Here is a 230,686-nt window from a genome sequence, read left to right on the forward strand (position 1 = left end):
GACGCATTGGCCTCGTTCGAGCGTGAGCGGCGCAAGCTGGCCGATGTCACGAAGAAGCTGGCTGAGGAAATCACCGAAGTGCGTTCCAAGGATCGCTCGCTGACCGTGGAGTTCGACGGTCGAGGTGAGATCACCGCGATCAACTTCCATGGCGCGAAGTACCGATCCATGCCGCCGGCGGAGTTCAGTCACGTCCTGCTCGAGACCATTCGTGTCGGGCGAGCGCAGTGCGTCCAGAAGCTCACCGAGTCGATTGGCGAAGACATCCTTCCGGGGGTGAGCTTCGCGGACCTCGCCAGCGGCAAGCTCGACGCCAACGAGATTCTCGACAAGGTTGTGTCGCCCCTCCTCGGTGACGGCTACGGCGACGGCATTCTCGGGCGAAAGAACGCTGGCTAGAAAGGGTGCTGAAAAATGGCTGAATACACCCGTCTGGATCCGGACGGCGCACGGATGGAGAACGCCAGGCTCCGAGATCTCGGAGCCCGTTTTGGGGATTCTACCTTTCGAATCCAGGACGCTGCGAGGGCCTACGGGCGGTGCTGGGGCGGCGACCAGTTCGGTGCCGCGTTCGAGCAGGGGTATCTCCCGAGTTCGGACAAGTTCCTGGAGCAGATCAGCGTGTTCAGTGACAACATCAAGAAGACGGTGGAGCAGATCGAGCAGGCGATTCAGCAGTTGGAAAATGCCGACAAGAACAACGCAAACAACTTGGGCTAGTTCCGCGCCCTCTTTTCGATGAAGTAGGTTGAGTTGGTTACGCATCTCCCTTCCGGTCTTCAGAAGCTGCTGCAGTACACCGTCGGCATGCCGTGGCCTGAAGGCAGTGAAGTGGATTTGTGGAAACTCTCCTCGGCCTGGGAAGGCGTGGCCTCCGACCTCGACTCGCTGGCTGCGGAGTTGTCGAGTCGTGCCAGTGGGTTCGATCACGTCATAAGTGGTGATGCGGGTACTGGAATCCGGCAGCTCCTGGCGGTGGACCTGCACAACGCTGCGCTTCAGCTGAAAGACATGGCTGGAATGCATGCAGACATGACGCGGAACGCGGCTGCTGACATCCAGAAGACCAAAATCATGATCGTCGGGATGCTCGCGATCCTGGCCGCGACAATCGCGGCGCTGATCGCGTCCATCTTCGGTTCGTTCGCCGTTCCCGCCGTGATCGCTGCGGCACGTGTGGGAATCGGCAGTCTGCTGCGCATGCTGATCAGCCGATTGATGCAGATCGGTCTGGTCAACGTCGCGCGCCAGATCGCGGTCAGGGCGGCTGTCAGCGGTATTGCCGGCGCCGGTTTCATGGTTGGTCTCGACTTCGGCATCCAGAGCTACCAGATCGTGTCCGGCGGCCGCAAGGGATACGACACCGCTTCGTTCAAGGGCAGCGCGATCGGTGGCGCGATCGGCGGCGCCTTCGCCGGCGTGGCCGAGGGCTTCGGCGGCATCATCGGCAAGATCGGCAAGCAATTCTTCGACACTCTTCCGAAGGGTGTCCGCGGCTTCGCGCCGCTGGGCCACGCCGCGTTGCAGATTCCTGCTGCGGCGTTGAGCAACCCGGTCATCAACGCGGCGACGGGCGACTCCGGAAAGTTCTTCGACGGCATTTTCGGTGCGATCGAGCCGGGCGGCGGTGGCGGAAAGAAGAAGTCCGGGGGCGTTCAGCCCGTGCACATGCCGGACATCAAGCCGGTCGGGAACCTGGATCTGTCGACGAAGCCGATCGACCTGCCGACGGAACGACCGGCCACGACGCCGGTCGCCAACCGCGAGGGCGATCCCGTCGGCGCGACGTTCGTCCAGCCGACGCCTCCCACCGCCGACCTGCCGGGATGGCTCGGCACAGGAGGTCAGGGACGCGAAGAGCTGCCCGGCGGTCGTACTGCGGGTGAGCCGGTGGCGGGTCGTGCCGCGGGTGAGCCGGTGGCGGGTCGTGCCGCGGGTGAGCCGGTGGCGGGTCGTGCCGCGGGTGAGCCGGTGGCGGGTCGTGCCGCGGGTGAGCCGGTGGCGGGTCGTGCCGCGGGTGAGCCGGTGGCGGGTCGTGCCGCGGGTGAGCCGGTGGCGGGTCGTGCCGCGGGTGAGCCGGTGGCGGGTCGTGCCGCGGGTGAGCCGGTGGCGGGTCGTGCCGCGGGTGAGCCGGTGGCGGGTCGTACTGCGGGTGAGCCGGTGGCGGGTCGGACCGCTGGTGAGCCGGCGGCGAGCCGGACCGCTGGTGAGCCGGTCGCGGGTCGCACTGCGGGTGAGCCGGTGACGGGTCGGACCGCTGGTGAGCCGGCGGCGAGCCGGACCGCTGGTGAGCCGGTCGCGGGTCGCACTGCGGGTGAGCCGGTGGCGGGTCGGACCGCGGGTGAGCCGGTGGCGGGTCGTACTGCGGGTGAGCCGGTGGCGGGTCGTACTGCGGGTGAGCCGGTGGCGGGTCGTACTGCGGGTGACCCGGTGGCGAGCCGGACCGCTGGTGAGCCGGCGGCGAGCCGGACCGCTGGTGAGCCGGTCGCGGGTCGCACTGCGGGTGAGCCGGTGGCGGGTCGCACTGCGGGTGAGCCGGTGACGGGTCGGACCGCGGGTGAGCCGGTGGCGGGTCGTACTGCGGGTGAGCCGGTGACGGGTCGGACCGCGGGTGAGCCGGTGGCGGGCCGGACCGCTGGTGACCCGGTGGCGAGCCGGACCGCTGGTGAGCCGGTCGCGGGTCGCACTGCGGGTGAGCCGGTGACGGGCCGTACTGCGGGTGAGCCGGTGGCGGGCCGTACTGCGGGTGACCCGGTGGCGGGTCGTACTGCGGGTGAGCCGGTGGCGGGTCGTACTGCGGGTGAGCCGGTGGCGGGTCGTACTGCGGGTGACCCGGTGGCGGGCCGTACTGCGGGTGACCCGGTGGCGGGTCGTACTGCGGGTGACCCGGTCGCGGGCCGGACCGCTGGTGAGCCGGCGGCGAGCCGGACCGCTGGTGAGCCGGTCGCGGGTCGCACTGCGGGTGAGCCGGTGACGGGTCGGACCGCGGGTGACCCGGTCGCGGGCCGGACCGCTGGTGAGCCGGCGGCGAGCCGGACCGCTGGTGAGCCGGTCGCGGGTCGCACTGCGGGTGAGCCGGTGACGGGTCGGACCGCGGGTGACCCGGTCGCGGGCCGGACCGCTGGTGAGCCGGCGGCGAGCCGGACCGCTGGTGAGCCGGTCGCGGGTCGCACTGCGGGTGAGCCGGTGACGGGTCGGACCGCGGGTGACCCGGTCGCGGGCCGGACCGCTGGTGAGCCGGCGGCGAGCCGGACCGCTGGTGAGCCGGTGGCGGGTCGGACCGCGGGTGAGCCGGTGGCGGGTCGGACCGCGGGTGAGCCGGTGGCGGGTCGGACCGCGGGTGAGCCGGTGGCGGGTCGTGCCGCGGGTGAGCCGGTGGCGGGTCGTGCCGCGGGTGAGCCGGTGGCGGGTCGTGCCGCGGGTGAGCCGGTGGCGGGTCGTGCCGCGGGTGAGCCGGTGGCGGGTCGTGCCGCGGGTGAGCCGGTGGCGGGTCGTGCCGCGGGTGAGCCGGTGGCGGGTCGTGCCGCGGGTGAGCCGGTGGCGGGTCGTGCCGCGGGTGAGCCGGTGGCGGGTCGTGCCGCGGGTGAGCCGGTGGCGGGTCGTGCCGCGGGTGAGCCGGTGGCGGGTCGTGCCGCGGGTGAGCCGGTGGCGGGTCGTGCCGCGGGTGAGCCGGTGGCGGGTCGTACTGCGGGTGAGCCGGTGGCGGGTCGGACCGCTGGTGAGCCGGCGGCGAGCCGGACCGCTGGTGAGCCGGTCGCGGGTCGCACTGCGGGTGAGCCGGTGACGGGTCGGACCGCTGGTGAGCCGGCGGCGAGCCGGACCGCTGGTGAGCCGGTGGCGGGTCGCACTGCGGGTGAGCCGGTGGCGGGTCGGACCGCGGGTGAGCCGGTGGCGGGTCGTACTGCGGGTGAGCCGGTGGCGGGTCGTACTGCGGGTGAGCCGGTGGCGGGTCGTACTGCGGGTGACCCGGTGGCGAGCCGGACCGCTGGTGAGCCGGCGGCGAGCCGGACCGCTGGTGAGCCGGTCGCGGGTCGCACTGCGGGTGAGCCGGTGGCGGGTCGCACTGCGGGTGAGCCGGTGACGGGTCGGACCGCGGGTGAGCCGGTGGCGGGTCGTACTGCGGGTGAGCCGGTGACGGGTCGGACCGCGGGTGAGCCGGTGGCGGGCCGGACCGCTGGTGACCCGGTGGCGAGCCGGACCGCTGGTGAGCCGGTCGCGGGTCGCACTGCGGGTGAGCCGGTGACGGGCCGTACTGCGGGTGAGCCGGTGGCGGGCCGTACTGCGGGTGACCCGGTGGCGGGTCGTACTGCGGGTGAGCCGGTGGCGGGTCGTACTGCGGGTGAGCCGGTGGCGGGTCGTACTGCGGGTGACCCGGTGGCGGGCCGTACTGCGGGTGACCCGGTGGCGGGTCGTACTGCGGGTGACCCGGTCGCGGGCCGGACCGCTGGTGAGCCGGCGGCGAGCCGGACCGCTGGTGAGCCGGTCGCGGGTCGCACTGCGGGTGAGCCGGTGACGGGTCGGACCGCGGGTGACCCGGTCGCGGGCCGGACCGCTGGTGAGCCGGCGGCGAGCCGGACCGCTGGTGAGCCGGTGGCGGGTCGCACTGCGGGTGAGCCGGTGACGGGTCGGACCGCGGGTGACCCGGTCGCGGGCCGGACCGCTGGTGAGCCGGCGGCGAGCCGGACCGCTGGTGAGCCGGTCGCGGGTCGCACTGCGGGTGAGCCGGTGGCGGGTCGGACCGCGGGTGAGCCGGTGGCGGGTCGGACCGCGGGTGAGCCGGTGGCGGGTCGGACCGCGGGTGAGCCGGTGGCGGGTCGGACCGCGGGTGAGCCGGTGGCGGGTCGGACCGCGGGTGAGCCGGTGGCGGGTCGGACCGCGGGTGAGCCGGTGGCGGGTCGGACCGCGGGTGAGCCGGTGGCGGGTCGTACCGCGGGTGAGCCGGTGGCGGGTCGTACCGCGGGTGAGCCGGTGGCGGGTCGGACCGCGGGTGAGCCGGTGGCGGGTCGGACCGCTGGTGAGCCGGTGGCGGGTCGGACCGCGGGTGAGCCGGTGGCGGGTCGGACCGCGGGTGAGCCGGTGGCGGGTCGGACCGCGGGTGAGCCGGTGGCGGGTCGGACCGCGGGTGAGCCGGTGGCGGGTCGTACCGCGGGTGAGCCGGTGGCGGGTCGGACCGCGGGTGAGCCGGTGGCGGGTCGGACCGCGGGTGAGCCGGTGGCGGGTCGGACCGCGGGTGAGCCGGTGGCGGGTCGGACCGCGGGTGAGCCGGTGGCGGGTCGTACCGCGGGTGAGCCGGTGGCGGGTCGTACCGCGGGTGAGCCGGTGGCGGGTCGGACCGCGGGTGAGCCGGTGGCGGGTCGGACCGCGGGTGAGCCGGTGGCGGGTCGTACCGCGGGTGAGCCGGTGGCGGGTCGTACCGCGGGTGAGCCGGTGGCGGGTCGTACCGCGGGTGAGCCGGTGGCGGGTCGTACCGCGGGTGAGCCGGTGGCGGGTCGTACCGCGGGTGAGCCGGTGGCGGGTCGTACCGCGGGTGAGCCGGTGGCGGGTCGTACCGCGGGTGAGCCGGTGGCGGGTCGTACCGCGGGTGAGCCGGTGGCGGGTCGTACCGCGGGTGAGCCGGTGGCGGGTCGTACCGCGGGTGAGCCGGTGGCGGGTCGTACCGCGGGTGAGCCGGTGGCGGGTCGTACCGCGGGTGAGCCGGTGGCGGGTCGTACCGCGGGTGAGCCGGTGGCGGGTCGTACCGCGGGTGAGCCGGTGGCGGGTCGTGCCGCGGGTGAGCCGGTGGCGGGTCGTGCCGCGGGTGAGCCGGTGGCGGGTCGTGCCGCGGGTGAGCCGGTGGCGGGTCGTGCCGCGGGTGAGCCGGTGGCGGGTCGTGCCGCGGGTGAGCCGGTGGCGGGTCGTGCCGCGGGTGAGCCGGTGGCGGGTCGTGCCGCGGGTGAGCCGGTGGCGGGTCGTGCCGCGGGTGAGCCGGTGGCGGGTCGGGCTGCTGGTGACCCGGTTGGGGCCGGGGGTGGCCGTGGTGGGGAGCCTGGGAAGGTTGTTGGTGACGGAGGGCTTGGTGCGGGCGCCGGTCGTCCTGGTGGGGGTGTTGAGGGGGCTGGGGTGCCGCCCCGCGGGCCTGAGGCTGGGGTGCCTGGGGGCGAGCAGGGGCGTTTGGGAGACGCGAGTTCGTCGCCAGCTGCGGGGAGTGGGACTGAGCAGCCGTCGGGCGCCGAGGGCCGTGGCGGTGTTGAGGCCGGTGTTGAGCCGGGGCAGCCGTCGCGGGTGACTGGTGACGCTCCGGTGAGCGGTGAGGTTCGGCCTGATGACGCGGCCGCGCTTCGTCCTCACGACGGGGCGCCGGAGACCGTTGAACGGGACACCTCTGTCGATGGAACGACTGATGAGACTCGTGGTGCCGGAGCGAAGGAAGATGTCGTCGGGACTGACGGACAGAAGCCCGGAACGGCCGATGGCTCGCAGGTGGAGGGCGAGCGAGGTGCTGTCACGGATCCCGATCCGCACGGGCCTGACGTGGTCGCCGGAGCCGAGGTTCCGAAGCAGGACGGGACGGTCCCCGCTGACGCGGAACCCGTAGCGGTTCCTGGAGCGGGGTCCTCTGCGAGTGGTCGTGGCGTGGACGTGCCGGATGCTGGAGTCCGCGAGCGGGAGAAGGGCTCGGCGCCGGCCGAAACGCAGCAGCAGAGCAGCAGTACGTCCAAAGCGGACGGTCAGGGTGAACGCGGACGCGGAGCCGTGCGTCCGGCGACGGTGTCGGCTGACCTCCCGGCGCCGGTCGAGGGGCGCAAGCCTGTCGTCGAGAAGAGCGGTGAGGTGGCGTCCCAGCCCGCCACGAGTTCGAAGGAAGGGTTCGAGAAGCCTGCCCCGGAGCGTCCTTCCACGTTGGCGCCGAGGCGTGAGCATCGCAGGGACACGTCGGGTGACGCCAGTACCACCACGCCGGTTCCCGTCGCCACGCAGGGAGTTCCCGTCGAGTCCGCGCGGCCTGAGGAGTCGCGGCGATCGCGCCAGAGGTACACCGAGCCGGTGGCGGAGCCGTCCAGTTCCAGGGGGCCCGAGGAGATCCAGCAGGTCGCACAACCCGAACAGGCCCCGCCGAGCTCTGCTCCGGCAAGGGCGAACCCCGCGAGGACGAACCCTGCGCCGGCGAGGGCCGACGGTGTTCCGGGGCCGGTCGATCGTGTCGACCGGGCACGGGTCGAGCGGCCTGAGGTGAACGGGGACGTCGACGGCAAGGCACTCCGGGATTCGGTGCTGGAACTGCTCAAGCTGAAGGACACGCGCGCGGACCGGGTCATCCGCGCGATGGTCGAGCAGCACCTGTCCGACGAGGCACTGCGGACGAACTTCCACCGTGCGCTCGACGGTGGGTTGATCATCGACCTGGGGCCGCGCCGCAACGGGTCCCCGCAGCTGCGGATCGAGGTGACCGGAATCGGGGCGCCGCAGTCGTCCCAGCGGGCCTCGAGCGACGTCAAGGTCAAGCACAGCCGAGTACCGGCGCAGACCAGTGCCACGAACAAGCGGGCGGAATTCAGCAACGACCCCCGCGTCGCCCGGGTTCCGAGTTCTCACCTGGTCCCGGTGTTGAAGGTCGTCGGGATGATGAACATCCGCAACTCGGACATGTCGTCCACGTCGACTCACTCGGGTTCGGTGAAGGTCACCGAACCCGGCGTGGCCGTGGAGCGGTCCACCCACGACGTGTCGTACCGGGTGTCGGTGCGCAAGCCCCGGACCTGGCCGTGGCAGCGAGGTGCCTCGGTGACCGACGTGGCCTGGCTCCAGGTGCCGCTGCAGTGGCGGCGTGAGTCGGCCGCGCTCCCGGTCGACGAGTCGGCGAGGCCGATGTCGCCGCAACGGATCGCGCACGCGGAGCTCGCTGGCGTGGGGGAGATCTACCACCACGTCGAGGCGAAGCTGGGCGAGTTCCCGGTGAACCACACCGGAGCGCGGAAGTTCCGCGACTGGCTGAACGACCTGCCCGCGTCGGCGCAGGAGTTGTTCAGCGGCGAACCGGTGCGCAAGTCGTTCAAGTTCCCCGGCCGGAACCGCGTCGAGGTGTCGGTGACGCTCGCCGACGTGCGGGTGGCCGAACCGGGACGGATCACCGAGGGCACGATCGAGCGATCCCGGGACACCGCGGTCGAGCACAGCGTCGGTGAGTCCGTCATGCGCCGCTGGGGAGCCTCGCTGGTTCTGATGGCCGGCGACGTGACGGGTGCCATGGGCTGGGCTGTGGGGCCGACCGCGCTGAGGTACGGCAGCACCAACGTCGGGACCTCGTCGACGACGAAGATGGGACGGCAGGTCCTCGACAGGTACACGGGTCCCGTGCAGCGGCAGCAGCTCCAGTTCAGCTACGTCGTCAGCGTCGGAGAACCCGATGGTGCGATGAAGGTGGACGGGTCCGCCCATGTGTGGGGCAAGGCCGACGACGCCGAGGAAGTAGTGCTGCCGCGGACCGTCGCCGAACCGGACGCACCCGTGCGTTCGGCTGACGACGGGGGCATGCCGGGCTCGATCGACTCCGAGCGCTTCCTCGATCGACTCGATGCCGAGTACCGGCTGACGGACGAGACGCTCGCGCACGTGGTGGGACCGGTGTTGCACCGGCTGGCAGGCGAAGGCGTTGTGCCTGCCGGAAAGCTGCCCGAGATCGAGCAACGGCTGAGCCAGTTCCTCGTCGACAACTCACGGGAACTGGTGCGCGGTGGCGACGGTGTGCGCTTCCCGCTGAGCGCTTGGCACCGCAACGCGCCGGACATCTTCGTGCGAGGCAACCCCCTGGCGGACCAGGCCCGTTACGCGGGCACCGTCGAGGGCGAGACCCGCAGCGGCACGACCACCTCCGGCCACGGCGACTCCACGACCATCACCAAGGGCGTGGACAACCAGGTAGGCGTGTCGTCGATCGGCTACGACGCCACCCACCCGGAGTACGTCGGTGCGGGCTCCACGCTGAGCTACAAGACCAACCGCCGTGACAACGAGACCATCAACCACGAGGTCGAGTTCGGACGGTCGTTCGAGAGCGACGGTCCGCTGCACCGCGTGCGCTACCCGGTGGAGTTCGAGGTCCGGGTCGGTGGCAGGTGGGGTGACGCCGGGGAACGGGTGCACTGGCGTGGTGAGTCCGCCGGTGACGTCGCGCCGGTCTTCCGCGGAGACGTCGACGTGGTCGCGTCGGAACGCGGCGGCGCAACGTCGGAGCCCGCACCGGCTCGCGAGCACTCCGCTGAGGGTGCCCGGTGGAACGACGGCGTACCGTCTCCGGAGGGACGTCGTACGGCGTTCTTGCCCGCCGGGTTCGAGCTTGAGGCGCTGAAGCCGGTGCCGGGTCTGCTCGGCACCGTCGCGGGAATGCTCGACGCGCCGCCGACGTCGAGGTACGCGGGCTGGATTCGACGCGCGCTGATCGGCACCAGGCCGGCCGGGTTCGACGAGCACAAGGGCGCTGCCGTCTGGGGACGCGATCCCGACGTGCCGGACGAGCGCAACGCCGCGCGGGACGTGCTCGAGCAGTTCGCCGCTTTGCCGTCGAGGGCAGGCGGCTTCGAGCGGGCCGCACTGAACGCGGACACCGTGTGGGTGAAGAGCCACAACAAGGGCGGCCTGGCCGGAAGCCGGGAACGGGTCGCGCGGGTGGACCTGTCCGCGCACCTCGAAGGTCCTCGCATCATCGGCGTCGACGAGGCACACAGGTTCTCGACGACCCAGGCCTCCAGCACCGGGTGGAAGTCCGAGATCGTCACCGGGTCCGGTGTGAAGCTGAAGGCCGACGTCGGTGCGTCGCTGGCGGTGAACCCCGTCGTCAACCCGGTCTTCGTCGGTGCCCTCGCGGTCATGAAGGCGTGGAAGGAGGGAACGTCGACCTCCAGCGCGTCCAGGGAGACCGAGACCCGGAGGCGTACCGAACGCGGCTACCTGGTGAGCTACGACGCCACCTACGGCGTCCGCACTTCGATGCACAGCAGCTGGCACGACTTCCTCGGTTTCCGCCATGACGGAACACCGCGCGACCAGGTCAAGAACATCCACGTGCCCGAGGCCTCCACGGTGTGGGTGCCGGCCAGCGAGATCCACCGCATCGGCGATCTGCCCGGTGACGACCTCGCCAAGCTCAACCCGGAAGACGCACGGCGCTACCACGACGAACGCCCCCCGTCCGCCGTTGAAACGCCCGAGTCCGCGGCGACCCCCGAACCCGGTCGAGGCACACCCGAACCCGACGGACCCGCGGGACCGGACGCGGCCGAACCCTCGCCGGTCGCCGCACCCGCGGACACTGGCAAGGGCACCGGCCGAGTGGAGCTGCACCGGCTCGAAGCCGGTACGGAACTGGTGGGCCAGATCTCGGACCGGCTCAACGCCTGGTCCGCGGAGCGCAACTCGCCGAAGCCCGGTCTGACCGAGCTCACCCGCAGCGTTCTCGGACTCGACACCCCGCCGCAGCCGACGCGCCGCATGGCGGAGTTCGGCCCGATCAACGAACGACTGGTGCGCGACGTGCTCGCGCCGACGCTGACCGGCTCCGAGTTCACGCCCGCCCTGCAGGCGATGCTCGGTGGCGGGCATCCGATGTACCTGGAGGGCTCGACCCAGATCGGCAAGGTCGAACAGCTCGTCGTGCTGCGTGCCGACCTGGGGCCGGGTGCCTACCGGCGGACCGTCGTCGGTGAGGACGTCCGAGGCGAGACCACCTCCACCAGCGATACCGGGTCGACCTCCCTGACGGGCGTGTGGACGGACTGGACGCTGGGCGTGCTGGAGTACGCAGCCGGTTCTCAGCGGCCGGCCAGCACCTCTGGTCTGAGCTGGAGCGGCATCCACAAGGTCGAGGACCGCACCGACCTCTCGGAAAGCAGGACGGAGACCAGCGCCGGCGCACAGCGGGGAGACAGCGCCGAGTTCCTGCACGACCTGCGGATCACGATGGACGTGTACCCGTACGCGCGTGCGGGCCACTACTACAAGTTCATGCCGGGAGCGCGTCGCCTGGAACAGCCGTGGACCAGTGAGTTCACGCTGCCGGGAGCTGTCCGGTCCAGCGTTCCCCTGGAAGACACCGTTCCCCTGGGCGGACGGCCGAAACCGCCGCTGGCCGAGGTCGCCGGACCGCTCTCCGGAGGGTTGCCCGACCACACCGCGATCCGCGTCCGTCCCTTCACGGCGCCCGCGCTGCACCAGGCGTTGACCGACCTCACCCGCGGCGAGGACGGCAGGCCGCTGCTGCACCCGCGGGCGATCCACCAGATCCAGTCCGCCACCGGGTCGCTGCCCCTGCGGACCCACTTCCAGGACCTGCTCTCGTCCACCGGCCACGTCGTCACGATCGCCGGTGACGCGATGCGCAGCCTCACCATCCAGGCGGACACGGTCAAGCGGGAGCTCGTGCGCCGCATCGACTCCACTCTGGACACGACGACCACGGAGAAGAAGACGGCCAGCGCCACCCGTCGTCACGGTGGCGAGATGGCACCGGAGACGTTCGCGAACATCGCCGGGCCCCACTTGGACGAGTCGACTCAGCGGCCCTCCACGCTGGTTGGTGACGGGTACTCGCCGTGGGCGGAGTGGGTGTACGCGCCCTCTGTCCGCTCGTCCGACTCCGCCGACATCACCGCGAAGAAGGACGACCCGGAAGGGCCGCCGCCCGACACCCGTCGCTACCTGGTCAGGGTGACGCCGCAGTGGACCATCACCCCGGCCTACCGGGGGTCCGGAGAGGCGAAGGGCTGGAACGAACCGATCCGGACCGCGCCCGACACGCCGATCCTCGTCGAAACCGACGCCGCCGGCCTGAAGCGGCTCGGGCTGTCCGACCCCGCCGACGACGCGCTCGCCGCGATCGGGCGTCCGGACGTCCAGAACCGGTTCAACGTCGAGGGCGCGCCCGATCGCACCAGCGGAGTCGTGGAGCCGCCGGCGCCGAGGAACAGGGTGACGCTGGGCGACTTCCTCCGCAGCACTCAGGATTCACCTCCGCGGGACCTGGAGCTCGCGGACGGCCGCCGTGACGCCGCACCCGAGCGCGACTCCGAGGCTGCGGACGCGGTTCGTTCCGCGGACAACGAGACTGGTCCGTCGTCGAGGGACGAGAGCGATGGGTCGGCGCCGGATGCGGATGACGCGTTGTTCGAGAACCCGACCGCTGGTAGCAACGGGCGTCGGGGCTGGCCCGAGTGGCGCACGCTTGAGACCATTGTGGAGGGTGACGAGACCGCTGTTCGTTCTGATGACGGCGAGTTGAGCTCGTCGTCGAGGGATGACGGCGATGTGGTCGGTTCCGATGAGGTCGAGGCCGGTTCGTCGGGGCGTGACAGCGATGTGGTCCGTTTCGCCGATGACGAAGCCAGCACGTCGTCGAAGGACGGCAGCGACGGTTCGGCGCCGGACGCGGATGATGACGCGTGGTTCGAGAACCTGACCGCTGGTAGCAACGGGCGTGAGGGCTGGCCCGCGTGGCGCATGCTCGACACCATCGTCGAGGGTGACGAGACCGCAGTCCGGTCCGATGACGGCGAGTCGGGCGGGGCGTCGAGGGACGACGGTGACGCGGTCGGTTCCGATGAGGGTGAGGCCGGTTCGGCGGGGCGTGACAGCGAAGTGATCCGTTCTGCGGATGACGAAGCCGGTCCGTCGTCGAGGGACGACGGCGATGGTTCGCCGGACACGGATCACGACGCGTGGTTCGAGAACCTGGTCAGCACCGTCAGCGGGCGTGAGGGCTGGCCCGCGTGGCGCACGCTCGACACCATCGTTGAGGGCCACGAGACTCCCACCAGCCGCCCGGCCCTCGCAGAGTTGCTCCACGTCCCCTACGGCCTCGACAGCGAAGGGTTCCTGCGCCGGATCGACCCGAGCGAGGTCGCGATCACCCCGCTCATGCACGGTGCCCGGCAGATCGGGATCAACTTCCACACCGGCCCCGAACAGCGCCACGCACAGCGCTGGGCAGCGGACTCGACCTCCCGCAAGACCACGACGTACCTGCGGCCCGAGGACGCCGAGAGTCGCTTCCCCAGCCGCGCCGGCGCCCAGAAGACCGCGGCGCCCTGGCGTGACACCTCCCAGTACATCGCCGTCCCCGGCACGCCGGACGAATTCCGCGTCACGCTGTCCGACGGAACACCCCTGCGACTGGACGGGCAGAACTTCGCGCGGCTGGTCGACCGCATGCACGACCTCAGCCAACCGATGGGCGGCGAGGTGCCCGGCGCGCTCGTCCTCCTCGCCGACCGCGCGGGGCAGACCCTGGGGCCGGGCGGAGCCGCGCACGACTTCAGGAAGACGCTCGCCGACGTGCTCGGGCGCCACCAGCCCGTCGTCGCGCCCACCGCCGACGTTCATCTGCGCACACCGCGGTTCGGCCGCGGCGGGCAGACGATTCTCGGCAACGGCGGTCAGTGGCGCACGTACCCCACTCCGAACGTCGTCGAGGGCGTCCCGGTCCGGGGTGTCGACGTCACGACCGGACGTGCGCTGCACTTCGACTCGTCGCAGGTGTGGGCGCATCCGATTCGCAACGCCGACGGCACCGCCACGGGCGTCACCTTCAAGGCGGGCTGGCAGCTGCTGCAGGACCTCCAGAAGGGCGAGCAGACGCCCTCGGGTCTCACCCAGCTGTTCCCGGAAGGTGTCGCGGGACCTGAGCAGAGGGCGGCGGCCAGGGAACGCGGCGACGTCCGCACCGTGCCATCGCCGTTCCCCCAGGACTCGTTCCTCATCACCAGCCACGGCCTGGCCGATGGATTCGAGGTGGAGCTCGTCGACGGCCGTACGGTCAACGTCGACGGAACGAACTTCGCCCGCCTGGTGAACGACCTCCGTCCGTTCCGCGAGGCGCTGGAACAGACCGGCCCCGAGGCGCTCGTCCTGCACGCGTGCGATGTGGCAACCGTCGACGGACCTGGTGGTGCCGCCCACGACTTCCAGCGGACGCTGGCGAGCGAGTTCGGCCACCGGCAGCGCGTCGCCGCGCCGACCGAACCGGTCATCTTCCTCACGGACGAGGCCCAGACGACGTGGGCCGTCGTCATCGACAACGGCGGTACGTGGCGGACCTACTCGCCGACCCCCGAGAGCTCGGGGATCGGGCGCGCCGACTCCGGAACTGTTCTCTCGTCCGGCGACACTTCCCCGACCTGGCAGCCAGGAGTCCGCGAGGAACTGCCGTCCCTCGGGCGCGGCGCACGCCGACCATCCACAGTGGAGCAGAACTTCGTTCCTCCTGGCCCGTCGGACGCCGTGCCCACGGCGGAGCGGGGACCGGTGGCGAAGCCGGGGCTGCTCACCGCGGCGGCGCGGTCCGTCGGCGATCTCTTCAGCAGCAAGCCCCTGAGCGGGCTCGACGTCACCGGTGAAACGCGGTCGTTCCGGGCGCGCGACGTCGAAGTGCGGCCGCTGGTCGCCGAAGGTCGCCAGGTGGGTGCGTCGTTCCGGACCGGCGAGGCTTCGGTGGCTACCCCGGTAGCCGGGCGTGGAGGTGTCTTCCACGTCGACGCGGACGCCACGGCGTCGAGGTTCGGCGTGCGGCTGTCCGATGGGACGCAGCTCTCCGTGGACGGCGCGACGTTCGCGGAGGTGGTCTCGAAGGCGCGGCCGTTCCGTTCGGCGGTGCGCAACGAGGAGTTCGCCGCAGTGGCCCTGCCGGGGTCACGGGCGGGAGCCCTGGCGTCGGCAGGGGGTGCGGCGCGGGACTTCCAGGTGAAGCTCGCCGAGTTCGGTCACGGCGGACCGGTGGCCGCGCAGGACGGTGCCGGCGGGTGGACCGTGTTCGGCAGCGGGCCCGGCCCGATTCCTGGTGACCTGGCCAATGGGCAGGTGCGGTTGTTCACGCCGGAGGACGCGCTCGTCGCCCCGGTGCGGGCCGGCGACGCGGTGGTCGGTGTCTCCTACGCGGGCGAGATGTCCGGGGTGAGCGGTCTGCCCGACGCGGACACCCTCGTGGTCGCCGCAGACGGGCACGCCAACCGGGTCGAGGTGATGCTGTCCGACGGGGGCAAGGTCTCGCTGTCGGGTGGCCGGTTCGCAGAGCTGGTGTCCCGCACCGCGTTGTTCGACACCGCCTCGGCCACCCGGCCGGGAGCGGTGACGCTGCTGGCGTCCTCCGCCGGTGAGCGGCTCTGGGCCGGTGGTACCGCGCACGACTTCCGGAGCGCGCTGGCGGAGCGGCTCGGCACCGAGCTGTCCGTCTCGGCACCCATGGAGGCGATCGACCTCGACAACTTCCGGTCCGGGCGGGCAGGCGAGCCGGATGCGGACTGGCAGTCGTTCTCCCCTCGCGCGGTGACCGGCACTGTGCCCGCACGGACGATCGAGGGCTACACCGCGATCCAGCTGGACCCGGCCGACCTGCGGGCGGACCCCGTGGTGCAGGACGGTCGCGTCATCGGGATCAGCTTCAGCACCAGCGACACCGAACTGGCCGGCGATCTCCACTGGGGCGGGGCCGGCGGCAAGGACCGGACCTACACGACGTCGTCGCGTGGGGACGACCTCGACGCGGCGGGCCTGGCAGCCCTGGAGACGCGCTCCACGCCCTCGGTCTGGCCAGCCAACACCTTCTACGTGCTGGGCCACACCCTGAGCTCGCCGTTCGGGCTCCACCTCCAGGCGCAGACCAAGGACGGCAGGGGAGTCTTCTTCGAGGGTTCGGTGTTCGCGGACGTGCTGCACCGGCTCGAACCGTTCCGCACCAGGATGCTCGGCGAGGACGTGCCCGAGGCGATCGCGCTGATGGCCTGCTACTCCACCGCGGACCTGGCGCCAGGGCGACCGGCCTACGACTTCCGCAAGGCGTGGGAGCAGACGTTCAACCACCGCCAGCCGGTGATCGGGGCGACCGAACTCGTCTCGCTCGGGGTCAGGAACGACGAGTCGCGCACCACGGTGGGCAACAACGGTTCGTGGCGGGTTCTCGGCGGCAAGCACACCGATGTCCTGGGTACCGACGCCGCGGGCACGGTCCGGACGTTCGCGCCGGAGGACGTGCGGTCGCAGGCGATCGTCGAGGGCGGTCAGCAGGTCGGAGTGTCGTTCACCGGGGACGGGAACTGGACTGGAGCGGATCCGGCCGGGTGGCCGGAAGGCGCGACCGGGGTCGGAGTGCGGATGGCGGGCGACCGGTTCGCGGTCACGCTGACCGACGGGAGAGAACTGTCCGTCGACGGCCAGGCCTTCGCCGCCGTGGTCACCGCCTCCCCGGCGTTCCAGGCGATGGACGCACCCACGGCCCTGGTGCTGTCCACCGATGTGGGCTCTTCCGCCGCGAGGTTCCAGAACGCCCTCGCGCGGACCTTCTTCCACGGGGAAGCGGTGCTGATCCCCGGCGGCGACGGCTGGAAGGTCCACGCCCCGGCACCGGTGCCGCTTCCCGGCACCGGCCCCGACGGCCGGACGCTGTTGTTCGGCACCGACGAGGTCGTACGACAGCAGGTCCGCACGGCCGACGACGTGGTCGGCATCTCGTTCACCGGGCAGGAACCGCAGCGCGGGACCGACGGTGAGCTCCGCATCGACATCGCCGGTGACGAGCGTTCGTTCCAGTTGCTGCTCGACGACGGCACGGCGGTCGCGGTCTCCGGTGGGGTCCTGGCCGACCTGTTCCGGCAGACCGAGGTCCTGTGGCCGGTCGAGCCGGGTGCCGGGCCGGAACGGATCACCCTGGTCGGTTCGGCGGCGGGCGAACTGAACGGCCCCGGAGGTGCGGCCCGCGATCTCCAGCGGGCGCTGGCCGAACGCTCGGGTGCGTGGCAGCAGATGTCGGCGTCGACCTCCGATGGTGGTCAGCGGATCTTCAGCACCTTGGCCCGGCCGCTGCCGGCCGGGGAACTCGACGTGCACGGTGACCTGTCACCGGCCTTCGTGCGGCCGGATCAGGTCGATCTCGCGCCGTTGCATCAGGGCGACCAGATCGTCGGTGTCACGTTCCGCACCGGAGACGACCGGGTCTACGCGAAGAACTGGGCGTCGTCCGGTGGCACTTCGGGTGTGGCACACCTGCTGGAGGACGGCGACGTCCGCGGCGACACGGTGCCGGAGTCCGCGTTCCACATCGACGCCGAGGCGCATGGGCGTGACGGGGTTCGCCTTCAGGACCTCGACGGCCGGAACCTCGTGCTGGACGGGGCGGCGTTCGCCCAGGTCGTAGGCGGTTCGGAGGTGTTCCGGCAGGCGTTCGAGGCTGACACGCCGGCGTCGATGGCCCTGCGCGTGTCGGAGGCGGGGACCGGCAACGGCCTGGCCCGCGACTTCCAGAACGTGATCGAGGAGCGGTTCGGCCGCGCCGAGTCGGTGTACGCGCCGACCGGTGCCGTCGAGTTCGGCGTGACCGGGGACGGTACTTCGTCGTCCGCTCCGCTCGACGGTGGTCGATGGAGGCGCTTCGACGGAGTCGAGTCCGAAGCACACGGCGGGGAGATCGAGGCCTTCTCGGACCACTCCGGGCGGAGCGAGGCCGAGTTCGACGAGCAGTCCTTGTTCAGCATCGACGTCAACGACATCGACGACCTCGACCGGTACTCGGATGTTTCCGAGGACGCCGCGGCATCGTCCGCGCCGAGCAGCCCGGAGCGCGGCGCCGCGGCCGGTGACTCGGTCACGCTCACCTCGTTCCTCACCGGAATGGTCTGGCGCGAGAGCGATGTCCAGGCCGCGATCCGGCCGTCGGGCGAGGAGGCGGTTCTCGCTGATCGGCCGTCCACGGACGTGCCTCTCGCGGACAGGCCGTCCACGGACGCGCCGCTCTCCGACCGCGCTTCCACCGACGTTGCCCCGGACGACGTGCGTCTGGCCGAGTGGTTCGACCGAGCGGATCAGAAGGCCGGCGATCCCGGCAGGGCAGCGGTGGAGAGCCCCGCGGCGACCCCGTCGGACGCGGGCACGCCGGTGCCCCGCGACCCCGCGCCGCAGGCCGAGCGCGGGCCGGTGACCCGTCCCAAGGGTGCGTCCCTGCTGCGCAAGCTGCTGGGGCAGAACGATCCCGTGCTCACGGGTGTGGGTCCGGACGGTGAGGTGCGCGGCTTCCGGGCGAAGGACGTCGTCGTTCGCCCGCTGTCCGCGGAGGGACGCCTCGTCGGCATGTCCTTCCGCGAGGGCGACGCGCCGGTGGCGGTGCCGGTGTCCGGAGCGAAGCCGGTCTTCCACGTCGACGCGGATGCGAGCGTGACGCACTTCGGCCTGCGGTTGTCGGACGGCACGGGCGTCGCGGTCGACGGCCGGACGTTCGCCGAGGTGGTGGCGAAGGCGAAGCCGTTCCGCTCGGCGGAGCGGAACCTGGATCTGACCGCGGTCGCCGTGCCCGGTGGACGCGCGGGCGCCGTGGCGCGGGCCGGTGGCGCGGCCCACGACTTCCAGCGGGGGTTGGTGGAGCTCGGGCGCGGGCGGTCGGTCGTCGCCGAGACCGGTGCCGGGGTGTGGCGGTCGTTCGGCGGCCACGACCGTCCGGTGGTGGGCGTGCTGGAGACCGGTGGCGTGCACCTGTTCGCGCCGGAGGACGTGCGGGCCGAGCCGATCCGCGACGGCGACGCCGTGGTGGGCGTGTCGTTCCGCGACGACGTACCCGAGGGCGTCCATCGGATCGCGCAGCCGGACGAGTTGCCGATCGCGGTGAAGTCCGCGCCCGGCTCGGTCCAGGTCGCGCTGCGGGACGGCGCCAATGTGCAGTTGTCCGGCACGGGATTCGCCGATCTCGTCGCCAGGAGCGACCTCTTCGAGCAGGCACGGGCGAACCGGCAGGGAGACGTGGCGCTGCTGGCGTCACGTGCGGCGCAGATGTCGTGGACCGGGAGCACCGCGACCGAGTTCCAGCGGGCACTGAGCGAGTGGCGCGGTGCCGAGGTCGAGGTCAGGGCTCCGCTGGACGACCTGGACCTCACCGCTTCCGAGCGCCGGGCTGACCCCGTTGCCGGTCGCCTCGACACCATCGTGGAGGTGGAGTCGGAGGACGAGAGCGTGCACGCGCTCCGCACTCCTGACGCCCGGTGGCAGACCTCGCCGGTGGCTCCCCTGCGACGGCCGGTGCAGGGGTACGACGGCACGAGCTTCATCGACGTGGACCCCACCAACGTGGTGGCCGAACCGCTGGTCCGGGACGGTCGCGTGGTCGGCCTCACCTTCACCCACGAGCTCGACGGGCTCGACACCTCCCGCTGGTGGGGTGCCGGCGTCGGTGCAGACAAGGTGTACATGCTCCCGGAGGGCTACAAGACGCTCGACGAGGTGAGGGCTGCCGGGCTGGAACCTCAGCGGGTCGCCGCGCCGTGGCCGGAAAACACCTTCCACATCGTTACGCACACGATGGGCTCCGCCGAGAGTGGTGGTTTCCGGGTTCACCTCAGGGACGGCGACTGGGTCGGGCTGCAGGGAGCACCGTTCGCGGATCTGCTGATGCGTCTGGAACCGTTCCGCGACCGCGTGACCGGGGAGAACCCGGTCGAGGCGATCAACCTGCTCGCCTGCTACAGCGCGACCGGTCACCGCCCCGGTGTGCCCGCGTTCGACCTCCAGGCCGCGTTGGCCGGGATGTTCGACGTCCGGCAGCCGGTGATCGGCCCGACCACCGACGCCCAGATCGGTTCGGCCGACGGCGTGCTGGGCGGCAAGGTGCACACCGCGGTCACCGACGGGGGAACGTGGCAGACGTTCTCCGTCGGGCCCGCGCATCTTCTCGGTACCGACACCGCGGGCCGCGTGCGGCCGTTCGCCGCAGAGGACGTCCGGTCACGCCTGCTGTCGCACGAGGGCAGGCCGCTCGCGACGTCCTTCACGGACAGTCCTGAGTGGACCGGACCCCGGCCGGCGGAATGGCCGTCCGGTGCTCTCGGCGTCGAGGTCCGCCCGGTCGGGGACCGCTTCGCGGTGACCCTGGCGGACGGCCGTGAGCTGACCGTGGACGGCCAGGCGTTCGCCAAGGTGTTCGCGGCGTCTCCGGCGTTCAGGGAAGCGTCGGCGGCCGCGCCGACGACGTTCGTGCTCTCGGGCGCGGACAGCCGCGCGGCACGCGCGTTCCAGGAGACGCTGGCGGAGAGCTTCTACGTTCCTCATCCGGTGGTGGCTCGCCTCGATGGCGAGTGGTCGGTGTTCACGACCTCGCAGGAGTCGTTGGCCGGAGTCGGAGCCGACGGTCGCGCGCGGGTGTTCGCCGCCGTGGACGTCGTGATGTCGACGGCCACGGCCGGTGATCGGACCGTCGGTGTCGCGTTCACCGACGCGCCGCCGCCGCGCGGTCCCGGCGACGAGTTCCGCATCGCTGTGGACGGCGACGAGCGTTCGTTCCAGGTGCGGCTGGCCGACGGCACGCCGCTGGCCGTGTCCGGCCGGGTGTTCGCCGATGTCGTGGGGCAGGCGAAGCTGCTGGGGTCGCTGGTTCCCGGCGACGGGCCGGACCAGATCGCGTTGATCGGTGCACCCGGCTCGGGGACGCTCGACTCGCAGGGCGGGGCGGCGCACGACTTCCAGCGCACGCTCGCGGAACGGTTCGAGCAGTGGCAGCCCGTGACGGCGCAGGCCGCTGACGGCTCGCTCCAGGTCTTCCACTCGCTCACCCGGCCGTTGGTGGGAGGCGAGGGCGCACGTCAGATTGTTTTCCGGCCTGCAGAGGTGAGCGTGGCGCCCCTGCTGCACGAGGGGCAGATCGTCGGAGCCACCTTCCGGGTCGGAGAGGACCTGGAGGCGGCACAGAACTGGGCCCGTGCGACCGGACGCTCCCGCGTCAGCCACTCGCTCGGGCGCGATGAGCACCAGCTGAGCTGGGCGCAGGAGCGCGGAGCGGTTCGCACGGCGGAGTCGCCGTGGCCGCAGCGGACGTTTTTCATCGACGTGGAGGACGCCGGCACGCGGTTCGGAATCGAGAACGCGGCCGGCAGGCACATCGAGGTCAGCCCTGAGACGTTCGCCGAGTTGGTCGCGAACGTCGACCCGTTCCGGCGCGCGCTGGAGTCGGAGCCGGCTGGGATCACCTTGCTGGCCAGTGGAAGCGGTGTGCCCGGCGGTTCCGCCGAGCAGTTCCAGCGGGCGATGGAGGAGCGGTTCGGGCTCTCCCTGCCCGTGTGGGCACCGACGACCGAACTGGAGCTGACGGTCGCGGAGGGCACCGGCGTCTCCGCCACCGTCGTGGACGACGGCGGGACCTGGGCTCGCTTCGGCACTCCCGCTCCGGAGATGCCCGCGGATCCGGTGCGGTCGGCGGATACGGTGCACCTTGCTGAGCCGACGCCCGTGGCGGAACGGGTTCCTGTCGAGCGTGCCGGTGAGTCGTCCGTCGTCCGGGCGGTCCGGCGGCTGACCGGATGGGAGGAAACCCGGCTGCCGGGTTTTGACGTGTCCGGTGCGCCCCGGGAGTTCGGCGCGGCGGACGTCGTGGTCTCGCAGCTGAACGCGGGCGGCCGGATCGCGGGGATGTCGTTCCGCGCCGGAGACTCCCCGGTCGCTGTTCCCGTGCCGGGGCCGGTGTTCCATCTCGACGTCGACGCGACCTCAGGCCGCTTCGGTCTGCGACTGTCGGACGGTTCACAGGTCACTGTGGACGGAGACGTCTTCGCGCGGGTCGTCGCGAACGCGGCGCCCTATCGCGCGGCGACGAGGGAACTCGACCTTGCCGGTCTGGCTGTGCCGGGCCCGCGGGCGGGAGCACTCGCCGGGACGGGCGGGGCGGCGCACGACTTCCAGCACGCTCTCGGTCAGCTCGGCCGGCCGCAGGCGGTAGTCGCCGAGACGGGCTTCGGACAGTGGCGCGTGCTCGGGAACCACACGGGCTTGATCGCAGGTGTGGCGGAGTCGGGCGGGGTACGCCTGTTCTCGCCGGAGGAGGTCAGGTCTGCCCGCATCGAGTCCGGGGACACGCTCGTCGGGATCTCCTTCCAGGGCGAGAACGCCGACGTTGTGGGCGGTTCCGGTACGCCTGAAGGACTTCGGGTGGCGGCGGACGGCGATGCCAACCGCTTCGGGCTTACCCTCACCGACGGCAGTCGTGTCGTGGTGCCGGGCGACGGCCTCGCGGATCTGGTGGTCCAGCTGGGGCTTTTCGAGGCAGGACAGAGCGGTCCGGTCACGTTGCTGGGCTCGCCGGCGGGCGGTTACCCGTGGGCCGGCGGGGCTGCGCACGACTTCCAGCACGCACTGGAAGCCCGCCTGGACAAGGAGGTCGTCGTCGCGGCCGGCGGGCCCGACGGGGCCTGGCAGAGCTTCCCGCAACATCCGCTCGACAAACCGGTGCAGGTCTTCGACGGCGAGGAGTGGCTCGCGGTCGGTCCCGCCGACGTCCACGTGGAAACGCTGGTCGAGAACGGCCGGACGATCGGTGTGGCTTTCGGACGCGTCGAGGGCGAGTCGGACGCCGCTCTCCGCTGGGCGGAGGGAACGGGGAAGCAGGACACGTACCTGCTGCCGGAGGGTGTGCGCAGCAGGGAGGACGCCGAGGCGGCGGGGCTGGATCTCGCACCGGTTCCCGCTCCCTGGCCTGACAACACCTTCTTCGTGGTCAGCCACACGGCCGGATCCTCCGCGGGGAACGCCAGCGGCTTCCGCGTGCACCTCCGCGACGACACACCGATCACGGTTCCCGGCACGACCTTCGCCGACCTGGTGCGGCGCCTGGACCCCTTCCAGGACCGGATGCGCGGGGACAACCCGCCCGAGGCGATCGCTCTCCTCGCCTGCTACTCGGCGGAGACGAACCGTCCCGGCGGCGGGGCCCACGACTTCCAGTCCGCGATGGCCTCGATCTTCGGCGTGCGCAAGCCGGTGATCAGTTCGGACGGCAACGTCGAGGTCGGAGTCCTGAGCGGCGAGCCGGGGCGCTCCTACACCGGGGTGCCCGACGGCAAGTCGTGGCACGTCTTCGCCAACGGACTGGCCGACGTGCTCGGCACCGACCCCACCGGGCGCGTCTGGGCCTTCAACCCGGAAGACGTGCGTTCCCACGTCGTCTCCCGCGGCGACGACGCCGTCGGTGTGTCCTTCGCCTGGGACACCGGGCGGATGGAGGCCGAAGCGGCGCGCTGGCCCGCGGGGTCTCTCGGGATCGACGGGCAGCGCACCGGCTCCCGGTTCGCGCTGACGCTGGCGGACGGCCGTGAGCTGAGCGTGGACGGCAGCACGCTCGCCACGGCATTCGTGGCCTCGTCGGCGTTCCGCTCCGTGGCCGGACGGCATCCGCTCACCGCGCTCGTGCTGCCAGACGGCGCGGAGGGGGTCGCGGCCGAGTTCAGGGACAGGCTCGCGACCGGCTACGGCGTCGACGCACCGGTGCTCGTGCCCGGTGCGCGTGGCTGGGACGTGATCGCCGCGGACCCGGCACCGCTCGTCGGCACGGCTGCCGATGGCACCGCGTACCTGTTCAACCACAACGAGGTCGTGGCGCAGCCGGTCGTCGCGGGCGACGGCCTCGTCGGGATGTCGTTCACCCGGGCTGACGGCCACCCCGGTGGGAACGGTGAGTTCCGCGTCGCCGTCGACGGGGACGAGGGCTCCTTCCAGTTGCGGCTGGCCAACGGTGCCGAGGTCGCCGTGTCGGGTGGCGTGCTCGCTCAGGTCGTCGGACGCGCGGAGGTCCTGTCCTCGGCCGCCGGTGAGATGCCGGACCGGATCACGCTCGTGGGCGGCGCGGCGGGCGAGATCGACGGTCCGGGCGGTGCGGCGCACGACTTCCAGCGCGCGCTGGCCGACCAGTTCGGCCAGTGGCAACCGGTCTCGGCCTCCACTGCGGACGGACGGGTGGTGACGTTCTCGTCGCTCAGCAGGCCGCTCGTCGGGTACGAGTACCTGTACGCGGGACCGGGTGGGCTTCGCCCGGTGCTGTTCCAGCCCGAGTCCGTCCACCTGGCACCGCTGCACCGTGGTGACCAGATCGTCGGCATGACCTTCCGCACCGGCGCCGAACGCCTGATCGCTGAGAACTGGGCGGCTGACCTGAGCGGGGAGGCGACCCTCTCGTCCGGCCGCACCTTCTACGTGGATGCGGAGGACATGCTGCCCGGCAGCGTCCGCCTCCTGTACGGCGAGAACAACGCCGTCCACGTCGACGGGGCGACCCTCGCCGAGCTCGTGGCGGGCGCGGACCCGTTCCAGCGGGCGTTCGACGGTGAGGCACCGGACGCGATCGCGCTCCTGACCTCCGAGTCGGGCGGCCAGGACGGTGCGGCGCACGACTTCCAGCGCGCCCTCAGCGAGTGGTTCGGCAGGGACGAGCCGGTGTACGCACCCGACGGTCCTGCTCGACTGCGGATCGACGACCAGGGCGGGGCTTCGTCGGTCGTGCTGGCGGACGGCGGGAGCTGGACCCGCTTCGGCACCGTCGTTCCCGAGGGGACGGCGCGGCTCGCCGAAGCGGGCGAGCGCGGCGCGTTCACCGTCGCGGAGGAGAACGGGCTGTTCTCCTCTGGCCCGGTGCGCACGATCAGGAACCTCCTGCGTCTTGACCACGCGAAGGTCGTCGAAGGTCTCACCTTCACCGGCAAGGACCGGGCGGGCGCACAGGTCGACTTCCACACGTCGCAGGTGCGGGTCCGCCGAATGCGGGACGTGGAAGGCACCCCGATCGGGCTCGTCTTCATGACCGGCGCCCGGCTGAGGAAGGACCTGGAGTTCAGCCGCTGGCACTACGACGGGACGACTGTCCTTGCCCAGAACAACGTCGCCAGGGACGGCGGGTTGTCCGGTTGGCAACGGACGGTCCGCGCGCCGTGGCCGGAGAACACGTTCTTCATCAACACCCACGGCCACACCAAGAACTTCGAGCTGAGCCTGGTGGACGGCCGCAAGCTCAACGTCGGCGGGGAGACGTTCGCCAGAGTCCTGCAGGACCTGCGGTCGTTCCGCGTCTCGATGGAGCGGCTCCAGCCGGAAGCCCTCACTCTGATCGTGTGCCACGTAGGCGCGATCGACGGTCCAGGTGGTGCCGCGCACGAGTTCCAGCGGGTGCTCGCGCAGGAGTTCGGTCATCGCCAGCCCGTGCTCGCCGCCACGACCGCGATGGGCCCGTTGTGGGACAAGGGCGTCGCCTGGCGCACCTGGGTCGGCGACGGCGGGGGCTGGAAGGCGTTCTCCTCCGGACCGGGGCGAGTGCTGGGCGAGTACAGCCCCGGGAGGTGGACCGCCGTCGACCCCGCCGAGGTGCGGGCGGTGCCGTTGGTGCATGACGGGAAGACCGTCGGGATGTCCTTCCGCGAGGGGCTCGGACTCGACCGCGGTCTCGACTGGGCGGCCGGTGGCACCAAGGTGGGTGCGGACGTCCCGTGGCCGCACCGGACGTTCTTCGTGGACGCCGGCGCACAGCAGGACGGGCGGTTCGTGGCCTACACCCAGACCGGCGAGCGGCTGGTGCTAGAAGGCCGTGCCTTCGGTCGGGTGGTGGCGAACTCCCCGCTGTTCCAGAAGGCCGTGGGCGAAGGAGAGCCGCAGGCGCTGGCGCTGGTCGCGTCGTCCCTGGCCAACCCCGCGCAGACCACGAACCACGTTCGCGAGTTCACCCAGGCGCTGGAACGCGACTTCGCGTCCGGCCGGCCGGTGTACGCGCCTAGTGGTGTCGTGCACGTGCTTCCCGGCCCTGACGGGGTGCCGGTCCTCAGGACCACCCCACCTGGCTGGTCCTCGTACACCACCGGTCCGCGCCCGCTGCTCGGCGTCGACGGCACCGGGCTGCGGCACCTGTTCCAGCCGGAGACCGTGCGGTCTGTGCCACTGGTCGACCGCGACCGGCCGATCGGGCTGTCGTTCCACGACCAGAGCACGCACGAGAAGGTGGGCGACTGGATCGCCGAGGGAGGTCCCGCACGACGAGAAAGCCTGCCCTGGTTGGAAGACACCTTCCTCGTCGCGACGCCGGCGACCTCCGGCGCGTTCGGCGTGCGGGTGGAGGACGGCCGTCGGCTGTGGGTCGACGGTGAGACCTTCGCCAAGGTCGTGACCGAGTCGCAGGCGTTCCGCGACGCGATGGCCCTGTCCACGGGCCGGCCCGGCCGCACCTGGGCGGACCAGGTCACCGGCTTCGGTCTGCTGGCCTCCACCTCGGGCCATCTGCCGTCCCCCGGCGGAGCGGCCCACGACTTCCAGCGGGCGCTCGCGCAGCGGTTCGGGTACGGACAGCCGGTGTTCGCGCCCACTCGGCACGTCGGGCTGCGAGCGGACGAGCTCGTGCTGTCCGAGGGCGGCCAGTGGAGTTCGTACCCGGCGGGCCTTCTGCCGGTGCCGGGCTGGGACGCGAGGACCGGCAAGCGGGCCTGGCTCTCCCCGGACGACGTGCTGTTCACCCCGTTGCTCGACGGCGAGCAGGTCGTTGGCATGTCCTTCAACGCCGATCCGCGTGCTGCCCGGCAGTGGGCTGACGGCCGAGGAGAGGACGTCACGCACCTGCTTTCCGAGGGCCGGCACGACTTCGACGAGGCGAGGGAGGCGGGCGAGCTGACGACCCGCCCGGCGCCGTGGCCGCGGCGGTCGTTCTACGTGGACCTGCCGCTCGCGGCCGGAGGGTTCGTGGTCGCGGCGACCGAAGGGGGACGCCGTGTCGACGGTGACGCCCTCGCCGGTCTGGTGGCGAGGTCCGAGCCGTTCCGGCGCGCGCTGGCCCAGGACAACGCGAACTCGATCGTCCTGCTGGGCTCGTTCGCGGGGGAGATCGGCGGTTCGGCGGTGGCCTTCCAACGAGCGTTGGCGGAGCAGTTCTCCTACGACCGGCCGGTGCACGGCCCGACGAGCTGGCTCGACCTGGTCAGCGAGGACGGTGTCGCGGGCACCGTGGTGTCCGACGGCGGTACGTGGCACAGGTTCCCGGAGCCGGAGGGGGAGCCGTCGCACGCGGCCGCGAACGCGATCGACGACCGCGGCGGGCTCACCGTGGCGGCGGAGAACGGGCCGTTCCCGGTGACGCGCTCGTTCAAGGAGCTGGTGGGTCTCGGACACGAGAGGGTCGTCGACGATCTCAGCCTCACCGGCGAGGACCAGGCGAGTGGCGCGCCGGTCAGCTTCCAGACGTCCCAAGTGCGGTTCCGCACCTTGAGGAACGGTGCCGATGCGCCGATCGGGCTCGTCTTCATGACCGGTGACCGGCTGAAGACCGACCTCACGTTCAGTCGCTGGGACATCGACCCGACGACGACTCTGACCCAGGGCAACCCCACCAAGAGGGGCCTGCCACCCGCGGTGGAGCGAACGATTCCCGTGCCGTGGACGGAGAACACGTTCTTCATCGACACCCACGGCCAGCCCACGAGCTTTCAGCTGAGCCTGGTCGACGGCCGCAGGCTCTCCGTGAGCGGCGACACCTTCGCCAGGGCCCTGAACGACCTGCGTCCCTTCCAGCGCGCGATGAAGTGGCTCCAGCCGGATTCGCTCACGTTGATGGTGTGTCACGTGGGTGCGATCGATGGTCCGGGTGGTGCCGCGTTCGAGTTCCAGCGGGTGTTGGCGCAGGAGTTCGGTCATCGTCAGCCGGTGCTCGCCGCGACCACGGTCATGGGCCCGTCGTGGGATCCGGGCAAGTCGTGGCGGATGTGGGTCGGCGATGGTGGGAGCTGGAAGGCGTTCTCCTCGGGGCCGGCACTGGTGCTGGGCGAGCGAGTGGTCGGAAAGTGGACCACTCTGGACCCCGCCAAGATGCGGGCCGTTCCGTTGGTGCACGACGGGACGACGGTCGGAATCTCCTTCCGTGAGGGGGACGGGCTCGCTCGCAGCCTCGACTGGGCGGCAGGCGGTGCCAAGGTGGGCGCGGACATTCCGTGGCCCCACCGGACGTTCTTCGTGGACGCCGGCGCGCTGAGGGACGGGCGCTTCGTGGTGCGCACTCCGGCCGGTGAGCGGCTGGTGCTCGAAGGCCGTGCCTTCGGCCGTGTGGTGGCGAACTCCCAGCTGTTCCAGAAGGCCGTGCACGGGGAACGGCCGCAGGCGCTGGTACTGATCGCGTCAGCCGGGGCCGGTGCGAACCTGACGGAGCGCACGACGCAGGCCCGTGAGTTCGCCAGGGCTCTGGACCAGGACTTTCCGTCCCGGCACCGGCCTGTCTACTCGCCGGGCGGAGGCGTACAGCTCCGGCCAGGCGCAGATGGGGCGCTGGTCCTCAACACGACCTCGTCCGACTGGGCCATGTCCACCACCGGCCCGCATCCGCTGCGCGGTGTCGACGGCGACGGTCTGCGGCACCTGTTCCGGCCGGAGGACGTGTGGTCGGTACCGCTGCGCCGCCAGGACCGGCCGGTCGGGCTGTCGTTCCACGACGTGGAGACGCACGCGAAGGTCCTCGGCTGGCTCGGTGAGTCCGGCCAGGCACGCCGGGAAGACGCGCCCTTGTCCGGCCAGGACGGTCCCTATCTCGTCGCGGCGCCGGCGACTCCGGGCACGTTCGGCGTGAGGCTGGCGGACGGCCGCCGGCTGTGGATCGACGGCGACGCGTTCGCCAGAGTCGTGATCCAGTCCGAGGCGTTCCGCGCCGCGATGGACCGCTCTGCTGGCCGGCGCGGAGACGTGTCCGCGTTCGCCTTGCTGGCCTCCGCCTCGGGCGAGCAGCGGGAGCCGGGAGGGGCGGCCCACGACTTCCAGATGGCGCTAGCGAGGGAGTTCGAGCACCGTCAGCCGGTCTTCGCGCCGACGCGGCAGGTCGACTTCGACGCAGGCCGGCTCGTGCTCCCCGACGGCGGCGACTGGCGTTCGTTCCAGGAGGACCCGCGCCCGGTGCCGAACCAGAACGTGGTTCAGGAGCAGCGACCCGCGTCTTCGCTGGACCGGGTGGCGTTCACGCCGTTGCTCGACGGGGACCGGGTCGTCGGCATGTCGTTCAACCCGGACTCTAGGGCCGTCCGCCAGTGGCTCGCCGGCCCGGGCAGGGACATCACGCACCTGATCCCCGAGGACCAGCCGGACCTCGCCGCAGCGAGGCAGGCCGGTGAGCTGACGACTCGACCAGCGCCGTGGCCGCCGCGGTCGTTCTTCGTGGAAATGCCACTCGCGGCCCGCGAGTTCATGGTCGGCAAGATCGGCGGGACGCAGCTGGTCGGCACGGACGCCTTCGCGGGCCTGGTCGCGGGCTCTGAACCGTTCCGGCAGGCGCTGGCAGAAGGCAACGCGGACGCGATCGTCCTGCTGGGTTCGCTGGCGGCGGAGGACGGCGGCCCCGCGCGCTCGTTCCAGCAGGCGCTGGCCGAGCAGTTCTCCTACGACGGGCCGGTGTTCGGGCCGACGAGCTGGCTCGAACTGGCCGGCAGGGACCCTGGCGCTGGCGCTGTCGTGTCCGACGGAGGCACGTGGCGCAGCTTCCCAGGGAAGACCGGGGAGTCGTCGCGCTCGGCCGCGAACACCGTCGGCGACGCGCTTCCGCCCAAGCCGGTGACGCAGTTGACGAGCCAGGCCAGGAACCGGTTGGGGCTCAACAACCTGATGGGACTCGGGCAGGCGGACGTCGTCGCGGGCGTCACGCTGTCCGGTGTCGATGCGGCGACCAGGAGAGAGACCACCTTCCACTCGTCGCAGGCGCGGGTCCACCGGATGTTCCGAGACGGCGAGGTGGTCGGGATCTCCTTCAGCCGGAGCAAGGAGCTGGGCGAGGACCTCCGGGCCATGCAGGGGAGCGGCTGGCCGGTCACCCATCTGCTGCCCGAGGGGTACAAGGTCACCGACCTCGACCGCGCACACGAGGAGGGGATGCTCCGATCGGTCCGCATGCCCTGGCCGGACAACACGTTCTACGTCACCACTCACGGCAGCGTCCACGGCTTCGACGTGCGGCTCGCCGACGGCAGGCAACTCGAAGTCGACGGTGCGACCTTCGCCAGGCTCGTGGACGATCTGCGGCCGTTCCGGAAGGCGATGGCCCGCAACGAGCCGGAGGCGCTGGCGCTCGCGGTTTGCCTAGTAGGAAACGTGGACGGGCCGGGCGGCGCCGCGCACGACTTCCAGGCCACTCTGGCTCAGCTGGGACATCACCAGCCGGTGGTCGCGGCGACGCAGGAAATGGGCTTCATGAGAGACGGGGGCACGTACATCGCCGAAGGCGGTACGTGGCGGGCGATCTCGACCGGCCCTGCCCGGCTGCTGGGCGAGGACCACGCCCGCAACTGGAGCGCTTTCGAGGCGGACACCGTGCAGTCGGTGCCGCTGGTGCGGGACGGGCGCACGGTCGGAGTGTCGTTCCGGCAGGCCGCCGAGCTCGATCACACCCTCGACTGGGCGGCCGGGGGCGCCAGGATGGCCGGGGACGTCCCGTGGCCGCACAGGACGTTCTTCGTGGACGTTCACGCGGTCGCGAGCGGCCAGTTCGAGGTGTACGCCGAGAGCGGGCGGTTGCTGGTCGTCGAAGGCAGCGCCCTGGGCAGGATCGTGGCCAAGACCCGGTCGTTCCAGGACGCGATCGCCAGTGCGGACCGGCCGCAGGCACTGGCGCTGCTGGCCTCCTACGCAGGAGAGCAGCTCCACGGCAATCGGGACGGTGCGCTCGAGTTCACCCTCGCACTGACCAGGGAGGTCGCCGACGACCCGCTCCCGGTGTACGCGCAGACCGGCACGATCGAGCTGTGGCCCGGAGTGAACGGCGAGCTCGTGATGAAGGCCGGCGGTGGCCGCTGGGCTATGCACGCCGACGGACCCAAGCCGCTGCGGGCGGTGGACGACACCGGCCTGCGGCACCTGTTCCGGCCGGAAGAGGTGCGGGTCACGCCTCTGTTCGACGGCGACCGCCCGGTCGGGCTGTCGTTCCGCGAAGGCGGTACGCACGCGGCCGTCGAGAACTGGGTCGCCGGGTCTGGCGCTACCCGCCGGGACGGCGCGCCCTGGACGGAGGACTCGTTCTACGTCGCGGCGCAGGCCACGCCCACCGCGTTCGCGGTGCGACTGGAGAACGGCCACCGGTTATGGCTCGACGGCGAGACGTTCGCCGAGCTCGTCACCGACCTGAAGCCCTTCCAGGAGGCCATGTCGCAGGAGACCGCCCGGATCGGGCAGATCTGGTCCGATCGGGTCTCCAGTTTCACGCTGCTGGCCTCCACCGCGGGCCAGTCACCGGTAGCGGGCGGGGCGGCGCACGACTTCCACCGGGCCATGCGGGACTACTTCGGCTTCGGCCAGCCGGTCTTCGCGCCGTCGCGACAGGTCGGGTTGTGGGTGGACGAGCACGGTGGCAACGCCACCACGGTGCTGGCCGAGGGCGGTGAATGGCGCTCGTTCCCCGTGGGCCCGCAACCGGTCCCAGGCCACGACGCGATCACGGGGAGGCGAGTCTGGCTCCCGCTCGACGCGATCGAGTCCACCCCCTTGCACGACGGCGGGGGCAAGCTCGTCGGCATGTCCTTCGCCGTCGACGCGCGCAATGCCGAGGAATGGGCGGCCGGCGCCGGACGGGACGTCACGCACCTGCTCCACGCGGATCAGTTCGACCTCGGCACCGCGCGGCAGGCCGGTGCGGTCACGTCGAGGCCGGTGCCGTGGACTCAGCGGGCCTTCCACGTCGAGGCGTCCAGCTCCGAGGGACGGTTCCGGCTCGCCTCCGGCGACCGCGAGGCCTATGTGGACGGACCAGGGTTCGCCGCCGTCGTGGCGCACGCCGAGCCTTTCCTCAAGGCCCTGGTCGAGGGGAACGCCGATGCGGTGGTCCTCCTGGACTCGCTCGGCAGCGGAGCGACGACCTTCCAGCAGGCGCTGGCAGAACAGTTCTCCTACCACCGGCCCGTGTACGCGCCGACGAGCTGGCTCGACCTGGTCACCGAGGACGGCGTCTCCACCACCGCGGTGTCCGACGGCGGCTCCTGGCAGCGCTACCCGGTTCAGGTCCGACCCGACGCCGACCCGGCGGCGGACCCGTTCAACGGCCGGCAGCCGGTCGTGGACAGTTCACAGGAGACCGAGGCTCGATCCTCCCGTGACGGTGCGGTGGCCGAGTCACCGGAGGATCAAGCCGCGGTGGGCGAACCCCGTGACGTGGCGGTCGATGCCGGGACAGGGCGCCCGGAAGCGGCGCGTGCTGCGGGTGAAGCGGTTCCGCTGGCCGAGCGGGGCGAGCCGAGGCGGCCGAGTCAGCTGGCTTCGGCCCTTCGCCCGGTGCGCAAGCTCCTGGGGCTCGACAGCCCGCGACTGTCCGGTGTGGACGCCTCCGGCGAGGTCCGGTCCTTCCGGGCCCGGCACGTGGTCGGAAGGCCGCTGGTGATCGACGGCTCGACGGTCGGCATGTCGTTCCGCACCGGGCGCGATCCGGTGGAGACTCCGGTCCTCGGTGAGGGCGTCGTGTTCCACGTCGACGTCGACGCCAGCGCGACCCACTTCGGCCTGAACCTGTCCGACGGCACGCACGTCACGGTCGACGGCCGGACCTTGGCACAGGTGGTCGCGAAGGCACAGCCGTTTCGTTCCACGGCGAGGAAGTTCGATCTGGCCGGTGTGGCGTTGCCCGGCTCACGGGCGGGCGTGCTGACCCAGCCCGGAGGCGCGGCGCACGACTTCCACCGCGGACTGAACGAGTTCGGGTACCGCGTTTCGGTGGTGGCCGAGGACGGTACGGGCCGGTGGCAGGCGTTCCGAGAGGGGCAAGGCCCGGTGCCGGTGGCCACCACCACCGGCCGGGTGCTGCTGGCCACCCCGGACGACGTCAGGACTGAGCCGATCCGCGACGGCGAGACCGTGGTGGGCGTGTCGTTCCGCGGCAGCCTGGCCGACGGTGCACACCGGCCGGAGAACTCCCTGCTCCTGGCCGCAGACGGGCATCCGGACCGGTTCGAGGTGGTCCTGCGGGACGGTCAGCGCGGCACGGTCTCCGCGACCGGCTTCGTCGATCTGCTGACGGGAGGAGGACTGTTCAAGCAGGCGTGGGCGAACCGGGCGGACGGGATAACGCTACTCGCGTCGCGCACCGGCGACCTCGTGGCACCGGGCGGTGCGGCGCGCGACTTCCAGCGCGCGCTGGCCGATCGACTGGGTACCGACGTTCCCGTCACGGCTCCCGGCGGCCCCGAACCGCACTGGTCCACGATCACGTCGGCGCAGTCCCCGACGGTCACCGGCTACGTGCGGGACGTCGACTGGGCGGAGATCGATCCCGCCACGTTGCGGGCGGTGCCGCTGATGCGGGATGGCCGGATCGCCGGGGTCGCCTTCGGCCCCGAGCACGAGGGCGTCGGGACCGCACGAGTCTGGGTCGCGGGGGAAGGCCGTGACATCGGGCACCTGCTGCCGCAGGGGTACGAGAGCTACGAGAACGCCAGGGCCGCCGGGGTTCTGCCCGAGCCGACCTCTGCGGCGTGGCCCGAGAACACGTTCCACGTCGTCAGCCACACCATCGGCATGGGCCACGGCATCGACGGGTTCCGGGTGCAGCGTGACAACGGCGACTGGGTGTTCTTCCCGGGACACGCCTTCGCGGACGTGGTGCAGCGGACCGAGCCGTTCCGCGCTCGTGTGCTCGCGCAGGGCGCGCCGGAGGCGTTCAGCCTGATCGCCTGCGTGGCAGGTGCGACGGACGGTCCCGGCGGCGGGGTCCACGACTTCCAGCAGGCGCTTGCTTGGGCCTACGGCCATCGCCAGCCGGTGGTCAGCGCGACCACCAGCGTGGAGATCGGTCCTCTGCCCGGTGACCCCGGCCGCTCGTACACCGGTGTCACCGATGGCGGCTCCTGGCGCACGTTCGCCAACGGGACCTCCGACGTGCTCGGCACCGATGCGGCCGGCCGGGTGCACGCGTTCGATCCGCAGGACGTGCGATCCCACGAGGTGCGCGTCGGCGAACGGACGATCGGACTGTCCTTCACGGACAGTCCGGGGTGGATCGGCGTGGATCCGGCGCTGTGGCCGGAAGGAGCGCTCGGCATCGGCGTGGCCGGAACGGGCGGTCGCTTCACGGTGAGACTTACCGACGGCCGGCAGTTCTCGGTCGACGGCCGCACGCTGGCGAAGGTCCTGGTCGCCTCGCGTTCCTTCCGGGACCTGGCCGGACCTGACCAGCTCGCGGAGGCCCTGGTCATGTCCGGGGGAGCGGAGCACGCGGTCGGCGAGTTCCAGGACGTCCTGGCGCGCACGTGGGGCCACCATCAGCCGGTGCTGGCGGGCGACGGGGAGTGGACCGTGCACGCCGCCGAACCGCGACCGCTGCTGGACGTCGACTCCTCGGGCAAGGCGCACCTCTCGGCGCCGTCCGTGCCGGAAGCGGCACAGGACTCTTCCGCGAGTTCCGCCGCGGACGATGCGCCGACTCCGGGGCTGCGGCCAGAGGACGTGCTCATCGCTCCGCTGACCCGAGGCGACCAGGTCGTCGGAATGAGCTTCCGGTTCGGGTTCGACCGCGTCGGCGTGCAGCAGTGGGCGGCCGAGCTCGGCGACGACGTGCGGAACCCCTGGCCTCCTGGAACCTTCTACGTCGACGCCGGAGGACAGGGCGGGCAGGTCAGGATTCACCCGCTGGGCGAACAGCCCGTCGCGGTGGGCGGCAGGGAACTGGCAGGGCTGGTCGCGGGCGCGGAGCCGTTCCGCCAGGCACTGGAGACCGGAGGCGCGGAGACGATCACGCTCCTCGTCTCCCACACCGGCGACCCTGCGGGCCTCGGCCAGGACTTCCAGCGGGCGCTGCGGGAGCGGTTCGGACACGAGCAGCCGGTGTACGCGCCGACCACGGGCATCGACCTGCTGGTCGACGAGTACGGCGGCGGTTCCTCGGTCGAGCTCGCGGGCGAGGGCCACTGGAACCGGTTCGACCCCGAGCCGTTCGACGAGCCCGTGTTGTCGGAGACCACACAGCCGTCCAGCGGAGAGCAGGTCTCGGCAGGGGCCGAGCAGCTTGAGCACCATCGGTCCGCGCCGGAGAACCCACGCTCGTCCGAGGACGGCCGTGGCCAGGTCTCGCTGACCGACTTCCTGACCGGGAACGTCGAGCGGACCCCCGATTCTCCGGCGGTCGACGCTTCGCGCATCGGTGAAGACTCGCTGCGGCAGAGCAGCTCGGGGCCGGCGGAAGTTCTGGCCGATCACCCCGGCTTGACCGCCTGGCTCGATGCCGCCGACCGCAGGGTCGAAGCGGGTGAGGCCGCCGGCCATGTCCGGGACGTGCCAGCTGGACCGGAACCGCGGCCGGGTGAGCCGGTGCCTGCGGCGGAGCGACGTGGCGCGGTGCGGCCGGGCCTGTGGTCGTCGATGACACGTCCCGTGCAGAGGTTGTTCGGTCTGCGACCATCCGGTGTGGACGTTGCGCCGGGGACGCGGTCGTCCCAGGCACTGGTCGCCTCCGACGGCCGCACGGTGGGGAGGTCCTTCCGCGTCGGTGACGGTTCGGTGGTGGTTCCGGTTTCCGGCGATGCGGTGGTGCGGGGCGACGCCGAGCCGAGTTCGGCTCACGACGTCCGGACCTTCGCGCAGGCGGCGGCCAGGGTGAAGTCCTTCCGTTCGGCGGAGGGGCGGTTCGACCTCGCCGACGTGGCCGCGTCGGATTCAGGTGGGAACGCGCTGAGGCGGGCGGGTGGCGCGGCGCACGACTTCCGGGGCGCGCTGGAACAACTGACGCGCCGCCGTCTGGTGCTGGAGAGCGACCTGACGCGGCCTTCGCTACGACCTTTCGGGTCGATCAGGCGCTGGATCGCGGGGTTGTTCGACGACGGCCGGGTCGGCGTCGTCGACGACGTCTCGCTGTCCGGCATCGACCAGAAGACCAAGAAGAAGGTCTCGTTCGCCGCGTCCCAGGTGCAGGCGCACCGTCTGGAGAACGGGGACGGCACCCCGGCAGGAGTCGTCTTCACCGTCGACCGCGAGCTGCGGGTCGACCGCGCCCGTGCCCACCTCCCGCACGACGAGAGCACCTACCTGTACCCGGAAGGTGTTCGGACGATCGCCGACACCGACGTCGCGGACGAGGCCGGAAGGTTCCGGGCCGTGCCTGTGCCGTGGCCCGAGAACTCGATCCAGATCAACGTCCACGGCCGGACCAGCGTTTTCGCGGTGGTCTTGGACGACGGCCGCATGCTCGCCGTCGACGGGCGGAACTTCGCTCGCCTGCTGCACGACGTGGACACTTTCCGGAAGACGATGTCCACGGCGGAGGCGGTCACGCTGATCGCGTGCTCGTCAGGGGCGAACGACCTACCCGGCGGAGCGGCCCACGACTTCCAGCGGACGCTGGCGGAACTGGGGTACCGGCAGCCGGTGCTCGCGCCGACGCGGGCGGCCGGCATCGTCGCGCGGGACTGGCAGCGGCAGATCTTCGGCGTCGCGGGCGGGCAGTTGCACTCGCAGACCTTCGTCATCGACGGCGGGGACTGGCGGGTGTTCGCGTCGGGGGCGGCGCGGGTGCTCGGCCTGGACGAACGGCACGGGTTGCGCGCCTTCGAGCCGGGCGACGTGCGGGCTGTTCCGCTCGTCAACGACGGACGAACGGTCGGCGTGTCCTACCGGCCGGAAGGGCCCGCGCTCGACCGCAGCCTCGACTGGGCGGCCTCGGGCAGCCCGAAGGCGACCGGAAAGCCGTGGCCGAACCGGACGTTCTTCGTGGACGTCGGATCCACTCCGGACGGGCAGGCGCTGGTGTACACCGGCAACGGCCGCGCGCTGTCCGTCGACGGCCGCATGTTCGGCCAGGTGGTGGTGAACACGGAAGTGTTCCGGAATGCGGACGCCGCCAGTCCGCCGTCGGTGCTCGCCCTGCTGGCCCGGCCCTGGACCGGCGACCCGCAGGCCGTGCGGACCCTGTCCGAGGGCTTCAGGCAGGTGCTGGACAGGGAGTTCCCTGGCGGTCACCTGGTCCTCGCGCCGAGCGGTGAGCTGTGGACCGCGACGCGGCGGGAGGGTGTGAACGCACCTGCCGTCGACGGTGGGCGGTGGGTGCTCGGCGACGAACCGCGGTCGGTCGTGGATCGCCGCACCGCACCCGACGACGAACCGGCGGCCAGGCACGGTGAAGGCAGCGGCGACCCGTCCGCGACCGGATCGATCGAGGACGTCGACCTGATCGGCTTCGATCCCGCAGGTGGGCGCGAGCTGGCGTTCCGTTCGTCGGAGGTGGTCGTCAGCTCGCTGGAGCAGGACGGCCGGACCGTCGGCGTCACCTTCCGCACCGGCGCGGGCCGGGACCTGGACCTCGACTGGGCCCGCGGCCCCCAGGCCGGCGAGACCTACCTGTTCGAGGGCGGCAGGGGCCGTGGTGAGTCAGTCGTCGAGTCGCGGCCGTGGTCCGAGGACTCCTTCCTGGTGTCGGCGCAGGGAACGCGGCAACAGCTGGCGCGCATCGAACTGGCCGGCGGCACCAGGCTTGCGGTCGACGGGCCGACCCTTGCCGCGCTGCTGCACGACCTCGCTCCGTTCCGATCCACTGTGGACACTGGGGCGCGCGAGGTCACGTTGCTGGTCGCGCACGCGTCCGCCGTGGACGGCACCGGTGGGCTCGCACACGACTTCCAGGCCACCTTGGCAGGAGAGTTCGGCCATCGACAGCTGGTGACCGCGCCGTCGAACCGGGTCGAACCGGTGGTCTTCGACGACGGTTTTGCGGGGACGGTGGTCACCCACGGCGGCCGTTGGCTGGACTTCGCCCAGCCGACCGTGCTCAACGACGTCGAGCTGTCCGGGATCAACCGTCGGACCGCGGCGCCGATCACGTTCCGCTCGTCCGGGGTGCGGGTCGGGTCGATGATCCACCGGGGGCAGGTCGTCGGCGCCACCTTCATGGTGAGAGGCGAGCGGGACTTCGACGTTCGCTGGGCTCGCGCGGACAAGGTCGAGGAGACCTACCTGTTCCCGGACGGACACCCGGCGGGCGCGACGTACGAGGACGGTGGGCTGGGGATCGAGCCGAACCCGTGGCCGGCCAACACCTTCTACGTCACCACGCACGGTTCCCGGCGCGGCACCGTCACAGTGAGTCTCGGCGATGGCACCCCGGTGCGGATCGACGGCGCCACCTTCGCCCGGTTGGTGCAGGACACCCGGTTCTTCCAGACCGCGGTGGAACGCAACCGGCCGGACGCGGTCACGATGCTTGTCTGTCACGCGGCGGCGACGGACGGTCCCGGCGGGATCGCCCACGACTTCCAGCGAACCCTGGCGACGGAGTTCGGCTACGACCAACCCGTGTTCGCGGGTACGACCGTGGCCGAGAAACTCCTGTTCGGTGATGGGACGGCAGGCACCGGGTTGCATCACAACGGCGAGTGGCGGCAGTTCCCCGCCGAAGGCCTGGCGCCCGTTCCCGGGTCGCGCGAGGAGATCACGCGATCCGTTGTGGACAGCCAGAGGACTGCGGACGACGGCGCGATGGCGGACCTGTGGCATGTCGGAAGCTCCCGCGACACCGGCTTGCAGGTGGACTTCCAGTCGTCCGAGGTGCTGGCCAGCCCGCTGACGCGGGATGGCGAGGTGATCGGGGCCACCTTCAACGTGGAGCGCGAGTTCGCGCACGACCTGGAGTGGGCCCGTGGTGAACAGGGGGAGACCTACCTGTTCGAGAACGGCATCGAGCGAGCACCGGTGGCGAGGCCGACGCCGTGGCCGGACAACACGTTCATCATCACCGCCGAGGGGACGCCGGAAGGCGTGCAACTCGCGTTGAGCGACGACAGGGAGGTCGTCGTCGGCGGTCAGACGCTGGCGCGAGTGATCCACGACCTGGTGTTCGTGCAGGAAGCTCTGGGCACCGGCAAGCCGGCGTCGTTGGCGCTCGTCGCCTCCTACTCGGCGGAACCGGCCGGGCCTGGCGGGGTGGCGCACGAGTTCCAGCGGACGCTGGCGGTCGAGTTCGGGTATCGGCAGTCCGCAGTGGCGCCGTCGGACACGGTGGCGAAGCTGTTCTTCGACGCCGGGCACGTGGGGACGGCGATCGACGAAGGCGGCGTGTGGCGCAAGTTCGCCGTGCCGACGGTGGTGCGCGACCTCGAGCTCACGTCGGTCGAGGCGGCGACCAATCGCGTGCGTGTCTTCCGCACATCCGAAGTGGACACCACGCCGTTGTACCGTCACCGGCAGTTGGTCGGCGCGTCCTTCAGTGCCGGCCGGGATTCGGTGATTGACCGGGTCTGGGCCGGTGCAGACAAGGCGGGGGAGACGTACCAGTTCAGAGGGGAGTACCAGCGGCGGTTGCTCGAGGTCCCCTCCGAGCGGGTCGTCAGCTCGCGGCCGTGGCCCGACAACACGTTCTACGTGTCGACGCACGGCGACGGTTCCTTGGCCGACGTCCGCCTGCTCGACGGCACCGAACTGACGTTGACCGGCGCGGACCTGGGGCGCCTGGTGGGTGACCTGGCGTGCTTCAACGCGGCCGCCGAGCGGGGAGTCGACGCCTTGACGATGCTCATCTGCCGGTCCGCCGCGATCGACGGGCCCGGCGGGTTCGCCTACGAGTTCCGTCGCTCGCTCAGCGAGGGGTCGGACTACCAGGGGTCTGTCTTCGCTCCGACCGACGACATGTGGCTCGGGTTCAGGCACGGCGAAGCGACCACCATGCTCGAGAACGGTGGGTCGTGGCTGCGTTACCCAGCACAGCCTGCAGAACCGGCCGGGGACCTGCTGCGAGCCGTGGAGGCGCGGCGACCAGAGGAACGCCGCGATCCGGCGTCCGACGGGGCCGCGTCGTCCCTCGACGGGCAGTCCGGCGTGGACGGAGCCACGGCTGACGGCTTCACGGCGCGGCGCGGTGGTGGCGACTCGCCGTCGGCTTCGGAACCGGTGGCGGGTGTGGCTCCGGGAGGAGCGGTAGCCGACGTGTCGCACACCGGCCGTGCGTTCGACACCGAGGAGCCGGTGACTTTCAGGTCGAGCGAGGTTCTGGTCAGTCCGCTGATGCGTGACGGCCGGATGATCGGTGCCACCTTCGCCGAGACGGACGACCTCGGGCACGACCTGAACTGGGCTGAAGGCGAACAGACGGAGACCTATCTCGTCGAAGGCGGCGCCGAGGACGCCCCCGTGGCCGAGCCTCGGCCGTGGCCCGAGCGGACCTTCATCGTCACCGGCGTCGGTTCGGAGGACGGAGTGCATCTGATGCTGAGCGACGGCAGGGCGACCGTCGTCGGTGGTCAGGCTCTGGCGAGACTGGTCCACGACCTCAGGTTCGTGCAGACCGCGCTCGACACGACCGGGCCGGAGGCGTTCGCGCTCGTCTTCTCCCACGCGGCGGATCCCGCCGGGCCCGGAGGAGTGGCGCACGAGTTCCAGCGGACGTTGGCGGCCGAGTTCGGGTATCGCCAGTCGGCGGTGGCGCCGTCGGACGTGGTCGAGAAGCTGTTCTTCGACGACGGCCAGGTCGGGACGTCGGTCGACGGCGGCGGCCGGTGGCACCGCTTCGGGGAGTCGACCGTGGTGAGCGATCTCCAGCTGACCGCGTTCGATCCCGCGCGACGCGGGCCGAGTGAGTTCCGGACGTCTGAAGTGGACGCCGCGCCGCTGTACCGGGGCGGGCGGGTCGTCGGCGTGTCCTTCTCCGATCGCGTGGACGTGCTGCACGAGAAGCACTGGGCGATGGTCGATCAGTCGGACGACACGTACCTGTTCGGGGGAAAGGTCGAACGTCGGTTGCTCGACGACTCCTCGGTGCGGACGGTTCAGCCCCGGCCGTGGCCTGAGGACACCTTCTACATCTCGACCCACGGCAACAGCTCCGAGGTGGAGATCCTGCTGACAGACGGCACCAGGAGGATCGCGGGCGGTGCCGTCCTGGCGAGCGTCGTGAGCGATCTGGCGTACTTCAACACCGCTCTGAGCCGGGGCGTCAACGCGGTGACGGCGCTGATCTGCCGTGCCGCGGAGAACGACCGTCCTGGTGGCGTCGCGTACGACTTCCAGCGGACGCTCCGGGAGAAGTCCGGCTATCGGGGTAGGGTCTTCGCTCCGACGGGGAACGTGACGCTGGGGTTCAAGGACCGCCGCGCGATCACGATGATCCCAGGCGGTGGATCGTGGCGGCAGTACTCGGCGGAGCCCGCGGGACCGTCCGGTGTCGTGCTGAAGGCCGTCGGTGGCCCGGAGTCAGGGCCTGTGGCCGATGCCGGTGAGACCGGCGGGCAGGATCCTGGAGAAGTGTGACCGACCTGAGTGTGCGGCCGACCCAGAGGGGGCGGCCGCACACGTTCAAGGTGTGACGGGGACCGTGCTGACGTCCGTGGCGGTAAGACCGTTCACCAGGTCACGGGGAGCTCCGCGACGCCACCGGTGAGGGTGGGCCGGACCTGGATCTCGTCGACCTCCTTGCCCAGGCGCAGTCCGGGCAGTCGCTTGGCCAGCGCGGCGAACACGATACGCAGTTCGGTGCGGGCGAGGTTCGAGCCGATGCAGAAGTGGGCGCCGTGGCCGAAACCGAGGTGCCCCTTCTCAGAGCGATCGGGGTTGAACGTGTCGGCGTCGGAGTAGGTGTCGGTGTCGCGGTTGCCCGAGTTGATGGACAGGAGGACGGCGTCACCGTCGCGGATGGTCACGCCGTCGATGTCCACGTCGGTGCGCGCGTAGCGCAGCAGGCCGAGATCTCCCGGTGCACCGAGGCGCATGACCTCCTCGACGACAGCGGCCGCCCGGCCGTCCGGATCAGCGACGAGTGCCTCCCACTGGTCCCGGTTCGTGAGCAGGAACAGGAGTCCCAGGCAGATCCGGCTTACGGTCGTCTCATGTCCGGCGAACAGCAGCGCGACGCTGAGCCGGATCATCTCCTGGTAGTCGAACGCCTCGTCGTTGCCCTGGGCGCGGATGAGGTCGGAGAGCACGTCCTCGCCCAGGGCGGGCCTCTTCGTCTCGACCAGCCCGCTCATGTACCGGAAGAACTCCGTGCGCGCCGCGTGCGCGTCCCCGTCAGCGGTGAGGCTGACCATGCGGTGGGACAGCGATGCGAAGTACTCGTCGTCGGATGCGGGCACACCGAGCAGCTGACAGATCATCGCGACCGGCAACGGAAAAGCCAGCCCTGAATGCAGGTCCACGACGCCGTCCGGCGCCGTGTCGTGCGCGACGACCAGCTGGTCGAGGTAACCGTCGATCAGCTTCTCCATGTGGTCGGACAGCATTTGCATGCGCTTGGCGGAGAACGCGGGGGTCAGCAGCCGGCGCATCCGCGCGTGGTCTGCCTCTTCGGTGTCGTAGTTGCCACTCGGTCCGTCCTGGACCGCAGCACTGGTGATGCGCGTCGCGTGTTCCGGTTCGCGGTGGGCGCGGCCGAACCGCTTGTCGCCGAGGATGACGCGGATCTGCTCGGACCGCGTCACGAGCCAGGCGGGATCTCCGGCCGGCGTGGTGACCGGAGTGATCGGCGCGTCCCTGCGCAACACCTCGTACAGAGGGGCGAGGTCGAGCACATTCGGCCGGGGGAAGGGCAACTGCAGATTTTCGGTGGTGGCGCTCAATTTTCTCTCCAGATCTCGGCCTAAAAAATCGACCGTATGCGCGTTGTCCTGGTCGACTCCGTCATTTGCGCGTTCTGCGGACGCCTTTGCGCGCTTGACGGAAGCGTGCGCCTTGGTCAGTCGTGTCGTGCCTCGTCCACCGGGCAAGGTGCTTGCAGTGTGCGGAGGATCCGATGGGAGATCGTCTCGAGTTGGCGTTGCTGCGCCGCGGTGAGCGTGTCGAACACCAGGCGGTGCACCTCGTCGACGTAGGCCGGCGCGGCGGCGTCCACCTTCGCCTTTCCCTTGGCGGTCAAGGTCGCGAGCGTGCAGCGGCCGTCAGCGGGATCGGGTCTGCGGCTCACCCACCCCCGCTTCTCCAGCCTGCTGACCGCATTGGACAGGCGCGACAAAGTGCTGCCGGTGTACTGCGCCACCTCGCTCATCCGCCGGGTGCGTTCCTTCGCCATCGACAGCGATGCCATGACCTGGAACTCGAAGTGGCTGATGCTCGCGGCCTGCTGCATCTGCGCTTCCAGCGCAGCGGGCAGCAAGGTCAGCATGTAGCCGAACGCGTACCAGCGCCGCTCGTCCTCGGGGCTCAGCCGACCGGGTTCCCTGGACGCCGCGACGGCGTCAGCTAGCTCCTCCATGAGCACGACATTACTTCACCAATGAAGTTATTGTCAGACGGGATCACTCTCGTCTTGAAGTGAGTTCGCGGTAGTATCAGTTCAATGTTGAAGTATCCGCAGAGTACGAACACCTTCATGCGCGCTCTGGTCCTGGATCAGCCGGGAACCTGCGACGCGTTGCGCCTGGCAGACCTTCCGATCCCGGAGCCCGAAGCCGGACAGGTTCGCGTCCGCGTCGAGGCGTGCGCGCTGAACCCGTCGGACTACCAGCGTGCCGCGTACGGCATCAGCGAGTGGGAGTGGCCCGCTGTGCTCGGTCTGGACGTCGTGGGTGTCGTGGACGCCGTCGGTGAGGGGGTGAGGCGCGTCGGTGTAGGGCAGCGCGTCGCGCATCTCGGTGACATTCGGGTCCGGGGTGGCTTCGCCGAGTACACCCTGGCCGACGCTTCGGTGCTCGCGACCGTGCCGGACGGCCTCGAGCCGGCTGCGGCGGCCACCGTTCCCGCTGCCGGGATGACGGCATACCAAGCGGTGGTGGAGCGCCTGCGCGTCGGCAGGGGCGACACCGTGTTCGTGACCGGTGGAGCAGGCGGGGTCGGCGGATTCGCCGTGCAGTTCGCGGCGCGCGCGGGTGCGCGGGTGATCACCACCGCGTCGGCGCGCAACACCGCTCACGTCAAGGCTTTGGGTGCCGAGGAGGTCGTCGACTACCGCACCGAGGACGTCTCAGCGCGAGTGAGGGAGCTGACCGGTGGCCGCGGGGTCGACGCCGTGGTCGACGCCATCAGTTCCGGCTCCGCCACCTCGAACCTCGCGGTGCTGGCACCCGGTGGCGGGCTCGCCTCCATCGCCGGACGCCCTGACCTCACGACCGTCCCGCCCTTCGGTCTCGCGCCGTCCGTTCACGAGATCGCACTCGGCAGCGCGTATCTTCTCGGCGACGACCGAGGGCGCGCCCGGTTGGGCACCGTGCTGACCGGCCTGCTGGCTCTGCTCGCCGAGGGTGAACTCGACCCGATGCTCGCTCGCGCCATTGCGCTGGAAGAGGTTCCTGATGCGCTCGTGGAGCTCTCCGGGCGCGGCGTGCGTGGCAAGATCGTGTACGTCCACCGCTGACCGAACGAGGATCACGGCCGACGTGTCCGATCCACAGTGGATTCACCGGCGCAGTACGGTCGGGCGGCGCACTTCCGATCCGCGGTCGTGCGCGGGTGAACGGCACGACTTCGAAGGTGGAGAACGGTGATCGAGTCGGATGGCAGTACCGACCAGAACGTGTCGCGGGTCGCGGAACGGCTGAAGGAACGCATCTACGCGGAGCTGGCCGTCATCGCGGTCACGCTGGGGCTGGCGTTGTCCGGGTCCAGCACACACCTGTCGGCGGCGTTGTCCGTGCTCGGCGCCTCCCTCGGCCTGTGGCTCGCGACGATCGCGGCTGAGGTGCAGGGACACCGGTTCGCCTACGGATACCGGATGAAGGCGCCCGAGTTGCGTCGAATGCTGTTCGTGACCAGTCCTCTGATGACCGCGGCCGTGGGGCCGTTGATCCTGGTGCTCTTCTCCGCGTTCGGCGCGTTCACGCTCACCGCCGCGTTGTACGCGTCGGTGGCGGTGGACACGGCGACCATGTTCGTGTGGGGCTACACGTCAGGGCGGCGGATGAACGCGAGCGTGGCCATGTCGGTCCTCAGTGGACTGGCGAACCTGGTGATCGGCGGGATCGTGATCGTGGTCAAGGTGGCCGGAGGTCACTGATCGCCGGATCGGTCTCCGAAGCGAGCGGAAATTCCTCGTAGGCAGTGGAAAAGCTGTCCGGCACCGCTGCCCGGTGGGTAGAACCAGCCTCGACGAGCAAGTTGAGGAGAGGTACGAGGAATTGAAGTTCCGCAGGATGGTGGCGTGCCTGGCGCTGGTGCTGACCGCGTGTGGCACCGGTGCGCAGGAGCGGGGTGACCACATCACCATTGGGCTCGCGCTGTCTACTTTGGACAACCCTTTCTTCGCCGAGATGCGGGAAGGCGCGGAACAGGCCGCTGCCGAGCTCGGGGTCTCCCTCGTGGTCGTCAACGCCGACAACGACGTGAACATCCAGTTCGGCCAGGTGCGGAGCCTCGTGGTGGAAGGCGCGCGGGCCATCGTCATCAACCCCGTGGATTCGAGGAAGGCCAAGGAAACAGCGGACGTGGCGAACGCCGGTCTCGTTCCGCTCGTGTCGGTCGACCGGTCGATCTACGACGGCAGAGTCGTGTCCGAGGTGGCGTCCGACAACGTGCAGGGCGGTGCATTGGCGGCGATCGAGCTTGGCAGGGCCGCGAACGGCGATGTCGTGCACCTGACCGGCACCCCGGGCTCGTCGGTGACCCACGACCGCGGCTTCGGGTTCGAGCAGGGGCTGAACTCCGGCGGAATCACGATCGTGGCGAAGCGGGCCGCGAACTTCAGCCGTGCCCGTGCGTTCGAGGTCATGACGGAGTTGTTGAACACCAACAACAACATCACCGGGGTGTTCGCCGACAACGACGAGATGGCGCTCGGCGCGATCAAGGCGCTCGGCGCGCGAGCGGGCAAGGACGTGCAGGTCGTCGGTTTCGACGGCACCCCCGAGGCCGTGCGGGCCCTCGAAGCGGGCGTGCTGACGGCGACCATCGCACAGCAGCCCGAACTGCTCGGTCGCAACGCGGTCGAGCAGGCGGTGAAGGCGGCCCGGCGGCAGCAGATCCGGCAGGTCGTGGACGTTCCGGTCCAGGTGCTGAAGAAGGGCTCGGTCGCCGGTCATCCCCGGTGACGATCAGTCGCGGAACGCTGGTTCGGCTCGACCAGGGATCGAGCCGAACCAGCGTTCCGCGTTGTGAGCGGCGCCTTGGCGATCACACCGCGCAGTGCAGTGGTCCGCCGTTGTAGGTGATGGCGTCGCCCAGAGCGACGGCGATGTCGACGTCGGCACCGTCGGCGTCGGCGTACGCCCTGTGCAGGTTGAGCACCAGCCGCTCGGCGTCGGGCAGGTCGGCGAACTCTCTGAGATGTGCCTCCTGCGCAGCCTGAAGGGGCGTCCAGCCCTTCTCCCGGCCTGCTGCGGCGGTGTCGCGGACGAACTCGTAGTAACGCCGGTGCGTGGCCAACACGTCGGCGAAAGCGGTGCCGGTGACCAGCGGGCCGTGGCCGGGAACGATCGTGTTCGCGCCGAACGCGGCCAGCCAGTCCAGCGAACGCAATGCCCCGTCGAGGGAGCCCATCGCGATCATCGGGGTTACCTGGTGGAACACGAGGTCACCGGTGAACAGCACGCGCTGCTGAGGCAGCCACGCCACCGCGTCCCCGACGGTGTGCGCGGTGTAGCCGGGGTGCTGCACCTCCACCGGCGTCCGGCCGGCGTGCAGCGTGATCTCATCGCGGAACGAGACGGTGGGCGCTCGGACGGCCTCGACACCCCAGTCAGGGCTGGGAGACCACACCGGCGGGGTGTTGGCCAGGATGAAGTCCTGCAGGATGCCCTGGCGGGTGTGCTCGTGCGCGACGATCACCGTCGAGTCCGGCAGCAGTGCGTTGCCGTAAACGTGGTCACCGTGCAGGTGCGTGTTGATCGCGAGCCGGATCGGCGCGCCGCCGGTGGCTTCGTCCAGCGCGCTCAGGAAGAGCCTGGTGCGGCGGGCGGTCGCGCAGGTGTCGACGAGGACGACCTCGCCGTCCGAGTGCACCGCGCCGGCGTTGTTGATCCACCAGGTGCCGTCCGGCTGGATCCATGCGTAGACGCCGGGTGCGAGTTCCTGGAGGTCTGGCTGAGGGGTCATGATCGGCAACCTACTGCTCGTGAGTCTGGACGGGGACGCGGCTCGGCGGCACCCGATGAACGAGGAAAAACGTTGTGCTCGGCGTGGATGGGGCGGAACGATTCGCCCGGCTAGCGTTGGTGGTGCTCAAACACCCCCTTGAGCGACTGAAGGTGCAGTAGAGGGTGGCCCGTCCGTCACCACTCCCGACGTGCGGCGGGCCACCCGCCTTTCATCCGGGTCACCGCAGCCTGCTCGCCAGGCACGCGGCGCCCACTCCCAGTGAGATCAGAGCCGCCGCGGGGAACAGCACCGTCCACGGCGCCGCCTCGAAGTGGGGCATGCCCTCGGCGAGAAGCAGCCCCCACTCGGGTTCAGGTGGCTGTGAGCCGAGGCCGAGAAATCCGAGAGATGCCACCGCCAACGCGACCGCGGGCAGTCGGGCCAAGCCGTTGCGGACGACCGGGGGAACGAGCGCGGGCAGCACGTGCCGTCGCACGACGTGCATCCGTGTCGCGCCGAGAGCTCGCACACTGGTGAGCAGCGAGCTGCCGCGTTGTTCGGCAGCGAGAGATCGCGCGTGACTCGCGAGCGGTGCCCAAGCGACGGACGTGACCGCGGTGAGCGCGCCTGTCCAGCCGGGTCCGGCCACAGCGGCCACCGGTAGTGCCACGACCACGGGCGGGAGCGCGTTGGCGATGTCCGCGACCACCGAGCTGCGTTTCGCCGCGAGGCCCACCAGCAATCCGATCACGATCACCGCGGCGGTCACCGACACGGCCAGTGCGGCGGTGTGCACCGCGCCGTGACCCACTCTGGCGAGCAGATCGCGTCCCACCGCGTCCGTGCCCATCGGGTGAGCCGCGGACGGCGGCAACAGCCGCGCGGACAGGTCCACCGCGTAAGGATCACGGGAAAGGCCCCAGGCCACGATCGCGGTGCCGATCGCCGGCAACGCGACAAGAGCCGGGTGTCGGGAGGGGGCCGAGGTCTGGGGCGCGACCGCTGCGAGTGCTCTGTCCGACAACGCCGGTCCCAGCAGGAGGCGTTGGACGACCGTCCCCAGAGCACCGGCCAGGACACCGACCAGCAGGATCGCCAGTACGCAGGCCTGCACCACGGGCACGTCCTGCGCGAGCGCGGCGTTGACCGCGAGCCTCCCGATGCCGGGCACCGCGAACGTGACCTCGACGGCCGCGGCCCCGAACATGCCCGCCACGAGCAGACCGAGCTGCCCTGACGCGACGGACGCTGCCCTGCGCACGACGGCGAGGGCGGACGTGCGCCGCCGCAGACCCGATGCCTCCCAAGACCGCACCCAGGGCTCGGCCAACGCGTTCCGCACCGCGTCCTTCGCGATCACGGCGAGCACCGCGCCCGCCGGCGTGCCGAGCGCGACGGCGGGCAGCACCGCGTTGCCGAGGTCCCGCCAGCCCGACGTCGGGAACCAGCCCAGGTGCACGCCGGCGACCAGTAACAGGACCGAGCCGATGAGGAACTCCGGCAGGGCCGCGAGCGCCGCGGCCACCACGCCCCGGTCACCTGTCGCGTCACCGCGCAGGCCACGCGTGAGCGTGCGTGTCACCAGCGCCGCCATGACGAGAACGGCCACGACCGCCGCCGCCGTCGTCAGCGTCATCGACACACCGAACGCGTCCACCAGCTGCCGTGCGACGGGTTCGCCCGACACCCACGAGGTGCCGAGGTCGCCGTGGACCAGTCGCACGAGCCAGTGGTGGAGCACCCCCGCCGGTCCGGCGTCCAGACCGAGCTCCGCACGCACCGAGGCGAGGGCGGCCGCGTCGGGCTCGCGCTCGCTGATCCGGGCGCGCAGGACAGACAACGCGGGATCGTTGCCGGAGACCAGCGGCAGCAAGCCGATCAGCGCGGTGAGGGCGAGCAGAACGCCGAGCCGGCCGAGTGTCTTCATCGCAACGACGTGTCCTGGCGGACGAGCAGCTGCCCGTGCGGGTCGAGGGACAGTCCCTCGACGTGGGGGGAGCGGCCGATGATCGCACGCTCGTGCACAAGTGGAACGACGGCACCGCTGTCCAGCACGAGTTTCTGCGCCTTCAGCACAGCGGCCCGCCTGGCGCCCGGCTCAGGCGTCGCGAGTGAGTCGGCGATCGCGGAGTCGACCGCGAGATCGCACAGCTTCGCGATGTTGTACCCGCCGGAACAGCCGAAGTCGATGGCGAGGTAGGCGGCGGGGTCGCCGCTATCGAGCGCGTACGACCGGGAAATGATCACGCCGTCGAACTTGCCCGCCAACAGGTCCGGTTCCAGCTGGCTGTACTGCCGCACGACCTGCTCGACCGAGAAACCCTTGCCGCGCAACCACTGCGCTACGACCGAGGCGACCTCGGGAAGTTCGGCCCGTTCGCTGTAGGTGGCCAGGACGAACGGCTCGCCGCCCGCACGTGCTTTCGCAGGTTCCGGAGGTGGAGGTGTGGTGGCCCACGGTGTCGCCGGCCCGAAGATGCCCCGAGCGGGATCGGCGTGCCCTTGGTACACGGCGCGGGCGATCGCGTCGGCGTCGACCGCGTCACGGACGACCCGGCGCAACCGCGGATCGGCCATCGGCGCCTGGGACGTGTTGAGCAGCAGGGACACGGTCCTCGGCAGAGGAATCTCGGCGGTGGCGGAGTCGGGGTGTGTGGTGGCGGGCAGCGCGGTGGCGACGTCGACCTCTCCCGCTCGCAGCGCCGCGCTGCGGCCAGGGCCGTCCGGGATGAAGCGAACGTCCACTCCGGACAGACGCGGCGGGCCGTGCCAGTAGTCCTGGAAACCCGTCAGCCGCGCGGCGGAGTTCCCGGTGATCTCGTTCAGGACGAAGGGCCCGGTTCCGGTTCCGGTGACCCGCACCCCGTCGGCCTGGTAGGCGTCCGAGCTGAGGATCACGAGGTTGGGCGCGGCCAGTCGCTCGGGCAGCGTCGGGTCCGGCTCGGTGGTGCTCACCACGAGGTCGTTGTCGCCCTCGGCGGTGGCGGTCAGGCCGAGTCCCTTGAGAACGTGGGGAATCGGACTCGCCCGCGTCGCCGCGGTGAAGGCGTTGGCGACGTGCTGCGCGCGAAGTTCGAGTCCGTCGTGGAACTTCACGCCTTCACGGAGGTGGAACTGCCAGGTCGTGGCCGAGCGGCGGGTCCAGCTCTGCGCCAGCAGCGGCTGCGGACTTCCGTCCGGTGCCAGCCCGACGAGTGTTTCGGCGATGCCCAGCTGGGTCAGCAGCGCTCCGTCGTCACCCCAGGGCGACATGGCCTGCTTCGGTGCGAACGGCATCGCCACCCGCAGCACCGCAGCGTCCTGAGACGTGCCTCCGGTGAAGCATCCCGCGGTCAGCACGCACGTGGCGAGCATCGCGCTGAAGGCGATCCTTCGTCGCAACAAGATGTCCAGCCCTTCGATCGTCCGACGGTCGCGATCGCACGGGGATGCACCTGTTTGTCGCGTTGCGGAGAAATCCAGTCGACGGTCAGCGGATCCGCCCGGCCTGACGGTAGGCGGAGGGAATCCCGCAGCTCGCTGTGTTCGTTCGGGTGCTGAGTTGTTTCCGGGATCTTCTGAGGTGTGCCGGAAGGTCAGACGGTGCGGCTGTCACGCTGGTAGAACGCGTTGAGCGAACGCAATGCCACGAGCCGGGTCTCCTCCGCGACGTCGATCCGGGAACCGGGTTCGTCGGCTTGCAGGGGTTCGAGCGTCGCCACCTGGGAGGCGAGCAGGGACGCGGGCATGAAGTGGCCCTTTCGCAGCGAAAGGCGGCTGGCCAGCACCGCTGGGTGTGCGTCCAGGTGCAGGAACCACACGTCGTGGTCGCCGCGCAGAACGTCCCGGTAGGCGCGTTTCAGCGCGGAGGAGGTGACCACTCCCAGCCGGCGTTCCCCGATCCACGTGGCGATGTCCGCGAGCCACGGTGCGCGGTCGGCATCGGTGAGCGGGTGACCCTCGCTCATCTTCGCGATGTTGGAGTGGGAGTGGAAGTCGTCGGCATCCGCGAACTCGATCCCCAGCGCCTCGGCCAGGATGCTGCCGATGGTGGTCTTGCCGGAGCCGGACACGCCCATCACCACGATCACCGTCACCGCTCGGCCGCCCCACGTCCGTCGGCAGCACCGGCGTTCAGGACCACCAGGTCCAGTTCGGAACGCAGCACGTGGCCGAACTGCGTTCCGGGGTCGATGTCGGCGAGCATCAGGCAGGCGCGCCGGTGCATGCTGCGCAGATCAGCGTGGTAGGCCCTCGTGATCACAGGAGAGCGCAGATGACCGCGCAGCGCGCCTTGCAGATCGCGGTTCAGCACCACTCCCGCCCGCAGGCGGGCCAACGCGACCCGAATAGGCGGTCTCACGTGCGCAAAGGCGTGGGCAACCAGGAGATCCGGGACGATCAGTTCGGCTGCGGACGTGTCCACCACGGTGGACGACTTCTCGTCGAGAGTCAGTTTGCGCAGCAGACCGTGGAAGAGGCCGTACCGCCGCCAGTGCTCGATCGCCTGAGGTGCGAACAGCCTGGCTGTCATCACGGCATCCCGGGAGTACGCCGCTCCGAAGGAACCCATCAGGTCCGACAGCACGTTCTGGCGGCTGATCTCGGTGAAGTGCCGTCGGCTCATCGAGCGCGCTGCCCTCCCGGCGGATATCGCGCAGTCCGAGACGTCGTTCGCCCAAAGCAGCTTGCGGTCGGCCGGTGCCAACGTCTTCTGGAGGTGGTGCTGGGCCAGCCGGGTGGCGTCCAGGATGCTGAACCTCATCCCGGTCCACCACAGCGCCGACATCGTTGCGACGGGAAGCGCCTTGCCCGGCTCGCCTCCCATCACCGCGGCTGCGGCCAGGGCGAACAAACCCTCTCGAGTGCTGATCGAGTCCGGCTCCGAGCTGAGCTGGATGCCGGCCTGGTAGGTGAGGACCGACGGGTCCGCGGCTGCTTTCGCCAGAGCCGACCGCGTCGCCCGGTCGAGTGTTTCTAGGTACGCGTCCAGTGATCCCAGCCGTTCGAAACTCACGGCCTCAGCATGGTCGTCCGGCGCGTCTGGGGGACCTGTCGCGGAAAGATCTCCGAAGGCTTCGGAATCAGCGGCAGGGCAGGAAGCCTCGCCCATAGCGTCGACGTCCGAATGTCCGCGTGACGGTGTCGGACGGAACGACAGAGGGGTGGATCGCCGGTGCGGGACGTTGTTCTGGACGACGACATCGAGTTCGACCGGCACCACTCATCGCGGGGCCTGTTCGCCGTCGCGCGGGCGATCCTGGGCGAGCTGGACCCGTTTTCGATCGGCGTGCCCGGACCGCGAGGTCCCCAGTCCGACACCGAGTGGCTGGCGACCGTGCTGAAGGAGCTGCGAGACCAGGGAGCCCACGTCACCGCGGCGTTGGACCGCGTCGAGGATCGGAGTTCGTGACGGTGGTCCTCGACTCCGCGCGTGTGCGACAGCTCCTGCGGGCAGGGCAATCGATCGGTGTGCAAGAGGTGGACGGTTGCCGGGTGTGGGCGCTCGCTTCCCGACCGGAACCCCCGGAGGTCTACCGGAAGACCTGGGGTATCGCCGATCCGATCGAGTTCGGCGGCACGGGCCACGACTTCGAGAACGGAGTGTGACGGTGGGCGACGAGCGCAGGCCTCGGATCGCGGTGTTGCGGCAGCTTCCTGACAAGGGCTTGGAAGGCCTCGTCCCGAAAGGCGAGGTCGTCCTTTGGCAGGGAGATGCCCCGCCGACGCGGGAACAGGCGCACGAGCTGGTACGCGGCTGTGATGCCGCGGTGGTCTTCGACGGTGATCTCGTCGATGCGGTGTTCCTCGACGCGGCGGGCGAGCGGTTGCGCGTGGTGGCCTTGGCGTGCGCGGACTTCGACACCGTCGATCAGGCGGAGGCGCGGGAACGCGGAGTGGTCGTCACCCACACGTCGACCGTGCCCGCGGAGACGACCGCCGACGCGGTCGTCTCCCTGATGCTGATGAGCAGGCGCCGGCTCGGTCCGGCGATCGGGTCCCTGCAGTGCGGTGGGCAGCAGCCGTTCCGGACGGACGGCTTTCCGGGACTGGACCTGCACGGCACGAAGCTGGGGCTCGTGGGGTACGGCCCCGTCGCCCGGGCGGTCGCCCGGCGTGCGCTGGGCTTCGACATGACGATTCAGCACTGCGACCCGCACGAACCGGACAACATCGTCTCGCGCTTGGTCGGTCTCGACGAGTTGCTGAGAACGAGCGACATCGTGTCGTTGCACGTGCCACCGGCCCCGCGGAGCGCGAGCCTGATCGGTCGGCGAGAACTCGCGATGATGAAGCCGACCGCGACCCTGGTGAACGTCTCCCGCGGCGACGTCGTCGACGAGCGGGCGCTGGCCGTCGCCCTGCGCACGGGCACCCTGCACTCGGCCGGCCTGGACGTGGTGGAGCGGACGCCGCGCGACGACGAGGACGACCCGTTGCTCGCGGCGCCGAACCTGGTGGTGCTGCCCTGCGTCGGTTCCGCGAGTGAGGCGACTCTGGCCGCGATGGTCGATCTCGCCGTGCGCAACGTGCTCGCCGTGCTGAACGGCTTCTCTCCGATCACGCCGTTGCCCGGAACCGTGGTCAGGCCGAGCTGACCCCCGCTCGTCCCGAACGGATGTGCGCGTAGGCCCCCGAACCCTGGACGGGTTCGGGGGCCTACGCGTCAGGAAACCCTTTCAGGTCAGGGAGACGAGTGCACCACGTCTACCTCCAGGCCCGCCTGGCGGTGCCGTTCGGCCCAGGTGTCGATGGCCTGCTCGCAGGCCTGGTCGAGATGACGTAACCCCCGCAGGTCGAGCAGCACGTGCTTGGTCAGCGGCAACCCCTCGAGCACGTGGAGCAGACGAGGCAGGCGGAGGAAGGTCGCGTTGCCCCGCAGCACGACGACCTCGTCGTCGTTTCCTCGGGGTGTCACGGTGACCGAGAGGTGGGAGACGTCCCACGCGGTCTTGATCACGGCGGCGAGCAGGCCCACGACGGTGCCGGTGAGCAGGTCGGTGCCGACGATCAAGCCCGCGGTGAGAACGAGGATCGCGGCCTCGGCGCGATCCCTGCGGTGCAGGCTCGCCACTCCCTTGAGGCCGAGCAGTTTCCAGCCCGAGTGCACGAGGACGGCCGCGAGGACCGCACTGGGGATCAGAGCCAGCACACCGGGCAGCAGGACCACGAACAGCAGCAGCCACACACCGTGCAGCACCCGCGCCGCCCTGGTCCGAGCCCCGGCCTGGACGTTGGCGGCACTGCGGACGATCACGGCGGTCATCGGCAGGGCGCCGAGCAGGCCGCAGATCGTGTTGCCCGCGCCCTGAGCGATGAGCTCGGCGTTGTACCGGGTGCGCGGACCGTTGTGCATGCGGTCCACCGCGGCGGCGCTGAACAGGCTCTCGGCTGACGACACCAGTGCGAACACCAGCGCCGCACCGAGCACTCCCGTGTTCACCAGCGAGAAGTCGGGCAGGTGGAGGTCGTCGTGGAGGGTGCCCACCTCGATGCGGCGCAGGCCCGGTCCCTCCGCGAGGGACAGGGTGGTGGCGACGACCACACCGACGAGAACACCGGGTACCACGCGCAACCGCGCCGGGGCGTACTGCCACAGCACAGTCACGACGATTGTCACCGAACCGACGGCCAGTGCGACCAAACCGGGCGTGGTGGTGAACGCCCCGATGACGAGATCTGGAAGACCCGTCACCTTCGCCCAGGTGCCGATGGGCTGGGCGGCGCCCATCAGCGGGTAGAGCTGGCCGAGGATGAGCACGAGGCCGATGCCGGCCAGCATGCCCTGGACCACGGCGGGGGAGATGGCGCGGAACCACGTGCCGCAGCGCAGGACGCCGAGGAGCAACTGGATGAGCCCCGCGCCGAGGACGATGACGCCGAGTGCACCGATGCCGTGGTCGGCGACCGTGTCCGCGACGAGGACGGTCAGTCCGGCCGCGGGACCGCTGACCTGCATGGTGCTGCCGGGAAGCAGGCCGACGACGAGGCCGCCGACGACCCCCGTGATGATGCCGAGCTCAGCGGGGACGCCGGAGGCGACGGCGACGCCGACGCACAGCGGAAGGGCGACGAGGAAGACGACCAGCGAGGCGCCGACGTCCTTGCCGAGCGTGTGCCGCCACCCGCCCCGGTCCGCACGGCCGGAGTCGTCCTGGTGCTGGGAGTGCTGGGTCAAAGTGATCATCTCCGGCTTCACAGCGGTTGGAAGGCGGCGGCCGCCGAGATCTGGGTCTCGCCGGTCTCGATGTCGTAGAACCAGCCGTGCACCCGCAGGTCACCCGCCAGCACGCGATCGCGCACGAACGGATACGCGGACAGCCTGTCCAGCTGGGTCAGCACGTGCTGACGCCCCTCTTCGCGCAGCGCGGAGTCACCAGCCCTCGCACCGGTGCGGGCCTGCATGGACAACCACCGGCGCATCATGGGGAGATGGTCGATGTCCGCGCCGTGCAACGCGCTCACCGCACCGCAGTGGGAGTGCCCGCAGACGATCACCTCGGACACGCCCAGTTGCACGACCCCGAACTCGATGGTCGCCATCTCGCTGGACGTGGACTCCGGGTCGTAGGCGGGAACGACGTTTCCCGCCGTGCGCAGTTCGAACAGGGTGCCGGGTTCCGCGCCCGTGATGGCCGAGGTGACGATGCGGGAGTCGGCGCAGGTGATGAACAGGACGGTGGGCCGCTGACCGCTCGCGAGCCGTTGTCCCACCGACCTCGGGCGGGTGGTGGCGTGTTCGCGGGCGTGCTGGACCAGGCGATGGAGTTCCATCGTTACCTCACAGTGCGATTTTCAGGTTTCCGGGTGGCGGCTGAGCACGCCGATCAGTTCCGGAACACCTGCAGCACAACGGGTCTGGCCAGCAGCCGGAGGTGCTCGAAGCGGCTGATGTCGTCGAGCGCGGCCGGTAAGTGCGTCGAAGAGGGCTGAGGCGCGAGTGCCGGTAGGCGGGCATCGCGCCGTTGCGCGGAACGCCGGGAAGAGGCCTGCCGCACCGCGAACTTCTCGCCGGCCTTGCGTGGTGTCTCTTCCTTTTTGGGCGCCTTCTCCGCCGGGTCGTGCCCCTGGGAGGAGCTCTTCCTCGGTGAGGCCGCCTGATCGCTGAACTGATGACCGATCGGGGCGAGCATCACGACGAGAGCCAGCATGATCGCGGTGACTACCAGCCTCACCGTTTCTCCTAGGATGCCTGTGGGTGGCTCTCCGGTCGTGGAAAGCAATCGGATGACCTCGGCCACTGCTTCCGCGGAGTGCCGAGCCCTAATCGAGGTCGAGTTCCTCGTTCCCCCGGCTGTGCGCGTGGACCTGCACCGGGGTGGGTTTGCCCCTGGACAAGGCGTAGATCAGCTGTCCGGCGAGCATCGGGATGACGAACGACGTGATGATGGCGCCTGCGATTGTCATGGTCCGAAGCTAGGTCCGATGTGGACTCAGCGGACATCCGCAGAAGCAGGAAACCTCCGGCCCCCTGCCCGCCGAGCCGACGACCAGAGGTTTCCGCCAGCGAGCCGCCACAGTCCGGGCGTCGTTCCGCGCGGCGCCCAGCCGGCTCGCGATGTCTGCAGCAGCAGACGTGATCATTGAACCGATTTCTGCCCGGTGGTCGCCATCCGCGAAACGCGAGTTCTCGTTGCGAAGATGACGGTGCGCGAAGCTGAAAAGTCTCTTGTGGACTCTTCGCTGGACTTCGGCGTTGTTTCCGCGCTTCGCGGATTTCTTTCCGCTTCGAGGATTCGTAATCTGCGTTGATGGAGACGACTGCACAGGCTGATGCGGACACGTCCCGCCAGTCCCCGAGGCCCCTGACGCCCGTGGTCGCCCTCTTCTCCGAACAAGATGTGAAGGTGTGATGGAACAGCAGATCTTGGACGTTCAGCGGTGGGTCAACCAGACCTACGGTGACGTGGAAGGGTTCGGGAGGTGTCCGGAGGACGGAGTTGCCGGACCTGCCACCCGGTTCGCGCTCGTTCGTGCGTTGCAACACGAGCTGGGCATCACCACGTTGGTCGACAACTTCGGTCCGGGCACGGTGGGACGGCTTGACCAACGCGGCGGGGTGAAGGCCGACGACGAGAACCACGGCATAGTCGGGATCCTCCAGGCAGGTCTGGTGTGCCAGGGCTACGACGCCGGTCCGGTGACCGGGACGTTCGGTGCGCGGACCAAGGCAGCCGTCGCGCGGCTGCGCGGCGACGCGGGACTCGGTGCCGCCGCTGACGGCTCCGTCGAACCGAAGCTCGTGAAGGCGGTGTTGTCGCTGGAGTCGTTCGTCCTCTCCGGTGAGCCGTCGGTGCGTTCGGTGCAGCAATGGCTCAACGGCCGGTATTCGGAACGCCGGGACTTCTTCCTGACAGGTACCGACGGCGTCGTGTCCCGCAGCCTGCTCACGGCGCTGGCCCTCGCGATCCAGTTCGAACTGGGGATGTCCGACGACGTCGCGACCGGCACGTTCGGTCCTGGAACCCGGGCGGGGTTGGCGAAGAACGTCGTGGGGCCTGGAGACACCGGGGTCTGGGTCCGCCTCTACAGCGCGTGTCTCGTCATCAACGGCTACGGCTCGTTCTGCGATCTGTTCAACGCCTTCCTGGTGCGCGCGACCGTTGCCTTCCAGACGTTCGCCGCCCTGGACCTGACCGGGCGTGGAGACTTCCCGACGTGGGCGCTCCTGCTCGCGTCGAACGGAGACCCGGACCAGCCCGCCGCGGCGTGCGACACCTCCACGACTGTCACCCCTGAGCGGGCGAGGGCCCTGCACTCGGCGGGCTACCGGGTCGTGGGGCGCTATCTGGACGAGCGGCCGAGCGCGCGGCCGCTCGACAAGCAGATCAAGCAGGGTGAGCTGCGGACGCTGTTCGCCCACGGCTTGAAGGTCTTCGCCATCTCCCAGTACGACGGCAGCAGCGCCGGCTACTTCACCGAGCAGCAGGGCCGCAAGGACGCGCAGGACGCGCACGCCGCCGCCCTGGGGCACGGCTTCGGCGAGGACACGGTGATCTTCTTCGCCGTCGACTACGACGCCACGGGGGAGGAGATCGACAGCAACGTGGTTCCGTACTTCCGCGGCGTGGTCGCCGGTCTCGCCGAGTCGGGTGGCCGTTACCGGCACGGCGTGTACGGGTCGCGCAACGTCTGCTCTCAGGTCAGTGAGCGCACTGGTGCCCGCTGGTCGTTCATCTCGGGGATGTCCACCGGGTACTCGGGCAACATGGGTTTCCCGCTGCCTTCGAACTGGGCGTACAACCAGGTGCAGACCTTGCCGGTGGGCGAGGGTGACGGGCAGATCGACATCGACAAGAACACCTCCCGTCCCGGCACGGACGCCGCGGTGTCCTTCGTGGAGGACGAGACCGGAAAGGCGAGTGTGCGATGAGTCCCGCTGTGGGCAGGCGCGGTGTGCTGAAGGGCGGCTTCGGGGTGGTCGGTGGTGCGCTGTTGCTCCCGGCCGCGAGTGGACGTCCGGCCGTGGCGGAGGAGCCGGGCCAGGTCTGGTCGTCGGGGAAGAGCCAGAACGGGTGGCCCGTCGTAGGTGACGTGCCGGTGACCGCGGTGGAGGGCAGCGCCCTTCTGGTCGGCATGCTGTCCGGTGACGTGGCGACGGTGCTCCTGCACTGCGCCCGCCGGCTCTGCTACGAGCTTGGCGAAGTGGACGCCATCGCCGGCCACACCACCACGCGAGAGGTGAAGGCGCCCTTCGAGAGCAACTACCTCTCCGGCACCGCGATCGCGATCCGTCCGGCGGGCTATCCGGTCGGGGTCGCCGGCGGGTTCTTCGCCCGCGAGGTGGCCGTGATCCGCGATGTCCTCGCCGAGTGCGACGGTGTGGTCCGGTGGGGTGGAGATCTCCGCCCTGCCAAGGAGTCGCACTTCCAGATCGACGTCCCGCCCGGCGACTCGCGGCTGGCCGCGGCGGCGGCGAAGATCGCTTCATGGCGGAGCGAACCGGGAGAGGGCGCCGGCACGATCGCGACGTTGCTGCGTCGCGGCTGAGCTTCGACGTTTCAGCGGTTGACCGGCGCGTTTGCGCGTTGTGCGGATGGTGTGCCCATTCCGGTCGCAATACGGTACTTCCGTGCCCCGAGAGCAGGAATCGGCACTCCGGCTCTCGGGACACGCGGTGCGGTTCGGTTGAACCGGATCCCCGCACTGCCGGGCGAACCGCACCGCATCACCCCCTCGCAGCCGCGTTCTCTCACTTCCGTCCCGTCGACGAAGTGATCAGTTCGCGCTCCAGGGGATCCGCCCCCAGGCCGGTCACCCGGTCGCTGTGGCCGAAGAACCCCCGCTCGTGCACCAGCGGGATGATCGCCCCCGATGCCAGCACCACCGACTCGACCCCGTCCGCCGCCAGCGCCCGGTCAGGTGCGCCGGTGGCCTTCGAGATCGCCGAGTCCACTGCCGGATCGCACAGGCGGGTGAAGTTGTAGCCGCCTGAACACTTGAAGTCCGAGGCGAAGTAGGCGACGGGATCACCGGTTTCCGGCAGGTACGAGCGAGACAGGACCGCTGCGTCGAACTTTCCGGCGAGCAGGTCGGGTTCGAGTTCGCGGTACGGCTTCACTACCTGTTCGACCAGGAAGCCTTTGGCGCGCAGCGACTCGGCGACGGAGAGCGCGGTGTCGACCAGTTCGGGACGGTCGCTGGGGCCGGCGAGCAGGATCGTCTGCCCCGCGCCGCTTCCCTGGGGCGGCACGGGGGCGGTGACGTCGTGCCGGCGCATGGTCCGCGCGACGTCTGCGTGCCCCTGGTAGATGGCGCGCACCAGTTTCTCCCGATCGACCGCGCCGGACACGACCGCTCGCAACGCCGCGTTCGAGAACGGTGCCTTGGCCGTGTTGAGGTAGAGAGACGTGGTCCGCGGGAGCGGGACCTCCTGCAGCCCGTCGCCTCGCAGTTCCGAGATCGGCAGGTCGGTGGCGACGTCCGCGTCGCCCTGCCGCAACGCCGCCATCCTGGCCGTTCCCACCGGCAGGAACCGGACGTCCACTCCGGACAGTGCCGGCTTCTCGTTCCAGTAGGAGCTGAACGCGTCGAGCCGAAGCCGGTCGCCGGGGCGTTCGCCGACGACCTTGAACGGTCCGGTACCCGCTGCCTTGGCTCCGCCGCCTCGGTAGAAGGCGGGGGAGAGGATGGCGAGGCTCGCGGAGGAAAGCCGTTCGAGGAACGCCGGGTCGGGTCTGTCCGTGGTGATCAGAAGTTCGTTCGTGCTGATCGCGCTGGCGGTGATGTTCACGTTTCTGAGCGCGGGGAGGGGAGGGTTCGACCGCGCCGCGTGGTTGAGCGCGAGCGCGACCGCGTCGGCCGTGAACCTCAGCCCGTCGTGGAACATGACGTTCTCGCGGAGGCGGATGCGCCACTGCCGGTCGAGTTGCTTCACCCAGTCCAGGGCGAGCAGAGGTTGCGCCTGCTGGTTCTGATCGAGCCTCGTCAGGGTTTCCGCGACGCCGAGCCGGGTGAGAGCTCTGGGGCCATCCCGCTCCGGCTGCTCCGGCGACGGGAGGACGACGCGCAGGCGATGTCCCTCATCGGTGGGTGAACTCGGGGCGCATCCGGCTGTCATCCCGCAGATGGTGAGAAGCGCGGCAGCCGCCATGCCTCGTCGGAGCCTCATGGCACCCTTTCGTCAGACATCAGGTTCGCGCCAGGTGACGATAGGCGCGCTGCGCCGGGTTTGATCCGAATTCCTTTTTGTGCGAAGGAATTTCCGCAGATCTTCTGGGGTGCTGCGAGTGCTTTCCTTGCTGCGGTTCACGTGTGCGTGATCACGCTGGGTCCGGACTTCTGAGATTCCGCGTTGATCGGCTGGCCCGATGAAGGTGCGTCTGGCACGGGCGACGCCACTTTTCCTTTGTGGCAACGAGGTTGGTGTGCGGGTTGTTCTGCTCGCGGCTGGTGACGTGCGCACTATTCGGACTGCTGCCGGTGCGGTCACGTGCGGGTCGTCAAGCTCACACCCTCCGTAACTCCTTCGGGGTGAAAGGTGCACAAAGATCTTTCTGCGCAGGGGCGTCCGGGCGGGCATCGAGTGGAGTCGAAGTGGTCACGCATCTCCCGCATGGTCTCCAGAAGTTGCTGGAGATCACTGTCGGCATGCCCTGGCCGGAAGGGAATCAGAAGGACCTGCGCGATCTGGCGTGGGAGTGGGAGGTCCTCAGCGGGGAACTGGACCTGCTCGCGGACGGTTTGCTGGCGACGGCGGACAACCTCGTGCCGGCCTTCCGCGGCGACACGGGCGCCAAGATCAACGAGTTGCTCTCGATACAGCTGCGCGACAACGCGGTTCAGCTTAAGGAGAACGCCGGCGTCCACGCCTCGATGTTGCGGACCGCGGCGGCGGACATCGAGAAGACCAAGATCATGATCGTCGGGATGCTCGCCGTCCTGGCCGCCACGATCGCGTCACTGCTCGCGTCTCTGTTCGGTGCCTTCGCCGTCCCGGCCGTCATCGCGGCGGCAAGGGTGGGAATCGGCGCGGTGCTGCGCACCCTGCTCGCCCGGCTGGTGCAGACCGGCATCGTCACCATCGTGCGTCAAGTCGCGATCAGGGGGCTGGTCGGCGGCCTGGTCGGCGCGGGGCTCATGGTCGGCCTCGACGCGGGCATCCAGGGATGGCAGATCGCCCACGGAGATCGGGACGGCTGGGACACCGAGTCGTTGAAGGGCAGCGCCATCGGCGGCGCCATCGGCGGCGCGTTCTCCGGCGCGGCGGAGGGCCTCCACGGATTTCTGGGCAAGCTGGGCCGGGATCTGTGGCGCACCCTGCCGCGGGCGGTGCGCGGATTCGCCCCGCTGGGCAGCACCCTGCTCCAGATCCCGGTCGCGGCGCTGAGCAACCCGGTCATCGGGGCGGCGACGAAGAGCCCCGGCAGTGCCTCCGAAGGCGTTCTCGGTGCCCTCGAGCCGAGCGGGGGCAAACGACCCGCGGCCAAGCGGCCACACGTCGACATGCCGAACCTGAAGCCCATCGGTGATCTCGGCCTGTTGCCCTCGATCGGGGTGCCCGAGTTCGTCCAGAAGGGCCTCGCGATGCCGGTGACCGACGGGAGCAGTGCTCCTGTCGGTGTGGCGTTCGACCGTCCCGCTGTGCCGTTGGGTGCTTCGCCGGAGCACGAGATCGGCACCCGCCAGGCAGTGCGCACGGAGGCCAGTGGCCCTCCTCTGCCCCGGACAGAGGAGGGACCGGCCGAGCAGGCCTCACCGGTCCTGTCCGAACCGGCTGAGGATCGACAGCGGCGTCCGGTGGAGACACGGGAAGGCGGCGTCGGTGAGCACGCGGCGCTGACGTCGTCGCGGGTCGAAGCTGTTGCGGGACACGATGAGCCGGACACGACGGGCTCGCGGACAGCCTCTCCTGGCACGAGACGGGCAGAGGGCGATGATGCCGTCAGCGGGGAGCGGGCTCGTGTCCCGGCGCAGGCCGGCGGCAGTGGGGGCGAGGGGGACCGGCCCACCGGACCTGGGACGCCTGGCGCGCCGCCGGATGTCGTTGAGGGCGGGCACATCGGCCAGCCAGTCGAGGGCGGTGGTGTCGGACGCGGCGTCGACGCCGTGACCGGCGGTGTGCTCACGGCGAGTGCGGGACGTGCTGCGGGTGGGGTGCCTGGAGTCGATCGGACGGCTGTCGGTTCGGCCGACGGTGCGCGGCCGGGCGCTGCGGAGATACCGGGCGCGATTACCGGGAGCGCCGGTCCTGGTGATGTCCGGCCGAATCTTTCCGGGTCGGTCGTGAGCCGCCTCGCGGACGGTGCGCGGCCGGATGTGGTGATGGGGACGAGCACGGCCACGCCCGCCGCGAGTCTTGCTGCTCGTGGTGCGACGCCAGGCAGAAGCGCGCCTCAGGGTGCGAGCGCGAGGCCGGACACGTCGGCGATGCCGGCCGTGGTTCCGCCCGTCGCGAGCGCTGTCATCGGCGACGTCCGGCCCGGTGGTGCGGTGGTGCCCGCAGTGACCGCACTCGCCCCGAACCTCAGCACGGATGGACCGAAGCCTCCTGCGGCAGGAGGCGTGCACAGCCACGGCCAGTCCGGAACCGCCCCTTCGACGACTGGCGGCGTCACGGCGATGGAGGTCGAGCCTGCTTTCCGCACGACGTTCCGTCAGGGCGACGTCCCCGCGCCCGCAGAGCGCGGAGTCATGCCACAGACGAGTTCGCCTCCGGTCGCTGATCAGGTAGCGGGTTCGATGGCGCGTGCAGGTTCACCTGACGGGCCGCACGAGAACAGGCCGCGCACGGTGAGTGCGCCGGTCACCGGTGAGCCGGTCTCGGCGGGTGGTGCGGCACGGGACTTTCCGCGCGCGCTGGCCGATCGGTTCGCCGCCGAATCGACAGAGGGCGGGCGTCGAGGGACGGTGGACGACCACGTCTCCCTCTCCGAGTTCCTGGCTGGGCCTGCGCAGACCGGCGAGGCGGCGAGAGCGGGCTCCGCGTCGAGTGCTGTGGTGCCGGGACTTGGTGCGTCACCCGCATGGGCTGCCGTCGAGGGCATCGGTGTGACAGGGCGCAACGCCGTGGACGGGACTGCGATTGCGTTCACGTCCGCGGATGTCCAGACGGTGCCGATGACGCAGCGCGGACAGGTTGTCGGGCGGACCTTTGCGGCGGGAGCGGGCCGAGCTTTCGATGTCGCGCGGGGGCAGGCGGACAAGACCGGCGGGACCACGCACAGCTTGCCTCAAGGCGCCGTCACGGCCAGCCTCGTCGGTGGCACGCCGGTCCGGGGCGACGGCGCGACCTTCGCTCGTCCGGTCAACGACACGCGGGCATTCCGCGCTGCACCGGAACTCGGCGGCCCGGACGCGACCGCGCTGGCGGTCCGCTACGCGGGGAACTTGGTGAGGCCGGGCGGTGTCGGGCACGACTTCTATCAGGTGCTCGAGTCGGAGTTCGGCCACGCACAGCCGGTGTTCGCGGGCACGACGCTCACCGAGCAGCCTCCGTTGCCCGCTGAGAGGTTGGTGGGCACCCTGTCTCACCAGCACGGTGAGTGGCGGCGGTACCCGTCTGGCGCCGGGGCGGTGGCCCAGGCCGCACTGCCGGGCACGGAGTCGGGGGCCGCTCCGCTGCGCACGGTGGCCGTGGTCGGCGACCTGTCGCTGACGGGGCGCGACATGCGGACCCACGAGCTGCGCGAGTTCCGGTCGTCGGAGGTCGAGGCCACGACCCTGCGCCGCGGCGAACAGGTCGTGGGGATCAGCTTGCGGCAGCGCGAAAACCTTGTCGCCGACCAGAACTGGGCGCGCGCGGAGCAGGCCGCGACACGTCCGTGGCCGGACAACACGATGTTCGTGGTGGCGGCGGGCACGAACTCCACCGCGATCATCACGGTGCGGGGTGACCAGAAATTCGCGGTCGACGGTGCCAACCTGGGCCGGTTGCTGCACGACCTCTCGGACTTCAGGTCGTCGGTGCGGGAGCAACGGCCGGAGATGTTCGCGTTGCTGGCTTCGCACTCCTCCGAGATGCGGTACCCAGGTGGACTGGCGCGGGACTTCCAGGCGACGCTCGCGGGTGACTTCGGGTACTCACAACCCGTCGTCGCGCCGTCGGGCCGGCCCGATCTCGTCGTCCTCCAAGACAGCACGGCGTGGGCGGTGCTCCCGGACGGCCGCCAGTGGCACACCTTCCACCTGAAGCCGGTCGTCGACGACGTCGTGCTCCCCGGCCTCGACGCGCGCACCGGGGAAGCACTGGTGTTTCGCTCGTCGGAGGTCGAGGTCGCACGGCTGGATCGGAACGGGCACGTCCTCGGCGCCACTTTCTGGCCCGGCGAGCGTCGCGACGCCGATCTGGCCTGGGCGGCGGTCGAGCAGTCGGACCACCAGCTGCGTCAGGAAACCGGCGGCGCGGTGGTCTCAGAGGAGAGGCTGTGGCCGGATTCGACCTTCCTCGTGTCCGCTCCCAGCGCCCCCTCACCCGGCAACGCACTCGTCTCGGTGAAGGACCGCATCGTGGTCGTCAACGGTGCTGACCTCGCCAGGTTGGTGCACGACACGAGGTTCTTCCGGTCAGCGGTGCGGGCCGGCGACGCGGACGTGCTCGCACTGCTGATCTCGCGCTCGTCCGCGAAGAACGGACCTGGCGGGCTGGCCCACGACTTCCAGGCCGTGCTGGCGGACGAGCTCGGTTACCCGCAGCCGGTTCTCGGGCAGCCGCGGCGGGTCGACAAGGTCGTGCTCGACGACGGCATGGCGGCGGTCTCGGTCACCGGAGCCTGGCACACCCACCACCTGCCGACGGTGGTCGGTGACGTGATGCTCTGGGGTACCGACGGTGAAACCGGAGCCATGGTCAGCTTCCGCTCGTCGGAGGTCGACGTGGCGCCCATGGAACACGCGGGCAAGGTCGTCGGCGCCACCTTCAACATCGGCCCGGACCTGCACTTCGACCAGCGCTGGACTCGAGCGGAGCAGGACACCCGCACTTACCTCTTCCACGGCGAGGCGTCGCTGACGTCGCTGGCGGTGCTGGACGACGACAGCCTGCGGGTCGCCGTGCCGAGGCCGTGGCCCGCGGAGACCTTCTACGTCACCACGCACGGGCTGCCGGACGGCGTCGCGGTGAACCTCGCCGACGGCACCGAGGTCGTCGTGGGAGGCGCGGTCTTCGCCCGGCTGCTGGCAGACGTGCGGTTCTTCCACACCGCGATGCGCGCCGCCGAGCCGAGCGCGATCACGATGATCGTCTGCCACGCGGGTGCGATCGAGGGACGCGGTGGTGTCGCCCGTGACTTCCAAGCGACGCTGGCGCGGAACTTCGAATACCGGCAGCCGGTCTACGCCGCGACCGAATCGGTGGTCGGGACGTTGACGGCCGGCGACGAGACGGCGGCCACCGCCGTGGAGAACGGCGGCAGGTGGCGGAGCTTCCCGCCGCCGTGGGAGGCCCTGTACCTGGACCACGGGTGGCGGCGGTCGGCGGCGCCCAGCGCTTCGACGCCGACGGAGATCGGCCGGTATCTCGCCGGCACAGCGGCGCGAGGCGCGGGCGACGAGCTCACCTTGACGGGCGTCCTCGCCGACGGTGCCGGCAGCCGCACGTTCCGCGTCTCCGAGGTGGAGGTCGCACTGCTGGAGCGGCAGGGACGGGTCATCGGTGCCAGCTTCACGTCTGGCGCCGACCTGCGTGTCGACCGCCAGTGGGCCGCGGCTCACCAGTCCGGCGAGGCACACCACCTGACCGGTGAGTACGACCGCGCCCTGTTGGACGACACGACCGCCACGACGCGTCGGCCCACGCCGTGGCCGGACAACGCCTTCTACCTCGCCGCGCATGGCGACGGCCGCTCGGCCGACATCCTCCTCACGGACGGCACCCGGCTCAAGGTCGACGGGACCACGTTCGCCGGCGTCCTCTCCGAGTTGTCGTTCGTCACCACCTCACTGCGGACCACGAAGCCGGACGCCCTGGTCATGCTGGTGTGCCAGGCGGCGACGCCGGTGGGCCCTGGCGGGGTGGCACACGACTTCCAGCGGGCGTTGAGCGAGCTCGTGGGGTACTCGCGACCGGTGTACTCGCCCAGCCGGGACCTCTGGCTGGCGTTCCAGCGTGGTGAGGCCGTGACCGCCGTGGTGGACGGTGGCGGGTGGTGGCGGCACTCCGCGGGCAGCGGTGAACCAGCGTCGGTGGGAGGGTTCGACGGCCCACCCCCGGCGAGCATCGACCGGCCGGCTGCCCGGCAGGCCTACGAGAGCCTGGCCCGCAAGGCCGGCCTGGGGGCTTCGCCGTCCACGTCGCGTTCGGCTGGGGACCTGACGCTGTCCGGCCAGGTCAGGCCGGGCGGGGGGTTGCGGCCGTTCCGCGCGTCCGATGTCTCGGTCGGCCCGCTGGAGCGGGACGGTCGTGGCGTCGGAATGACCTTCTTGACCGAAGCCGACGGCGAGAGCGCGTCGAGCTGGGTTCAGGCAGACGGATCTGCTCATCGCGAGTGGTCCACCGAACCCGTTGCCGGTGATGCCGTCGTGACCGGACCTGCGCGCGACGCGTTCCTCATCGCGGCTCGCGGAGACGAGCACGAGGTGGTCGTCCGGCTCTTGGACGGTACCGAGGTCGCGTTGAACGGGCGGACCTTCGGACAGCTGCTGGTCGGTCTGCGGCCCTTTCAGGCGGGCGTCGGGATCGTGCGGCCCGCGGAACTGGGGTTGCTGGTCTCCCGATCGGCGCTGCTGTCCGGTCCCGGTGGCGTGGCGAGGGACCTCCAAGCACACCTGGCGGAGGTCTTCGGGCACCGGCAGCGGGTGCTTGCGCCGGTCGGGACGAAGCCCGGAGACGGCGGCTGGCGGACGTTCTCCCGTCCGGCCGTGCTGGGTGACGCGGTGCTGAGCGGGATGCGTCACAGGACCGATGACGTGGTCGTGCTCCGCTCCTCGCAGGTGGACGTCGCTCCGCTGGTCCGGGACGGCTCGGTCGTCGGCGCGACGTTCTGGACGGGATCCGAGCGAGATCATGCCCAGTCTTGGACCTCCAAGGCGGAGACGCCGGAGCACTACCTGCTGGCGGATGACCTGAACGTCGAGCCGGTCCCCATCGAGGTGTCCTGGCCGAGGTCCACCTTCGTCGTCTCGGGGCCGTTCGGAGCCGGGGAGACGATCGTGGTCCGCCTGGTCGACGGGACCTCGGTGCGGCTGGAGGGCCAAGCCGTGGTGAGGCTGCTCACCGACCTGCGGTTCTTCCGGGCCGTCCTGGACGCGGACCGCCCCGAGCAGTTCGCGCTGCTGGTGTCGCAGTCGGGGAACAGGCCCGGCCTGGGCGGGCTCGCCGCCGACCTGCAGGACACCCTGTCCGGCGACTACGGGATCCGGCAGCCGGTGATCGCCCCGACGGGCCGGATGGACACGTTCGTCTTCGTGGCCGACCGCGCCGCGGCGACGGCGGTCGAGGACGGTGGCGGCTGGCGGATGTTCGAGGTCCAGACCGTGTCGGGTGATCTGGTGTTGCACGCGCAGAACCCAGGTCTGAGCTCGGAGGTGCACTTCCGGTCCTCGGAGGTGGTGGTCGGCCCACTGGACCGGGGTGGGCAGATCGTCGGCGTGACGTTCAAAACCGGGTACGAGCGCTGGTACGAGCTGACTTCGGCACGGGCCACGAACGAAGGTGACGCCTCCGGGCCGTGGCAGCGCGGCAGCCATCTCGTCTCGGTGGCCGGCACCACGCAGCACGCGCACCTGTCGCTGATCGACGGCACGACGGTGGCGGTGGACGGCCGGACCCTCGCAGTGGTGCTGGAGGACCTGCGGTTCTTCCGGGACGCGATGGAACGGAGCACTCCCTGGGGGTTCGTGCTGCTCGCATCCCGATCGGGTGCGGACCTCGGCCGAGGCGGGCTCGCGCAGGACTTCCAGGCCGCGCTGTCCGGCGAGTTCGGCCGGAGGCAACCTGTGATTGCACCGGTGCACCCGCTCAGCCGGTTCGCCTTCGACCAGCTCGCCGGCAAGGAGGTGGCCTGGCGGTCGTTCACCCGTCCCACCGTGGCCGAGAACGTCGAGTTGTACGGCGTCGACTCGCGTGGCGAGCTGCGGCCGTTCCGATCGTCTGAGGTCGAGATCTCGGCGCTGTACCACAGGGGGAGCGTGATCGGCGCTTCCTTCACCACTGGGTCGGACCTGGTCTTCGACTGGTGGTGGGGCCGCAACGACAAGGCCGCCGTGACCTACCTCGCGCAGGACCGGGGTGACGCCGGTCCCTCGGTACCGGACGACCCGAACGCGCGGACCGAGATACCCACACCCTGGCCCGATCGCACCTTCTACCTCGCCGCGCACGGCGAGGAGAAGCTCATCGAGATCAACCTCGTGAGCGGCCCCAGGCTCGCGGTGACCGGAGCCGACTTCGCGCGGTTGCTCGGCGACGTGCGGTTCTTCCACGCCGCGATGGCGCGCGAGCGGAGGGACGCGTTGACCCTGCTCATGTGTCGCGTGGGAGCGATCGACGGGCCGGGCGGCGCGGCGCACGACCTCCAGGCGGTGCTGGCGGAACGGTTCGGCTACGGCCAGCCGGTGTTCGCCGGCTCGCACAAGGTGCGCCTCCTCGGCACGGTGCCGGCCGCCAGCGCGGTGATGGGTGGTGGCGTGTGGCGGCGGTTCCCCGCCGAGAACGCGGTGCCCTCCGCCGGTGACCGGGTGGCCGGGACGACACCGCTCGGAACGAGGTCGGGTGGCTCCGGACAGGCAGGACGCCCCGGCGAGGCCACCGCTGCCGCACGCGTCGTCGAGAACCTTCCGCTGACGGGTGTCAGCCGCAATCCCGTCGCCTTCCGCACGTCCGATGTGCGGGTCGAACTGTTCGAAAAGGACGGTCGCGCGGTGGGAGTCAGCTTCACCACGGGCACCGACCTGAAGACGGACGTGACCGTGCTCACGGGAAAACCCTCGAGGTTCACGAACCTGATGCCGGCAGGGGTGCACAAGGACGCGCAGTACGAGCGGGCGGTTCGAGAGGGGCGGCACGAGGCGGTCCGGGTGCCGTGGCCGGACAACTCGTTCTTCGTGTCCGCGCACGGCAAGCCCGGCCACTTCGAGGTGAACCTCACCGATGGCACGACGATCAGGCTCGGCGGAACCGCGTTCGCGAGGCTCGTCCACGACCTCCGCGTCTTCCGCGGCGCGATCGACCAGACCGGACCGGATGCGGTCGTGCTGCTGGTCTGCCACGCGGGACAGGTGGCCGATCGCGGCGGTGCGGCCTATGAGTTCCAGCGGGCGCTTGGCGAGTTCGGCTACCGGCAGCCGGTGATCTCGCCGACCGACGTGCTGTTCCTGCGCGGGTACGCGTCCGGCCAGTGGGGCACCGGGGTCGCGAACGGGGGTGGCTGGCGGGTGTTCTCGTCAGGACCGGCCGACCTGGTGGGGTACGACCGCGCGGCGGGGGAGAACGTGGCGTTCCGGCCGGAGGGCGTCCAGGCGACTGCCCTGGTGCGGAACGGTCTGGTGGCAGGGGCTGCTTTCCCGGTCGGTCAGCATCCACCGGTCGATCAGGGTGTTGGCCGGGGCACCGAGAGCGGACTCGTCGACGGGGCGTCGACGTCGCGAGGGCGGCAGTTCGTCGTGCGGGCCGCTGCTCTGGCCGAAGGCCGGTTCGCCGTCCGGCTGACCGGCGGACGTGATGTGGAGCTGGAAGCGCCCGCGTTCGCCCGCGTGCTCGCCCGGTCGTCGGTGTTCCCCGCGGCGACCGGGCGACCTGACTCGGTGCTGTTGCTGACGTCCGGCGTGGTCGAGGACCGTGGGCGCCTGGCTGGAGGAACGCCGGAGTTCGCGCGGGCTCTGCGCCAGGAGGTCGGTGAGGACCTCGCGGTCTTCACCGCAGACGATGGAGCCGCGGCCCTGCACCGGGAGGCTTCCGCGCTCGTGGCGCCTGGTGGCTGGCGGCGGCTGCCCGGTTCGGCGCCGCGGTCGCCATTCGGCCTCGATCACTCCGGTGCTTTGCGCCGGTTCGAGCCGAGTGATGTCCGCTTCACGGTGCTGTCCGACCGCAGCAGGCAGATCGGACTGGCGTTCGGGCCCTCTGGCGACCAGGCTCGCGCTGAACGATGGGCGAGGAGGTCGTGGCTGCACCGCGATTCCACCTACGTCGACCCTGACGGTGAGGGACGTTCGCGTTCTGACGAAGCAAGCCGCGTGAAGGCACCGTGGCACGACAACGCTCTTTTCATCGCGGCACCCGGTGGTGCCGACTCGTTCGCCATCAAGCTCACAGACGGAACAGACGTGCTCGTCGACGGTCGGAACCTCGCCGAGGTGGTGGCGGGGCTGGACGTCTTCCGGCAGGCGGCGACCCACGCGCCGGCGGGCGAGGTGGTGCTGCTGACCGATCGTGCGGGTGAGGTGCCGGGACGTGGCGGGGCGGGGCACGACTTCGCGAGGGCGCTCGCGGAGCTCGGCCTCCGCAGGCACGTGATGGCGCCGACGACAGGCGTGCGGTTGCGGGTACCGGTCTTCGGGCAGAGCGCTGACACGGTGCTGGACGCCGGTGGCACCTGGCGCGTCCTTCCGGTGCCCGAGTCCGTTTCGGGGCAGGAACTGTCCGGAGTCGCGGGGCGGTTCGGCGACCCCGTCCGGTTCTCCACGTCCGAGGTGATGGTGCGGCGCATGGAGAGCAGCGACGGAGTGCTGCGCGGAGTCACCTTCACCAGCGGAGATGACTTGAGGACCGACTTGAAGGCAGCCCTGGTGCTGCCCAGGAGCAGGACGCCCACCTCCCCGGCCGACGGGGACCGAGGCGTGCGGGACCCGTGGCCGGACAACGCCTTCTTCGTCAAGGCACACGGCAACCATGCGGCGGTGGAGATCGAACTGGCGGACGGGCGGGAGGTCGCCGTTGACGGCGCCACGCTCGCACGGCTGCTGCACGACCTGCGTCCGTTCAGGGAGGCGTTGGCCGAACGCGCCCCGGAGGCCGTTGTGCTGATGGCATGCTCCACAGGAGAGCGGAGCGCATCGGACGGCGTGGCCGCCTCATTCAGATCGGCGCTGGGCCGGCTCGGACACGCGCATCAGGTGTTCGCGCCGACGTGGACCGTGGTGACGCAGACAGGATTCGGCCGAACGGTCACGTACGTCGAAGACGGGGAGTGGAGGAAGTTCTGATGCGGCAGAGGCCCGGGCGGCACGACTGCCGCCGGGCCTCTGCCGCACTCCAGAAGAGGACGACCACCACGGCCGTGCTCACGAGGCTTGATCACCGGGGAGGCGAGAACCTGACCAGGTAGCCCTCGGGGTCGCTGTCGCGGAGAGTCACGCCGCACAGGCACTTGATCCGCTTGCCGCCGAAGCATCCCGTGCTCGTGTCCGCCACGAACGTGAACCTCACGTCCGACGGGATGAGGATGCCGGTGTTCCGGTCCTTCCGCCCGCTGAGGTTGTCGACGCAGGCGCTGGGTTGCCGGTCTTCGGGCCACCACAACGAGACGCTGTGGGTGCCGTAGGGCAGGGATTCCCCGTCGATGATGATGTTGTGCATGTAGGACGCCGATGCGGACGGGCTCCCGATGGCCATCGTCGCGAGCAACCCCGCGGCCATGACGAGCCCTCGTACTGCCTTCCTGCTGCGCATGGACGCTGTCTCCTTCTGACTTGCTCGAAGCCGGACCGTCCCGAGTGGACCGGGACCGCCGAAGACTAGGTCGAGCGAGCGGACGAGCGCCGTGCCTGATCAGGCCAGGAGAAGGAATCCGGGGTTTTCCTCCGTGAAGGAGAACGTTTTCATGATCGTGGACCTTCACTCGGCAACCCGGCCGTTCACGGGCGTGCGGGAAACCGAGGACCCAGGAACGCGGTCATCGTGGAGGCGAGATCCTGACCCGGTAGTTCATGGGGTCGCTGTCGCGGAGGACCACGCCGCACAGACACTTGAACGCGGCGCCGTTCCAGCACGTTGACCCCGTTTCAGCCCAGAAGGACATTCTCGCGTCCGAGGGGAAGAGGATTCCCGTGTCGATGTTCGCCGGCCGTCCGCTGATGTTCTCGATGCAGGTGCTGGGGTTCTTCTTGTCGTCGGGCCACCACACCGCGACGCTGTGGGTGCCGTAGGGCAGGGATTCCCCGTCGATGATGATGTTGTGCATGTAGGACGCCTATGCGGACGGGCCGGCGATGGTCATCATCGCCAGCACACCCACTGCCGCCATCAGGCATCGTGCTGCCCTGTTCCTGCTCATCGGCGCGATCTCCTTCGTTGATGGCCGAAGAGCATTGTGGGCCCGGCCGTGTCCTGCTGCCGCTCAGCCGCAGGGCAGGTCGCACGAACGGGTGGTCGCCTGCCGGGAAGGTGGGCGGGCAGGACTTCTGCGGAGGGAACCCGAGAGGTCAGCGGCGGGGGTCCTTCGGTGTCACCTGCACCGGTTCCATGACGGTGGTCTCGGTGCCGTCGAAGCGCAGGCCGGCAGTGGGGGAGGTGCTCCTCCTGACGTGGCTCGCGATCAGGGTGTAGATGGTGCGCGCGGTCTCTCGATCGCTCATGTCGTAGGCGTGGTCCGCTCCCAGCACCGTGCGGTGTTCGAGCAGCGCGCCGACTCGCTTCAGCCGTTCCGCGTAGCGCCTGCCCTCGTTGTGGAGCCGGTCGTGTTCGGCCGTGATCACCAGGCACGGAGCGATGCCCCGGAGGTCGGTCGTGTCGGTGTCGGCCGCCGGAGAGGCAAGACGGTCGGAGCGGGAGTCCGCGTCGGGGGCGTAGGCGTTGTCGAAGACGTCACCCATCCACGGGCTCAACATGGGCTTGGTGATGATCGAGCCCTTGTTCCTGGCGGGCGTCGTCAGGTCCAGCGGCGGGTAGTGCAGCACCTGCAGCGACAACCGCGGCCCGCCCAGTTCCCACGCGAGGCGGGCCACACCCGCAGCGATCGCTCCACCAGCGCTCTGGCCGCCGACCGCGAGGCGGCTGCCGTCCCAGCCGTGTTCCGAGCTGTGCGCGGCGATCCAGCGGACGGTCTCGTACGCCTGGCGGATCGGGTCGGGGAACTTGTGCTTCGGCGCGACCGCGTAGTCGACGTTGATGACGACGACACCGGCTTCGGCAGCGAGGAACCGGCAGAGCGGGTCGTCGAGCTCGATGCCTCGCATGACGAAGCCGCCGCCGTGGAAGTTGACGTAGACAGGCGGGTTCAGGACCTCCTCGGCGGGCCGGTACACGACGGCACGGGCCGGGGCGATCGAGGTCGGGATGGTGATCTTGGTCCGGTTGCCGGGGTGCTCGGGGAAGACGGACTTCGCCTTGAGCCTCATGAAGCTCGATCCCAGCGGCATCAGCCACTGCATGCCGCGCGCGACTGTGGCGGCTGCCCAGGGCTTGCTGAGGAACGACATGTGCACTCCTGACCTCACGGAACCTAAACGACATTTGTCGGGTATCCAACAGTTGTCGGTTAGCCTACACTTGTGGGGTGACAGCACGCCAGATGGACCCTCGCTCGCGCCGATCTCGCGCCGCCCTCGAAGTCGCGCTCCGGCACCTTGTCGAGGAACGTGAGCTGGGGCGCATCTCGATCTCGGACGTGACCAAGCTGGCCGAGGTGAACCGCTCGACGTTCTACGACCACTACGCGGATCTGGACGAGCTGGCCGCGTCCGCGTGTACCGCGACGTTCGACGAGCTGTTGGCGGACGCTCCGTTGCTCGGTGAGGAGTTCGGCTCCGGGGCGGGCGCCGCGTTCGAGTCCCTGTCGAGGATGTTCGTGCACGTCGCGGAGCACTCGCATCTTTACCGCACGCTGCTGGGACCGGACGGTAGCGCGCGGGTGATCAACCATCTGCTGGATCGCATGGTCGGCGCGGCGTGTCGCAGGCGCGAGGCCCTTCGGTTCGGGAGTGCCGGGCCGGCCGGGGACCCGCACGACCCTCTCGACGCCGTGCTCGCGGGAGCCGTGCTCGGCAGCATCGCCTATTGGCTGCGGCACGGCTGTCCTGGCGCCGCTCGGGACGTGGCGGCGGCGATCTGGCCGCAGCTCGTCAACGTTTCGCTCAGAGATAAAGACCTCGCCGCGAGACCCGGTCCGGAGCTCGATCCGCTGAATCGGTCCGGTCGGAAGTGACTGTGGACGAGGTCGTTCTTCGAGAGGGTCCTCAGGGCCTGGACGGCGGCCAGGCCCTGAGGAGGAGCAATGGTGGCGAACAGGGGGTGTCAGCATCGGGGGCCTCACAGCCCGTCCGCTTCAGGCGATCCATTGCCGGTCCCACGGTAGAGGGCGGTCGTCACCCGTTCGGTTTCTTCCGTGGAGTGCGGCGTGGTTTCCGCGAATCGGTGGACGGCGCCGTCCGCGTGCGGAGGCTACTACATCGTTCAAGTTCCCGAGGTGGAATGTGGATGAGGTCGATGAGGGCGCCGTGTCAATGCCGCAAAGCCTAAGTGTGTGTTAAGCGCGGAGCGTCCAGGCGTGCGGACGATATGCGGCTCAGTGCATGTGGGCGCACGTTGAACTCAGGATGTACGGTGCGCGTTCATGCAGGTGGTGAGCTGTTCGAGGTGTCGTGCGGCTCTATTCGCGTCCGGACGCGTCAGGGGTCTTTGGGCACCATGTCCAATTCGGCGGGTCTCCTGAAGGAAACTCCCCTGAAAGAGTTGTTCCTGCGGGCTCAAGTCGCCCACAGTGACAAAAAGGGCAAGACTGATGGGCCTGTCGAGCGTGTCACCCTCATGGAGGGAGCGCTGCGCAAAAGCAGGCGGGACTCGACGTTGTGGAGGCAGAGGATGTCCAGGGGGCGTGGCGTTTTGGTCGGTCGCCGCTCCGAGCTCGTTGCTCTGGACGCATATGCGGGAAGTGCTTCCCTCGTGCTTGTGCGCGGAGTGCCGGGCAGCGGAAAGACTGCGCTTCTGGGTGAAGTGGAGAGGCGTTGGCGAGAGCGGGGCGTGACCGTTGTTCGCCTGGACTGCTCGGTTGATCGCTCTCCATGGGACCAGTTCAGCGCGAAGGCCGTAGTAGAAGCATTTCGGAATAAATTTCATGAAATTGGCGACGCGCGTCTGGCGGCCGCCATCGCGGCAGTGAACCGCGCCGCTGTCGTCGAGGCCTACGAGTCGCCGGCATCGCGCTCCGCGCTGTTCGTCGACCTGGTCAGGTTGTTCCGCGGGTTGCTGGGCGGCGGTCCGGCAGCGGTGCTCGCCGACGACCTCCACGCGGCTCCGAATCCGGACATGGCGATCGCCGCGGCGAGGCAGGCCGGGTGCACCGTGGTCGTCGCCTGTCGGGACGAAGGTGTCCTGGCGCGGTCTTCCGTGCTCGGCCTGGTGGCGGCCAAGGTGCTCGACCTGGGACCGATGGCGGAGGACGAGATCGACGAGGTGCTCGCCGGAACCCAGGCGCGCTTCGACCGCTCTGTCGCGGTGGTGGTGAAGCGTGCGCTCGGCTCACTCGGTGGCAACCCCGGCGCTGTCCTGCGCACCTTCGAGGACCTCGTGCAGAAAGGCCGCTTCTCCACCGTCGAGGATCACCTGTGCCTTCGGGACCCAGAGGAGCCCGTGGCACTGCCCGCTGAGCACCACCTCGTCCGGTGCGTCATCGGGCTGGGCGAGTCCGCGATGCTGTTGCTCACCCTGGTCGAGCGGATGGACAGGTTCACCGTCGACGACCTGATGACCTACTGCACCGTCACCGGTGCGGACATCAGCGCGTGCGGTCGCGTCGTCGACGGGCTGGTCACCGCCGGTGCGTTGGTCTGCGACGGGGAGGGCGTGCTGAGCGTTTCCTGCCCGGCGCTCGCCACCAGCGTCAGGGCCGAGGCCGGCCTTACCGCGGTCGAGTCGCTGCACCGGGACTTCGCGGTACACCTCCTGCGGGACGAGAACGCGGTACTGCCACAAGCGGCGACCGTGGCAGATCACATCGCGTTCGCGGGCACCGCGCTGGTTGCTGATCCGGCAGCGGCTCGCATCCTCGTCCGTGAGGCGGAACGCGTGTCGGAGGTGGACCCCGAGGCGGCGGTGCGGTGGTATCGCGCGGCGCTGCATCACAGCCGTGGTCGGAGCGCGGAGTTCCAGCGGGTGATGAGCCGGCTGTTGCGCCTGCTGGTGCAGAACGGGAACTACCGGTGCCTGGCCGAGGTCGTGTCGGCGGTCGCCGAGGCGAACTTCGACGACCACCTCCGAGTCGAACTGGCGGAGTGCGCGGCGCTCGCCGCTGTGCACGTGGGGGTGCCGCTCTCGGATCAGGTGGCCTCGGCGCTGGCACGTGACCCCCGGTGCACGCCTGCGGTGGACTTTGCGACCGGATGGTTCGAGGACCGCCGCCCGTTGTCCGGCGCGGAGTTCGAGACGGCCTTCGGAACGCTCGGTGAGCGCTGGTCGAACGAGGCGGGGCGTGACGAGGCGATCGACGTAGCTGTGGATCAGCTCGACGTCCTGACGTTGTTCCGGTTGTTCGCCGGCTCGACCTACCGCGAGCCGGTCAGTGGGCCGCTCGCACTCTTCGGCCACCTGGTGCGGTCGTTCGTCGCGGGCGACTGGGACGACATTCCCTCGACCGCCCGGCAGTTCGAGGTCACGAGCCCGGTGGCGACCCGTCTGCACTCGATCGCTCGCCTCGTCGTCGCCGAGGTCTGTTCGGCCCGAGGTGACTTCGGCCGAGCCAGGAACTGGCTCGCGCGTGCTGCCGTCGAACGTCCGTTCCCGGCGCTGCTGTGCTGGGTCGAACTCGGCATCCACTACCGATCCGACGATGCTCGTCGTGCGATCGAACTCGGCTGGGCGACCTACGACGAGATCGCCGGCCAGGCCGATCGAGCGAACTGCGTCGGACTGAAGTCGTTCCTGGTCAGACTCTCCTACCTGGAAAGCAGCTTCGGCAGCCAGGAGTCGTTGCAGGCGACCGGCCGTGAAGCCCGGCGGTGGTACGCGCGGCACGGGGGCGCCGGCCTGCGTGGATGCGCGCTCGCGGTGTGCTCGCTGGTCGAACGGGACCACGCGGCCGCGGTCCAAGCTGTTGAGCTCGCCCGCGCCCACGGCAACACGCCCGAGCTCATGCGCGCCCTGATCACCGTCGGGCTGGTGTCGGACGAGCCGCAGCCGTGGTTCGTCGAGGCGTACGGCATCGCCCGTCGCCTCGGTGAGAGCTGGATGCGGATGTCCGTCAAGTCGACGATGCGGGACATCGGAATCTCGGTACCCATCAACCGGGCCAGCCGCGAATCTCTGACGGACAACGAATTGCAGATCATCAGCCTAATTAAGAAAGGCTTGACCAACCGGCAGATCGCCGCCGAGATCCGGGTCAGTGAGAAGACCGTCGAGAACAATCTCACCCGGCTCTTCGCGAAGACGGGATGCCGCTCCCGGCTGGGGCTGGCCAAGGCGAGCATCGAAGGGCGTGTTGCCACACCCTCCAGCGGGCGAGTCTCATAGAAGACGACGGCGGGAATATTCCCGATCGAGCGTTCTGATGTCGTGTTTCTCACATTCTGGCGTTTGCTGTCCTTCGAGTGCGCCGACGGAAAGTCCGCTCTGTCACACGCAGGGCCGTTCGTGCGCGGGTTTGCTCAAGGTTGTTGAGGGTTTACCCCCTGGTTCTCGCTGTTTGCCCCGGATCGTGCCACCAGATCCTGAAACCCGCCGATAGGTTGTGATCTGGTTCAGTGCCGAGAATTCATTTGCGGGGGACGTGGGTGGATTCTGGTGAGCGAGTGGGGGCATGACGAGGCGGGGTGTGGAATGACGTTGCTGGATGACCGAATCGAGCGGATCGCAATTAGGTCGGAGTTGCCGGTCGTGGGCGCTACCGAGTTTGTCGAGCAATTGCTGGCGGTGGTCGAGCCTGAGCCCGCGGTACCTGTCGCGAGTGCGCTCCTCGACCAGGCGGCCTGCTTCTACGGTCGAGTTCTGGACGGGAAAAAGGGAGTCTCGCCGTCGCAGCGCGCGCAGATCCGCTCGGCGGGCAAGGCGTTCGTCGCTGCCGGCGGATGCCTCGACGTCATGACGTCCCTGCTGAGCCGACTCGCTTCCCACGTCATGGGGTTGATGACCTCCCGGCGGTTCGACCGGATGGGCGACCTTCTCGACCTGGCGCACGTGCTGATGCACGAGGTCGTCGCGGGTGCGACCGAGCTTCGTGGGTCCAATGAATCGTCGCGGCAACTGCACGGTCGTTTGGTCGAGCGTTTGCTGCTTCACAGCGAGATCGCGCCGGAAATGGCGGAATTCCTGAAGTCCGAGTACGTCGTCGCGTCGATTCGGCTTCCTCGGAGCATTCCGCTGGACTGGCTCGTCGCGGTGGTCGAAAAAGGCCGCCTCGACGGGTTCCTCTGTGCCTCGCTGGACGACGAGGCTGTGATTCTTGTGCCGGAGCGGAGCAAGAAGAACCTCGCGAGACTCTGCGCGGAGGTCGAACTGAGGTTCGGCGTCAAGCCGTGGATCGCGGTCGCGGAGCCTCGTCTCTTCGGCGCGGTGGCGTCGGGATACAAAGAGGTCAAGGGTGTGATGGCACTCGTCCTGGCAACGGGCAGGGCGCCGGGTGGCTTCTACCGGCTCGACGAGTTCCTCATCGAACACGCGGTCGTCAGCGATCCGATCGTGTCCAGCCGCCTTCTCTCGGTGATCAGTCCTCTCGTCGACAACGAGACGTTGATCGAGACCCTCGACGTTCTCATCCGGAACGATTTCAGCAGGTCAGACGCGGCGCGTGACCTGTTCGTGCACCGCTCGACCCTCGACTACCGGATTCGTCGGATCGAGGAGATCACCGGGTACAGCCCGTCGACCGGACGCGGGTCGCACGTTCTGTGCATGGCCAGGACGGTGTACAGCATTTCAAAGCACACCAGGTGACTGAAATTCGATTCGATCCGGCCGGTGTCAGGCTCGATCAAGTGAGGGAAACCCCCTCGGCTTGAGGCGCAATGGGCGGCATGACGGGTTCGGGCGTGATCAGACGGGACAGTGGTGCGCTTTCAGAAGTGAATTCCGCTGTTGTCGGGACAGGAGTGCGCATAATGGTGACCCGTGATGTCGACAGGCCGGAGCCGTCGGCCTCGGCGAGCGGTGGCGAGCTCGTCGTCGAGTGGCAGGGTTCGCATGCCTTCGTGAAGTGCTCAGGAGAAGTGACGGACGAGGGCGCGCTGTTGCCCTCGGTCCCTGCGGTTCCGGGAAATCTTCTGGTCACCGCGTCTCGCACCGCACACGGACACCCGGACCTGTTGGCCTTCATCCGCACGATGCTGGTCGAGATCTGGGCGCGGGGCGTCGAACCCAGGCCGTGGGCGGTGTGGCTGGCGGTTCCCGATCTGGGCAATCCGGACGGGGAGCACGTCGCGTGGCTGCACGGACTGGCGGCGGAAGCCGGTATCGAGGTTCACGCACCCCAAGGCGAAGCCAGACTGCTTTCCGGTGCCGGTATGTACGTCGACCGGAGCACTGGAGGGACGGGCTGGCGCAGGTTCGGCCCTGACAGCTTCGGCGACGTGGTCGGCTGCCGCTTCCCCGTGCCGAGCTGGGAACACCTCCTGCCGCAGGCTTCGCTGCGGACGGCAGGACTGGTCACCCGACTCGTGCCCGCCGGACTGGCCGTCTCCTCGGCTGCTTCCGCTCCCCGAAACGATCATCTGCTGGCACTGCGGGTTCCTCTCAACCTCCGGATTCCCAAGCTCGTCCTCGGAGGGCCCGGTTCGGACTTCACACCAGCGTCTGTCGCCGCGCTCCTCGAACTGCTCCCGGACGCCCTCCTCTCCCAACTGGTCCTCGTGCCGGGTTCGGTGGGCATGACGAGGCCGGAATGGCTCCTGGAGCTGGTCGATCTCGTCGGTCACGACGTCGCGTTGTGCCCCGGCACCCAGATGGTCAGCTCAAGACGAGGTGTGCGGACTGTCGTGCTCAGCGAACGAGGCGAGGAGATGGTCGCCCCCTTCGCCACGTTGTTCCTGCAGAGGCCCGGCGCGGATCTGCCCGTGGTCATCGACGTGTCGCCTCCACCGCTGGGATGGTCTCGGATCGGCTCGCGGGGTTACCAGCCGACGCGGGACAGGCGGCACGACGAGCAGAGTTTCGCAGGGGTGGAGGTCGAGGTCGTTCCCGGCGGCATTTCCGTGCACCTGTCGGGCAAGCCCGCGAACCGGGTTCACTTCGACCCGGCAGGCTGGACCCTCGGGATCGGGACGCCGGGAGCGCAGGTGTCGGACGAGGAACTCGCCGCGGTGCGCAACCTGCTGGACGGTCTTGCGACAGGCCAGCGCAGCAGCGGCCGCGTCCGGGTTTTCGGCGTGATGTCACCCGAGAAGAAGGTCGCGCTCGAGGCCTACGTGCGCGCTGTCGGTGCCGTGCCGTTCCAGCCAGGCGTGACCACGCCGGTGTCGCTGTTACAGCCGAGTGTGGCAGAGGCCGTTCCGGCTGTGCCACAACCGACGCCGCCCGTCGCGCCGACCATCGCCGAGTCCGCCGAGCCCGCTGTCTCGTGGCCTTCCACCGCAGGTTCCATCGCCGCCTCACCTGCTGCCGCGGAGCCACCGGTGGTCGCACAGATTTCGACCGGACCGCCCGTCGCCGAACCACCCGTCGCGACGTCCGGAGCGGTACCGGTGGCGACCGTGTCGTCGCCGGAACCGCCGCAGGTGTGGCGGGAGTCGACGCACGCCGTGGATCTGACCCATGCTGCGGATCCGATGCAGGTTGCGGAATCGCAGCACACGCCGGCTCCGATTGCGAACGACCACGTGGTTCCCCCGCGTCCGCTCACCACCGAACCGATCACTCTGGCCGACCGGCCCAGCACCCCCGCGGAGCAGGCGCGCCTGAGCGAGAGCGCGGGTGCCCGGTACACCGAGGCGCTGGCCACCGTGAACGTCGCTTTGTCGGCCTGGCCGATGCTGCGCCCGGAGTCCAAGGCGGACTACATCGCCGTGTGTCTCTACCTAGGTGCCGGTGAGGTCGGCGGCGTGTCCTTGAACGAGGCGCTTCGCACCGGGGAATCGGCCCCGTTGGACGGATACGCGCAGTGCCTGATGTCCGGCCTGCGCAGGTTGCCGACGCACCGGCAGGTCGTGCTCCGCCAGGAGAACCTCCTCGACGGTGGCGAACCTCCTCACCCGGTGGGGGCGGTGCTGGTGGAACCCGCTTTCCTCAGCGCGAGCACAGGGCTCGACGTCACCACCGATTCGGCGGACGTGGACGTCCTCATCTGGCCCGTGTCGGCGCGCCGGACGTCGGAGCTTGCCGTGGGGCGTGCGGTGCAGGAAGCCGTCTTTCCGCCAGGCAGGCGGTTCAAGGTGCTTTCGGTCAAGACCTGGGAAGAGGAGGACGAGACCGAGGGCACGCGAGCACCGCAGACCGCGTTGCTCACCCGGGAGCTGCTGGCGGGGGAGAACGCGCATTCGGAGGAGTCCGCGGCGAGGGACGTCGACGCGCTGGAGCGTCTCGAGCGGGCGTGGGCGGCGAGGCAGGCCGCGGGTGTCTGGTCGGTCAACGATCCCGACATGAAGGCCCGTCTGAGTCTGCCCTTGCTGGTGGCCGCGGAGGAGCCGGCCGCCACGTCCGACGAGCGACTGGGGATGGTTTCGTGACGTGCCCCGGACGGCGTGTCGCGAGGGAAAGTCCCGTACTTCCGCGCAGGGCCGGAGAAGGGCTCTGATCATTCCTGGCCTCAGGACGACTGAGGCGGAGAGCGGCGAAAGCTCTCGCGAGGCCGTCCCGATCAGTTGCCCCGGTGAATTCCGGACCAGATCGCATTGATCGGGATTCGAGTCCTCGGCCGGTCACGACCTCCCTCCCCGACTGTGACCGGCCGAGGACTTCCCACCTGCAGCGGGCCATGAAGGATTTCCCGGAGAATCCGGGGTTGAAGCTGTGTACGCCCGTCGGACCGAGCGATCTACTCGACCCTTGGGTGAAAATGACCGCGAGGTCAAACTTGCCGAGGAGGCTGTGATGGCGGAAACCGCCACGACCGAGGACACCGAAGTTCGCTTCGAAGGCGACCAATGGGTGTTCCTCATCGATCCCGCGTGGCAGGCCGAACAGGCCGAAGTGGCCGCCGCCGAAGGGTCCGAGCCCGCACGCCCGCCGCTCGAGGCAGTGGTCGGAGGCTGGTTCGTCGAACAGGCCGGGGAGACGAGCAGGTTCCACGCCAATCCTTCCTACGAGCCGTCCAAGCCCGATTCCCCTACCGACCCGGTGGACGCCACGCTGCAGCTCGTGGTGCGGGGCGAAGCCGAGGCCGAGCAGTTGCTCTCGACGATGGTCGAGGGCGCCTTCGGGCTGGCGGTCGACAGCGAGAACACCCCTGTGGTCGTCCTCTCGCCGGACGAGGTGCCTTCCGTGCTGGTCGCCACCGCGCCCGTGCACAGTCGGCGGATCTCCGAGAACGAAGCACTCGAAGGCGTCGCGGCGTGGGCCGAGGTCACGCTGGAACAGCTCGTCGGCCTGCTTCCCGAGGAGGGCGTGGACGTGCTTCTGAACGCCGGAGCGCCCTCGTCCATGCGACTGATCGTGGCCGCGTTGCGCGATGCCGTCACGGAGTTCGGTGCGGCGAAGGGCACCGGGGCCGACGTGCGGACCGAGAGCGAGGACGGGACCGCGACCCCCGCGCCGCCGCAGACCGAGTTCGGACCGTCCAGTACCAAGGCCAAGAAGGGCGCCGGCGAGGACGGTTCGGCGGCACCGTCCGCCTGAACATCTCATCGCGGGAACGCACACAGCCGCAGCGACGTAGATGCCGTCGCTGCGGCTTTCGCGCAGGTCCAGCGGTTCAGAGCCTGCGCGCCCTGTGCCCACCCGCGAACCGGCGGGCACAAGCGCGCAGGGGGCTACCGGAACTGGCCGGTCAGCACCGAAGCCGCCAGCTCGACCCTGGACTGATAGCCGGTCTTGGAGAACAGCCGTGACAACCTGCTCTCGACGCTCTTCTCGCTGCTGGCGAGTACCGTTGCGATCTGCTTGTTGCTGAGGCTCTCGGCGACCAGCACCGCGAGGAGCCGTTCGCTCTCCAACAGTGCCTCCTGGCGTCCTGGTACGACGATGTTGTGCCTGCGCATGAGCGTTCGTGCGGATGAGCGGCTCAGCAAGGCGTTCATCTCGCCCAGGAGCGAGTACGCCTCGGTCAGCAGCGCTGGATCCGCCACGCCGTACCTGACCAGCCGTTGCAGCACGGCGACCTGTTCGAGCGGTTGTCGCCGGTGCCGGATCAGCTTGATTGCGGCCTGGGCCGACGTGTGATCGCTCTCGACCAACGCGTGCAGCGTCAGGCGGTTGATCTCGGTCAGCTCGGTGTTCATCCGGTCGTTCACGTGCTCGATCCTGCGCAGGTACACGGGGAGGAGGCCGGTCTGCCCGGTGAGCAGCGCGATGTCGGCCAGCAGGATCCAGAGCCCCTCGGTACGCGCGAGCACATCCCGCAGCCCGGCCTCCTGAACGGCGTTCTCCAGCACAGCTCGTGCTCGTCCTATCTCGCCGAGAACCAAGTGGTGTCCTGCTTCGGTGATCGCGAGGAGATGCGGTAGAGCCGGTCCGCGGCGACGCGCGGCCGCGATCAGCTCCTGGGCCCTGGTCAGCCTTCCCCGGTACAGCTGCAGGGCGGCGGAGACCTGGTACATCGCGGTCTGGACGGGGTCACATCCGGCGGGAGCACTGGTCGCGATGCACTTCTGCGTCAATTCCAGCGCTTCGTCGATGTCGCCCCGGTAGGTCGCGGCGATCGACCTGCTGGCCAGGCCGAGCTGGAAGGGGTGGGAACCGGTGCGGGAGAGGACCTGGTCGGCCTTGCCGAGCTCCGCCAGGACGAGAAGCGTGCCCACGTGGTCGTTGACCTCCTGCAGCCCAGGAGCATCGGCCGCGACGCGTTCCGGGAGCGTGGTCATCATCTGGTTGAACCTGGATGACGAACCGAGCCACAGCTCCGCACAAGCGTGCAGGCGGTCGACCTGGTCCCTCGTCGTGTCGGTGAACTCCGAGCGGTTCACGTCTCCGAGGATGCAGATGCTTTCCTGCCACCTGCCGAGCAGCGCCAGGGCGAGCGCCCTGGCGGCTGCCTGCTCCACGGCGGAGGCCTGCCACGGACACCGGTCACCTCGAGCGACCGCTTCCACCGCGGCGATGTCGCCGGAGCGGTACAACGCCACCAGGTGGACGAACACGGCCTCCAGCAGGTCCTCAGCGGCGATGGTGCCTTCCCGGGACGCGAGCAGGGTGGTCGACGACTCCAGCGCGAGTGCCGCGTCGCCCTGGGCGAGACAGGTCTTGGCGTGGGTCAGCAGGATCCGGGCTCGCCCCGCGCCGTCCCTGCCCAGTTCGGCCGCGGCGCGCAACCAGGAGGCTGCTCGGCTGCCGTCCCGCAGGATCACGCGGCCGGCGTTGCTCAGGAGCTCGTTCCTCGCTCGCTCCTGATCGACCATCACGCCTGCCGAGGCCAGCTGGTCGGGCAGGTAGTTCGGGTCCGGGCAGTGCGCGGTCCCGTTCCACAGTGCCGCAATGGCGAGCTGAGCCAGTTTGCGCCGCTCGTAGGGCCCGGACAGTTCGGTCACACACGTCGCGAGCAACGGCAGACGGAATCGCCACGACCGGTCCCCTCTGCGGTGCTTCAGCACTCCTGCCTGCTCAAGACGGGTCAGCAGCCGCAGGACCTCCGGCTCGGAGAGCCCCAGCGCGCGTCCCATCAGCCGGGGGGCTGCGTCGCCGAGAGGGCTGAGCACTGCGGCGGCTTTGACCACGCGCCACATCTCGGGCCCAGTTCTTTGGACAGCTGTGGTGAGGCGGGAAGTCTCCAGGTGGGCCGCGGAGAGGGAGCCCCGGAGGTACGCCCTGCCGTCGACCGTCCGGAACATGCCGCTCCGCCGGTAGGAGTCGATCACCGCGCTGGTCACGGCGGGCCAGCCCCTGGTGAGGTGCCACAACGAGGCGAGTGCTTCCGGTTCGAGCGTCGCTTCGAGTTCGCGCGCGGCGAACGCCCCCAGCTGGGTGAGGGACAGCGGCCGGAGGTTGACGCGACCGACCAGCCCGTCGCGCTGGAGCCGGTTCATCACCGCGACAAATGCGTCCCTGCTCTTCGGCGGCACGGGGACCGTGACACCGCACACGCAGATCGACGAGGTGGCGCGCAAGCCGCGGGCGAGGCTCTCGAAGCTGCTGAGCGCGTCGGAGGACAGGTTCTGGAGATCTTTGACGACCAGCACGCCGTCTGGTTCCCGTGGCAGGGTCTCCCCGAACGAGAAGCTGACGTTCTTCGGCGGTCTTCCGGCGGCAGCGCCGAGCAGGTCGACCGCTTCCCCGATCGCACGCTGAAGGTCGAGTCCGGCAGGTCCGCTGACAACCAGTAGCGGTGGGTGCGCGGACCGCTTGAACGCATTAGCGACTGCGTGGAGATCTGTTCTGGAGTGTGAATTCGATCGCACGGCTGAGCCTCACCGTCATCTCAGCCTCACTTGGCTGCATTGCTTGTAGCCTACTCGGGTGAATCTGGGCATTTTGCATCACTTTCGCCGTCGTTACACGGATTCCGGAATGTGTGCAAGTAGTTCCGCGTATCGCGGATCCTGCGGCAAAGGTCGTTCGGCTCCATGGGTGTGTGAGAATCCGAGTTCGGTGGACCTGGAAAGTGGGGATCTTTCAGTCGGCGCGTGATTGGATTCACCTTGTTTGCGCGCCGGGTGGAAACTTCCGCTGCGCGGCTTCGTGTGCTCGTGAGGGGATTCCCCATGCCTGCTTTGGGCTGGGCCACCGACCGCTCCTCGGCTGGGCCGGTCACGATAGTTTCCCGGTCGATCGAGTTCGTCTGTTGTGGCTGGTTCCGGTTCGGCTCGCCACCGTCACGAGGTGAACCTGGAGGTTGCCAGTGCGCAGGGAGCGTGGTGCTTTCATTGGCCGAGAGGCCGAAGTCGCCGCGCTCAACGGCATCGTCGACCACCCAGGGCTGTACGTCGTCGGAGGTGCAGCCGGCATCGGAAAATCTGCACTTCTCGATATCGCGTTCGACAAGTGGCGGCAGCGCGGAGTGAACGTGGTGCGCATTCGGTACGGCGCTGAATCCGCTCGCTGGGACCTCTTCGGTGGCGAGCTGGTGGTCGGTGCTTTTCGGGATGCTTTCGACGAGATCGGGAATTCGAGGATCGCGGCGGCTATGGCGACCGTATCCCGCATGTGCAGGCCGGATGCCTATCAGTCGGACCAAAAGCGGAACAGGTTGTTGATCGAGCTGGAGAAACTCTTCGGCTACCTCGGGAACGGTTCTGCCAGGGCCGCGGTGGTCGTGGACGACGTTCACCTCGCTCCGGACCCGTACTTGGCCGTGATCTCAGCCTGCCGGGCAGGACGCCCGGTGCTGGCCGCCTGCCGCGAGGACGGGTTCGCACCGGAACACGGTGCGCTGGACCTGCTGGCCGACCAGAAGTTCGTCCTGGAGCCGTTCTCCGACGCCGAGCGGCACGCCCTGTTCACCGAGGCGGCCAGAGGTGTGCCTCTGGCCGCGACCGTCGTGTCGGCGACGAGCGCTGCGCTCGGGTCGCTGGCAGGCAACCCCGGAGCCGTGTGCGGCACGTTCGCGGAGCTACGCCGCGTCGGCCGGCTCGTTCCGGTCAAGGGGCAGCTGTGCCTCGTCGCTCCAGACGAGCCGATTCCGTTGCCGGCCGAGAACGACCTGGTGCGGCTGGTCGTGCGCCTGGGGCCGGTGGCGAGTCTGCTGTTGGTGGTGGTCGCGGAGGTCGGCCGGTTCAGGTTGGACACCCTGTGGGCTTTCGCGGCTGCGGTGCGCACGGATGTGGACGTCTGCGGTGCCGTGGTCGACCACCTTGTCGCGGCCCGCGCCCTGGAGTGCGACGAGCACGGTGTACTGCGGAGCGCCTGTGACGCACTCGTCGCCGCAGCCCTGCGCGGCGTCTCAGCGCCAGACGCTCGGCGAGTCCACCGGGCGATCGTCGAACGCCTGCACTCCCCGGCAGCGGCGGCCCCCGAACCCTCGTTCGTGGCGGAGCACGTCGTGTGCGCTGGTGACGAGCTCCCCGCATCGTCAGAGTGGGCAGTGTTGCTGATCGGTCAGGCCGACGGGGTTCTCGCGAGAGATCCTGTGCTCGCCGCTCGCTGGTACCGCGCCGCCCTCCCGCACTGTGACGTGAGCGGTGCGGAGCACGCTCGTGTTCTGAGCGACCTGCAGCGTCTGCTCGTGCGCATCGGGCACTACCACGATCTCCACGAGCTCGTGGCGTACGCGATCAAGGCCGGTCTCCAGGACGGTCAGCGGCAGGAGCTGGCGTTGTCAGCCGCGCTGGGGACGCTCTACACGGGCGTTCGCCTGCCGGAACCGGTCCACGACGTGCTGGCCCCTGGCGGTCTTCACGACTCGCCGCTGGAGTTGTGCGGTCGCTGGCTGACCGAGTTCGCACCGGACGGCCTGCCGCCCGCAGTCGCGGGAAACAGCCTGGCCGCGACCGGACAGGACAGGTGGGCCGGGGGCTGGCACGACGTGGAGAGCGTGCTCAGGTCGGTGTGCGGGCCTGAACACGGGAGGCCGGTGACCGGTCCGGTCGCCGCCTACCTGCCGCTGAGACAGAGCTATCTGACCGGAGACTGGAGCGTCGTTCCCGGCTGCGCGAGAACACTGGAGCTCAGCAAGCCGGACCACCCGCTGGTGCACCCGCTGGCACGCCTTCTCACGGCTGAGGTGCTCGCCTGCCAAGGCGACCTCAAGGGAGCGAAGGGCTGGTTCGACCTGGTCGACGAGCGCTGCGCGTATCCCGCGGCCCGCGCGCTGGTCGAGACGGGAATGGCGATGAGGTCCGGCGAGTTCACCCGTGCGAGCGTCGTCGGCTGGGCGGCCTTCGACCGCCTCGCGGGTGACGGCTGCCAGGTCGGGCTGTCGTGGTTGCTCGTCCGGCTGGCCCACGTGGCGCTGCGCGTCGGCGACACGGAGGAACTCCGCAGGGCCTGTGCGGAGGTGAAGGCGATCTACTTGCAATTCGGTGGAGTGCAGCTGCAGGTCGCGAAGCTGATGGTGTGCGGAATGGCCGAGCGGGACGCGGAAGCCGCGGTGTCGGCCGTGGAGATTCTGCGCGAGCAGGGCAACGTGCCGGGGTTGATGTCCGCCTGTGTGGTCGCCGGATTCGCCTGTGACGACCCTGGCGGCTGGTTCCACGAGGCGTACGACATCGCCAAACGGCTGGGGGACGACTGGATGCGTTCCTCGATCAGAACCTTCATGGTGACGAACGGCGTGACTCCGCCTCGTCAACGCTCTGGACGTGCGGAGCTGTCCGCCGCCGAGGAATCCATCATCCGGCTGCTCCAGCAGGGGATGACCAACCGGCAGATCGCGGCCGCCGTCCAGCTCAGTGAGAAGACCGTGGAGAGCCACCTCACCCGGTTGTTCGCGAAGACCGGCTGCCGGTCCCGGTTGGACCTGGCCAAGGCAAGTCTCGAAGGTCGTCTGGTCCTGACAGGCCTCGACCGCGTCGGCTCGGCTTGAGACGAAAGGGATCACACGACGTGGGAAACGACGTGATCACGGTGACTCAGGTCGCTGCGACGGGATACAGGACGATCTCCGAGGCGATCTCCGCGGCCGCGGACGGCTCGGTGATCGTGGTGGGCCCCGGCCAGTACCGCGAGACGCTCGTGCTGACCAAGGCCGTGACGGTCACCGCGGAGGACGAACCGGGGAGCGTCCGGGTGATAGCGGCTTCGGGGCCGGCCGTCGTCCTGGCCGCGGAGTCCGCCGCCCTGTCCGGGCTGGTCGTCGAAACGCAGGACATCGAGACGCCGGCCGTGGTCGTGACGAACGGGCAGCTCAGCTTCACCGACTGCCGGATCTGGGCCTCGGCGTGGTCTGCGGTGTACGCGACAGAACGAGGCTCGATCCTGATGCGGGGATGTGAGATCAGCAACCCCACGGGTGCCGGCGTGGTCGTCACCTCGTCGACCGGGAACGTGCTCGACACGTGCAAGTTCCTGGACCTCGGCACCTCGGGCGTGGTCGTCGCCGAGCACGGTGAACTGGTCGTGCGGGGGTGTTCGGTGAGCAAGGCTCGCGGCAACGGCATCTGCCTCAACGGGCACGGCCGGGGCACGGTCACCGACACCACGATCAGCGACACCACCAAACCCGGGGTGGCTGTCCAGCAGAACGCGGACTTGGCCGCCACCCGCCTCTCGGTCACCGATGTGGCGGGGATCGGCCTGTACCTGGCGTCGACCGGTCGCGTGCACTTCGAGGACAGCGCCGTCACGGGTGCGGGCGCGGAAGGCGTCTACGTCACCGATTCCTGCGCTCCGGTGCTGAGACGGTGCAGGATCGGCAGGGTGCGGGAGCACGGCATGTTCTTCACCGGCGGGGCCTCGGGCACGGTGTCGGAGTGCGAGGTCACCGACGTCGTCGGCGCCGGAGTCGTCGTCCAGCAGCGCTCCACCACGGAGTTCAACCGAGTGACCGTGACGGGGTGCACGACGACGGGCGTCGGCGTCGACGGTTTCGCCGACCCCTTCTTCCGCGGGCTGCGGATCGTCGGCAGTGATGGCGCCGCGATCGAGGTCAGCGGCGGCGCACGTGGTCGGCTGGAGAACGTCGAGATCGACCGATGCGGCGGGAACGGAGTCGCGATCACGGACGGCAGCAGGACCTCCGTCGAGGGCCTGAGTGTACGTGGAGCCGGCGGTGCCGGGGTGCGTGTGACACAGGCGGCGGCGACACTGACGGACTGCGAGGTCGCCGGCACGGGTAACGCGGGGGTGCACCTCGGCGAAGGGGCGGAAGCCACCGTGACCCGGTGCCGCGTGCGCGAGAGCAAGTCGAGCGGGCTCCTGCTCGACGCCGGGTCGTCGGGCACGGTCGAGGACTCCGAGTTCACCTCCAACGCGGGCGATGGCGTCACCATGCAGAGTGAGGACTCGCTCCGGCTGATCGGCTGTCTGGTGCGGGACAACTCCGGCTCGGGCATCCGGCAGGTCAGGCCGAGCATAGGCCTTGTGATCACGGGCTTGCGCAGCTCGGGTAACAGGGTTGCCGACGCTTACGGATCTGCGGGGTCGGCCCCGGCGCCTTCGGGCTCGCAGTCGCTTGCCGCACAGGCCCCAGACCAACCGGAGGCACGACCGGCGGGTGACCCTCTCAGCGAGCTCAACTCGCTCGTCGGTCTGGAAGGCGTCAAGAGCGAGGTCAACTCGCTGGTCAACCTGAACCTGATGGCGAAGCGCCGGCAGGAAGCCGGGCTTTCCGCTCCGCCGATGGCGAGGCACCTGGTCTTCGCCGGGGCTCCGGGCACCGGCAAGACCACGGTGGCCCGGCTCTACGGGGCGATCCTCGCCGGTCTCGGTGTGCTGCGGTCCGGCCACCTGGTCGAGGTGGCGCGCGCCGACCTGGTGGCGCAGATCATCGGCGGAACCGCGATCAAGACCACCGAGGCGTTCAACAGTGCGCTCGGCGGGGTGCTGTTCATCGACGAGGCGTACACGCTGAGCGCCGGGCAGGGCGGCACAGGCCCCGACTTCGGTCGTGAAGCCATCGACACCCTGATGAAGCTCATGGAGGACCACCGCGAGGACGTCGTGGTCATCGCCGCCGGCTACTCGGCGGAGATGTTCACGTTCCTGCAGGCCAACCCCGGCATGGAGTCCCGGTTCAGCCGGACCATCGAGTTCGAGAACTACACGGCGGAAGAGCTCGTCACCATCGTCAGGATGCATTGCCGCAAGCACGACTACCGGCTGGACGACGAGGCTGCGGCCAAACTCCTGCACTACTTCGAGGTCATCCCCAAGGACGGCACCTTCGGCAACGGCCGCACCTCGCGCAAGGTCTTCGAGGTGATGGCCGACCGGCAGGCGTCCAGATTGGCACAGAGCATGACGGTGGCGACCGCGGACCTGACTCTGCTGACCGCCGACGACTTCCACGACCGCACGTCGTGAAACCACTTCACGGATGAGGGCGGCCGGCGTGGCCGACCGCCCTCATCCGTGAGCTGGAGGCAGTGCTCAGGTCAGGTTCACTCGCACGGCGGTCTGCTGAGCGGCACCGACGTCCGCAGAGCGCTGGGCGGTGTTGCCGGCTCCCCCGCAGCTGGCCGAGCTGAAGCCCGCAACCGTGATGCGGGATCCCTGGTAGAGGGTCACCTTGTCGACGGCGGTCCAGGCGTTGCCCGCGTGCGCGCCGAGCGTGCCGCACTGGCGCGATTCCTGGCACGCGGTGTCGCCGCAGGACGTGACCTGGACGGAGACGCTGCGGGCGGCCTGGGGCGCCATGACCTGAAGGGCCGGGCCGGCAGCTGAGGCCGCAGGGGTGAATCCGGCGAGGGCGGCGGCCGAGAACAGCAGCGTGCTGATGCCGAGGGAAGCGTGGCGATGCATGGTTTGGTGCCTCCGGTGAGGTTGACCGAGCGCTGTGAGGGAGTTTCTCGCGCGTGAAGTGTCTGCCTGCCGCTCGGGCGAAAAACGCGGAGCCGCGCAACAATGCGGATTTCGGGGGAAGTCCCTCACGGTGCCTTCTGGTGGCATCACGGCGAGGAGTCGATGGGGCGGCGATTCACCGGGGCGTCCCTGACATTCACTCGATCAGGTCATCGGGTTGATCGGCCGTTGGTGGCCTGTGCTCCCGCACAATCTCGCAGTGTGGAACAAAATCATTGAAATGTGGCTTCTTCTGGGGGTGTAGGACGGACAAAGCGGACGCTTCCGGCTGTTGTGCCGTGTGTCCAAGTTGTCACAAACCGCCGAACGGGGGACACTGCACCGTAGTTCAGTCGGTCGGGAGACGTCGTTGGATCTTCGGTACGAGCGCAATGCGTCAGCCGGTACCCCTTTGGTGGCGATTGCGTCACCCGATGCAGTCCGGGCGAGGATGTAAGCGTGCACCCAGGGTATCGCCAGTCTCCTTATCGGACATTGGCGGCGGAAGTCTTCGAATCGCTGGGGAGATCAGACGGCGGGACCTTGGTCTTGCTGGAGGGGCCTGTCGGGTTCGGCGTCACCGCCGTCGCTGACGAGTTCTGTCTCCTCGGCGCCAAGGGCGACCAGGACGAGATGGGCAGAAATCCGAACGTAATTCGGATCTCCTCCAACGATGTGAACCTGGGGCCGTTCTGGGCTGACGTCCTCCCCTCGGACATGACGGGAAAAGTCCTTCTCGTCCGTGATGTGGACCGGCTCAAGCCGGAGGTGCTGCCGGCCTTCGAGAGCATGATCCGACGCCTGGCCCGGGAGTCGGTCCTGTGCGTGTGCACCGCGGTGCTTCCCTTGCAGTCCGCGACCAGGACCGAGCTGGGCGCCGCGCTGCGCAGGCTGCGCGACGAAGGACTCGTTCACCACGCCAGTCTTCGTCCGCGATCGAGGACGCAGACCCATGCGCTGGTGACCGCGATGCTCGGTGCGTTGCCCGAGGACGCTCTCGTCGACCGGCTGTGGCACCTGACCAGGGGTTGGCCCGCGGTGGTCGTTGCCGTGGTCGAGACTTTGCGTGACAGCGGCGCGATCATGGCAGTGGACCGGCACGCCTACGTCGCCGGTACCACGGCTTCGATGGATCGTTACGACCGCCGCGAGCTCGTCTACGCCGTCAGCCGCATGGGTGAAGCAGTCTGGAGGGTCGCGAAGGCGATCGCGCTGCTGAGTCCGATGGGCGCGGCGGCACCCCGGCTCGTCGCCGATGCCCTGGGGCTGACCGAGCCCGAAGTGCTGGATCTGCTGGGGAAGCTCAAGGACGCGGGTCTGCTCCACGGTCGCCCTGCGGACCGGTCGTGGAGGTTCCGGATCCCGTTGGTGGCCGCCGCGCTCAGGAACAAGCTGGGGCCGTTCGAACGGCGCTGGCTGGCTCAGGTGGCGGTGACGGCGGTGTGGCGGGGCGAGGTCACCGGCGTGGATCGGTTCCACCTGGCTGATCTTCTGGTGCTGGCGGGGAGGATGGTCGATCCCGCAAGAGCCTGCGAGGAGCTCGTCACCTGTGCGGACGAAGTGGCGCACAGCGATGCCACCAGGGCTGTGCAGTGGATTCGCGCGGCGGTCGACCTGGCTGCCGACCGGTTCCAGCAGGCGAGCCTCCTCTACAAGCACGCGATGACCTGCGCTCTGTACGGCACTGGGCATCTCGCCGTGGAGACGTCGACGAAGCTCCTGCACTCCTTCCGCGCCGAAATCGGCAGAGACGCCAACGACCTGCTGGTGCCGTCGTGCTTCGTGTACATCAGCGCGATGCACGCGACGGGGAACATCGAGGCGCTGCGGAGCACGGCTGACGGCGAGTCGGAGCTTCTGCCGGAGTCGGAGGCGGAACGGGCCGCGGCGAGATCGCTCGCGTACCTGCTGCTGAACGACTGGCGGAAGTCCTTCGAGATGATCGAGTTGATCCACCGGTCCTCTCAGGCCGGCCAGGTGCTCCGCTGGTTGAAGCACATCACGCCGTACGTGCGGCTGTACCTGGGCGTGACCGACGGATTCCACAACGACGTGGTTGAGGTGCGTGGTGCGGTCCAGTCGGCCGAGGCGTCGCCGATCGACCTGATCAGTGCTTGTTCGGGGCTGGTTCTCCTCGGTGACATCGCCCAGTCCGACGCGCTGCTCGTCGAGTCGGGCACCGAGGCCACGACGCTCCGCATTCCGGTCCAGGCCGTGCGGTGCTTCTACCGGGGCGAGTTCGACCGAGCCCTGGAACTCACCCGAAGGCACGTGGCGATGAATCCGCATCAGGGTTGTGACGCGGACATGTCGCTTGCCCTGCAACAGGCGGCCTTGGTGCAGTTGCTGGGCGGGAAGCTCATGCGCGCGCGTGAGTTGCTCGACACCGCGTACTCCCATCGGCCTTCGCTGCCGCACGTGCTCGCCATTCCCCAGGGGATGTACGAGATGACGTTCGGCAATCTCCACGAGGCGAGATCGATCCTTCTGGACGCGTTGGACACCGCGGACGAGGACGCCGTCGTGCTGCACACGGAGGCGACGTGGGCCGCGCTCGCCGACGTCGATCACGAACTCGGGCGGACGGACCAGTTCCCGGTCTACCTCGAGAAGATCGAGAAGATCGCCGGCCAGCTCGCCACCGAGACCGCGGAGGTCCACCGGTTGCGCACGCGGGCACTCGTGCACGGTGACAGGAAGATCGCGAGCCAAGCGATCGAACTCGCCAAGAGACGTGGTCAGCCAGTTGAGCTCGCGCTGGTCATGATGAGGTTGGCGAAGCAGGACCTTGCGACGCGGGACCACGTCCACGAGGTCTACGAGTTGCTGGGCGACTTCAAGGCGTTGCTGGCCAGAGCCTGGGTGAGAGGACTGTTCCGCGCCAGAGGCCTCGCGGTGCCGGGACGTCAGGCGACCTTGGTCGAGAACGAGCACCTCCTGGCGGTGCTCACGGCCGAGGGCTTGAGCAACAAGCAGATAGCCACGGTGCTCCTCGTCAGCGAGAAGAGCGTCGAGGGACGGCTCTCGAGGTTGTTCTCCCGAGCCGGGTACAAGTCGCGAGTCGAGTTGGCCGCGGCCATGCTCGGAGGTCAGCTCGAGCTGTGATTCCGGTCCGGGTTGCGAAGGACCTCGATGACGTGGGAGAGCGCGGTGGGCCATCGAGCGGTGATGTCCACCCACGCTTGACGCAATGAGACGTTCTCGGCGAGCACCAGGTACGGGGGGTCACCCCAGCACGTCGCGACGACTGTGCCGAGCCTGTCGGGTCCGCTCTTGCGGGGCACGCCACCCGGAAGAAAGGCAAGAATGTTCTTCTTCCGTTCGTAGGTCAGGTCGTCGAAGAGTCCTGCGCCCGCACAGGTGAAGCTGCGCAGGAAGTTGTGCCCGACGGTGCTGAATGGCATCGGGGCGTCCGGATGCGCCTCGTTGTATGCGTCGGCCGACGCATAGGAGGTGTACAAGTATTCACCGAGTTTTTCCGTGGTGGTCATGGCTCGATTGTAAGTTGGAAAATCCCGGCAACACTCCAGCTCCGCGCTTTTCGGAGTTCGAAAGTCCTGATTATCCGCCGGATTCGGTCGAGTGTGGCCAGGTGATTGAATTAACATCGACATGCAAATTGTGGTGAGCCTCTCCTTCTGGAGATCAGGAAAGGGGCTCGCGTGTTGGGAGTCAGGAGTGCCGCATGCCCACGAGTCCCAGGCGGAAGCGCCGTGACGGAACCGTGGTGAGGTTCCGTCCACGTCCAGGAGTTCTCGGCAGGGAAGCCGACGAACCGGCATCCGTCTCGTCCTGGGAGCCCGAGGCGGCTTCGTCGCGGGGCGACGACCTCTTCGCCGCGGTCGTGGGCAGCAAGGCCCACCGAACGCGCCACGAGGACGCGGTGGTCAGGTTGGTCAACGAGTTCCGGGTCAAGAAGAACCTGCCACGACTCCGGGTCGACGAGAGGCTCCGCGCCGCGGCCAGGGCGCACAGCGAGGACATGGCGCATCGGGGCTTCTGCGCTCACGAGAACCCTGATGGCGTCACGCCTGCGGCGCGGATGACGGCGGCCGGCCACCCGGCTCCAGGAGCGGAGAACGTGGCGCGCGGCCAGGAGACCCCGCGCAGCGTGATGAACGCCTGGATAGCGAGTCCTGGTCACCACGCGAATCTGGTCAACCCCAGCTTCACCGCGATCGGCGTGGGGGTGTCGTTCGCCGGAGCCCGCGGTCCTTGCTGGACTCAGAACTTCGGCTACTGAGTGATCGTTTCCTCGCTCTTCGGATGGTTGCCGCTCGTCGGCCCTGATTGGGTGAGAATCACCGCCCTGGCAGGTGATGCCGACATCGTCGTGATCCACCGCCGTTGTGCACGCATTGGGGCGAGGCTTGGTGGAGCTGCTCTCTCACAGGGCTCCGGCAGGCCGCGGTGAGCTCCGCGTCGCCTGGAACGTCGCCCAGTTCCGGGCGACGCGGAGCTCTCGCGTCTGTGGGGACTGCGGAAAGCTCTCCGATCTTGTCGGAGTCCGGCAGGTGCATGATCGAGTTCGCGTTACCGTTGGCGCCAGCGATGGAGTCCCGCTTGCCGGGAAGCCGGGTGCGGAATCGGCCGCCGCCCACCCGTACCTGGTCTGCCTGCCATCGCGGTCGCGAAGAGGAGGGGTCGGTGGGGGCGAACACCTGCCCCTCCTCTGAGTGACCTGCCGACCGCCTGCCGCGGTCTGCCAAGGACTTCCGGCATCAAGCGTGTGCCGGGTCGCGCTCACCATGCCGGTCGTACACCACTCGGCGATCGTCCGCTGCCGCCCCGATGACCGTGGCCCACAAGGTGTCCAGCAAAGTCGTGAGCACGCCGTCGTGGTTCTGAACGGACAGCGAGGGCAGATGCCGGATGATCGCCGGGTAGTTCTCCTCGCTGAGGTCGAACCACTGGAACCGTCCGTCTTTCACGCGAGTCCGGGCGTGCAGTGTCGCATACGTCGCGCGCAGTCCGGCGTACGCGAGCAGGGTGTCCGTCAACAGCTGCTGGTGGTGTGCCACGGCCTGACCGCGCAGACACGCCTGCTCCAGAACGGTCAGCACCAGTTCGATGACGGCGAGCTCGCCAGGTCCGCGGGTCATACGACACGACGTCTGCGCGCCGATGTAGGGGTGAGCGACGAAGACGTCCACGAGGTGGCGTGCCAGCGACCGCAGCCGCGCCTCGGGAGGCAGGCCTTCTTGCACCTGTTCGGCCGCCATCAGCAGCAGCCGATCGCCGACAGCGGTCAGGAGAGCATCATGACCGGGGAAGTGCCGCCACGCCGCTGAACGGTCAACGCCCAGCTCCTGTCCGAGCGCGCCGCCGGTGAGTCCCTCGGGCGCGGCTCTCTTGGCGATTGCCATGCAGGCGTCGAGGATGGCCTCCCGCGTCAGTCTGGTTCCCCTGCCTCTGGGCACGATCCACCTCGGTCGTCGGTGATGTTCATCGGTTCATGAAGCGCCGGACCGCGTGCCGGCAACGGGTCCAGCTACCGCGTTCAGCGGAAATCGGGATGAGACTCGCGAGACAGCGTCGGGCTTGCACTGCGGCTCAGAACTGGCCGGTGAGGCAGGCCACGCGCTCGCCCGCCGTGCCGGCCTTGCCGTGTTCCGTGCTGGTGTGAGAGGCGTGGATGACGACGGAATTCGCCTCATCCTTGCGGAACTCCCAGTTCACCGTCGCCGTGCTGGTCGCGGAACCCTGTGCGTCGGTGGTGAAGTCGAGCCAGATCTCGTTCTCCGCGTTGGCGTACGTCGGGTCCGTGCTGGGCGTGACGGGGTCCTTCTCGTTCTGGTAGTGCGGTCCGGAGTCCGCGGGCTTGGCGCCACAGGGCTTGGTGTGCACGTGCGAGCCGTACTTCGTGTTCGGCAGCAGGCCGGCCACCTCGATCCCCACCGTGGTTCGTCCGTTCGCGACGGACGTGCCGACGGACGTCTTTGCGCCTTGCGGAACACGCCTGGCGTCGTAGGAGAAGCCGTCCTGGTGGCCGGTGGACACCTCCGGAGACAGGAGACTCGTCAGGACGGCGTGCTTGATTCCGGTGATCGATGTCGGAGTGCTTGAGCCCGCGGAGGATGCGGTGCTGTCCGAACAGGCCGTGAGCCCGGCGAGCAGGACGGCGCTCACGAGGGCTGCCGTGGACGTGCGCATGGTTCTCCTAGTTCGAGCAAGCGATCGTCAAGCTCCACTATGGAGGGTGAAGTGCGTTCGCTGCCCCGGGATGCGCGGACTGCGGAGTCGAATCCGCAGTCCTGCCCTTGTCGCGCGACGGTCAGCCGGAGTCCGTCGTGGTATCGCGCTGGGCGTGCAAGCAGCCCGCGTGTGCCTTGGCCGACGGGTCGTTGCGCGTCTTGACGAGGCTCGCGACCGTCACGACGACCAGGATGCCGATGATGATGCCCAGGCTCAACGGTGTCGGCACCTCGGGCACGCTGGCCGAGATGTCCACGTGTGCCCAGTGCAGGATCAGCTTCACGCCGATGAACGCGAGGATCACCGCGAGCCCGGCCGACAGGTACACGAGCCGGTCGAGCAGGCCCTTGACGAGGAAGAACAACGCCCGCAGCCCGAGCAGCGCGAACGCGTTGGCGGTGAAGACGATGTAGGGCTCCTCGGTCACGCCGAACACCGCGGGGATCGAGTCGAGTGCGAACAACAGGTCGACGCCACCGATCGCCACCAGCACCACGAACAACGGCGTGGCGAGCCGCCGGCCGTCCACCCGCGTGAAGATCTTGCCGCCCACGTAGTCGTCCGTCACGGGGATGATCTTGCGGGCGGTCTTCACCACGACGTTGTTCTCGACGTCGGGATCCTCGTTGCGGTGCCGGAACAGCTGCACGGCCGTGAAGATCAGCAGCAGCCCGAACAGCAGGAACATGAACGTGAACAACGACAGCAGCGTCGCGCCGACCGCGATGAAGATGCCGCGCATGATCAACGCCAGCACGATGCCGAACGTCAGCACCTTGTGCTGGTGCTCCTCCGGCACCAGGAACGTCGTCATGATGATCACGAAGACGAACAGGTTGTCGACCGACAGGCTCTTCTCGACGATGTACCCGGCGAAGTACTCCGCGCCGAACGTGCCGCCGTGCGCGCTCGCGAACCACACGCCGAAGCCGACGGCGACGAGCACGTATAAGATCGACCACAGGCTCGCCTCGCGGAAGCCGATCCGGTGCGGCCGCCACGCCGCGAGCACGAGGTCGACCGCCAGCAGCAGCACGATGACCCCGATCGTGCCCGCCCACATCAGCCCGCTGATCTCCAGCACAGAGCACTCCTTTAGCAGTGCGACCGCCTTCGGGCGCTCTCGAGGTGGTACGGACGACCCTACTCGCCGGCCTCTCGCGGAGTCCATTTCGGACCGCGGAGGGAGGTCCGAACTTCACGGAAGTTGTTCATCGATCTTCGGGGGTTGGAGTGGGCGTCGCCTGAACCGAAACCTTCGGAATCTTTCCTTGTTGCTGGCGAACGCAAATATGCTGGTGAGTCGGCGATGACCGGTGATGGCTGTGGAGGTTGCCCCGATGGCGGATGCGATGGGGTGCGGTGGCTTCGCGGCGACTGTGGCTGGAGCACGCTCGGCGCTCGGAGTCCCAGTTGCTCGAGCCGCTGGTTCGGTCGAGGCGCGAGCGTTTCTCGTAGCCGCGATGGACGCGCATCTGGGATCGAACAAGATCTCGCTCGCGCAGAGCTACACCGACCAGTCCGGCCTGCAAGGCACCGCGTTCACCTACGACAACGCGCTGGCGGTTCTGGCGCTTCTCGCCTGTGCTGATCGCGAGTCTGTGATCCGCGCCCGCAGACTGGGTGAGGCGCTGGTGTACGCGCAGGAGAATGACGCGCAGTTCGACGACGGCCGGTTGCGACAGGCGTACCAGGCGTCCGCTTTCGTGAGCGCGGACGGCGATGTGCTGGGCGACAAGAGGTTCGGGACGACCGGCACGTCCACGAGGGACATGGCCTGGGTGGGGATCGCACTCGTCGCACTCGCCGAACGTGTCGGCGGACCGCGTTATCAGGCGGTCGCGGCCCGGGTCGGCGAGTGGATCGAACGGTTCGCCCGGGTCTCAGGCCGGCCTGGCGGTTACGCGTCCGGTGTGGACGCTGCGGGACAGCAGCGAGTGCAGAGACTGACCGAGGACAACATCGACCTGGTCGCGTTCTTCACCAAGCTCGCGAAGTTGCTCGGGGACTCGAAGTGGTCCGCGCGCGCCGCGTACGCGAGGAAGTTCGCCCTGAGCATGTGGAACCCGGTGGCCGGTTTCTTCAACACTGGCACCGTCGACAGCGGCCCGGTCGGTGAAGGCGCTGTGCTTGCGGGAATCCAGTCGTCGGCCTATCTTGCGATGCCCGCGTACGCGCGTGCGCTCGAGTGGACCATCGCGCGGCACGCCGTGACCGATCACGCTGGCAGATCGAACAACGCGGTGCCCGCCGGGCTGTCCTTCGAGGGTGTCGCGTTCAGCACAGCCGGCGCGGTCGCGAACGAGGGTGCCGCGATGGGGCCTGGCCTGCCGAAGCCGAACAGGAACGGCGTTTGGTTCGAGGGCACCGCGCGCCTCGCGCTGGCGACGCGGGCACAGGGCAACGTCCAGGTGTCGGATCGGTTGATGGCCTCGCTCGCACTGGCGCAGGAGATGCTGGGCCGCGCTCAGACGATCAACTCGAAGTCGCTGCCCGATCGGGTGGGGCTCGTGGCCGCGAGCAGCCCGATCGACACCGGGCCGATGTCCGGCTGCTTCCCGTATTGCCACGTCGGTGCTACCGCGTGGTATCTGCTCGCGGCGAGAAACGTGAACCCGCTGCGGTGAGGTGACCGGAATCTCTCCTTGGTGCGCGCGTTCGTCCCGTTCACTTCCGTCATCTTCTGAAATTGCGTACTCGTGGCGTACCGGCAGGGGTGATGCGCGGGCGGTACGCCTACGGTCTCCCGCGAACGGGTTGATCAGTGATCGTGGGGGCACGTGTGGGTACGGCTGTGGACGAACGGTGGCAGGCGCTGCGAGGACTGCGCGCACTTCCTTTGACAGCGCGGTTGCTGGCGCTCACGCAGCTGTTTTTCAACATCGGTTTCTACCTCGTCATCCCCTACCTCGCAGGGCACTTGGCAGATCACGTCGGGCTCGTGGGGTGGGTGGTCGGGCTGGTGCTCGGGTTGCGCACGTTCAGCCAACAGGGCCTGTTCGCCGTCGGCGGCGCGCTCACCGACAGGTTCGGTGCCAAGCCGACGATCGTCATCGGTTGCCTGGTACGGGCCTCCGGCTTCACCGTGCTCGCCGTCGCCGCGCATCTTCCGCTGATCGTTCTCGGTGTGGTGCTGACCGGACTGGCGGGTGCGTTGTTCTCGCCCGCGGTGGAGTCCTCACTCGCACAAGAGGTTCCGGCGCCGGCCAGAGCGGACGCGTTCGCCGCGTTCGCTGTCGGCGGAGAGATCGGCGCGGTGACCGGACCGTTGCTGGGCATCGCCGTGGCCGGCCGCTTCCAGATCGCCTGTGCCGCGGGCGCGGTTCTCTTCACGTTGATCGCACTGGTGCACTGGGGACTCCTGCCAGGCCGTCCAGGCGCGCACAGGGACGAACCGTTGCTCGACGGGTGGCGTCAGGTGTTCGGGAACCGGCGCTTCCTAGTCTTCGCCGCGGGGTGCTCGGCCTACTGGGTTTCCTACAACCAGCTCTATCTCGCGCTCCCGGTGGAATTGGAAAGCAACGGCGCGCCGGCGAGCGCGCTCGGACTGTTGTTCGCCCTCGCCTCAGCCATGATCGTCGTTCTGCAGGTCCCGCTGACCTCGGTCGCGCGTCGTGTTCTCGGGCGAGGGCGAGCGGTGACGTCCGGGTTCGTCGTCATGGCTGTCGCGTTCTTCGTCGTCGCTACGGTTCCCGGGCTCGTCGCGACGATGACATTTGTGGTCTTGCTGACCTTTGGGCAGATGCTGCTGGTTCCGTTCGTGCAGGAGCTAGTTCCCGTGCTGGCGGGCGAGCGCAGGCTCGGAGTCCACTTCGGATTGATGGCCTCCGTGGGCGGTGCCGCTGTTCTGGTCACCGGCCCCGTGAGCGGGCTCCTGCTGGAGCACGGCAGGATCGCCTGGCTGTGCTTCGGGGTCGTTCCGCTCGTCGGCGCCCTCGTGGTGGGTGTTCTGGCTCGAGGCAACGTCTTCGGCGACCGGACACGGTGACGGGCAACCGTGGAACAACTTCCGCAAACATCCGAAAGGGACAGTTGCGACGGCTGTGCCGTGGAACCATCTGAGGATGGCTGGGGCCCCTGTCGCGTTCGTCACTCGGATCCAGGTGCCGGACCGGTGGACCTCGGAGACTGTGACGAGATGCTGTTCGCCCTGAGGTGAGTGGACATCGGACGCTGAGCGCTGCCGCCCGCAGACCGGCCATCATCCCCGATCACCGCGGAGGAGTTCGGATGACCGACCTGCAAGTCTCGCGGCACAAGCTGACTCCCGAAGTCCAGCTCGAACTGGTGAGCCTCAGGGCGATGGCCGATGCGTTGGGACTGAGGTACGCGACAGCCGGGTCGATCAGTGCGACGTTGCGCGAACTGGGTGTTGTCCGGCGCCACGAGTGGCTGGTCCGCCGGTGGCTGCTCGCACTGGCGGCGGAAGGTGTGATCGAGCTCGACGGGGACTCGTTCCAGGTGTGCGGGGTCGTGCCCGAATCCGGAGTGGTCGACTTGGCGGAGTTGCAGGAGTGCCTGCGGCTTCCGGTGGACGTGGCCAGGTTGCACGCGGGCGCGTTGACGGTCCTGCCGCAGTTGCTCCGCGACGAGATCACCGTCGGCGAGTTGCTCGCGCCGATCGGCACGGAGCAGGATGCGATCGCGGGCGAGGGACTCTCGCTCCTCACCGACGAACTGGATGACGCCTGTGCGAACCTGTTCCTGCGCAAGCTCATCAGCATCAGGAGGGACCTTCGCGCGGTGGAGATCGGCGGCGGTACCGGACGCCTCACGGACGCGATCTTGAGCGAGGTGCCGCGAGCGGCGGACGACTACCTGTTCACCGATGTGTCCGAGTACGTCCGGCGGGTCGCGGCCGCGGCCCGCCCGCAGATCTGGACTGCGGCGCTCGACGTCAACGAGGACTTCGTCGCGCAGGGTTTTCCGAACACGAGCGCCGACGTCGTCATCGCTGGACACTCGTTGCACCACGCCGTCAACATCGGCCGTGCGCTGACGCGGATTCGCGACCTGCTCGAGCCCGGTGGCGAGCTGTTGATCACCGCGCCGGTCGGCGACGACCTGGCGGCGCTCACCTCGACCCACTTCCTGCACTCGCCGGCGCAGGACCGGGAGGTGCTGCGGGGCGGGGACATCCACCCGCCGGAACGGCTCTGGCGTGTGGCCCTGCGGGCCACGGGGTTCTCACTGCTCACGTCGATGTCGGTGGGGGGAAGGTCACCGGTGCGGCACCACCTGTTCCACGCGGTCCGAGAAGCGATCTGACCACGCGGAGGGCTGAACCCCGGGGTTCAGCTCGCCAGGCCGACCGAACCCCAGTACGGGTGGTAGTTGCGCCACGACACCCACGTGTAGGCCAGGTTGTCGGCCGTCACGTCGCCGAAGCCGCTGCTCTGCCCGTCCCCGGTGCAGTTGCTGGAGGCGTAGAACGTGAGATCTGGGGTGGAGTCGTTGTCGACGTGCACCGATGATTTGTACGTCTTGCCGGACGGCAAGGAACTCAGGCACACCGTCGAGTTCGGTGCGTCCACGTTGTTGTGGCGCTCGACCAGAACGCTCCTGGTCTCGGACGGCACCTTGGAGAAGGCGATGAGGTGCTGGCCGGCGGGTGAGTCCGCCTGGGCGGCAGGAACGGTCAGGAGCGTGGCGACGGCCACGGCGCTGACAGTCGAGATGATTCTGAGCAATTCGGCTTCCTCTCAGCGTACTGACCTCGGTAGGTTCACCACTTCAAGGTAACCGCGCTACCAGCGCCGATGATGGTCGGTGCCGTTGGATCCTCTGATTTCAGCGGGCCTCTGAAATGTTTCCTCCAGGTGAGGATAAACGGTTGCTTTTCATATTGTGCTATCGGGAATCGATGTCAAGAGCAATACGCTTTCGAGTGTGAATCGTTCAACGAAGTTGGTGGCCGGTCTGGTCGTCCTGCTCCTGGCTTCCACCGCTGGAGCACAGGCGGCAGGCGGCCAACTCGCGGAGCCGGTGCCCACGGCCGCCGGACCGGTGGGGAAGGCGAAAGTCTCTCCCCGGCTCGCTCGTGCGGGTACGGTGACCGCGTTCGTCGAGCTCTCGGGAAAGCCCGCCGCGGACGCGTTCGCGGAGAACCAGGACCAGGGGCGCGAGACAGCGAGAAACGCCGTACGCGCGGCCAGGTCCGAGGTGGCGGCTTTGACCGACCGCGTTGTCGGCAGCCTTCGAGCCGCCCATGCCGCCACGACAGAGGTGTACCGCACGTCCAACGTCATTCCGGGCGTGGTCGTGCACACGGACGCGGGAAAGCTGCGCGAGCTGGCAAGTCGTCCGGACGTCGTCGCGGTGTACCCGATTGTGCCGAAGACGCGGTCGAACTCCAGCGCAGTCCAGCTGACCAGGGCGATGAACGCCTGGCAGCAGTACGGCAGGCTGGGCGACGGCGTGCGCATCGGTGTCGTGGACTCCGGCATCGACTACACGCACGCGAACTTCGGCGGCCCCGGCACCGTGGAAGCGTTCAAGGCGGTCGACCCGCGGGCGAAGGATCCGAACTTCCCGACCGCGAAGGTCGTCGGAGGCACGGACCTGGTCGGCGAGGACTACGACCCGAGCAGCTCCGACCCCGAGATCAACACGCCGAAGCCGGACCCGAACCCGATCGACTGCGGTGGCCACGGCTCCCACGTCGCGGGTTCCGCGGCCGGGTACGGTGAGAACGCCGACGGCAGCACGTTCACCGGTGACTACGCCAAGCTGGACAGCGCGCGGCTCAACGACATGAAGATCGGGCCGGGCACGGCGCCGCACGCGTCGCTGTACGCGGTCAAGGTGTTCGGATGCGACGGATCCACCTCCGTGGTCGGCAAAGCACTCGACTGGGCGCTCGACCCCAACGGAGACGGCGACTTCTCCGACCGCCTCGACGTGGTCAACCTGTCGCTGGGCACCGAGTTCGGCGCTCCTGACGATCCGGAGGGCCTGTTCGTCCGCAAGCTCTTCGAGCACGGCGTGCTGACCGTCAACGCGGCGGGCAACGCCGAAGACCTGTACGACGCGGGAGGTTCGCCGGGCGCCACGCCCGAGGCGCTCTCCGTCGCGAGCACCCGTGACGCGTTCGTCCTGTACGACGGTGCCGAGATCGTCGGTGCGGGTGCGAAGGCCGGTCAGTACAGCCAGGCGTACCCGGTGAACGCGCCCCTCGACGTCACGAAGCCAGTGGTGAAGGTGTCCGACGCGGGCAACGCGGATGGCTGCGCGCCGATCGCCGACAGCCTGGCGGGCAAGTTCGTCTGGCTGGAGTGGGACGACAACAACAGCACCCGTCGTTGTGGTTCGGTCACGCGTACGAACAACGCGCAGACGGCCGGCGCGGCCGGAGTGCTGATCTCGTCCACTTTGGACAATTTCAACGCGGGAATCACCGGGAACGACCAGATTCCCGCCTTCCAGTTCACCGCCTCGAGCACGGCCGCCATCCGGCCGCAGCTCAACGCGGGCACGTTGAACGTCCGGCTCGCCGGTCAGTTGCGCGGCTCGGTCAGCGTCTACGACCAGTCGCTCGTGGACACGCCGAGCTCGTTCACCAGCCGTGGCAACAGGAACGCTGTGGTCAAGCCGGACCTCGCGGCGCCGGGTGACACGATCACCTCCGCGGCCGTGGGCACCGGCACCGGCAGAGCCACCATGAACGGCACGTCGATGGCGGCTCCGCACGTGTCCGGCCTGGCTGCGCTCGTCCGCCAGACGCATCCGGAGTGGGGGCCTGCCGAGGTCAAGGCGGCCCTGATGAACACCGCGGGTGCCGACGTCAAGGAGAACGGCAAGACCTTCGCGCCCAACCGCGTCGGCGCGGGCAGGGTCGACGGCAAGGCCGCGCTCGAGAACCAGGTTCTCGCCGCGGTGGAGGACGCTCCAGGGTTCGTCAGTGCGAGCTTCGGTGTTGTCGAGGTCGAGGGAAAGGTCTCGCTCACCAAGACGATCAAGCTGACCAACAAGAGCGCCGAACCCGTCGAGTACACCGTCGCGTATCAGGAACTCACCACCATCCCCGGTGTCTCGTATCAGTTGTCGAGCAACAAGGTCCGCGTGGCGGGCAAGGCGTCCGCACGCGTCAAGGTGACGTTGAAGATCAACGACCCTGCGGCGCTGCGCAAGACAAGTGACCCCACCATCAACCGCGGCCCGGCCGACTCGCCGCGGCAGTTCCTCGCCGATGCGTCAGGCCGTGTGCAGTTCACCCCGGTGTCCGGCTCGGCGGTACCACTGCGCGTCCCCGTGTACGCGGCCCCGAAGCCGGTCGCGAACGTCAAGGTCCCCGGCCGCCTCGCGTTCAGCGACCCGCACCGGGCCGAGCTCACCCTGTCCGGCAAGGGACTCGACCAGGGTTCCGGCTCGGAGGCCTACCGGTCACTGGTCAGCGTGCTCGAACTCCAGGCGCAGTCGCCCAGGCTGCCCGACTGCAAGGGGTCGGTCACGACCGGCTGCGCCCCGAACCGCACCGCGAGGGGCGGCGACCTCCAGTACGTCGGTGTCGCCTCGACCGCGCCGGCCGCGAAGGCGCAGGGCAAGCCGGAGAAGTCACTGCTCGCGTTCGGCATCGCCATGTGGGACAACTGGTTCAACCTCGGCGTCAACACCCAGCCGTACATCGACATCGACACGACCGGTGACGGCAAGCCGGACTTCGAGACCTACGCGGCGCGCGAGCAGTTCGACGACGTGCTCACCGCCACCACGATCGATCTCAAGACCGGTGACGTCGTCGACCGGCAGCCGGTGAACGGGCTTCACGGTGACGTGGACACGAACACGTACGACACCAACGTCGTCGTGCTCCCGGTGTCGCTGACCGCGCTCGGGCTCGACCCGGCGAAGGACAGCGCGCGGATCACGTACCAGGTCGCGGTGGACAGCTTCTACGCCGCACCGGGTGACGGGTTCGGCAACGTCGACGCCATCGAGGGGAAGCTCACGTTCGACCCGCTCAAGCCAGGGCTGATCGTGCAGGGCGAGGGTGGTGAACCGGCGTTGTCCTACGTGGCGAAGTCCGGCGTCTCCCTCGTCGTGTCCCGGGACCAGGAAGCGCTGGCCGCCGACCGTTCGAACGGGCTGTTGGTGCTCAACCTCCACAACGCCAGCGGTGCCCGCGCGTCCGTCGTGGAAGTCCAGAGTCGATGAACGTGCCGCCCGCCACCGTCCATGGTGGACTGTCCGGACCGATCGCGGAGAGGACTGGCGTGATGAGGAAAGTGCGCTCGAAGGCGTACCTGGTGATGCTCGCCGTCGTGCCGGTGATCACCGCGCTCGTCCCCGCAGTGGCTCCGGCGGTGGCGGGCGAGCACCAGGACCTCGCCCGGTGGGTGAACCCGTTCGTCGGGACGCGCCCCGGTGGCGAGGACCACGGCACCGGCGGTGGAGCGGGCAACACCTTCCCCGGTGCGGTCTCCCCGTTCGGCATGGTGCAGTGGAGCCCGGACACGGTCAAAGCTCAGCACGGTGGCTATTTCTACGACGACACGGCGTTGAAGGGGTTCAGCCTCACGCACCTCTCGGGCGCGGGGTGTTCGACGTACGGGGACATCCCCTTCATCCCGTACTCGGGAGAGGTCACCACCTCTCCCGCCGCCGATCCCGCCCGCTACACCTCGAAGTTCTCCCACGCGAACGAGCACGCGACGCCTGGACGGTACGAGGTGGCGCTCGACAGCGGGGTGAAGGTGGAGCTCGCGACGACCGCGCGCACGGGATCCGGCCGGTTCACCTACCCGGCCGGCGTTGCCTCCACCCTGCTGGTCAACACCTCCGGCTCGGTCATGGGCACCGACGACGCTTCTGTCACCATCGGGGCGGACAGCATCAGCGGCTGGGCGACCAGCGGCCGGTTCTGTGGTGCCTCCAACAGCTACCGGGTGTACTTCACCGCGAAGTTCGACCGTCCGTTCGCCTCGGTCGGGACGTGGAAGAACGGCGCGGTCACCCCGAACAGGACGGCCGAGACCGGAGGTGCGCAGGCCAAGATCGCGAACCGCGGTGGAGACGAGACGGCCCGCTCCAGGTCCGCGTCGATCGAGCCGGACGCCACCACCGTCAGCGGTCCCGGCAGCGGCGGGTACGTCACCTTCGCGAACCTGACTGGGGCTGCGGTCAACGTCCAGGTAGGACTGTCCTTCGTGTCCGTCGAGGGCGCGGAGGCCAACCTGAAGGCGGAGAACGCCGGGAGGCCGTTCGAGTCCGTCGCCGCCGCGGCCCGCGAAGCGTGGAACGCCAGGCTGAACCAGATCGCCGTCGACGGTGGGTCGGAGGCCGACCGCACGACGTTCTACACCGCGCTGTACCACTCGCTGATCCAGCCGAATTTGTTCTCCGACGTCGACGGGCGGTACCCCGGTTTCGACGGCCGCATCCACCAGACCGAGAACGGGCACGCCGCCTACACCAACTTCTCCGGCTGGGACGTCTACCGCTCGCAGATCCAGCTCCTGGCGACTATCGCTCCGAAGGAGATGTCGGACATCGTCAGGTCGATGACGGACTTCGCCGAACAGGGTGGATCCTGGGACCGCTGGACCGTGGCCAACGACTACACCGGTGTGATGAACGGCGATCCGTACCACATCATCGTGTCGACGGCTTATGCCTTCGGGGCAAGGGACTTCGACGTGCGGAAGGCGCTGCTGCTGATGGTCAAGGGCGCGACGCAGCCGACGTCGGGCTACGTCGAACGTCCTGGCAACGAGGCCTACCAGCGGCTCGGGTACGTGCCGGGAGCGGGTGCGGACACGCTGGAGTACGCGAGCGCCGACTTCTCGATCGCGCAGCTCGCCAAGAGGATCGGCGACGGCGAGACCCACCGCGCGTTCATGAAACGCGCCCAGAGCTGGCAGAACCTCTACAACCCGAGGTCCGGGCACCTGCAGCCGCGGGGCGCGGATGGTGGGTTCGCCGCCGCGTACGACCCGGCGGACACCGCGGGGTGGGTCGAGGGCAATGGCGCGCAGTACGACTGGATGGTGCCGCACAACTTGGACGGTCTGATCGCCGCGTTCGGTGGCAACCGAGCGGCCGAGTCCAAGTTGGACACTTTCTTCACGAAGCTGAACGCCGGTATGGAGGAGCCGTACGCGTTCATGGGCAACGAACCGAACGCGAACGCGCCGTGGATCTACGCCTACGCGGGCGCTCCCGCCAAGACCCAGGCCGTTGTGCGCCGGGTGATGACCGAGCTCTACAACCCGCGTCCCGAAGGCCTGATCGGCAACGACGACCTCGGGCAGATGTCGTCCTGGTACGTGTGGGCGGCACTGGGCATGTACCCGCAGACACCCGGCCGCGCCGAGGTCGTCCTCGGTTCCCCGCTGTTCCCGAAGACCGTGCTCACCACCGGCGCCGGCAAGAAGATCACCGTCACCGGCAAGGGCACCGGCCAGTACGTGTCCGGGCTCTCGGTCAACGGCGTGGACTCGCCGCGACCGTGGCTCCCGGAGTCGCTGTTCTCCGAGGGCGCCACCGTCGACTTCGCGTTGTCGACCACACCGACGACGTGGGGTAGCGCACCTGCGGACGCCCCGCCGTCGTTCCGCGACAGGGAGAAGCCCGCGGTGGCCTTCCTCGACCCCGAACTCGTGATCGCCGCGGCGGGTACGACGGCCAGCGCCTCGGTCGGCGTGCAGGATCTGTCAGGAGTCGGCCGGGACTGGACGTTCCAGACGACCGGGGTCGACGGGATCACCGTGACACCCGCGTCCGGGACGCTCTCGGTGGCCGCGGGCAGCAAAGCGGCGACACGGGTCAGCGTGACCCTGCCGCCGGGCACCGCAGACGGTCGCCGCCGCGTCCCCGTCACCCTGTCCGCGCCGGGCGTTCCCAGCGCGCAGGCGGTGCTGACGGTGCTCGTGGCCCCGTCGGGCAGCTGGCTCGCGGCCGCGAACAACGACGGCGTCTCCCCGGACGGCCAGCCGTCCTCTGCCGACTTCGACGACTTCGGGTGGAGCTACTCGGCCGAGGCACTCGCCGAGGCCGGCGCGGCACCGGGTCGCACGATCACCGTCGACGGGCTCCAGCACACCTGGCCGTCGTCCGCCGCCGACGAACCGGACAACGTCATCGCGGCGGGCCAGACCCTGACCGTCTCGGGCTCCGGGCAACTCGCCTTCCTGGGCGCGGCCTCCGGTGGCAACGCGTCGGGCACCGTCACGATCACCTACACGGACGGAACGACGTCGACCGCGTCGGTGGGTTTCTCCGACTGGACGTTGAGCGGTGGCCGCGCGCAACCCGCGTTCGGCAACAGGATCGTGCTGTCCACTCCGTACCGGAACTGGTCGAGCGGTGAGCGGCAACAGGTCCGCACGCTGGTGTTCGCCTCCGCGCCGATCGCACTCGCCGAGGGCAAGACGGTCTCCAGCGTCACGCTTCCGTCGTCGACGTCGGGAGGGACGATGCACCTGTTCGCGGTCACCGCGGGGTAGTCCTGGCACCGGCTGCCTGGAGGGCGAACAGGCAGCCGACCGCTCTCAGTTCCGCTGCCTGTGGGTGTGTGCGGTATCGGTGGCGCGTCTCCGTGTCTTGTTGCCGCGGTGATGTGAGCCCACGCGCACACCGGATACCGCGCCGAGCAGCACTTCTCCCAGACCGAAGGGCCTCAGCAGGTCAATGAAGTCTCTGCATCTGCGCGGGTCCGCCGACAGGTGCAACCGGATGCCGGCTGCGTCGGATTCGAGGACCTCCGCCCCGAAGGAGCCCGCGATCTGTCCGATGTAGACGGCTTCTCCGGGCTCGGGGTGAAGGGCGACGAAGACCGTCTGGCGCCAGTGGCCCCCGTCGCCTGGGACTTCGAAGGCCTTGATGATGTCGACCAGACGGTTCAGGCGTTTCACGACCAGTTCTCGTTCTCGTTCGGACTCGACGCGGACGATCAGTTGGATCCACCAGCTCTTGGAGTCGGGCTGCCGGCTGAACTGCATGGTCGTGATCGTGGCCTTGCGCTGCACCAGCATCGCGGACAGCCTCGCCAGGGCTCTGTGGTCGTCAGCCGCGGTCAGGCAGATCAGGTGCTCGTGCATTCAGGGAACTCCTTCGCGCGGCGGCAGGATCGGGCGGCGGGACGCGCGGAACTCGGCGCTGTGTCGATGGCGTCCGATGACGTTTCTGGTGCGCTGCCGGAGGTGGCCACGGTGCCTTGGCCGTGGCTTTCCGGTCAAGAACCCTGTTAGTGCCACTACTAGAGGTACGCGCGCCTTCCTCTGCTGTGAGCTGGTTCATACGCTGGGAGAAACTCCGCTGGCGTGATGGCGCCGACTCCGCTTCGATCAATGAGGATCAGCTGATGACGACTGCGTCGCACGCGACGGACATGAGCGCGAGGTTGGTACGCGCCCGGTTCGACCGTATTCCGGTGTTGACCCGGAAGCACTGGGGCGTCCTGTGGATGCTCGGAGCGTTGGGCATCTTCGACGGCTTTGACCTCGCGGCGTTCGGCTACACCGCGCCGGCGATTCGGCAGGAACTGGGACTTTCGCTCGGAGAAGTCGGCTGGATCGCGTCCTCGGTGTACGTCGGCAGCTTCGTCGGCGCGCTCATCGGCGGGCGGCTCGCCGACAGCCGAGGGCGCCGTCCGGTGCTGTTCGTCTCCGTGGTCTTGTACTCGCTCGGGTCGCTGTGCACGGTGTTCGCGGCGAATGCCGAGATGCTGATCGCCTGCCGGGTGGTGACCGGGGTCGGGGCGCAGGCGCTCACCGTGGTGTCGTACCTGTACTTGAGCGAGATGTTCCCGGCGAAGTTCCGCGGCCGGTGCGCGGCGTTGTTGCTGGGCATCTCGGTCCTGGGGGTACCGCTCGCGGCGGTGCTGACGTGGACCCTCGTGCCGGACGGCGGGCCGCACTGGCGGTGGATCTACGGAATCGGAACACTCGGCCTGCTGGTCGTGGTCGCGGTGCGGCGCTTGCCCGAATCCGTGCGCTGGCAGCTGCGCACCGGCGATCTCAGCGGAGCTGAGTCCACAGTGGCCGCGTTCGAACGCGAGGCGGTCGCGAAGACCGGGACGCCGTTGCCGGAGCCGACGACACTGCCGGAGGTGGAGACCGGACAGGCGTCGTTGCGGGAGTTGGCGTCGGGCCTCAACCTCAGGCGATTGATCGTCGTGACGGTCTCGATGGTGCTCTTCGCGTACGTGATCTACGGATTCAACACCTGGCTGACGACGTTGCTCGTCGAACGCGGCTACAGCCAGCGGCAAGCCCTCACCGCCGCGGTCGCCATCTCGCTGGCCGGTTTCGCCGGGTCGGTCGGTTCGGTGCTGTTCGCCGACCGCGTGGAGCGCAAGAAGCTGGTTCTGGCGGTGATGGTGCTCGACGCGGCGTTGCTGCTGGTTTTCGGGTTGGTCGACAGCCTCTCCGTCACGGTGGTCGTCGGTGTGCTCCTTTCGGGCACGTTGCAGATCGCTCTCGCCGCGATGTACGCCTACACCCCCGAGATCTTCCCGACGCATCTTCGCGGGCTCGGATCCGGCATCGTCGGCGGTGCGTTCCGGCTCTCGGCCGCGTTCACCAGCGTGACCGTGGGCCTAGTCCTGTCCGGGTTCGGGTTCGTCACGGTCTTCGTCGTGTTCGCTGCGGTCGCGGTGCTCTTCGGCGCGTTCTTCTTCGTGCTGGGCGCACGCACCAAGGGCCGCAGCCTGGAGGACATCGCCGCCGACGGCCGTGGGGCCGGCGAATGACCGCAGATCCGCTGGAGATCGTTCTCACCACCTCGGGCCGGGTCCGCGGGCTGGTCGTCGACGGCGTCATCAGGCACCGCGCGGTGCCCTACGCCGCGCCGCCGGCAGGCCGTCTCCGATTCGCGCCGGCCGCCCCGGCACCGCGCTGGGACGGTGTTCGAGACGCGACCGGCATCGGGGCCACGGCCCCCCAGCACGCGAGGCGCTTCCCCGGAGTGGACATGACTCCGCTTCTGCCGGACGCCGACTGGGCGGGCGGCCACGACTACCTGACGGTGAACGTATGGGCCCCGGCTCGGCGCGACCAGCCGCTGCCGGTGATGGTCTACCTCCACGGGGGCGCGTTCGTCGCGGGCTCGGGCGACTGTCCTGCGTTCGACGGTGCCGCGTTCGCCCGCTCCGGAGTGGTGCTGATGACGATCAACTACCGGCTCGGGATCGAAGGCTTCGCGGTGCTGGACGATGCACCGCGCAATCTCGGTCTGCGCGATCAGATTGCCGCGTTGGCCTGGGTCAGGGACAACGCGGCGGGCTTCGGCGGCGATCCCGGCAACGTCACGGTCTTCGGCGAGTCCGCCGGGGCGATGAGCATCGCGACCCTGCTCGTCTCGGGCGCGGTGGACGGACTTTGCGACCGTGCGATCGTGCAGAGCGGACACGACGAGCTCGTCCGCGACCCGGCGGTCGGGCGCCGGCTGACCGAGCAGATCGCTGCGGCGGCGGGTGCGCCGGCCACCGCAGCGGGGTTGCGGTCAGTCCCGGTCGCGGAGCTGCTGGATGCCCAGCGGAGCGTGCTGGCGCGCCCGCTCGACTCGAGCGAAGGTGGCTGGGATCCCGCGTACCAGCAAGCCGCGTTCGCACCCGTCGTCGACGGCGAGGTCGTCCGGTCGGCGAGTGACCGGGGCATGTCGTCGATTCCACTGCTGATCGGGACGACCCGGGCCGAGATGAACCTGTACGCGGAATCTTCCGCCGACCTCGACACGCTGTCCGAGGACGGGGCCGTCGCCCGGCTCGCGGCCTCCCGTCCCGACGCCCGGCGGGTGCTGTCCGGATACGGACTTGGACAGGCCGGCCGTGATCCCGGGCGAGTGCTCGTCGATGCCCTGACCGATCTGATGTTCCGATCCCCCTCACGTCGGTTCGCCCTCCGTCACGGCGGTCCTGTCTTCGCCTACGAGTTCGAGTGGGAGTCGCCGCTGTTCGACGGCAGGCTGGGCGCGTGCCACGGCCTGGACCTGCCGTTCGTGTTCGACAACCTCGGCGCTGCCTCAGGCCGGCACGCGTTGTGCGGCGCAGAGCCCCCCGCTCAACTCGCTGCCGCGATGAACGAGCGGTGGATCCGCTTTGCCACCACCGGTGATCCAGGTTGGCCGCAGTACGACGACAGGCGGCTGCTCATGCGCTTCGGAGGCGGCTTTGCACCGCAGTGGAGCCGGGTCGGAGTCGACAGCGCACCGCTGGAGGCGTCTCCGTTGCCCGCTCGCCTGATGCGGTGAGCGGTCGGGGTCGAGGCATTGGCCGGTACTTCCGCAGCGTTCGGTGACGTCACGCGTTTCAGCATTTCAGCGGGCCTCGCGATGCCGGTTGTAGGATCTCGCCGTGACCGATGGCGGCACCAGCCAGCATGAGCTGGGCGTGTTCTTGCGCACGAAGCGTGAGACCGCGTCGCGGACCGAGGCCGGGCTGCCGCCGATCCGTCGCCGAACGACGGGGCTGCGTCGCGAAGAGGTCGCGATCTTGGCCGGAATCAGCGTCACTTGGTACACCTGGCTCGAACAGGGCCGTGCGAAGACGAGCCCCTCGCGCCAGGTCCTCGACTCTGTGGCCGCGACCCTCGGGCTGCGACCGGCCGAGCATGCCTTCGTTCTGTCACTCGCGGGCTACTCCGAGCCGTATCAACCCGAGAAGCCCGATGCCGCCGCGGCGCCGCCGAACGTTCAGCGGCTGCTCGACGCACAGGGCGTCTACCCGAGTTACGCCGTCTCCGCGGACTGGACGATCGTCGCCTGGAACGCCACCTACAGCCGCTTCTACCCACCGGTGACAGGTGCACAGCCCAGCGACCGCAACCTGCTGTGGCTCACGTTCACCGATCCCTACCTGCGGTCGCTGGTCGTCGACTGGGAGAACGACAGCCGCCGTGTCATCGCTGAGTTCCGTGCTGAGATGGGCGCCCGACTCGGCACGCCCCCGGTCCGCCGCCTCGTGGGACGGCTGTGCGAGGTGAGTCCCGAGTTCCGAGATCGCTGGGCCGCTCATCAGGTCTCCGGCTTCACGACCCGGCTCCGGCACTTCCGCCACCCGGAGGTCGGGGAGCTCCTCCTCGAACACCATCGCATGACGACATCCGACGATCCGAAACTGCACCTGGTCATCTACGTGCCCGATCTGGGCAGCGGCAGCATCGGCCGGTTGCGCCGCTTGCACGAGCTGGCTGTGCCGCAAGCACGCCCTGGCGACTGACCCCGGTCGAATCCGCTGCATGGCCCGGGAACCGGGGGCCAGTCTCCGTGCGGATGCCGCCCGTGACTTGCTCGTTCGGCTACTTGCGCGGCGACGCCGCGCGTGCGGAGTTCCGCGATGAGCGAGACGACGCTAGTCGGGCGCCGCGCTCCGGCACCGGTGAGCAGCCTGCTGCTCGCCGCGCTCATGGCGGGAAATCTGAAACTCGGTCCTGATGTTTCGACGCTGCTGGAGTTCCTCGCCTTTCGGAAAAGTTTCCGCACTTGACCTGGTGAGGCAATCGCTCTTCTGTGTTAGTAGGTGAGGATCGCGCTCGATGAATCGGGCCGGATCGGTGTTTTGTGATCTGCGCGATGCCGGCGCAAGGCTACTGCAGATGTCTTGAACAGCGAAAACTACGGCTTTGCGCGGGGTCTACCTGGACGCTGAATGAGCCTGGAACTCCTTCCGTCAACTCGATCGCGTGGACTCGGGAGGTGCTCAGATACACAATTGTTCGAAATTTAGGCCAATTCACTCCATCTGGGTGTAAACGCTGCCGAGGGCTCGCTCGGGACTCTGTTGCCGTGCGATTTTGTGTCTCCGTCGGCGATCACCGAAAACTTGGCCGCCGCATCCGTGTTAGCACATCTGAGTTCGTGTCCCGGGAGTATCTCGTGCCTGATCCCTTCACTCTGGCGACCGTCAGCGCCTCTGTTCTTCCCCACCTGGTGAAGTTCGTGTTCGAGCAGGCGGGGAAACTGCTGGCAAGGCGCCGTTCCACGACGTCGGGTGAGAACACCGACGTCCTGGAGACCCAGACGCTCGCCGAGCTGGAGCAGTCCGCCCAGTTCCTCCGCGAGTACGCCGTCGGCGGTCGGCCGTCTCGCACCACCGACCGGGAACTGCTCGACGCGGTCGACGCCGCCCGCAAGCAGATCGAGTCGCTGACCGGCACTCCTCTCGACCTGGCCGCCGGGCTCAAGCAGCGCGGGGTCGACGTCGAGATCGAGAAGCTCGACGTGGACGGCGTCACCACCGGGATCAAGGCGACCGCGATCACCGACAAGGCCAACGTCAGCGTGAAGTTCAGCGACAGCGTCGTTCGCTCGAGCGGGGAGTTCACGGCCATCGAGCTCAACGGGCCGATCGGATGAGCGATCCCCTCACGCCGCAGCAGGGTGACGCGAACGAGCCCGTGCTGCGCTGGCCACCGACGGTCGAGGCAGTCCCTCCCGCAGAGGAGACGTCGTGGCCGGACGGCGCCCACGGCGTCGGCAGGGTGAACTCGACGTTCTCCGGCAACGTCGTCCTCGGCGAGATGAACGGCGTCAAAGTCGTCAACCAGGTCCAGGCGGCCCTGGAACACCTCGACGCCGACGACGCCTATCTCGACCTGACCCTGCGGCTGTTCGCCCAGCCAGAAGGGTTCGGCGCCGCCTATGCCCGGTGGCGAGACGACCGGCGGCTGCTCGTGCTCGCCCGCGAACCGGGCACCGGGCGCACCACGATCGCGCACGCGCTGCTCGCCACGCTCCGCCAGGACAGTGCGCCTGAGGTCGAGGTCGGGGCGCTGCACTTCGGTGGTGGCGAGACCTTTCCGATTGATCGCCTGCCCGCGGGACACCGTCGCTGGGCGTACGTCGTCGAGGTCCCGCCGAACGAAGAGGGCTTCAAACTCCACTCCCGGAACTTCCGCTTGACGCTCACGAAGCTCGAGGGGGAACTCCGTCGCCGCGAATCCTGGCTGATCTTCCTGATCAGTCCCGAACAGTGGGTGAGTTGCGCGGACGAGACCGTCTTGCCCCTGGCGGGCGGTATCGGCGACGCGGAGCCGGCGGAGATCGTGCGCAGGGCGCTCACCGTGCGCGAGCCCGACCTCGACGTGGACCGATGGCTGGCAACCGAGCAGATCGAGGGTCTGCTCGCCCAACAGCCTCCCACCGAGGTCCTCGACATCGTCGAGCTGATCCGGTCGGCGCACTACGCACACCCGGACCAGCTGGCCGCCTTGCCGGACGACGAGGAGAGCGCCGGCCACGCGGAGCTCACCGACAGCGGCGATCCGTGGTTCGCCCGCCGGGTGCAGACCGTGGTGGAGGCCAGGAAGAACTGGCACAAGCAACTGCTGTCCTGGCACCGAGAGCGAGAACGGACCAGCCTGCAACGCAGCTTCCTGCTCGCCGCCGCCGCGCTGCCTGCTACGCCAGGGGCCTACGTCTACGCCTTGGCCAGCAAGCTGGACAGCAGGCTCAGAGGCAGGAAACAACCGCCGGAACTCGCCGCCCTCAGCGCACCCGGCGTCATCGAACTCGTCGATGCCATCCAGGCCGACCTGTCCGACGACGACACCGTCGTGTTCCGGCACGACGGCTGGGACGACGCCGCGCTCCACTACTTCTGGACCGACAGGCCGTTCACCCGCCAGCACTTCCTCGACTGGCTTGCCGAAGCCCCGACAGCAACGCACCGCGGCACGTTCGAATCACTCACCAGCTCACAGCAGCAGGACCTGGCCGGCCGCATCGCTCGTTTCGCGGTGCACTGGGCCACACGGCAGCAACGACCGGAACCTCTCGCCACACTCGCGGCCGCCTGGCACGGGACGGCAGCGCTGTGGCGGGTCTTCGTCTCCACGCTCGACGAAGCCGCGATCCAGTCGAGCACCCATCGCTACATCCACACCATGCTCCTGAAGTGGGCCACCAAGAAGGACGACCTCCCGCTGTGGAGAGCGGTCGCGGAGGTCTGTGGTCTGGAGTTCGGCAAGAGGCACACCGGCAAGGCGCTCCGCCGGCTCAAGCACGTCGCCGCCGTCACCGATCCGGAGATCGAGGAAGCCGTCCAGCGCAGCGTCATCACGTTGTGGGACGACAAGTCTGTGCGAAAGACCCTCTTCGAGATGGTCGTTTCCTGGTGCCAGAACCCTGATACCGCCTCGGTCGCCCGTCGGGCGTTCGGCGCGCTCGCGGCGAAGACGGACCCCGACGAGAAGGTGTCTGTGCTCCTCGCCGCGCGAGGAGCACACGCCGCCTTCGTCCCCGCGACTGCAGATCTTGCGGCGGGCTGGACGGTACTGCTGACTCCTCCGGACGATGACGACGATGACGACGCCGTCACCATGACCGCGTATCAGTGGATGGACGTCGCGCTGCGGCGACCGGACCTTCGCGACGACGTGCTCGAGTTGCTGCGCAAGGCCGTCGACGGCCCTGAAGAGACGGGCAGGCTCTCTGCACGTGGACGACTGGGCCTCTACATGCACAGCTGGCGCAAGTCCGGCGACGGGTCGGATGTCGGCGAACGCAAAGACGTCTACTTCAGGCTGGACGATCTCGTCAAGGAAGACTTCTCCCGTCTGATCAAGGGCGTTGGCGGCACCGGCGGAACGGACAACGCGGCATGAGATGGGGTTCCTCGCGCTGGGGCACCCTGCGGGACCATTCGTACCGCGACCACTTTCCGAGCGCCGACGAGGGCGTCGAGTTCACCGTCGCGCTGACCGTCCAGGCGCGCGTCGCTGAACGCCGAAGCCGGCCACCCGAAGACCCGCTCGATCGCGTGGCTCTCGCCGCAGACCAGATCATCCGGCCGGTGGCCGCGGGCATCGGTGCCCTGCGCTGCGAATACCTCCAGCACGCGATCGGCGCGGAGATCGCCGACCTGCAGTCGTTGTCGGACAGGCACGTTCGCATCGCCAACGTGTTCGTCCGCGTCAGGCTCGACGACGCGGCCGCTGTGAGGGCCCGCGAGGTTCAGCGGATGCGTCACGAACTCGAGCTCGACGAACTCGCCCGGCAGCAGGCGCGGGCACGGGCCCGGTTCATCCGGGACGAATGCCTCGCCGATCCCGCGACCGCGCGGATCTACGGCCTGCTCGAGAAGTCGTCGCGGCTCGGAGAGCTGGCCGGTGTGCTCGACCAGGAGGATCTGGTCGAGCAGATCTCAGCGTGGCACGAGCCAGCCAGGGCCGTGCTCATCGCCCAGGGAGTCATCGGCTTCCTCGGTCGCCTGAAACCGCAACAGTCCTTCGACATCCTCGACCGGTTCATCCCGTTGGTGAGGGCTTACGGAGGGAACGAACTCGCCGACCGGTTGCAGGAGCTCAACGTTTCGCCCGACACCTGACAACTGGCGCCGGCACGTCGACCCTACATCTCTTCTCTTGCAACGAAAGCGAATCCCGTTGGCACACGAACCCAGCGAAACCGGCAAGGTGAACTACGTGGAGTTCGACGGAGCATCGGCAACAGAAGTCTTCGGCAAGGCGCAGGTTTGGCTGGTTCCTCGCGATGACACTCTCAGAGTTGTCGGGCTGTCCTGGAACTGCTATTCCGAGGACCTGCCGTTCAGCCTGACGCTGTATTACGAGTTGGGCTGAACGGGGTTCCTCAGACGGCAGACCAGCCGTTGTCCACGGGGAGGACGACGCCGTTGATGCTGGAGGCGGCCGCCGAGGCGAGGAAGACGATGGCGGCGGCCTGTTCCTCGGCCTGCGAGACACGACCGATGTTGTGCATGTACTTGCCGAACACCTGCGGTCCGTGCGCGTTGGGATCCGCGGAGACGGCGATGCCCGTGTTCACCCCGCCGGGGCGATCGCGTTGGCGCGGATGCCGGAGTCCCGGTACGTGATGGCGACCGAACGCGTCAGTCCGATGAGAGCGGTCTTCGACGTCGTGTACGCGACTCCGGCGGCACTGCCGCGCAAAGCCGCTTCCGACGCCGTGTAGACGATGGCGCCTTTGCCCTTGGCGAGCATGTGCGGCAACGCGGCGCGGGTGAGCCGCAAGGGCGCGGTCAGGTTGACGCCGATGACGCGTTCCCACTCAGCGTCGGAGATGTCGGCCGCCGCGCTCAAGGAGTCCATGATTCCGGCGTTGCACACGAGGACGTCCAGCCCGCCGAACGAGCTCGCCGCCGTCGCGACCACCTCGTCGACCACGGCGGAGTCGGTCAGGTCGCCCGCCACCGCGACGGCGGTGCCGCCGGTCGCGGTGATCTCCTCGGCGACGGCGTTGGCGGCGACGGCGTTGACGTCGGCCACCAAGACTTTCGCGCCCAGTTCGGTGAACCGCAGGGCGGTGGCCCGCCCGATTCCCTTACCGGCGCCGGTGACGATGACGCTGCTGCCGTCCAGATCGGTGTTCGAAGTCATGGGCTGAACCTCCACTTTGTGCACGTCGTGCCATGATGTTGCGCTGCGTCAAAAGGTTACTGTTGGGAACAGGACACTTTGGACGGAGGCGGCATGTCAAGTCATCAGCAGACCCACTCGCCGGCCCGGATCGGGCGACCGCCGTTGACTGAGCGGCGTAAGGCGGAGGCACGGCTCGAAGTGGCGCGTGCGGCCGTACGACTCTTCCTGGACAAGGGTGTCGCGGAGACGACCGTCGAAGAGATCGCGGCAGAGGCGGGCATCTCCACGCGCACCCTGTGGCGCTACTTCCCCAACAAGGAGAGCTGCGTGATGCCCTTGCTGACCGAGGGGATCGAGCGCACGGCCGAGTGTTTGCGGTCGTGGCGCCGCGATCAGGGCGTGTCCGGCCTGATCGACTTGCTCAGCTCTGGCTGTGCCGGAGCGTCTGAGCCCACTGTGGCGATGCTCGACATGGTCCGGTTGACCCGAACCGAACCTGGACTGCGGGCGGTCTGGTTGGAGGCCCACCATCAAGCGGAGCCGGCCTTCGCCGAGGCGCTCGCGCAGCGGGCGGGCCTGCCGGAGCCCGACCTGGTCATCTCGATCCGGGCGGCAATGCTCAACAGCGCGTTGCGCGTGTCCGTGGAACATCATGCGTTCAATGCCGACACGCCAGAGTCCTTGGCGGCGGTGTCGGCGGAGGCCGTGGTGATCGCCGCACGTGGTTTGCCGTCGTGACCCGTGCGCACCACTAAACGGTGAGTGTGCCGCGCGATCCTGTCTCTGGGGCAGGGCTCCGTCGTCAGCCGTCCTCACCTGGCCGAGTGTCGGGCGTCGACCGACGGATGGTGCCGAACAACCGCAATCCGTGGAACACATTCCTGGATTTTCGGATGCTCCCGTCGTTCGCCAAGGACAGTCCAAAGTGGATGAAATGCGTCGCCTCTCGACGGACCGGGAGCAGCCGCGCCACTTCGTCGGCGTGCCTCCAGCTTCACCGTGGCCCGGTCCGGGAGGTCGCGCCAGGCCGTACACACCCCTGCGGAACGACCTCGTCAGCTCAGCGAAGTGCGGAACTTCTCACGCGTTCCGTGCCAAGTGGACCTGGCGGACGTACTTGCCGATCTGCTGGGCGAGGTGCAACGGCCACGGCAAGGTGATCGTCCGGTGTGAGAACGGTTCCGCCCGGAGCAGATCGTGTGCCGGCGCGGCCCAACGCTCTGGCTGATCGCCCTCCTGAGCACCGGCGACCCAGCAGGTCGACGAACGGTTGCGTTCCACACCGGCGCGTTCCGATCGGGGAGTGAATCCGTCATGGCTGAAGACCGAGGCGATCCTCGAGACCTGGGACTGTGCGGTGGCGTGAGGCGCGGCCGATACCCAGTGTGCGTAGTGCGGTGAGGTACAGACCGAACGACTCATCGGCCAGCAGCGCGGCCAGGTGCTCAGGGACCGCCGGTCCGGTGTCACCTCGCCCTGCCAGCGTCCACTTGTGCCAGGTGAACAACCAGTCCGGGGCGGAGGAGACGGCGAACAGCGCGATCCTGCGCAGCAGGCCGCTGAGGACCGCGCGGTCGGCGGGTGCGAGCTGGAATCCCTTGCTCGCCTTGAGATGAAGCCTGGTGCGCGGCTGGTTGAGGAGTTGTGCCCTCAGGTGAATCGAGGTGCACAGGCCGGTCCACGAACACTGCAGGTGGACCGCGCTGGAGCTGCTGCTCCCGTCCGTGACGAGCAACGTGCTGAAGCTGACACGATGGATGAAGATCTCGTCGACGGGCCGCACGAGGTTCCGCGGGAGCTGCAAGGCAAGCGCAGCACTGAAATTTGCCACCCGTCGGCGGGAACAACGAGGTGGAGTCCGCTCATCGATGGGTATGCCGACTCGATGAACAAGGAGGTGGGCCGGGCTGAGATCGGTCGGCCACCGCCTGTGCGCACCGTGCAACAGGCGGTTCAGCGCAGCTGACTCCACCTGTTGCTGTACGGCGTCGTGCGCGTCCGGGATTCGGTTTTGTCCTTCGCCCAGTTGCTCCAGCTCCAGCCGGGCACGTTGAAATGACTCACCCGTGTAGCGAGATCGTCGCTTGGCCTCACGGGCGCGTTGCGGATCGCTCACCGGGCACCGATCCCGTTGGTGGCGCTGATCGCGTCGCGGCTCCACGAGCGCAGTTCCTTCAACCGCGCGATGATGAGGATGCGGACGTGAGCGAACGCCGCGATCAGGGGAATCACGACACGTGGAAGTGTTGCGAGGTCGACAGATGGCACGGTCTTCTCCCATTGTCGCTCCCCGGTCCAGCGGCGTCCGAGATCAGGCAGGTGTCATGAAAGTTGTCGTGTCTTGCTGCGGAAGCGTGAGCATCCAACCGTCCTGTTTGGAGATTCGACCGGAAGCTCCAAACGGCTGGGTCACCTCACTGATCATCATCAAGGTAGCGAGGATGTCAAATCGGGCATCTGGTCGGCATCGGTGGAATCTTTGTGGGGTCCGGTGATGAGCGCTGCGCAGACGAGTGATTACGGTTCACGGGTGGCTTTCACCAAGCGCGTGATCAAGGAACTTTTCGGAAGTGCCAGCAGGTGCGCGTTTCCAGGCTGCTGTGAGAAGCTCGTCGTGTGTGAACGCGGTGTGTCCGTCATCAACGTCGACATCGCCCACATCCGGTCCGCGTCGCGCCACGGCCCGCGTCACGACGAGAACTACCCGGTGGAGTGGCTCGACCAGGCGCGGAACCTCCTGTTGTTGTGCACCAAGCATCACCGCCTCGTTGACAGCGGGTGTGTTGAGGATTCGCTCTACCCGGTCGCGGAGCTGGAGATCTGGAAGCGTGACCAGGCGGCCGAAGACGTTGGCTGGGCGCTGGTCGCAGATCGCGGCGAAGAAGCCCTCCGATTCTACGAGGGGTTCGCACTTCGCGTTGACGGCGAGCCGGAGTTCGGGCGCTGGCGTCCTGACGTCGACCTGGCCGGAAGCCCGTCGTCACAAGGAGGTGGGGCCGCGGGGTTCGCCAACGTGGCCGGGGACCCGGTGTCGGTGGCGGCGGCCTGGTCGGTGGCGCAGCTCATCAACGGCTTTGCGTCGAACGCCGTCGTTCCGCCCGAACCCGCGTCGGCGTTCGGTGCGACGATCGCGGCGTTCCTGCTCGATGACGCGGCCGGTTTCGGAGCGCGCATGCGGAGGCTGGAGTTCTGCTGTCACACGGATCCGTTCGAGGCCATGCTGACCGCGATCCTTTACGGCGCCGCGGCGGTGCGGTTGTGGGAGATGGCGGCAGACTGGGAGACCGGGGTGCTCCGGGACAGTTGGATCGCTGCCGGAGTGACGATTCCCTACGTCGCGGACATCGTGGTGGCGGCGAGGTTCGGCGAGGAGGACCACGATCCGCTGCCGGGCCACCCGGATGACCAACGGAAGGTGGCCATGAACCTCGGCCAGGTGACCGCGATGACGCTTCAGCTCGCCGCGGACCACCAGCTGCTTCCACTGGTGTCGGTCGTGCAGGACCTCCTGATCGGTGTTCAGCGCGTGCCAGGAGATGTTTGACGGTTGGCTGGTCCTTCTCGGTCGCTCACTCGCGACTTCACGCACCGCGGTCTCGCGGGCGTCGAGCACTTTCGTGCGGTCATCGCGGAAGCGCTCGGCAGCGTCGAGCACGGTGGCGGAGCGTTCGGCGGGCAGGTCACACCGGAAGACTCCGCGAGTCGCGGCACGCCGCCGAAAGTGATCATCGGCGTGCCCCTCGGGGCCCGTGGAGTTCGTGCTGGCCGGTCTGGTTGTCCGAGACAGCGTGTCGATCAGTGCCCGGCCCTGGGCACTCCTGCGCCGAGGTCCCGCGCTCATCCCGTCGGCTTGTCCGGGCGCAAACGACCGAATGCCGCTAGCGTGGTCAGTCGCGTTCGGCCCGACCCAGGGAAGGCACATGACGGATGACGAGATCACGGCGCTGATCGCCGAGCTGGAGGCTCTGCTGCGGGACCTGGGCCTCGACTTCGTCGTCGCCCAGGTGCACGTCCTGGCGGAGGAGGGGCAGTCGAAGGCCGGAGCCAACCTCAGGGATCACGTCGCCGTCGAACGGTGGTCCGAGTGGCAGATGATGCGGAGCAGGATCCGGCTCACGAAAGAGGACGTCCGGATGACTCCGCTCAACGTCCGTGAGCGCGTTGCCAAACCTGCTCGATCTCATCGAGGCGGCCACAGGGGGAACCCTTGCGATGGAGCGGTTCGTGCACGGCGAGTTGGCCGTTCTCCGCGAGCTGGCGACGCCGGGCACTCCAGCATCTGGATGGGACGGCACAGTGGAGTTCGCGGATCCTCCCGAGGCGGAGTTGCGCGACTCGGACAGGTCGACGTGGACGTTGGCCGTCGGCCGGGAGTTCGAAGAGGCCGCCCGGCACGCGGCCGACGTCGTCGCACTGATCGACGCGCTGCGCGAACAGGCCGGTGTGCGGCGGGGTACGCGGTTGACGCGAGGCGTAGCCGATGGCGCGGAAGACGTGTGGGCGCCGGTCAGGGGAACTTTCTGATGGGAACCGGAGAAGCTCCGGACGACGGCACCGTCCACGAACTGCTGGCTCGGTTGAGGGGTGAGCGCCCTCGTGCGATGTCTACGGCGTTCAGGACGAGCGGCCCGACGGCTTCCGCTGGCGATGACCTCTACGAGGCGTTCCTGTTCGCCCTCGTGCTCCGGGCGGCGCGAGCCGAGGGGTACGAGGTCGGCCTCGAGGACGGGACCGGCAGGCCGCCCGCGGTGGTTCGCCTGCGTCGAAGTCCTGGGCGCCTGTACTCCTCGCAGGCGTTCACGCACGCGGTCCTGACTTTGTCCGGGACCGCCAAGCCGCCTCTCGCGGTTCACACGGGAGTCGCGGTGGCCGGGAAGAGCAAGGTCGCGCACGAGGCCGACGTGGTGGTGCTCCAACAGCCGGCCGCGGAACGGTGCCGGCAGCTCGGGACGGATCCGCAGAGCTCCAAGGCCGTCATGGTGGTGGAGGGGAAGGTCTACCGGAAGCAGCCAGTGGGCCTGGGGACCGGTCGCGAGTTCCTCGGGCTCGACTCCGACCTGTCGACCAAGACGACCATTTTCGCGGCGACTTTCACGAGCCTGTCCATCGTCCACCTGTTGCAGGGCAAGGCCATGTCGTACAGCGTCGGCGTCCTGCCGGGGTGCAAAGGCGAGCAGGAGGTTCGGGAACTGTTCGCCCAGGCGCTGCGTGGCTATCGCAACGCTCCCTGAGACGCGGCTCCAGGTCCTGCGGTGGTGAGTGCCGCACCGCCGTTCCTCGCGCTGGTGGCTGACGGCGGCGATGGAGCCGAATTCCCCGGAACCGCGAAGCACTGCGACCTGTCTGTCGGCAACCCGTTCGAAGGGGTCGACACCGCAGGCGGGCGGAAGTATGTTAACGCTCACATCCGAGCGGGAGGACACGCGCATGGCGGACAGGGTTGCGCGGCGGGACTTCTTGATGGCTGTCTCCCTGGCCGCCACGGCGCCCTTGTTCGGAGCGGCAGGTGACGCGTTGGCGGTGGGCGGGGAGTCGCGCGCCGTGGCGCCGGGAAACCTGAGCCCTTTCGCGCTGTCCGAGGTGACGTTGTCCGAGGGCGTGTTCTCGCGCAAGCGCGACCTGGTTCTGGCCTACGCGCGGGGTTACGACATCGACCGGTTGCTCCAGGTGTTTCGCGCCAATGCGGGCCTGGACACGCTGGGAGCTGTCGCGCCGGGAGGCTGGGAAGGCCTGGACGGTGAGGCGAACGGCAACCTGCGCGGTCACTACACCGGGCACTTCCTGTCGATGCTGTCCCAGGCGTACGGCAGCACCGGCGACACCGCGTACCTGAAGAAGATCCGGGCGATGGTGGATGCGCTGGTCGAGTGCCGGGCCGCGTTGCGTCGTGATCCGGAGGTGTTGAGCGTCGCGGGACGAAGCGGTCGTGCCGTGGAGCAGGTCCGCGGCTCGTATCGGTTCGTCGACCTGCCGGTGGAGCCGCTGCCAGAGATGTTCACGTTCACATCCTGGGTGCGACCGTCGCACGACGCGAACTGGGCGCGGATCTTCGACTTCGGCAACGACAACACGCGGTACCTGTACCTGACCGCCCGCAACGGGAACGGCGTGCCGCGTTTCGCCATCACCACGTCCGGCCCCGGCGGCGAGCAGGGCATCAACGGCACCACGCCGTTGCCGTTGCACGAGTGGAGCCACATCGCGGTGGTGATCGCGGGCACCACGGGCACGCTGTACTTGAATGGTGTGCAAGTCGGCACGAACACCGCGATGTCGTTGAATCCCGCGACGCTGGGCACGGTGACGCACCACTGGCTCGGGCGGTCCCACTTCGCCGGCGATCCGGTGTTCGCGGGCGCGCTCGACGAGGTCGACCTCCACTCCCGCGCGCTGACCGCGGCGGAGATCCTCGAGTCGTCGAAGGGGGATCTGGGCTCGTACTCGTTCGACGAGACCTCCGGCAGCACGTTCGCCGACGCTTCCGGACGTGGCCGGCACGCGACGTTGCGCCGCACCTGGGGTGGGCCGAGCAATCCCGGTTTTCTCGCCGCATACCCGGAGACGCAGTTCATCACGCTGGAAACGATGACGCGGCCTGACTACACCGTCGTGTGGGCGCCTTACTACACCGCGCACAAGATCCTCAAAGGCCTGGTCGACGCCTACCGCAACACCGGTGACGGCCGAGCGCTGGATCTCGCCGAGGGAATGTGCGACTGGATGCACTCGCGGCTGAGCCCGTTGCCGGCGGCCGTGCGTCAGCGGATGTGGGGCATCTTCTCCAGCGGTGAGTACGGCGGCGTCGTGGAAGCGATCGTCGATCTCTACTCGATCACCGGCAAGGCCGCGCACCTGGAGCTGGCCCGGTTGTTCGATCTCGACTCGCTCATCACGGCGTGCGCGGAGAACCGGGACGTGCTGGACGGCCTGCACGCCAACCAGCACATTCCGATCTTCACCGGCCTCGTCCGCTTGTACGAGGTCACCGGTGAACAGCGGTACTGGCTGGCGGCGAAGAACTTCTGGGGCATGGTCGTCTCGCCCCGCATGTTCAGCATCGGTGGCACCAGCACCGGCGAGTTCTGGCGTGCGCGCGGTGTCGTCGCCGGGGCTCTGAGCGACACGACGGCCGAGACCTGCTGCGCGCACAACATGCTGAAGCTCAGCAGGCAGCTGTTCCTGCACGAGCAGTCGCCGAAGTACTTCGACTACTGCGAACGCGCTCTCCACAACCAGATCCTCGGGTCCAAACAGGACAGAGCGGACGCCGACCTGCCGCTGATGACGTACTTCATCGGCCTGGCTCCCGGTTCGGTGCGCGACTTCACGCCCAAACAAGGCACGACGTGCTGCGAGGGCACCGGGATGGAAAGCGCGACGAAGTACCAAGACTCGGTGTACTTCCGCGCGGCCGACGACTCGCGGCTGTACGTGAACCTCTACAGCCCGTCGGTGCTCAAGTGGTCGGCCAAGGGCGTCACCGTCACCCAGACCACCGGGTTCCCCTTCGAACAGGGTTCTGCTCTGCGGATCGCCGGCCGAGCCCGGTTCGACCTGTCGTTGAGGGTGCCGGCGTGGGCAGGGGAGTTCGCCGTGACGGTCAACGGCGAGCGGCAGCGGTTGAACGCCTTGCCCGGGACCTACGTGACGTTGTCCCGAACGTGGCGCGACGGGGACGTCGTGCGCGTGCGGATGCCGTTCGCGCTGCGAGTTGAGAGGACACCGGACCAGCCTGCGGTGCAGTCGCTGATGTACGGACCGATCCACCTGGTGGCGCGAGAGGCGCGGCGTGAGTTCCTGGAGTTCGGGCTGCACGGTCGTGCCGCGCTCTCCGGCGACCTCATGGGCAACCTCGTCCCGATCGCCGGCCGTCCGTTGCACTTCAAGCTCGGGGAGGTGGAACTGGCACCGTTCTTCGAGGGGACCGAGGACGCCTTCCACTCGTACTTTCGCCGGGTGGAGCCGAGAATCGTGTTCGCAGGCGTCGACTCCGGCGTGGCGAACCCGGTTCGCGGGGATGGGGCCACCCTCCTCGACGAGGTGTGGGTGGCGGCACCGTTCTCGGACAAGCGCGTGTTCACGGATCGGGTGTCTGCTGTGGCACGGCGCTGGGTGGCGGAGGGGCTGATGTCGGTTGCCGATCACGACCGCGTGCTGCGCACGGCCCGCACCGCGCCGATCCGTTAGGCCGCTGCCGCGGATGCTTCTCCGTGCTCCTCGGCATCCGGACGAAGTACCGCTGGGACAGGCAGCAGCCCTTCAGACGCCGAGAAACGAGGCGAGCCCGTCGAGGAGACGGTCGACGTCGTCCGCGGTGTTGTGCGGAGCCAGTCCGGCCCTCAACGCGGGGTCGGTGAGGTTCAGCGCGGTGAAGGGCTCATGGGCGTAGAACGAGCCTGCCGGCGCGACGACCTTGCGCGCGGCCAGATGAAACTGGGCGTCGCGGGCGTCGCGGTCGCGCAAGGTCATCAGGAGCGTGGGCGTGCGGTCGGGTGCTTTCGAGTGCACGGTGACGGCCTCGCCGAACGATGCCAGTCCGTCCTGCAGCCTCGTGCGCAGTTCGAGTTCGTGGTCGTGCATCGAGGCCGCAGACCGCTCCAGGCGTCGCCTCCGCGAGGTTTCCGCACCTGGGGCCATCGCCGCGAGGAAGTCGACGGCGGCTGTGGCGCCCGCGAGAACCTCGTAGGGGAGCGTGCCGAACTCGAACCGTTCGGGCACGGTCTCGGGGGACGGCAGGAGCTTGTCCGGCCGCAGGTTCTCGAGGAGGTCGGGAGCGGCGGCGAGCACCCCGCAATGCGGCCCGAGGAACTTGTAGGGCGAGCAGACGAACATGTCCGCGCCGAGTGAGCGGATGTCCACGAGATTGTGTGCCGCGTAGTGCACGCCGTCCACGTAGACGAGCGCGCCGATCTCGTGTGCCAGATCGGCGATTCGTCGCACCGGTGGCTTCGTTCCCAGCACGTTGGAGGCCGCTGTGACCGCGACCAGCCGGGTGCGGGCGGACAGAGCTCGTTCGAACGACTCGAAGTCGAGTTCGGTCGTCTCCGGAACGATCTCGATCCAGCGCACCTCCATCCCGGTGCGGGCGGCGGCCTGGAGCCACGGGCGGACGTTGGCGTCGTGGTCCAGGCGGCTGAGGATGATCTCGTCGTCCGCGTTCCACTGCTTGGCCAGGTGGCGGGAGAAGTCGTACGTGAGCTGTGTTGCGCTACGGCCGTGGACGATGCCGTTGGCGGGCGCGAGGAGCAGATCTGCGTAGGCCGCGCGGAACTCGGCCACAGCCTGCTCGGCGTTGACCTCGGAAGGGCTGATCGTTCCGCGGTTCGACAGGGGAGCGGTCATCGTCGACGCGATCGCTTCCGCGACAGGACCAGGCGTCTGCGTGCCGCCCGGCCCGTCGAAGAACGCGAGGCCGGTGTCGAGAGAGGGGAAGTGAGCGCGGAACGCGGTGAGGTCGATGGCCATCGGCTGGGCCTTTCTGCTGGGTTCGCGTAGTACTCTCGCGTTCCCTCGAATGCAGGTAAAGCGATGGATCCAGAAGAGAAAGTTCATGACTCGTGAAGTCCCAGCCGGATCTGAGGGTTCTGGCCACCTTCCTGGCCGTGGTCCGTCACGGCTCGATGGCGAGGGCCGCCACCGAACTGGGTTTCGTGCCCTCGGCGGTGTCCCAGCACATCGCCGCGCTGGAGCGCGACCTGGGCGTCGAGCTGATCGTCCGCAGTCCGGGCAGCAGGCTCGTCGTCACCGCGGTCGGCCGCTCTCTCGCCGAGGCGGCGGCGACCCTCTTCGACGCGACCGCCCGGTTTCAGGACTCGGCCACCCGCATCGCCCACCGCGAGATCACCGAACTGCGCGTCGGGACGTACCCCAGTGCGATGAGTCACCTGCTGCCGAAGGTGTTGCCCGTGCTCAAGGTGCGCCGTCCCGGCCATCGGATCCGTCTCATCGTCGTGGAGACCGCGGAAGGACTGCCGCGAGTGAGGTCGGGTGACCTCGACCTGCTCCTGGCCTACCGCTACCTGCCGGAGGACCCGCCGGTCTCCACCGAGGCGTTGGCCGTCTCGACGCTGGGGCGCGAACCGCTGGTCCTCGTCACGGGCGCCGAACCCGGTCGCCGTGGCCCGGTCAGCCTGGCGGAGTGCTAGGAGAGGGAGTGGGTGTCGGGCCACGCGCACAACCCCGACCGGCGGCTGCTGCTCCGGTGGGCCGGTGAACTCGGGATCGCTCCGAGGGTGACGCTGGAGACCGAGGATCTGCACAGCATGCTCGCCATGATCAGGGTGGGCTTCGCCGTGGGCCTGATTCCGGCGACGATGCTCGGCGAGAGCCAAGGCTCCGGAGTCGAGCGGGTGGTGCTGGCTCCTGGCAGAACCCCCTTGCATCGCGAGATTCTCGCCGTCCGGCGACCTGGCGCCGACCATTCGATCCTCGACGAACTGGTCACGTTGCTGGCCGATGCCGTGCGGAACTGTAGTCCTTTGTGAACTGTCCATGAAGGAGCGAGGTTCGCGGCCTTCCCGCGATGTGCGGAAGATTGTCCGTCTACTCGGGAAGTTCGCTGGAGCGTCGTGCATTCTCCCGTTCGACCTCACGCGGTCAGGTAACAAGACAGGGCTGACCTTGTTCAGCGGAGAGGAGCGCAAGTTTCGAAATGACAAAACGTATCTTGACCGCGCTGGCCGTGTCTTCGGTGCTGAGTGGGATGGCGGCGGCTGTGGTGGCGTCGCCCGCAGTGGCGGCCGACGAGAAGCCGCCGGTCTGCACCAGGTGGTCGGACGCCAACACCTTCGGCGTCAGCTGTACCAATGTCGGACCCCGGAAGTTCCAGGCCAACGCCCAGTGCAGCGACGGCAATTGGTACTCGGGCCCGTTGATCGCCAGCGGCACGTCCTACGTCTACTGCTCGTCCCACGGCGTGACTTACGTCGAGGGCACGGGCAACGTGGGCATGACCGGCGTAGCCTGACAGACGCTCGCACTTCGCGGGTCGAAGGCTATGCCGCTCGGACGGCTTCCTCTTGAAGGAGACCTGACACAGCGCCCAGGAACATCCGGGTGCCGACCCGAGCGGTTCCGGCTTCCGCAGATCCCGTCGCGCAGAGGTGACGTCAGCAGCACTGGGCGTGCCCGCATCGGTGGTGCGTGGGAGACGGGGAGGCCCCGCCGTGGATGACCTTCACGGCGGGACCTCGGCCGACTTTGACCTGACAGGGCTCAGGTGACCACTTCCAGGAGCGCGCCCTCATCGCTCAGTTCGAGGACCCGCTTGGTGTCTCGCTCCAGGGCCGCGAGGTCGGCGTTGGCGAGGATGACAGGTCCGTACGAGGTCACCAGGTCGGTTGTGCGGACCACGCGGTCGCCCGGTGCCTGGCGGCACGTGTCGAAGAAGTAGCTGTCCAGACCGGCGCAGAGTTCGTGCACCCGGTTCGCGCGCACCACCCCCGCCCGGGGCGCCCGCAGGAAGCACTCGACTACGTTCGTGTGCAGCGTCGGCAAGGTCTCCGACCGTCGCCGGAACTCGTCCGGCACCACGCGGGACGCGAGCGCCATGCCGATCAGCGAGTGGGTGGACGACGCCTCGACGAGCCAGGGGCCCTGGCCACCGTGCATCCGGGCACCGGTCTCGACCAGGGTCGGCCCGTCCGCGGTGAGGATGATCTCGCTGTGCGCGGGACCGTTGTCGATGCCCAGCGCGGTGAGTGCCTGCCTGGCGTACTCGGCGATCTCCGGGTGGTGGTTGATCTCGACCGCGGACATGGTGCGGTAGAGAGGGGATCCGTCGATGATCTCCTTGTCGTACAAGAACATCGCGACGATGAAGTGCACGCCGTCCAACGACACCGAGTCGACGACGAACTCGAGTCCGTGGATCCGCTCCTCGACCAGGACCTCGGAGATCGTCACGCCGGCCAGGTCGGATCGTCCGAACAGCTCGTCAGTCGCGACGCGGACCTCGTCCAGCGTGGCGCAGAAGTGCACGCCGTCCGTGCCGAACGATCGCATCGGTTTGACAACGAACTCGTTCAGTCCGCTCTGTTCGCACCACGAGACGATCGAGTCGGTGTCGGAAGCCTTGTAGTGCGGGATGTGGCGGAGGCTCGCCTCTTGCAAACGGTTCTGCATCAGGAACTTGTCCCTGCGCGCTGCCGACTGCCCAGAGTTCGGGCGCAGTCCCCAGTGTCCGGAGAGGACGTCGAAGATCTCCACGCCGGGTTCCGAGTCGCACAGGATGTGCTCGGGCTCGCCGTTGCACAGGTTCTCCACCGCGGCAACGGCCTGGGAGACGTCGGTGAAGGCGATCTCCCCGACGAAGTCCTCCCGCCGGTAGCTGCCGGTCACGCTCGCCGGCAGCGTGCGGGACGTGATGACCGCGACCGAGTCGATGTCGTACAACTCCTTGGCCAGGCGGGCGAACACGGCCCCACTGGAGAATGGGTCGACGATGACGAGCATGCTTCTCTTCCTCACACCTTCGCCGGAACTTGGGCTTGACCCTGGCTTCGCGGGCTGGCCTCGGCGTCAGGCACCAGTGCCATCGCGAGTGCGCCCACGAGAGCGCACGCAGCCGAGATCAAGAGCGCCGCCTGCCACTGACCCTGGCTGAGCAACTGGCCGTAGACGGCGGCGGCGACAGCCCCGCCCAGGTAGAACGACGACTGCCGAACGCTGATCGACACGAGGTGCCGCGATCGCGTGAAACCGGACATCGCGACGGTGTCCAGCAAAGGCATCAGACCGTAGTTGAAGAGCAACCGGGCCAGGTATAGGGCTACGAAGATCGTCAGCGGGATCGTCAGGGACTGCAGCACCAGTCCCACGGCGGCGAGGACACCGATCACGACGGCGCTCGGCCGCAGCGAGAACTTCTTGACGACCAGCGGTGCGAAGATCGCGCCGAAGATGCTGACGATCTTGTCGCCACCGAGGATGATCGAGATGTCACTCAACCGCAGGCCATACGCCTGTGCGAAGACGACGTTGGCGAACCTGAACACCAACGCGACAGAGGCGCCGAGGAAGGCGGCGGCGATGAAGAGCACGATGAAGTTGCGTCGTGCGCTGCTCCTGCCCGTGCTGGTTTCCGTTGCTGCGATTGGCTTCGCGCCGATCTCCACCCTGGCGGACGGCACTCGCAGGACGAGCATGACGAGCGCCGCGGCGAACGCGACCACGAGCAGCACGCGGTACTTGTCGAGGTCGTTGCCACCGAGCCACCTGGCACCCACGGACACGACCGCGGAACCCACGACACCCACGCCGAGATAGCTGATGAAGAACCCGCTGAAAGGCGGGTACGTGCCTGATCGGGCACCAGGGCACCGGCGATCGAGTTGCCCACCGAGAGCAGGGCCAGCATGCCGGCCAGGATGAGGCTGAGCACGACGGCGGCCGAGGCGATCGAGTCGACGAACGGAAGGCCTGCGAAAGGCAGTGTGTACAGCACGGCGGCGCCGATCAGAGGCGCCGCTGCGACACGTACCTACCGATCACCAGGATCGGAACGACGGCCACTGCCATGACACCGGTGGCGATGGCGTAGATCAAGCCCGTGTCGGCTTCGTCGATGCCCCGCTCGGCGAGGTAGAAGTTGAACACGATGTCGAAGACCGTGTTCGCGAGGCCCATGAAGAACGAGGCGGCAAGGTAGAAGTAGACGGCTTTCGGCATTCCGGAGTGTTTCTCGGTCATCTGTACGCACGTCCCACCGCAGTCTCGAGCCGGCGTCCGGACTGATTCTCGATCACCGTCACGATGTGGTCCCACTGCCCGAAACCGCTCGAACTGTTGAGGTGACCGCCGCCGGCGATCGTCTCGACGGTGCTGCCCCACGTCCTGGCCAGAGTCAGAGCGCGCGGCAGGGACAGGTGTGGGTCGTTGTCGGACACCACGAGGTGCGTCTTGAGCGCCAGCGCGCCCTGGGGGAGCGGTCCCTGGGGCCTGATCGCGGGTAGTGCGCGGCTCGCGTCGACATCGGCCGGCGCCACGAGCACCGCGCCGACGACGCGCTGGTCGTAGTGGGTCGCCGCCCACTGGGCCACGGTCACGGACCCGCAACTGTGCCCGATCAGGAACACGTCGTCGTCGATGTCGCGAATCGTCTCGTCCAGCCTGGCGGTCCACACGTCGGCGTCCGGCTTCCGCCAGTCGTCCTGGACCACCCGGCTGAAGCCCGCGTAGGTGTTCGCCAGGTGGGTCTGCCAATGGTCAGGGCCTGAGCCCGTGTAGCCGGGAACGATCAGATAGTGCATGGCTGCCCTTCGAATCCGAGGTCTCGGGCCGGCGCGGTGAGGCCAAAGTGCTTTCCCAGCAACCTCTTCAGTTCCGTGCGGTCGATGATCTTCGAGGTCGTGCTCGTGCCGTCGGACGCCACGGTCAGGTTGTCGTCGCGCACGCTGATCCGGCCGGTCGGGGTCGGGATGCTGGCCACTTTGTGCTTGTTCAGCAGGCTGTTCGGCGACCGCGTGGTGTAGAAGTGCGCCATCTCGAGGTCCACGGCGACGGCGGGAGCGTCGACGAACGTGTAGAGGTCCTGCCACGTCTCGGCGTTCGTGGCGTGCTCACGGGTCGACGCCGTCCACTTCGGAACGGCCGATCCGGCGTCCAGGGTGATCCTGGAGGAGTTCGCCTGGTGAACCAGTTCCGTGCCGTCCGCGAGTCGCAGCGGGCCGCGCGGGCCGAGCGCACCGAACCCGATGTCGAACAGCCAGCGGTCACCGTTGATCCTCACGACGAACACCTGGTGGGTCGCGGGGGAGCGGCCGGCCGTCACGACACTGCCGAGCCGCAGCTCGCAATCGAAGCCGCAGGCGTCGAACGTGGCCTGCATCAGCAGGCCGGTCTCGAAGCAGATTCCGCCGCGGCGCCAGTGGACGATCGCCTCGAGGAGCGACTCGTCGTCGAGTGTGTTGGTGTGCATGCTGAAGTTCTCGAACGGCACGTTGTAGAGGTGCGCCTCGTGCAGCCCGCGCAGGCAGTGGATCGTCGGTTCCAGGGCGGCGGTGAAGCCGATCCGGTCTGTGTAGCAGGAAATCGCGTCTTCCATGAAAGTTCTTTCTGGGCAGTGCTTTCGCAGTTACACGTTGAGCACGAGCTGGCGGCTGGCGGGCCTGCTGACGCACGGAAGCATGTAGCCGTTCCCGGCCCTTTCCTCGTCGGTCAGCACTTCGTCGCGGTGGTCGACGCGGCCGGACCTGACCTCGACCTCACACGTGCCGCAGATGCCTTGCAGGCAGGACGACGGAACGACGACGCCGTGCCCGTTCAGCTGATCGAGCAATGAGCTGTGCTGATCCGCCTGGAACGTCCTCCCCGACTTCGCGCAGACGATCTCGGCGATCTCCGGCAGATCGCTGGCGCTCGTCGCGGGTGCGTCGATCACCAGGCTCTGCTGGCTCGGCGACGATCCGAACGCCGCACGCACCTCGCCGATCATCGCGGCCGGTCCGCATGCGCCGATCGTGCTTCCGGCCGGGACGCCCTTGAGCACCGCAGCCCAGTTGAGTCGCGGTGCCCACGGTGGTGATGACGCCGCCCTGCTCCTGTGCGAGCTCGCGAAGTCGTTGCAGGAAAGGGAACTCGTCTTCACCTCGGTCGACATAGGTGAGGTGCCAGTCGTGCACCCGTCCGAGGTTCAGGACTGCCAGGATCGGGTTTATGCCGACACCCGCGGCGAGGAAGTGGGTGAACTCGCCCGAGGTGAAGTGACCTGCCGGCGCGCTGAGCGTCACCGGCGCACCGGCGAACAGGTTGGCCGACACGACGTCGCGCCTCTCTCCCCGATCCCGGTTGCGGACGGCCAGTTGGTAGGCGCCGTCCTCGACGGCGACGATCGTGAACGTCTTGAGTCGTGGCCCTACTCGCATCGTGACGTGCTGTCCTGGGACGGCAGGCGGCAACGGCTCTCGCCCGGCACGGCTCGTCAGCCAGTACTGGGTGACGGTGGGCGTCAGCATCAGTGCGGAGTGGACAGCTGCACCGATCATGCGAGCAGCCCTGCCTCCGCGAACGCTTCGCGGGTGGCGCCGTGCTCCAGCGCGCCGGCTTCGATGAAGTACTGGAGCGTGGGTGCGGCACCTCGGCGCACGTCCTCGATCACCCGCTCGTGGGTGTAGACGTCGTTATTGACCTGTTCGACCTGCTCGCTCGGCAGCCCCGACGCCGCCATTCCCAGGGCGACGCTCGGGTAGTCGGGCTCGAGGAACGCGAAGATCAGCCGTGGGAGGTAGGGCCCGGCGAGTTCTTGTTCCCTGGGCGTCATCGAGGGCCAGAGGAACCGCAGCAGGGTGGAGAAGAACGCGTGATACTTGGCCTCGTCCTCGGCGTGGTCTGCGATGGTCTCCCGGACGCCTTCCGGCAGCCGGTGGTCCTGCGGCAGGTCGTCGAGAGTCGAGGAGATCAACGTCTCGCTGACGATCGCGAACAGCAACTCGTCCAGTCCGCGGATCTCGCTGGGGAACTCCTCGTGGATTCGCGCCAGCACACCGGTGAAGATCGGCGTGTCCGGAAGAGCCGGTGCGACCCGGGTGCGATCACGGACATCTCGCATCAGTTCGTAGGTGAACTGCGCGTGCCACGCCTCATCCGTGACTATCTTGAACGCGTCAGAGCGCATGAGTTCCGGAAGGTCCAGACCGGCCATCCCGCGACTGATATGGCCGGTGACCGGAATGACGGCGCTCTGCTCGAGGTCGATGGTGAACTTCAGATACTCGTACAATCGATGTACAAGTACGTTCTTCTGGATTTCGGGGTCGCTCTCCCGCGGCAGCGGATGAGCCATCGCGGGCACGAGTTCCGGTGTGAAGAACAACTCGCCATCGATCCCCAACGGGCGCGTGGGATTGTTCCTGACGGTGGCCATCCACTCCCAGTTGCGAAAGCGACTGCGGTATTCGACTTCGGCAACCGTCTGGTCGAGGCGGTGCTGGTGTCGTCTGGCGAGCACTGTTCTGTTCGCGGCAGCAGCGAACTGCAAAGCCATTATCGGTTCCTCCCCCAAAAAAGCATTTCGGCGCCTGGTGGTGCCGGTATGCCTGCTTCTCATTCCGCTCCGACGATTCGAGGCGTGGTTGTGTCCGCCGAATCGGAAAAGCGTGACGAAATTTGGCGCGACGATGCGCGCTGGAACTTCTGTTTCTCTTGCCCCCGAGAAGACTTCCAGTCTCCACTCAAGCACGATATGTGGCCGGTGGTCGACATTGCAAGTCGAAGTGCGAGTGGTTCCGATCACGCAACCTGATCGGGGGTAATTCGTCCCGGCGGTGCAGATGTGGCCGTTATTTGCCCGTTGAAATGCGGATGTTTTTCCGGGTGTTTCGGAGCGTGCTTGTGTCCTTCGCGGCACTCGATCCGAGCGTCGGCTAGGTTGGCCCGATGACGGGTGGTGGGGCGGCGACGAACTCCGGGATCGACTTCCAGCACCGGTTCGGGGCGCTGGCGATGCTCTCCGTTCTCGCCGGTGTCGATCTCGTGGTCGACGATCTCGCCGGCTCTGACGTCACCGACCTTCGCTTCGAGACGCGTGATGGCATCGACGATGTGGTGATCGAGACGCGGCTGCGCCGCTATCTGGTGCAGGCGAAGCGAAGCCTCTCCCTGTCCGGTGCCGTCGAGTCGGAGTACTCGTCCGTGCTGCGGCAGTTCGTCCGGCAGCACCTGGAGCGGCCCGAGATGGACGACCGCTACGTGCTCGCCACGTCGTACGCGGCGTCGAAGTCGATCCGGCAGGACCTCCGGAAGCTGACCGAGTCCGCGCGGCTCAATCCGGGCGCGCACGGCGGCAACCCGATGTCGGCGAACGAGCGGGCGGCTTTCGAGACCACCCGTGCGTTGATCGAACACCACCACGAGCAGTTGAGCGGCAAGGCTGTGGACGAGCAGACGCTCAGTCGCATCCTGGGCCGCGTGGTGGTGACGGTGCTCGACGTGGAGGCCGGCGGCGCACATGAGCGGGCGGCCGTGGCCGTGATCGCGAGCCGCTCGAAGGTGGCGCCCGCGGTCGTGTGGCAGAGCCTCGTCGCCAGGTGTCTGTCCCTGGCCAAGAACAGGCAGTCGGTGACCGCGGAACGGCTCGTCGAGATGATGGGCGGGTACTTCGGCGGCGACGAGGTCGCACCTGAAGTCGTCGACGGTGTCGAGACGCAGATCGTGTTCACCGAGGACGTGTTGCTGTCGGGGAGGGAGATCGTGCTCGCGGAGCTCGGGGGCAAGCTCCTCCTGGCGGAGATTTTCCGTTTCGACGACGACGGGACGAAGCGCGTGCGGTTCGCCGGAGGGAACGTCTACCTCGGTGGCGAGCCGTTTCCTTTGCTGAGGCGCGCTTCGACGGTGGACGGGATCCTGCGGCTGATCGCCGCGAACCCGGAGTTGACCGCGGGACGTGAGATCGTCGTGACCGAGATCAACTCATCCGACGACTTCGACGGTTCGCCGATCGCCCTGGCGCACGCCGCGTTGTGCCGACGGCTCTGGGAGCAGAACCCGGCCCCTTTCTCGTGCCTGGTCTGTGCGCGCCCGGTGTCCGACAGCGGCGCACATCTCGTCGAACTCGACGAGGAGGACGTCGCACCGGCGGTGGGCCTCGCGCACGGCACGTGTCTACGCCCGGCGCATCGCGTGCTGGGAGGCCTTCGCAGCGAGCTCTTCGAGACCCACCCACACCTGAGGGACTTCGACTACAACACCTGGTTTCGGGTGCGCCCTCGCAGTCAGGGTTTCTTCAACAGTGCCGAAGTGCTGTCGCGCGGGCCTGTGCGGGCCTTCTGGAAGCCGGACCGGGACCGCTATGCAGTCGGCACCTGGGGGGTCGGGTACGAGTTGGAAGACGGCAGGCGGTACTACTCGCGCAACCGCGGGCGAGTGCTGCGCTACTCCCTGGCCGGAGCGGTCGCGGCCGCCGAACTCATGATCGAGCACATCGCCACCGCGCTGGAGTGCGGCGACCCGTACTGCGTGACGCAGGACGACGCGTTCGGGCCGTACTCGGAGGTGATCCGCACCTCCGTCGCCGGGCAACCGGTCCGAGTGCGAGCCGCCGCTCCTGTCGAGCTCGACCGGGCCACCATGATCGCGCACCGGACGACCGAGAACTTCTACGCGCCACTCGTCGTGCTCGTCGATCGGGACAGCGCCGAGCGGTTCACCTTGCTCGGTGCCTTCGTGCTGCTGACCGATCCGCTGGCCATGAAGGACGCCGTCGCGAACTGGACCGTGGCTGGGTTCGACGTACCCGAGCTCGCGACCGTGCTGATCGAGTCGGACGACCAGTTTGACGCGTTCGTCGCCGGTGCGGTGCTGGACGGAGCCGGGGTTCTGGTCGATCCCCGGTTCGACCTGAACCAGTCGCTCGTCGGCGGTGTGATCGTCGAGCACTTCGGCAGCGTGATCGCTGCTGGCGGAACGCCCCACGTCGATCAGCTGTGAGCGAGTGCCTCCCGCCTTCTCCTGGTCGCGATGTGGAAGGCCGCCTTGTGCGTCCGGTGTGGACACTTCAAGGCTGAAGTCCTGCAGCAACTTCAGGGGGAAGGGCTCGCCTGTGAAGTGCCACCTCGCCAGCGCCATCAGTGCTGTCCTACCTGGGTGGTGTTCCGGTTCCTGACACGGACTTCCTGAAGCTCCCGGTCGCTGTTTCTCGGAAAGTTTTCCGCCAACGGCCCATTACCTGAGCCAGAAGTTTCGCTTACTTTTCCTTTAACTTCGGGTCAGAGCGAAAGGGCGAGACATGATCTTCACAAGGGTCGCACGGAGTGTCACGGTTGCTGTGCTGGCAAGCGCGGCGGTGATGGCGGGTACGACGGCTGCTCAGGCGAGGCCGACGAACCACTTCATCCTCTTCGCCAACAAGTCGTTCGTCATGAACATCTGCGCGACCGCCAGGGATGGTAGCGGCGCGGAGGTCGGCAAGAAGTGCGGAACCAGGGCCGCCGGGAAGAACCTCGTGTACTGGGTGCCGAACCACGCCACCTCGACCAGGTTCACGATCACTGACCGCGGTACCCAGATGCTGGGGGTGGACCTCGCGAACAACCGCGACTACTGCTACCGGGCGGCTGCAAGCGATCACGGCAAGGTCACCGGTCCGCACACCCCCTGCACGCCGGACTGATCCGCGTCGCAGGTTCGACCGATTCCACGTCCTGCCCGGCGGGCGCTCGGGTCTGAAGGTCCGCAGCGCCTGCCGGGCAGGCTCAGCGCAGACCGTGCGCTGAGCAGGACGAAGCTCATCAGTCTGCAAGCCGAGCGGGATCATCGTCGCCGACAACTCGCTCCACAAAGGACGGGTGGCGCTCGCAGCTCCTCCGAATGAGCGAGTACTGTTCCGCGTTCTCGTCGTCCTCCGTCGCAGGGACTCCTGGCCGAGATGTCGGTGTTGTTGTTCAGTCCGAATTTAAACCTCTCGCGGAGCTCGTCAGTGTCGGGAATCTCAAGCACGTCCCGGACGGCTTCCGCGGGCCAGGCGCCGTCCTCGCCGTTTGGTCCGGCGGAGATCAGGGTTCCGATGGCGTGATCGCCGGTCCGCCGCATGACGAGCTCGCCCAGGGCCTCGCGAACGTGGCGGACCCAGGCGAGCAACTGCCCCGGTCGACCTGCTCACGTGTCTGCCCCGATATGCACCGCATGCCTTCCCCCGTCATGTAGAACCTCATCGCCTTGGGGTTCAGCAACGCACGTGGCTGTCGGTCGTGGAGCCAGCCGGTGAAAGCGACCTCCCACCACGCGACTGCCCGCAGGTCGTGTCCCGTGGTGCGGAGATGGGCGATCAGGATTTCCACCTGGTAGGCGGTGTGGGTGGGAACAGTTCGGTGGGGAACGTTCAAGAGATCGTCGAAAGCGGCCTCGATCAGCTCGGCGGAAGGCCATCGGGTCTGGCCCGTTCCGTGCAGGTTCAACGACATCGCGTCGATGACGGCTTCGGGCCGGCCGTGTCCGAGGATCTCGGCGAGGTACTGCTCCTGCTGCTCGTCGGGAACGGGAACGCCAGCGTCAGCAGCCAGAATCTGTCCTGCGCCTCGGCGCTTTCCGCGGCGAGCCGTTCCAGCGCCAGGCCTACCGGCAGGGCGAGCAGGAACGCGGCCCTGGCCGCGGGGCCTCCGGGACAGCGGTCGTCACCTCGCTGACCCAGCCGCTTCCGCCGTCGTGCGCCCTGCGGCGGACCCAACCGCCCGCGAACCTGGTCCTCAGGTGGGGGAGCACTGTGGTGCTCTGAATGCCCGCGCCGAGTGAAAGGCATCGATGGCTGGGCCGGGTGTCGCGTGTGGACGGTGAGCTGTTCACGCGGCCCTCTCCCTGATCTCGGTGTGGTGGTCGCCGGTGAGAAGTGCGGCGAGGTCGGCCTGCAACAGGCGGATGGCGTGCACGGCTTGCTGCGGGACGACGCCGGTGCCGAGTGCGCGGAGTTGCGCGGTGCGAGGGAGCGGGATCGCGGTGACCCAACCGCGGGGGAGTCCCATGAGGTGTTCGACGAAGGCCGGAGCGAGTACCGGTCTGCCGCGTTGCCCGGGACGGGTGGGATGCGGTGCGGGTTCGCCGAGTAGACGTTCCCACTGCTCGATGGCCGGGGTAGGAGCCCCAGTTCATCGGCGCGAGTCCTGCTCTTGTGTGGCCTGGTTTGAGACGTTGTGCGACAGGAGTCGGATGATCGCCGACGGCAGCATGAGATCGCCCTTCGAGCCGCGTTGCGCTGGACAGCCCTTCGTTCCGTCGGTCGCGCGTGGCGTCCGCAGGAGAGTCGAAGTGGACTCCTCCAGAAGGCGGCACTGGTCGGTCAAGCTCGGTCCGCCGTCCTGCTTGAGGTGTGTCGAGGCGTTCGCGTCCGATGCCGTCGGGGTGGGCAGGAGTTTCACCACGGCGTTGACCGCGTCGTGCAAGCTGACCTGGTGTCCAAGGGCTCGGCGGCGTGCCGGGTCGGCGGCACCGCGGTTGTCGCCGTCGCGTGCTTGCGGGGTAGGGAGCATGCGGGTCGCGGGGCCAGGCGAGCAGGAACACGCGTTCGCGGCGGTGTGGTGCGCCGATGTCGGAGGCGCGGACGCTACGCCAGAGCGCGTCATACCCTGCTTCGGCCAGGTCGCCGAGTACGCGGTGGAGGCCGCCGTTGCGCCAGCGAAGCGCGGCGACGTTCTCCACGATGAGGAACGCTGGTCGTAGTACGCGAAGGCCCGCCACGATGTCGGTCCACAAGCCACTGCGTTCGCCCTTCTCGATGCCGGCGCGTCTGCCGGCGGCGGAGATGTCCTGGCAGGGGAACCCGGCGACGAGGACGTCGACGGGCTCCACCTCGGACCAGTTGATGGCGCGGAGGTCGCCGAGGTTCGGGATGCCGGGCATGCGCACGGCGAGGATCTGCCGCACGTGCGGGTCGGGGTCGGCGCACCAGACGATGCGGCCGCCGCCGAGCGCCGCGAGCACGCCCAGGTCGAGTCCTCCGTAGCCCGTGCAGAGAGATCCCAGCACCGGTTCGGTGTTCATGCAGCCCAGTTGGCGGAGACGTCTGCGTTGAGCTGCCGCTGCGGTCGGCGCTTGTTGGTGAGTTCGGTTCGGAAGACGAGGACGTCTTCGTGGGCGATGAGGTGCAGGGGGAGTCCGGCTTCACGTTGTTTGCGGATGAAGTCGCGTTGGAAGAAGCTCGTGCGCGCGACGAGGCCGGTGTCGGCCGCGCGGGCGAGCAGGGCGACGTTGCGCTCGACGGAGATCAGGCCGGCGCCGCGGCCGCAGGCGAGGATCTGCGAGGGCAGGTTGATGAGCTCCGAGTGCTCGCGCCACGGGCGGATGGTGATGGCGATGTGTCCGCCGGGGTGCAGGAACGTGCGCAGTGCGGTGAGGATGCGCGTGAACCCGGCGAGCAGGCGGTGGTGGCCGATGTTGGCGAGGTTGCCGCGGTCGAGGGTGTTGCCGTAGCGGTGGTGGTACTTCTGCACGCCCTGGCCCGGCGCGACGATGACTTGGCCGTGCGTTGATGGTCCGTAGGGCGGTGAGGTGACGACGAGCGCGGCTTGGCCGACGTACTTCTCCGGCAGCAACGTGATGAGCTGACGCGCGTCGCCGTGGAAGATCTCGGCTTCGGAAGTCAGTCCGTCGGCTCGGGCGAGCTCCACATTGGACCTCGCGACGTCGACCCAGTGCGGTTCGTACTCGACGCCGACCGCGCGTCGGCCGAGCCGGACCGCTTCGACGAGGGTGGTGCCGATGCCGCACATCGGGTCGAGCACCAAGTCGCCCGGCTTCGTGTAGTGCGCGACCGCGTGGCGCACGACCTCGGGCAGCATCTTGGCCGGGTGTGCGGTGGACTCCGGCACGTACTTGCCCTTGCGTTGCGCGGCCGGTGACGTTTGCGCGGTGGTCCACACCGACACGGCGGGCGGCGTTGAGCCGTCGTTGCGCGTGGCCAGGGGAACGGTGTCGGTCGTCAGGCCGTCGACGGACGTGCTCGCGTTCATCGGCCTTCTCCGCTCTGGTCGGCGCGTGCTGGTCGGCGGTCGTGCGGCTGGGCGAACAGCAGGACGTCGGAGTGGATCCGGCGATGCGGTGCGGGGAGGCCGCGGACCTCGGCGCGGTGTTGTGCGCGGTGCTCGGCGTCGTTGCCCGATGTGTCCGCGAAGTGATCGGCGGGTAGCAGGAGGACGCCGTTGCGGACGGGAGCGTGCAGTGCGACGACGTGCTGGAGGTAGAGGAGGTCGGCGTTCTGCGCGGAGGTGACGAGCTGGCCGGTCGGGTCGGTCAGCTCGCCTGATGTCCAGTCGCAGTGGGTGAGAACGACGAGGACTCCGCCCGTGCGCAGGCGCCGTGCTGCGAAGAGGGCCAACCGCTCGCTGGACAGGTCGTCGATCCACTGCGGGTGCGCGCTCGTGATGACGAGGTCGGCGTACTCGCTTGTCGTCTCCTGAGGACGGTTCGGCTCACTTGCGTGCTCGGGTTGCAGGACGTGCTCGGTCGAGGCGGTCCTGCCGAGGCGCTCGACGACGTGCCGTGCTTCGTCGAGGTCGGCTCCCGGTTCGCTCATGCCGGGCCATGTGGCCAGAACGACGTGTTCATCGGGCTCGCTGAACGACGACACGAACTTCGCCATGAACGACGGCGGCCACGTCACGTCGAGCTCGATCGGGCTGTCAGCGGGCCACACCGATGACGGCATCGGAGGCGCGGAGGCGCGCTGCGTGCCGGCGCCGGCGGAGCCGGCCGGGCTGACTCGACTCACGGAAGGTGCTGTCGGCCACGGCCGCCGGTCCTCTTCCCTCGGACGCCGCGGCGCTGGTCGTGCGGTCCGAGTCCGATCCACAGGTCGTCGCCGGGAGCTGCGCCTCGGCTGATCAGGTTGAACCACGGAAGTCCCCTTCCCAAGGAGATGTGCCGTGCGCTTGAGGTGCGCTGATGACATCCCTGAACTCGGAAATGTGGATTCCGGTGGGACACGTGGTTCGCGGGTTTTCCGCATCGGCTGAGAATTGTTGAAACCGGCCTTGGTGGGGCTGCCGGGGTGGGTGTCACCGGACTCTTACCGTGCGGTATATCCGCTGGTGATAGACGTTCTGTGGTCGTCGGGGTGGTGGCCTCGTCGATCGGCGACGGCGGCCTGTACGTCACTTGGTGACTGCCCGGAAATAGATCGGTGCCATCCGAGTAAGGAGGTGGTGCCACTCGGTTTGGCGTCCTGAACGGGTCAGATTCCGCACTTGCTCAGGAGCAGATCCATGTACTCGTATCGACCGACTCCGCGTTCGGGATTCGAGCGCGATCGCATGCCGCTGGACGCCGCGCGGTCCGCGTTCGAGTGGCTCGTCACCGGGCCACATCCCGTCTCCGTCGACGGCTGCGCGTTCGCCGGACTTCCACCACGCCGGATCCCGCTGGACGAACTTCGGAACCGGCTGCTTCGCCGGCAATGCACTCAGAAGCTGCGCGACGAGGTGTGGGCGCACCTGGTGCTGCGCGCCCGCACCGACGGCAGCACCTGGACGATCGGGTGCGTCGGTGTCGCGCTCCCCGCGTTGACCACCACGGCCGCCACCTTGTCGGCGAAGTTCGCCAACGACCCCAGTGACATCCACGCCGCGGTGCTCGCCGGGTTCATCGCCGAGCTGAAGACGGTCGACGTGCGCAGGCCTCGCATCATGCTCAGGTTGCGGTGGGCCGCTTACCGTGCCGGCCACGCCGTCGTGCGCGAAGCACTCGACGCACCGGTGCCGTCAGGGCACGGGTTCCGTTCGGCCGTTCCGCCACCGCCGTGGGGACATCCCGACTTCGTGCTCGCTCGCGCTGTCGCCGCAGGTGCCATCACCGCGTTCGAAGCGGAACTCATCGGCGCGACTCGCTTGGAGGGCGTCGCGCTCGCGGACGCCGCGAGTGAGCGCGGCATGAGCTACGAGGCGACGAAGAAGGCTCGGCGCCGTGCGGAACTTCGCCTCGGCGCTTACCTGCGCGACGACACTGTGGACGGTTCCGGTGACGAGGACATCGCGAATCGCGTGGCTGACACGGTGGCGATTTCTGAAGCCGCGCAACAAGACGCACGTGTTCGGGTGTCCCGGGGTCGGCGGATTTCCGGAGTTGAGGGGTGCGGGAGGAACGCACCTTCCGCGCACACCCCGTCCGCGTCGCCGTCGAGCGTCGCGGACCCGGCTTCGGGAGTGTCGCGATGTGCTTGACACGAACTCCACTTCGTCGCTTGAGGCGGCGCGTCTTCACGGTCCTCCACCTGACCGCGGTCGTGCTGGTCGCGTTGGCTGCGACTGCGCACGCGGACACGTCGGTGCTCTCGGTCGCCGAGAGCGTTGAGCAAGTCCTGAACAACATCCGCAACTGGCTGATGGGCATCCTCGCTCTGCTCGCGACGGTGTTCCTCACCATCGGCGGCGTCCGCCGGGTGTTCGGTGGCGGAGACCCCGGCGAGCAGGAGAAGTCCAAAGAGGCGTTCAAGGCCGCGGGGATCGGCTACGCGTTGGCCGCGCTCGCACCGTTGGTCGTCAAGGTGCTTCAGGGCATCGTGGGGGCGTAGTGCGATGGCCACCACCAAGTCCTCGCGCGTGCGAGCCGTTCTTCTGCTCGCGATGTTCTTCGTGTTGTTCGGTGGCGCTGTCGCCATCGCGCAACCCACCACGCCGACACCACCCCCTCCCGTTCAGGACAGCAGCGAGTGCGGGATCACCGACATCGGCGCCTGCATGGCGGACGGGATCAACAGCTTCTTCTGGGCACTCGTCGTCGCCGCGCTCAACTCTCTGCTCCGGCTGATCGGCCAGACGCTGCTGACCACACCGACGCTCGAACAGCTTCCCCGAGTCGGCGAGCTGTGGGAGTCCTCGCGCGGCATCGCGGTCGCGGTTTACGGACTCCTCGTCCTGGTCGCGGGGATCGTGTTGATGGCCTACGAGACGGTGCAGACGCGTACCACGATCCGGCAGGTCGCACCGCGGATCGCGGTCGGCTTCCTCGCCGCCAACCTCTCGCTGCTGCTCGCCGGCAAAGCGATCGAGTTCGCCAACGCGTTGTCCAGTGGCCTGCTCAACGTCGGCGTCGATCCCAGCGAGGCGGCCCAGAGCTTGAGCACGTTGCTGACGCACGTCGTCATGAACTCGATCAACGGAACCGGGTTCTTCGGAACGCTGATCGCCCTCGGGATCGTCGTGCTGCTCATCTCGCTCGTCGGCACGTACATCGTGCGCGTGGCGGTCACCGTCATCCTGCTCGCGGGGGCACCGCTGTTCCTCGTGTGTCACGGGCTGGAGCTGACCGACGGCATCGCCCGCTGGTGGTGGCGCACCTTCGCGGGAGTGCTCGGGATCCAGCTCGGCCAGTCGCTCGCCCTGATCGCCGTGTTGCGCGTGTTCTTCTCGGAAGGCGGCTTCACCATCTTCGGACCGACCCCGGACGGCGTGGTCAACCTGATCGCCACCGGCGGTCTGCTCTGGATCCTCGTGAAGATCCCGAGCTGGGTCATGCACCACGTCCAGCTCGCCGGAGGTGGCCGAACCTTCCTGGGGTCGCTTATCCGCGGATTCGTCATGTACAAGACGTTCGGCTTGCTCCGCGGTGGTGCAGCAACGGCGGCCCACGGCGCGAGCGGCCGGGCGAGCGCCAAGCTCCAGACTTCCAGCGATCCCTATGCGAACGCGCGGACCACCAGCAGCGGCCAGTACATGCTTCCGCTGCGCGGACTGCGGCGACAGCGCAAGGGCAACGTCGGCATGGCCGCGTCACCCGCTCCGGTCAGCCACACCCAGCCGGGCCGCCAGCTGTCGTTGCCGCTCAAGGACGGATGGCCGGAGAACCGGCCGGTGCTCGGACGTGACGGCCAGTACCGGCTTCCGCTCGACGTCGAACGCGTCACGCCCACACCGCCCGCGAGCCCTGCGCCCGCGACTCCGACCAGCCGTCGCAGGCCTGCCCGGCAGCTCGCGTTGCAGTTCGATCCGTTCGCCGGCAATCGGCCCACACGAGCCGGGCAGTACCCCTTGCCGATGGAAGGCGTCCACCGCGTCAAAGCGTCCAAGCCGATCCCGGAACCTCCTGCGCCAACGCCACGCCGTGGTCGGCAGCTCTCGTTGCCGCTGGACCTGCCGAAGCGGACCCGCCCGACGCCGAAACCGGGAGGTGAGAAGTCATGACCGCCCCTGTTCGGATCCCGGCCGACGTCGACATGCACGACCGCGTCCTCGGGCCGCTGACCGCACGTCAGCTCACGATCCTTGCCGCAGCGGGAACGGCGATGTACCTCGCGTGGCTTGCCAGCCGAGCGTTCGTTCCCCTGCCGCTGTTCCTCGTGCTGGCCGTTCCGTTCGGCACAGCCACGGCGATCGTCGCGCTGGGCAAGCGCGACGGAGTACCGATGGATCAGTTGCTTCTCGCCGCGATCCGTCAACGACTCGCGCCACGTCAGCACGTAGCGGCACCCGAAGGCGTTCGTGCCGTGCCGTCCTGGCTCGCCGACCAGAGCACGCTCGACGAGCAGCTCTCGCCCTCGATGCTGCACCTGCCCGCTGAGGCGGTCACCGACGCCGGCGTCGTGGACCTCGGTCCCGACGGCCTCGCGGTGGTCGCGGCCGCGTCGACCGTGAACTTCGCCCTGCGCACTCCGATGGAGCAGGACGCGCTCGTCGGTTCGTTCGCCCGCTACCTCCACTCGCTGACGGCACACGTTCAGATCCTCGTGCGCACGGAGCGGCTCGATCTCTCTTCTCAGATCAACGACCTCCGAGATCGAGCACCGGGGCTTCCTCATCCTGCTCTGGAAGCCGCGGCGCTGGAACACGCCGACTACCTCGTGCAGCTCGCGGCGCAATCCGAGCTGTTGCGCCGGCAGGTGCTGCTCGTACTCCGCGAGCCGGTCATTGCCACCGTGCCGACCGACGGGCTCGGGGGACCAGGCCCGTTGGCGGTTCTGACCGCGGCTGTCGGCAAGCGCCGAGCTGACGACCGGATGACCGAGAGCTCCCGGCGTGCCGCCGAGTCCCGGTTGGTGCGGCGTCTCGGGGAGGCGATCGAACTGCTCGCTCCCGCCGGGATAGTCGTGACTCCGCTGGACGCCGCTCAAGCCACCGCCGTGCTCGCCTCGGCCTGCAACCCCGACAGCCTGCTTCCGCCGTCGGTGGAGATGGCGGCGGCAGACGACATCATCACCGCCTTCAGCACCGAACCCGTGGACGAGTTCGACGAGCGGGGACGGCCATGATGCGCCGCCGTGATCGAGGCGTCGCCGACTCCTCGCCTGCCGCCTTCACCCCGGACGCGCTCGCGGTGGCTCCGCGCCATCTGGAGATCGGAGGGGAGTGGGTCGCGAGTTTCGCCGTGGTCGGGTTCCCGCGCGAGGTCCACGCTGGCTGGCTCTCACCTCTTCTGACCTACCCGGGACGTCTGGACGTCTCGGTGCACGTCGAGCCGATCGACGCCGCCACCGCCGCGTCGAGGCTGAAGAAGCAGCTCGCCAAGCTGGAGTCCGGACGCCGGCACACCGCCGAGCACGGCCGGTTGTTCGATCCGCAGGTCGAAGCCGCGACCGAGGACGCGTACGACCTCTCCTCCCGTGTCGCGCGCGGCGAGGGGAAGCTGTTCCGCGTCGGACTGTATCTGACCATCCACGCGACTTCCGAAGAGCACCTGGCGGACGAGGTCGCTGCGCTGAGGTCGTTGTGCGCCAGCTTGTTGCTCGACGCGAAGCACACGACCTACCGCAGCTTGCAGGGCTGGGTGTCCACCCTGCCGATGGGCCTGGACCTGATCGGGCTGCGCCGCACGTTCGACACCGCCGCGCTCGCGGCGGCGTTCCCGTTCACCAGTCCTGATCTGCCCGCGCCCGACCCGGCCAGTGCCGCCGCGCCGTTGGGAGTGCTCTACGGCTACAACGTCGGCTCGCAGGGACTGGTGCACTGGGACCAGTTCGGCGAGGGGATGCACAACCACAACTCGGTCGTGCTCGGGCGAAGCGGCGCGGGCAAGTCCTATTTGGTCAAGCTGGAGTTGTTGCGCAGCTTGTACAGCGGGGTGGAGATCGCGGTCGTCGACCCGGAGGACGAGTACGCGCGGTTGGTCGCCGCGGTCGGCGGGACCTACGTCCACCTCGGCATCGCCGGTGTGCGGCTCAACCCGTTCGACCTTCCTGTCCACACTCGACCTGACGGACGTCGCACGGCGCCCAAGGACGCTCTTGTCCGCCGGTCGCTGTTCCTGCACACCGTCATCGCGGTGCTGCTGGGAGGTGAGCAGAGTGCGCCGGAACGCGCCGCACTGGACCGGGCAGTCGCCGCGACGTACGGCAGCGTCGGCATCACCGCGGATCCCCGGACGTGGACTCGTCCGGCACCGACGCTCCTGACGTTGCGGGAACGCCTCGCTGAGGCTGGGGAGACCGGCGACGACGCGGCCGCCGATCTCGCCGCCCGGTTGCACCCGTTCACCGAGGGTTCGTTCAAGCAGCTGTTCGACGGGCCCAGCAGCGTCGCGCCGGAGGGGCACCTCGTCGTGTTCAGCCTGCGAGACCTGCCGGAGGAGTTGAAGGCGATCGGCACGTTGCTGGTGCTCGACGCGCTTTGGCACCGGGTCTCGAACCCGGCATCGCGGAAGCGGCGCATCGTCGTGGTCGACGAGGCGTGGATGCTCATGCGGGAGCGATCGGGCGCGGAGTTCCTTCTGCGCATGGCGAAGGCGTCCCGACGGCACTGGGCGGGGCTCAAGGTCATCTCCCAGGACTCGGGTGACTTCCTCAGCACCCAACTGGGGCTCGCGGTCGTCGCCAACGCCGCGACGCAGATCCTCCTGCGGCAGTCGTCGCAGGCGATCGACGAGGTGGCGCGCGCGTTCGGGCTGTCGTCCGGGGAGAGGGCGTTTCTCCTCTCGGCGGAGCGCGGGCAGGGCCTGCTCTCGTCGGGCACGCAGCGGGTGGCGTTCCAAAGCATCGCCTCGCCGGCAGAGCACCACCTCGTCACCAGCAGCCCGGCCGAGCTCGCGGCCTACGCCGACACGGATGCCGCGGAGGACGTCGGGTTCGTCGACCTTGAGGGGGCGGTCCCACGATGATCGAGGACTACCTCGTCGATCCGGCTGGTGCCGTTCAAGCCTTGCTGGACAAGGCCCTCGGCTACGTCCTGCGGTGGGGCCCGATCGTGATTCCGCTGCTCGCGGTCGGGGCAGTCGTCCTTGTTGTGGGGCGACGATGGTGGGCGCGCCGCTGCCACGACCGGCTCGTGGCCAACGCCCGCGCGGTGACGATCGTCGTGCCCCCGTTCGTGGACGCCGCCGGCGGTGCGGCCCTGTGGTCGAACCTCGTGGGGCTGCTGAGGCCGGGGTGGCGTCGGGCGATCACCGGCCAGCCACACCTGGCGTTCGAGTACCTGTTCTCGGAGCACGGCGTGTCGATCCGGCTGTGGGTGCCAGGGGTGATTCCGCCTGGCTTGCTGGAGCGGGCCGTCGAAGCCGCCTGGCCGGGCGCGCACACCCGCGTCGAATCGACAGGCCCGGTGTTTCCGGCCCCGAACGCCGAGCAACGTCGGTTCGTGGTGGGCGGGGAACTCCGGCTCGCTCGCCACGAGTCGCTGCCGATCCGCAGCGGCTTCGAGTCGGATCCGCTCCGCGCGCTCATCGGCGCGCCGGTAGGCCTTGGCCGAGACGAACACGCGTGCGTGCAAGTCCTCGCACGGCCGGTCACCGGACGACGCGTGCAACGTGCTCGGCGCGGCGCCCGCCACATCCACAATGGACGTCCGGTGCGCCTAGTTGGTCGCCTGCTGGATCTCATCACGCCGGGAGCCACCCGGTCTCGGCCGCGCCGATCCTCGGGACGCACGTCCGGGGGCGCGCTGCACAGCGATCCCCAGACCTCGCTGGAGTTCAGCGCACAGAATCGGGCAATCGTCGGGAAGCAGCGGGGTTCTCAGTTCGAGACCGTGGTGCGGTACGCGGTGGCCACGCTCCTACCGGTGGACACCGATGAGTCCGAACTCCGCAAGGCGCGTGACATCGCGCGCGGTCGAGCCCACGCAGTCGCGGCGTCGTTCGCCTCGTACACCGAGCACAACCACTACACCCGGCGTCGCCTCCGCAAGCCCGGCGACGTGATCGACTCACGCCGGTTCGGTCGAGGTGACCTGCTCTCCGTGCCGGAGCTCGCCGCGATCGCACACTTGCCGACCGATGCGAGCATCCCGGGCATCCAACGTGCCGGCGCGCGAGCGGTCGCGCCTCCGCCCGGTGTCGCGGTGCCGGGACCGGAAGCCGTACCGATCGGCGTCACCAACACCGGGCACGAACGGCAGCTCGCGCTACGAGTGCCCGACGGCCGCCACCACCTGCACGTCATGGGAGCGACCGGGTCCGGCAAGTCCACCCTGCTGGCCAACATCATCCTGGCCGACGCCGAAGCCGGTCGCGGAATCGTCCTCGTCGACCCGAAGGGCGACCTCGTAACCGACGTGCTGTCGCGGCTGCCGGCCTCTGCCGCGGAGAGGGTCGTGATCTTCGACGCCGACAGCAAGAGCCGCCCACCCTGCCTGAACCCGCTCGATGGCGGCGAAACCGACCTCACCGTCGACAATCTCGTCTCGGTGTTCCGGCGCGTCTACTCGTCGTTCTGGGGTCCGCGCACCGACGATGTCATGCGAGCAGGCTGCCTCACGCTACGCGTGCAGGAAGGTGTCGCGACGCTGGCAGACCTGCCGAAGTTGCTCACCGACGAGGCTTTCCGCAGCCGGGTCACCGGACGGGTCACCGACCCGGTGCTTCGCGGATTCTGGTCCTGGTACGAGGAACTCACTGACTCGTCCCGCAGCCAGGTCATCAGCCCGTTGATGAACAAGCTGCGCGCCTTCCTGCTGCGGCCTTTCGTCCGCGACGCCATCGCCGGCGGACGCTCCACCGTGGACATGAACGAGGTGCTGGACGGAGGCATCTGCCTCGTCCGCATCCCGAAGGGCTCGCTTGGCGAGGAGACCACCCGGCTGGTCGGCTCGCTGATCGTCGCGAGCACTTGGCAGGCCACCACCGCCCGCGCGCGCATCCCGCAACGCCTTCGCCGCGACGCCCGCCTGGTGATCGACGAGTGTCACAACTTCCTCAACCGTGCGGCCTGAAAGTCGCTTGTAGCCAGTGAATTACCAGAGAGGACAAGGTGATTCCCCGCCCCGTGGTCAAGGTAGGGCGGGTCTCCTAGGGCGAATGCGGGACTGGTAACGGACCCGTGTTAAGCCGCCTGACACGAAGCCCCAAGAGCCGGTGGACCATCACCGGCCACAGGGCAAGGAGAAGATCTGAAGGACGAACGCAAGTGAACCCTTGATGAGGCCTCGTGAAAGTTGACCCGCGCCAATGGTTTGTAGTCGGCGGGAAGGGCCCGGAGCTGTGAGGCTCAGGTGGCAACGGAGGGCGATTTTCTTCCGTTGCGTGACCACCACCGGTCCCGGGGTAAAGAGGGCGTCCTCCCAGATCGCAACTGGCACAAGCGGAACAGGACAACCCCGTAGAGGTCCAGGACGGATGCGCCCTGGTAAGCCGACGGCAACGGAAGCCGAAACCCTCTGCGGGCGAAGGAAGACCCGAGAAGCGAATGCCGCTGGGGCGAAAGCCCAGGGGAAAACGCGGACCAAGGCACCTCAGCCTCCGCGCATAACCCGGCGGATACCGGGACTGTGTTCCCGGACCCGAAAGGGAGCCCACGCGGGTCTGGTGGGCCTGTGAAGAACCGAAGCAAGAAGCCAGAACCAGCGCCGGAGTTGGATACCGAAGGAGGAGAAGTGACACACCAAGTCGACACGACCCAGGAGTCCCCGACCCTGCCCGAGGGGAACCACGCGCTGGACGACGCACGGTACTGGCACAGCATCGACTGGGCCACCGCCGAGCGATCCGTACGGCGACTGCGGCAGAGGATCTTCACGGCGACGCAGGAAGGGGACCTGAAGAAGGTCCGTAATCTCCAAAAGCTCATGCTGCGCTCGCACTCCAACACGCTCGTGAGCGTGCGGGGCGTGACACAGCGGAGCCTGGGACGCCGCACCCCCGGGGTAGACGGGGAAATCGTGCTGCGGCCGCAGGATCGGGGACGGCTGGTGAGGACACTCACCGAACAGCCCCGGCCCAAGGCCCGGCCGGTGCGGCGTGTGCACATCCCGAAGGCGAACGGGAAGACCCGTCCGCTCGGTATCCCGGTCATCCGGGACCGAGTGCAGCAGACCAGGGTGAAGAACGCCCTGGAACCTGAGTGGGAGGCACGGTTCGAGGCACGGAGCTACGGCTTCCGGCCCGGACGCAGCTGTCACGACGCGATCGCCGCGATCTTCAACTTCGCGGCAGGTAAGAAGGCCCGGCGACGCTGGGCTTTGGACGCGGACCTGACAGCCGCCTTCGACCGGATCAACCACGATCGCCTGATGGAGGCCATCGCAGGATTCCCGGCTGCGGCCGAGATCCTGCGCTGGCTCAAGGCCGGTGTGATGGAAGGCGGGCGGTTCGCCCCGACCGATGAGGGAGCCCCTCAAGGCGGAGTGATCAGCCCACTGCTCTTGAACATCGTCCTGCACGGCATGGGGACCGCTGCCGGGGACCGTGAAGACGGCACCGCCCGGCAACGCTGGGTGCAGTGCGCCCCGGCGTTCATCCGCTACGCCGACGACTTCGTGGTGCTGTGCACCACGAAGGAGGAGGCCGAGCAGGCGAAGCAACGGCTTGCGGCCTGGCTGGCACCCAAGGGGTTGGCCTTCAACGAGGACAAGACGCGCATCGTCCACCTCGACGAGGGTTTCGACTTCCTCGGGTTCAACGTCAGGCGCTACAACGACAAGCTGCTGATCAAGCCGAGCGATGCAGCGGTGAAGAAGGCCAAGGACAAGGTCCGGGACACGGTGAAACGGATGCGCGCGGCCACGTGCGCAGACGTCATCCGCACCCTGAACCCCTTGATCAAGGGCTGGTCCACCTACTACAGGGGCGTGGCCTCCACGGAGACCTTCACGACCCTCGACCACTACGTGCACTACCGCATGTACAGGTGGGCCAAACGCAAGCACCACAACAAGTCGGTGGCGTGGATTCGCGCCGCCTACTTCGGGTGCTTCAACCCGACACGGCAAGACGTCTGGGTCTTCGGAGACAAGGACACCGGGCGGTACCTGTACCGGTTCGCATGGACCCACATCGAGCGACACGCCCTGGTCACCGGGCGGGCGTCGAAAGACGACCCAGCGCTTGAGGGGTACTGGAAGGCACGTACCCGGAAGCGGAAGCACCCAGAAGCCGACAGGCGCAACCTGTCGCTGGCTGCCAAGCAGAAGGGGCTGTGCCCGCTGTGTGGACTGGACTTGATCGCCGGAGCCGGCTACGAGCCGCAGTCCGTCCGTGAATGGGCGGCCTGGTTCTGGGCCAACTCCCGCACGATCAACAGACACCACCTGGTCTTCAAATTCCACGGCGGCTCGGACGATCGCGCCAACCTCATGCTCATCCACTCGGAATGCCACCGGCAGTACCACGCCCGGAGCATTCTCGAAGGAACCCAGGAGATCCCGAATGCGCGTCCATAGTGGCCTGCTTGAGCCGGATGCGGTGAGAGCCGCACGTCCGGTTCTGAGGGGGCTCTCGACCCGAGAGGGTCGTGGAGCTACCCGACTCCCGTACCCCATCGAGGACATGCTCGCAGAGGCCCGAGGCTTCCGCCTCGGCCAGATCCTCGCCCACCAACACCTCCCACAGCTCACCCGAGAACTGCGGGAAGGCCTGTCCACCAACGCCCGCAGCAAGATCTACTTCAACGTCTCACCCGACGACGCCCGCGACGTCTCCCGGCACACCGCACCGCGGCTGTCCGAACACGACCTCGCACACCTCGGCCGCTACCACGCGGCGGTCCGCCTGGTGGTGGACGGCGAGGAAACACCGGCCTTCACCCTGCAGACCTCGCCGCTCCCGCCGGCGGTTCCCGGGCGTGCGAAGGAGATCCGGTCGATTGCTCGCCGGACGAACGAAGCCCGGGCAGCAGAGACCGCAGAGAAGCCGCCCTCGACCCGGCCACGAAACCTGGATCCGCGACGAAGCGCGTAGCCGCGATCCTTCGCCGCCACGTTCGGAGGTAACCGTCATGATCACGAACCCCACCCGGCAACGCGCCCTCCGGGGACACTCACCAGCTCGTCCGCCCACCCGCAGCGCGAACAACGGACAGCACCAGGCGATGCTCGCGTCCCGGCTAACGTCGCGCGACAAGTGGATTGCCCGCATGTTGTGGGAACACGGAGTGCTGACCTCACACCAGATCACCGCCATGGCGTTCCCCAGTTTCCGGTCCGGGAGGCTGCGGCTGCGCGAGCTCTACCTGTGGGGCGTCGTCGACCGCTTCCAGCCCTTCGTGACCGTCGGCACCGCACCGATGCACTACGTGCTCGGAACCGCGGGCGCGTCCGTGCTCGCCGCAGAGGACGGCCTGGACGTCAAGGAGATGGGCTACCGGCACGACCGTGCGCTCGGCATCGCCTACAGCCTCCGCCTGGCGCACACCGTCGGGGTCAACGAGTGGTTCGCCGCCTTGGTGGAACGCGCGCGCCATCCAGGTGCCGACGAGCGGGCCGAACTTCTCACGTGGTGGTCGGAAGCACGATGCGCCAAGCACTTCGGAGACCTGGTGAAGCCGGACGGCTACGGCCGCTGGGAGGAAGACGCCAAGCTAGTCGAGTGGTTCCTCGAGTACGACTTCGGTACGGAATCCCTCACCAAACTCGCCCGGAAGCTGATCGGCTACCACGCCCTGGCGGACGCCACTGGCATCACCACGCCATTGCTGATCTGGCTGCCCACCTCGCGCCGGGAAGCCGCAGCCCGCACCGCCTTGAAACAGGCTTGGGACGACCTGCGTGCAAGGCAGACAGTGCCGGTCGCCACCGCGGCGGCCGAGCTTCTCGACCCGGCAAGCACACACCCGGGCCCAGCCGACGCCGTGTGGCTACCGCTGGGCTCGACCGCGGGGACCGCTCGCCGTCTCCGGCTCGTCGAGCTCGCGAGGCCCGTGCAGCTGGTGCCGGACCCCGACGACGCCGCGCAAGCCGAAGCAGTTCCCGGAGCGCCTTCTCCGATGCCACCCGCTCCCACCGCAGGCACAAGCGCACGGTCCGTGAAGGGATGAGCCGCTCGTGGACCGGCAAGATCGCGATCGGGATCGTGGTCTCGTTGGTATCGCTGACAGTTCTCATCGGCTACAGCGTCAAGGCTGTTGTCGAGTCGCTCTTCGGAGGCTCATCCGTGACCTCCGCCAACTGCTTTCAGATCGCGGACATCCCACCGGACTACTGCCAGCTCTACGTGATCGCCGCACCGCACTGCCCCGGCCTCGACTGGACCGTGCTGGCCGCCGTCGGAAAGGTCGAAACTGACCACGGCCGCTCCACGCTGCCCGGCGTGCACTCCGGCGAGAACTACGCTGGCGCGGGTGGGCCGATGCAGTTCCTTGCCTCGACGTTCAACGGTGTGATCGCGGCTCATGCCATTCCGCCCGGCGGCGCGAGCCCTTCGTCGCGCTACAACCCGCACGACGCGATCCATGCGGCGGCCTTTCTGCTGTGCGACGAGGGCGTCCGCGACGGCGACGTGCGGGCGGCGATCTTCGCCTACAACCACGCGTGGTGGTACGTCGACAATGTTCTGGACCAGGCGGCGAAGTACGCCGAGGCAGCGGCTACAGCGGGCGGAGGTGATTGCGGCGAAACAGGGACGTCCAACATCACCGCGTTGAGGGCGATCGCCTATGCCTGCAAACAACTAGGCCTGCCGTACGTGTGGGGAGGCAACGGTCCCGACCACGGCCACGCAGGCTTCGACTGCTCAGGACTGACAACGGCTGCCTACGCTGCCGCCGGGGTGGAGCTGCTGCGCACTGCGCAGCAGCAGTTCGACATGGGGCCGAGTGTCACCGGGGACCAGAACCTGCTGCCCGGCGACCTCGTGTTCTACGGCGTGCCCGGTAACATCCACCACGTCGGCTTCTACCTGGGCGGCGGCAAGATGGTCAACGCCCCGACGTTCGGCCAACCCGTGCAGATCGGCAACGTGCGCTACAACGGCGACGACTACGCCGGAGCAACGCGGCCTTGGACCGACGGGTAGCTGTAGCTGGCGCAACGCCCTTCGAACGCAGCCGTCTCCCCGAGCTCACAACTTTGTTGTTGTGAGCTCGGGGAGACGCTTCGTGAAGTCAGCTCGTGGCCACCTCGGGCTCGGCTCGTTCACTGGAGGCGAGCCGATAGCGCTTCGGCTTCTCGTTCGTCTGCACCGCCAGGCCGTTGGTGACGTGGCGGTCCAACGCGTTGGCGACCGCGCCAGCCGATCGCTGAAGCGCCTTGGCGATCTGGCCGGGGCTGAAATCCTTGTCGGGCTTGTCCCGCAACACGTCCTCGACCAAACCGTGGAGCCCACCCGGCTTGAGTCGTTGCGGCTTCGACTCGGTGGGTTCGTCGGCTTTGGCGCCTTCCGTGCCCGTTGAATCCGGCAGCGTTTCGACGTTGGCGTCTTCGGTCACCTCGAGCTGATCCGGTTCGGTCGGAACGTCGGAGACTGAAGACTCGTCCGGCTTCGTCTCGGTGGGGATCGTGTCATCGGTGTTGTTGTCGACCTGGATGGCATGTTCGGCGGCCGACCAACTGTCTGCGGCGCGGGCACCGATTCCCTTGGTGCGTGCGGCCTTGCCGTCCTTTTCCAACGTGTTCAGGTAGCGCGCTGCTGTCGACTTGCCGATCTCCGCGATATGGGCCAGTTCGGCGGTCGTCTTGCCAGGATTGCAGCGAAGGGCCGTCAGAAGCCGTTCGTCTGCCGTTGCGATCTCGATCGCGCCGGGATCGTCCGTGGGAACGTAGAGCTTGCTCGTTGCCTTGCTCTTCCGGGTGCGTGACTTGCTGGGCATGACGTCCTCCGAGGTTGTTGGGGCGCCTTCACTTGCGCCGATGTTTTCCACGTCTATGGACGCTTCCTCGGTGGCGTGAAGTCAAGGCGGAGAACAAGAAAGACGACTGTCTTTTTTGGACGGCAGGCGGTCGTGTCACCCAACCGGGTCGCCTTCGTGCCGTGGCTTGACTGCGACACCTGAATGGAGCGTGAATGGATCGCGGCAACGATGTTGTGCACGAAACCCGTTGCATGCCAACACAATCACGATTCGACTCCAGTGAAAGGTGAGCAAATGAAAGCCGAACGCGAGGCGGTGGCCGACATGATGGAACGAGAGGGTCTGCCGCCAGATGCTGTCATGATCGTCGCCGATCGGGTTGTTCCGCCCCTGTTGCGCACGCCGGACGACGCATGGGGACTGCTGATCGTCGCGGCTGACTTCGTGCCGGGCACTGATGAGCTCACGCTGTTCGCGGGGCAGCCGTTGCCCGACAAGCCCCACGCGTCCCGTCACGACGGTTCGGTCGTGGTCAGGTTGCTGCCCCGTCCTGCAGGCGACGACGGCATCTCGGCGGTCGACGTCGAACTGCTCCATGCGCGGAGCGGGGAGTGGCGCACCGTCGGAACATGGCCGACTCTCGGTGAGGACTGGCCGCAGCGGATCGCGCCGACGGTCGCGGATCTCATGCAGGCGGGAGCCGACGTTGTTGCGGCTTCGGGTCGACTGCTGACGGGTGAACACCACGCGGAAGCCGCCGGACTGACTGTCGGCGAGATCGCGGGCAGGCTGGACCAGAACATCGAAAACCTGCAGCATGACGGGCTGTTTCCCAACGATGCGGAGTTCAGTGTCGTTGCTGACATCACTCACGAGGTGCCAGTTCTCCGCATCACCTTCACGTCCAAACCCGATGTGTCCGATGCCATCAAGGGCATGTCCGCCCATTTCGCCGTGCAGATGCTGGCCGAGCTGGCGAGCCACTACAACGAGGTCGATCTCGATCGACCTGGCCGGTCGCGCTTCATGCAACACATTCGCGTTGTTTGCGGCAACGAAGAGGCGACGTTCGTCGGCAGCATGGTCCAGTTTCGACGTGTGCCGTAACCGCTGGCAGCGGGCGCGAGGATCCTGACCGGACCTCTACTTCTCCCGTTGTCCACCAACATCCAGGTCGCCTTCCGGCGGTAGAAATCATGAGGTGTGCCATGACATCCAGCTATCAGAACAAGGCGAGGTTCGGCGACGTCGACTACCAGCTCTCCGCGACGGCGGAAGCAAACGGGCTGGTGCTCGATCTGCTGGGAACGAAGGACTCGGGTGAAGTCGTTGCCGACGGTCGCCTTCGGCTCCCTGTCCAAGGAGGCGGCGAGATCGGCAAACTGATCAGCCGTGTGCTCACCGCACACGCGCGACTTCAGACGCGACCCGCGCAGGCGGCGAAAGCCAATCAACCCTGGAGCGAGAGCCTTGACGGGGAGCTGCGGGATGCCTGGATGCGTACGGGCGACGACGGCGCGGCGGAGCGTATTCGGGTGCTTGCCAAGGACATGGAGCGGTCCGCGACCGCGATCAGGGCTCGCCTGCCGCGAGTGGGATGTGATCCGGACGTCGTGGCCCGCGAACTTTCGAGCGTGGGTGCCGCCATCGTCGGTGTGCAACCGTTGGTAGACAGGGGGAAAGCCTCGATTTCCGACTGAGCCACGCCGCCGCGATCGACCTTGTCGCTCACGGAAAGTGTGCACAGGGCCATGGCGGGGACCACGGCAAATCCGCAGCCTCACCGGGCACGCGTCTTGGACGCACCCGGTGGGGCTGCGGGCCGTAGGCGCGCGGCGGCAACGCCGAACTGCTGGAGGCGGATTGCCGACGGTGGACGAGGAACTGGTGTGGGACCGCTCCCGCGTCGGTGTTCGGGACACTGTCCACGTCAGGAGTGGCGGCACCCTCGTGCCTTGGGTGGCGACCACCAGAACGGGGAACACGTTTCGACGGCCTCTGATGGCCGCACGTTGAGGTGACATGCGTGCGGAAGTCCTTGCTAGGCAGAGGAAATGACTCATCCGCATAGCCGCTGAGGTGACGACTTCGGCAAGGGCATGGGCGCGTTGATTGGGGCACACTTGATGCCGCGGTTGTCTTTCAAAAGGCGGCGCCGGCGATGGAGCTCATTGCTGGAGAAGGCCGACCGGCGACGCGCGGTCGTCGGTCGGGTAGAGGTGCTGACTGGTCAGCCCGGAACGTTCCAATGTCGGGACGTGGGATCCCAGGTCGCCTCGTGGTAGAGCCGACACAGGTCGGGCAGACCGGGGCCGATCATGAAGCCGAGCCGCTCGCAGTCCGCGATTCCGGGCCAGCTACCGGTCCACACGTCAACCCCGCAGTCGTGGTCGTGCGGACAGCTGAGTCGTTGGAGGCCAGTGACCGAGCACACCGCGACGTCGCATCCGTCGAGATGTGCCTCGGCGGCTCGGGCTCCGCAATCGGGACAATACTTCTGGAAGTGGGGTAGCGCTACTGGGCTTCGTCATTGGCTGCTCCAATCGCTCCGCGAGGGTGGAGGATTTGTTGGCAGGCAACGGTCGTCGCACGCTTCCGCGCCCTGAGTGGCAAGGAGCGGGCAGTCGTACCGGTGCGCCTTCGTCAGCAGCACGGTGCCGTCGGGCTTCGGCACGACCCGGAACGGGCCGCCGTTTTCTTTGGCCCAGCGCACGTCGGCGGCTGTGATCGCGTGCTCGCCGGTACTCCCATAGGCGAGGGTCAGCAGCGCTCCCATCAGATCGAGGGACTGCTGTGGGACGGCGGTTCCGTTGTGAAGGATCGCGGTGGCACGTCGGATCAACTCGTCGGCGACGTTGGTCAGCACGGCCTTGGCGTCGGTGACATCGCAGGGTTGCGGTGTGTCTTTTGTCCACCGTTCACCGTGAGTCCACTTGAGATTTGTCCACGTCAGGTCCGCGCTGAGCAGCTCCGCTGTCCCATAGGAGTTGTAAGGCGTGATGTCTCGGTGTACCTGTGCTCGCAGCGTGTAGGAGCCGAGGTGCACGATTCGGTGGTAGTAGTACGAGGTGCCAGCGGTCACGCCGAAGTCCTCATCGACCGTTGTGGGCTGAAACGCTGTAGTCATTGCGAATCCCCTGTCTTCTCTGGCTCAGAGTGGAGTTGGTAGTGAGGTGAGTACGCCAATGACGTCGCCCTCGAGGTCGCGATCAGCGACAAGCCCGTTCAGCGCGTACTGCGTGCCGTTCATGACGACGCGCCACCCCGACTGCCGTGCTTGATCGACGCAGTAGAAGCTGCCGATGAGGACGCCGTCGCGGGCGACCGTGCCGTAGAGGATCTGTTGTGCGTCGGCTGGGTCGGCGACGACGGAGGTCACCACGCAACCGTTGTCGTGGAACGTGCGGACTTCGATCTCTGGGCCCTCATGTGGCTGCACGGTGGTCTCCTCCAGCTACGGGTTGCCCGGCGGGTAGTGGGGTCGCGACCAGTTCCGCGATCGCAGACCGCACCGAAGCGCAGCCAGGTGAGTGCAGGAAGTCATTGCAGGCCTCGGCGATCAGCTCAAAAGGTTCGGTGCCGCGGTCGAGGTGGTCACCGAGGTCGGCTAGGCCGGCGAGGCGGGCGACGGGGATCTCGGCTCGGCAGCTGGGACAGGGGCCGAGCAAGAGCCACGCGATGCCGGGAGTGGTGTTGTCGGGTATGAACCGCCACGCGCATCCGGTCAGGTGTTCGGTGACCGTGATGAGGTCACCGGGGACAGGGCCACCTTTTGTGAGGTACTCGCGTTGGGGGTCGTCGGTGACGAGAACGCTGTCCACGGAGACCTGTAGCGCGACCGCAATTCTTCGGGTGACGCGAGCGCGACGGGTCCACCTGTTCCACTGGTCGGCGGAGTTGTTGCGTCGTGGGAATCCGTCTGGGTCGGCGGCGCGATATGCCCGTGCGACGCGTATCGCACGACCGGCAAGGCCGACGACTCCGGCTCGCGGGTCAGTGGCTCGGTTGGTCATCTGCGTCCTCCTCGGGTGATGAGATGCTGTGCGAACAGTTCTTGCGGTGTGCGGGGTCGCCGTAGTACTCGGCGGGGAGCTCGTCGAGCAGGGCGTCCTTGTCCGGGTCGAGGTGGTCGCCCAAGTCGGCCAGCCTGGCTACCCGGGCCATGGGGACGACGCCGCCGCAGTCAGGGCACTCGTCCAGGAGCAGCCACCGACGGTCGAGCGCAGTGAAGTCGGGCACGAACCGCAGCACGAGAGGCGTGCCTGGGTCGGTGATCGTGATCAGGTCTCCGGGTTCTGGCCGTGAGATGCCGTATCGGCGATCCGGGTCGTCGGTCACCGCGACGCTGACACGGTTCACCAGGAGTTGGTCGGCGATCCGTCCGATGGTGAAACTGCGATGGACCTTCCGAGGGAGGTTCTCGCGATCGAAGTCGAAGCGGTCCTCGCCCAATGCTTTGCGGTGCCGGGACTCCGCTATCGCCCGTTCGACCAGGTCTCGGCGGCTGTTCGGAGTGGTGGTCATGACGGCCTCAATTCCTTGGTTCGTCGGGATGGTGAAGGTCGGACGTTGTTATGTCGCAGTCCGGTGGTCATCGGGCGGTGCGGAGTGCCGTTGTGGCGGCACGTCCGACGGCGCGGGCGATCGACGCCGAGTCGGTGGAGTTCCGGTGGCAGGTAGCGGCGTTCTCGGCTTTAGCCCATGTGGTGTGTTCTTCTACCCACTTGCAGGTGCAGAAGGCTGTCTTGGAGTCGTCGTTGTCCACGGTGTCGGTGACGTGCACGTCCAGACGGTGCTCCGTAGCACCGTTGAACGGTCTGCTGCGTTCGTCGGTGGACAACCACAGAACAGCGCATCCGCTGTCCCTCAATCGATCGACGAGCTTCTGGCCGTTCCGCCTCTCGTCCGCCCGGTACAGGCCGTCGGAGATGACGACCAGCAGCCGAGCAGCGCCAGGGCGAGATAGTCCGAGCGCACCGTCGAGTGCGTCTATCGCGGTGGTGACGTCTTCCCAGCTGTCTTCGGCGTGGAACTCGGTGACTGAATTGGGAGCGACACCGGGGTAGGTGATCGGTCGCACGTGGTTGCCGAAGATCACCGTGGCGGTGGTGGCGGAAACCGGGGTGTGGCGGGCGGCATTCGCCAGAATCCAAGCGGTTGAGGCGACCTGTCGGGTGACGGCCCGCATGGAACCGGACACATCGCACGCGATGCCGAGGCGTAGTGGCGGGGTCGGTACGACGTTTCGGGTCACGCGAGTGAACGGTTCGGCGGTCGGCGCGGCACCAGCAGCGCGTTGGGCCTCGCGGGCCAGCACTCCGCGCATCCTCAGCCTTCCGGGCGGCAGCGCCGAGGTGGTTTTGACCGCTACGCGGTCGCGCACTCCGGCGGTGGAGAGCGCACGTGCCAGCACGCGGGCCGCTACGTGCTCGTCGGTGGTGGGCGGGCGGGCGCGCGATGTGGCGGTGCCACCTGTTTTCAGTTTGCTGGAGTCATCGTCGAACACGGCTCGGGCGGCGTCGGCGACGCGTTCGGTGTCGGCATCGGCTTTCGGTTTCACCGCAGAGGGTGCGGGAACGCCGGGAGGTGAGCTGCTCGCGACGGCGCGCGCGACCTTCGCCACTGCGGAGGTGACAGACTTGGCCAAAGGCGAGAGCGTGTTGGGTGGGGTGTCCGGATCGGAGGGTTCGGGGGCTTCGGCGTCCGGTGCGACGATCTCGCACCAACGGCGACCGATGTCGAGCATGGCCGTGGCATCTTCATCGGCCACGGTGAACGCCTCGCGCCACAACGCCCGCAGCTTCCGCAGGTTCGGGGTGCCCAGTACCGACCTGACAACGCTTGTGACGCAAGCGGTTTCGGCGCGGGTGAGGATGCCGCCGTCGACGCGTGCGAGCAACAGCGCGGCGACCTCTGCAGCGTGGCGTGCGGTCATGGTAGGTGCATGTGCGGGATCGTTCGCCTTGGTGGTGTTGAGGACCAGATTGGCTGACGAGGCGCGCAACCAGTGCCGATCATCGGGTCGGCGGCGGATCTGTGCCGCTTCGATGCGGGACTCCTCCAACAAGGTGGCGGCGGCCACGGCGTCGGGATCGGCGTTCCAGGGCGGGGTCCATTTGCTGTGGCGGGCGTGGGCGCACTCGTGGGTGAGCAGCCCCCACACGGTGGCGTAGCGGGCGCGGTCGCTGGTCAGATGCGGGGTCGCGGTGACGGGGTCCACGGTGCCCATGTGGGTGCCGTCGATCTCGATGATTCCGTTGTGCAACAGGCATGCCGGGGCGCCGTGACCGGCACCGGGGGCGATGTTGACCAGGAGATCGTCTCGGTCGGTGATGGCGGGGACTTCGGCGGTCATGGCCTCTGAGAGCGACAGCCAGCCGGGCGCGGCGGGGAACACGGCCGTGCCGACGATGGCCGGGGCGGCGATCACGTGTGCGGTCATAGCCAGTGTCCTTTCTTCACGAGCGGTTTGGTCAGATGCGTGTGCCGAGCGCAAGGGGGACAAGGGTTTTGCTGAACACGTCACGCACCACAGAGGCGACGATCTCGCGGTCTTCTTCGGGGGCGGTGCCGATCAGGTTTCCGGCGGCGGCGTCCGGTCCGAGGACCTCGGAGACCTTCTGGAACGCGATCAGCTCGCGAAGTTGTGGTGCCCAACCGACCTCGCCGCGCTTGTAGCGGGTCGCGAGCTTGCGGGCGACCGTCACCGCGCGGCGGTCGATCCCCAGTTGGTCCGCGAGGTCGTAGTCGGTGGACACGTGGATCTGCACGGAGAACCGGGACGCGAGTGCGTCGGTGAGGATCGCCCCGTGCACACCGGGGTTGTGTCCGGCCACCACGTAGAAACCGGGGGCGGCGTCGATCGTCTCACCGCCGTTGGCCTTGATGGTGATCTGGCGGCGTCCGTCCATCGCGGGGTAGACCACGGCGAGCACGGTCGGCGGTATGAGGGTCGCGTCATCGATGAACAACGTGCGGCCTTCGCGCATCGCGCGGACCAGCGGCCCGTGCACGAACACGAACTTGCCGTCCGGGGTTTGCGTGTACTCGCCGACGATGTCGGCCACCGTGGTGTCGCCGTCGCCCTGGATGGTCACGAGGTCACCGAAGGCGGCCTCGATCAACGAGGTCTTGCCGGTTCCGGGCGGTCCGTACAGCAACGCGGCCACACCGGCGTCACGCAACTTCTGTAACGCGTCCACATCGGACAGGCCGGACAACGTTCGCGGGTGGTACAGCTGGCCATTGGGGCGTGTCACAGGACCGCTGGCCGACGTCGACGGGGCAGCGGGCGCAGACTCTCGGCGTGGACTCCGGGGACGGCGTGGCGTGCCGGACGGCGCCGCGACGGACTCGGTGGCGGCATCGATTGTGGTTGCGGTCGCCCGATAGCGGACCGGTTTGGTCGAGGTCCGCTCGGCGCAGCCTCCGGCAGCCAGCGTGGCGAGTGCGTTCCTGATTGCGCCCGAGGATCTCCCGCCGAGTGCGGTGGCGACTTCGCGCGGTGTCAGCTTGTCGCTGGCTCTCTGAAGCAGGACTTGGGCCACACGTCGGCGGAGTTCGCCGCTGGGCAACCGCCCGCCCGCCGTGGTGGCGGTCGTGGTGCCGGAGGCTGCTGCAGCGGTCGGCGGCGTGGCCATCGCGGTGGTCCTTCCCATCGGGTGCGGTTTCTGAGAACGTCACGGCGTTGCGTTGTGTCGGCGGCGCTACGTGGAAATGGGGTTGTTGCGCTGCAAGTACTCGTCGAGCCGCCGTTCCACTTCGAAACTGTCGCGGGCGGTCAGCACGGTGGTCAGGACTTCGACGGCCGCAGCCACGGTGTCGAGTCGCACGGTGCGACGGTTGTGAGCTAGAAGGCCATACCCGGCGACGATCTGCCAGCCACGTTGGAGGATGTGGTCGACGCAGTGAAGGCTGCCGACGAGTGCGCCGCGGCGTTCGACCGTGCCGTATATGATCTTGGTCGGGTCGTTGGAGTCGTGGATCACCGTCACCGTGCAGTCGTTCACTGTCGTTGCGCGCACGGTGTTGGTGTCGAGTCGGTGCTCAGTCATTCGGATTACCTCGTGGACGTTGGTGGGCCAGTGCAGTTCTGACGTGATGACGTTTGTTGTTACGTCGGCGGCATTACCGGCAACCGTCGCGGTGTCCGGGGTCGACGTAGAACTCAGCGGGGCGGGGATCGAACGGTTCGCGGGTCAGTTCGTAAATGATTCCGGACTTCGTCATCATGTTCTCCGTCGGGCATGGCTCGCGCCGGGGGTTGTATTCGTTTCGTTTCCGATGGTTCAATTGTTGCTCTGGTTCGGGGGTATTGCAAGTCGTTTGGTGGCGATATTTCAAGACTCTTTGTGTGGATTTATGCAATTTGCATTCATCGTTCGGCTCTGCGTGGCTGGATTCACCTTCGTGGCTGCGGTGCGCGTTGTGGCCGGCGCCGGCGGAGGGATGGAGGTGGATGAGAGGGCTTGATTGGATCAAGCTGGAACGAAGGGGCTGGTCGGGATGGCGTGAGATGAACGCGGACCGTGAGGCGGTTGCCTGGGGGATTTGGGTGTGCAGGCGACCAGCCTGGCCCGATGTGTTCACCGGCTTGCCGGCAAGCGAGTCTGGGATGTCAGGTGATCCTTCGGCGGCTCGCTGAGCGGCGCTTTCTCATCTCTGTGGGGTGGTGGTCTAAGGGGATCCGCAGTGGGATCCCCAATGTGATCCCCCGTGTGAGCCCGCACGTGCGGTCGATGAGTGCATGGTTAGTGAGCTGGTCTGACCGCGGTTGAACGTCGTGCTGCTCGGGGCGCGCGACGTCTTGGAAAGACTTCAATTGATTGGACCGCTGGAAATGTGCACATTGAAATGGGGATCATTTTGATTGTGCCGGCTGATTCTGGATTTGTTCGGTTTCGTCGTTTCGCTGTTGCAGGCGAGTGGCGAGTTCCAGCGACTGGGGAGACGGCTGGTCGCCGATCTCCGCGAGGCGCGTCGTGAGCAGCGTCAGAGTCCGCGGGATCGCTTCGAGGCGGCCAATTTTTCCCTGCAGACGCATGATGTCCCGGTAGAGGAGCTCGTTGTGCGGATCGAACGCGCGCGCGGTTTCCAGCAGGTCGAGGGTCTGTTCGGGGTTGTCGGCAACGAGTGCGCGAGCGAGGTCCGAGACCGCGTCCAGGGCGTCCCGTCTTATCGCTTCTCGCGCTGTCTCAAGCCAGTTCGTTGACATGCCGTCGGCGAGCGGACCCGCGTAGGCCTCGACGATGCCGCGGTCGGCGTCGATCCGCTGTCGCGCGGTGGAAGCCAAGCGCCGCCGGGTGTTCGCGCTGTGGAAGGTCCAGTAGTCGACGGTGGCCTCGTCGGGGTTCAGCGCGAAGGTGCCGTTCGCGGTGATGATCGCGTTGGTGCTGTTGGTGACATTGGAAAGTGTGTTGCGTAGACGGGACAGGGCGGTGTTCAGCGCACTAGTGACCCTCTCCGAAGGGCTGTGTTCCCACAGCGCCGCGACGAGTGATTCACGTGTCGCTCCGTCGGGGTGCAGGCCGAGAAAGGTGAGCAGCTCCAATTGCCTGGGCTGGAACGCGCCGGTGACTTCGACCTCGTCGTCATGGGACGAGCGCAGCCAGAACACGCGCACACGGCCGAGCAGCTGGAGTCGGACGCTGGCGTTCACGGCCTGCTGGGAAACGATGTTCCCGATGTGTTCCGGTGCGGTGCGATGAGAGCGGCCGGGTGGAGTGGCCGCGTTCTCGCCCATGATCTCCAGCGGGTCAGCAGCGAGGTGGATGGTGCGCGCCGCGGAGGGGGCGCGGTCCGGCTCTGCGCGACGAAGCAGCGTGAGCACGTCCAGGGCATCATCGGCGCCGATGTGGAAGAGCCTGGACTCGCGCAGTGTCTCGCCCCTGCCGGGGTTTGTGGCGCCAACAAGCCCGTCTGCGCGGACGTACGCGGTCACCCCGGTCTGCCACTGGCCGAGCAGGATGACGGCGCAGCGTTGGCCAAGGGCGCGTGCCAGGTGTTCGTGATGGCGTTGGGGGGCTTGGGCGAGCAGCACCTGGGCGTCGCTATCAGCCTTCAAGGCACGGACGGCCTCGTCCAGATCGGTGTACGTCTCAAGGCCGTGCGGGAGGACGGTTCCCTCGAGCTCCTGACCGAACATCAGCTGTAGGTCGCCGGTCGGGACGAGCACTCTCGTCCCGGCCGACGTCGCCGGGTGGTTTGTGGACAGCGCGGTGACGAGCAGTGCGCGTGCGGTGGAGCTCGCGCCGGGGCCGACGAGGCCGAGCCCGCAGGTGGCGGCGAGGTCCAAGGCGAGTTCGTGTCCGTTGCGGGAGCCGGGTCGTGCTGTCGTTCGCTTGATGGGGCTCGCGGCGGCGTTGGCCTCGGGTTCGGCGTTCGACTCCTGGGCGTTCCGGCTGGCGAGCCGCAGTCGGTAGATGACTGGCGCTGTGGGGTTGCTGAGATCGTCGCGTTTGCCGCTGCCGGGGCGGTAGCGCTGGCGGTGCCGGTGGTGTGCGGTTGCCAGTGCAGAGGTCACCGCAGCCGCCAGGCCGACACCTATGTAGAGCTCTGTTCCCCAGCTGACTGCGGGAGCGTGGTCGTCCGGCGCAGGTGTCTCGGTTGTGGGAGAGGGTGGCGGGGCGAGCTCTTGCGCGGGGGCTGAGGGTTGCTCCGGCTTGGGCGCAGGTGTCGGATCCGCAGCCAGGCGCAGTGTCTCGCCGGGGAAGATCAGGTGGGGATCGGAGAACGGCTTTCCGTTGGGCTGAGGTTTGCCTCGGTTGAGGTCGAAGATCTCCGGCCAGCGATCCTGGGTGCCGAACGCGCGTTCGGAGATGAGGGCGAGCGAGTCGTGGAGTCCAGTCTCCGGATCCGGTGGCCGGACGACGACCGTCGGAGCGGGGCGTGGCTCGACCTGCTGCGAGACGGATGAGCTCGTGCTTGAACCAGGTTCGGCGTGCGCGAGGCGGGGGCCTGCGATGGACAGCAGGACAGCGCTGATGAGGACGGTCGCCAAGGCGTGCGCGGGCTCGCGCGACGAGACCTGACTGCACTGGATCGCCTGCACTCCGTCTTGCAGAATCCCGTAGGCGCAGCGCAAGACGTCGAACGTGAACCTCGCCCACGCAAGCCAAGTCGCGCACGCGAGGACGTTCAGCAGGAACGTTCCGGTCATCGGGCTCAGCAGTAGCGCCTCGACCTCGCCGAGCGTCGGAACGTGGTCGGGCAGCGGCCAGCCGACGAAGTGCCACAACGCCCACGGCAGCCCGGCGACGAGTGCGAACAGCACGGCGACCGCCAGCATGCCGCGCGTTGCTTGAACGATGACGACGCTGGTGCGCCTGAACGTTGATCCCCTCATCTCAGCTCACCCCGGCGGGAACCTGTTCATCCACAAAGCCTTGGGCGACGGGCAGCTCCTGCAGGACCGGCTCGTGGGGCGTGTGCCTGGACGGGGTGTTGCGCTGGACGCGCTCCTTGGTGGCCGGGGTTCGCGGGCCTGTCCGCCGTTTCCTGCCGCGGCCGGGCTTCGCGCCGTCCCGCCAGTGCGCGAGTTGTCCCTCCGGCACGTCGGTGAACTGGGCGAGTTCGGTCAGGCTGATCACGTCATCGCAGCCGGCGAGGATCTCGGCGAGCTCGCGCTGGACCGCCTCGCTCTCGGCGACGAGGTCGGCGTGCCGCCTCGCCAGGTCGCCGACCTGGTGTGCCGCGGCCTTGCGCCGGTCGCTGCGCTCGGAGTCGAACTCGGATACGCGGCTGAGGATCTCTTCTGACGTCGCCATGGTGTTTCGCCCTTCGCTGAGGTGGTGGTGCCAGGTCTGGTTCACCGATCGATTGCTGTCACTCCCAGCTGGGGGAGGGCACGGCCGGTGCCGCGGACGCGGAGGCTGGAGATGCCGATGAACCCGAGAAGCTGGGCAGGCTGGGAGGCGTCGACCGTGACTGTCACCGTGTTGCCGGTGACGACCACGCTTCCCTTTGCTCCCACGCTGCTGAGGAATTTGTGTGCGTTGGCGGCCGCTTGTGAGGGGACCAAGGAGAGATGGTTGCTCGTGCGGTACTTGGTGAGGTCGATCGCCTGGGCACCGGCACGCGCGGCGGCTTCGGCCTGACCTGCGGCGCGCACCTTGGTGGCGAGCGCGGAACCGCCGTCGAGCACCAGCCCGGTCAGCAGGATCAGCGCCATGAGGATCGACACGACGAAGGCGGTCATTGTCGTCGTTCGATCGGACTTGAGCGCCAGGTGTCCACCGGCTGGGTTGCGCTGGAGGACAAGCGTTTGCGCTCGGGTGTGCCGAGGACTCGTGCATCGCTGAGGTCGACGGAGCACGACACCGTGACGATGACTGTTCCGCCTGGCTTGAGGTCGCCCGTTGCCACGTCCACATCGAGGGCTCGGCAGGCGACACCGGCCGACGAGAGCGCGGTCGAGGCCACGGACTGAGCGGCCGCGCTTGCTCGAAAGGCGGTGCGTTCGAGGCTGGCGGCTCTCGCCGCCTGGTGAGCAGCGTCGTTGACGTGCAGCCTCGCGTCCACTCCGCGATGAACGAACACGCCCACGAGCACCAAGAGCATGCACAACAACGGCGCTAGCAGGGTCGTTTCGGCAACGACGGAGCCGCGGTCATCGGGCCACCTGCTCATCAGGGCGCCCCGTCCGGGAGGAACCGTTCGACGGGACCTGCGGCCTCAGCGTGCACAGGGAGCCGTACGAAGGGCACCACAGCGGTTGCGGTTCCGAAAACCCGGACGGAGGCGGAGACGTCGCCTCGTTTGGAACTGATGCTCTCGTCACTCAGCGGACCACTGGCCAACTGGTCGAGCAGGTATTGGGCCGCCCTTCTGCCATCGTCCGCGGTTCCATCCTGTACACGAGACGCGGCAAGCCCCTGCGAGGCAGCGGCTTGCGCTATGTGAGTGGCGTGCGACCAGAGCGCGAACTGCGCAGCGGCCATCACAACCAGCATCACCAGGGCAAGTGCGATCACGAGTTCCGCGCTCGCCGCACCGCGGTCGTCCGCAAGAGCCGAGCGGAGACGGGCTTTCACAGCTCGATCCCGTTGACCTTGGCGATGATCTTCGCGACGAAGATGCCCACGACGACAAGAACAGCGGACACGAGCAACGCCGTCAGCAGCACCCACTCGCTCACGTAGCCAGCGTCGGGAATCCGGCGCAGCAGTGCGATACGAGCTCGAACGGCCCTCCGCGCAACGTCCCAGTAGAGCTTGAACATCTGTTTCTCCTTTCTGCCAGGCGACATGTCAGAGTCCGTTGAGGACCTGCGTCGCGGCCGGGTACGTGATGAACGCGAGAAATCCGAGCAAGAGGAGCATCACCGGCAGCGACATGCGTTCCGTCGCCGATTGGGCGTTGGCTTCCTCGTGGGAGAGCTGGTGCGCGCGCAGGGCCGCGGCTTTCGCGGCGAGGCTCGCGCGGACCTTCGCGCCCTCGGAGCCGGCGAGGCTGGCCGAGGACGCCAGTTCGGCGAGTTCGGACACCCCGAGTTCCTCGCCGAGCTGCCGCAGTTTCGTCCAAGGCGTGCTTCGGGTCAGCATCGCGGCGTTCAACGCGTGCTGGATCTGGCTGAACGCCCAACCGCGACCGACCTCCGCCGAGTCGCGCAGCGCGCTGGTGACCCCGGCGCCACCGGCCAAAGCGATCCAGACGAGATCCAGGTACGACGAGAGGGCGTGCCTGAACTCCGTTCGACGCAGGGTTGCCGCGGCACGCACTCGCAGATCAGGCAAGAAGAAGCCGGCAGTGGCGAGCACGCTCCCCGCGACGAGCGGGAAGGTGAGGTCGACGCCTGCGTCGGCCGCGATCAACAGCCCTTGCACCAGCACCGGCACGGTCGCACCGGTCATGGCGAGAGAGGCCTTTTCGGCGAGGTGCACGTCAGGCGGACGGCCGATGACTGCCAGGTCGTGCAGGACTCGCTCTCCGGGGAGTCCCCAGGCTTGAAGAGGGGCGGCGAGTTTGCTGATGTGGCTTGTGCTGGCGTTGATCGGGTGTGGGCTGCTGGTGGCACGTGCCAGCGCGGTTCGCAGGGAAGGGCGAGGCGGGTACGCCCACACGATCAAGGACCACAGACCGAGTCCGAGGCCAAGTCCCAGGAACAGTGCGGAGATCACGTCACGCCTCCTGTTCTGCGGCCAGGAATCGGGCCGGTGCGGGGGCTTGCGAGATCTTGGTGAGCCAGGTGAATCCCGCGGCGAACAGTGAGCCGATGCCGAGCAGCACCAGCTGTCCTTCCCACGAGTCGTACGCCGCCAGATAGCCGCGGTTGAGCAGCACGACCGCGACCGCGAAAGCCAGCGTTGTGCCCACGACCACCCGCACCGACGTCCGTGTGCGCGCTCGGCCTGCTTCGACGCGCATCGTCATCGACACCTGTTCGCGGGCGGTGTGAGCGAGAGCGCCGAGCAGGTCACCTAGCTGACGGGCCGGTTGGTCGGCGGCTTTCACCAGTGCGGCGACCACGAGGTCGCTGATCGGATCTGCGAGGCTGGCCGCCAGGCCGCGCAGCGCCGGTCCGAGACGGTCGCCACGCTCAAGCCGAAGTGCGAGTTCCCCGACGTCCTCGCGGATGGCTTTGGGCGTCAACGGCGCCGTCGAGAGGATTGCCTGCTCCAGCCCGGACGCCGCGGCGAGAGTGTCACGCACCATCTCCGTCCACGTCGCAATCGCCTCGACCCGTGCGACTCGCCGCTTCTCGCCTAGATCACCGTGGAGCAGCCGAGGAAGTGCCCAGCAGGCAAGTCCCGCGAGGACCCCTCCGGCTAGCCACCCGGTGACGAGTCCGGAGCCCACACCGACGGTCGTGGCGAGGCCGATGCGGACGAGGAGTCGTTGTCGGTGAACGGGATCCTGGTGTGGGCGAGCGCGGGGGAGTTGACGACTGGTGGTTCCCCGCCAGCCGATGACGAGCAGGATCAGACCCAGCCCTACACCTGTTCCGAGAAGTGCTGCGAGTCCGGTGGAGTGGATCACCTCGGCCACCACCCTTCGGGGTTCTCCAGGACGACCGGATCCAGGCCGGCGTCGACGAGGTCGTCGAGTGTTTCCGTGCGCAGCGCTCCGGGAACGGGCAGAGCGCGCCGGCCGGGGCCGGGCCGGTAGACCTCATTGGAGACGACCTGGACTCCGTCGGCGTCGACGACCTCGCGGATCGAGGAGACGACACGAGTCGTCTGGTCGGTGCCGCGGACCACGTGCACCACGAAATGCACTGCGCCGGCCACCATGAGGGCGGTGGCCTCGAGTGGCAGCCGTTCGGCGCCCTGGGCGGCGTAGGAAGCCAGACGCGTGAAGGCGATGCGGGAGCTGGACGCGTGCAGCGTGGCCATCGACCCGTCGTTGCCCTGGGACATGGCGTTGCACATCGGGATCACCTCAGGCCCGCGGATCTCGCCGACGATCACCCGGTCCGGAGACATCCGCAGTCCCCAGCGCACCAGCTCAGCCTGGGAGACCTCGCCCGCGCCCTCGACGTTCGGATCCCGGGACTGCAACGCCATCACGTCCGCGTGGATGTTCGGATCGCGCTCCAGTCCGAGTTCGAAGGCGTCCTCGATGGTGACCAGGCGTTCCATCGGATCCATCTCCGACGCGAGCGCCCGGAGCAAGGTGGTCTTCCCCGCCGAGGCACCGCCGGTGATGAGGATGTTCTTCCTGGCCCGCACGAGTGCGCGCAGGAACTCGCGCAGGCCGGCATCGATCGTTCCGCGCTCGCGCAGTTCCGGGAGCGTGGCCGTCAGATAGCCGTGCCGGCGGATCGACAGCGACGTCACGCCGTTCTGGGTCAGACCCATCACCGCGAACAAGCGCTCGCCGCCGGGTAGCTGAAGGTTGACCGCGGGGGAACCGAGATCGAACCGGCGCTCCTGGCTGGACGCGCGCGCCGCGAGCAGCCGGACGAGATCCGTCAGTTCCTCGTTGGACGACGCGATGGGTGGGACGTGCGCCCGGCGGCCGTCGGTGTGCTGGACGATGACCTTGTCGAACCGGTTCGCGTTGATCGTCTCGATCGTGGGGTCGTCCAGGAGCGGTTGCAGACCTGCCAGACCGAAGAACTCGTTGAGGACCTCATCGACGATCTGCTGCTCGACTTCGGGCAGCAGCAGACCGTGGTTGGCGGTCAACTCGGCTTCGTTGTGCATGCGGAGCGCGTCGTCGACGATCGGCTGAGCTAGCCGTCGCCGTGCTTCACTCACCACGCCGGACTTGCCGTGAGCAGCGCCCAGCCGACGAGGAAGCTCTGCGCCGAGGGTCTCGCGCAGCCGTTGCCGCAGCCTGGAGACCGCATTGTCGTCCGGCGCCGGGGACGTCGTCATGGCGTGACACCGCCCCGCGTACCCCGGGATTCTTCGAGCCCAGGCAACGAGAAGGCTTGATGACGAAGCGGGAGTGCCGGTGTGGAGGCGAGTGAGCACGCCATCTTGTGGGCGAACCTGCCGAGTGCGGAGTGTGCGGGGCCGCTGCGGCTCCACCAGGGACGCGGCCGTCCACACAGGACTGATGCGCCTCGGGCGTCGTGCGGGACACGTCCCCGCGGGGTGACACCGAGCTCGCGGGCGACGTCCGGCACTGAGTGGCCGTTGCCAGCCAACAGGAGTACCGCTCTCGGTGCCCATCGCCCGATCTCCGCCAGCTTGCGAGCAAGGTGTGAGAGGTGGTCGGCGTCCGCGCGAGTGAGCAGCACCAGCACGTCGGCTTGGCGGATGATCCCCATCGCGGGGGAACCGTGGCCCACGCGGCCGCAGTCGACCACCACCACGCTGCCAGGGTTGAGGCCCGCGATCCTCAGGACTCCGAACGCTGAGTCGGACGTCGGTGCCAACGCCAGAAGCGCCGCTCTTGCCTGGTCGGCATCAGGTGGCGCGGTGAGAGTCGGCAGCCCGCCGCGCAGAGGCTGCGCGTGCTGCCACGGCAGATAGGGGTCGGTCCCGCCGGTCCTCAGACCGGCAGCGAGGCTCAGCAGCCCTGGCGACGGCGGGAGGGAGAACCGCGTCGCCAGGTCGCCGCCGGCCGGATCTGCTTCGACCAGGAGCACATGTGCGGGATCAGGCCACCGGGCCGCCATGGCGACGGAGAAGGTCGTCACGCCAGGGGAGCCTTTGAGGCTCAGGACCGCGATCAGCATCACCGACCACCTCCGGAGAGGAGCACGAGAGCCAGCTGTCCTGTCGGCACGGCGGCGATCTGGCGAGCCGCGACTTCGGTCACCTGCACCGACACCACGGTCACCTGCTCGTTCGACGGAGTGGCCAGGCTGGTCACCACACCCGGCCAGCTCTGCGTGGCCGGGGAGCCCGGCGACGAGGCGGCATCGTTCGGTACGAGCACCACAGCCACGCGGGCACCGGGTCCGGCCTCGACGGGGAACTGTCCCGACTTCAACGCGAGAGCGGCAATCGACTGTCCCGCAGCCGGAACCGCCGGAGCGCCCACCGAGTCGGTTGTGAGCAGCGTGCCCGCGGACAGACTCACGGCCATCGTCTTGCCCACGACGTCGCCGGCCCGGTCCGCGTCCACGACGAGTACTCCGACCTCGACCGCCACGTTGACCCGGTGCAGGTCCTGCTGAGTCAGGACGTGCCCGACCGTCACCGGCCGGCTCAGTGCGAGCACGGGCTGACGGTCGTTCGAGGTGAGGGAGATCCACGCGAAGCTTCCAGCGCAGGCGGTCGCCAGCAGAACCCCGAGCATCAGATGCGGGACGCTGCGTTTCCGGCCGTGCAGTCGCGTTATACCGCTTGGCTTGCTGGCGAGCCAAGGGGAATTGTGCGAAGTGGAGGGTGGAGTGCTTGTGGTCTTCATGTCGGCTCGATTCAGGCATAGGGGTAGCGCGCCGCGTCGCAACTGGTGATCAGCGCGCGATGGGAAGGTTGTTCTTGGTTCGAGTTGGTCAGCGTCCGGTGTTGAGCGCCTGCGATTCGGCGACTCGGAACGCTCTTCCGCTCGTGGTCGTCAGGTCGGGGAACGTTCCGCTCTGGCCGGCGCCGGACCAGGTGACCGTCCACCGCACGGTGGCTGATGCGGCGAACGCTTGGCCAGGTTCGGAGGCCGATGTCCGCCGGTAGGTGTGCCCGCAGTCAGGCGAGCTCGCCTTCGGGTCGGTCCCAGTGGCGTACGAGGTGCCCGGGCCGTTGCAGTGCACGGAGTTGCCGTCGCCCATCGACCACATGACCGAGGTCGGCCTCGCCGTCGCGGTCACGGAAACACCTGGGACAGAGGCGGTCTCCTCAGCGGTCGCCCAGCCGCCCGACAGCCAGAGCCAGGTGGGCAGCTGCACCAACTGGGTTCCAGATGGACTGGCGTTGATGGTCGGTGTGGGCAGCCGAAGACGTTTGCGGGCGATCTGCGCGACCTGCTCTGCTGACATCGTCGGCTCGGCGCTCGAACCGGACGGGATCCACACCGGCCCGTGCGAGTCCGGGTCTTTGCCGTCCGGCGAGCACAGCACCATGAACCAGCCACCAGACTCCGCGGCCGAGTCAGGTGGAGGTGGCCGATCGACCGGTACGTGCCGACACGCGAACGCGTCTTCGATCGAGCCTTCGTTGCCGGTGGAACCAACTGCCTGATCCGGCGGGCGGTCTGGTCGAACGCCTGCAGTGATCTCGCAGCCGGGGGAGGAGGACTGACTGCAGCTGGCTCCTCCCCAAATGTCGTCTGCTGACGCAGGCGGCGCGCCGAGACACAGGGCAACGGACGCGAGGACGGCGAAAGTTGCTGTTTTCTTCATGGCTCAACAACTCCCGACCTCGTGAACGCCGAAGTCCGTCACCTTCCAGGTCGCATCCGCCTGCTTCTCGACGACGGCGTTGATCCGCCGCTTGCCGCCGGGTGTGTTGTCGACGAGTTGGCCGTTGTCGCTGCGGTACTTCAGTGCGTTCGTCGAGTCGGCGCAGTCGGTGACGATGACCTTGGTCGGTGCGTCGTGCGGTTCGAAGGAGTGCACGGAGGGAGTGAGCGCGGGCTCGCCACGGGTTACGACACCCCTGGTGTTGTCGCGGTAGAGGCTTTGGGACATCGAGGTCAACGCTGTTCCAGTGGCGTGCTGCCCCAGGCTGGGGGCTTGCCAGTCCGAGGTCTTGCCGGCGTTAGCGAAGGCGGCCCACATCTGCCGATACGAGTTCAGAGCCTGCTCTTCCGGCGTGGCCGTCCTGCTCGGTGGGGTAGGTGAGTTTGCCGACTGCACGGTCGCCGGAGCGTTGGACTGAGACGTCTCACACGCGCTCAGCAGCAACACACCGGCAACTGTCGCCGAGACTGATTTGGTGAACTTCACCTTGGCCTCCAAACAGGACTTGAGACACCCGCCACGAGCGGAGTAGCTGGCGTGAAGCCGGTGTCGGGGCGCGCATAGTCGGTAACAGCGGTCACCACGATGAGCACGAGCACGCCGCACGCGCGGTGTAGCGCACGTGGAGCTTCGCGGGCGATGACCGGATCGTCTTCGGGCAGCGGAAGACACATCAGCAGACCTCCGTCAGAGCAGAAGGATCACGCAGAACGGTGCGAAGATCAGCGCGGGCCCGAACGCGATCGCCTGTCCCTGTGAGATCAGCTTCGTCACCCGCAACGCGCACATCGCGATGCCAGCCGACAGAAACGCGGCCCCAAGCCCGGCGGCGACGTAGGGCCAGCCGAACCAACCCAGGTAGAACGCCATCGTGGTGCTCAGCGTTACGTCGCCGAAGCCCAGACCTGACGGCGAGATCCGGTGGACCAAGAACATGAACGCGAACACGGCCGCTGCTGCGGCACCCGCGCGCGCCAACGGCCACAGGTCGTGCTGCACCAGTCCCGCGAAGCCGAGCTGCACCGAGCCCCCGGCGAGCAGGGCACCCACGATGCGGTGTGGGAGCCGGTGGTGCGCCCAGTCGATCAGGCTGAGAAGCAGACCGATGATCGCCAGCCAGGCCAGCGCGCCGGCGGTTGCCTGCCTGCGTTCCGCGACCTCGATGAGCACGACCGTCAGCAACAGCGACGCCACGAAAGCGATCACCGTCTTGGGCACGACGTGGCCGAGAGGTGCGATGGCCCTGCTGAACACGATCACGAATGGGCCTGCCACGGCGCCGAGCAGGCCGTAGTTCAGCCAAAGGGGCATTGAGCCTCCTTATGTGAAGAGAAGTCATGAATTCTCCTTGCTGGGTCCGGAGGGCGACGAAGTTCAGTGTTAGAGCGCACCTCAACAGAACGCCAGGCAATCGCCGTCTTCAGATGAATAGAAGACGCAGAAGACAGGTCTTCGTCTCTACTTGGTGATTCACTCGGATGAATGAATCGAGCCGCAGATTTGAGGTGGTTTGGAAGAGTTCCAAGTGCGGCCACCCAGGCGGCGATAGTGTGACTGGGCAGATTGATCTTCAATCAGCAGGACGGAGCGATGGCGGCTGACTGGTTGTTGGTCGAGACGTTCGGAGGTGCCCGCAGAGAACCGACGCTGCTGGCCATCGGGGACACCCCGAAGAACATGGTGTCGATCCGATCCGTTCTCGGGCGCGGTCCCTTCGTTGCCGACGTGCTGGGAGTGATCGCGCGTGCGGTCGAGAGCGGCGAGTCGATCGAAGTCCGAACGACCACGGGCAAACGTCGTGTCATCGCGCACCCGCTGTTGTCGTACGGCGGACTCAGCCATGGTGCTCATGTGTGGGTGGGGCCTTGGGACGAAGAGCCGCCGCCTTGCACCCCTGCGGGCGCCTGGCACATCAACCTCACCCGGCACGTCAGCAGCAGATCCGACGACCTCCTGGAGCTCTACGGGACGAGTCCTGACGCGTGGCGGAACGAGCACGACCTCGCGGAGCTCTTCGCGTATCAGCGGCTTCAGACGAACTCGGACGAGGCCAAGGCGCTGGCGCTGATCGTCAACGCGAAGGCTGGCGCGGAGCACGCGGCGACGTGGACGGTGAACCGCGGGGACGGTGTCCGGCGCGCGGTGCACTTCGCGTGCCGTTGCGTCGAGGTGGCCACGACCGGCGGCAGGAGTGAGTTGGTCGTCCGAGGGATCACCCACGACATCGGTCCGGCGGAGAGCGTGCCGGCCGCGCCGCCCTCGATGCCTGTCCTGCTCGCCCAACAGGTTCTCGCCGCGGAGGCGACACCTGGTCGCTGGAGGGCCATCGTCGATCTGCGCACGATGCGCTTGCTCAAGTGGCTCGACAACCCGATGCCCGGCGTCGCGTGGACCCTCGGCGCGTCGCACCCGCCCGCAGTGCACAGGGAGGACTTGCGCTCGGCGGTGACCATGTCCCGGGAACTGGCTTCAAGTGGACGTGCCATGGCAGTCCTACGGCTTCGCGGGGAAGACGGCGGCTGGCTGGCGGTGGCCGTCTCCGCCGCGCTCATGGCTCTTGATCAGCACACCACGGCGGCGCTCGTCACCCTGAGCAAGCCTGATCGTGGGAAGGTCGGCTGAGTCGCCGGACGCGGGGAAGGTGCTGGTTCGTGAGCTGCTTCAAGGACAAGGTGGCCGTGATCACCGGTGCTGGCGCCGGGATCGGGTACGCGCTCGCGGTCGAACTCGCTCGGCGCGGAGCGAGGCTGTCGCTGCTCGATCACGACCAGGATGCGCTGGAGGAGACGGTCCGTCGTTGCGAAGGGCTGGGGGCGCGAACTGTCGCTCAGGTCGTTGACGTGACCGACTGGGGTGCGATGTCGGCCGCTGCCGGTGTGGCCCACTCCGAGCTGGGTGGCGTCGACTCCGTGTTCGCTGTCGCAGGGATCATCCATCGGGGAAGTCTGGCGGAGTCCGAAGTCGCGGACGTGGAACGCGTCATGTCGGTGAACTGGCGAGGGCTGATGTACACGGTCAAGGCGCACCTGCCGTTCCTCGCCGAGGCGGCGGGTGGTCGGATCGTGACGTTCTCCAGCGCGTTCGGGCTGGTCGCTTTGCCGAAGTACTCCGCCTACAACGCGTCGAAGTTCGCGGTCCGCGGGTTCAGCGAGTCACTGCGTCAAGAGCTGGCTGTTGCCGGCAGCCGGATCTCGGTGACGTGCGTGTTCCCCGGTGGTGTTCGAACCTCGATCGTCCGCAACGGACTCTTCGCGGCCAGGGAGAATCGTGAGGCGGTCGTCCGCGGCTTCGAGAAGCGTGTTGCTCGCACTGAGCCCGAGGCTGCCGCAGCCATCGTCTTGAGCGGAGTGGAGCGCCGCCGTGCGCGGGTCTTCGTCGGAACCGACGCGCGTGTTGTCGCCCTGCTCGCGCGTCTGGCTGGAGGCCACTACCAGGACCTGGTTCCGGCTGTGGTCCGCATTCTCAAGCGTAGAAGGCGGCGCTCCACTCGGTGACGACTCCGGTTGACGGGCGTGCGGCCGTTGCTTACGCTGGGCCGATCGGATCAGTCCGATTGGGTTGGCTTTGTCGCTATCGAGCTGATCCCTGAAACGCGGTGCTGAGGTGGGCTTTGGGCTACCTCAATGGCGATCGGGGATCACTGTGTCTCGACGACTCCTTCTGCTGACAGTCTTCGTCACCTCGCGCTGTCGTTATTCGACGAAAGTTGTCGTTCGACCGGGTGACTTCGTATGCCGAGTTGCCCGGAATACCGGACGAGTTTGGAGGCTGTCCACATACGATCACCTCCTGGATCAACAGCTTCCACTGCGCGTGATTGCCCATCGAAGTTCAGTGTTGGCCGAGGTCTGGGGAGATCGCCAGGGGAGGGGTGTCTTCGGATGAGCGGAAGACTGGAACAGACAGAAGGTGACGCGGGTTCACAAACGTTCGGGGGACGTTTGAGGGCTCTGCGCCTTGAACGGGGAAAGTCGCTCACAGACCTGAGTCGTGAGGCGAATGTCAGCAAGAGCTACCTCGGCAACCTCGAGAACCATCGCAACGTGCCGGGAACGGACATCGCCGCGGCCATCGACCGGGCCCTCCAGGCCGGCGGTCAGCTGGTCGAACTGGCGGTGCCCAGGCCACGCGCACGGTCAGCTCGTGATCGGGTGCGCCCAGCGCAACTCCCTGTCGCGGTGCGGCGCTTCGTTCCGCGCAACGAGCTGATCAAGGAAGCTGAGGAAGCCCTTGCGACACACGAGGGGGTGATCGCGTTCGACGGCCCGGCGGGCGTCGGCAAGACCGCCTTCGTCGTCACCTGGGCCCACTCGATCGCCGAGGAGTTCCCCGACGGCGTGCTCTTCACCGACCTGAGGGGTTATTCGGCGGATCCACCGGAAGATCCCGCGGTCGTTCTCGCCGGATTCCTGCGCTCGCTCGGCGTCACCCCGGCAGAGATTCCGGGCGACCTTGCGGGGCGGGCAGCGCTCTACCGGACTCTGCTGGAAGGAACTCGCACGCTCGTCGTGCTGGACAACGCCGTGGACGACGGCCAGGTCCGCCCGCTGCTGCCGGGCTCGGCACCATCGTTGGCGGTGGTCACCAGTCGCAACCGCTTGTCGGGCGCGGTGGTCCGCGAAGGCGCCATTCGCATCACCCTGCAGCCGATGACCTTCGAGGAAGCGCAGGAGTTGCTTCGGTCGGTCGTCGGACCGCGGATCGACACCAACCTCACCGCCGCGCAGCTCATCGCGGACTACGCGGGACGGCTTCCTCTCGCTCTGCGGATCGCGGCCGAGCGCGCGAGTCTCTGGCCGAACATGCCCCTGCAGGCGCTTGCAGATGAGCTCGCCTGCCGCCAACCGCTGGACGTCTTCGCGGTCGACGAAACGCTGGCCGTGCGGACCGTGCTGTCGTACTCGCACGACGCGCTGCCACCGAAGATGTCTGCCACTTTCCGCGTGCTGGGACTGCATCCAGGTGGTCCGATCCGCGTCGAAGCGGCATGCGCGCTCATGGGCCAACCTCCGTCGCAGGCACAAGGCCATCTCTTGGCGTTGGCCGCGGTGCACCTGCTTGAGCAGACCGGTCAAGACGGGTTCGTGATGCACGACCTCGTCCACTCCTATGCGCTTGAGCTCGCGCGAGAACGCAACATGGCGGAGGACAACAAGACTGCCCTGGAACGTCTGGTCGACTCGTACCTGTGCACCGGGGCCGCAGCCACCCGACTGCTCTGGCCCTCCCGCCCACGGCGACGCCTCGACCTGCCTGAGCGAGGTCTGACAACGCTGTCGTTCCGCAGAACGCAGGACGCGCTCAAGTGGTTCGAGGACGAGCTGCGGCTGCTCGTCCGGCTGGTCCGGTACGGCGCGCAGTGGAACATCACCGCGGTCGCCTACCTGCCGGTCGTCATCAACGAGATGTTGTTCCACCGCCGGGCCTGGTCGTGGTGGGTTCCCGCGCTGCACGACGCGCTGGCGATGGCCCGCCGGGGTGGACACCGCGACGCCGAGGCCTGGATGTTGGAAACACTGGGCGATGCCGGGATCGACGCCGGCACCGCAGAGACTTCGATTGGGCTCTACCAGGAGGCGATGACCATCCGCGCCGAGCTGGGCGACCGCGGAGGACTTGCCATCGGGCACGTCGGCCTCGGCCGTGCGCTCTGCCAGGCCGGCGACTTCGACGCCGCGTTCGCCCACTGCGAGACCGCCAGGGAGATCAGCGCCGAGGTCGGCGACGTCTGGCAGCACTCAGTGGCGACCGCGCACCTCGCCATGGCCCGCGCTGCTCTCGGATCGGTCGGAGAAGCTCGCGAACTCCTTCTTGGGACGCGAGAAGTCCTCGACGACGCCGAGGACTTCATGTCGTCAGGGTGCGCGTCCGGGCTACTGGCAGGCCTCGCCGAATCGGAAGGCGAGCACGAGCTCGCGCTCCGGCATCTCCACGACGCGCTGGAGACCTTCGGCAGAGTCGGCGACGTCTGGAGCCAAGCCCACATTTACAGCCGCATCGGCGATCTGCACGCCGACCGCGGCAACCAGCGGCCGCGCACCGAGCCTGGTCCGCGGCGGCCGACCTGCTCACCGGCAACACCGAACCCGCCGCCACGCGGCTGCGCGAGCAGATGATCAACAGCTTGAACGAGGAGGGCTAGTGCCCCAGGTGTTCGACACCATGCCCGAACTGGTCGGATCGCTCGACACCGACGAGGACTCGCTTCGCTGGGCCGCGCGCGACTACGGCGACGTCGTCCACCACCTGCCCGCTGCAGTCCTGCGCCCCGCGAACGCCGCGGACATCCGCACAGCGGTGGCATTCGCGCGGCAGCACGGCCTCCGGATCGTGCCCCGTGGTCAGGGTCACTCCACGGGCGGCCAGGCGCAGGCTCTCGGTGGGGTTGTCGTCGACATGAATCAGCTCGGCGCGATCCACGATGTCGGTCCCGACTCAGTCGTCGTCGACGCGGGAGCGCGGTGGAGCGACGTGCTGAACGCGACGTTGCCGCGCGGCCTGACGCCACCGGTTCTCACCGACTACCTAGAGCTCACCGTCGGCGGGACCTTGTCGGTAGGTGGCCTGGGCGGGGCGAGCCACCAGCACGGGGCACAAACCGACAACGTCATCGAGCTGGAAGTCATCACCCCAGAAGGCGCGCTCATCTCGTGCAGTCCCTCGGAGAACAGGGACGTGTTCGACGCCGTGCGCGCGGGCCGAGGGCGCAACGGCATCATCACCCGGGCCCGGCTCCGGCTCGTGCCAGCGCCCGACACGGTCAGGTGGCACAGGCTTCGCTACGGCACCGTCGCGGAACTGCTCGAAGACCAGCAGCACCTGGTCGTCACCGATGCGTTTGACTACGTCGAGGGACAGCTCAAAGTCCGTGACGGCGAAGACGTCGCCGAGCTGGAAGCTGTGTCCTTCGTCGAGACCACCTCTGGCTCGGGCGATCTGGATGACCTGTTCTTTCGCGAGGTGGACAGCGAGACGGCTGACTACTGGGACTTCGTCAACCGGCTTGCGGCAGGTGAGCCAGTGCTCCGCGGTGCGGGCCTGTGGGACTCGCCGCACCCGTGGTGCAACCTCCTCGTGCCGGGCACCGCAGCACCCGCGGTTCTGCACCAGATCGCGAGCGAACTCGGCCCCGAGCTGTACAGCGACTTCGGTCTGGCGCTGGCGTACCCAGTGCGCACAGACCGCATCACGACCCCGTTGCTGGCCCTTCCGGACGACGACATCGTGTTCCTCGTGGCCGCGCTCCGCTACGCGCCCGCCGGTGCAGCCGAGACCGTGAAGGCGATGCAGCTGGCGAACGACGTGCTCGTGGCGAGCACACTGCGAGCCGGAGGCACGCTCTACCTCGATCCGCTGTAGTCAGGTGTCCTCTGTCTGCTGGTAGCCGCGATACGGAAGACGCCTTGTCCGTCCGGTGTGGACGCTTCAAAACTGAAGTCGTACAAGAACTTCAGCGAGAAGGGTTCAGTCGATGAAGAGCACCGTCGCACGAACGATCAGCGCGCTGGGCATGTTGCTCGCCACCTCCGCGGTGGGAATGATCGACGATCAAGACGGGCAGTCGGCCAAGATCATGCCGCCGCCCGGATGCGGATTCATTCCGCTGCCACAGCCAGTCGGAGAGCTCACCGCCCGCTACTTTCACTGCGGCGACAGCTTCATCCTCATCAAGTTCCACTGGGGCACAGGAACGACCGGAACCGCGTGCGTTCCACCGCACGGCCAGTTCCCCTTCTTCAGGGACGGTCAGCACAAGGTCGTCAACGCCTACTACGTCACCACGCGCCCGAACCTGACCGGACCGCCCGGCAACCAGCGGTGCTCGCTCAGGCAGCCGAGGGTCTGATCGATCAGGCGGGAAGCTTGGTGACGGAGTCGCGGACGCGGTGACGTGACCCCATCATCGCGCTGCGGCCTCGGCGATCAACTCCTGCGACTCGCTGTCGTCGAGCGCCAGGTCCCACAGCGCCGCGAAGCGCGTGGCCACCGCGTCAAGCTGCTGCTGGTCGTCGATGTACTCGGAGCGCAGGAACGTCTCCGCGTACACGATGTCGTCGTGCTGCCGGTGCGGGAAGCTCAGGCAGGTGAAAGGGCAGCCCATCGCCGGATACGCACCTGCCGCGTGCGGGACGACGCGAACGCTCACGTCCGGCAGCTCGCTCACCTCCATGAGGTGGAGCAGCTGCGCTCTCAGCAAGAGATACCCGCCTACAACCTGCCTGAGCACCGCTTCCGGAAAGACCGCCTGAACCTTGAGCGGATCTTCTGTGCTCACCCGTGACGCCCATACTTCCCGCATCCGAGCTGCTGATGTGGCATCTACGGGGTTGTCCCGGTGCGTGACCGCAGAGGTGTAGTCGGCGAGCTGGAAGATGCTCGGGACCTTGTCCGTGCTGAAAATTCTCGCCGAGGTCGCCTCGGCGAGAAGAAGTGGAAGGTCTTCGGCTGGCTCGAAGAGCTTGTCGCAGTTCGTGGTCTGTCTGAGCCTCGTGGAGTGTTCGGCCTGGTTGACCACGAGCTGCCACGTGGGCTTCGACACTCTGTAGACGTAGCCCAGCGCCATGATGTCCAGCGTCGCCGACGGTTGCATCGCGTTCTCCATCTGCGACAACTTGGCGCCGCTGAAGCCAGCACGTACCCCGGCTTCGGTGAGACTGAGGTCGTGCTCGTTCCGCCAGGCCTTGAGCTTGCGGCCGATGGCGCGTTCGAGCGCTGTGGGCCGGAAATCCTTGGGCATCAACGACTGTGCTGGTCAGCCGGTGGAGCCGTCGCGGGCGCCCCGGCGGAGTTCGCAGGGCTTTCGGTTGCTGCGGTGTACAGCCCGGCCTTCAGGGAATTCTCGCGCGATTGCATGCGCCATACGTGGTCGAGGAGGAAGAGCCCGAAGATCGTCAGCGAGACGATGAGCACACACGCCACCCAGTCTCGATCGCCGATCCAGACGACGAGGGCAGAGCCGCAGGCCACGATCTCCACGAAGAGGATGATCCTTGCCCACAAGGGAATTTGCCTTGGTCCGAAGGCGAGTCGTTTGTCTACGGCGACCTGAACGGCTCGTCGGATCCTGCGCTCTTCCCGAGTTCCCCTACGTATCGCTTCGTTCAGCTGCGCTGCCACGGAGCCGACGGCTGCGGTCTGCAGCTCGGGCTTTCCAGTCTTGGTCTTCACTCTCTTCGCTTTCGTCGGTTGGTCCCGCTGGGCTGCCGTTGGAGGCCGCAAACCCAGCTACGGCAGGGGAGCTGTTCGTTCTGACTGATTTTTGGCGCTGATCACTCTTCTTCTGCCAGGAGAAGAGTGATCAGCCGCGTGGACTCTTTTGGGTTCAAGCTGACGGCATCGAGCCCTCGCACCACGGTCTCGATGCCCTTGACGGACGAAGGGTCCTCGTTGAAGAGGCTGGAGTTCTCGGTCTCCGTCCACACCATGGGTGCGTAGGCGGCCTCTTTGAACTTGAGCAGCGTGAACGGTCCGGCCATGCCGGGAGGTGCGCCGACCGCCTGAGGCACGACCTTGATCGTGATCCCTGCCTCGCCTGCCAGATGTTTGATCCGGTGCAGTTGGGAGAGGTGTTCTTCCAGACTGCCGACCTGCGAGCGGAGTGCTGATTCGCGGAGGTAGAAGGCACAGTTGTGGACTGAGCCGCGCAATTGCAGCAACTCCTCGAACGCGCGCAACCGGTCGTCCAGCTCGTTCGCTGGGACGAGCGGCGACGCGGCCAGAATCGCGCGCATGTGCTCGGGGGTGCGTAGCAGCAGCGGTATTGCGTGCGAATCCCAGCTCACCAGGGTCTTGGCCACGTCGACGTGCGCGTGGGCAGTGCGCGACCAGATCGGCGAGTGCTCGCCGTGTAGCTGCCATAGACCCTGCACATCCAGCAGCGGGAACAAGCCGAGAAGATGATCACGCATTGCTCCTGGAATGCGGCAGACGCTCAGGAACATCGCGACTTCCATCAAGGTGACGCCGCCCCTGCCGGTGAGCATGTCCGACACCTTGGCTTCCTGCCAGTCCATGACGGCGGCGATCTGCCGAGCGGTCATGCCGCTGTGTGCGATGGCCGTTCGCATGCCCGCGCCGAACTCACGGCCGCGCACAGTCGAGTACCTCTTGGGCATGGTTTTTCCTTGCTCAGTAGGAAGAACAGAAGATGTGAACTCGATGCTCAGGCTGCTGCGGGGCCCTTCAACCTGTGTCGACGTGGAGCCCAGTCGACGCGGTCCCGTGTCGTCGCGGTCGACGATCCGACCGCGAGGTGGACGTTGAGCAGCATTCGGCAGGGGGCCGGCACTCTGCGCCAGAACGGGCCGCTGCGACACTTCCTGCAGCTACCGCTTTCGTCAGGCTGGTGTTCGTCGGCGAGCTCGCGAAGCGCAGCCACCAGACACGGAACCTCCCGACGCAAGATCCGCAGAGCCGATTCGGCGTCTGCTTCCGCGGCGACCCGCGCCAGCAGGTCGAGATGGTCTTCGAAGCGCCGGCGTAGCTCGGCGAACAGGACCTCGTTGCCCATCGCTGAATCCCTCCTCGGCTAGCTCGCGCGACGCGGCTGCTTCTCGTTGGCCTCGGTGTGATCGACCACGACCTCGCTTGAGGACCGCGAGATGGCCAGGGCGACTGCGCTGCGGAACGTGCGGAGACCCGCCTCCGCGGCGTTGACTTCCCGGCAGTCCAGCGCCGACGTGACCGTCACAGCGGCCCGCGCAAGCACCGATGCCTCCGCGAAGGCCAGAACCACAACGACTCGAACCGCTTTCTTCGGCTGCGCCATGTGCACGCCTCTTCTCGTCAAGTGAGCCAGGCCTGATCGAGGAAGCGGCGCCACGGCCGGTCGCGGGGTCGACCGGCCGTGACGCGCCCGCTCGCCGGTGTCGGATGGCGGCATAGCCGTGTCGCTGAGGAACGGGTGACGGCAACGACGCACCCTTCTCCCGGCGAGCCGCTCTACCGGCGAACGCTTGTGGAGCAGGTGATCACAACTGAACGGCGTGACTGCCGCACGTTGCTTGATATCAGTGATCATCCCGCGCGCTCCGCTGTAAATGCCTAGCTGTTCTGGGGCCAGGTAGGGACGATACAGTCTGATATCAGAGTCTGATAATGCCCCGTTCTAGTGAACAAGCGGCTGCTACTGTCTGTAGCATCGGGCAGGTTTTGGTGTTGAGTTCAGGAGATGTGTGCATGGCGCCTGTGGAGATGCCAGCCTTCATTCACAACATCCAGTGCGGGCGATTGCTCGAAGCGCTGCGTGGTGAGACCACTCAGCGAGAGGTCGCTGCGGCGTGTGGCTGGAGCCAGCCGACGCAAGTTGATCTGGAGCGTGGTCAGAAGCTCTTCACGGCCGATGCCCTCGACAAGCTCAGGGCGGCACTGGGTGGTGAGGCCCAAGTCTGGGACGAGATCGCCTGGCACGCCGAACTGGGATCCGCGCAGATTCCGAAGTCTGACCTTCGCTGGAAGTTCAAGTCCGAGCCGATGCGCAAGCTGGTCGACATGGAGCGCACGGCCACGGTGATCCGGTGCAAGGCGAGCATGCTGTTGCCTGGCATGCTCCAGACGCCTGAATTGATGCGCTACCTCATGGCAGTCGCAGGTGTGGCTGTGGACGAGATCGACCGGCTAGTAGATCTTCGCGTCCGACGCCAGGAAGCGCTTCTGAATCAGGAACGGCGGTTCGAGTTCATCATCGATCAGGCCGCGCTCGCGCGGGTAAGCCTCATCTCGGACGCCACAGGTGTCTGGGCGGGGCAGCTCACTCGGCTGGCCGAGGTTGTGAGACTCCCCAACGTGCACGTCCGGTGGGTCCCCTTCAGTCACGGGTTCTACCCGGCTCAGGAGAGTGACTACCACCTCGTCACATATGGGGCTGACCCCGCCTTGAACCTCGTCTACGTTGAGCGTTACGACGAGCAGGCGGTCCTGCCCGAGCCGAAGATCGTGAAGAAGTATCAAGGCCTCTGGGAGGAGCAAGAGAAGGTCGCGCTTGAGTCGGATCAGGCAGCGAACTTCCTCGCGTTCGTGGGTGGCCCGCTGCCGTCGTGACGTTTGGTGACGGCAACGGCGGAAGGTCCGGTGTACGAGATGAACGACCCAACAGTGTCGTCTGATATCAGCTTCACGCCCTGGTTCAAGTCTTCCTACAGCCAGCCGAAGGAAAGCGCGTGCGTTGAGGTCAGGTTCGGACCTGCCCAAGCGCAGGTTCGCGACTCCAAGGCACCCCAGGAAGGCCGCCTGCCGTTCAGTGGGTGTGCCTGGACTCAGTTCAGGATGTGGGCGGTCAACGGCGGGCCGTCAGATGCGGCCGCACTCTGATGTCGTGACTCGTGACCGCTCACAACGCGAACTGCCTGCCAGGCTGCTCGAGTTGGCCGAGCTACGTGGCAGGCAGAAGATCAGATCGAAGGTGCGGTACCGCGAACTAGCAGGGTTCCGGGTAGGTCCGCCTGCGGGGGTGGGACGATCTCGAAGGCAGCGGTGGCGAAGCCTGCGTCGTGCAGTGAATCCACCCAGCGCTGTCCTGAGAGGTTCCACTTCTTGATGGCGTGCTGTGGTTCGTCTGCGGCTGATTGCTCGTCGTTGTGGGAGAAGATGAGCAGGCCGTTTGGAGCGAGTCGCCTGCAGATCAGGGGAAGGAGCATTGTCGGGTCTGTGAACCAGGTCGCTCCGAAGATCGAGATGACGATGTCGAAGTGGTCGGCTGACTCCCTGAGATAGTCCGCCGCTTCCTGGGTGACGAACTCCAAGTCGGAACCGCGGCCCCAGCGCAGCTCAGCGGTTGTCGTGCGGGAGGGCGCGATGTCCACCCCCGTGCATCGAGCACCGAGCGTTGCGAGGTGAGCGAGGTTGGCTCCTGAGCCGGACCCCAGTTCCAGGACGCGTTTGCCCCGCACGTCACCGAGGATCGTCTCGTCCGGCCCGTGATCCGGATATGGGGTCCAGTTCAGCCATGTGGTCGCACCGGCGGCGTTAGTGGCACGGCGGGGCGTTGCCCTGGTGGCAAAGCGCTCCCAGGCGCCGGCTGGCGTGATCTCTTGCAACATTCCTCGTTCGCTGGGGTCGATTCACGGCTTGGGGCTGTCGTGACAGCCCGCGTGGCACTGAGTGCACCTGCTGGAGTCCAAGGCCGTGACCTGCCACAACTCGAGGTCAGGTTGGAATCCCGAATTCCGGATGGCTTCGATTGTGTCCCGCAGCACCTGTGCTGACTGGGAGTCGAGCTCCTCGTCCAGCACGGGCACGTGATGGATGTAGGTGCCAGCGTACGTCTGGCAGAACTGGATGTAGCGAGGCGTGTCCAGCACGAAAGTGTGGATGCCGAGGTCGACGGCTGGCGTCGGGCCCATCGTTGTCCCGGGGTTCTCGGCGGATGTCACGAGGTAGGCCAGGGTTTGCCCAAGTGTGCGCTCTGCCAGGTCGAAGTCCAGGTCGTGGTCGCGCATGATCAGCTTGACCAGCCGCGCCCAGACCTCCAGCGAGACGAGGGTTCGAGGGTCGCGAAGCCGGATTGCGACTGCGGTCATGCGAATGTCCTTCCTCCGAGTTTCACCAAGGCCTTTCGCGCTGCCGTAGTCGAGGATGCTGTCGATCACGGTGATCCACCAGGCCACGCCTTGCCCGTGTTCCTGGTCATTGCGGTGGCCACATGGACATATTCTGGACAGGTGGTGTCCGCTCGATCACTGTCCGCAGCCTCTCTGCGAGAGAGCATGCTCCGCCTTCGCAAAGGAGCTGCTCTGGCGCGTCCTACCTCGGTGCTGACCGCGCTCACGCCGGAGGTTCGCGCTCATCTCGGCGGATCTCGTGGCGATGCACTGGACTCCGCTGAGGAGGTCGGCAGGCTCGTCGCCGCGATCGAGCGCGGGGTCGCCCAGTTGTCCGCGGATCAGCGCGCACACGTCGAGGTCGACTTCAATCTCGACGGCGAGCACGAACACCCGACGCTCACCGAGAGGCAGGAGTCGTTGGCACAGAAGCTGGGGTGCGCCGCGAAGACGGTGCGCCGCCGTGCTGATCAGGCCTTGGAGACGCTCGTCTACGTATTGCTCGCCGAACAGCAAGCGACGGATGAACAACTAGTTGAGGCTCTGGCCGGGACGACCGGAGCGAGCCTGCCCACTTTCTGGCGTTTGATGGCCGGGGCGCGCGTCGACATCGTGTGCTCCGAGATCCCAGAAGACGAACGTCCCGAGTACGCGACGCCGGCTGATCGCAACTACCTCCGCTACGCGAAGTTCGCGGATCTCGACACCCTCATCTACCTCCGCACTCGGTTCGCGCAGCTGAGTCCGGACGTGGTCGTCCGCGACTTCGCGCCGTCCGAGTACTACGACACCCAGGCCGACGTGCTCTGCGTGGTCGGCGGACCGCCGTGGAACGCGACCTTCCGCGAGTTCCTCCCGATGCTCCCGTTCTACTTCGAGCCTCACGCGCTGGGCGAGGACGACCCGCTCGTCCTGCCGGCGCTCGGTCTGACGATCGGCCCGCACTGGACGGCGAAGCAGGAACTGCTGCAGGACTTGGCGGTTCTCACCCGCCTCACCCTGGCGAACGGCACGACGGTCTTCCTGTTCGGCGGCTGCCTGACCCTCGGCGTCCTGGGCGCCGCGCGGTGCCTGCTCGAACCGGACCGCGGCTCACGCAGTGCCGACTACATCACCGATCTCGTCGGCCTCGACGACTTCGTGCTCGTGACCGAAGCACGCCGAGTCGGTGCTTTGATCGACGTACCGGACCTCAGCGCGGTCGAACCACTGCTGGTCCTCGCCCGAACGGCGAACGACCCCTTCACCGTTGTCGTCGACAACACCATCCGCTACCCGGCGACCAGTCGCGCTTCGTCGTGATCACTCCCGCGGACCTGCGGTGCTACGTGATCAACCTGCCTCGACGGCAGGATCGCCGCAGGTGGATCCAACAGACGTTGCCTCCCGAGCTCGACGTCACCTTCACCTCGGACTGGACCGGCCCGTTCGACGGCCGGAGCCTCACTCGGGAGGCTCTCGACGTTGCGGGCTACAAGCTCTTCCCGTGGCAGGTCGAGTCGGACAACCTGTGGTGGAACAGACCTCTGAAGTACGGGGAGATCGGCTGCGCGCTGGCGCACCTGGCCTGCTGGCGCGATGCGGTCGAGCACGGCGACGAGGCGTACATCGTTGTCCTGGAGGACGACGCCGTCCTACCGAGCGACTTCTTGATTGAACTCCTCTGTGGACTGGATCGCCTTGCGCAGGCCGAGATGGAGTTCGATCTGCTCTACCTCGGGCGCTTCCCGCTTGAACCTGATCGTGAGGCCTCGCTGGGATTCGTGGAGCCGGGCTACAGCCACTGCACCTTCGGCTATTTGCTGACACGCAGGGCGTTGGGGGCGGTACTGGCGGCCGAGCTGGAGCACGCGATCGTGCCCGTGGACGAGTTCCTACCGGCGCTGTACGTCGACCACCCGCGCAACGATCTGCGCGCTCGGTTTCCCCGGCGGCTTCGCGCGTTGGCCTTCGAGCCACCACTCGTGCGCCAGCGCCCGAAGGACGAGGCAGGCAGCGACACCGAGGAATCGGAGTTCGTTGGCCCCTAAAGCTTCCTTGGGCTGCTGTCTCGCCAGTGCGCGATGAGGCCCTGGAGGCGTTTTCCTTTCCACTGATCGGCGGGCACGTGCTCGTTCACGCCGGTCACGATGTGCTCCGGTGGCACGTCCTTGGTCACGACCGCGCCCGCGGCTACGTAGCTGCGCGGGCCGATTCGAACTCCGCCCACGACGCGAGCCCCGAACCCGACAACGGAGTCGGCCTCGATCACGGGCGGATCCTCGTCGACCTCCCACCAGTCTTGGTGTGGCCGCGTGTACTCGTGCACCAGCTCGCCCATCACGGTGGACCGATCCCCGATCCGCGTGCCGTCGCAAACGAAGCCGGCGACGACTGCGTTCGCGCCGATCGTCACGCGGTCGCAGACGAAGGCCCCGTAGGCGATGCGCGTCCCAGCACCGACGGTGCTGTCGTAGCCGACCCGCACGCGGTCTTCGAGCACGCAACCGTCGCTGATCTGCACGCCTTCGTAGAGAACGACCTGGTTCGCCAGCTGGCACCGCTCACCGATGATCACACGCGAGCCGACCTTCGGCGAACCAGGCATCTTCTGCTCGGCACTGATTCGCGCTTCCTTCGGATAGCCGATCATGCAGTGGGACCCCACCACCGAGGTCTCACCAATGCTGACCGGCGCGTAGAGGGACTCGATGTTCACGCGGTGCCCAACTTTCCGTGCATCAACCAGTCGACCGTCACCGTGATCGCCTCGTCCTCGCGCTCCCGCGAATCGAACCCATGATCTGAGCCGACGACGGTGCGGAAGTCGCAGTTCGCCCGCGCGGCCGCGGCATCACGTGCGATGGAGTAGGAGACGTAGCTGTCCAGATCGCCATGCACCACCAGCGCAGGCCGGGTGTCGCGCACAAACTCCTGCGCCGGCTGGTACCGGCTGAACTCGTCGAACATGATGCGGCCAAGCCGGAACTCGCCATCGATGAGTAGGAAGCCATGGGCACTCAGGTGCTCTTGCTGCTCGCGGTTAAAGTTCTTCTCGCCCCACGGCAGTTCCGGTTCTACGAAGGTGCGGTGCAGGTCGAGCACCGGGTTCCAGAAGACGACTCTTTCGACCTCGTGCTGGAGCCACGGCAGTGACAGCGATGTGGAGACCGCGCCGAAGCTCGCGGCGATGATCGACAACGGGCCAGGGAGCTCACGGCGCGCGTGCTCGACCGCGGCCTGGAGATCGAGCACCTCGCCAGCGATAGTGGTGCCCGCCTGCATACCACCGCTGTTGCCGTGGCCGCGGAAGCTGAACCTGAGCGCGTCGAAGCCGTTGTGAGCCAGTTGGTCGGCCAGACGCACGAACATGCCGCCTTCGTCCATGTCGACGGTGATGCCGTGCGCCAGCACCACGGTCCCGCGCGAGTTGGCCGGTGCGCGGTGAAGTGCGGCCTCGAGGTGCACACCATCGAGAGAAGCAAGGTGTACGCGCTGCATGTTCATAGAGTGACCGTAGCGAACACCTTGCAGTTGCTGCAGAAGCGCCGTTCTGAGCGGGTCGCCATCCCGCTGGTCCCCTCGAGCGCCCTCCGGCATTTACATGGCGCCTTCGACGGGCCAGCTCAGAAGGTCCGCATCATCGTCGTCGAAGGCGCAGATCGGCCGAGGTCATCGGCCTCGACGTTCCTCCGGTTACCTCCGAGGAGGTAACCGGACACGGCTGCCGTCTGGCTATTTTGCCCAAAGCAGGGCACTTGTTCCTGATATGCCCAGGGTGCCCGATAGAGTTCGCGATGCAAGTCGGCACCCAGCAGACGCACCTGGGTTCGTGTGACACGCCTCTGCATTGTCAGTTCCGCGCGGGCTGGCAGAGCCCGCCACCCCTGTGGGTGGTCAGGAGCTTGGCCGAACCTCAGCGCCACCGCGTGTCTTGTTCAGCTCGATGAACCCACGCGGCAGTCCATCGGCGACGTCGATCCTGTGCCCACGGTGGTCGCCGCGATGTGCCTCTGCGCCGACAGCGAGAGCATGACCGTTGCATCCGCGTTGGCTGTAGCGCTGAGGCGTCCGTGCCCAGCGAAGATCTTGACATCGGCGTCGATGAACGCGTTCACCTTCGGACGATGCGGTCTTCATCAGCTGAAGGAGTAGATCTTGAGCTGCTGTCCGATGCACACCGACACACTCGATTTACGTAGTCAAGTGCTCCCGACTAGCTCCAAATTCGCTGTCTTTGCAGGTCAGTGAACTGTGATTCAGTATCTGGGGGACACGGGTGGCAGGTTCGTATCTAGGTTGGCCCGATGGATGCGCTCGCCTCGTCCGCGGACGGTGCCGGTGTTGTAAGTCAGGTCGTTGAAGCGTTAGGGGGTCCCGACGGGCGTAGGTCTTGCTTCGACAAGACGAGCAGGTTGAGTCCTGCTGCTTCTGCGCGTTGGCGGCACGCGTGCATGGTGTCGTCGGGGATCTCGTCGACTGCGGCGATGAGGTGTGTTTCAGCGCCGAGGCGGGAGCTGACGGCGAGATCGCGATCAAGCTGGGCGGGTGTGAACTCTCTTGCCTTTGACTTGACCTCGCCGGCGATGAACTGCTGGGCGTGGATGCCGAGGACGTCTATCTCGTGGACGCTGTTGTCGTTGAAGGTCGCGAGTACTCCGCCCAGTAGGTGGGTGTGCGGGTGCTTCTTGGCCAATGCGGCGATGACGAGGAGGTGCGGAACTACGCCTTGGTCGCTTGCCAGGTCGATGAAGGAGTTCAGCCGATAGTGCAGCGTGAGGCCTGCAGGGGTTGAGGTGTACTCGGTGGCCGCCTTGCAGCCAGGACATTGTGCGACCTGCTCGACGGTGGAGAGCGGAACGAAGCTGCGCAGGCCGCAGCGCGCGCAGGCGGTTTCGAAGCCTCGCTCTGCCCATCCCGTTGAGCAGAGCGATTCGAGCGCTTGGACAGGTTGCGGGGCGTTCTTGCCAAGTCTGGCGGTGAGCCCTTCCGCGCTGTCGTAACGACGTGCGCCACGACCTCCCCAGCGGGCACCGTAGGCCTGGACTTCGTCGTCGGACATGCCGCTGGCGCGCATCTGTTCCATCTGGCGTCGGTAGGCGGTGGAGCGAGGGGTGGTCAGGTGCGTGATCGCCTCGTACACGCTGGGGCGTAGCAGGATCGACAGATCGGCGTCCGGGATGAGCGCGTCTGCGATCTTGCCCTTCTCTGACAGGTGCCACTCGGTGGTGCGCTCATCGACGAGCAAGCTTGTCGCTTCGTGCAACGACGGGATGTGCAGTTCGCGTCTGTAGGAGTTCGTTGCGTTTGTCGCGATCTGAAGGCTGTCGTCGCGCCAGGTGGAGGCGTTCACGATCTGGTTGGCGAGGATGTCCTTGCGAGGAAGAGGATCAAACAGCGGACTGCTCATGCGGAGCAGGGTTCGACCGCCGAGGGAGAATTCGACCGGAGAGACGAACCGCAGGCTTGCGCGTCCCTCGCTGACAAAGGTCTCCACTTCCCGTGATTGTCCGTATCTCCGTTCATAGAGCAGTAGATCTCGCAAGTCGAGGTTGTACTGGTAGGTGAACGGAGGAACACGGAGCTCCGTCGAGGAGCTGATGCGTGACGTGAGCCTTTGATCTGAGACGTGGAGACCGAGGAACTCCTGGGCGAGTGAGTGCAGCTTGTCCTCGGGCACCGAGAAGCTTGTAACGCTCGCGTCTGGGGTGTACTCGTTCAGGCGTGCCAGCGGATGAGCGAGCGCTCGAGCGAAGCCGATCCAGTTAGGTAGGTCGTCGGCCGGGATGATGATCATTGGTGCTGGGTTGTATCCGCGGTTCCGCAACACGCGAAGGTTCCAGAACCACAGACAGTCGACGTAATTGTCCTTGGCTGTCAACCAGATCAGGGCCGGTGCCGGGGTTGCGCCGACCGCGTAGTTCTCGGAGAAGTTGCTGACGGTTTGATCGAGGAAGGTATGGCCGAGCAGCGCGGCACGAGCTACTTGATCGGCTGACTGCACTCTGTGGTACCGCACGGTTCCGTCGAGAGCTTGCTCGTGCTCAGGGGTGAAGTCCCCGCCGAGGACGACTTGCCACAGCGGGCTTCCAGCCTTGGGGACCACGCGAACTTGTGTCGCGTCGAAGTGGTCGGGCAGCGCAGCGGGATGGGTCGAGAAGTGTGTCACGCCGGAACGATCAATGTGCTTCAACTCGGTGAGCGGCAGGGAAAGCGATTGGGCCACCTCCCTGGCCACCGCGGTGCCGACGTTGACGTCAACAAGTCCTTCCACGCCGGCGACCTCCACCACCTGCCGCCACCATCCGTCGACGGAACCATCGCGTCGCACCGGGATGATCGGCTCGGCCATGCCACCCCAACGAGTGGTGGCTTCCTGCACGGCGCGCCGAAAGTCTCGTCGGCTGCCAGCGCGGATCAGGTAGGCGGCCCGCGCGGGTAGGAGATCGACTCGCACGACCGCGGGGCCGGATTGTCTGCCCGTAGTCATAAGTTGAAGAGTGCATCACATCGTGTGGTGAAGGATGTAGCGCCACGCGGAACGACCGGCGCTGGCTTTGCGCGCGGGGTTGGATTCGGCGTGAAGTGTCCCCAACCACTTCAAATTTCGGAGTTCAAGGGCGTCGACGCGCTCCGCTCAGAGGGCGCCACCTGTGAAGGGACGCTCATGACCCACAACTGGCTTAATAGCCACGCAGACCCTTTGCTGGCTTCGTGTGCCGACTCCCGTGCTGACGCGTCGGTGCTGTCGTGTCCAACTTCTCTTTCAAACGTGTCGGATGGGGCCGGTTCCGACGCCGTACCGCCCCGGCCGGATGGCGTTCGGTCGTCTGCGTCGCAGGCAGCGGGTGAATCGGCGCAGATTCTGTTCACTCCGGCGCAGGCTGCGGCGTTGCTGCAGGTGCGGGAGTCGTGGCTTCGGAGGCGTGCCGCTCGGAGGCTGGTGCCGTGCACGTTCCTCGGCAAGCATCTCCGCTTCTCCCGCGAGAACCTCGTGCAGATCGCCTCTGAGGGACATCGCGGCGTTCGGTCGCGGACTGTGAAGCCGAGGAATTCCGCTGGCCGCAGAAGGTATCAAGAATACATTTGATTTGCCCTTTTCGCTGAGGCGAGCGTTCATCTGCATGTGCGCTGAATTCGGCGCACTCCAAAGTCTGTGGAAAGGGAAAAATTATGGCTTGGGCTGAGCAGCACGGAAGCGACTGGCGCGTCCGCTATCGACTGGACGACGGAACGATTTACTCGGAGAACGGATATCCGAGTGAGGCGGCGGCGCAGGAGCGTGCGCTGGATGTGGAGTCGGATCAACGGCGGAAGCGGTTCGTCGATCCGCGGCTGGCGAAGACCACGATCGACGAGTGGATCCGGAAGTGGGCCGATGCGCAAGGTGTGACGCCGATGACGTGGTCGACCTACAGCTCGCATCTGCGCAACCACATCCTTCCCTTCTGGACCGGGACCGGGCTTGGTGACATCGAGCGGATCCGGGTGAAGGGCTGGGTGAACAAGACGCTGCGGTCGACGCTCGCGGACAAGAGCGCGAAAGACATCCTCGTGCTGTTCTCGCAGATCGTCGGCGAGGCGGTCAACGAGGGGCTGATCGGGTCGAACCCGTGTCACAAGCTGCGGATCAACTTCACCGACTCGCCGGAGCGGCCGCACGCGAGCACTGACGAGGTGGACGCGATCGCGGGGCGGATGGATCCCGACGACGGGTTGCTGACGATCACCGCCGCGTACACCGGCATGCGGTGGGGTGAGCTTGCCGGTCTGCAGTGGATCCGGACCTATCTGGATGAGAACCCGCGGATCGCTGTCGATCCCGAGTTCGGGGCACTGCACGAGGTGCGTGGGCAGAAGCTCGTTCTCGGCCCACCAAAGACTCCGGCCAGCGCGCGCGATGTCCACTTGCCGCAGTTCCTCGTTCGCGAATTGCTGGCGCATCGTGACCGCAACCCTGACTCGCGGTTCGTGTTTCCCGGTGCGCGGGGTGCGTTGCGCCGGCGGTCGAACTTCCGGCAGCGGGTCTGGTTGCCTGCGCTGGCGGGGAACGAGGCGCTCGGCTGGGCTCCGCTCAAGGAGGGCATGGTGTTTCATGATCTGCGTCACACGCAGGAGACGTGGCTCATTGAGGACGAGGTGCCGCATGTGCTGAGGCTGGAACGGCTGGGGCACAAGCGGAAGTACACCGATGACCGGTATTCGCACGTGACGGCGGCGATGATCGGCAGGATGCTGGCGCAGTTGCAGTTGCGCTGGGAACTGGACGGTGGGTGGTCGTGGATCATGGAAGGCAAGGACGAGGCCTGGTGACCACTTAGTTGTGCCGAAGTCGGGTGAACACTTAGGTACAACGAATGTGTTCTTGGGGCCCTGCTCCCAATTTGCTCCCACGCAACGCAAACGGCCCGCCAGTGAACATCACTGACAGGCCGTCTGAACTGGTAAAACACACTGTGGGCGATACTGGGATCGAACCAGTGACCTCTTCGGTGTGAACGAAGCGCTCTCCCGCTGAGCTAAACGCCCGTGTTCTGTTGTGTTGCTTGCCCCGCTCTCGCGGTGTGGGGATAGCTTACAACATCATCAACGAGAACCAAAAATCGGGCTCTGCAACCAGGTCCAGTCGAGGCCTAGCCAGCCTCCTACCAGGGCGAACACGTTGAGGAAGTAGCAGGTGACCAGGACGATGGCGCAGACGCCCGCCATCACCAGGCCTCGGACCCAGGACGGCTGGCGCTTCAGCCACTCGACCCAGCGGTCGTAGTAGCGCTTGGCGAACTTGAGGACCTTGCCTGCCCACTCGAACTCCGTGGCGAGGATGGCGAGGCCCGCGAAGACGACCAGCCAGCCCGGGCCCGGGTACGGGATCATGATGATGCCCGCGATCAGCACGATGCCGCCGATCACGCCCACGCCGATTCGGTAGGCCATGTTCAGCGCCGGGTTGCGGTGGAACCAGTGGCGCCAGCCCTTGTGTTCGGTCGGCTTGGGCTTGGGCTTCGTCATGTGTCGATCATCCTGTTTGGACTCAGGCGGGTGCAACCTGGCCGCCCGCCAGCACTTCCGAGGGTTTCGGTGGTGCTTGGCGGCCTGGTTCCAGTGACACCGCGAAGGTCGTGTGCTGGTGTGCGTCGGCGGACCAGGCCAGCAGTTGCGGGTCGGTCGAGCCGGGTCGTACGTCGAACACCGCCAACGGTACCGGCGCTTTGGTGCTTGCACCCCAAACTACGTAAACGTGGCCCGAGTCGTTCGGTTTCAGGTTCATCGGCATCACGGCGGCGGAGGTGGGGTTGGAGAGGACCACGGCTACCTCGTCGCCTGCCGTGGTGCGGAGGATGGCCCTGTTGGTGGCCGGGTTCGCGGCCAGGGAGAGGGCCCTGTTGAGGTCGTTGGTGCGGGCCTCCGAGGCTGCTACCTCGGTGGAGAGTTGATTTACGCGCACGCCCAGGTAGCCGCCGCCTGCCAGTACGGCTGCTACTGCTGCTGCGGCCAGGAGGGTTCGGCCCGTGCGTCGGCGGTGTTGCGGGCGCAGCGGGATCGGGGCCACGTGGCGCGGGGCCGGTGTGGCCGGTGGGTCCTGGGGGATGTGCTCGATCTGTTCCATCAGCCTCGCGCGGAGGTGAGGGGGTGGTTGTTCCTGGCGGACCGCGCCGCCGATGCCCGCCAGCACCTCCTGCGTCGCCTCCACGGTGCGTTGGCACGTCGTGCAGGTCGGCAGGTGGTCGCGGACCAGTGCTTCCTCGTCGGGCTCCAAGGAGTGCATCGCCCAGCCGACGGCGAGCTCCTCCTGAGCGCACGGGTCGCCGTTCACCGGTGGACTCCTGTCGTCTCGCCGGTTTCTCCGGCCCACAAGTTCCCCAACGTGCCTCTCAGCCGTCTTATCGCCGCGAACGTGCGCGATTTCACAGTGCCGAGCGGGACGCCTGTCAGTTTTGCCACTTCGCACTGCGTGTAGCCACCGAGATAGGCGAGGGCTATCACCTGGCGTTGTTCTTCCGGCAACGTGTGGAGCGCCGCTCTGACCTCGGCGCTCACCACGCTGACCAATGCCGCGTGGTCCGATCCCTCGACCGGAGGTGAGGCGTCGTCGGTCAGGGGAACAGTTCGGCGGCGCTGGGTGTTCTCCTTGCGTACGGCGTCCACTGCGCGGTGGTGCACCAAAGTCATCAACCAGGTGCCGAAACTGCCGCGGGCGGGGTCGAACCTGGCGGGGTGCCGCCAGAGCGCGAGGAAGGCTTCCTGGACGACGTCCTCGGCCAGTTCCGGGTCCACGCAGATGCGCCTGGCCAGGGAATATGCTGGTGTGCCGTACCTGTCGTACAGCTCACCGAACGCCGTCCGATCGCCCTGTGCGAGTCTTTGCACGAGCTCGAAGTCGGTCGGCCGGCCGTCGCTCGACGCGACGGTTGGGCCGGGCGAGTCAGCCACCAGAGATGTCCTCACGTCCAACATTCGCGCAACAGCCGGTACCGGGTTCAGGTTAGACCCAGCAAGATGGGGGGCGCTGAACGTTTGCTCATGAGCGAGGAGGACACGGAGTGCGTGCACGCGGTCGCGTTCCGGAGTCGAACTGACCCGATGGGGTGATCTGACCCCGTTTCGCGAGCGTTCCTCGCTGCAGGCACGTCACAACTGAGGTGCTCGGTCGTTTCATTGACCGGGAAGGGAGAAGAGGGTAACGACGATGCGCAACGATCACGTGACGCTCCGCTCGACAGCGGTCTTCGACCTGCTGGCGCCGAGGACCCCTGCGGTCCCGGTTCAGGTGGAGCTGCGATACGACACAAAGGACCCGTACGCGGTCGTCGCCGCGTTCCGCACCGGCCGCGCCGGTTGGGTCGAGTGGGTTTACGCCCGCGACTTGCTCGCCGACGGTCTCATCGCCGACGCCGGTGACGGTGACGTCCGGATCCGCCCCGCCGCCGACGACCCCGAGGTCGTCGTGATCGAGCTGAGCTCGCCGTCCGGGCATGCCATGTTCGAGGCGTCCGCCCAGGAGCTCGCTGACTTCCTCGACCGGACCTACGACGTAGTCGTGCCGGGCAACGAGCACCTGTGGGTCAACGTCGACGAGGCGCTCACGCACCTCATCTCGAACGACCTGAGCTGAATAAACCGAGGTAGGGGGCCCGCGAAGGCGAAGCGGGTACCCCCGGTGAAAACCGGTTGAACGCCTCGTATAAGGTTGTTTCAACATCACGAACTCAGTGATGTCAAGCGGATGTAGCGCAGTTGGTAGCGCATCACCTTGCCAAGGTGAGGGTCGCGAGTTCGAGTCTCGTCATCCGCTCTGTGGTTCCACGGCGTTCACGCGTCGTGGGGTCATGCTCCTGGCGGAGTGGCCGAGTGGCTTAGGCAAGGGCCTGCAAAGCCCTGTACACGGGTTCGATTCCCGTCTCCGCCTCGGACGATTAGCTCAGCGGGAGAGCACTACCTTGACACGGTAGGGGTCACAGGTTCAATCCCTGTATCGTCCACGCCTGATGAGGCGGGTTGGTCTGCGTAAGACGCAGACCAACCCGCCTCTTTGGCGTTTCTGGAGTGCCTGCTGGCAGGCTTATGGTGTTGAACCGCGGACATGGACAGTCAATATTCCATTTCCTCTGGAAAATGCGCCTATCGGGTGAATTCGCGCAGGGTCTGTCAACGCGAGGTGCCGGTGATCAGTTCTTGCTGTTGAGGTAACGGGTTTGCATCGACTCCTCGACGGATGAAACGAGGGTCTGCGACCAATCGACAAGAGGTTCGGATTGCGGCGGAAACAGTGTTGACCGAAGGGGCGCCATGTCTGAATCACCGGAAACCAATCCCGTTGCCGCCGACCTCGCACGCGTTCGTCTCATTGCGGAGGATCTCCGAAACCAGCTGAACGCTGAAGGAAAGTCGGACTCCCGCTGGGAGAAGTATTTCCAGGCTCTCGATCGCGCTGATACCCAGGTAGCCGAGACCGGGTTGCTCAGACAGACCTACCTGTTGGCCAACTCGGCGTCGAACCTCGCGAACTGGTTCCAGCAGTACCTCGACGCTGCGGTCGTGATCGAAATGCTGAAGTTGGCCATACGCTGGTACGAAGTGACGAACAACGGTCAGTTCGATGCGTCGATCACTCAGTGCCGGCAGCTCCTGGCCAGGCTCGAGGGCGCCACGCGGGGCCACGACGCGGGCGTCGCCCCGCAGATCACGCAGACTGCGGTTCAGCTGGCGTTGGCCGGTGAGCTTTCGCCGGGATGGTCGCTCCCCGCAGACTGGGAGGATGCGGCGGCCGAATGGCGTCGTGGGGGAGACGGGAAAACGCTCGCCGATCTGGTGGACGCCTTCGCGGAGTTCGCCGACGAGGTGGTCTTCCGTCTTCTTCCTCAGGCTAGGGAGTGGTTGGTCAGCGAGCTCGGCAAACATCTCGACAGCATCGTCGCAGATCTCCGGGAGTTCGTCGTTCCGCTGGACGGGAACGCTGTCCACTATCGAGCGAGGACTGCTCGAAAACTGGCCTTCAGCCTGAATCTGACCTCGGACGACGTGAACACGTACCGGATGCGTTGGCTCGTCGCCGGACTGTGGAACTTCGCTTTGATGAGGGAGTCCGAATGGCAGTCCAATCGCCCGCAGATCGTGGTCGACCTCCTGGGCTACACCCAGTCGTTCCAGATCTACTACAGGTACCGCGACGATCGTCGTGAACATCTGCTCTGGATGACCAGGCTGCTCCTTCGCTCCGCGTTGGACCCGGATGTGGTGCCGCGCCCTCTGTTCGACAAGACGGGGTCTCTCGTCAGCTGGATTCGCCACTCGACAGGTACGTACCTCCTGCTGAGCGGGCCAAGTCCGACGCAACCTTCGCTGAGCGCGTACGACCCGCGCGTGGGTTCCGAACGAGACCAATGGGCCGACGAGCTCCTGCAGGAGTGGGAAGGAGACGGTGAGCGTGACGTCAGGGTGAGCGTCGCGCTGAGCCTGCTGTCGCTCTCGGACTGGTCTTTGTCCAGACTTGAGCACCTGCTGCAGATCCTGTTCAGCCGAAGCAAGGACACGATCGCGCGGATCGAACTCTGGCTCACGACCGCAAAACAGCTGATCGATGCCACTCGCACGATTCGCATCGGCGTGAGCCCATGGTCGCCAGGACGTGGCGTCGACGGAGCGACGATCTCCTACAAGCAGGACACCGGCGCGGTCGTCCTCCCGGACATCACGTTGCGTGCGGTTGCATCCGAGCTGTCCACCAGATCGAGCCAGTTGCTCGCCCAGGGAGCGATCTTCGAGGGGCGACGGGTGCCCACGTTCCTCTGCTTCGACAACTTCGGACCCGTCGGCATCCTCAAGATCGACCGCACGGACCGCGTGGATCGCGAGAAGAAGAACTTCGACAGCTATGCCAAGCGGCTGCACCCGCGCTACCGACCCAGCGAGTGTGTGATCGGCACCTCCAGCATCTCCGACAGCGCGGGGGACAGGTTCCGCGCGGTGCTGACGTCCTATGTGTTCAGCGAAGAGGACGACGACCCGACGACGCTCACCGACTGGCTCGTCAAGGCTGACGCCGAGCAGATCGGCTTGTTGATCGACAGGCTGTTCCTGCAGTCGTTGCGGCCCTGGCTCAGTCACGTCGAGCGGCTTGTCGGCGACCTGAGGGACGAGTACCCGCTGCTGAGGCCGTCGATCAACAACGCGCCGCACGCTCCTGAGCGCAACACCGCAGTCGAGCTCCAGCAGTTCACGAGTTCGCAGACCGCTGAGCTGTTCGGACAGGCGCTGGACCACACCAGGAAGGACTTCGGTTCCTTCCTGACGATGTCGTTCGTCGAAGAGATCGCCGACGGAGACATGACGCGGGTACCAGAGGTCAATCCGCTCTGGCTCGCCGCAGAGGTGGGCGAGTGTCACGACGATCTGCAGGAGGACGTGCGCGTCGCGGAGTTGGTTCACGAGCTGAGCTCGCACGACTACCTCACCTGCATCTCCCATGGCGACCTGCACGGGGACAACGTGCTGATCGCGGGAAACGCCCGGCAGCAGCCCAACATCAGTCTCATCGACTTCGAGACCACGCACGAAGGGCACATCTGCAAGGACTTCGCGCGCCTCGAGTCCGCGTTGATCACTCGCACGATCGAGTGGACTCCGAGCGAGGCCGGTGAACTCGTGGACTGGTTCGTCCAGTCGATGAAGGGCGAGTTGCTGACCGGGGAATCACCCGACTCGGTTGGATCAGGTGAACTGGCAAGAATCCTTGGCGCGGTTGCGCGCCTTCGCAAGACCCTGGCCGGATGTGGGCAGGGGCACTGGCCGATCAACACCAGGGAGTACCAATGGGCAATCCTGGCATCTCTGCTGCCGTTCGCCCGTTACTCGGACACGGCTCCGCGCAACAGAGTGCTGGCCTTCGTTCTGGCCGGCCACGTCGCAACCGCGTTGTACGGGTCATGAGGCCTGCCGCCAAGACCGAGCCAGACGTGCCCGTGCAGGTCGCGCTAGCGGAGTACCAGCATCTGAGGGAGCTTCGGCGGCAGATCATCGACCGCAGCAACTCCAGGTTCAACTTCTTCCTCATCGTCGTGTCCGCCGCGGCGACGTCAGTCACCGCGATGCTGGCGACGAACACCAGCGGCAGCAGTCGCCTGCTCCCTGCCCTGTTGCTGTCGTGCGGGGTGTTCCTCCTGGGCGTCATGATGTTCACCCGGCTGGTGAAGTTTCGTGCCGTCCAGGACGAGTACACGACTGCCCTCAACACGATCAGGTCGTTCCTCGTCCAGTTGTGCCCGGAAGTCGGGAAGTACTTCTTCCTGCCGACTGTGGAGGAGCAGGTCGCCGCGGGTAAGAGGACGAAGCAGGATCCACGTGCGTTCGGCAGCTACGGCCTTGCGGAGTCGGTCGCCCTCGTCAACGGCATCGTCGGTGGCTTCACCGCAGGGCTTGCGCTGGTGAACGTGCGGAGTGCGCCGGCGTGGCTGCTCGTCATCGTTGGTGCGGCCATGTCGGTGATCTCGATCCTCGTGCAGCTGAGGCACGTGCGGTCGACGAGGGTGCGGTCGAAGGTGAGGCTGGACGCGCGCCTGAAGGAGAAGGGTTTCGTGTGACGGCGGTGCTCCCCCGTAGGTCAGCCGATTTGGAACTTCGGGGGAGCGTCGGATAAAGTTCACCTCGCACCACGGGAAACCGGGGAGCAACGCGGATGTAGCGCAGTTGGTAGCGCATCACCTTGCCAAGGTGAGGGTCGCGAGTTCGAGTCTCGTCATCCGCTCGGACGATTAGCTCAGCGGGAGAGCACTACCTTGACACGGTAGGGGTCACAGGTTCAATCCCTGTATCGTCCACTCAGGACAAGAAGCCCTCGATCATCATGATCGAGGGCTTCTTGGCGTTTGGGGCACGGGCGGTGGGTGGCGCCCACTTATTGTCCAATTTTTGGTCCGAAGCCCCGAAAATGCCCACTTTTTTGTCTTTTATCGGCAGGGCTGTCGCATCTAACGTGGTGCGCTGTGTCCTACAAGTACGATTTCTTCATCAGCTACAGCCGCAAAGGCACTGTGCAGAAATGGCTGTTGACGCACTTCTACAAGAAGCTCGTCGAGTACCTCGCTGACGAGTGCGCGCCGGCGCCGCGGGTCTACATGGACCGCACCATGCCGCGGGCCGTGGAGTGGGCGCACAACCTGGAGAACTCGCTGCGGTACAGCAAGATCATGATCCAACTGCTGACGCCGCCGTACTTCGAGTCCGACTGGTGCATGGCGGAGCTGGAGAGCATGCACCAGCGCGAGGCGATGCTCGGGCTGGCCGGCTCGGACATCTCGCAGGGGTTGATCTACCCCATCCTCTACTCGGATTCCGACAACTTCCCGGACATCGGGCGAATGCGTTCGTGGCAGGACTTCAAGGAATACGCGTACGCGGAGGCCGTTTATCAGGACTCCGTCGAATATCTCGGGTTCTGTCGTCAGGTGAGGGTGCTGGCCCGGGATCTGGTGCAGCTGGTGCAGCAGGTGCCGCCGTGGAGTCCTGACTGGCCGATCGTCGACCGGCCCAATCCCGTGATCATCCCGCCGCCCCCGTTACCGAGGTTCGAGTGATGACCGGATCCGTGATCACGTTCTACTCCTACAAAGGTGGCGTCGGACGCAGTTTCACGCTGGCCAACACGGCGGTGCTGCTCGCGCGCTGGGGATATCGCGTGCTCGTCGTGGACTGGGATCTCGAGGCGCCCGGTCTGCACCTCTACTTCGGACCGCACCTGGTCAAATCGCCGCGCAGCGGTGTCGTGGACATCGCGCAGGAATTCCTCAACGGGGTGCGGACGCCCAGTTCGCACGAGGTCAGGGTCCAGGTCGACGGGGTGCTGGACCTCATCGCGGCCGGCGGCGTGGACGAACGCGGCCTCGACGACTCCTACGCCCGCCGGATGCAGGCGCTCGACTGGGAGGAGCTGTACCGCCGGGGGTTCGCGGCCCACCTGGAGGAGTACCGCGACGAGTGGACCGCCAAGTACGACTTCGTCCTGATCGACAGCCGCACCGGCGTCTCGGACATCGCGAGCATCTGCACGGCCCAGCTGCCCGACCGGCTCGTCGTCGTGTTCACCGCGAACGACCAGAACCTCAACGACGTCGTCGGCGTCGCACGCCTCGCCGACAAGGCCAGGGACCGGCTGCCCTACGACCGGCCGCGGCACCAGGTGATGCCGGTGCTGTCCCGGCTCGACAACCGCATGGAGTACGAGCGGGCCGAGACGTGGCAGAAGAAGTGCGCCGAGGTCGTCTCGCCGCTGTACCGCAACTGGCTGGTCAAGTCGGTGACGCCGGAGCAGATGCTGCGGCACGTCACGGTCCCCTACATCTCCTACTGGAGCTTCGGCGAGCTGCTGCCGGTGCTGGAGGAGCAGCAGCCGTCGTCGGACCAGATCTCGTACGCGCTGGAGACGGTCGCCGCCGTGATCGCGCAGCAGTTCGACCGGACCGACCTGCTCGCCGACAACCGCGACGCCTACGTGACGGCCGCCCGGTCGCAGCGCCGCAAGTTCGACCTGGAACTCCTCGTGTCGAGCCCTCGGACGTTGGGGAGCACCGGCACCGAGCTGATCACCGAACTGCGGCTGCTCGGCGTCACCGCGGAACGGTCGTTCTCGGGCGACCCCCAGATCCTCGACCAGGCGGAGGACGTTGCCGAGCACCTGTGCCTGGTGGTGGCCGGGGAACTGAGCCGCTGGCAGCTGACCGAGGCGGAACGGTTCGTGCGCCGCACGCTCGGCCCGGACGGCGCCCAGCGGCAGATTTTCTGCCTGCTCACCCGCGGCACGGACCGCGACCGCCTGCCCGGTTTCCTGCGCAGCCTCCAGCACCTGGAGTTCGATCCGGCCATCAGGCCCGTGCGGGTGGCACGGGCGTTGCACGACCTCATCAAGTCCACGCCGACGGCCGAGACCGAACCCGATCACCAGGCGTTGCTGACCGCGAAGGCCGCGCTGCGGGAACTGCCCGAGCAACTGCCGTACGCCGGGCGGTTCGCGTTGGTCGAGGAGACGGTCCGGGGGATGGCCGGGGCGCTGGACGACGGCGACATGGAGATGCTGCGGGACCGGTCCGCCGACCTGTTGCTGCTCAGCAAACCCCATCGCAACGGGACGGGCGCCGAGGTGCCCGCCCGGTTGCGCGGCGAGGCGAGCGCGTTGCTCGCCCGCATCGAGCGACGAATCACCGCGTTCACCGACTGAAGGGCGGCGTGATGCCGGAGACGTACGCACCCAGCGCCAGAGCGGCACTGGTCCAGCTGATGCTGGAGGATCGGGTGATCCCCAACGTCGAGCTGCTGAAGCAGTACAAGATCGAGCTCGGCCGCGACGACCGGGACGTCCTCAACGACGACGGTCTCATCGAGACGGTCAAGGAGGGCCGCAGGCTCGTTCACCGCATCACCGACAAGGGCATCGCCTGGTGCGTCAACGACCTGATCGAGGGGGAGTCACCGGTGCGGATGGGGCCGCTGGCGAGGGTGCACACCGTGGTGCTCAGCCGGTTGGCGCGGTTCCTGCGCGACCGGGGGACCCTCACCGAGGCCGTGCGGACCCGGCAGGACCTGGAGGACGTGATCCGGCAGGTCTACCTGGAGCTGGGGGACGGCTACCAGGACTGGGTGCGGCTCGCGAAGCTCCGGCCCCGGCTCGACGCCGAACGCGACGAGGTCGACGAGACGCTGCTGAAGATGGTCAAGGGCGGTGACACGCACCTGGTCGCCAGCGCGAACCGCAAGGTGCTGACCGAGGAGGACCACGCGGCGGCGATCCGGATCGGTGACGAGGACAAGCACCTCCTGGCGATCGAGGAGTCATGACCGAACACCTGCGCGAGGCGCTGGCGGTCGTGCGCTTCAACTCCGCCGAGACACCCGACGACGTCTGGCAGGCATCGCCGTTCCACGTCGAGGGCCTGCACACCAGGGCGGAGCACCGCCTCCGGGCGGGCATCTCGGACGCCAGGGACAGCACGGGGCCGAGCGTCGGTGGCCTGGTGCTGCAGGGGGAGAAGGGCGTCGGGAAGACGCACCTGCTGGGGTCGGTCCGCCGCATGGTCCAGGAGCAGGGAGGCTACTTCTTCCTGGTCGAGGTGACGTCGGGAAAGGCGTTCTGGGACGACGTCGCGGACGCGTTGCGCGGGGAGCTCCGCCGAGCGAACGACGAGGGCCAGCTGCAGCTCACGGTGTTGTTGAGGCAGCTGTGCCTGGGCGCCGATGTGCCCGGTGAGGTGGCGCGGGCGGTCACCGGGGAGGCCGCGCTGACACCGGAACACCTGCGGGCCTTTCTGCACGGGCTGCGCAATGTGGACAGCAGGATCGCCGTCGAGTGCGGCGACACGATCCGCGCGTTGGTGCTGTACGCCTCTGAACACTTCGATGTCGGCCGGTCGTTCTTGAAGGGCGTGGACGACGCGAGCGAGGAACGCCGCCGCTGGGGACTTCCCACCGAGGCAAGCCAGTCCCGGGCGCTGGTACGGGACGTCTCGCGGGTGCTCGCGATGACCGGCCCTTGCGTCATCGCGGTCGACCAGCTGGACACGTTGGTGAACAAGGGACGTGACTCCGTCGGTGAGGCGGTGACGAACCCCGAGCTGGTGCAGGAGATCGGTGACATCGCTGACGGCCTGATGCAGCTCCGCGAGACCACGCGGCGCACCATCACGGTGGTCGCGTGCCTGCCGGACACGTGGTCGCTGCTCAAGTCGATCGTGAGCAGCACGGTCGAGGACCGCTTCACCAAGACGCCGATCCTCGCGTCGATCGCGGATCCGGTCGTCGGCAGGCGGCTGGTCGAGAAGTGGCTCGGCGTGATCTACCAGCGAAACGGGATCGTGCCACCGCACCCGACGTGGCCGGTGGCGCCCAGCGCGTTCCTACCGGAGAACTGGGCCGGGCGTACGCCGCGTCAGCTCTTGCGGCGGGTGCATCAGCACGCTGAGGCCTGTTTGTACGGGGAGATCCGGGAGCTCGGGTCGTTCGACGAGGCGCAGCAGGCCGAGGTGGTGGTGTCGGCGCCGGTCGGGCCCGAGCCGGACTACCTGGCCGAGTTCGACGCGCGGTTCGAGCGGCTCAAGCGGGAGACCGGGATCAGTGCGGGGGACATCAGGCCGCACAACGAGGACGAGGTCGTGCCGGCGTTGTTGCTGGCCGGGTTGAAGTCGTGGATCACCGAGGTGGGCAACGACGAGTTGCGGTGGCATCCGGAACCCCATTCGGACGACATGGGGTTGCACGCCGGGCTGCGGCTCACGGTGAACGAGGAGCTGGACACGCAGGAGCGGTGGGGGTTGCGGTTCATCGCCAGCAGCCACGGGAACCGGGTGCTGCGGAAGGTGCGGGACGCGCGGGCCGCGGCCGAGGGGTCGCACGGGGCGAAGGGGCGGCATCTCGTCATCATTCGCAACGGGGCCAAGGGGTGGACCGGGGCGGTGACGCGGCGGCTGGTCGGCGAGTTGGAGGAGGCCGGCGGGCGGTGCGTCGACATCACGGACGACGACCTGCGGACGTTCAGCGCGCTCAAGGAGATCTGCGCGGTGCACACGCATCAGTTGCTGGCGTGGTTGGTGGCGCGGAAACCGGCCAGCAGCACCACGTTCCTGCGGACGGTGCTGCCCGGCCAGGAACGGCCGGCGGCGGGGCACCAGGAGACTCGGCCTCCGCCGCGGGCCGACGGGGCGATCGTGCTCGGGGTGGACGGGGAGGTCCGGATCGAGCTGGAGTCGTTGCGCAAGCACGTGATCGTGTTCGCGGGGTCGGGGAGCGGGAAGACGGTGTTGCTGCGGCGCATCGTCGAAGAGTGTGCGTTGCAGGGGGTTTCGGCGATCGTGCTGGATCCCAACAACGACCTGGCGCGGCTCGGGGACGCCTGGCCTCAGGCGCCGGGGGAGTGGCGGGACGGGGACGCGGCGCTGGCCGCGGAGTACCTCGCCGGCACCGAGGTCGTGGTGTGGACGCCCGGGCGGGTCGGTGGGCGGCCGTTGAGCTTTCATCCCCTGCCGGACTTTGCGCTGGTGCGAGGGGATGAGGACGAGTTCGGGGCCGCGGTCGAGGCTGCGGTGGCTCGGTTGGTGCCGCACGCCCGGATCGGCAGTGGGACGAAGTTCGCCGTGCGCGGGCGGGCGGTGCTGAAGGAGGCGTTGCGGTACTACGCGCGCAAGGATCGGCGGGATCTGAACGGGTTCGTGGATCTGCTGGCCGAGCTGCCGGAGGGTGTCAGCAAGTTGCACTCGGCGGCGGCCACGGCGGCTGATCTCGCGGAGACGTTGCGGGCCGCCACGGTCAACGATCCTCTGCTCGCGGGCGAGGGGGAACCGACTGATCCCGGTGAGTTGTTCGAGCCCGGGCCGGGGAAGAGGGCGCGGGTGTCGGTGATCAGCTTCGTCGGGTTGCCGTCCGATGAGCAGCGGCAGGGGTTCATCAGTCAGTTGCAGCTCGAGGTGTTCGCCTGGTTCAAGAGGAATCCGGCGGGCGATCGGCCCCTGGGCGGGCTGATGGTGATGGACGAGGCGCAGACGATCGCGCCTTCCGGGCAGGCCACCGCCAGCACGCAGACGACGATTCTGCTGGCCTCGCAGGCTCGCAAGTACGGGCTGGGGCTGGTGCTGGCCACCCAGGCGCCCAAGGGGGTGCACAACCAGGTCACGGGGAACGCGACCACGCAGTTCTTCGGGCGGTTGAACAGTCCGGCGCAGATCGCTGCGGCTACCGAGATGGCTCGGGCGAAGGGGAGTTCTGTCGCGGACATCTCGCGGTTGGAGCGCGGGCAGTTCTACGTCACGGGGGACGGGTTCGGGTTCCGGCGGATGCTGGCGCCCTTGTGCCTCAGTCACCACCCGCCCAGTCCGTTGCGGCTGGAGGAAGTGGTCGAGCGGGCCAGGAAGTGAGCAAGGGCGGTGTCCCCCGAACGGAAGGGGGACACCGCCCTTTGTGCGTCAGAGCGACGAGAGCATGGACTCGATTCGGTGCCACAGGGCGGGGAGTTGGACGTCGCCCAGGACCACGAAGTTCACCGGGGTGTCCTCGCGGACCTCCACCGCGTAGACGGTGTTGTCCGCGCGGTCGACGCTCACGGCGATGGTGCTGCCGTTCAGGTGCACGGTGCCGGCCAGGCCGCGTCGGGCCAGTGCGGGTGGTGCGGCGGCGAACTGCTCTGCCAGCTGACGCAGTGAGGTGCCCTCGGTGTCCGTGGGGTCCTCGGTGCCGGCGGAGCCGACGGAGACGCGGTCGCGGCCCTCGGTTTCGGCGGCCTCGACGCGGGACACCAGGATGTCGACCAGGTGCTCGTCGGCGCGCAGGTAGGCCACGTCCGGGTTGTCCGGCTCGGCGCCGGTCAGGACGGGCAGGACGTGCCCGTCGCCGTTGCGCACTTCGTCCACTGTGGACACGAACGGGACGATGAAGCGCACCTGGGCCGGGGGTGGGTCGTTGCCCTCCAGCACGGTCAGGCCTCGTTCGCGGCACGCTCGTGCCACCTCGGTGGCCACGGTGCGCTGGTCCTCGGCGAACGACACGGCGATGTCGTAGGTCGCGGATTCGATCACTCCACCCTCCTCGCGGATTGCCGGCCGGCGGCCGGGTGCGCGCAGCTTCCGGTACTGGTGTCGACCAGAAGTGGATGAGGAGTGGACGTGTTGACCACTTCGGTGGGCAACGGGAAACACCTGGTTCAGGGCTTTTCGAAGACGAATGCTCGAAGGGTGCTCGCAGTTGGCGAGCGAAATCCGGAAATCAATTCCGAACACCTTCGGGAGATTCGCCATGTCCAAAATCGTGTCCACTTTCGTCGCCGGTGGCGCCACGCTGCTGACCGCGCTGGCCGTCGCCGCCTCCCTTTCCGGTGGTGTCGCGGCCAACGCGGACGACACCCCGCCGCCGCCTCCCACCACCACAACCACCACGGAGAACACGGACGGCCACGGCAACCCGTGGTTCGGCTGAGCTGACGCGAATGCGCCCCGGTCATTTCTTGGAAAAGGCCGGGGCGATTGCGGTCGTGCGCATCTGATGATGTACTCGGTGGGCGTCGGAGCGGGAGGCGATCGTGTCCGGGAGTTTTGGTGAGTTGCTGCGCGCGCACCGCGTCGCGGCGGGAATGTCGATGGGTCAGCTGGCGAAGCTGATCCATTACAGCAAGGGTTATCTCAGCAAGATCGAGAACGATCTCAAACCGCCCACGCCGACGGTGGCGCGGCTGTGCGACGGAGTGCTCGACGTCGGTGGCCTGCTGGTCGAGGCCGCCACTCGGGGGCCGTCCCCGCGGGACGTCCGGGGGCTGGGCCGGCGCCAGGTGCTGGTGGCCGGAACGATGCTCGGCGTCGGCGCGTTCACCGGCGGCGCGCGCACGGTGCCGGACGAGCAGGTGATCACCGGGATGCGCACGTCGTTCGAACAGTTGCGCGGCATCGGGTTGCGCGCCGGCCCGCACGTGGTGCTCGAACCGTTGCACGCGCTGCAGAAGACGGTGCACGGCTTGGCGCGGGAGAACTCCGGGCCCGTGGGCGACCGGCTCCTGCGACTCGCCGCGCGCATCGCCGAGTACACCGGCTGGATGTGCCAGGAGGCGGGCGACGACCAGGGCGCGCTGTGGTGGACCCGGCACGCGTCCGAACTCTCCCGGGCAGCAGGGGATCCGGACATCGCGACCTACGCGTTCGTCCGGGAGGCGGGCCTCGCGCTCTACCGGCAGGACTCGGCCGCCACGATCAGCCTCGCCCAGCAGGCGCAGTGGATCGGACGGGCCGGATCGCGTGTGCTCGCCCTGGCCGCGCAGCGGGAGGCGCAGGGCCACGCGCTCGCGGGCGACCGCACCGCCGCGGAACGCGCGTTCGACCGCGCCGCGAGCCTGATGGAGTCCTCTTCGGACGGTCCGTACCCGGTGCTGGGATCGACCGCGCCCGACCCGCTGGAACTCGCCAGGGGGTGGGCGCTGTCCGACCTCGGGCTGAACGCCGAAGCCTCGAACCTGCTGGACCGTCAGCTCGCCCTGGTGCCGGCCACGTCCCGGCGCACCCTCGCCCGGTTCCGCGTGCGGCAGTCACTCGCCCTCGCGTTGGCCGGAGAGACCGACGAGAGCTGCCGCACGCTCGCTGCGACCCTGGACGACGTGGCCAGCGTCGACTCCGCGACGGTGCGGACCGACCTGCGGCAGCTCGCCAGGACCCTGGGCCGGTGGCACAACCACGCTGCCGTGCAGGAGATCTACCCGGAACTGAAGCGACACCTCAGTCTCCGCTGATCGGTCACCGCTGACCGCACCCGCACGTCAGCGCCAGCCGCTCCTGCCGCACCTCCTCGGCCTCGGGCTGGTCCAGCTCGCGGAACACCGCCTCGGCCGCGTCCCAATGGGGCGCGGCCTGCGCGTGCTCTCCCATGGCGTGCAACGTTCGTGCGGCACCGATCTCGGCGTCGGACTCGTGCGTGCGGTCGCCGGTTTTCGTGGCCAGATCCAGCAACGACCGGTAGAGCCGCAGTGCCACGACGAGGTTGCCGCGGTCTCTCTCCGTGGCGGCCCGGTCGCGCAGAAGACCTCCCCGCAGGATCATGTCGTTGAGTCCTGCGGCGGCCTGGTCCGCCAGGTCGTGGTGGTGCATCGCCTCGGGGAACCGGCCGGCGAGCCGGTGGGCGTCCGCGATGTTGGTCAACGCGTAGGCGGCCACGCAGTCGTCGTCGATCTCGACCGCGATCTCGTGCGCCTCCAGGTGGTGGGGGATGGCCTCGTCGAACTTCCCGAGGTGTTGCAGGTTCGCGCCGAGGTTGTTCAGCGTGTGGGCGAGTCCCTGGTGGTGCCCGACCTGCCGCAGGAATCCCGCCGCGGCCTCCTGCTGCCGCACCGCGACCTCGTACCTGCCGTGCAGTTCGTTGAGGTAGCCGAGCGAGCTCAACGCGTGCGCCTGGCCGCGCAGGTCCCCGCACTGCTCGTACTTCTCCCTTGCCGCCTCGAACACCTCCAGGGCGTCGTCGTGCGCACCGAGCTGCATCGTCGGCAGACCGACCGCGACCAGTGCCGCGGCTTCACCGGGCACGTCACCGAGGCGCGTCCAGCTCGCCAGCGCCTGTTCGGCGAGCTCGCGGGCCACGGCGTGCCGTCCGCGCCGGCAGTGGGCGAACGAGAGGCGGTACGTCACGTGGGCGCGGCCGTGGTCGTCCTTCGGCTGCACCGGACCGACGGCCTCGATCCAGTCGTCGAGCCTGTTGGCGGTGTTGAAGTACCGCCAGATCAACGAGGCGAGCAGCCACCCGCGATCGGAGTCCCCCTGGCTGATGGCCGCCATCAGGTTGTCGCGTTCGGCGGTGATCCACGCCAGCGCCTCGTCCTCACGCGTGAACCGCAGCGCCTGCGAACTCGTGGCCTCGACGTCGGGCAGCGCGGCGCGGTCGAACGGGTACGCGACGCGCACGGCGTCCGCCAGCGTCACGAGGTAGAAGTCCAGCAGCCGCTCCAACGCACCCGCGGCCGGGGGTTCGAGCGAGGCGAACTCCTTGATGGAGTCCAACATCTGGTAACGCTCCGGCGCGACCTCTTCGAGCAGGCAGACCTCGTGCAGGTCGTGCAACAACCTGCGGGTGACAGCGATGTCGCGGCCGATGAGAGCAGCGGCGCCGACGAGGTCGACGTCGGGGCCCGGCAGGTGCCCGAACAGGCGGAACACCTGCTGCTGGTCGGCGTCGAGCTGCCGGTAGGAGACGTGGATCGCGGCACCGTTGCCCTGCCACGACCCGGTGTCGTCGAGCTGGCCGAGCAGGTAGTCGAGCGACCACCTGTCGTGCTTGCGCAGCATGGCCGCCGCGACCGTGATCGACACCGGCAGGTAGCCGCACCGCGCGACGAGCCCCGCCACGTCCGCTGACCTCGCCCGCACCCGCGACGACGGGCCGACGAGTCGCTGGAACAACGCGGAGGCGTCGTCCGCGGGCAACGGCGCCAGCCGCACGTGCTCGGAGATGTCCGGCTCACCCATTCGGCGGCTCGTGACGATCGCGAAGCAGTCCGGGTTCTCCGGCAGCAACGGCCGGATCTGCTCCGGTGACAGCGCGTTGTCCAGCACCACCAGCGTTTTCGTGCCGTAGAGGTGGGTCTGGTAGACGGTTGCCTTGCGGCCCACCGTGTCCGGGATCTGCTCCGCGGGCACGCCGAGTTCGGTCAGCAGCTGGGTCAGCGCCTCCGAGACCGACAACGGCGCCACGCCGGGCGTGAAACCGTTCAGCCGCACCAGGAGCTGCCCGTCCGGGAACCGGTGGCGCAGCTGGTGCGCCGACTCCACGGCCAGGCCCGTCTTGCCGACCCCGGGCGGCCCGCTGATCCACACGGCGCGCCGTTCGTCCGATCCCGCCGCGGTCGCCGCGATCGTGGCCAGCTCCTCGGTGCGGCCGGTGAACCCGCCCGGACGGGACGGCAGTGAGCTGCCCGGTTCGCCTCGCCGGGCGCGTTCCGCGAGGTTGCGCAGCACGGTTCCGGGCTCGAGCCCCAGCCCGGCGAGCGCGGCGGAGGCGACGTCGAACGCCCTGATCGCGCCCACCCGGTCGTTGCCCGCGATCAACGCTCGCATCAGCAGTTCCGCGTACTTCTGGTGCTCCGGGACCGTGCGCACGGCGCGGCGCATGCGGTCGCGGGCCGAGCGGTGGTCACCGGAGAGCAGTTCCAGTTCGGCGAGGTCGCCGAGCGCGTCGAAGTAGGGCTCGTCCGGCACGATGACGTCGGCGCCGCCGACCCTGTCGATGTCGATGTCCGCGAGGAAGTCGCCGCGCCACAACGCCACCGCGTCGCGCAGCAGGTCGATGGCGAGGCGCTGGTCGTTGTCCTGCTGGGCTTGGGCCGCCGCGGCGCGCAGGCGTTCGAAGCGCAGGACGTCGACCGCGTCCTCGTCGACGCGCAGCACGTACCCGGTGGGGGTCCGGTCGATCTCCGCGTCGGTCCCGTCGAACGCCTTGCGCAGCTTGTTGATGTACCCGCGCACCAGCGTCCGGCGTTCCGGCTGGTCGGGCCAGACGACCTCGGTGATGCGTTCGGGTGACACGGGTCTGTTCGCGTTGAACAGGAGTACGACGAGGATGAAGCGTTGTTGCTGGTCCCCCAACGGTATGGCGGTGTGGTCCTGCCACGCCTCCAGTGGTCCCAGCATCCGAAATTCCACGCCGCCTCCCGATCTGAAGCTTCCGTCTCGGTGGGAATGTCGCGCAATGTCCCGTTGGCGTGTCACCGAATCAGCTTTTTGTCCACGTTTGATCAACGCGATTCCGTAACGGTGCACGTCATGGAACCCGATGTGTTGCCGTGCTACCTGGTGTGCGACGTGTCGTTCTCGATGAGCGGCCACCTCGACGAGGTCAACGCGGGAATGCGCGAGTTCCGCGGCGTGGTGCACGCGAACCGGCGGGCTGCCGCGCAGATCAGGCTGTGCGTGGTGGTGTTCGCGGACAGCCCGCTCGTGGTGCGTCCGCTGCTGCCCGCAATCGATCCGACGGAGAATATTCGAATGCGCCAGGAATCCGGTTCCGACTTCGGTTCCGCCTTCACGTTGCTGCGCACCGTCATCGAGAGCGATGTGCGCGCGCTCAAATCCGAACGCGTGCGGGTGCGTCGCCCGATGCTGTTCTTCGTGTCCGACGGCAGGCCGACCGATCCGGCGTGGCCCGCCGCGCTGGCGCGGCTGACGGCGACCGCGGCGTGCCCGGAGATGATCGCGTTCGGGCTCGGCGCCGCCGACCAGCCCACCCTCGGCCGCATCGGCACGTCGCGGGTCTTCCTCGGCAGCGACGGCGTGCGGCTGGGCACCGCGCTGGCCTCTTCGGTCGCGCGGACGGTGCTGCGACCGGAGCACGTGTGACCGATCCACGGCGTGTCCACTTCTCGTCCACACGCCCGCCGCACCCTTCCAGCGCCGCACGGGAGAGGAGACCGGAGATGCTGGTGAACCTGGTCAGAGAGCTGAAGACGCTGCGCAAGGGACGGGGTGTGCACGCGGGCCGGATCGTGGACCGCATCGGCCCGTCGCTGGCCGCCGCCTGCGGGATCACGAGCGCGGACGGGTCGGTCGCGGCGAAGCAGAAGCTCGTCACCCGGCTCACCGAACTCGTCGAACAGCTGCCGGAGGACCTGCAGTTCGCGGCGCGGGCCGCGTTCGGCCTGATCCCCGACGTTCGCCAGCCGCTCTACCAGGAACGCGTCACGTGGGTGGCGGCGCGGATCGACCGCGACTCCCGCACCGTGCGGCGACGCGTGGACGAGGCCGTCGACCAGCTCGCGGAACTCGCGGCCACGACGACCCCGCGCACCGACGGCAGCTGGCACACCGCGGAGCTGAGCGTCGCCGTCGTGCTCGACCAGGGGCAGCCCGAGGTGATCGAGCGCTACCAGGTCGTCGTGGACCAGGACGGCGTCGAGACGCTGGACTTCGCCTCGGTCTTCCCGGTGCGCCGCCGCGACGTCGACGTGCACCTGCTCTACGGCGGCACGCTGCGGGACCGCTCCGACGCCGACCGGCCGGGCTTCACGCTGGTGCCGGCCGAACCGCTCGCGCGGGGCGTCACGCACGACTTCGCGTTGCGGTACCGACTGTCGCACCGCGACGCGATGCACCCGTGCGTGCTGCACGTGCCCGAACGGCCGTGCGAGCTCTTCGACCTGCGCGTGCGCTTCGAGCACGACCGCAAGCGCTTGGTGCGGGCGTTCGACGGGGTGCTGCGGTCCGAAGTGGAGCCGACCGGGGCGCAGCGGACCGTGGACCGGGCGGGGGAGATCCACCTGCGGTTCCGGCGGCTGCTGCCCGGGCTCGTGTACGGGGCGCGGTGGGGTGCGGCGACGCCGGTGTGCTCGACGCGCCGGGCGTCATGAACGGCGCGGCTCGTACCAGCTCTCGCCGGGCGGGTCGCCCGCCATGTTCCACGCCCAGGCTCGGGTCGGCGTGATGCGGCTGTACAGGCCGGGGCCCATCATGCCGATCCGTTCGGCCGGGTCTTCCGCGGTGCCGTAGACGCGGAGGGCGCGGGCGACGAACGGGGTCATCGACACCAGGTCGTCGATGACCAGGGAGACCTGGCGGCGGCCGGCGGTGATGTTGCGGAACTTGCGGGTGCGCAGGACCTGCTCGCCGACGCCGCCGACCCAGAAGTGGGTGCCGTCGTACTCGAAGGCCAGCGGGACGACGTCGGGCCAGCCGTCCTCGTTGATGGTGGCGAGCCGGGCGAGGGGTTGTTCGCGCAGGTAGGCGATCTCTTGTTCGGTGAACATGTCGCCTATACGAACGGGAGCGGGCGTTTTCGACAACTGGTGCGGACGCCAGTTGAGACGCGACTTCGGTCCGCAGCCGTCCCGTCGCGATGTGCGTTCGTCCACAAGCGACGGCCCCTGACCACTGCTTCGCGTTGTGACGTTTCCCGGTACCGGGATCTCGGCACAACACCTGAGCGAGGCTCGGAAAGCATTCAGTCGCAACCCGTAGGGCGCCAAGAATTCACGGTTGGAGTCGAGAAGGTCTCAACCGGCGCGGCTGGCTTGACAACGAAAGCATCCCGAGCCAATCCTCCGCTCGTGCTGAAGCGAGGGAACGTCACCACGAAGATGATTGGTGTCGGCGCGTTGGTGCTGGCGATGGCCGCTTGTGGCGCCCCGCCCGCCAAGGAGACGCCGGCCGGTGCCGCCGGGACCGCCAAGTCGGCGAGTGAGCTCGGTGGCATGGACAAGCTCGTCGAGGAGGCCAAGAAGGAGGGCAAGCTCAACGTCATCGCGCTGCCCCCGGACTGGGCCAACTACGGCGAGATCATCAAGGCTTTCGAGGCGAAGTACGGCATCAAGGTCGACTCGGCCCAGCCGGACGCCTCCAGCCAGGAGGAGATCAACGCCGCCAAGCAGCTCAAGGGCAACGACCGCGCGCCCGACGTGTTCGACCTCGGTCTGAACGTCGCGCTCGCCAACAAGGACCTGTTCGCCCCCTACAAGGTCAGCACGTGGGACGACATCGCCGCGGAACTCAAGGACGCGGACGGCGCCTACTACGGTGACTACGGCGGCTTCATGTCGATCGGCTACGACGCCGCCAAGGTGCCGGCGCCGACGAGCGTGAAGGACCTGCTCAAGCCCGAGTACAAGGGCAAGGTCGCGCTCAACGGCGACCCGACGCAGGCCGGTGCCGCGTTCTCCGGCGTCATGATGGCGGCCCTGGGCAACGGCGGTTCCGCCGACGACATCGCGCCCGGTGTCGAGTTCTTCAAGCAGCTCAAGGCCGCCGGCAACTTCCAGCCGGTCGACCCGTCGCCCGCGACGATCGAGTCGGGCCAGACGCCCGTCGTCATCGACTGGGACTACACCAACGCCGCCCAGACCGAGAAGCTCAAGGGCAAGCTCGACTGGAAGGTCGTCGTCCCGGCCGACGCGCAGATCGGTGCCTACTACAACCAGGCCATCAGCAAGGACGCGCCGCACCCCGCGGCCGCGCGCCTGTGGCAGGAGTTCCTCTACTCCGACGAGGGCCAGAACCTCTACCTGAAGGGCATGTCCCGCCCGGTGCGCCTGGACAAGATGGGTGACAAGGCGGACAAGGCCGCGAAGGACAAGCTGCCCAAGACCGAGGGCAAGCAGGTCTTCCAGACGCAGGCCCAGGCCGACAAGGCCAAGGCCGTCCTGACCGCGACGTGGGCTCAGGCCATCGGATGACCGCGGTCGCTCCAGTAGCGACGACGCCCGGCGGCTCCACTCCTTCTGCCAAGAAGGGTGGGGCCGCCGGTCGGCCATCTGCGGCGGCCTGGCTCGTCGCGGTGCCGTTCCTCGCGTTCGTCGGCATCTTCCTCGTCTACCCCACGGTGCTCGTGCTCGTCGGTGCCTTCCAGGACTCCGCGGGCGCGTTCACGTTCGAGAACCTCTCCGCGTTGTTCACGGGCGTCGTGTTCGACGCTTTCGTGCGCAGCATCGAACTCTCCGCGCTCACCGCGGTCATCGGCGCGATCTTCGGAGCGCTGCTCACGTGGGCGATCGCGGTCGGCAACCCGGACGGGATGCTGCGCCGGATCGTCGTCGCGGGTAGCGGTGTGCTCGCCCAGTTCGGTGGCGTGCCGCTGGCGTTCGCGTTCCTCGCGACGGTCGGCTTCGAGGGTCTGGTCACGAAGTTCCTGCGTGACAACGTTGGCATCGACCTGTTCGCGGGCAGCGCGTGGCTGTTCGACCTGCCGGGCCTGACGCTCGTCTACACGTTCTTCCAGATCCCGTTGATGGTCATCGTGTTCCTGCCCGCTCTCGACGGCCTGCGCCCGCAGTGGCGTGAGGCCAACGCGTCGCTGGGTGGCACGAGCTGGACGTACTGGCGCCACGTCGGTGGCCCGATCCTCACGCCGCCGTTCCTCGGCGCGCTCTTGTTGTTGTTCGCCAACGCCTTCAGTGCGTACGCCACGGCCGCGGCCCTCGTCTCGCAGGGCAGCCCGATCGTGCCGTTGCAGATCCGCGGGTTCCTCACCGGCGAGGTCGTGCTGGGCCAGGAGAACCTCGGCAAGGCGCTCGGCCTCGGCATGGTGATCGTCGTGAGCATCGCGATGGGCGTGAACGTGCTGCTGCAGAAGAGGGTGGCCAAGTGGGTTCGCTAGTGAAGCAGCGCGTCCTGCGCACGATCATCCTGCTGGTCCTCGGCGTCTACTTCGTCCTGCCGCTGGTCGCGATGGCCGAGTTCTCCACGCGCGGGCTCAACGGTTCGCGCAGCCTGGACTCGTGGACGTCCATCGTCGACGACGACGGGCTGATGGAAGCGCTCGTCAACTCGTTGTTGTTGTCGGTGACCTCGGCCGTGCTGATGCTGCTGCTGTTGGTGCCGACCATGGCGTGGATCCGGTTGCGGCTCCCGCAGTTGCAACGGTTCGTGGAGTTCCTCTGCCTGCTGCCGCTGGCGATTCCCGCGATCGTGCTCGTCGTCGGCATGGCGCCGTTGTACGCGTGGGTGAACTACTTCTTCGGCAACTCGGCGCTGACGTTGACGTTCGCGTACACGATCCTCGTGCTGCCGTTCGCGTACCGCGCGATCGACGCCGGGCTCTCCGCGATCGACCTGAAGACGTTGTCCGAGGCCGCGCGCAGCCTGGGCGCGTCGTGGATCGCGGTGATGTGGAAGATCGTCGTGCCGAACATCCGGGTGGCGTTGATCGGAGCCTCGTTGCTCTCGGTCGCCCTGGTGCTCGGTGAGTTCACGATCGCCTCGCTGCTCAACTTCGACACGTTGCAGGTGCAGGTGAACCTGCTCGGCAAGCGAAACGCGGGTGTGTCCATCGCGGTGTCGCTGCTGTGCCTGCTGTTCGCGTTCGTCCTTCTGTTCGCACTTTCCTACGTCGGCCAGCGTCGCCGTCAGACCGTGGTCGAGGAGTGAAGATGGGTCACCTGGAGCTCAAGGGGCTGCGCAAGACGTTCGGTGGCAACACCGCGCTGGACGGTCTTGACCTGGAACTGGCCGAGGGCGAACTCGTGTCGCTGCTCGGCCCGTCCGGCTGCGGCAAGACGACGGCGCTGCGGATCGTGGCGGGCTTCGAGACGTCCGACTCGGGCACGGTCACGGTGGGCGGCAAGGACATCACCCGCGTTCCCGCCAACAAGCGGGACATGGGCATGGTGTTCCAGGCGTACAGCCTGTTCCCGAACATGACCGCGGCGCAGAACGTCGCGTTCGGACTGAAGATGCGCAAGGCGGACGGCAAGAAGGCGGGCGAACTGCTGGAGCTGGTCGGCCTCTCGCACCTGGGCGGCCGGTACCCGCACCAGATGTCGGGTGGTCAGCAGCAACGCGTCGCGCTGGCCCGGGCGTTGGCGATCCAGCCGCGCGTGCTGCTGCTGGACGAGCCGCTGTCCGCGCTGGACGCCAAGGTGCGGGTGAACCTGCGCGACGAGATCCGCCGCATCCAGACCGAACTCGGCATGACGACCCTGTTCGTCACGCACGACCAGGAGGAGGCGCTCGCCGTCTCCGATCGCGTCGGCGTGATGTCGCACGGACGGCTGGAGCAGCTCGACACCCCGTCCGTCGTCTACCGCGAACCGAAGACGGCGTTCGTGGCGCAGTTCGTCGGCGTCACCAACTCGGTCGAGGCGAAGGCGGAAGGGCAGACCGTCGTGGTCAACGGGGTCACCGTGGCCGCGACGCACGACCAGCCGTCCGGCAGTGACGTCAGGCTGATCGTCCGTCCGGAGGACATCGGCGTCTCCGCGCACGACGGCGACGCCGGTGGCAAGATCGTGGGCGACGTGCTGACCCAGTCGTTCCTCGGGCCGGTCACGCGGATCTCGGTGAGGGTGGGTGAGCAGGTGCTGCGGATCGACCAGCCCTCCAACACCGCCTCCGCGTACCAGCCGGGCACGCAGGTCGCACTGGACCTCAGCGAGTCACGGATCATGGTGGTGCCTGGTTGAGCCGTGGTCTGGGTGGCAGTGGTGCTTGACCGTTCGGAGGACGACAGATGATCAGGAAGCTCCTCGCGCGCGACACGGCGGAGGCCCATCGGGTCGCGACGCCGTTGGAGCTGTTGTTCGACCTGAGCTTCGTGGTGGCGGTCGCCCAGGCCGCCGCCTCGTTGCACCACGCCGTCTCCGAGAACCACGTCGGGGCCGGCGTGCTGGCGTTCTGCATGGCGTTCTTCGCGCTCTGGTTGCCGTGGCTGAACTTCACGTGGTTCGCCAGCGCGTTCGACAACGACGACACGCTGTACCGCGTCATCACGATGGTGCAGATCGCCGGTGTGCTCGTGGTGGCGGCGGGGATTCCCGCCGTCTTCGAGCACCAGGACTACCGGATCGTGGTCGGCGGGTACGTCGTCATCCGGCTCGGCATGGTGGCGCACTGGCTGCGGGCGTCGATCGACAACCCGGACCACCGGGCGTGCACTCGCCGGTACGCCGGTGGCATCGCGTTCATGCAGGTCCTGTGGATCTTGTGGGTGCTGGTGGCGCCGCCGGGGCTCCAGGTGCCGTTGTGGGTCCTGTTCATGATCGGTGAGCTGCTGGTGCCGGCGTGGGCGGAGCGGGCGTCGGCCACGACCTGGCACCCGCACCACATCGCGGAACGGCACGGGCTGTTCACGCTGATCGTGCTCGGCGAGTCGATCCTCGCGGCGACCCTGGCGTTCCAGAAGGGCTTCGACAGCGGCGAGAACCTCATCTCACTCGCCGCCGCGTCGCTGATCATCGTGTTCTCGGTGTGGTGGATCTACTTCGAGGCGCCGACGCACCTGCACAACCTCAAGAAGGCGTTCCTCTGGGGGTACGCGCACCTGTTCATCCTCGGCTCGATCGCGGCGCTGGGGGCGGGGCTCGCGGCGTCCGTGGACTACGACTTGCACATCTCGCACGCGCCCGGGACGACGGTGGCGGCGTTCACGACCGTGCCGCTGGCGGTGTTCCTCGTGTTCGTCTGGTACGTGCAGGACTGTCCCGGGCAGGACGGGATCCGCAAGTTCCTGCTGCCGGTCGGGGCCGCGCTGGTGCTGGCGGCGACGTTCGGCCCGGCGCCCATCCACGTGACCGCCGGGATCGTGTTGCTGCTGGTGGTGGCGACCCGGTTGACGCTCGGGAGTCAGCGCGTCGAGGTGTAGTCGCGCAGGGCCGCGGGTGAGGTGGGCAGGCCGTGCCTGTCCATCAGGTTCGTGAAGCTCGCGAAGGTCCGCCCCTCGATGAGCCACGTGCCGGGGGAGCCGGCGAGCGCGTCCAGGAGCCGGCGTTGGCGTTCGCTCGGGCCGTCGGGGAACGCCAGGCGGAGCGCTTCGCCCACCACGTGCAGGGCGCTGTAGCCCGAGATGGTGGGGATGCGGGCCAGGATCTTGTCGAACGTCCGGTCCGCGTCCCGTTCCCCTGCCAGCCGCAGCGACCTGGCCGCGCAGGTGGCCAGGTCGCCGTCGAGGAACGGGACCCTGTCGCTCTTGGGCAGTGCGGTGGCGGCGATCAGGTCGTCGACGGAGGCCAGCGCGATCGCGGCGCCCCAGCGGGCGATCGGGCGCGGGTCGTCGAGGGTGACGGCGGGGCGGCCGCCGAGCAGGCCCATCGCGACCGAGGCGGTGGCGGCCACGACGCCCTCCTCGTCGCCGCCGGTCACCTTCGCCAGCGCGGGCAGGCTTTCGGCCGCGTCCTCGGGGAACCAGGCCAGGGTGTACGCGGCCATGCAGGCCACGGGCGGTTCCCAGGTCAGCAGGTCGCGGAACAGCGGGACGCCGGCCCGGACGGCGTCGTAGACCCGCACCCAGATGTGCGCGTACAGCCTGTTCTGGTCTTCCTCGTCCAGGTCCTCGACGTAGGCGAGGTCCGCCTCGTCCTCGTCGTAGTCCTCGTCGCCGGGGTGGGGTGCGGCGGCCAGCAGGGCGTCGCCTCCGACGGCCTGGGCGCGGTGCCGCGCGACGGGAATCCCCGCGGGCAGCCACATCGAGTCGTGCCCGGTGACGATGCCGCTCAGCAGGTCCAGCAACTGCGGCTGCTCGTCGCACACGGGATCGGTCAGCGCCTGCAGCACGAACGGGACCGCGGCGGCGGTGGCCTCGTAGATGGTGCCCTGGTGGTAGAGGTTGGCGTACATGCCGGACAGGGCTTTCCGCCGCACGGCCTCGTCGGGCGACACGAGGTCGCGGAGTTGGGCGGGCACGTCGTCGGCGGGTCCGTAGGCGTGCGAGAGTCGCGCCCAGTCCACCTGATCGAGTCCGGTCAGCACGGACCCATCCTGTCAGGCCGGTTTCGCGGCTTCTCTCCTTTCTGACACCGGGGCTGGAATGATCGTCGGCATGACCGGTGTCCGTGAACTCCGCTTGGTCGTCACCGCCGACGACTACGACGAAGCCCTGCGCTTCTACCGAGACGTGCTCGGGCTGGAGCAACGGGCGGCGTTCGCGTCCGACGGCGGGCGGGTCACGATCCTCGAGGCCGGGCGGGCGACGCTGGAGCTCACCGACCCGCCGCACGCCGAGTTCATCGACCAGGTCGAGGTCGGCGCACGCGTCGCCGGGCACATCCGGGTGGCGTTCGAGGTCACGGACTCCGCAGGAACGACCCGCCGGCTCGAGGCCGCCGGTGCCGAGGTGATCGCGGAACCCACGCGCACGCCGTGGAACTCGCTGAACGCGCGGTTGACAGCGCCTGCCGGGTTGCAGCTGACGTTGTTCCAGGAGCTGGGCGAGTAGATGACGATCTCCGCTGCCGGGTACCGCGACCTCGCGAACCGGGACGTGCTGGCGTGCGCCGTGGTGACGGTCGCCGCGAAGTTACCGATGTCCATGACGCCGCTGATGATGGTGTTCCTGGTGAGGGGACTGCCGGGCGGGTACGTGCTGGCGGCGTCGCTGGTGGCCGTGTACGTGCTGGGCGAGGTGCTCGGGGCGGCGTTGCTCGGGTTGTTCCTCGACCCTTCGCGGATGCGCGGGCAGCTGTCGATCGGACTGGTCGTGGGGGCGGCGGCGTTCACGACGCTGGCGCTCACGCAGAACGTGACGGTGCTGGCCATCGCGGCGTTCGTGGCCGGGGCCGGGCCGTCGACGACGCCGGGCGGGTTGCGGGCGATGTTGCTCGGACTGGTGCCCGATGCGTTGGTGCCCAAGGCGATGGGCTTCGACGCCATGATCACGCAGGTGGTGTGGGCGGTGGCGCCCGCGCTCGTCACGGTGCTGGCGTTGAGCGTCGACCACCGGGCGCCGGTCGTGGTGTCGGTCAGCCTGATCGTGGTGGCGGCGTGGCTGGTGTTCATCCTGCCGCGCGGGCACGTGACGTCGCGGTCCGGCTCGGCGAAACCCAAGGTCGTGGCGTCGGCCTGGCCGATCTACCTGGTGAGCGCGGCGGCGTTGGCGCAGCTCGCGGTGGCGGAACTCGTGCTGCCCGCCCTGCTCGAACACCGGGGGATCGGGATCGGCTGGATCGGGCCGCTGCTCATGGGGTTCGCGGCGTGCAGCGCGCTCGGGGCGGTGCTGTACGGGCTGCGGCCGTGGCCGGGCACGTTCCGCACGCAGGGGTTGGTGTTGCTGGTCGTCACGGCGACGTGCGTCGGGGCGCTGGCGTTGTTCCCGAACCTGCCGGGCATCGCGGGCGCGTTGCTCGCGGCCGGGCTGTTCCAGTCGGGAGTGCTGGTGACGCGCAGTCTCGCGTTGCGCGAACGGCTTCCGGTCGGCGCGCACGCGGCCGGGTTCTCGATGATGTACGCGGTGACCGGCGCGGGCTACGGGCTCACGGCCGTCGTGGCCGCGTGGGCGATGGACGCCGGCAACCCCGTGTGGGCCGTTTTCGGTGGTGTGGCGGTGACTCTGGTCCTGACAGCAGTCAGCGCGGCTGCCGAACGTCGGCAGCCGCGCTGAAGCTGATCGCTACTAGCCGCGGTAGAAGTTGCCCTGCGTCTGGACGTTGAGCTCGTCCGTGCGGAACAGCTTCGCGATGAACGTGCGCGGGTCGCGCATGTCGATCACGTCGAAGCCGCGGCCCATCTCCGAGGAGTAGATGTAGCCGTTGTACCAGTAGGTCGACCAGGTGCCGCCACTGCCGAGGTTCGGCATCGGGCCGCGCTCGAAGAAGCCGATCTCACGCGGCTTGCTCGAGTTCGTGAAGTCCCACACCGAGATGCCGCCCTGGTACCAGGACTGGACCATGATGTCCTTGCCGGGCACCGGGATCAGCGAACCGTTGTGCGCGACGCAGTTCTCCGAGTCGGTCTGCATGCGCGGGATCTTGTAGTAGGACTTGAACACCAGCTTGCGCTTGTCGCCCCGGCCCACGATGTCGTAGATGCCGTTGGCGCCGCGGTTCGGGCCGATCTTCTCGTTGCACGTCGCCGCGCCACCGCCACCGAGCTCGTCGGTGAAGACGACCTTGGTGCCGCTGTTGTTGAAGGTCGCCGAGTGCCAGAACGCGAAGTGCGCGTCGTCCTGGACCCGGTGGATCTCCTTCAGGCTCTCCCTGTTGGAGATGTCCCACAGCACGCCGTCACCCATGCACGCGCCGGCCGCGAGGTCGAGCTGCGGGTAGACGGTGATGTCGTGGCAGCCGGAGGTGGCCGAGGTGTAGCCGGTGTCGATGTCGCCGGGGCGACCACCGTTGCCGCCGTCCGGGAAGAGGACCGGTGCCTTGAGCAGCGAGGCAGCGGCCGGGTTCTTCACCGGCACCTTGACGATGGAGATCTTGTCGTGCGGCGGCTGGCAGTCCGGGAACGTGGCGTTCGGCGAGTACGAGGAGACGTAGAGGTAGACGTCCTTCTTGTTCTTGCTCGGCACCATCGTGTGGGTGTGCGAACCACAGGCGGTCTCGACAGCGGCGACGTAGCGCGGGTTGCTCTTGTCGCTGATGTCGAAGACCTTGATGCCCTCCCACGACTCCTTGATCGTCGCCGGCTGGGAGACGCTGGAGCAGGAGTTGTCGCTGCGCGAGGAGTCGGTCGACAGGAACAGCAGGTTCCCGTACACCGAGATGTCGTTCTGCGAGCCGGGGCAGAGCACCTGGCTCTTGATCGTCGGCTTCTTCGGGTTGCGGATGTCGTAAATGACGAAGCCGTCGTAGTTGCCGACGAACGCGTAGTTGTCCTGGAACGCGATGTCGGTCTGCGTCGAGTTGAGCGGCGCCTGCTTGTCCAGGTGGGCGACCGGGACCATGTTGCGGCTGCGGCTGATCTCGTCGACGCCGGGCAGCGCGGAGGACCCCTCCGCCCGTGACTCGAGCTGAGCCTCGCTCAGTCCGGCGCCGTCGGCGGGAAGATCGGGCGCGGCGTACGCGGGCCCGGTCGCCGTCGACAGCGTCAGCGCGAGCGCCCCCAGAACCGCGACCGACGCTCTGCGTCGCCGGGTCGTTGCGCGTGAAGACACAGCTTTACCCCCTCTATACGGGTTGGTGGGGGCGAGTATGACCCTTTCGCCTTGCTAAGGGCCAGGTTCTTTCGGAGGGTTGTGCACTCTTTGTCCACAGTTGGACATGTGGACGGGCAGCGTGGAGTGATTGTCCGGTTTCGCCCTGTCACCAGCGGTATGCCACGTCGAGGGGCCTGGACCGGCGGACCGCGGACTGTATTGTCCGAAGCATGCGTTCTGGGGTCATGGTCATCATCGCTGCGGCCGCACTGCTCGCCGGCTGCACGTCGTCCGAACCTGCCGCCGCGCCGATCATCGCGCCGGACACCCCCGGCGGCTCGGCGCCGACCGTGGCCCTGTCGGACGTCACGGGCATGACCCAGGCGCCGCCGAACGACGCCGACCGGACGTACGTGGCGATGATGATCGCCCACCACGAGCAGGCGATCGCCATGACGAGGTTCGCCCCCGAACGCGCGCAGAACGAGACCCTGAAGGGCCTGGCCGACCGGATCCGGTTCAGTCAGGAACCCGAGATCGGCGCCATGAAGCAGTGGCAGCGCACGTTCAACGCCATCGGCACGCACGGCGACCACTCGACGATGCCGGGCATGGCCACCCAAGAACAGCTGAACGCGCTGGGAGCGGCGCAGGGCAAGGACTTCGACCGCATGTTCCTGGAGTTGATGATCAAGCACCACGAGGGTGCGATCAAGATGGCGACGGACGTGCGCGGCGCGGGCGCCAACGTTCAGGTCGAGGAGATGGCCGACGACGTGGTCGCCACCCAGGACGACGAGATCAACCGGATGAAGAAGCTGCTGACTGAGCTGTGAGCTTGGCTCGCACGGCTTCGGCCTCCGGACGTCCGAGGGCCTCGAACGTGTGCAACGCCTCGGACCACGCCGCACGCGCGAGCTCGCCCTCACCCAGGTCGAGGTGCACGTCGCCGAGTGACACCTGCGTGACCGCGACGCCGTAACGATCTCCCGCGGTGCGCGCCGCCTCCACCGACAGGCGGTAGTGGTGGGCGGACTCCGCCAGATCGCCGAGCGCGCGCAGGTTGTACGCGATGCTGTCGAGCGTCTCCGCCTCGGAGAACCGGTTGCCGAGCTCGCGGTGCAGCTCGAGCGCCCGCCGGCACGTCCGGAGTGCTTCCTCGTGCCTGCCCAGCCGGCCGATGCCCCAGCCGAAGTCGCCCATGGCGTTGGCCAGTCCCATGCGGTCGTCCGCCTTGGCGAAGAGCTCCATGGCGAGGCTGATGTGGCGGACGGCGAGTTCCAGATCGCCGAGCCGTTCGTGCACCGCGAAGATGCTGCGGTGCACGCGTGCGGCGCCGCTGTTGTTCCCGAGCTTCTCGTAGAGCGCGGACGCGTCGAGCAGATGTGCGACGCACGTGTCGAAGTCGTCGAGGCGGAACCAGGTGTGTGCGACCAGGTGGTGCATGCGTGCGACCGCGTCGTCGTCGCCGAGGCGTTGTGCGGCTTCGAGTGCCGTGGTCAGCAGGGTGTTCCACTCGCTCCAGCGCGCCTCGCGGTCGAAGTACAGGTGCAGGCACCACGGCAGCTGCCACGCCTGCACGTCGAACCGTTCCGCGGCGGCGAGCGCGCTCAGGGAGATCAGGACCTGGTTCTCCGTCTCGAACCACTGCCACGCCTGCGCTTCGTCGGCGACCCGTTCGGGCACGACTCCTGGCTGGGCGGCGGCGATCGCGAAGTGCCTGCGGTCCTCGCCGAGCAGGCCGTCCGCGTGGTGCGCGCTGTGCAGGTAGTGGTCGACGGCGCGGTGCAACGCCGCGCGGGTCTCGCCGGCACCGGCCAGTTCCCGCGCGTAGACGCGGACGAGGTCGTGCAGCTCGTAGCGGTCCTTCGCGCTGGTGACGAGGTTCGCGCGGGTCAGGTCCCGCAACGCCGCCCCGGC

General features: G+C 68.1%; 166 protein-coding genes, 6 tRNA genes and 5 pseudogenes (2 of these 177 running past the window's edge). 93 read left to right on the forward strand and 84 right to left on the reverse strand.

The features are described from left to right. The 3 genes from JNUCC0626_RS48025 to JNUCC0626_RS48035 all read left to right on the forward strand — a co-directional run. Positions 1–399: the 3' portion of a YbaB/EbfC family DNA-binding protein gene (locus tag JNUCC0626_RS48025; protein WP_394617272.1), read on the forward strand. 48 nt of this gene lie to the left of the window's left edge; only the last 399 of its 447 coding nucleotides appear in the window; its start codon lies off the left edge, out of view; the stop codon is at positions 397–399. Positions 400–414: 15 nt separating this feature from the next. Further along, on the forward strand, positions 415–720 hold the full coding sequence (locus tag JNUCC0626_RS48030) for a hypothetical protein (RefSeq protein ID WP_394617273.1): 306 nt from the start codon (positions 415–417) through the stop codon (positions 718–720). Between the two features lie 312 nt (positions 721–1,032). Beyond that, positions 1,033–40,959 (forward strand): hypothetical protein, encoded by a 39,927-nt coding sequence (locus tag JNUCC0626_RS48035; protein WP_394617274.1) that lies wholly within the window; start codon positions 1,033–1,035, stop codon positions 40,957–40,959. Between the two features lie 92 nt (positions 40,960–41,051). Here the strand turns inward: JNUCC0626_RS48035 and JNUCC0626_RS48040 are convergent, their stop codons facing one another. After that, positions 41,052–42,263 carry a cytochrome P450 gene (locus tag JNUCC0626_RS48040; protein WP_394617275.1) on the reverse strand — a complete coding sequence of 404 codons (1,212 nt, stop codon included), beginning with the start codon at positions 42,261–42,263 and terminating at the stop codon, positions 41,052–41,054. 116 nt (positions 42,264–42,379) lie between these two features. After that, on the reverse strand, positions 42,380–42,895 hold the full coding sequence (locus tag JNUCC0626_RS48045; RefSeq protein ID WP_394617276.1) for a MarR family winged helix-turn-helix transcriptional regulator: 516 nt from the start codon (positions 42,893–42,895) through the stop codon (positions 42,380–42,382). A 117-nt stretch (positions 42,896–43,012) separates the two neighbouring features. Between JNUCC0626_RS48045 and JNUCC0626_RS48050 the strand changes: the two genes are divergently transcribed. From JNUCC0626_RS48050 to JNUCC0626_RS48060, 3 genes are all read left to right on the forward strand, one after another. Next, a complete protein-coding gene (locus JNUCC0626_RS48050) occupies positions 43,013–43,993 on the forward strand; it encodes a zinc-binding dehydrogenase (protein ID WP_394617277.1) in 981 nt (326 codons plus the stop codon). Between the two features lie 126 nt (positions 43,994–44,119). After that, a complete protein-coding gene (locus JNUCC0626_RS48055) occupies positions 44,120–44,632 on the forward strand; it encodes a hypothetical protein (protein WP_394617278.1) in 513 nt (170 codons plus the stop codon). A 121-nt stretch (positions 44,633–44,753) separates the two neighbouring features. Continuing rightward, positions 44,754–45,662: a substrate-binding domain-containing protein gene (locus JNUCC0626_RS48060; protein ID WP_394617279.1), complete on the forward strand. Its 909-nt coding sequence runs from the start codon at positions 44,754–44,756 to the stop codon at positions 45,660–45,662. Positions 45,663–45,744: 82 nt separating this feature from the next. Here the strand turns inward: JNUCC0626_RS48060 and JNUCC0626_RS48065 are convergent, their stop codons facing one another. From JNUCC0626_RS48065 to JNUCC0626_RS48085, 5 genes are all read right to left on the reverse strand, one after another. Further along, positions 45,745–46,665 carry an MBL fold metallo-hydrolase gene (locus JNUCC0626_RS48065; RefSeq protein ID WP_394617280.1) on the reverse strand — a complete coding sequence of 307 codons (921 nt, stop codon included), beginning with the start codon at positions 46,663–46,665 and terminating at the stop codon, positions 45,745–45,747. A gap of 220 nt (positions 46,666–46,885) precedes the next feature. After that, a complete protein-coding gene (locus JNUCC0626_RS48070; protein ID WP_394617281.1) occupies positions 46,886–48,574 on the reverse strand; it encodes an ABC transporter permease subunit in 1,689 nt (562 codons plus the stop codon). Beyond that, complete coding sequence (locus JNUCC0626_RS48075; protein ID WP_394617282.1) at positions 48,571–50,031, reverse strand: ABC transporter substrate-binding protein; 1,461 nt, start codon at positions 50,029–50,031, stop codon at positions 48,571–48,573. The genes JNUCC0626_RS48070 and JNUCC0626_RS48075 overlap by 4 nt, the downstream gene beginning before the upstream one ends. Before the next feature lie 191 nt (positions 50,032–50,222). Then, positions 50,223–50,723: a gluconokinase gene (locus JNUCC0626_RS48080; protein ID WP_394617283.1), complete on the reverse strand. Its 501-nt coding sequence runs from the start codon at positions 50,721–50,723 to the stop codon at positions 50,223–50,225. Continuing rightward, on the reverse strand, positions 50,720–51,643 hold the full coding sequence (locus JNUCC0626_RS48085) for a hypothetical protein (protein WP_394617284.1): 924 nt from the start codon (positions 51,641–51,643) through the stop codon (positions 50,720–50,722). Before JNUCC0626_RS48085 ends, JNUCC0626_RS48080 begins: the two co-directional genes overlap by 4 nt. 159 nt (positions 51,644–51,802) lie before the next feature. On the opposite strand from JNUCC0626_RS48085, the gene JNUCC0626_RS48090 reads away from it, so the two are divergent. Genes JNUCC0626_RS48090 through JNUCC0626_RS48100 form a run of 3 tightly spaced genes read left to right on the forward strand, consistent with a single transcriptional unit; the run spans position 51,803 to position 53,225 of the window. Beyond that, complete coding sequence (locus JNUCC0626_RS48090) at positions 51,803–52,039, forward strand: hypothetical protein (protein WP_394617285.1); 237 nt, start codon at positions 51,803–51,805, stop codon at positions 52,037–52,039. Continuing rightward, entirely contained in the window at positions 52,036–52,236 is a 201-nt protein-coding gene (locus JNUCC0626_RS48095; protein ID WP_394617286.1) for a hypothetical protein, read from the forward strand. Before JNUCC0626_RS48090 ends, JNUCC0626_RS48095 begins: the two co-directional genes overlap by 4 nt. 2 nt (positions 52,237–52,238) lie before the next feature. Then, positions 52,239–53,225, forward strand: coding sequence for an NAD(P)-dependent oxidoreductase (locus JNUCC0626_RS48100; RefSeq protein WP_394617287.1), 987 nt, complete (start codon positions 52,239–52,241; stop codon positions 53,223–53,225). An 86-nt stretch (positions 53,226–53,311) separates the two neighbouring features. Here JNUCC0626_RS48100 and JNUCC0626_RS48105 read toward each other — a convergent pair whose 3' ends face one another. The 4 genes from JNUCC0626_RS48105 to JNUCC0626_RS48120 all read right to left on the reverse strand — a co-directional run bounded on the left by JNUCC0626_RS48105 (position 53,312) and on the right by JNUCC0626_RS48120 (position 56,034). After that, on the reverse strand, positions 53,312–54,814 hold the full coding sequence (locus JNUCC0626_RS48105; RefSeq protein ID WP_394617288.1) for a SulP family inorganic anion transporter: 1,503 nt from the start codon (positions 54,812–54,814) through the stop codon (positions 53,312–53,314). A gap of 8 nt (positions 54,815–54,822) precedes the next feature. Beyond that, entirely contained in the window at positions 54,823–55,401 is a 579-nt protein-coding gene (locus tag JNUCC0626_RS48110; RefSeq protein ID WP_394617289.1) for a carbonic anhydrase, read from the reverse strand. Between the two features lie 53 nt (positions 55,402–55,454). Further along, positions 55,455–55,802 (reverse strand): hypothetical protein, encoded by a 348-nt coding sequence (locus tag JNUCC0626_RS48115; protein WP_394617290.1) that lies wholly within the window; start codon positions 55,800–55,802, stop codon positions 55,455–55,457. 88 nt (positions 55,803–55,890) lie between these two features. Beyond that, positions 55,891–56,034 carry a hypothetical protein gene (locus JNUCC0626_RS48120; RefSeq protein ID WP_394617291.1) on the reverse strand — a complete coding sequence of 48 codons (144 nt, stop codon included), beginning with the start codon at positions 56,032–56,034 and terminating at the stop codon, positions 55,891–55,893. A gap of 445 nt (positions 56,035–56,479) precedes the next feature. Between JNUCC0626_RS48120 and JNUCC0626_RS48125 the strand changes: the two genes are divergently transcribed. Then, positions 56,480–58,000, forward strand: coding sequence for a glycoside hydrolase domain-containing protein (locus tag JNUCC0626_RS48125; RefSeq protein WP_394617292.1), 1,521 nt, complete (start codon positions 56,480–56,482; stop codon positions 57,998–58,000). After that, entirely contained in the window at positions 57,997–58,617 is a 621-nt protein-coding gene (locus tag JNUCC0626_RS48130) for a hypothetical protein (protein ID WP_394617293.1), read from the forward strand. Before JNUCC0626_RS48125 ends, JNUCC0626_RS48130 begins: the two co-directional genes overlap by 4 nt. Before the next feature lie 202 nt (positions 58,618–58,819). Here JNUCC0626_RS48130 and JNUCC0626_RS48135 read toward each other — a convergent pair whose 3' ends face one another. Next, positions 58,820–60,187 carry an ABC transporter substrate-binding protein gene (locus JNUCC0626_RS48135; RefSeq protein WP_394617294.1) on the reverse strand — a complete coding sequence of 456 codons (1,368 nt, stop codon included), beginning with the start codon at positions 60,185–60,187 and terminating at the stop codon, positions 58,820–58,822. 476 nt (positions 60,188–60,663) lie between these two features. Here JNUCC0626_RS48135 and JNUCC0626_RS48140 point away from each other — a divergent pair, with 476 nt between their 5' ends. Beyond that, the gene (locus tag JNUCC0626_RS48140; protein WP_394617295.1) at positions 60,664–71,205 is read left to right on the forward strand and encodes a hypothetical protein; all 10,542 of its coding nucleotides are present in this window, start codon (positions 60,664–60,666) and stop codon (positions 71,203–71,205) included. Between the two features lie 91 nt (positions 71,206–71,296). Here the strand turns inward: JNUCC0626_RS48140 and JNUCC0626_RS48145 are convergent, their stop codons facing one another. From JNUCC0626_RS48145 to JNUCC0626_RS48155, 3 genes are all read right to left on the reverse strand, one after another. Further along, positions 71,297–71,671: a hypothetical protein gene (locus JNUCC0626_RS48145; RefSeq protein ID WP_394617296.1), complete on the reverse strand. Its 375-nt coding sequence runs from the start codon at positions 71,669–71,671 to the stop codon at positions 71,297–71,299. 223 nt (positions 71,672–71,894) lie between these two features. Then, complete coding sequence (locus JNUCC0626_RS48150) at positions 71,895–72,182, reverse strand: hypothetical protein (RefSeq protein WP_394617297.1); 288 nt, start codon at positions 72,180–72,182, stop codon at positions 71,895–71,897. A 241-nt stretch (positions 72,183–72,423) separates the two neighbouring features. Next, on the reverse strand, positions 72,424–73,419 hold the full coding sequence (locus tag JNUCC0626_RS48155) for an alpha/beta hydrolase (protein ID WP_394617298.1): 996 nt from the start codon (positions 73,417–73,419) through the stop codon (positions 72,424–72,426). Positions 73,420–73,496: 77 nt separating this feature from the next. Here JNUCC0626_RS48155 and JNUCC0626_RS48160 point away from each other — a divergent pair, with 77 nt between their 5' ends. The 5 genes from JNUCC0626_RS48160 (at position 73,497) to JNUCC0626_RS48180 (ending at position 82,696) form a co-directional block, all read left to right on the forward strand. Beyond that, on the forward strand, positions 73,497–74,144 hold the full coding sequence (locus JNUCC0626_RS48160; RefSeq protein ID WP_394617299.1) for a TetR/AcrR family transcriptional regulator: 648 nt from the start codon (positions 73,497–73,499) through the stop codon (positions 74,142–74,144). Positions 74,145–74,800: 656 nt separating this feature from the next. Further along, complete coding sequence (locus JNUCC0626_RS48165) at positions 74,801–77,446, forward strand: helix-turn-helix transcriptional regulator (protein WP_394617300.1); 2,646 nt, start codon at positions 74,801–74,803, stop codon at positions 77,444–77,446. 306 nt (positions 77,447–77,752) lie between these two features. Next, the gene (locus tag JNUCC0626_RS48170; RefSeq protein ID WP_394617301.1) at positions 77,753–78,865 is read left to right on the forward strand and encodes a PucR family transcriptional regulator; all 1,113 of its coding nucleotides are present in this window, start codon (positions 77,753–77,755) and stop codon (positions 78,863–78,865) included. A 164-nt stretch (positions 78,866–79,029) separates the two neighbouring features. Further along, a complete protein-coding gene (locus JNUCC0626_RS48175; protein ID WP_394617302.1) occupies positions 79,030–81,588 on the forward strand; it encodes a hypothetical protein in 2,559 nt (852 codons plus the stop codon). A gap of 364 nt (positions 81,589–81,952) precedes the next feature. Further along, the gene (locus tag JNUCC0626_RS48180; protein WP_394617303.1) at positions 81,953–82,696 is read left to right on the forward strand and encodes a type VII secretion system-associated protein; all 744 of its coding nucleotides are present in this window, start codon (positions 81,953–81,955) and stop codon (positions 82,694–82,696) included. A 134-nt stretch (positions 82,697–82,830) separates the two neighbouring features. Here the strand turns inward: JNUCC0626_RS48180 and JNUCC0626_RS48185 are convergent, their stop codons facing one another. Continuing rightward, positions 82,831–85,191 carry a helix-turn-helix transcriptional regulator gene (locus tag JNUCC0626_RS48185; RefSeq protein WP_394617304.1) on the reverse strand — a complete coding sequence of 787 codons (2,361 nt, stop codon included), beginning with the start codon at positions 85,189–85,191 and terminating at the stop codon, positions 82,831–82,833. Between the two features lie 659 nt (positions 85,192–85,850). On the opposite strand from JNUCC0626_RS48185, the pseudogene JNUCC0626_RS48190 reads away from it, so the two are divergent. The 3 genes and pseudogenes from JNUCC0626_RS48190 to JNUCC0626_RS48200 all read left to right on the forward strand — a co-directional run. Beyond that, positions 85,851–86,255, forward strand: a pseudogene (locus JNUCC0626_RS48190) (ATP-binding protein); the annotation flags it as partial. 9 nt (positions 86,256–86,264) lie between these two features. Further along, positions 86,265–88,472, forward strand: coding sequence for a helix-turn-helix transcriptional regulator (locus tag JNUCC0626_RS48195; protein WP_394622262.1), 2,208 nt, complete (start codon positions 86,265–86,267; stop codon positions 88,470–88,472). A 20-nt stretch (positions 88,473–88,492) separates the two neighbouring features. Then, entirely contained in the window at positions 88,493–90,910 is a 2,418-nt protein-coding gene (locus JNUCC0626_RS48200) for a right-handed parallel beta-helix repeat-containing protein (RefSeq protein WP_394617305.1), read from the forward strand. A gap of 66 nt (positions 90,911–90,976) precedes the next feature. On the opposite strand, the gene JNUCC0626_RS48205 is transcribed toward JNUCC0626_RS48200, so the two are convergent. Next, the gene (locus JNUCC0626_RS48205; RefSeq protein WP_394617306.1) at positions 90,977–91,348 is read right to left on the reverse strand and encodes a hypothetical protein; all 372 of its coding nucleotides are present in this window, start codon (positions 91,346–91,348) and stop codon (positions 90,977–90,979) included. 756 nt (positions 91,349–92,104) lie between these two features. Here JNUCC0626_RS48205 and JNUCC0626_RS48210 point away from each other — a divergent pair. Then, positions 92,105–94,492, forward strand: coding sequence for a helix-turn-helix transcriptional regulator (locus JNUCC0626_RS48210; RefSeq protein WP_394617307.1), 2,388 nt, complete (start codon positions 92,105–92,107; stop codon positions 94,490–94,492). Here JNUCC0626_RS48210 and JNUCC0626_RS48215 read toward each other — a convergent pair. Beyond that, on the reverse strand, positions 94,477–94,878 hold the full coding sequence (locus tag JNUCC0626_RS48215) for a hypothetical protein (protein WP_394617308.1): 402 nt from the start codon (positions 94,876–94,878) through the stop codon (positions 94,477–94,479). The two genes, JNUCC0626_RS48210 and JNUCC0626_RS48215, sit on opposite strands and share 16 nt — an antisense overlap. Positions 94,879–95,072: 194 nt before the next feature. Here JNUCC0626_RS48215 and JNUCC0626_RS48220 point away from each other — a divergent pair, with 194 nt between their 5' ends. Beyond that, positions 95,073–95,630, forward strand: coding sequence for a CAP domain-containing protein (locus JNUCC0626_RS48220; protein ID WP_394617309.1), 558 nt, complete (start codon positions 95,073–95,075; stop codon positions 95,628–95,630). Positions 95,631–96,108: 478 nt separating this feature from the next. Here JNUCC0626_RS48220 and JNUCC0626_RS48225 read toward each other — a convergent pair whose 3' ends face one another. The 3 genes from JNUCC0626_RS48225 to JNUCC0626_RS48235 form a co-directional block, all read right to left on the reverse strand. After that, a complete protein-coding gene (locus JNUCC0626_RS48225) occupies positions 96,109–96,807 on the reverse strand; it encodes a TetR/AcrR family transcriptional regulator (RefSeq protein WP_394617310.1) in 699 nt (232 codons plus the stop codon). 133 nt (positions 96,808–96,940) lie between these two features. After that, positions 96,941–97,540, reverse strand: a complete 600-nt coding sequence (locus JNUCC0626_RS48230; RefSeq protein ID WP_394617311.1) for a superoxide dismutase family protein — start codon at positions 97,538–97,540, stop codon at positions 96,941–96,943. Positions 97,541–97,661: 121 nt separating this feature from the next. Next, positions 97,662–98,666, reverse strand: a complete 1,005-nt coding sequence (locus tag JNUCC0626_RS48235; protein WP_394617312.1) for a TerC/Alx family metal homeostasis membrane protein — start codon at positions 98,664–98,666, stop codon at positions 97,662–97,664. A gap of 379 nt (positions 98,667–99,045) precedes the next feature. Here JNUCC0626_RS48235 and JNUCC0626_RS48240 point away from each other — a divergent pair, with 379 nt between their 5' ends. The 3 genes from JNUCC0626_RS48240 to JNUCC0626_RS48250 all read left to right on the forward strand — a co-directional run bounded on the left by JNUCC0626_RS48240 (position 99,046) and on the right by JNUCC0626_RS48250 (position 102,850). Next, entirely contained in the window at positions 99,046–100,209 is a 1,164-nt protein-coding gene (locus JNUCC0626_RS48240) for a hypothetical protein (RefSeq protein WP_394617313.1), read from the forward strand. A gap of 143 nt (positions 100,210–100,352) precedes the next feature. Further along, the gene (locus tag JNUCC0626_RS48245) at positions 100,353–101,570 is read left to right on the forward strand and encodes an MFS transporter (RefSeq protein WP_394617314.1); all 1,218 of its coding nucleotides are present in this window, start codon (positions 100,353–100,355) and stop codon (positions 101,568–101,570) included. A 242-nt stretch (positions 101,571–101,812) separates the two neighbouring features. Then, complete coding sequence (locus tag JNUCC0626_RS48250; RefSeq protein ID WP_394617315.1) at positions 101,813–102,850, forward strand: class I SAM-dependent methyltransferase; 1,038 nt, start codon at positions 101,813–101,815, stop codon at positions 102,848–102,850. A gap of 26 nt (positions 102,851–102,876) precedes the next feature. On the opposite strand, the gene JNUCC0626_RS48255 is transcribed toward JNUCC0626_RS48250, so the two are convergent. Then, positions 102,877–103,272, reverse strand: a complete 396-nt coding sequence (locus JNUCC0626_RS48255) for a hypothetical protein (protein WP_394617316.1) — start codon at positions 103,270–103,272, stop codon at positions 102,877–102,879. Positions 103,273–103,471: 199 nt separating this feature from the next. On the opposite strand from JNUCC0626_RS48255, the gene JNUCC0626_RS48260 reads away from it, so the two are divergent. Continuing rightward, a complete protein-coding gene (locus tag JNUCC0626_RS48260) occupies positions 103,472–106,735 on the forward strand; it encodes a S8 family serine peptidase (protein WP_394617317.1) in 3,264 nt (1,087 codons plus the stop codon). Between the two features lie 62 nt (positions 106,736–106,797). Next, on the forward strand, positions 106,798–110,025 hold the full coding sequence (locus JNUCC0626_RS48265) for a GH92 family glycosyl hydrolase (RefSeq protein ID WP_394617318.1): 3,228 nt from the start codon (positions 106,798–106,800) through the stop codon (positions 110,023–110,025). A 45-nt stretch (positions 110,026–110,070) separates the two neighbouring features. On the opposite strand, the gene JNUCC0626_RS48270 is transcribed toward JNUCC0626_RS48265, so the two are convergent. Then, entirely contained in the window at positions 110,071–110,619 is a 549-nt protein-coding gene (locus JNUCC0626_RS48270) for an ACT domain-containing protein (protein WP_394617319.1), read from the reverse strand. Between the two features lie 263 nt (positions 110,620–110,882). Between JNUCC0626_RS48270 and JNUCC0626_RS48275 the strand changes: the two genes are divergently transcribed. The 8 genes from JNUCC0626_RS48275 (at position 110,883) to JNUCC0626_RS48310 (ending at position 119,097) form a co-directional block, all read left to right on the forward strand. Next, complete coding sequence (locus JNUCC0626_RS48275; RefSeq protein ID WP_394617320.1) at positions 110,883–112,271, forward strand: MFS transporter; 1,389 nt, start codon at positions 110,883–110,885, stop codon at positions 112,269–112,271. After that, positions 112,268–113,770, forward strand: coding sequence for a carboxylesterase/lipase family protein (locus tag JNUCC0626_RS48280; RefSeq protein ID WP_394617321.1), 1,503 nt, complete (start codon positions 112,268–112,270; stop codon positions 113,768–113,770). The genes JNUCC0626_RS48275 and JNUCC0626_RS48280 overlap by 4 nt, the downstream gene beginning before the upstream one ends. 103 nt (positions 113,771–113,873) lie before the next feature. Continuing rightward, positions 113,874–114,737, forward strand: coding sequence for a helix-turn-helix transcriptional regulator (locus JNUCC0626_RS48285; protein ID WP_394617322.1), 864 nt, complete (start codon positions 113,874–113,876; stop codon positions 114,735–114,737). A 117-nt stretch (positions 114,738–114,854) separates the two neighbouring features. Next, positions 114,855–115,004, forward strand: coding sequence for a hypothetical protein (locus JNUCC0626_RS48290; RefSeq protein WP_394617323.1), 150 nt, complete (start codon positions 114,855–114,857; stop codon positions 115,002–115,004). Between the two features lie 389 nt (positions 115,005–115,393). Next, entirely contained in the window at positions 115,394–115,873 is a 480-nt protein-coding gene (locus JNUCC0626_RS48295) for a hypothetical protein (protein WP_394617324.1), read from the forward strand. Next, entirely contained in the window at positions 115,870–118,122 is a 2,253-nt protein-coding gene (locus tag JNUCC0626_RS48300) for a hypothetical protein (RefSeq protein ID WP_394617325.1), read from the forward strand. The genes JNUCC0626_RS48295 and JNUCC0626_RS48300 overlap by 4 nt, the downstream gene beginning before the upstream one ends. Beyond that, positions 118,119–118,844 (forward strand): hypothetical protein, encoded by a 726-nt coding sequence (locus tag JNUCC0626_RS48305; RefSeq protein ID WP_394617326.1) that lies wholly within the window; start codon positions 118,119–118,121, stop codon positions 118,842–118,844. Before JNUCC0626_RS48300 ends, JNUCC0626_RS48305 begins: the two co-directional genes overlap by 4 nt. Before the next feature lie 97 nt (positions 118,845–118,941). Further along, the gene (locus JNUCC0626_RS48310) at positions 118,942–119,097 is read left to right on the forward strand and encodes a hypothetical protein (RefSeq protein WP_394617327.1); all 156 of its coding nucleotides are present in this window, start codon (positions 118,942–118,944) and stop codon (positions 119,095–119,097) included. Between the two features lie 10 nt (positions 119,098–119,107). On the opposite strand, the pseudogene JNUCC0626_RS48315 reads toward JNUCC0626_RS48310, so the two are convergent. Continuing rightward, positions 119,108–119,874, reverse strand: a pseudogene (locus JNUCC0626_RS48315) (SDR family NAD(P)-dependent oxidoreductase). Between the two features lie 180 nt (positions 119,875–120,054). Here JNUCC0626_RS48315 and JNUCC0626_RS48320 point away from each other — a divergent pair. Then, positions 120,055–120,594 (forward strand): TetR/AcrR family transcriptional regulator, encoded by a 540-nt coding sequence (locus JNUCC0626_RS48320; RefSeq protein WP_394617328.1) that lies wholly within the window; start codon positions 120,055–120,057, stop codon positions 120,592–120,594. A 342-nt stretch (positions 120,595–120,936) separates the two neighbouring features. Here the strand turns inward: JNUCC0626_RS48320 and JNUCC0626_RS48325 are convergent, their stop codons facing one another. Genes JNUCC0626_RS48325 through JNUCC0626_RS48335 form a run of 3 tightly spaced genes read right to left on the reverse strand, consistent with a single transcriptional unit; the run spans position 120,937 to position 122,124 of the window. Beyond that, the gene (locus tag JNUCC0626_RS48325; protein WP_394622263.1) at positions 120,937–121,278 is read right to left on the reverse strand and encodes an RNaseH domain-containing protein; all 342 of its coding nucleotides are present in this window, start codon (positions 121,276–121,278) and stop codon (positions 120,937–120,939) included. After that, complete coding sequence (locus JNUCC0626_RS48330; RefSeq protein ID WP_394622282.1) at positions 121,169–121,972, reverse strand: hypothetical protein; 804 nt, start codon at positions 121,970–121,972, stop codon at positions 121,169–121,171. Before JNUCC0626_RS48330 ends, JNUCC0626_RS48325 begins: the two co-directional genes overlap by 110 nt. Beyond that, positions 121,969–122,124, reverse strand: a complete 156-nt coding sequence (locus JNUCC0626_RS48335) for a hypothetical protein (protein WP_394617329.1) — start codon at positions 122,122–122,124, stop codon at positions 121,969–121,971. The genes JNUCC0626_RS48330 and JNUCC0626_RS48335 overlap by 4 nt, the downstream gene beginning before the upstream one ends. Before the next feature lie 73 nt (positions 122,125–122,197). On the opposite strand from JNUCC0626_RS48335, the gene JNUCC0626_RS48340 reads away from it, so the two are divergent. Continuing rightward, positions 122,198–123,400, forward strand: a complete 1,203-nt coding sequence (locus tag JNUCC0626_RS48340) for a hypothetical protein (protein ID WP_394617330.1) — start codon at positions 122,198–122,200, stop codon at positions 123,398–123,400. Between the two features lie 343 nt (positions 123,401–123,743). On the opposite strand, the gene JNUCC0626_RS48345 is transcribed toward JNUCC0626_RS48340, so the two are convergent. Then, positions 123,744–123,917: a hypothetical protein gene (locus tag JNUCC0626_RS48345; protein WP_394617331.1), complete on the reverse strand. Its 174-nt coding sequence runs from the start codon at positions 123,915–123,917 to the stop codon at positions 123,744–123,746. A gap of 91 nt (positions 123,918–124,008) precedes the next feature. Between JNUCC0626_RS48345 and JNUCC0626_RS48350 the strand changes: the two genes are divergently transcribed. The 3 genes from JNUCC0626_RS48350 to JNUCC0626_RS48360 all read left to right on the forward strand — a co-directional run bounded on the left by JNUCC0626_RS48350 (position 124,009) and on the right by JNUCC0626_RS48360 (position 128,043). Next, positions 124,009–124,380: a hypothetical protein gene (locus JNUCC0626_RS48350; RefSeq protein WP_394617332.1), complete on the forward strand. Its 372-nt coding sequence runs from the start codon at positions 124,009–124,011 to the stop codon at positions 124,378–124,380. Further along, the gene (locus tag JNUCC0626_RS48355) at positions 124,380–125,087 is read left to right on the forward strand and encodes a hypothetical protein (RefSeq protein ID WP_394617333.1); all 708 of its coding nucleotides are present in this window, start codon (positions 124,380–124,382) and stop codon (positions 125,085–125,087) included. The genes JNUCC0626_RS48350 and JNUCC0626_RS48355 overlap by 1 nt, the downstream gene beginning before the upstream one ends. 196 nt (positions 125,088–125,283) lie before the next feature. Further along, the gene (locus JNUCC0626_RS48360; protein WP_394617334.1) at positions 125,284–128,043 is read left to right on the forward strand and encodes a beta-L-arabinofuranosidase domain-containing protein; all 2,760 of its coding nucleotides are present in this window, start codon (positions 125,284–125,286) and stop codon (positions 128,041–128,043) included. 72 nt (positions 128,044–128,115) lie between these two features. Here the strand turns inward: JNUCC0626_RS48360 and JNUCC0626_RS48365 are convergent, their stop codons facing one another. Then, complete coding sequence (locus JNUCC0626_RS48365) at positions 128,116–129,321, reverse strand: cysteine desulfurase-like protein (RefSeq protein ID WP_394617335.1); 1,206 nt, start codon at positions 129,319–129,321, stop codon at positions 128,116–128,118. Positions 129,322–129,413: 92 nt separating this feature from the next. Between JNUCC0626_RS48365 and JNUCC0626_RS48370 the strand changes: the two are divergent. Together JNUCC0626_RS48370 and JNUCC0626_RS48375 are read left to right on the forward strand one after the other, a co-directional pair. Beyond that, positions 129,414–130,340, forward strand: a pseudogene (locus tag JNUCC0626_RS48370) (LysR family transcriptional regulator). 167 nt (positions 130,341–130,507) lie between these two features. After that, entirely contained in the window at positions 130,508–130,822 is a 315-nt protein-coding gene (locus JNUCC0626_RS48375; RefSeq protein WP_394617336.1) for a hypothetical protein, read from the forward strand. A 248-nt stretch (positions 130,823–131,070) separates the two neighbouring features. Here JNUCC0626_RS48375 and JNUCC0626_RS48380 read toward each other — a convergent pair whose 3' ends face one another. The 7 genes from JNUCC0626_RS48380 to JNUCC0626_RS48410 all read right to left on the reverse strand — a co-directional run bounded on the left by JNUCC0626_RS48380 (position 131,071) and on the right by JNUCC0626_RS48410 (position 136,837). After that, on the reverse strand, positions 131,071–132,309 hold the full coding sequence (locus JNUCC0626_RS48380) for an ATP-grasp domain-containing protein (protein ID WP_394617337.1): 1,239 nt from the start codon (positions 132,307–132,309) through the stop codon (positions 131,071–131,073). 11 nt (positions 132,310–132,320) lie between these two features. Continuing rightward, positions 132,321–133,103 (reverse strand): MFS transporter, encoded by a 783-nt coding sequence (locus tag JNUCC0626_RS48385; RefSeq protein ID WP_394617338.1) that lies wholly within the window; start codon positions 133,101–133,103, stop codon positions 132,321–132,323. A gap of 208 nt (positions 133,104–133,311) precedes the next feature. Next, the gene (locus JNUCC0626_RS48390; RefSeq protein ID WP_394617339.1) at positions 133,312–133,545 is read right to left on the reverse strand and encodes a hypothetical protein; all 234 of its coding nucleotides are present in this window, start codon (positions 133,543–133,545) and stop codon (positions 133,312–133,314) included. After that, complete coding sequence (locus tag JNUCC0626_RS48395) at positions 133,542–134,105, reverse strand: RBBP9/YdeN family alpha/beta hydrolase (RefSeq protein ID WP_394617340.1); 564 nt, start codon at positions 134,103–134,105, stop codon at positions 133,542–133,544. The genes JNUCC0626_RS48390 and JNUCC0626_RS48395 overlap by 4 nt, the downstream gene beginning before the upstream one ends. Continuing rightward, a complete protein-coding gene (locus JNUCC0626_RS48400) occupies positions 134,093–134,899 on the reverse strand; it encodes an arylamine N-acetyltransferase family protein (RefSeq protein ID WP_394617341.1) in 807 nt (268 codons plus the stop codon). The genes JNUCC0626_RS48395 and JNUCC0626_RS48400 overlap by 13 nt, the downstream gene beginning before the upstream one ends. 30 nt (positions 134,900–134,929) lie before the next feature. After that, positions 134,930–135,343: a 2Fe-2S iron-sulfur cluster-binding protein gene (locus JNUCC0626_RS48405; protein WP_394617342.1), complete on the reverse strand. Its 414-nt coding sequence runs from the start codon at positions 135,341–135,343 to the stop codon at positions 134,930–134,932. A gap of 492 nt (positions 135,344–135,835) precedes the next feature. Continuing rightward, complete coding sequence (locus tag JNUCC0626_RS48410) at positions 135,836–136,837, reverse strand: diiron oxygenase (protein ID WP_394617343.1); 1,002 nt, start codon at positions 136,835–136,837, stop codon at positions 135,836–135,838. Positions 136,838–137,229: 392 nt separating this feature from the next. Here JNUCC0626_RS48410 and JNUCC0626_RS48415 point away from each other — a divergent pair, with 392 nt between their 5' ends. From JNUCC0626_RS48415 to JNUCC0626_RS48425, 3 genes are all read left to right on the forward strand, one after another. Continuing rightward, entirely contained in the window at positions 137,230–139,278 is a 2,049-nt protein-coding gene (locus JNUCC0626_RS48415) for a hypothetical protein (RefSeq protein ID WP_394617344.1), read from the forward strand. Between the two features lie 298 nt (positions 139,279–139,576). After that, on the forward strand, positions 139,577–139,960 hold the full coding sequence (locus tag JNUCC0626_RS48420) for a hypothetical protein (protein WP_394617345.1): 384 nt from the start codon (positions 139,577–139,579) through the stop codon (positions 139,958–139,960). A 646-nt stretch (positions 139,961–140,606) separates the two neighbouring features. Continuing rightward, positions 140,607–140,972, forward strand: a complete 366-nt coding sequence (locus JNUCC0626_RS48425) for a hypothetical protein (protein WP_394622283.1) — start codon at positions 140,607–140,609, stop codon at positions 140,970–140,972. Between the two features lie 153 nt (positions 140,973–141,125). Here the strand turns inward: JNUCC0626_RS48425 and JNUCC0626_RS48430 are convergent, their stop codons facing one another. The 5 genes and pseudogenes from JNUCC0626_RS48430 to JNUCC0626_RS48450 all read right to left on the reverse strand — a co-directional run bounded on the left by JNUCC0626_RS48430 (position 141,126) and on the right by JNUCC0626_RS48450 (position 144,046). Then, positions 141,126–141,305: a hypothetical protein gene (locus JNUCC0626_RS48430; protein WP_394622284.1), complete on the reverse strand. Its 180-nt coding sequence runs from the start codon at positions 141,303–141,305 to the stop codon at positions 141,126–141,128. Between the two features lie 123 nt (positions 141,306–141,428). Next, complete coding sequence (locus tag JNUCC0626_RS48435) at positions 141,429–141,809, reverse strand: hypothetical protein (protein ID WP_394622285.1); 381 nt, start codon at positions 141,807–141,809, stop codon at positions 141,429–141,431. Positions 141,810–141,870: 61 nt separating this feature from the next. After that, positions 141,871–142,320: pseudogene (locus JNUCC0626_RS48440) on the reverse strand (DNA cytosine methyltransferase); the annotation flags it as partial. Beyond that, the gene (locus JNUCC0626_RS48445) at positions 142,317–143,288 is read right to left on the reverse strand and encodes a TRM11 family SAM-dependent methyltransferase (protein WP_394617346.1); all 972 of its coding nucleotides are present in this window, start codon (positions 143,286–143,288) and stop codon (positions 142,317–142,319) included. The gene JNUCC0626_RS48445 and the pseudogene JNUCC0626_RS48440, both read right to left, overlap by 4 nt. Beyond that, positions 143,285–144,046 (reverse strand): hypothetical protein, encoded by a 762-nt coding sequence (locus JNUCC0626_RS48450; protein WP_394617347.1) that lies wholly within the window; start codon positions 144,044–144,046, stop codon positions 143,285–143,287. The genes JNUCC0626_RS48445 and JNUCC0626_RS48450 overlap by 4 nt, the downstream gene beginning before the upstream one ends. A 493-nt stretch (positions 144,047–144,539) precedes the next feature. Here JNUCC0626_RS48450 and JNUCC0626_RS48455 point away from each other — a divergent pair, with 493 nt between their 5' ends. From JNUCC0626_RS48455 to JNUCC0626_RS48500, 10 genes and pseudogenes are all read left to right on the forward strand, one after another. Then, positions 144,540–145,493, forward strand: a complete 954-nt coding sequence (locus tag JNUCC0626_RS48455; protein ID WP_394617348.1) for a hypothetical protein — start codon at positions 144,540–144,542, stop codon at positions 145,491–145,493. Then, positions 145,484–145,843 (forward strand): pilin, encoded by a 360-nt coding sequence (locus JNUCC0626_RS48460; RefSeq protein WP_394617349.1) that lies wholly within the window; start codon positions 145,484–145,486, stop codon positions 145,841–145,843. Before JNUCC0626_RS48455 ends, JNUCC0626_RS48460 begins: the two co-directional genes overlap by 10 nt. Before the next feature lie 4 nt (positions 145,844–145,847). Further along, positions 145,848–147,452, forward strand: a complete 1,605-nt coding sequence (locus tag JNUCC0626_RS48465) for a hypothetical protein (protein WP_394617350.1) — start codon at positions 145,848–145,850, stop codon at positions 147,450–147,452. Continuing rightward, on the forward strand, positions 147,449–148,516 hold the full coding sequence (locus JNUCC0626_RS48470) for a PrgI family protein (protein WP_394617351.1): 1,068 nt from the start codon (positions 147,449–147,451) through the stop codon (positions 148,514–148,516). Before JNUCC0626_RS48465 ends, JNUCC0626_RS48470 begins: the two co-directional genes overlap by 4 nt. After that, positions 148,513–150,357 (forward strand): VirB4 family type IV secretion system protein, encoded by a 1,845-nt coding sequence (locus tag JNUCC0626_RS48475; RefSeq protein ID WP_394617352.1) that lies wholly within the window; start codon positions 148,513–148,515, stop codon positions 150,355–150,357. Before JNUCC0626_RS48470 ends, JNUCC0626_RS48475 begins: the two co-directional genes overlap by 4 nt. Beyond that, positions 150,354–152,393: pseudogene (locus tag JNUCC0626_RS48480) on the forward strand (type IV secretory system conjugative DNA transfer family protein); the annotation flags it as partial. The gene JNUCC0626_RS48475 and the pseudogene JNUCC0626_RS48480, both read left to right, overlap by 4 nt. A 567-nt stretch (positions 152,394–152,960) precedes the next feature. After that, the gene (ltrA, locus tag JNUCC0626_RS48485) at positions 152,961–154,850 is read left to right on the forward strand and encodes a group II intron reverse transcriptase/maturase (RefSeq protein WP_394617353.1); all 1,890 of its coding nucleotides are present in this window, start codon (positions 152,961–152,963) and stop codon (positions 154,848–154,850) included. 106 nt (positions 154,851–154,956) lie between these two features. Then, entirely contained in the window at positions 154,957–155,367 is a 411-nt protein-coding gene (locus tag JNUCC0626_RS48490; protein WP_394617354.1) for a hypothetical protein, read from the forward strand. A gap of 37 nt (positions 155,368–155,404) precedes the next feature. Beyond that, the gene (locus JNUCC0626_RS48495) at positions 155,405–156,442 is read left to right on the forward strand and encodes a replication-relaxation family protein (RefSeq protein WP_394617355.1); all 1,038 of its coding nucleotides are present in this window, start codon (positions 155,405–155,407) and stop codon (positions 156,440–156,442) included. Next, complete coding sequence (locus tag JNUCC0626_RS48500; RefSeq protein WP_394617356.1) at positions 156,439–157,419, forward strand: NlpC/P60 family protein; 981 nt, start codon at positions 156,439–156,441, stop codon at positions 157,417–157,419. Before JNUCC0626_RS48495 ends, JNUCC0626_RS48500 begins: the two co-directional genes overlap by 4 nt. Positions 157,420–157,507: 88 nt before the next feature. On the opposite strand, the gene JNUCC0626_RS48505 is transcribed toward JNUCC0626_RS48500, so the two are convergent. Next, positions 157,508–158,263 (reverse strand): winged helix-turn-helix domain-containing protein, encoded by a 756-nt coding sequence (locus JNUCC0626_RS48505; protein WP_394617357.1) that lies wholly within the window; start codon positions 158,261–158,263, stop codon positions 157,508–157,510. A gap of 225 nt (positions 158,264–158,488) precedes the next feature. On the opposite strand from JNUCC0626_RS48505, the gene JNUCC0626_RS48510 reads away from it, so the two are divergent. Both JNUCC0626_RS48510 and JNUCC0626_RS48515 read left to right on the forward strand, forming a co-directional pair. Next, positions 158,489–159,301, forward strand: coding sequence for a hypothetical protein (locus JNUCC0626_RS48510; RefSeq protein ID WP_394617358.1), 813 nt, complete (start codon positions 158,489–158,491; stop codon positions 159,299–159,301). Positions 159,302–159,402: 101 nt separating this feature from the next. Then, positions 159,403–159,894 carry a hypothetical protein gene (locus JNUCC0626_RS48515; RefSeq protein WP_394617359.1) on the forward strand — a complete coding sequence of 164 codons (492 nt, stop codon included), beginning with the start codon at positions 159,403–159,405 and terminating at the stop codon, positions 159,892–159,894. Positions 159,895–160,721: 827 nt separating this feature from the next. Here JNUCC0626_RS48515 and JNUCC0626_RS48520 read toward each other — a convergent pair. From JNUCC0626_RS48520 to JNUCC0626_RS48550, 7 genes are all read right to left on the reverse strand, one after another. Further along, positions 160,722–161,276 carry a hypothetical protein gene (locus JNUCC0626_RS48520; RefSeq protein ID WP_394617360.1) on the reverse strand — a complete coding sequence of 185 codons (555 nt, stop codon included), beginning with the start codon at positions 161,274–161,276 and terminating at the stop codon, positions 160,722–160,724. Between the two features lie 69 nt (positions 161,277–161,345). Continuing rightward, on the reverse strand, positions 161,346–161,633 hold the full coding sequence (locus tag JNUCC0626_RS48525; RefSeq protein ID WP_394617361.1) for a hypothetical protein: 288 nt from the start codon (positions 161,631–161,633) through the stop codon (positions 161,346–161,348). Continuing rightward, positions 161,620–162,015 (reverse strand): hypothetical protein, encoded by a 396-nt coding sequence (locus JNUCC0626_RS48530; RefSeq protein ID WP_394617362.1) that lies wholly within the window; start codon positions 162,013–162,015, stop codon positions 161,620–161,622. The genes JNUCC0626_RS48525 and JNUCC0626_RS48530 overlap by 14 nt, the downstream gene beginning before the upstream one ends. 172 nt (positions 162,016–162,187) lie before the next feature. After that, a complete protein-coding gene (locus tag JNUCC0626_RS48535) occupies positions 162,188–162,718 on the reverse strand; it encodes a hypothetical protein (RefSeq protein ID WP_394617363.1) in 531 nt (176 codons plus the stop codon). Positions 162,719–162,785: 67 nt separating this feature from the next. After that, positions 162,786–164,636, reverse strand: a complete 1,851-nt coding sequence (locus JNUCC0626_RS48540) for a vWA domain-containing protein (protein WP_394617364.1) — start codon at positions 164,634–164,636, stop codon at positions 162,786–162,788. Positions 164,637–164,667: 31 nt separating this feature from the next. After that, positions 164,668–165,453 (reverse strand): AAA family ATPase, encoded by a 786-nt coding sequence (locus JNUCC0626_RS48545; RefSeq protein ID WP_394617365.1) that lies wholly within the window; start codon positions 165,451–165,453, stop codon positions 164,668–164,670. Between the two features lie 447 nt (positions 165,454–165,900). Continuing rightward, the gene (locus tag JNUCC0626_RS48550) at positions 165,901–166,248 is read right to left on the reverse strand and encodes a hypothetical protein (protein WP_394617366.1); all 348 of its coding nucleotides are present in this window, start codon (positions 166,246–166,248) and stop codon (positions 165,901–165,903) included. A gap of 43 nt (positions 166,249–166,291) precedes the next feature. Here JNUCC0626_RS48550 and JNUCC0626_RS48555 point away from each other — a divergent pair, with 43 nt between their 5' ends. Further along, positions 166,292–166,666: a hypothetical protein gene (locus JNUCC0626_RS48555; protein ID WP_394617367.1), complete on the forward strand. Its 375-nt coding sequence runs from the start codon at positions 166,292–166,294 to the stop codon at positions 166,664–166,666. 388 nt (positions 166,667–167,054) lie between these two features. Here the strand turns inward: JNUCC0626_RS48555 and JNUCC0626_RS48560 are convergent, their stop codons facing one another. The 14 genes from JNUCC0626_RS48560 to JNUCC0626_RS48625 form a co-directional block, all read right to left on the reverse strand. Further along, complete coding sequence (locus tag JNUCC0626_RS48560) at positions 167,055–169,481, reverse strand: BTAD domain-containing putative transcriptional regulator (protein WP_394617368.1); 2,427 nt, start codon at positions 169,479–169,481, stop codon at positions 167,055–167,057. Positions 169,482–169,539: 58 nt separating this feature from the next. Continuing rightward, positions 169,540–169,959, reverse strand: a complete 420-nt coding sequence (locus tag JNUCC0626_RS48565; RefSeq protein WP_394617369.1) for a hypothetical protein — start codon at positions 169,957–169,959, stop codon at positions 169,540–169,542. 41 nt (positions 169,960–170,000) lie between these two features. After that, the gene (locus JNUCC0626_RS48570; protein ID WP_394617370.1) at positions 170,001–170,390 is read right to left on the reverse strand and encodes a pilus assembly protein TadG-related protein; all 390 of its coding nucleotides are present in this window, start codon (positions 170,388–170,390) and stop codon (positions 170,001–170,003) included. After that, the gene (locus tag JNUCC0626_RS48575; protein WP_394617371.1) at positions 170,387–170,821 is read right to left on the reverse strand and encodes a TadE/TadG family type IV pilus assembly protein; all 435 of its coding nucleotides are present in this window, start codon (positions 170,819–170,821) and stop codon (positions 170,387–170,389) included. The genes JNUCC0626_RS48570 and JNUCC0626_RS48575 overlap by 4 nt, the downstream gene beginning before the upstream one ends. Beyond that, positions 170,821–171,225, reverse strand: coding sequence for a TadE family protein (locus tag JNUCC0626_RS48580; protein ID WP_394617372.1), 405 nt, complete (start codon positions 171,223–171,225; stop codon positions 170,821–170,823). The genes JNUCC0626_RS48575 and JNUCC0626_RS48580 overlap by 1 nt, the downstream gene beginning before the upstream one ends. Beyond that, the gene (locus JNUCC0626_RS48585; RefSeq protein WP_394617373.1) at positions 171,222–171,413 is read right to left on the reverse strand and encodes a hypothetical protein; all 192 of its coding nucleotides are present in this window, start codon (positions 171,411–171,413) and stop codon (positions 171,222–171,224) included. The genes JNUCC0626_RS48580 and JNUCC0626_RS48585 overlap by 4 nt, the downstream gene beginning before the upstream one ends. A 28-nt stretch (positions 171,414–171,441) precedes the next feature. After that, positions 171,442–172,311: a type II secretion system F family protein gene (locus JNUCC0626_RS48590; protein ID WP_394617374.1), complete on the reverse strand. Its 870-nt coding sequence runs from the start codon at positions 172,309–172,311 to the stop codon at positions 171,442–171,444. Position 172,312: 1 nt separating this feature from the next. After that, positions 172,313–172,846 (reverse strand): type II secretion system F family protein, encoded by a 534-nt coding sequence (locus JNUCC0626_RS48595; protein WP_394617375.1) that lies wholly within the window; start codon positions 172,844–172,846, stop codon positions 172,313–172,315. A gap of 320 nt (positions 172,847–173,166) precedes the next feature. Continuing rightward, the gene (locus JNUCC0626_RS48600) at positions 173,167–174,513 is read right to left on the reverse strand and encodes a CpaF family protein (RefSeq protein WP_394617376.1); all 1,347 of its coding nucleotides are present in this window, start codon (positions 174,511–174,513) and stop codon (positions 173,167–173,169) included. Next, complete coding sequence (locus tag JNUCC0626_RS48605) at positions 174,510–175,322, reverse strand: chromosome partitioning protein (RefSeq protein ID WP_394617377.1); 813 nt, start codon at positions 175,320–175,322, stop codon at positions 174,510–174,512. Before JNUCC0626_RS48605 ends, JNUCC0626_RS48600 begins: the two co-directional genes overlap by 4 nt. Next, entirely contained in the window at positions 175,322–175,810 is a 489-nt protein-coding gene (locus JNUCC0626_RS48610) for a hypothetical protein (protein ID WP_394617378.1), read from the reverse strand. Before JNUCC0626_RS48610 ends, JNUCC0626_RS48605 begins: the two co-directional genes overlap by 1 nt. Before the next feature lie 277 nt (positions 175,811–176,087). Further along, complete coding sequence (locus JNUCC0626_RS48615; protein WP_394617379.1) at positions 176,088–176,648, reverse strand: hypothetical protein; 561 nt, start codon at positions 176,646–176,648, stop codon at positions 176,088–176,090. Positions 176,649–176,930: 282 nt separating this feature from the next. Then, positions 176,931–177,215, reverse strand: a complete 285-nt coding sequence (locus JNUCC0626_RS48620; protein WP_394617380.1) for a hypothetical protein — start codon at positions 177,213–177,215, stop codon at positions 176,931–176,933. A 459-nt stretch (positions 177,216–177,674) separates the two neighbouring features. Beyond that, the gene (locus JNUCC0626_RS48625) at positions 177,675–178,298 is read right to left on the reverse strand and encodes a prepilin peptidase (protein WP_394617381.1); all 624 of its coding nucleotides are present in this window, start codon (positions 178,296–178,298) and stop codon (positions 177,675–177,677) included. Positions 178,299–178,577: 279 nt separating this feature from the next. On the opposite strand from JNUCC0626_RS48625, the gene JNUCC0626_RS48630 reads away from it, so the two are divergent. The 5 genes from JNUCC0626_RS48630 to JNUCC0626_RS48650 all read left to right on the forward strand — a co-directional run bounded on the left by JNUCC0626_RS48630 (position 178,578) and on the right by JNUCC0626_RS48650 (position 184,833). Next, positions 178,578–179,609 (forward strand): GAF domain-containing protein, encoded by a 1,032-nt coding sequence (locus JNUCC0626_RS48630; protein ID WP_394617382.1) that lies wholly within the window; start codon positions 178,578–178,580, stop codon positions 179,607–179,609. A 29-nt stretch (positions 179,610–179,638) separates the two neighbouring features. Next, positions 179,639–180,481, forward strand: a complete 843-nt coding sequence (locus JNUCC0626_RS48635; RefSeq protein ID WP_394617383.1) for an SDR family NAD(P)-dependent oxidoreductase — start codon at positions 179,639–179,641, stop codon at positions 180,479–180,481. A gap of 387 nt (positions 180,482–180,868) precedes the next feature. Further along, a complete protein-coding gene (locus tag JNUCC0626_RS48640; RefSeq protein ID WP_394617384.1) occupies positions 180,869–183,103 on the forward strand; it encodes a helix-turn-helix domain-containing protein in 2,235 nt (744 codons plus the stop codon). Between the two features lie 25 nt (positions 183,104–183,128). Continuing rightward, complete coding sequence (locus JNUCC0626_RS48645; RefSeq protein ID WP_394617385.1) at positions 183,129–184,346, forward strand: FAD-binding protein; 1,218 nt, start codon at positions 183,129–183,131, stop codon at positions 184,344–184,346. A gap of 112 nt (positions 184,347–184,458) precedes the next feature. After that, complete coding sequence (locus JNUCC0626_RS48650; RefSeq protein ID WP_394617386.1) at positions 184,459–184,833, forward strand: DUF6355 family natural product biosynthesis protein; 375 nt, start codon at positions 184,459–184,461, stop codon at positions 184,831–184,833. A 54-nt stretch (positions 184,834–184,887) separates the two neighbouring features. Here JNUCC0626_RS48650 and JNUCC0626_RS48655 read toward each other — a convergent pair whose 3' ends face one another. The 5 genes from JNUCC0626_RS48655 to JNUCC0626_RS48675 all read right to left on the reverse strand — a co-directional run bounded on the left by JNUCC0626_RS48655 (position 184,888) and on the right by JNUCC0626_RS48675 (position 187,755). After that, positions 184,888–185,724 carry a helix-turn-helix domain-containing protein gene (locus JNUCC0626_RS48655; RefSeq protein WP_394617387.1) on the reverse strand — a complete coding sequence of 279 codons (837 nt, stop codon included), beginning with the start codon at positions 185,722–185,724 and terminating at the stop codon, positions 184,888–184,890. Beyond that, positions 185,724–185,963 (reverse strand): hypothetical protein, encoded by a 240-nt coding sequence (locus tag JNUCC0626_RS48660; protein ID WP_394617388.1) that lies wholly within the window; start codon positions 185,961–185,963, stop codon positions 185,724–185,726. Before JNUCC0626_RS48660 ends, JNUCC0626_RS48655 begins: the two co-directional genes overlap by 1 nt. A gap of 293 nt (positions 185,964–186,256) precedes the next feature. Further along, a complete protein-coding gene (locus JNUCC0626_RS48665; RefSeq protein WP_394617389.1) occupies positions 186,257–187,102 on the reverse strand; it encodes a helix-turn-helix domain-containing protein in 846 nt (281 codons plus the stop codon). Between the two features lie 47 nt (positions 187,103–187,149). Beyond that, positions 187,150–187,497 (reverse strand): hypothetical protein, encoded by a 348-nt coding sequence (locus JNUCC0626_RS48670; RefSeq protein WP_394617390.1) that lies wholly within the window; start codon positions 187,495–187,497, stop codon positions 187,150–187,152. 18 nt (positions 187,498–187,515) lie between these two features. After that, entirely contained in the window at positions 187,516–187,755 is a 240-nt protein-coding gene (locus JNUCC0626_RS48675) for a hypothetical protein (protein ID WP_394617391.1), read from the reverse strand. A gap of 410 nt (positions 187,756–188,165) precedes the next feature. Here JNUCC0626_RS48675 and JNUCC0626_RS48680 point away from each other — a divergent pair, with 410 nt between their 5' ends. Then, positions 188,166–189,026: a helix-turn-helix domain-containing protein gene (locus JNUCC0626_RS48680; RefSeq protein ID WP_394617392.1), complete on the forward strand. Its 861-nt coding sequence runs from the start codon at positions 188,166–188,168 to the stop codon at positions 189,024–189,026. Positions 189,027–189,065: 39 nt separating this feature from the next. Next, positions 189,066–189,296, forward strand: a complete 231-nt coding sequence (locus JNUCC0626_RS48685) for a DUF397 domain-containing protein (RefSeq protein WP_394622264.1) — start codon at positions 189,066–189,068, stop codon at positions 189,294–189,296. 80 nt (positions 189,297–189,376) lie between these two features. Here the strand turns inward: JNUCC0626_RS48685 and JNUCC0626_RS48690 are convergent, their stop codons facing one another. Continuing rightward, positions 189,377–190,024, reverse strand: coding sequence for a class I SAM-dependent methyltransferase (locus JNUCC0626_RS48690; RefSeq protein ID WP_394617393.1), 648 nt, complete (start codon positions 190,022–190,024; stop codon positions 189,377–189,379). Positions 190,025–190,045: 21 nt separating this feature from the next. After that, on the reverse strand, positions 190,046–190,573 hold the full coding sequence (locus tag JNUCC0626_RS48695) for a glycine-rich domain-containing protein (RefSeq protein WP_394617394.1): 528 nt from the start codon (positions 190,571–190,573) through the stop codon (positions 190,046–190,048). A 117-nt stretch (positions 190,574–190,690) separates the two neighbouring features. Between JNUCC0626_RS48695 and JNUCC0626_RS48700 the strand changes: the two genes are divergently transcribed. Then, positions 190,691–191,827 (forward strand): hypothetical protein, encoded by a 1,137-nt coding sequence (locus JNUCC0626_RS48700; protein WP_394617395.1) that lies wholly within the window; start codon positions 190,691–190,693, stop codon positions 191,825–191,827. After that, positions 191,824–192,555 carry a glycosyltransferase family 25 protein gene (locus JNUCC0626_RS48705; protein ID WP_394617396.1) on the forward strand — a complete coding sequence of 244 codons (732 nt, stop codon included), beginning with the start codon at positions 191,824–191,826 and terminating at the stop codon, positions 192,553–192,555. Before JNUCC0626_RS48700 ends, JNUCC0626_RS48705 begins: the two co-directional genes overlap by 4 nt. On the opposite strand, the gene JNUCC0626_RS48710 is transcribed toward JNUCC0626_RS48705, so the two are convergent. The 4 genes from JNUCC0626_RS48710 to JNUCC0626_RS48725 all read right to left on the reverse strand — a co-directional run bounded on the left by JNUCC0626_RS48710 (position 192,552) and on the right by JNUCC0626_RS48725 (position 196,856). Continuing rightward, positions 192,552–193,223, reverse strand: a complete 672-nt coding sequence (locus JNUCC0626_RS48710; protein ID WP_394617397.1) for a DapH/DapD/GlmU-related protein — start codon at positions 193,221–193,223, stop codon at positions 192,552–192,554. The two genes, JNUCC0626_RS48705 and JNUCC0626_RS48710, sit on opposite strands and share 4 nt — an antisense overlap. After that, positions 193,220–194,011 carry an alpha/beta hydrolase gene (locus JNUCC0626_RS48715; protein ID WP_394617398.1) on the reverse strand — a complete coding sequence of 264 codons (792 nt, stop codon included), beginning with the start codon at positions 194,009–194,011 and terminating at the stop codon, positions 193,220–193,222. Before JNUCC0626_RS48715 ends, JNUCC0626_RS48710 begins: the two co-directional genes overlap by 4 nt. A 431-nt stretch (positions 194,012–194,442) precedes the next feature. Continuing rightward, entirely contained in the window at positions 194,443–194,622 is a 180-nt protein-coding gene (locus JNUCC0626_RS48720) for a hypothetical protein (RefSeq protein ID WP_394617399.1), read from the reverse strand. Between the two features lie 233 nt (positions 194,623–194,855). Next, a complete protein-coding gene (locus JNUCC0626_RS48725) occupies positions 194,856–196,856 on the reverse strand; it encodes a hypothetical protein (RefSeq protein WP_394617400.1) in 2,001 nt (666 codons plus the stop codon). A 315-nt stretch (positions 196,857–197,171) separates the two neighbouring features. Here JNUCC0626_RS48725 and JNUCC0626_RS48730 point away from each other — a divergent pair, with 315 nt between their 5' ends. Continuing rightward, on the forward strand, positions 197,172–197,594 hold the full coding sequence (locus JNUCC0626_RS48730; protein WP_394617401.1) for a helix-turn-helix domain-containing protein: 423 nt from the start codon (positions 197,172–197,174) through the stop codon (positions 197,592–197,594). An 83-nt stretch (positions 197,595–197,677) separates the two neighbouring features. Continuing rightward, positions 197,678–198,817, forward strand: coding sequence for a tyrosine-type recombinase/integrase (locus tag JNUCC0626_RS48735; RefSeq protein ID WP_394617402.1), 1,140 nt, complete (start codon positions 197,678–197,680; stop codon positions 198,815–198,817). A 144-nt stretch (positions 198,818–198,961) separates the two neighbouring features. Here the strand turns inward: JNUCC0626_RS48735 and JNUCC0626_RS48740 are convergent. From JNUCC0626_RS48740 to JNUCC0626_RS48755, 4 genes are all read right to left on the reverse strand, one after another. Next, a tRNA-Val gene (locus JNUCC0626_RS48740) sits at positions 198,962–199,033 on the reverse strand. 57 nt (positions 199,034–199,090) lie between these two features. Beyond that, positions 199,091–199,513 carry a TIGR02611 family protein gene (locus JNUCC0626_RS48745; RefSeq protein ID WP_394617403.1) on the reverse strand — a complete coding sequence of 141 codons (423 nt, stop codon included), beginning with the start codon at positions 199,511–199,513 and terminating at the stop codon, positions 199,091–199,093. Between the two features lie 22 nt (positions 199,514–199,535). Beyond that, positions 199,536–200,318, reverse strand: a complete 783-nt coding sequence (locus tag JNUCC0626_RS48750) for an anti-sigma factor domain-containing protein (protein ID WP_394617404.1) — start codon at positions 200,316–200,318, stop codon at positions 199,536–199,538. Continuing rightward, positions 200,315–200,935 carry an RNA polymerase sigma factor gene (locus JNUCC0626_RS48755; RefSeq protein ID WP_382443012.1) on the reverse strand — a complete coding sequence of 207 codons (621 nt, stop codon included), beginning with the start codon at positions 200,933–200,935 and terminating at the stop codon, positions 200,315–200,317. Before JNUCC0626_RS48755 ends, JNUCC0626_RS48750 begins: the two co-directional genes overlap by 4 nt. A gap of 256 nt (positions 200,936–201,191) precedes the next feature. On the opposite strand from JNUCC0626_RS48755, the gene JNUCC0626_RS48760 reads away from it, so the two are divergent. The 12 genes from JNUCC0626_RS48760 (at position 201,192) to JNUCC0626_RS48815 (ending at position 211,893) form a co-directional block, all read left to right on the forward strand. After that, complete coding sequence (locus JNUCC0626_RS48760) at positions 201,192–201,617, forward strand: SsgA family sporulation/cell division regulator (protein WP_030477975.1); 426 nt, start codon at positions 201,192–201,194, stop codon at positions 201,615–201,617. 107 nt (positions 201,618–201,724) lie between these two features. Then, a tRNA-Gly gene (locus JNUCC0626_RS48765) sits at positions 201,725–201,797 on the forward strand. Between the two features lie 42 nt (positions 201,798–201,839). Continuing rightward, positions 201,840–201,911: transfer RNA gene (locus tag JNUCC0626_RS48770), tRNA-Cys, on the forward strand. 1 nt (position 201,912) lies between these two features. Then, positions 201,913–201,984, forward strand: a tRNA-Val gene (locus JNUCC0626_RS48775). Between the two features lie 307 nt (positions 201,985–202,291). After that, positions 202,292–204,931 carry a phosphotransferase gene (locus JNUCC0626_RS48780; RefSeq protein WP_394617405.1) on the forward strand — a complete coding sequence of 880 codons (2,640 nt, stop codon included), beginning with the start codon at positions 202,292–202,294 and terminating at the stop codon, positions 204,929–204,931. Beyond that, positions 204,928–205,581, forward strand: coding sequence for a hypothetical protein (locus tag JNUCC0626_RS48785; RefSeq protein WP_394617406.1), 654 nt, complete (start codon positions 204,928–204,930; stop codon positions 205,579–205,581). Before JNUCC0626_RS48780 ends, JNUCC0626_RS48785 begins: the two co-directional genes overlap by 4 nt. Before the next feature lie 91 nt (positions 205,582–205,672). Then, positions 205,673–205,745 (forward strand) — tRNA-Gly (locus tag JNUCC0626_RS48790). 1 nt (position 205,746) lies between these two features. Next, a tRNA-Val gene (locus JNUCC0626_RS48795) sits at positions 205,747–205,818 on the forward strand. 165 nt (positions 205,819–205,983) lie between these two features. Beyond that, positions 205,984–206,574, forward strand: coding sequence for a TIR domain-containing protein (locus JNUCC0626_RS48800; protein ID WP_394617407.1), 591 nt, complete (start codon positions 205,984–205,986; stop codon positions 206,572–206,574). Then, positions 206,574–208,211 carry a KGGVGR-motif variant AAA ATPase gene (locus tag JNUCC0626_RS48805; RefSeq protein WP_394617408.1) on the forward strand — a complete coding sequence of 546 codons (1,638 nt, stop codon included), beginning with the start codon at positions 206,574–206,576 and terminating at the stop codon, positions 208,209–208,211. Before JNUCC0626_RS48800 ends, JNUCC0626_RS48805 begins: the two co-directional genes overlap by 1 nt. 11 nt (positions 208,212–208,222) lie before the next feature. Further along, positions 208,223–208,828, forward strand: a complete 606-nt coding sequence (locus JNUCC0626_RS48810; RefSeq protein WP_394617409.1) for a hypothetical protein — start codon at positions 208,223–208,225, stop codon at positions 208,826–208,828. Next, the gene (locus JNUCC0626_RS48815; protein ID WP_394617410.1) at positions 208,825–211,893 is read left to right on the forward strand and encodes a helicase HerA domain-containing protein; all 3,069 of its coding nucleotides are present in this window, start codon (positions 208,825–208,827) and stop codon (positions 211,891–211,893) included. Before JNUCC0626_RS48810 ends, JNUCC0626_RS48815 begins: the two co-directional genes overlap by 4 nt. A gap of 48 nt (positions 211,894–211,941) precedes the next feature. Here the strand turns inward: JNUCC0626_RS48815 and JNUCC0626_RS48820 are convergent, their stop codons facing one another. Continuing rightward, positions 211,942–212,550, reverse strand: coding sequence for a hypothetical protein (locus JNUCC0626_RS48820; RefSeq protein ID WP_394617411.1), 609 nt, complete (start codon positions 212,548–212,550; stop codon positions 211,942–211,944). Positions 212,551–212,767: 217 nt separating this feature from the next. On the opposite strand from JNUCC0626_RS48820, the gene JNUCC0626_RS48825 reads away from it, so the two are divergent. Then, complete coding sequence (locus tag JNUCC0626_RS48825; protein ID WP_394617412.1) at positions 212,768–212,947, forward strand: hypothetical protein; 180 nt, start codon at positions 212,768–212,770, stop codon at positions 212,945–212,947. A gap of 103 nt (positions 212,948–213,050) precedes the next feature. Further along, positions 213,051–214,244 carry a helix-turn-helix domain-containing protein gene (locus JNUCC0626_RS48830; RefSeq protein ID WP_394617413.1) on the forward strand — a complete coding sequence of 398 codons (1,194 nt, stop codon included), beginning with the start codon at positions 213,051–213,053 and terminating at the stop codon, positions 214,242–214,244. Positions 214,245–214,248: 4 nt separating this feature from the next. On the opposite strand, the gene JNUCC0626_RS48835 is transcribed toward JNUCC0626_RS48830, so the two are convergent. After that, positions 214,249–217,128 carry an AfsR/SARP family transcriptional regulator gene (locus tag JNUCC0626_RS48835; RefSeq protein ID WP_394617414.1) on the reverse strand — a complete coding sequence of 960 codons (2,880 nt, stop codon included), beginning with the start codon at positions 217,126–217,128 and terminating at the stop codon, positions 214,249–214,251. A gap of 132 nt (positions 217,129–217,260) precedes the next feature. Between JNUCC0626_RS48835 and JNUCC0626_RS48840 the strand changes: the two genes are divergently transcribed. Together JNUCC0626_RS48840 and JNUCC0626_RS48845 are read left to right on the forward strand one after the other, a co-directional pair. Continuing rightward, complete coding sequence (locus tag JNUCC0626_RS48840; RefSeq protein ID WP_394617415.1) at positions 217,261–217,833, forward strand: vWA domain-containing protein; 573 nt, start codon at positions 217,261–217,263, stop codon at positions 217,831–217,833. Positions 217,834–217,910: 77 nt separating this feature from the next. Continuing rightward, positions 217,911–218,840 carry a hypothetical protein gene (locus tag JNUCC0626_RS48845; protein ID WP_394617416.1) on the forward strand — a complete coding sequence of 310 codons (930 nt, stop codon included), beginning with the start codon at positions 217,911–217,913 and terminating at the stop codon, positions 218,838–218,840. Here the strand turns inward: JNUCC0626_RS48845 and JNUCC0626_RS48850 are convergent. Beyond that, positions 218,835–219,236 (reverse strand): PPOX class F420-dependent oxidoreductase, encoded by a 402-nt coding sequence (locus JNUCC0626_RS48850; RefSeq protein WP_394617417.1) that lies wholly within the window; start codon positions 219,234–219,236, stop codon positions 218,835–218,837. The genes JNUCC0626_RS48845 and JNUCC0626_RS48850 overlap by 6 nt on opposite strands. Before the next feature lie 300 nt (positions 219,237–219,536). Here JNUCC0626_RS48850 and JNUCC0626_RS48855 point away from each other — a divergent pair, with 300 nt between their 5' ends. From JNUCC0626_RS48855 to JNUCC0626_RS48875, 5 genes are read left to right on the forward strand one after another with little or no spacing between them, the layout of a single operon-like run. Further along, positions 219,537–220,658 carry an ABC transporter substrate-binding protein gene (locus JNUCC0626_RS48855; protein ID WP_394617418.1) on the forward strand — a complete coding sequence of 374 codons (1,122 nt, stop codon included), beginning with the start codon at positions 219,537–219,539 and terminating at the stop codon, positions 220,656–220,658. After that, entirely contained in the window at positions 220,655–221,578 is a 924-nt protein-coding gene (locus JNUCC0626_RS48860; RefSeq protein WP_394617419.1) for an ABC transporter permease, read from the forward strand. The genes JNUCC0626_RS48855 and JNUCC0626_RS48860 overlap by 4 nt, the downstream gene beginning before the upstream one ends. After that, entirely contained in the window at positions 221,566–222,348 is a 783-nt protein-coding gene (locus JNUCC0626_RS48865; RefSeq protein ID WP_394617420.1) for an ABC transporter permease, read from the forward strand. The genes JNUCC0626_RS48860 and JNUCC0626_RS48865 overlap by 13 nt, the downstream gene beginning before the upstream one ends. A 2-nt stretch (positions 222,349–222,350) precedes the next feature. Continuing rightward, a complete protein-coding gene (locus JNUCC0626_RS48870) occupies positions 222,351–223,382 on the forward strand; it encodes an ABC transporter ATP-binding protein (protein WP_394617421.1) in 1,032 nt (343 codons plus the stop codon). A 47-nt stretch (positions 223,383–223,429) separates the two neighbouring features. Then, positions 223,430–224,560, forward strand: a complete 1,131-nt coding sequence (locus tag JNUCC0626_RS48875) for a low temperature requirement protein A (protein ID WP_394617422.1) — start codon at positions 223,430–223,432, stop codon at positions 224,558–224,560. On the opposite strand, the gene JNUCC0626_RS48880 is transcribed toward JNUCC0626_RS48875, so the two are convergent. Next, positions 224,542–225,663: a hypothetical protein gene (locus tag JNUCC0626_RS48880; protein ID WP_394617423.1), complete on the reverse strand. Its 1,122-nt coding sequence runs from the start codon at positions 225,661–225,663 to the stop codon at positions 224,542–224,544. The genes JNUCC0626_RS48875 and JNUCC0626_RS48880 overlap by 19 nt on opposite strands. A gap of 70 nt (positions 225,664–225,733) precedes the next feature. Between JNUCC0626_RS48880 and JNUCC0626_RS48885 the strand changes: the two genes are divergently transcribed. Then, positions 225,734–226,129, forward strand: coding sequence for a VOC family protein (locus tag JNUCC0626_RS48885; RefSeq protein WP_394617424.1), 396 nt, complete (start codon positions 225,734–225,736; stop codon positions 226,127–226,129). Further along, on the forward strand, positions 226,130–227,290 hold the full coding sequence (locus tag JNUCC0626_RS48890; protein ID WP_394617425.1) for an MFS transporter: 1,161 nt from the start codon (positions 226,130–226,132) through the stop codon (positions 227,288–227,290). 12 nt (positions 227,291–227,302) lie between these two features. Here JNUCC0626_RS48890 and JNUCC0626_RS48895 read toward each other — a convergent pair whose 3' ends face one another. Continuing rightward, entirely contained in the window at positions 227,303–228,784 is a 1,482-nt protein-coding gene (locus tag JNUCC0626_RS48895) for an LVIVD repeat-containing protein (protein WP_394617426.1), read from the reverse strand. A gap of 212 nt (positions 228,785–228,996) precedes the next feature. Here JNUCC0626_RS48895 and JNUCC0626_RS48900 point away from each other — a divergent pair, with 212 nt between their 5' ends. Continuing rightward, positions 228,997–229,602 (forward strand): DUF305 domain-containing protein, encoded by a 606-nt coding sequence (locus JNUCC0626_RS48900; RefSeq protein ID WP_394617427.1) that lies wholly within the window; start codon positions 228,997–228,999, stop codon positions 229,600–229,602. Here the strand turns inward: JNUCC0626_RS48900 and JNUCC0626_RS48905 are convergent. Further along, a protein-coding gene (locus JNUCC0626_RS48905; protein WP_394617428.1) for an ATP-binding protein crosses the window boundary here: on the reverse strand, positions 229,568–230,686 show its end. It continues 1,254 nt past the right edge of the window; 1,119 of the gene's 2,373 nt are visible here — the last part of the coding sequence; its start codon lies off the right edge, out of view — the gene reads right to left on this strand; it ends in the stop codon at positions 229,568–229,570. The genes JNUCC0626_RS48900 and JNUCC0626_RS48905 overlap by 35 nt on opposite strands.

It is taken from the genome of Lentzea sp. JNUCC 0626 (genome assembly GCF_043632865.1).
In the GTDB taxonomy this organism is placed as follows: Bacteria; Actinomycetota; Actinomycetes; order Mycobacteriales; family Pseudonocardiaceae; genus Lentzea.

Bases quoted from the DNA above. Each gene is read 5' to 3' on its own strand.
- JNUCC0626_RS48230 (WP_394617311.1), bottom strand. From the start codon at position 97,540: ATGCGCACGTCCACGGCAGCCCTCGTGAGCGCCGTCCTGCTCGCCGGG.
- JNUCC0626_RS48050 (WP_394617277.1), top strand. From the start codon at position 43,013: ATGCGCGCTCTGGTCCTGGATCAGCCGGGAACCTGCGACGCGTTGCGC.
- JNUCC0626_RS48300 (WP_394617325.1), top strand. From the start codon at position 115,870: ATGAGCGATCCCCTCACGCCGCAGCAGGGTGACGCGAACGAGCCCGTG.
- JNUCC0626_RS48145 (WP_394617296.1), bottom strand. From the start codon at position 71,671: ATGCGCAGCAGGAAGGCAGTACGAGGGCTCGTCATGGCCGCGGGGTTG.
- JNUCC0626_RS48850 (WP_394617417.1), bottom strand. From the start codon at position 219,236: ATGTTCACCGAACAAGAGATCGCCTACCTGCGCGAACAACCCCTCGCC.
- JNUCC0626_RS48615 (WP_394617379.1), bottom strand. From the start codon at position 176,648: ATGGTGCTGTGCTCGCCGGACGGCAAAGACCCGGACTCGCACGGGCCG.
- JNUCC0626_RS48600 (WP_394617376.1), bottom strand. From the start codon at position 174,513: ATGACGACGTCCCCGGCGCCGGACGACAATGCGGTCTCCAGGCTGCGG.
- JNUCC0626_RS48585 (WP_394617373.1), bottom strand. From the start codon at position 171,413: ATGTTCAAGCTCTACTGGGACGTTGCGCGGAGGGCCGTTCGAGCTCGT.
- JNUCC0626_RS48455 (WP_394617348.1), top strand. From the start codon at position 144,540: ATGTACTCGTATCGACCGACTCCGCGTTCGGGATTCGAGCGCGATCGC.
- JNUCC0626_RS48290 (WP_394617323.1), top strand. From the start codon at position 114,855: ATGAGCGAGACGACGCTAGTCGGGCGCCGCGCTCCGGCACCGGTGAGC.
- JNUCC0626_RS48445 (WP_394617346.1), bottom strand. From the start codon at position 143,288: ATGAACGCGAGCACGTCCGTCGACGGCCTGACGACCGACACCGTTCCC.
- JNUCC0626_RS48560 (WP_394617368.1), bottom strand. From the start codon at position 169,481: ATGCTGGCGGTCGCCGTGCTGTTCGCACTCGTCGCCGGGCTGCCGTGG.
- JNUCC0626_RS48395 (WP_394617340.1), bottom strand. From the start codon at position 134,105: ATGCACTATCTGATCGTTCCCGGCTACACGGGCTCAGGCCCTGACCAT.
- JNUCC0626_RS48365 (WP_394617335.1), bottom strand. From the start codon at position 129,321: ATGGCCATCGACCTCACCGCGTTCCGCGCTCACTTCCCCTCTCTCGAC.
- JNUCC0626_RS48030 (WP_394617273.1), top strand. From the start codon at position 415: ATGGCTGAATACACCCGTCTGGATCCGGACGGCGCACGGATGGAGAAC.
- JNUCC0626_RS48155 (WP_394617298.1), bottom strand. From the start codon at position 73,419: ATGTCGTTCCTCAGCAAGCCCTGGGCAGCCGCCACAGTCGCGCGCGGC.
- JNUCC0626_RS48120 (WP_394617291.1), bottom strand. From the start codon at position 56,034: ATGACAATCGCAGGCGCCATCATCACGTCGTTCGTCATCCCGATGCTC.
- JNUCC0626_RS48760 (WP_030477975.1), top strand. From the start codon at position 201,192: ATGCGCAACGATCACGTGACGCTCCGCTCGACAGCGGTCTTCGACCTG.
- JNUCC0626_RS48845 (WP_394617416.1), top strand. From the start codon at position 217,911: ATGCTGGTGAACCTGGTCAGAGAGCTGAAGACGCTGCGCAAGGGACGG.
- JNUCC0626_RS48360 (WP_394617334.1), top strand. From the start codon at position 125,284: ATGGCGGACAGGGTTGCGCGGCGGGACTTCTTGATGGCTGTCTCCCTG.
- JNUCC0626_RS48515 (WP_394617359.1), top strand. From the start codon at position 159,403: ATGACATCCAGCTATCAGAACAAGGCGAGGTTCGGCGACGTCGACTAC.
- JNUCC0626_RS48890 (WP_394617425.1), top strand. From the start codon at position 226,130: ATGACGATCTCCGCTGCCGGGTACCGCGACCTCGCGAACCGGGACGTG.
- JNUCC0626_RS48130 (WP_394617293.1), top strand. From the start codon at position 57,997: ATGAGTCCCGCTGTGGGCAGGCGCGGTGTGCTGAAGGGCGGCTTCGGG.
- JNUCC0626_RS48640 (WP_394617384.1), top strand. From the start codon at position 180,869: ATGAGCGGAAGACTGGAACAGACAGAAGGTGACGCGGGTTCACAAACG.
- JNUCC0626_RS48435 (WP_394622285.1), bottom strand. From the start codon at position 141,809: ATGCTCCCTACCCCGCAAGCACGCGACGGCGACAACCGCGGTGCCGCC.
- JNUCC0626_RS48065 (WP_394617280.1), bottom strand. From the start codon at position 46,665: ATGACCCCTCAGCCAGACCTCCAGGAACTCGCACCCGGCGTCTACGCA.
- JNUCC0626_RS48875 (WP_394617422.1), top strand. From the start codon at position 223,430: ATGATCAGGAAGCTCCTCGCGCGCGACACGGCGGAGGCCCATCGGGTC.
- JNUCC0626_RS48785 (WP_394617406.1), top strand. From the start codon at position 204,928: ATGAGGCCTGCCGCCAAGACCGAGCCAGACGTGCCCGTGCAGGTCGCG.
- JNUCC0626_RS48355 (WP_394617333.1), top strand. From the start codon at position 124,380: ATGGGAACCGGAGAAGCTCCGGACGACGGCACCGTCCACGAACTGCTG.
- JNUCC0626_RS48265 (WP_394617318.1), top strand. From the start codon at position 106,798: ATGAGGAAAGTGCGCTCGAAGGCGTACCTGGTGATGCTCGCCGTCGTG.
- JNUCC0626_RS48495 (WP_394617355.1), top strand. From the start codon at position 155,405: ATGATCACGAACCCCACCCGGCAACGCGCCCTCCGGGGACACTCACCA.
- JNUCC0626_RS48550 (WP_394617366.1), bottom strand. From the start codon at position 166,248: ATGACTGAGCACCGACTCGACACCAACACCGTGCGCGCAACGACAGTG.
- JNUCC0626_RS48500 (WP_394617356.1), top strand. From the start codon at position 156,439: ATGAGCCGCTCGTGGACCGGCAAGATCGCGATCGGGATCGTGGTCTCG.
- JNUCC0626_RS48380 (WP_394617337.1), bottom strand. From the start codon at position 132,309: ATGCTCGTCATCGTCGACCCATTCTCCAGTGGGGCCGTGTTCGCCCGC.
- JNUCC0626_RS48690 (WP_394617393.1), bottom strand. From the start codon at position 190,024: ATGTTGCAAGAGATCACGCCAGCCGGCGCCTGGGAGCGCTTTGCCACC.
- JNUCC0626_RS48470 (WP_394617351.1), top strand. From the start codon at position 147,449: ATGACCGCCCCTGTTCGGATCCCGGCCGACGTCGACATGCACGACCGC.
- JNUCC0626_RS48215 (WP_394617308.1), bottom strand. From the start codon at position 94,878: ATGACCACCACGGAAAAACTCGGTGAATACTTGTACACCTCCTATGCG.
- JNUCC0626_RS48810 (WP_394617409.1), top strand. From the start codon at position 208,223: ATGCCGGAGACGTACGCACCCAGCGCCAGAGCGGCACTGGTCCAGCTG.
- JNUCC0626_RS48715 (WP_394617398.1), bottom strand. From the start codon at position 194,011: ATGAACATGCAGCGCGTACACCTTGCTTCTCTCGATGGTGTGCACCTC.
- JNUCC0626_RS48595 (WP_394617375.1), bottom strand. From the start codon at position 172,846: ATGGTGCGTGACACTCTCGCCGCGGCGTCCGGGCTGGAGCAGGCAATC.
- JNUCC0626_RS48250 (WP_394617315.1), top strand. From the start codon at position 101,813: ATGACCGACCTGCAAGTCTCGCGGCACAAGCTGACTCCCGAAGTCCAG.
- JNUCC0626_RS48620 (WP_394617380.1), bottom strand. From the start codon at position 177,215: ATGTCCCAAAGCCTCTACCGCGACAACACCAGGGGTGTCGTAACCCGT.
- JNUCC0626_RS48210 (WP_394617307.1), top strand. From the start codon at position 92,105: ATGACGGGAAAAGTCCTTCTCGTCCGTGATGTGGACCGGCTCAAGCCG.
- JNUCC0626_RS48465 (WP_394617350.1), top strand. From the start codon at position 145,848: ATGGCCACCACCAAGTCCTCGCGCGTGCGAGCCGTTCTTCTGCTCGCG.
- JNUCC0626_RS48665 (WP_394617389.1), bottom strand. From the start codon at position 187,102: ATGCCCAAGAGGTACTCGACTGTGCGCGGCCGTGAGTTCGGCGCGGGC.
- JNUCC0626_RS48685 (WP_394622264.1), top strand. From the start codon at position 189,066: ATGAACGACCCAACAGTGTCGTCTGATATCAGCTTCACGCCCTGGTTC.
- JNUCC0626_RS48725 (WP_394617400.1), bottom strand. From the start codon at position 196,856: ATGGCCGAGCCGATCATCCCGGTGCGACGCGATGGTTCCGTCGACGGA.
- JNUCC0626_RS48565 (WP_394617369.1), bottom strand. From the start codon at position 169,959: ATGGCGACGTCAGAAGAGATCCTCAGCCGCGTATCCGAGTTCGACTCC.
- JNUCC0626_RS48745 (WP_394617403.1), bottom strand. From the start codon at position 199,513: ATGACGAAGCCCAAGCCCAAGCCGACCGAACACAAGGGCTGGCGCCAC.
- JNUCC0626_RS48270 (WP_394617319.1), bottom strand. From the start codon at position 110,619: ATGCACGAGCACCTGATCTGCCTGACCGCGGCTGACGACCACAGAGCC.
- JNUCC0626_RS48205 (WP_394617306.1), bottom strand. From the start codon at position 91,348: ATGCATCGCCACGCTTCCCTCGGCATCAGCACGCTGCTGTTCTCGGCC.
- JNUCC0626_RS48275 (WP_394617320.1), top strand. From the start codon at position 110,883: ATGACGACTGCGTCGCACGCGACGGACATGAGCGCGAGGTTGGTACGC.
- JNUCC0626_RS48125 (WP_394617292.1), top strand. From the start codon at position 56,480: ATGGAACAGCAGATCTTGGACGTTCAGCGGTGGGTCAACCAGACCTAC.
- JNUCC0626_RS48180 (WP_394617303.1), top strand. From the start codon at position 81,953: ATGGCGGAAACCGCCACGACCGAGGACACCGAAGTTCGCTTCGAAGGC.
- JNUCC0626_RS48780 (WP_394617405.1), top strand. From the start codon at position 202,292: ATGTCTGAATCACCGGAAACCAATCCCGTTGCCGCCGACCTCGCACGC.
- JNUCC0626_RS48570 (WP_394617370.1), bottom strand. From the start codon at position 170,390: ATGACCGCCTTCGTCGTGTCGATCCTCATGGCGCTGATCCTGCTGACC.
- JNUCC0626_RS48675 (WP_394617391.1), bottom strand. From the start codon at position 187,755: ATGGCGCAGCCGAAGAAAGCGGTTCGAGTCGTTGTGGTTCTGGCCTTC.
- JNUCC0626_RS48860 (WP_394617419.1), top strand. From the start codon at position 220,655: ATGACCGCGGTCGCTCCAGTAGCGACGACGCCCGGCGGCTCCACTCCT.
- JNUCC0626_RS48625 (WP_394617381.1), bottom strand. From the start codon at position 178,298: ATGCCCCTTTGGCTGAACTACGGCCTGCTCGGCGCCGTGGCAGGCCCA.
- JNUCC0626_RS48045 (WP_394617276.1), bottom strand. From the start codon at position 42,895: ATGGAGGAGCTAGCTGACGCCGTCGCGGCGTCCAGGGAACCCGGTCGG.
- JNUCC0626_RS48835 (WP_394617414.1), bottom strand. From the start codon at position 217,128: ATGCTGGGACCACTGGAGGCGTGGCAGGACCACACCGCCATACCGTTG.
- JNUCC0626_RS48110 (WP_394617289.1), bottom strand. From the start codon at position 55,401: ATGGAACTCCATCGCCTGGTCCAGCACGCCCGCGAACACGCCACCACC.
- JNUCC0626_RS48175 (WP_394617302.1), top strand. From the start codon at position 79,030: ATGGTGACCCGTGATGTCGACAGGCCGGAGCCGTCGGCCTCGGCGAGC.
- JNUCC0626_RS48630 (WP_394617382.1), top strand. From the start codon at position 178,578: ATGGCGGCTGACTGGTTGTTGGTCGAGACGTTCGGAGGTGCCCGCAGA.
- JNUCC0626_RS48575 (WP_394617371.1), bottom strand. From the start codon at position 170,821: ATGAGCAGGTGGCCCGATGACCGCGGCTCCGTCGTTGCCGAAACGACC.
- JNUCC0626_RS48510 (WP_394617358.1), top strand. From the start codon at position 158,489: ATGAAAGCCGAACGCGAGGCGGTGGCCGACATGATGGAACGAGAGGGT.
- JNUCC0626_RS48135 (WP_394617294.1), bottom strand. From the start codon at position 60,187: ATGACAGCCGGATGCGCCCCGAGTTCACCCACCGATGAGGGACATCGC.
- JNUCC0626_RS48805 (WP_394617408.1), top strand. From the start codon at position 206,574: ATGACCGGATCCGTGATCACGTTCTACTCCTACAAAGGTGGCGTCGGA.
- JNUCC0626_RS48540 (WP_394617364.1), bottom strand. From the start codon at position 164,636: ATGACCGCACACGTGATCGCCGCCCCGGCCATCGTCGGCACGGCCGTG.
- JNUCC0626_RS48825 (WP_394617412.1), top strand. From the start codon at position 212,768: ATGTCCAAAATCGTGTCCACTTTCGTCGCCGGTGGCGCCACGCTGCTG.
- JNUCC0626_RS48425 (WP_394622283.1), top strand. From the start codon at position 140,607: ATGGGCGATCAGGATTTCCACCTGGTAGGCGGTGTGGGTGGGAACAGT.
- JNUCC0626_RS48240 (WP_394617313.1), top strand. From the start codon at position 99,046: ATGGACGCGCATCTGGGATCGAACAAGATCTCGCTCGCGCAGAGCTAC.
- JNUCC0626_RS48730 (WP_394617401.1), top strand. From the start codon at position 197,172: ATGACCCACAACTGGCTTAATAGCCACGCAGACCCTTTGCTGGCTTCG.
- JNUCC0626_RS48070 (WP_394617281.1), bottom strand. From the start codon at position 48,574: ATGAAGACACTCGGCCGGCTCGGCGTTCTGCTCGCCCTCACCGCGCTG.
- JNUCC0626_RS48325 (WP_394622263.1), bottom strand. From the start codon at position 121,278: ATGAGTCGTTCGGTCTGTACCTCACCGCACTACGCACACTGGGTATCG.
- JNUCC0626_RS48475 (WP_394617352.1), top strand. From the start codon at position 148,513: ATGATGCGCCGCCGTGATCGAGGCGTCGCCGACTCCTCGCCTGCCGCC.
- JNUCC0626_RS48415 (WP_394617344.1), top strand. From the start codon at position 137,230: ATGACGGGTGGTGGGGCGGCGACGAACTCCGGGATCGACTTCCAGCAC.
- JNUCC0626_RS48535 (WP_394617363.1), bottom strand. From the start codon at position 162,718: ATGACCACCACTCCGAACAGCCGCCGAGACCTGGTCGAACGGGCGATA.
- JNUCC0626_RS48680 (WP_394617392.1), top strand. From the start codon at position 188,166: ATGGCGCCTGTGGAGATGCCAGCCTTCATTCACAACATCCAGTGCGGG.
- JNUCC0626_RS48700 (WP_394617395.1), top strand. From the start codon at position 190,691: ATGCTCCGCCTTCGCAAAGGAGCTGCTCTGGCGCGTCCTACCTCGGTG.
- JNUCC0626_RS48220 (WP_394617309.1), top strand. From the start codon at position 95,073: ATGCCCACGAGTCCCAGGCGGAAGCGCCGTGACGGAACCGTGGTGAGG.
- JNUCC0626_RS48165 (WP_394617300.1), top strand. From the start codon at position 74,801: ATGTCCAGGGGGCGTGGCGTTTTGGTCGGTCGCCGCTCCGAGCTCGTT.
- JNUCC0626_RS48410 (WP_394617343.1), bottom strand. From the start codon at position 136,837: ATGGCTTTGCAGTTCGCTGCTGCCGCGAACAGAACAGTGCTCGCCAGA.
- JNUCC0626_RS48170 (WP_394617301.1), top strand. From the start codon at position 77,753: ATGACGTTGCTGGATGACCGAATCGAGCGGATCGCAATTAGGTCGGAG.
- JNUCC0626_RS48840 (WP_394617415.1), top strand. From the start codon at position 217,261: ATGGAACCCGATGTGTTGCCGTGCTACCTGGTGTGCGACGTGTCGTTC.
- JNUCC0626_RS48460 (WP_394617349.1), top strand. From the start codon at position 145,484: ATGTGCTTGACACGAACTCCACTTCGTCGCTTGAGGCGGCGCGTCTTC.
- JNUCC0626_RS48035 (WP_394617274.1), top strand. From the start codon at position 1,033: ATGACGCGGAACGCGGCTGCTGACATCCAGAAGACCAAAATCATGATC.
- JNUCC0626_RS48305 (WP_394617326.1), top strand. From the start codon at position 118,119: ATGAGATGGGGTTCCTCGCGCTGGGGCACCCTGCGGGACCATTCGTAC.
- JNUCC0626_RS48390 (WP_394617339.1), bottom strand. From the start codon at position 133,545: ATGACCGAGAAACACTCCGGAATGCCGAAAGCCGTCTACTTCTACCTT.
- JNUCC0626_RS48400 (WP_394617341.1), bottom strand. From the start codon at position 134,899: ATGGAAGACGCGATTTCCTGCTACACAGACCGGATCGGCTTCACCGCC.
- JNUCC0626_RS48815 (WP_394617410.1), top strand. From the start codon at position 208,825: ATGACCGAACACCTGCGCGAGGCGCTGGCGGTCGTGCGCTTCAACTCC.
- JNUCC0626_RS48670 (WP_394617390.1), bottom strand. From the start codon at position 187,497: ATGGGCAACGAGGTCCTGTTCGCCGAGCTACGCCGGCGCTTCGAAGAC.
- JNUCC0626_RS48655 (WP_394617387.1), bottom strand. From the start codon at position 185,724: ATGCCCAAGGATTTCCGGCCCACAGCGCTCGAACGCGCCATCGGCCGC.
- JNUCC0626_RS48870 (WP_394617421.1), top strand. From the start codon at position 222,351: ATGGGTCACCTGGAGCTCAAGGGGCTGCGCAAGACGTTCGGTGGCAAC.
- JNUCC0626_RS48735 (WP_394617402.1), top strand. From the start codon at position 197,678: ATGGCTTGGGCTGAGCAGCACGGAAGCGACTGGCGCGTCCGCTATCGA.
- JNUCC0626_RS48900 (WP_394617427.1), top strand. From the start codon at position 228,997: ATGCGTTCTGGGGTCATGGTCATCATCGCTGCGGCCGCACTGCTCGCC.
- JNUCC0626_RS48490 (WP_394617354.1), top strand. From the start codon at position 154,957: ATGCTCGCAGAGGCCCGAGGCTTCCGCCTCGGCCAGATCCTCGCCCAC.
- JNUCC0626_RS48420 (WP_394617345.1), top strand. From the start codon at position 139,577: ATGATCTTCACAAGGGTCGCACGGAGTGTCACGGTTGCTGTGCTGGCA.
- JNUCC0626_RS48280 (WP_394617321.1), top strand. From the start codon at position 112,268: ATGACCGCAGATCCGCTGGAGATCGTTCTCACCACCTCGGGCCGGGTC.
- JNUCC0626_RS48650 (WP_394617386.1), top strand. From the start codon at position 184,459: ATGAAGAGCACCGTCGCACGAACGATCAGCGCGCTGGGCATGTTGCTC.
- JNUCC0626_RS48375 (WP_394617336.1), top strand. From the start codon at position 130,508: ATGACAAAACGTATCTTGACCGCGCTGGCCGTGTCTTCGGTGCTGAGT.
- JNUCC0626_RS48430 (WP_394622284.1), bottom strand. From the start codon at position 141,305: ATGGGACTCCCCCGCGGTTGGGTCACCGCGATCCCGCTCCCTCGCACC.
- JNUCC0626_RS48885 (WP_394617424.1), top strand. From the start codon at position 225,734: ATGACCGGTGTCCGTGAACTCCGCTTGGTCGTCACCGCCGACGACTAC.
- JNUCC0626_RS48605 (WP_394617377.1), bottom strand. From the start codon at position 175,322: ATGCTGATCGCGGTCCTGAGCCTCAAAGGCTCCCCTGGCGTGACGACC.
- JNUCC0626_RS48105 (WP_394617288.1), bottom strand. From the start codon at position 54,814: ATGATCACTTTGACCCAGCACTCCCAGCACCAGGACGACTCCGGCCGT.
- JNUCC0626_RS48150 (WP_394617297.1), bottom strand. From the start codon at position 72,182: ATGCACAACATCATCATCGACGGGGAATCCCTGCCCTACGGCACCCAC.